Annotated in this window: 194 protein-coding genes, 3 tRNA genes, 1 other RNA gene and 1 riboswitch (2 of these 199 only partly in view); of the genes, 93 read left to right on the top strand and 105 right to left on the bottom strand. The window is 69.3% G+C overall.

The window, feature by feature from the left end; all coding sequences use genetic code 11:
- A protein-coding gene (locus tag ACU6XJ_RS02395; protein WP_476306382.1) for a branched-chain amino acid aminotransferase crosses the window boundary here: on the bottom strand, positions 1–821 show its 5' portion. The gene continues 283 nt to the left of window position 1, outside the view; 821 of the gene's 1104 nt are visible here — the first part of the coding sequence; it begins with the start codon at positions 819–821; its stop codon lies beyond the left edge, outside the window.
- Between the two features lie 90 nt (positions 822–911).
- Here ACU6XJ_RS02395 and ACU6XJ_RS02400 point away from each other — a divergent pair, with 90 nt between their 5' ends.
- Positions 912–1214 (top strand): hypothetical protein, encoded by a 303-nt coding sequence (locus tag ACU6XJ_RS02400; RefSeq protein WP_476306385.1) that lies wholly within the window; start codon positions 912–914, stop codon positions 1212–1214.
- Here ACU6XJ_RS02400 and ACU6XJ_RS02405 read toward each other — a convergent pair.
- From ACU6XJ_RS02405 to ACU6XJ_RS02415, 3 genes are read right to left on the bottom strand one after another with little or no spacing between them, the layout of a single operon-like run.
- Positions 1211–1828, bottom strand: a complete 618-nt coding sequence (locus tag ACU6XJ_RS02405) for a DUF402 domain-containing protein (RefSeq protein ID WP_476306387.1) — start codon at positions 1826–1828, stop codon at positions 1211–1213. The two genes, ACU6XJ_RS02400 and ACU6XJ_RS02405, sit on opposite strands and share 4 nt — an antisense overlap.
- The gene (gene gcvT / locus ACU6XJ_RS02410) at positions 1828–2931 is read right to left on the bottom strand and encodes a glycine cleavage system aminomethyltransferase GcvT (protein ID WP_476306390.1); all 1104 of its coding nucleotides are present in this window, start codon (positions 2929–2931) and stop codon (positions 1828–1830) included. Before gcvT ends, ACU6XJ_RS02405 begins: the two co-directional genes overlap by 1 nt.
- A gap of 21 nt (positions 2932–2952) precedes the next feature.
- Entirely contained in the window at positions 2953–4173 is a 1221-nt protein-coding gene (locus ACU6XJ_RS02415) for an APC family permease (protein ID WP_476306393.1), read from the bottom strand.
- A gap of 299 nt (positions 4174–4472) precedes the next feature.
- On the opposite strand from ACU6XJ_RS02415, the gene ACU6XJ_RS02420 reads away from it, so the two are divergent.
- Entirely contained in the window at positions 4473–5963 is a 1491-nt protein-coding gene (locus ACU6XJ_RS02420) for a leucyl aminopeptidase (RefSeq protein WP_476313772.1), read from the top strand.
- Between the two features lie 95 nt (positions 5964–6058).
- Here ACU6XJ_RS02420 and ACU6XJ_RS02425 read toward each other — a convergent pair whose 3' ends face one another.
- Positions 6059–6391 carry an oxidoreductase gene (locus ACU6XJ_RS02425; protein ID WP_476306394.1) on the bottom strand — a complete coding sequence of 111 codons (333 nt, stop codon included), beginning with the start codon at positions 6389–6391 and terminating at the stop codon, positions 6059–6061.
- A 214-nt stretch (positions 6392–6605) separates the two neighbouring features.
- On the opposite strand from ACU6XJ_RS02425, the gene lpdA reads away from it, so the two are divergent.
- From lpdA to lipB, 4 genes are all read left to right on the top strand, one after another.
- Positions 6606–7976, top strand: coding sequence for a dihydrolipoyl dehydrogenase (gene lpdA / locus ACU6XJ_RS02430; RefSeq protein ID WP_476306396.1), 1371 nt, complete (start codon positions 6606–6608; stop codon positions 7974–7976).
- A 49-nt stretch (positions 7977–8025) separates the two neighbouring features.
- The gene (gene sucB, locus ACU6XJ_RS02435; RefSeq protein ID WP_476306399.1) at positions 8026–9819 is read left to right on the top strand and encodes a 2-oxoglutarate dehydrogenase, E2 component, dihydrolipoamide succinyltransferase; all 1794 of its coding nucleotides are present in this window, start codon (positions 8026–8028) and stop codon (positions 9817–9819) included.
- An 82-nt stretch (positions 9820–9901) separates the two neighbouring features.
- Complete coding sequence (locus ACU6XJ_RS02440; protein WP_476306402.1) at positions 9902–10786, top strand: TIGR01777 family oxidoreductase; 885 nt, start codon at positions 9902–9904, stop codon at positions 10784–10786.
- Positions 10787–10979: 193 nt separating this feature from the next.
- Positions 10980–11723, top strand: coding sequence for a lipoyl(octanoyl) transferase LipB (gene lipB / locus ACU6XJ_RS02445; RefSeq protein ID WP_476306404.1), 744 nt, complete (start codon positions 10980–10982; stop codon positions 11721–11723).
- A 304-nt stretch (positions 11724–12027) separates the two neighbouring features.
- On the opposite strand, the gene ACU6XJ_RS02450 is transcribed toward lipB, so the two are convergent.
- Positions 12028–12714 carry a TetR/AcrR family transcriptional regulator gene (locus tag ACU6XJ_RS02450; RefSeq protein ID WP_476306406.1) on the bottom strand — a complete coding sequence of 229 codons (687 nt, stop codon included), beginning with the start codon at positions 12712–12714 and terminating at the stop codon, positions 12028–12030.
- Positions 12715–12828: 114 nt separating this feature from the next.
- Here ACU6XJ_RS02450 and ACU6XJ_RS02455 point away from each other — a divergent pair, with 114 nt between their 5' ends.
- The 9 genes from ACU6XJ_RS02455 (at position 12829) to ACU6XJ_RS02495 (ending at position 21462) form a co-directional block, all read left to right on the top strand.
- A complete protein-coding gene (locus tag ACU6XJ_RS02455; RefSeq protein WP_476306408.1) occupies positions 12829–13305 on the top strand; it encodes a hypothetical protein in 477 nt (158 codons plus the stop codon).
- Between the two features lie 38 nt (positions 13306–13343).
- Positions 13344–14270 (top strand): oxidoreductase, encoded by a 927-nt coding sequence (locus tag ACU6XJ_RS02460; RefSeq protein ID WP_476306410.1) that lies wholly within the window; start codon positions 13344–13346, stop codon positions 14268–14270.
- A gap of 140 nt (positions 14271–14410) precedes the next feature.
- Complete coding sequence (gene lipA, locus ACU6XJ_RS02465) at positions 14411–15412, top strand: lipoyl synthase (RefSeq protein WP_476306412.1); 1002 nt, start codon at positions 14411–14413, stop codon at positions 15410–15412.
- Between the two features lie 82 nt (positions 15413–15494).
- Positions 15495–15965 carry a hotdog fold domain-containing protein gene (locus ACU6XJ_RS02470; protein WP_476306415.1) on the top strand — a complete coding sequence of 157 codons (471 nt, stop codon included), beginning with the start codon at positions 15495–15497 and terminating at the stop codon, positions 15963–15965.
- 57 nt (positions 15966–16022) lie between these two features.
- The gene (locus ACU6XJ_RS02475) at positions 16023–16751 is read left to right on the top strand and encodes a DUF4191 domain-containing protein (protein ID WP_476306418.1); all 729 of its coding nucleotides are present in this window, start codon (positions 16023–16025) and stop codon (positions 16749–16751) included.
- Positions 16752–16779: 28 nt separating this feature from the next.
- Complete coding sequence (locus ACU6XJ_RS02480; protein WP_476306420.1) at positions 16780–17568, top strand: GNAT family N-acetyltransferase; 789 nt, start codon at positions 16780–16782, stop codon at positions 17566–17568.
- 36 nt (positions 17569–17604) lie between these two features.
- Complete coding sequence (locus ACU6XJ_RS02485) at positions 17605–17991, top strand: DUF1761 domain-containing protein (protein ID WP_476306422.1); 387 nt, start codon at positions 17605–17607, stop codon at positions 17989–17991.
- A gap of 61 nt (positions 17992–18052) precedes the next feature.
- Positions 18053–18253 carry a hypothetical protein gene (locus tag ACU6XJ_RS02490; protein ID WP_476306425.1) on the top strand — a complete coding sequence of 67 codons (201 nt, stop codon included), beginning with the start codon at positions 18053–18055 and terminating at the stop codon, positions 18251–18253.
- Between the two features lie 74 nt (positions 18254–18327).
- The gene (locus tag ACU6XJ_RS02495) at positions 18328–21462 is read left to right on the top strand and encodes an ATP-binding protein (protein WP_476306427.1); all 3135 of its coding nucleotides are present in this window, start codon (positions 18328–18330) and stop codon (positions 21460–21462) included.
- Between the two features lie 206 nt (positions 21463–21668).
- On the opposite strand, the gene ACU6XJ_RS02500 is transcribed toward ACU6XJ_RS02495, so the two are convergent.
- From ACU6XJ_RS02500 to ACU6XJ_RS02510, 3 genes are all read right to left on the bottom strand, one after another.
- Positions 21669–22505: an ABC transporter permease gene (locus tag ACU6XJ_RS02500; protein WP_476306430.1), complete on the bottom strand. Its 837-nt coding sequence runs from the start codon at positions 22503–22505 to the stop codon at positions 21669–21671.
- A complete protein-coding gene (locus ACU6XJ_RS02505; protein ID WP_476306433.1) occupies positions 22502–23482 on the bottom strand; it encodes an ATP-binding cassette domain-containing protein in 981 nt (326 codons plus the stop codon). The genes ACU6XJ_RS02500 and ACU6XJ_RS02505 overlap by 4 nt, the downstream gene beginning before the upstream one ends.
- A gap of 99 nt (positions 23483–23581) precedes the next feature.
- A complete protein-coding gene (locus tag ACU6XJ_RS02510; protein ID WP_476306435.1) occupies positions 23582–24055 on the bottom strand; it encodes an RDD family protein in 474 nt (157 codons plus the stop codon).
- Positions 24056–24224: 169 nt separating this feature from the next.
- Between ACU6XJ_RS02510 and glnA the strand changes: the two genes are divergently transcribed.
- The 3 genes from glnA (at position 24225) to ACU6XJ_RS02525 (ending at position 27652) form a co-directional block, all read left to right on the top strand.
- A complete protein-coding gene (gene glnA / locus ACU6XJ_RS02515; RefSeq protein WP_476306437.1) occupies positions 24225–25649 on the top strand; it encodes a type I glutamate--ammonia ligase in 1425 nt (474 codons plus the stop codon).
- 206 nt (positions 25650–25855) lie between these two features.
- Positions 25856–27037, top strand: coding sequence for an acyl-CoA dehydrogenase family protein (locus ACU6XJ_RS02520; RefSeq protein ID WP_476306438.1), 1182 nt, complete (start codon positions 25856–25858; stop codon positions 27035–27037).
- A gap of 129 nt (positions 27038–27166) precedes the next feature.
- The gene (locus ACU6XJ_RS02525) at positions 27167–27652 is read left to right on the top strand and encodes an SRPBCC family protein (protein WP_476306440.1); all 486 of its coding nucleotides are present in this window, start codon (positions 27167–27169) and stop codon (positions 27650–27652) included.
- A 27-nt stretch (positions 27653–27679) separates the two neighbouring features.
- Here ACU6XJ_RS02525 and ACU6XJ_RS02530 read toward each other — a convergent pair whose 3' ends face one another.
- Both ACU6XJ_RS02530 and ACU6XJ_RS02535 read right to left on the bottom strand, forming a co-directional pair.
- Positions 27680–28705 carry a ketoacyl-ACP synthase III family protein gene (locus tag ACU6XJ_RS02530; RefSeq protein WP_476306442.1) on the bottom strand — a complete coding sequence of 342 codons (1026 nt, stop codon included), beginning with the start codon at positions 28703–28705 and terminating at the stop codon, positions 27680–27682.
- A gap of 14 nt (positions 28706–28719) precedes the next feature.
- Entirely contained in the window at positions 28720–33855 is a 5136-nt protein-coding gene (locus ACU6XJ_RS02535) for a type I polyketide synthase (RefSeq protein ID WP_476306445.1), read from the bottom strand.
- A gap of 410 nt (positions 33856–34265) precedes the next feature.
- Here ACU6XJ_RS02535 and ACU6XJ_RS02540 point away from each other — a divergent pair, with 410 nt between their 5' ends.
- Complete coding sequence (locus ACU6XJ_RS02540) at positions 34266–37022, top strand: AMP-binding protein (protein WP_476313774.1); 2757 nt, start codon at positions 34266–34268, stop codon at positions 37020–37022.
- 60 nt (positions 37023–37082) lie between these two features.
- Here ACU6XJ_RS02540 and ccrA read toward each other — a convergent pair whose 3' ends face one another.
- The 5 genes from ccrA to ACU6XJ_RS02565 all read right to left on the bottom strand — a co-directional run bounded on the left by ccrA (position 37083) and on the right by ACU6XJ_RS02565 (position 42628).
- Positions 37083–38435 carry a crotonyl-CoA carboxylase/reductase gene (ccrA, locus tag ACU6XJ_RS02545; protein WP_476306448.1) on the bottom strand — a complete coding sequence of 451 codons (1353 nt, stop codon included), beginning with the start codon at positions 38433–38435 and terminating at the stop codon, positions 37083–37085.
- Positions 38436–38639: 204 nt separating this feature from the next.
- Positions 38640–39746 carry an ABC transporter permease gene (locus ACU6XJ_RS02550; protein WP_476306451.1) on the bottom strand — a complete coding sequence of 369 codons (1107 nt, stop codon included), beginning with the start codon at positions 39744–39746 and terminating at the stop codon, positions 38640–38642.
- Positions 39747–39774: 28 nt separating this feature from the next.
- Positions 39775–40902, bottom strand: coding sequence for an ABC transporter permease (locus ACU6XJ_RS02555; RefSeq protein ID WP_476306454.1), 1128 nt, complete (start codon positions 40900–40902; stop codon positions 39775–39777).
- Positions 40903–40932: 30 nt separating this feature from the next.
- Positions 40933–41937 carry an ABC transporter ATP-binding protein gene (locus ACU6XJ_RS02560; protein ID WP_476306457.1) on the bottom strand — a complete coding sequence of 335 codons (1005 nt, stop codon included), beginning with the start codon at positions 41935–41937 and terminating at the stop codon, positions 40933–40935.
- 13 nt (positions 41938–41950) lie between these two features.
- Complete coding sequence (locus ACU6XJ_RS02565) at positions 41951–42628, bottom strand: TetR/AcrR family transcriptional regulator (protein WP_476306459.1); 678 nt, start codon at positions 42626–42628, stop codon at positions 41951–41953.
- Between the two features lie 166 nt (positions 42629–42794).
- Between ACU6XJ_RS02565 and ACU6XJ_RS02570 the strand changes: the two genes are divergently transcribed.
- Entirely contained in the window at positions 42795–43292 is a 498-nt protein-coding gene (locus ACU6XJ_RS02570; RefSeq protein WP_476306462.1) for a flavin reductase family protein, read from the top strand.
- A gap of 41 nt (positions 43293–43333) precedes the next feature.
- Here the strand turns inward: ACU6XJ_RS02570 and ACU6XJ_RS02575 are convergent, their stop codons facing one another.
- From ACU6XJ_RS02575 to ACU6XJ_RS02620, 10 genes are all read right to left on the bottom strand, one after another.
- Entirely contained in the window at positions 43334–44962 is a 1629-nt protein-coding gene (locus ACU6XJ_RS02575; RefSeq protein WP_476306465.1) for an FAD-dependent monooxygenase, read from the bottom strand.
- A 124-nt stretch (positions 44963–45086) separates the two neighbouring features.
- A complete protein-coding gene (locus ACU6XJ_RS02580) occupies positions 45087–45497 on the bottom strand; it encodes an SCP2 sterol-binding domain-containing protein (protein WP_476306468.1) in 411 nt (136 codons plus the stop codon).
- A 10-nt stretch (positions 45498–45507) separates the two neighbouring features.
- Entirely contained in the window at positions 45508–46761 is a 1254-nt protein-coding gene (locus tag ACU6XJ_RS02585; RefSeq protein WP_476306471.1) for a cytochrome P450, read from the bottom strand.
- Between the two features lie 33 nt (positions 46762–46794).
- Positions 46795–48480, bottom strand: a complete 1686-nt coding sequence (locus ACU6XJ_RS02590; RefSeq protein ID WP_476306474.1) for an NAD(P)/FAD-dependent oxidoreductase — start codon at positions 48478–48480, stop codon at positions 46795–46797.
- 39 nt (positions 48481–48519) lie between these two features.
- The gene (locus ACU6XJ_RS02595; protein ID WP_476306476.1) at positions 48520–50217 is read right to left on the bottom strand and encodes an NAD(P)/FAD-dependent oxidoreductase; all 1698 of its coding nucleotides are present in this window, start codon (positions 50215–50217) and stop codon (positions 48520–48522) included.
- Positions 50214–50897: a TetR/AcrR family transcriptional regulator gene (locus ACU6XJ_RS02600; RefSeq protein ID WP_476306477.1), complete on the bottom strand. Its 684-nt coding sequence runs from the start codon at positions 50895–50897 to the stop codon at positions 50214–50216. The genes ACU6XJ_RS02595 and ACU6XJ_RS02600 overlap by 4 nt, the downstream gene beginning before the upstream one ends.
- Positions 50878–53982, bottom strand: coding sequence for a type I polyketide synthase (locus ACU6XJ_RS02605; RefSeq protein WP_476306480.1), 3105 nt, complete (start codon positions 53980–53982; stop codon positions 50878–50880). Before ACU6XJ_RS02605 ends, ACU6XJ_RS02600 begins: the two co-directional genes overlap by 20 nt.
- On the bottom strand, positions 53982–62231 hold the full coding sequence (locus ACU6XJ_RS02610; protein ID WP_476306484.1) for a type I polyketide synthase: 8250 nt from the start codon (positions 62229–62231) through the stop codon (positions 53982–53984). Before ACU6XJ_RS02610 ends, ACU6XJ_RS02605 begins: the two co-directional genes overlap by 1 nt.
- Before the next feature lie 27 nt (positions 62232–62258).
- Positions 62259–63605 carry an NAD(P)/FAD-dependent oxidoreductase gene (locus tag ACU6XJ_RS02615; protein WP_476306487.1) on the bottom strand — a complete coding sequence of 449 codons (1347 nt, stop codon included), beginning with the start codon at positions 63603–63605 and terminating at the stop codon, positions 62259–62261.
- Between the two features lie 34 nt (positions 63606–63639).
- Positions 63640–63909, bottom strand: coding sequence for an acyl carrier protein (locus ACU6XJ_RS02620; protein WP_476306489.1), 270 nt, complete (start codon positions 63907–63909; stop codon positions 63640–63642).
- Between the two features lie 298 nt (positions 63910–64207).
- Here ACU6XJ_RS02620 and ACU6XJ_RS02625 point away from each other — a divergent pair, with 298 nt between their 5' ends.
- The 4 genes from ACU6XJ_RS02625 (at position 64208) to ACU6XJ_RS02640 (ending at position 69207) form a co-directional block, all read left to right on the top strand.
- Positions 64208–65641: a cation:proton antiporter domain-containing protein gene (locus ACU6XJ_RS02625; protein WP_476306492.1), complete on the top strand. Its 1434-nt coding sequence runs from the start codon at positions 64208–64210 to the stop codon at positions 65639–65641.
- Entirely contained in the window at positions 65638–66765 is a 1128-nt protein-coding gene (locus ACU6XJ_RS02630) for an acyl-CoA dehydrogenase family protein (protein ID WP_476306494.1), read from the top strand. The genes ACU6XJ_RS02625 and ACU6XJ_RS02630 overlap by 4 nt, the downstream gene beginning before the upstream one ends.
- Complete coding sequence (locus ACU6XJ_RS02635; RefSeq protein WP_476306496.1) at positions 66762–68291, top strand: amino acid adenylation domain-containing protein; 1530 nt, start codon at positions 66762–66764, stop codon at positions 68289–68291. Before ACU6XJ_RS02630 ends, ACU6XJ_RS02635 begins: the two co-directional genes overlap by 4 nt.
- Before the next feature lie 175 nt (positions 68292–68466).
- Positions 68467–69207: a LuxR C-terminal-related transcriptional regulator gene (locus tag ACU6XJ_RS02640; protein ID WP_476306497.1), complete on the top strand. Its 741-nt coding sequence runs from the start codon at positions 68467–68469 to the stop codon at positions 69205–69207.
- Here the strand turns inward: ACU6XJ_RS02640 and ACU6XJ_RS02645 are convergent.
- Complete coding sequence (locus tag ACU6XJ_RS02645; protein WP_476306499.1) at positions 69191–69937, bottom strand: thioesterase II family protein; 747 nt, start codon at positions 69935–69937, stop codon at positions 69191–69193. The two genes, ACU6XJ_RS02640 and ACU6XJ_RS02645, sit on opposite strands and share 17 nt — an antisense overlap.
- A 202-nt stretch (positions 69938–70139) precedes the next feature.
- Positions 70140–71513, bottom strand: coding sequence for a helix-turn-helix domain-containing protein (locus ACU6XJ_RS02650; protein ID WP_476306500.1), 1374 nt, complete (start codon positions 71511–71513; stop codon positions 70140–70142).
- A gap of 377 nt (positions 71514–71890) precedes the next feature.
- Between ACU6XJ_RS02650 and ACU6XJ_RS02655 the strand changes: the two genes are divergently transcribed.
- Complete coding sequence (locus ACU6XJ_RS02655) at positions 71891–72712, top strand: AfsR/SARP family transcriptional regulator (RefSeq protein ID WP_476306502.1); 822 nt, start codon at positions 71891–71893, stop codon at positions 72710–72712.
- Between the two features lie 439 nt (positions 72713–73151).
- On the opposite strand, the gene ACU6XJ_RS02660 is transcribed toward ACU6XJ_RS02655, so the two are convergent.
- Together ACU6XJ_RS02660 and ACU6XJ_RS02665 are read right to left on the bottom strand one after the other, a co-directional pair.
- Positions 73152–73646 carry a YbaK/EbsC family protein gene (locus ACU6XJ_RS02660; protein ID WP_476306504.1) on the bottom strand — a complete coding sequence of 165 codons (495 nt, stop codon included), beginning with the start codon at positions 73644–73646 and terminating at the stop codon, positions 73152–73154.
- 30 nt (positions 73647–73676) lie between these two features.
- Positions 73677–74114, bottom strand: a complete 438-nt coding sequence (locus ACU6XJ_RS02665) for a DUF5990 family protein (protein WP_476306507.1) — start codon at positions 74112–74114, stop codon at positions 73677–73679.
- Between the two features lie 93 nt (positions 74115–74207).
- Here ACU6XJ_RS02665 and ACU6XJ_RS02670 point away from each other — a divergent pair, with 93 nt between their 5' ends.
- Positions 74208–75014 (top strand): M55 family metallopeptidase, encoded by an 807-nt coding sequence (locus ACU6XJ_RS02670; RefSeq protein ID WP_476306511.1) that lies wholly within the window; start codon positions 74208–74210, stop codon positions 75012–75014.
- Between the two features lie 46 nt (positions 75015–75060).
- Here ACU6XJ_RS02670 and ACU6XJ_RS02675 read toward each other — a convergent pair whose 3' ends face one another.
- The 17 genes from ACU6XJ_RS02675 to ACU6XJ_RS02755 form a co-directional block, all read right to left on the bottom strand.
- On the bottom strand, positions 75061–76335 hold the full coding sequence (locus tag ACU6XJ_RS02675) for an ABC transporter substrate-binding protein (RefSeq protein ID WP_476306512.1): 1275 nt from the start codon (positions 76333–76335) through the stop codon (positions 75061–75063).
- A 25-nt stretch (positions 76336–76360) separates the two neighbouring features.
- Complete coding sequence (locus ACU6XJ_RS02680; protein WP_476306514.1) at positions 76361–77464, bottom strand: branched-chain amino acid ABC transporter permease; 1104 nt, start codon at positions 77462–77464, stop codon at positions 76361–76363.
- Positions 77465–77618: 154 nt separating this feature from the next.
- The gene (locus ACU6XJ_RS02685) at positions 77619–78506 is read right to left on the bottom strand and encodes a branched-chain amino acid ABC transporter permease (RefSeq protein WP_476306516.1); all 888 of its coding nucleotides are present in this window, start codon (positions 78504–78506) and stop codon (positions 77619–77621) included.
- Positions 78503–80341, bottom strand: a complete 1839-nt coding sequence (locus ACU6XJ_RS02690) for an AMP-dependent synthetase/ligase (protein WP_476306518.1) — start codon at positions 80339–80341, stop codon at positions 78503–78505. Before ACU6XJ_RS02690 ends, ACU6XJ_RS02685 begins: the two co-directional genes overlap by 4 nt.
- A complete protein-coding gene (locus ACU6XJ_RS02695) occupies positions 80338–81105 on the bottom strand; it encodes an ABC transporter ATP-binding protein (RefSeq protein WP_476306520.1) in 768 nt (255 codons plus the stop codon). Before ACU6XJ_RS02695 ends, ACU6XJ_RS02690 begins: the two co-directional genes overlap by 4 nt.
- Complete coding sequence (locus ACU6XJ_RS02700; protein WP_476306522.1) at positions 81102–81887, bottom strand: ABC transporter ATP-binding protein; 786 nt, start codon at positions 81885–81887, stop codon at positions 81102–81104. Before ACU6XJ_RS02700 ends, ACU6XJ_RS02695 begins: the two co-directional genes overlap by 4 nt.
- 97 nt (positions 81888–81984) lie before the next feature.
- Positions 81985–82728, bottom strand: coding sequence for a helical backbone metal receptor (locus tag ACU6XJ_RS02705; RefSeq protein ID WP_476306524.1), 744 nt, complete (start codon positions 82726–82728; stop codon positions 81985–81987).
- Positions 82725–83144 (bottom strand): DUF4326 domain-containing protein, encoded by a 420-nt coding sequence (locus ACU6XJ_RS02710; RefSeq protein ID WP_476306525.1) that lies wholly within the window; start codon positions 83142–83144, stop codon positions 82725–82727. The genes ACU6XJ_RS02705 and ACU6XJ_RS02710 overlap by 4 nt, the downstream gene beginning before the upstream one ends.
- Before the next feature lie 100 nt (positions 83145–83244).
- On the bottom strand, positions 83245–84663 hold the full coding sequence (locus ACU6XJ_RS02715; protein ID WP_476306526.1) for an RNB domain-containing ribonuclease: 1419 nt from the start codon (positions 84661–84663) through the stop codon (positions 83245–83247).
- A gap of 32 nt (positions 84664–84695) precedes the next feature.
- Positions 84696–84884, bottom strand: a complete 189-nt coding sequence (locus ACU6XJ_RS02720; RefSeq protein WP_476306528.1) for a hypothetical protein — start codon at positions 84882–84884, stop codon at positions 84696–84698.
- Between the two features lie 38 nt (positions 84885–84922).
- A complete protein-coding gene (locus ACU6XJ_RS02725) occupies positions 84923–85384 on the bottom strand; it encodes a hypothetical protein (RefSeq protein ID WP_476306530.1) in 462 nt (153 codons plus the stop codon).
- Between the two features lie 51 nt (positions 85385–85435).
- The gene (locus ACU6XJ_RS02730) at positions 85436–86635 is read right to left on the bottom strand and encodes a C40 family peptidase (RefSeq protein WP_476306532.1); all 1200 of its coding nucleotides are present in this window, start codon (positions 86633–86635) and stop codon (positions 85436–85438) included.
- A complete protein-coding gene (locus tag ACU6XJ_RS02735; RefSeq protein WP_476306534.1) occupies positions 86632–87237 on the bottom strand; it encodes a hypothetical protein in 606 nt (201 codons plus the stop codon). The genes ACU6XJ_RS02730 and ACU6XJ_RS02735 overlap by 4 nt, the downstream gene beginning before the upstream one ends.
- Positions 87237–89039 carry a hypothetical protein gene (locus ACU6XJ_RS02740; RefSeq protein ID WP_476306536.1) on the bottom strand — a complete coding sequence of 601 codons (1803 nt, stop codon included), beginning with the start codon at positions 89037–89039 and terminating at the stop codon, positions 87237–87239. The genes ACU6XJ_RS02735 and ACU6XJ_RS02740 overlap by 1 nt, the downstream gene beginning before the upstream one ends.
- Before the next feature lie 187 nt (positions 89040–89226).
- The gene (locus ACU6XJ_RS02745) at positions 89227–92106 is read right to left on the bottom strand and encodes an ATP-binding protein (protein WP_476313776.1); all 2880 of its coding nucleotides are present in this window, start codon (positions 92104–92106) and stop codon (positions 89227–89229) included.
- Between the two features lie 55 nt (positions 92107–92161).
- On the bottom strand, positions 92162–92602 hold the full coding sequence (locus ACU6XJ_RS02750; RefSeq protein WP_476306538.1) for a hypothetical protein: 441 nt from the start codon (positions 92600–92602) through the stop codon (positions 92162–92164).
- Between the two features lie 6 nt (positions 92603–92608).
- Complete coding sequence (locus ACU6XJ_RS02755; RefSeq protein ID WP_476306540.1) at positions 92609–92875, bottom strand: hypothetical protein; 267 nt, start codon at positions 92873–92875, stop codon at positions 92609–92611.
- Positions 92876–93335: 460 nt separating this feature from the next.
- Between ACU6XJ_RS02755 and ACU6XJ_RS02760 the strand changes: the two genes are divergently transcribed.
- Positions 93336–93692: a hypothetical protein gene (locus ACU6XJ_RS02760; RefSeq protein ID WP_476306542.1), complete on the top strand. Its 357-nt coding sequence runs from the start codon at positions 93336–93338 to the stop codon at positions 93690–93692.
- A 343-nt stretch (positions 93693–94035) separates the two neighbouring features.
- On the opposite strand, the gene ACU6XJ_RS02765 is transcribed toward ACU6XJ_RS02760, so the two are convergent.
- From ACU6XJ_RS02765 to rnpB, 4 genes are all read right to left on the bottom strand, one after another.
- On the bottom strand, positions 94036–94704 hold the full coding sequence (locus ACU6XJ_RS02765; RefSeq protein WP_476306545.1) for a lysophospholipid acyltransferase family protein: 669 nt from the start codon (positions 94702–94704) through the stop codon (positions 94036–94038).
- 204 nt (positions 94705–94908) lie between these two features.
- Positions 94909–95457: a hypothetical protein gene (locus tag ACU6XJ_RS02770; protein ID WP_476306547.1), complete on the bottom strand. Its 549-nt coding sequence runs from the start codon at positions 95455–95457 to the stop codon at positions 94909–94911.
- A gap of 174 nt (positions 95458–95631) precedes the next feature.
- A complete protein-coding gene (locus ACU6XJ_RS02775; protein ID WP_476306550.1) occupies positions 95632–96315 on the bottom strand; it encodes an alpha/beta fold hydrolase in 684 nt (227 codons plus the stop codon).
- A gap of 23 nt (positions 96316–96338) precedes the next feature.
- Positions 96339–96722, bottom strand: an RNA gene (rnpB, locus tag ACU6XJ_RS02780) — RNase P RNA component class A.
- 181 nt (positions 96723–96903) lie between these two features.
- Here rnpB and ACU6XJ_RS02785 point away from each other — a divergent pair.
- Complete coding sequence (locus ACU6XJ_RS02785) at positions 96904–97368, top strand: adenine nucleotide alpha hydrolase family protein (RefSeq protein ID WP_476306552.1); 465 nt, start codon at positions 96904–96906, stop codon at positions 97366–97368.
- A gap of 7 nt (positions 97369–97375) precedes the next feature.
- On the opposite strand, the gene ACU6XJ_RS02790 is transcribed toward ACU6XJ_RS02785, so the two are convergent.
- The 4 genes from ACU6XJ_RS02790 to cobC are packed head-to-tail and all read right to left on the bottom strand — an operon-like array spanning position 97376 to position 101533.
- Positions 97376–98620, bottom strand: coding sequence for a bifunctional RNase H/acid phosphatase (locus tag ACU6XJ_RS02790; RefSeq protein ID WP_476313777.1), 1245 nt, complete (start codon positions 98618–98620; stop codon positions 97376–97378).
- 2 nt (positions 98621–98622) lie between these two features.
- Entirely contained in the window at positions 98623–99360 is a 738-nt protein-coding gene (locus tag ACU6XJ_RS02795) for a zinc ribbon domain-containing protein (protein WP_476306555.1), read from the bottom strand.
- Entirely contained in the window at positions 99357–100499 is a 1143-nt protein-coding gene (locus tag ACU6XJ_RS02800) for a Nif3-like dinuclear metal center hexameric protein (RefSeq protein ID WP_476306557.1), read from the bottom strand. The genes ACU6XJ_RS02795 and ACU6XJ_RS02800 overlap by 4 nt, the downstream gene beginning before the upstream one ends.
- The gene (gene cobC / locus ACU6XJ_RS02805; protein ID WP_476306559.1) at positions 100496–101533 is read right to left on the bottom strand and encodes an Rv2231c family pyridoxal phosphate-dependent protein CobC; all 1038 of its coding nucleotides are present in this window, start codon (positions 101531–101533) and stop codon (positions 100496–100498) included. Before cobC ends, ACU6XJ_RS02800 begins: the two co-directional genes overlap by 4 nt.
- A gap of 24 nt (positions 101534–101557) precedes the next feature.
- Between cobC and ACU6XJ_RS02810 the strand changes: the two genes are divergently transcribed.
- Positions 101558–102013: a low molecular weight protein-tyrosine-phosphatase gene (locus ACU6XJ_RS02810; protein WP_476306561.1), complete on the top strand. Its 456-nt coding sequence runs from the start codon at positions 101558–101560 to the stop codon at positions 102011–102013.
- Position 102014: 1 nt separating this feature from the next.
- On the opposite strand, the gene ACU6XJ_RS02815 is transcribed toward ACU6XJ_RS02810, so the two are convergent.
- Complete coding sequence (locus ACU6XJ_RS02815; RefSeq protein WP_476306563.1) at positions 102015–102608, bottom strand: hypothetical protein; 594 nt, start codon at positions 102606–102608, stop codon at positions 102015–102017.
- Between the two features lie 106 nt (positions 102609–102714).
- Here ACU6XJ_RS02815 and ACU6XJ_RS02820 point away from each other — a divergent pair, with 106 nt between their 5' ends.
- A complete protein-coding gene (locus tag ACU6XJ_RS02820) occupies positions 102715–103542 on the top strand; it encodes an SURF1 family cytochrome oxidase biogenesis protein (protein WP_476306565.1) in 828 nt (275 codons plus the stop codon).
- On the opposite strand, the gene ACU6XJ_RS02825 is transcribed toward ACU6XJ_RS02820, so the two are convergent.
- Positions 103427–104392: a cobalamin biosynthesis protein gene (locus tag ACU6XJ_RS02825; RefSeq protein WP_476306567.1), complete on the bottom strand. Its 966-nt coding sequence runs from the start codon at positions 104390–104392 to the stop codon at positions 103427–103429. The two genes, ACU6XJ_RS02820 and ACU6XJ_RS02825, sit on opposite strands and share 116 nt — an antisense overlap.
- Positions 104393–104525: 133 nt before the next feature.
- Between ACU6XJ_RS02825 and ACU6XJ_RS02830 the strand changes: the two genes are divergently transcribed.
- From ACU6XJ_RS02830 to ACU6XJ_RS02845, 4 genes are read left to right on the top strand one after another with little or no spacing between them, the layout of a single operon-like run.
- The gene (locus ACU6XJ_RS02830; RefSeq protein ID WP_476306569.1) at positions 104526–106013 is read left to right on the top strand and encodes a DUF2397 domain-containing protein; all 1488 of its coding nucleotides are present in this window, start codon (positions 104526–104528) and stop codon (positions 106011–106013) included.
- On the top strand, positions 106010–107290 hold the full coding sequence (locus ACU6XJ_RS02835) for a TIGR02678 family protein (RefSeq protein WP_476306570.1): 1281 nt from the start codon (positions 106010–106012) through the stop codon (positions 107288–107290). The genes ACU6XJ_RS02830 and ACU6XJ_RS02835 overlap by 4 nt, the downstream gene beginning before the upstream one ends.
- Positions 107287–107994, top strand: a complete 708-nt coding sequence (locus tag ACU6XJ_RS02840; RefSeq protein WP_476306572.1) for a DUF3105 domain-containing protein — start codon at positions 107287–107289, stop codon at positions 107992–107994. Before ACU6XJ_RS02835 ends, ACU6XJ_RS02840 begins: the two co-directional genes overlap by 4 nt.
- Positions 107995–107996: 2 nt before the next feature.
- Positions 107997–112109: a TIGR02680 family protein gene (locus ACU6XJ_RS02845; protein WP_476306574.1), complete on the top strand. Its 4113-nt coding sequence runs from the start codon at positions 107997–107999 to the stop codon at positions 112107–112109.
- Between the two features lie 9 nt (positions 112110–112118).
- On the opposite strand, the gene ACU6XJ_RS02850 is transcribed toward ACU6XJ_RS02845, so the two are convergent.
- Positions 112119–112928: a hypothetical protein gene (locus ACU6XJ_RS02850; RefSeq protein ID WP_476306577.1), complete on the bottom strand. Its 810-nt coding sequence runs from the start codon at positions 112926–112928 to the stop codon at positions 112119–112121.
- Between the two features lie 109 nt (positions 112929–113037).
- Entirely contained in the window at positions 113038–113877 is an 840-nt protein-coding gene (locus tag ACU6XJ_RS02855; protein WP_476306579.1) for a hypothetical protein, read from the bottom strand.
- Positions 113878–114146: 269 nt separating this feature from the next.
- Here ACU6XJ_RS02855 and ACU6XJ_RS02860 point away from each other — a divergent pair, with 269 nt between their 5' ends.
- A complete protein-coding gene (locus ACU6XJ_RS02860) occupies positions 114147–114722 on the top strand; it encodes a hypothetical protein (RefSeq protein WP_476306581.1) in 576 nt (191 codons plus the stop codon).
- Positions 114723–114890: 168 nt separating this feature from the next.
- Here ACU6XJ_RS02860 and ACU6XJ_RS02865 read toward each other — a convergent pair whose 3' ends face one another.
- The 4 genes from ACU6XJ_RS02865 to ACU6XJ_RS02880 all read right to left on the bottom strand — a co-directional run bounded on the left by ACU6XJ_RS02865 (position 114891) and on the right by ACU6XJ_RS02880 (position 118141).
- Positions 114891–115187: a hypothetical protein gene (locus tag ACU6XJ_RS02865; protein ID WP_476306583.1), complete on the bottom strand. Its 297-nt coding sequence runs from the start codon at positions 115185–115187 to the stop codon at positions 114891–114893.
- On the bottom strand, positions 115184–116299 hold the full coding sequence (locus tag ACU6XJ_RS02870) for an MAB_1171c family putative transporter (protein ID WP_476306586.1): 1116 nt from the start codon (positions 116297–116299) through the stop codon (positions 115184–115186). The genes ACU6XJ_RS02865 and ACU6XJ_RS02870 overlap by 4 nt, the downstream gene beginning before the upstream one ends.
- Positions 116300–116312: 13 nt before the next feature.
- A complete protein-coding gene (locus ACU6XJ_RS02875; RefSeq protein ID WP_476306588.1) occupies positions 116313–116819 on the bottom strand; it encodes a hypothetical protein in 507 nt (168 codons plus the stop codon).
- A gap of 593 nt (positions 116820–117412) precedes the next feature.
- Positions 117413–118141 carry a S1 family peptidase gene (locus ACU6XJ_RS02880; RefSeq protein ID WP_476306590.1) on the bottom strand — a complete coding sequence of 243 codons (729 nt, stop codon included), beginning with the start codon at positions 118139–118141 and terminating at the stop codon, positions 117413–117415.
- Between the two features lie 564 nt (positions 118142–118705).
- Between ACU6XJ_RS02880 and ACU6XJ_RS02885 the strand changes: the two genes are divergently transcribed.
- Positions 118706–119899: an SGNH/GDSL hydrolase family protein gene (locus tag ACU6XJ_RS02885; RefSeq protein ID WP_476306592.1), complete on the top strand. Its 1194-nt coding sequence runs from the start codon at positions 118706–118708 to the stop codon at positions 119897–119899.
- A 332-nt stretch (positions 119900–120231) separates the two neighbouring features.
- Here the strand turns inward: ACU6XJ_RS02885 and ACU6XJ_RS02890 are convergent, their stop codons facing one another.
- Positions 120232–121182: a LysR family transcriptional regulator gene (locus tag ACU6XJ_RS02890; RefSeq protein WP_476306594.1), complete on the bottom strand. Its 951-nt coding sequence runs from the start codon at positions 121180–121182 to the stop codon at positions 120232–120234.
- 178 nt (positions 121183–121360) lie between these two features.
- Here ACU6XJ_RS02890 and ACU6XJ_RS02895 point away from each other — a divergent pair, with 178 nt between their 5' ends.
- From ACU6XJ_RS02895 to ACU6XJ_RS02905, 3 genes are all read left to right on the top strand, one after another.
- The gene (locus ACU6XJ_RS02895; RefSeq protein ID WP_476306597.1) at positions 121361–121771 is read left to right on the top strand and encodes a hypothetical protein; all 411 of its coding nucleotides are present in this window, start codon (positions 121361–121363) and stop codon (positions 121769–121771) included.
- 729 nt (positions 121772–122500) lie between these two features.
- A riboswitch (cobalamin riboswitch) is annotated at positions 122501–122692 on the top strand.
- A 32-nt stretch (positions 122693–122724) separates the two neighbouring features.
- Positions 122725–122916: a CbtB domain-containing protein gene (locus tag ACU6XJ_RS02900; RefSeq protein ID WP_476306599.1), complete on the top strand. Its 192-nt coding sequence runs from the start codon at positions 122725–122727 to the stop codon at positions 122914–122916.
- 11 nt (positions 122917–122927) lie between these two features.
- Positions 122928–123716 (top strand): CbtA family protein, encoded by a 789-nt coding sequence (locus tag ACU6XJ_RS02905; RefSeq protein ID WP_476306602.1) that lies wholly within the window; start codon positions 122928–122930, stop codon positions 123714–123716.
- 262 nt (positions 123717–123978) lie between these two features.
- On the opposite strand, the gene yczR is transcribed toward ACU6XJ_RS02905, so the two are convergent.
- Positions 123979–125394, bottom strand: coding sequence for a MocR-like transcription factor YczR (gene yczR, locus ACU6XJ_RS02910; protein WP_476306605.1), 1416 nt, complete (start codon positions 125392–125394; stop codon positions 123979–123981).
- Between the two features lie 129 nt (positions 125395–125523).
- Here yczR and yczE point away from each other — a divergent pair, with 129 nt between their 5' ends.
- Positions 125524–126402 (top strand): membrane protein YczE, encoded by an 879-nt coding sequence (gene yczE, locus ACU6XJ_RS02915; protein WP_476306607.1) that lies wholly within the window; start codon positions 125524–125526, stop codon positions 126400–126402.
- Between the two features lie 707 nt (positions 126403–127109).
- On the opposite strand, the gene ACU6XJ_RS02920 is transcribed toward yczE, so the two are convergent.
- Entirely contained in the window at positions 127110–128174 is a 1065-nt protein-coding gene (locus ACU6XJ_RS02920; RefSeq protein ID WP_476306609.1) for a saccharopine dehydrogenase family protein, read from the bottom strand.
- Between the two features lie 137 nt (positions 128175–128311).
- Here ACU6XJ_RS02920 and ACU6XJ_RS02925 point away from each other — a divergent pair, with 137 nt between their 5' ends.
- The gene (locus ACU6XJ_RS02925; RefSeq protein ID WP_476306611.1) at positions 128312–128671 is read left to right on the top strand and encodes a hypothetical protein; all 360 of its coding nucleotides are present in this window, start codon (positions 128312–128314) and stop codon (positions 128669–128671) included.
- Between the two features lie 148 nt (positions 128672–128819).
- Positions 128820–129458, top strand: a complete 639-nt coding sequence (locus ACU6XJ_RS02930; RefSeq protein WP_476306613.1) for a TetR/AcrR family transcriptional regulator — start codon at positions 128820–128822, stop codon at positions 129456–129458.
- Positions 129459–129542: 84 nt separating this feature from the next.
- On the opposite strand, the gene ACU6XJ_RS02935 is transcribed toward ACU6XJ_RS02930, so the two are convergent.
- Positions 129543–132494, bottom strand: a complete 2952-nt coding sequence (locus tag ACU6XJ_RS02935; RefSeq protein WP_476306616.1) for an ATP-binding protein — start codon at positions 132492–132494, stop codon at positions 129543–129545.
- Positions 132495–132772: 278 nt separating this feature from the next.
- Between ACU6XJ_RS02935 and ACU6XJ_RS02940 the strand changes: the two genes are divergently transcribed.
- On the top strand, positions 132773–133390 hold the full coding sequence (locus tag ACU6XJ_RS02940) for a dienelactone hydrolase family protein (protein ID WP_476306618.1): 618 nt from the start codon (positions 132773–132775) through the stop codon (positions 133388–133390).
- Positions 133391–133597: 207 nt separating this feature from the next.
- On the opposite strand, the gene ACU6XJ_RS02945 is transcribed toward ACU6XJ_RS02940, so the two are convergent.
- The 5 genes from ACU6XJ_RS02945 to ACU6XJ_RS02965 form a co-directional block, all read right to left on the bottom strand.
- The gene (locus ACU6XJ_RS02945) at positions 133598–134299 is read right to left on the bottom strand and encodes a TetR/AcrR family transcriptional regulator (RefSeq protein ID WP_476306620.1); all 702 of its coding nucleotides are present in this window, start codon (positions 134297–134299) and stop codon (positions 133598–133600) included.
- Between the two features lie 140 nt (positions 134300–134439).
- The gene (locus ACU6XJ_RS02950) at positions 134440–134628 is read right to left on the bottom strand and encodes a hypothetical protein (protein ID WP_476306623.1); all 189 of its coding nucleotides are present in this window, start codon (positions 134626–134628) and stop codon (positions 134440–134442) included.
- A 115-nt stretch (positions 134629–134743) separates the two neighbouring features.
- On the bottom strand, positions 134744–136075 hold the full coding sequence (locus ACU6XJ_RS02955; protein ID WP_476306625.1) for an MFS transporter: 1332 nt from the start codon (positions 136073–136075) through the stop codon (positions 134744–134746).
- Positions 136076–136234: 159 nt separating this feature from the next.
- Complete coding sequence (locus ACU6XJ_RS02960; RefSeq protein WP_476306628.1) at positions 136235–137194, bottom strand: hypothetical protein; 960 nt, start codon at positions 137192–137194, stop codon at positions 136235–136237.
- A gap of 3 nt (positions 137195–137197) precedes the next feature.
- Entirely contained in the window at positions 137198–137716 is a 519-nt protein-coding gene (locus ACU6XJ_RS02965) for a hypothetical protein (protein ID WP_476306630.1), read from the bottom strand.
- 139 nt (positions 137717–137855) lie between these two features.
- Between ACU6XJ_RS02965 and ACU6XJ_RS02970 the strand changes: the two genes are divergently transcribed.
- Complete coding sequence (locus ACU6XJ_RS02970) at positions 137856–138266, top strand: VOC family protein (protein WP_476306633.1); 411 nt, start codon at positions 137856–137858, stop codon at positions 138264–138266.
- A 54-nt stretch (positions 138267–138320) separates the two neighbouring features.
- On the opposite strand, the gene ACU6XJ_RS02975 is transcribed toward ACU6XJ_RS02970, so the two are convergent.
- Together ACU6XJ_RS02975 and ACU6XJ_RS02980 are read right to left on the bottom strand one after the other, a co-directional pair.
- Positions 138321–138515 carry a DUF397 domain-containing protein gene (locus ACU6XJ_RS02975; RefSeq protein WP_476306635.1) on the bottom strand — a complete coding sequence of 65 codons (195 nt, stop codon included), beginning with the start codon at positions 138513–138515 and terminating at the stop codon, positions 138321–138323.
- 8 nt (positions 138516–138523) lie between these two features.
- On the bottom strand, positions 138524–139378 hold the full coding sequence (locus ACU6XJ_RS02980) for a DUF5753 domain-containing protein (protein ID WP_476306637.1): 855 nt from the start codon (positions 139376–139378) through the stop codon (positions 138524–138526).
- A gap of 106 nt (positions 139379–139484) precedes the next feature.
- Here ACU6XJ_RS02980 and ACU6XJ_RS02985 point away from each other — a divergent pair, with 106 nt between their 5' ends.
- The 4 genes from ACU6XJ_RS02985 (at position 139485) to ACU6XJ_RS03000 (ending at position 145233) form a co-directional block, all read left to right on the top strand.
- The gene (locus tag ACU6XJ_RS02985) at positions 139485–139805 is read left to right on the top strand and encodes a hypothetical protein (protein WP_476306640.1); all 321 of its coding nucleotides are present in this window, start codon (positions 139485–139487) and stop codon (positions 139803–139805) included.
- Positions 139806–141257, top strand: coding sequence for an amidase (locus tag ACU6XJ_RS02990; RefSeq protein ID WP_476306643.1), 1452 nt, complete (start codon positions 139806–139808; stop codon positions 141255–141257). It begins immediately after the preceding gene.
- A 273-nt stretch (positions 141258–141530) separates the two neighbouring features.
- Positions 141531–144677, top strand: a complete 3147-nt coding sequence (locus ACU6XJ_RS02995; protein ID WP_476306645.1) for a BTAD domain-containing putative transcriptional regulator — start codon at positions 141531–141533, stop codon at positions 144675–144677.
- 13 nt (positions 144678–144690) lie between these two features.
- Positions 144691–145233 carry an N-acetyltransferase family protein gene (locus ACU6XJ_RS03000; protein ID WP_476306647.1) on the top strand — a complete coding sequence of 181 codons (543 nt, stop codon included), beginning with the start codon at positions 144691–144693 and terminating at the stop codon, positions 145231–145233.
- A 2-nt stretch (positions 145234–145235) separates the two neighbouring features.
- Here ACU6XJ_RS03000 and ACU6XJ_RS03005 read toward each other — a convergent pair whose 3' ends face one another.
- On the bottom strand, positions 145236–146045 hold the full coding sequence (locus ACU6XJ_RS03005) for an SAM-dependent methyltransferase (RefSeq protein ID WP_476306649.1): 810 nt from the start codon (positions 146043–146045) through the stop codon (positions 145236–145238).
- A gap of 11 nt (positions 146046–146056) precedes the next feature.
- The gene (locus ACU6XJ_RS03010) at positions 146057–146875 is read right to left on the bottom strand and encodes an SAM-dependent methyltransferase (RefSeq protein ID WP_476306651.1); all 819 of its coding nucleotides are present in this window, start codon (positions 146873–146875) and stop codon (positions 146057–146059) included.
- 164 nt (positions 146876–147039) lie between these two features.
- Between ACU6XJ_RS03010 and ACU6XJ_RS03015 the strand changes: the two genes are divergently transcribed.
- Positions 147040–148368 (top strand): cytochrome P450, encoded by a 1329-nt coding sequence (locus tag ACU6XJ_RS03015; protein ID WP_476306652.1) that lies wholly within the window; start codon positions 147040–147042, stop codon positions 148366–148368.
- Positions 148369–148414: 46 nt separating this feature from the next.
- On the top strand, positions 148415–149515 hold the full coding sequence (locus ACU6XJ_RS03020; RefSeq protein ID WP_476306654.1) for an alpha/beta fold hydrolase: 1101 nt from the start codon (positions 148415–148417) through the stop codon (positions 149513–149515).
- Positions 149516–149724: 209 nt separating this feature from the next.
- Here ACU6XJ_RS03020 and ACU6XJ_RS03025 read toward each other — a convergent pair whose 3' ends face one another.
- Positions 149725–150540 carry an SAM-dependent methyltransferase gene (locus tag ACU6XJ_RS03025; protein ID WP_476306655.1) on the bottom strand — a complete coding sequence of 272 codons (816 nt, stop codon included), beginning with the start codon at positions 150538–150540 and terminating at the stop codon, positions 149725–149727.
- A gap of 234 nt (positions 150541–150774) precedes the next feature.
- Here ACU6XJ_RS03025 and ACU6XJ_RS03030 point away from each other — a divergent pair, with 234 nt between their 5' ends.
- From ACU6XJ_RS03030 to ACU6XJ_RS03040, 3 genes are all read left to right on the top strand, one after another.
- On the top strand, positions 150775–151776 hold the full coding sequence (locus ACU6XJ_RS03030; protein ID WP_476306657.1) for an alpha/beta fold hydrolase: 1002 nt from the start codon (positions 150775–150777) through the stop codon (positions 151774–151776).
- A 215-nt stretch (positions 151777–151991) separates the two neighbouring features.
- Positions 151992–154067 carry an EAL domain-containing protein gene (locus ACU6XJ_RS03035; RefSeq protein WP_476306659.1) on the top strand — a complete coding sequence of 692 codons (2076 nt, stop codon included), beginning with the start codon at positions 151992–151994 and terminating at the stop codon, positions 154065–154067.
- 465 nt (positions 154068–154532) lie between these two features.
- Positions 154533–156146 carry a S8 family serine peptidase gene (locus ACU6XJ_RS03040; RefSeq protein ID WP_476306661.1) on the top strand — a complete coding sequence of 538 codons (1614 nt, stop codon included), beginning with the start codon at positions 154533–154535 and terminating at the stop codon, positions 156144–156146.
- A 273-nt stretch (positions 156147–156419) separates the two neighbouring features.
- On the opposite strand, the gene ACU6XJ_RS03045 is transcribed toward ACU6XJ_RS03040, so the two are convergent.
- Both ACU6XJ_RS03045 and ACU6XJ_RS03050 read right to left on the bottom strand, forming a co-directional pair.
- Positions 156420–157067: a DedA family protein gene (locus tag ACU6XJ_RS03045; RefSeq protein WP_476306663.1), complete on the bottom strand. Its 648-nt coding sequence runs from the start codon at positions 157065–157067 to the stop codon at positions 156420–156422.
- Positions 157068–157179: 112 nt separating this feature from the next.
- Positions 157180–158235 carry an NAD-dependent epimerase/dehydratase family protein gene (locus ACU6XJ_RS03050; RefSeq protein WP_476306666.1) on the bottom strand — a complete coding sequence of 352 codons (1056 nt, stop codon included), beginning with the start codon at positions 158233–158235 and terminating at the stop codon, positions 157180–157182.
- 41 nt (positions 158236–158276) lie between these two features.
- On the opposite strand from ACU6XJ_RS03050, the gene ACU6XJ_RS03055 reads away from it, so the two are divergent.
- Complete coding sequence (locus ACU6XJ_RS03055; RefSeq protein ID WP_476306669.1) at positions 158277–158807, top strand: hypothetical protein; 531 nt, start codon at positions 158277–158279, stop codon at positions 158805–158807.
- A gap of 210 nt (positions 158808–159017) precedes the next feature.
- Here the strand turns inward: ACU6XJ_RS03055 and ACU6XJ_RS03060 are convergent.
- The 3 genes from ACU6XJ_RS03060 to ACU6XJ_RS03070 all read right to left on the bottom strand — a co-directional run bounded on the left by ACU6XJ_RS03060 (position 159018) and on the right by ACU6XJ_RS03070 (position 160116).
- A tRNA-Val gene (locus ACU6XJ_RS03060) sits at positions 159018–159089 on the bottom strand.
- A 55-nt stretch (positions 159090–159144) separates the two neighbouring features.
- Positions 159145–159603 carry a peroxiredoxin gene (locus ACU6XJ_RS03065; protein ID WP_476306671.1) on the bottom strand — a complete coding sequence of 153 codons (459 nt, stop codon included), beginning with the start codon at positions 159601–159603 and terminating at the stop codon, positions 159145–159147.
- 87 nt (positions 159604–159690) lie between these two features.
- Entirely contained in the window at positions 159691–160116 is a 426-nt protein-coding gene (locus ACU6XJ_RS03070; protein ID WP_476306674.1) for a DUF3052 domain-containing protein, read from the bottom strand.
- Between the two features lie 434 nt (positions 160117–160550).
- Here ACU6XJ_RS03070 and aceE point away from each other — a divergent pair, with 434 nt between their 5' ends.
- The 4 genes from aceE to ACU6XJ_RS03090 are packed head-to-tail and all read left to right on the top strand — an operon-like array spanning position 160551 to position 165315.
- Positions 160551–163337 (top strand): pyruvate dehydrogenase (acetyl-transferring), homodimeric type, encoded by a 2787-nt coding sequence (gene aceE / locus ACU6XJ_RS03075; RefSeq protein ID WP_476306677.1) that lies wholly within the window; start codon positions 160551–160553, stop codon positions 163335–163337.
- A gap of 20 nt (positions 163338–163357) precedes the next feature.
- Entirely contained in the window at positions 163358–163720 is a 363-nt protein-coding gene (locus ACU6XJ_RS03080) for a type VII secretion target (protein WP_476306680.1), read from the top strand.
- Positions 163717–164913, top strand: coding sequence for a DUF6973 domain-containing protein (locus tag ACU6XJ_RS03085; protein WP_476306682.1), 1197 nt, complete (start codon positions 163717–163719; stop codon positions 164911–164913). Before ACU6XJ_RS03080 ends, ACU6XJ_RS03085 begins: the two co-directional genes overlap by 4 nt.
- Before the next feature lie 3 nt (positions 164914–164916).
- Positions 164917–165315, top strand: coding sequence for a hypothetical protein (locus tag ACU6XJ_RS03090; protein ID WP_476306684.1), 399 nt, complete (start codon positions 164917–164919; stop codon positions 165313–165315).
- 16 nt (positions 165316–165331) lie between these two features.
- On the opposite strand, the gene ACU6XJ_RS03095 is transcribed toward ACU6XJ_RS03090, so the two are convergent.
- Complete coding sequence (locus ACU6XJ_RS03095; RefSeq protein WP_476306686.1) at positions 165332–166573, bottom strand: M14 family metallopeptidase; 1242 nt, start codon at positions 166571–166573, stop codon at positions 165332–165334.
- 63 nt (positions 166574–166636) lie between these two features.
- Positions 166637–167275, bottom strand: coding sequence for a nicotinamide mononucleotide transporter family protein (locus ACU6XJ_RS03100; protein ID WP_476306688.1), 639 nt, complete (start codon positions 167273–167275; stop codon positions 166637–166639).
- Positions 167276–167435: 160 nt separating this feature from the next.
- Here ACU6XJ_RS03100 and ACU6XJ_RS03105 point away from each other — a divergent pair, with 160 nt between their 5' ends.
- Positions 167436–170144 (top strand): helix-turn-helix transcriptional regulator, encoded by a 2709-nt coding sequence (locus tag ACU6XJ_RS03105; protein WP_476306691.1) that lies wholly within the window; start codon positions 167436–167438, stop codon positions 170142–170144.
- A gap of 488 nt (positions 170145–170632) precedes the next feature.
- On the opposite strand, the gene ACU6XJ_RS03110 is transcribed toward ACU6XJ_RS03105, so the two are convergent.
- Positions 170633–171430 (bottom strand): membrane protein, encoded by a 798-nt coding sequence (locus ACU6XJ_RS03110; protein WP_476306694.1) that lies wholly within the window; start codon positions 171428–171430, stop codon positions 170633–170635.
- Positions 171431–171604: 174 nt separating this feature from the next.
- On the bottom strand, positions 171605–173146 hold the full coding sequence (locus ACU6XJ_RS03115) for an alpha/beta fold hydrolase (RefSeq protein ID WP_476306696.1): 1542 nt from the start codon (positions 173144–173146) through the stop codon (positions 171605–171607).
- Positions 173147–173360: 214 nt separating this feature from the next.
- Here ACU6XJ_RS03115 and ACU6XJ_RS03120 point away from each other — a divergent pair, with 214 nt between their 5' ends.
- The 6 genes from ACU6XJ_RS03120 to ACU6XJ_RS03145 all read left to right on the top strand — a co-directional run bounded on the left by ACU6XJ_RS03120 (position 173361) and on the right by ACU6XJ_RS03145 (position 179688).
- Positions 173361–174566 (top strand): PucR family transcriptional regulator, encoded by a 1206-nt coding sequence (locus ACU6XJ_RS03120; protein WP_476313779.1) that lies wholly within the window; start codon positions 173361–173363, stop codon positions 174564–174566.
- A 220-nt stretch (positions 174567–174786) separates the two neighbouring features.
- A complete protein-coding gene (locus ACU6XJ_RS03125) occupies positions 174787–175710 on the top strand; it encodes an ACP S-malonyltransferase (RefSeq protein ID WP_476306698.1) in 924 nt (307 codons plus the stop codon).
- Positions 175707–176684 (top strand): beta-ketoacyl-ACP synthase III, encoded by a 978-nt coding sequence (locus ACU6XJ_RS03130; RefSeq protein ID WP_476306700.1) that lies wholly within the window; start codon positions 175707–175709, stop codon positions 176682–176684. The genes ACU6XJ_RS03125 and ACU6XJ_RS03130 overlap by 4 nt, the downstream gene beginning before the upstream one ends.
- Before the next feature lie 61 nt (positions 176685–176745).
- Positions 176746–176985: an acyl carrier protein gene (locus ACU6XJ_RS03135; protein ID WP_476306702.1), complete on the top strand. Its 240-nt coding sequence runs from the start codon at positions 176746–176748 to the stop codon at positions 176983–176985.
- Positions 176982–178211: a beta-ketoacyl-[acyl-carrier-protein] synthase family protein gene (locus ACU6XJ_RS03140; RefSeq protein WP_476306704.1), complete on the top strand. Its 1230-nt coding sequence runs from the start codon at positions 176982–176984 to the stop codon at positions 178209–178211. The genes ACU6XJ_RS03135 and ACU6XJ_RS03140 overlap by 4 nt, the downstream gene beginning before the upstream one ends.
- A 25-nt stretch (positions 178212–178236) precedes the next feature.
- Positions 178237–179688 (top strand): acyl-CoA carboxylase subunit beta, encoded by a 1452-nt coding sequence (locus tag ACU6XJ_RS03145; RefSeq protein ID WP_476306705.1) that lies wholly within the window; start codon positions 178237–178239, stop codon positions 179686–179688.
- Positions 179689–180570: 882 nt separating this feature from the next.
- Here ACU6XJ_RS03145 and ACU6XJ_RS03150 read toward each other — a convergent pair.
- From ACU6XJ_RS03150 to ACU6XJ_RS03160, 3 genes are all read right to left on the bottom strand, one after another.
- Positions 180571–181134, bottom strand: coding sequence for a hypothetical protein (locus ACU6XJ_RS03150; RefSeq protein WP_476306708.1), 564 nt, complete (start codon positions 181132–181134; stop codon positions 180571–180573).
- Positions 181135–181164: 30 nt separating this feature from the next.
- Complete coding sequence (locus ACU6XJ_RS03155; protein ID WP_476306711.1) at positions 181165–181668, bottom strand: DUF3145 domain-containing protein; 504 nt, start codon at positions 181666–181668, stop codon at positions 181165–181167.
- A 243-nt stretch (positions 181669–181911) separates the two neighbouring features.
- On the bottom strand, positions 181912–183378 hold the full coding sequence (locus tag ACU6XJ_RS03160; RefSeq protein ID WP_476306714.1) for a S8 family serine peptidase: 1467 nt from the start codon (positions 183376–183378) through the stop codon (positions 181912–181914).
- A 205-nt stretch (positions 183379–183583) separates the two neighbouring features.
- Between ACU6XJ_RS03160 and ACU6XJ_RS03165 the strand changes: the two genes are divergently transcribed.
- A complete protein-coding gene (locus ACU6XJ_RS03165) occupies positions 183584–184846 on the top strand; it encodes a hypothetical protein (RefSeq protein WP_476306716.1) in 1263 nt (420 codons plus the stop codon).
- A gap of 14 nt (positions 184847–184860) precedes the next feature.
- Here ACU6XJ_RS03165 and ACU6XJ_RS03170 read toward each other — a convergent pair whose 3' ends face one another.
- A complete protein-coding gene (locus ACU6XJ_RS03170; RefSeq protein ID WP_476306717.1) occupies positions 184861–186294 on the bottom strand; it encodes a dihydrolipoyl dehydrogenase family protein in 1434 nt (477 codons plus the stop codon).
- 74 nt (positions 186295–186368) lie between these two features.
- Here ACU6XJ_RS03170 and ACU6XJ_RS03175 point away from each other — a divergent pair, with 74 nt between their 5' ends.
- Positions 186369–188378, top strand: a complete 2010-nt coding sequence (locus ACU6XJ_RS03175; protein ID WP_476313781.1) for a neutral/alkaline ceramidase — start codon at positions 186369–186371, stop codon at positions 188376–188378.
- 9 nt (positions 188379–188387) lie between these two features.
- On the opposite strand, the gene ACU6XJ_RS03180 is transcribed toward ACU6XJ_RS03175, so the two are convergent.
- Together ACU6XJ_RS03180 and ACU6XJ_RS03185 are read right to left on the bottom strand one after the other, a co-directional pair.
- Positions 188388–188657, bottom strand: coding sequence for a DUF6343 family protein (locus ACU6XJ_RS03180; protein ID WP_476306719.1), 270 nt, complete (start codon positions 188655–188657; stop codon positions 188388–188390).
- Between the two features lie 9 nt (positions 188658–188666).
- Positions 188667–189383: a hypothetical protein gene (locus tag ACU6XJ_RS03185; RefSeq protein WP_476306721.1), complete on the bottom strand. Its 717-nt coding sequence runs from the start codon at positions 189381–189383 to the stop codon at positions 188667–188669.
- Between the two features lie 656 nt (positions 189384–190039).
- Here ACU6XJ_RS03185 and ACU6XJ_RS03190 point away from each other — a divergent pair.
- On the top strand, positions 190040–191896 hold the full coding sequence (locus tag ACU6XJ_RS03190) for a zinc metalloprotease (RefSeq protein WP_476306723.1): 1857 nt from the start codon (positions 190040–190042) through the stop codon (positions 191894–191896).
- 48 nt (positions 191897–191944) lie between these two features.
- Here ACU6XJ_RS03190 and ggt read toward each other — a convergent pair whose 3' ends face one another.
- Positions 191945–193756 carry a gamma-glutamyltransferase gene (ggt, locus tag ACU6XJ_RS03195; RefSeq protein ID WP_476306725.1) on the bottom strand — a complete coding sequence of 604 codons (1812 nt, stop codon included), beginning with the start codon at positions 193754–193756 and terminating at the stop codon, positions 191945–191947.
- 357 nt (positions 193757–194113) lie between these two features.
- Here ggt and ACU6XJ_RS03200 point away from each other — a divergent pair, with 357 nt between their 5' ends.
- The 11 genes from ACU6XJ_RS03200 to ACU6XJ_RS03250 all read left to right on the top strand — a co-directional run bounded on the left by ACU6XJ_RS03200 (position 194114) and on the right by ACU6XJ_RS03250 (position 204293).
- Positions 194114–195043, top strand: coding sequence for a hypothetical protein (locus ACU6XJ_RS03200; RefSeq protein WP_476306728.1), 930 nt, complete (start codon positions 194114–194116; stop codon positions 195041–195043).
- Positions 195044–195096: 53 nt separating this feature from the next.
- On the top strand, positions 195097–195993 hold the full coding sequence (locus ACU6XJ_RS03205) for a hypothetical protein (protein WP_476306730.1): 897 nt from the start codon (positions 195097–195099) through the stop codon (positions 195991–195993).
- 12 nt (positions 195994–196005) lie between these two features.
- A complete protein-coding gene (locus tag ACU6XJ_RS03210; protein WP_476306732.1) occupies positions 196006–196452 on the top strand; it encodes a hypothetical protein in 447 nt (148 codons plus the stop codon).
- A gap of 455 nt (positions 196453–196907) precedes the next feature.
- The gene (locus tag ACU6XJ_RS03215) at positions 196908–197807 is read left to right on the top strand and encodes a hypothetical protein (RefSeq protein ID WP_476306735.1); all 900 of its coding nucleotides are present in this window, start codon (positions 196908–196910) and stop codon (positions 197805–197807) included.
- Between the two features lie 169 nt (positions 197808–197976).
- The gene (locus tag ACU6XJ_RS03220; protein WP_476306737.1) at positions 197977–199038 is read left to right on the top strand and encodes a hypothetical protein; all 1062 of its coding nucleotides are present in this window, start codon (positions 197977–197979) and stop codon (positions 199036–199038) included.
- Positions 199039–199259: 221 nt separating this feature from the next.
- The gene (locus tag ACU6XJ_RS03225; RefSeq protein ID WP_476306739.1) at positions 199260–199841 is read left to right on the top strand and encodes a hypothetical protein; all 582 of its coding nucleotides are present in this window, start codon (positions 199260–199262) and stop codon (positions 199839–199841) included.
- Positions 199842–200029: 188 nt separating this feature from the next.
- Complete coding sequence (locus ACU6XJ_RS03230; protein ID WP_476306741.1) at positions 200030–200833, top strand: SDR family oxidoreductase; 804 nt, start codon at positions 200030–200032, stop codon at positions 200831–200833.
- On the top strand, positions 200830–201579 hold the full coding sequence (locus tag ACU6XJ_RS03235) for an SDR family oxidoreductase (RefSeq protein ID WP_476306742.1): 750 nt from the start codon (positions 200830–200832) through the stop codon (positions 201577–201579). Before ACU6XJ_RS03230 ends, ACU6XJ_RS03235 begins: the two co-directional genes overlap by 4 nt.
- A complete protein-coding gene (locus ACU6XJ_RS03240) occupies positions 201576–202634 on the top strand; it encodes a phosphotransferase family protein (RefSeq protein ID WP_476306744.1) in 1059 nt (352 codons plus the stop codon). Before ACU6XJ_RS03235 ends, ACU6XJ_RS03240 begins: the two co-directional genes overlap by 4 nt.
- A complete protein-coding gene (locus ACU6XJ_RS03245) occupies positions 202634–203284 on the top strand; it encodes a histidine phosphatase family protein (protein ID WP_476306747.1) in 651 nt (216 codons plus the stop codon). Before ACU6XJ_RS03240 ends, ACU6XJ_RS03245 begins: the two co-directional genes overlap by 1 nt.
- A gap of 10 nt (positions 203285–203294) precedes the next feature.
- On the top strand, positions 203295–204293 hold the full coding sequence (locus tag ACU6XJ_RS03250; RefSeq protein ID WP_476306748.1) for an SMP-30/gluconolactonase/LRE family protein: 999 nt from the start codon (positions 203295–203297) through the stop codon (positions 204291–204293).
- 47 nt (positions 204294–204340) lie between these two features.
- On the opposite strand, the gene ACU6XJ_RS03255 is transcribed toward ACU6XJ_RS03250, so the two are convergent.
- Together ACU6XJ_RS03255 and ACU6XJ_RS03260 are read right to left on the bottom strand one after the other, a co-directional pair.
- On the bottom strand, positions 204341–204859 hold the full coding sequence (locus ACU6XJ_RS03255) for a snapalysin family zinc-dependent metalloprotease (protein ID WP_476306752.1): 519 nt from the start codon (positions 204857–204859) through the stop codon (positions 204341–204343).
- A gap of 182 nt (positions 204860–205041) precedes the next feature.
- Positions 205042–205794, bottom strand: coding sequence for a hypothetical protein (locus ACU6XJ_RS03260; protein WP_476306754.1), 753 nt, complete (start codon positions 205792–205794; stop codon positions 205042–205044).
- Between the two features lie 235 nt (positions 205795–206029).
- Here ACU6XJ_RS03260 and ACU6XJ_RS03265 point away from each other — a divergent pair, with 235 nt between their 5' ends.
- The 5 genes from ACU6XJ_RS03265 to ACU6XJ_RS03285 all read left to right on the top strand — a co-directional run bounded on the left by ACU6XJ_RS03265 (position 206030) and on the right by ACU6XJ_RS03285 (position 215097).
- Entirely contained in the window at positions 206030–207628 is a 1599-nt protein-coding gene (locus tag ACU6XJ_RS03265; RefSeq protein WP_476306756.1) for a GMC oxidoreductase, read from the top strand.
- A 797-nt stretch (positions 207629–208425) separates the two neighbouring features.
- On the top strand, positions 208426–210264 hold the full coding sequence (locus tag ACU6XJ_RS03270; RefSeq protein ID WP_476306758.1) for a hypothetical protein: 1839 nt from the start codon (positions 208426–208428) through the stop codon (positions 210262–210264).
- Positions 210264–212066 (top strand): hypothetical protein, encoded by a 1803-nt coding sequence (locus tag ACU6XJ_RS03275; RefSeq protein WP_476306761.1) that lies wholly within the window; start codon positions 210264–210266, stop codon positions 212064–212066. The genes ACU6XJ_RS03270 and ACU6XJ_RS03275 overlap by 1 nt, the downstream gene beginning before the upstream one ends.
- A gap of 10 nt (positions 212067–212076) precedes the next feature.
- Positions 212077–213306, top strand: coding sequence for a YeeE/YedE family protein (locus ACU6XJ_RS03280; protein WP_476306763.1), 1230 nt, complete (start codon positions 212077–212079; stop codon positions 213304–213306).
- Between the two features lie 168 nt (positions 213307–213474).
- Positions 213475–215097 carry a restriction endonuclease gene (locus tag ACU6XJ_RS03285; protein ID WP_476306765.1) on the top strand — a complete coding sequence of 541 codons (1623 nt, stop codon included), beginning with the start codon at positions 213475–213477 and terminating at the stop codon, positions 215095–215097.
- Here the strand turns inward: ACU6XJ_RS03285 and ACU6XJ_RS03290 are convergent.
- On the bottom strand, positions 215094–215549 hold the full coding sequence (locus ACU6XJ_RS03290) for a hypothetical protein (RefSeq protein ID WP_476306767.1): 456 nt from the start codon (positions 215547–215549) through the stop codon (positions 215094–215096). The genes ACU6XJ_RS03285 and ACU6XJ_RS03290 overlap by 4 nt on opposite strands.
- Positions 215550–215665: 116 nt before the next feature.
- Between ACU6XJ_RS03290 and ACU6XJ_RS03295 the strand changes: the two genes are divergently transcribed.
- Both ACU6XJ_RS03295 and ACU6XJ_RS03300 read left to right on the top strand, forming a co-directional pair.
- On the top strand, positions 215666–216802 hold the full coding sequence (locus tag ACU6XJ_RS03295) for a sensor histidine kinase (RefSeq protein WP_476306769.1): 1137 nt from the start codon (positions 215666–215668) through the stop codon (positions 216800–216802).
- Positions 216793–217437 carry a response regulator gene (locus tag ACU6XJ_RS03300; protein ID WP_476306771.1) on the top strand — a complete coding sequence of 215 codons (645 nt, stop codon included), beginning with the start codon at positions 216793–216795 and terminating at the stop codon, positions 217435–217437. Before ACU6XJ_RS03295 ends, ACU6XJ_RS03300 begins: the two co-directional genes overlap by 10 nt.
- Here ACU6XJ_RS03300 and ACU6XJ_RS03305 read toward each other — a convergent pair.
- The 4 genes from ACU6XJ_RS03305 to ACU6XJ_RS03320 form a co-directional block, all read right to left on the bottom strand.
- Entirely contained in the window at positions 217422–218060 is a 639-nt protein-coding gene (locus ACU6XJ_RS03305; RefSeq protein ID WP_476306774.1) for a DedA family protein, read from the bottom strand. The genes ACU6XJ_RS03300 and ACU6XJ_RS03305 overlap by 16 nt on opposite strands.
- A 74-nt stretch (positions 218061–218134) precedes the next feature.
- Complete coding sequence (locus ACU6XJ_RS03310; protein WP_476306777.1) at positions 218135–219313, bottom strand: M48 family metalloprotease; 1179 nt, start codon at positions 219311–219313, stop codon at positions 218135–218137.
- Positions 219313–219801: a hypothetical protein gene (locus ACU6XJ_RS03315; protein WP_476306778.1), complete on the bottom strand. Its 489-nt coding sequence runs from the start codon at positions 219799–219801 to the stop codon at positions 219313–219315. The genes ACU6XJ_RS03310 and ACU6XJ_RS03315 overlap by 1 nt, the downstream gene beginning before the upstream one ends.
- A gap of 137 nt (positions 219802–219938) precedes the next feature.
- On the bottom strand, positions 219939–220556 hold the full coding sequence (locus ACU6XJ_RS03320; RefSeq protein ID WP_476306780.1) for a TetR/AcrR family transcriptional regulator: 618 nt from the start codon (positions 220554–220556) through the stop codon (positions 219939–219941).
- Between the two features lie 115 nt (positions 220557–220671).
- On the opposite strand from ACU6XJ_RS03320, the gene ACU6XJ_RS03325 reads away from it, so the two are divergent.
- A complete protein-coding gene (locus ACU6XJ_RS03325) occupies positions 220672–221595 on the top strand; it encodes an oxygenase MpaB family protein (protein ID WP_476306783.1) in 924 nt (307 codons plus the stop codon).
- A 173-nt stretch (positions 221596–221768) separates the two neighbouring features.
- Positions 221769–223652 (top strand): ABC transporter ATP-binding protein, encoded by a 1884-nt coding sequence (locus tag ACU6XJ_RS03330; protein ID WP_476306785.1) that lies wholly within the window; start codon positions 221769–221771, stop codon positions 223650–223652.
- A 49-nt stretch (positions 223653–223701) separates the two neighbouring features.
- Here the strand turns inward: ACU6XJ_RS03330 and ACU6XJ_RS03335 are convergent, their stop codons facing one another.
- Entirely contained in the window at positions 223702–225153 is a 1452-nt protein-coding gene (locus ACU6XJ_RS03335) for a condensation domain-containing protein (protein WP_476306786.1), read from the bottom strand.
- A 386-nt stretch (positions 225154–225539) separates the two neighbouring features.
- On the opposite strand from ACU6XJ_RS03335, the gene ACU6XJ_RS03340 reads away from it, so the two are divergent.
- The 4 genes from ACU6XJ_RS03340 (at position 225540) to ACU6XJ_RS03355 (ending at position 228945) form a co-directional block, all read left to right on the top strand.
- Positions 225540–226694 carry a macrolide family glycosyltransferase gene (locus ACU6XJ_RS03340; protein ID WP_476313783.1) on the top strand — a complete coding sequence of 385 codons (1155 nt, stop codon included), beginning with the start codon at positions 225540–225542 and terminating at the stop codon, positions 226692–226694.
- 200 nt (positions 226695–226894) lie between these two features.
- Entirely contained in the window at positions 226895–227269 is a 375-nt protein-coding gene (locus tag ACU6XJ_RS03345; protein WP_476306788.1) for a CBM96 family carbohydrate-binding protein, read from the top strand.
- The gene (locus tag ACU6XJ_RS03350) at positions 227200–228003 is read left to right on the top strand and encodes an SDR family NAD(P)-dependent oxidoreductase (protein WP_476306789.1); all 804 of its coding nucleotides are present in this window, start codon (positions 227200–227202) and stop codon (positions 228001–228003) included. The genes ACU6XJ_RS03345 and ACU6XJ_RS03350 overlap by 70 nt, the downstream gene beginning before the upstream one ends.
- A 150-nt stretch (positions 228004–228153) precedes the next feature.
- A complete protein-coding gene (locus ACU6XJ_RS03355; RefSeq protein WP_476306791.1) occupies positions 228154–228945 on the top strand; it encodes an HNH endonuclease in 792 nt (263 codons plus the stop codon).
- A gap of 111 nt (positions 228946–229056) precedes the next feature.
- Here ACU6XJ_RS03355 and ACU6XJ_RS03360 read toward each other — a convergent pair.
- Both ACU6XJ_RS03360 and ACU6XJ_RS03365 read right to left on the bottom strand, forming a co-directional pair.
- Positions 229057–229130: transfer RNA gene (locus ACU6XJ_RS03360), tRNA-Ile, on the bottom strand.
- A 52-nt stretch (positions 229131–229182) separates the two neighbouring features.
- Positions 229183–229255: transfer RNA gene (locus tag ACU6XJ_RS03365), tRNA-Asn, on the bottom strand.
- 110 nt (positions 229256–229365) lie between these two features.
- Here ACU6XJ_RS03365 and ACU6XJ_RS03370 point away from each other — a divergent pair.
- Positions 229366–229770: a hypothetical protein gene (locus ACU6XJ_RS03370; protein WP_476314108.1), complete on the top strand. Its 405-nt coding sequence runs from the start codon at positions 229366–229368 to the stop codon at positions 229768–229770.
- Here ACU6XJ_RS03370 and ACU6XJ_RS03375 read toward each other — a convergent pair.
- Together ACU6XJ_RS03375 and ACU6XJ_RS03380 are read right to left on the bottom strand one after the other, a co-directional pair.
- Positions 229690–230448 carry a trans-aconitate 2-methyltransferase gene (locus tag ACU6XJ_RS03375; protein ID WP_476306793.1) on the bottom strand — a complete coding sequence of 253 codons (759 nt, stop codon included), beginning with the start codon at positions 230446–230448 and terminating at the stop codon, positions 229690–229692. The two genes, ACU6XJ_RS03370 and ACU6XJ_RS03375, sit on opposite strands and share 81 nt — an antisense overlap.
- Positions 230449–230537: 89 nt before the next feature.
- Positions 230538–230686, bottom strand: the 3' end of a protein-coding gene (locus tag ACU6XJ_RS03380; protein WP_476306795.1) for a hypothetical protein. The gene runs 376 nt beyond the window's last position; 149 of the gene's 525 nt are visible here — the last part of the coding sequence; the start codon falls outside the window, past its right edge; it ends in the stop codon at positions 230538–230540.

Below are 230686 nucleotides of genomic sequence, written 5' to 3' on the forward strand. Positions count from 1 at the left end.
GTGCGGCGGGTGATGCCGGGCAGCAGCGTCCCGGTCAGCTCGGGCGTGACGAGTCGGACGTCCTCGCCGGAACCGAAGACGAAGAACAGGTTCATCCCGCCCATCTCCTCGATCCACCGGCGCTCCACGGCGTCCAGCCAGACCACCTGGTCACAGCCCTGCTCCGCGGCCTGGGCCTGCGCCAGCAGCGAGGCCGCGTAGTTGCCCGCGAACTTCGCCGCGCCGGTGCCGCCGGGGGCGGCGCGCACGTACTCGGTGCTCAGCCACACGCTGACCGGCTTGATGCCGCCCGCGAAGTACGAGCCCGCCGGGGAGGCGATGAGCACGTACAGGTACTCCTTGGCGGGGCGGACACCCAGCCCGGCCTCGGTGGAGATCATGTACGGCCGGAAGTACAGCGACTCCTCGCCGCCCGCCGCGGGCACCCAGTCGCCGTCAACGGCGAGCAGCTCGCGCAGCGAGTCGAGGAACAGCTCCGCGGGCAACTCGGGCATGGCGAGCCTGCGCGCGGAGGCGTTCAGCCGGTCGGCGTTGGCCTCGGGGCGGAACGAGGCGATGGAGCCGTCGGGCTGCCGGTAGGCCTTGAGTCCCTCGAAGATCGCCTGGCCGTAGTGCAGCACCATTGCCGCCGGGTCCAGGCTGATCGGGCTGTAGGGGACGACGGCCGCGTCGTGCCAGCCCTGCTCAGGATTCCACCTGATGGTGACCATGTGGTCGGTGAAGTAGTTCCCGAAGCCGGGGTTGGCCAGAATCTCCGCCCGGCGCTCCGGGCTGGTGGGGCTGGGGTGCTCGGTCTTCGAGAACGGCAACGCTGACGTCATGTCCTTACGGTAACGCCTCCTCGGTAACCCGAAAATCGCTGTTCCGAGGTTTGGACGTCCTACTGTTACAACTCGGCCACAATGAACGGCATGAAGCGCATCGACTACGTGCTGCCCGCGGCCTGGCTGGTGGCACTCGTGCTCCAGCTGTCGCTGGCCTTCACCTGGCTGGACTACCCGGGCCTGCTCGGCGAGTGGACCACCGTGGTGCTGCACGTGATCATGCCGCTGATCCTGCTCGCGCTGCCCATCACCGGCCTGCGCCGCGGCCGCCGCGACACCGCGGGCACCCTCGCCTACGCCACCCTGCTGGTGATCAGCGGCATCGTGATCGCGATCCGCCCGACGATCATCTGGGCGGCCTCGCTGCTGGTGCTCGCGGCGTTGGACTAGACGCGCACCGCCTCGGGCAGCTCCGGGCGTTCCCAGGACGGATCGGGGCGGAAGTCGCAGTGGGTGCCGTCGAAGGGGAACGCGCCCGCCTCGGCGAGGGCGATCATGCGTTCGCCCTCGGCGCGCAGGCGGACCAGCTGGTCGGGGGTCAGCCTGCCGGTGGCGAGCGCGGGCTCGATCTCGTCGGCGTCCTTCCACTCCCAGGACAGGTCCGGGTGCACCACCACGTCCAGGATGCCGTCCATGCGGTCCACCCCGGACTCGGTGCGGCCCAGCGGGGTCTCCAGGTTGACGTACCAGTTGCGGAAGCTGCCGTCGGCGTTGAAGAACCAGTACACGCTCGACCAGGTGTCCTCGGGGATGAGCCGCAGGGTGGAGGTCTCCCGCCACTCCTCGACGAACATCCGCCGCGGCGTGGCGAAGCGCTCGGCGATGGGCAGGTATCGGGGGTCGCTGCCGTCGGGCAGCCGCGAGAACAGGCCGCGGGTGCCCGCGGGGGCCCAGCCGAGCAGCCGGGCCCCGTCGTCGGAGATCACCCGCATCGGCAGCGCGAAGCCCACCGATGAGTCCGGGCGGATGAAGCGCAGCAGCGCCCGCTCCCCAGTGGAGAACATCACTTGGTCTTGGCCTGCACGAACGGCGGCTTCACGACCTCGCAGCGCAGCCTGCGGCCCCGCACGTCGAGCACCACCTCGGTGCCCGGCTCGACCGCCGCGGCGCTGTCGATCATGCCCAGCGCGATGCCGGTCTTCAGGCTCGGCGAGAAGGTGCCGGAGGTGGTCTCGCCGATGGCGTTGCCCTCGGCGTCCAGCACGGTCATGCCCGCCCGCGGCACGCCCCGCTCCAGCGCCTTGAGCCCACGCAGGCGACGCGCCGGGCCATTGGCCTTCTCCGCGCGCAGCGCCTCGTGCCCCCAGAACGTCTCCTTCTTCCAGCCCACCGCCCAGGTCGCGCCCGCCTGCACGGGGCTGATCTCCGCGGACAGCTCGTGGCCGTGCAGCGGGTAGCCCATCTCGGTGCGCAGCGTGTCGCGGGCACCAAGGCCCGCCGCGCGTCCGCCCTGCTCCCCCGCGGCCGCGATCAACGCGTCCCACAGCGGGCGGGCGTCGGTGGCGCGCGGGATCAGCTCATAGCCGTGCTCGCCGGTGTAGCCGGTGCGGCACACCCGGACCGTGCCGCCCTGCCAGTCGGCGTCGGTGTAGGCCATGTACTCCATGTCGCCGGGCAGGCCCAGCTTGGCCAGCACCTCGGTGGAGCGCGGGCCCTGCACGGCCAGCACCGCGAACTCCTCGTGCTGGTCGGTGACCGTGATCCCCTCCGGCGCCGCCTCCGCGAGCAGCCGCGCCACCTCGGCGGTGTTGGCCGCGTTGGGTACCAGAAACACCTCGTCCTCGCCGACCAGGTAGGCGATCAGGTCGTCGACCACACCGCCGGTGGGCGTGCAGCACAGCGTGTACTGGGCCTTGCCCGGCGCGATGCGGCGCAGGTCGTTGGTGAGGCAGGCGTTGACGAACTCCGCGGCACCAGGGCCTGCGACGGTGGCCTTGCCGAGGTGGGAGACGTCGAAGACGCCGACGGCGTCGCGCACGGCGGTGTGCTCGGCGACCACGCCGCCGTCGGAGTACTGGATCGGCATTTCCCAGCCGCCGAACGCAGCGTTGGTGGCGCCCAGGGCGACGTGTGCGTCATGCAGCGGGCTGTGCTTGAGGTCGGTCACAAGATTGCACCGTACCTCGGCTCACCGGCCCGCCAATAATGTCACAAACATCGAACCCCCGAGCACGATCGCGATCGTGCTGCCGATGACCATCACGGGCAGGCTGACCAGCAGCAACACACTCAGGCCGAGTCCGAAGCAGGCGGTGCGGACCCACCAGGTGCGGTCGTCGTCGGGCAGCAGCCGCGCGGCGGCGTTGGTGAAGGCGCAGTAGACGAGCAGGCAGCCCGCGGACAGCATGATCGCCGAAGGCACATCCGCCAGCAGCACGATCGCCGCCGCGATCGCCGCGGCGATGCCGTCCGCCGTGGCGGGCACCGCGGTCAGCCGCACCGGCAGGTCGCGGAAGTCCGCCATCGCCAGCGCCGTCCGGCGGAAGCCGTGCAGCTGAAGCAGGATCGCCGAGCAGCACAGCAGCACCACGACACCGCCCAGCGCGGGCAGCAGCGGACTCCCGTCGGCGGCGGCCAGCATGTCCCGCACCGCGGCGGGCGACAGGCCCAGCCGGGTCGGACCCAACTGGCGGAGCAGGGCGGCGGCGAACACTCCGTAGGCCAGCAGCGCCACCACGATCAACGCGGGCACGGTGTACTTCAGCCTGCCGTAGACCCGGCGTTGTTCGCCGGTGTGCGGGGCGGTGAGCTGCTCGAACCCGGCGAAGACGAAGACGAGCGCCGCGGCGGCGCCGGTGATCCCCAGTGCGTTGTCGCCGGACCGCGGTTCGGCGAACGTCGCCTGGGCGGGTTCGATGACGAACCCGATCAGCGCCACCCCGCCGATCACCGCGGCGCCCGCGATGGTCACCACGATCGCACCCCAGCGTCCGACGCGGAAGTTCACCGAGGACAGCGCGGTGAGCCCCAGGATGAGGATCAACGCGGCCGCGGTCTTGGCCGTCGGCACCACGTAGGCGGCGAACACGCCCGCCGCGGCGGCGATCGCGGCGGCGCGGGAGAACAGTGCCGCCACCCCGGTCATCCGGCCGGGAAAGGAACCGAACTGCCCTCGGACGTAGCGGTACCCGCCGCCCGGTCCCGGCAAGGCGCGGGACTGGTCGGCTGTGGAGAAGGCGGTGCACAGCACCAGGAGGGCGGCGACGGCCAACGCGGGCAGCAGGAATCTGCCCGCCATGGCGGCGGCCGGGGCGAAGGCGCCGAGCAGGCCGACCCCGAACATCGAGCCCAAGCCCAGTGTCAGCGCGCCCGTCATCCCGTCCCGCCGCGTCCGCAGCGGAGAAGTCACGCCGGACATGGTCCCGCATCCCCTGGCCGCCATGTCAGGCGGCATTCGATCGGTTCTTTGCGCGACCATCGCGGACGCGCGATACCCGCGGTAGGGAAAACCTCGGGGCAGTGCCGATAAGCTGGCCGGGGCTATCCGAGTAGGTCATAGCGCGTAACTCTCTGAGCAGGGAGTTCTATTGTCGGACCTGCCTCATGGTTAGCATGCCGAACGTCTTGGAGTTCCGCGGCTACGACCTAAGAGCAAGGTGCTCGATGTCCAACACTGCCGCGCACCACTACTGGCAGGAGGAGCCGCACGTGAGTGCACCCAAGCTTTCCTTGGTCACCGCCGACGCCACGGAGGTGAACACCGACGCGTTGATCATCGGGGTGATCCAGGGATCCGACGGACCGGAACTGGGGCCCGGCGCCGAGTCCGTCGACGAGGCCTTCGACGGCCGACTGGCCGAGACCCTCGCCGTCCTCGGCGCGACCGGGAAGGCCGACGAGGTCACCAAGCTTCCTGCGCGCACCGCGGGCGCGCAGTTCGTGGTGGCCGTCGGTCTCGGCGCGGCCGATGAGGACGGCGGGGTCACCGCCGAGCAGGTGCGCCGCGCCTCCGGTGCCGCCGCCCGCTCGCTGGGCGGCGTGGCGAAGGCCGCGACCGTGCTGGCAGGCCTCGACCTGGCCGCCGCGGTGGAGGGCACCCTGCTGGGCCGCTACACCTTCACCGAGTACAAGTCCGACAAGGGCAAAGACGCCGTCGGCGAGATCGAACTGCTGGTGCCCGACGCCAAGGACAAGCACGCCAAGGCGGTGCTGAAGCACTCCACGCTGATCGCCGAGGCCGTGATCACCGCCCGCGACTTCGTCAACACCCCGCCCAACGACCTGTACCCGGCGAGCTTCGCCGAGCGCGCCCAGAAGCTCGCCGCGGACGCGGGCATGGACGTCGAGGTGCTCGACGACAAGGCGCTGCGCAAGGGCGGCTTCGGCGGCATCCTCGGCGTCGGCCAGGGATCGGCGCGCCCGCCGCGGCTGGTCGTGTTGCGGCACAAGGGCCCCAAGGCGGCCAAGAAGGTCGCCATCGTCGGCAAGGGCATCACCTTCGACACCGGCGGCATCTCCATCAAGCCCGCCGCCAACATGGAGGAGATGACCTCCGACATGTCCGGCGCCGCGGCCGTGGTGGCCACCGCCGTGCTGGCCGCGAAGCTGAAGCTGCCGCTGGAGCTCAACGCGTTCGTGCCGATGGCGGAGAACATGCCCTCCGGCGACGCCTACCGGCCAGGTGACGTGCTGACCATGTACGGCGGCAAGACCGTCGAGGTGCAGAACACCGACGCCGAGGGCCGCCTGATCCTGGCCGATGCCATCACCAAGGCCTGCGAGGACGAGCCCGACTACCTGATCGAGACGTCCACCCTGACCGGCGCGCAGCTCATCGCGCTCGGCAAGCGCACGCCCGGCGTGATGGGCACCGACGAGTTCCGCGACCGCATCGCCGCGCTGTCCCAGGCCGCGGGCGAGGGCGCGTGGCCGATGCCGCTGCCCGACGAGCTTCGCCCCGACCTGGACTCGAAGCTGGCGGACCTGGCCAACATCACCGGCCACCGCTTCGGCGGCATGCTCGCCGCGGGCATCTTCCTCCGCGAGTTCGTCGCCGAGAACGTCCAGTGGGCGCATATCGACATCGCGGGACCGGCGTACAACACCGCCGGGGTGTGGGGCTACACCGGCAAGGGCGGCACCGGCGTCCCGGTCCGCACGCTCATCGCGGTGCTGGAGGACATCTCGGCCAACGGCTGAGCGCGTCCGGCGGGGTCGTGGGTGCTTCAACCGGGCACCCACGGCCCTTTTTCATGCCCGCCTGTGTGCCCCGGGCTGCCCGCATTCGACCGGTCTCAGCCGTCCTGCCGCTTGCGCAGCAGCCGTTGCCGCTCGGTGTAGTCGCGCATCCGCTTCGGGTAGCCCACCCGCTGCACCTCGTACACCGGAATGCGCAGCTTGCGGCCGAGCCGGTACGCGGCGTCCACGTCGGAGATGCGTCGACGCGTCCACTCACCGTCGTGTGCGATCAACACTACTGTGGTGTCGGTCACCGTGGTCTTGGGCTCGACGTAGGCCTCCACACCCTGGTGCTCGGCCGTCCAGCTCTCCAGATGAGTGGCGTCCTCGCTACTGGCCGCACGCAGCGTGCCAGGACGTTTGCGTCGAAATCGGTCTAACAGGCCCATCCGGCACCTCCCTGTCCCTACTCCGATGTTGCCAGGCCTCACCGACATCCAGCCGTGATCCAGAGGAAGTGGATATCGCCTCGAAACACTTGCGTCGCCCGCCACACAGCCCGCGTCGCGCGCACGTGGCCAGAAGTGACAAGATGGCGGATGCCGATCGCAACCTGGGGGATCGGCGAGTAGACCTGATCAGCCAACGATGCCTGGAGACCTCGTGACCGACACCTCCGCCGACCTGATCATCCTTGGCGGCGGCTCGGGCGGGTATGCGTGCGCGCTACGCGCCGCTCAGCTCGGCCTGTCCGTCGTCCTGGTGGAGAAGGACAAGCTCGGCGGCACCTGCCTGCACCGCGGATGCATCCCGACCAAGGCGCTGCTGCACGCGGCCGAGGTCGCCGACTCCGCACGCGAGGGCGACCAGTTCGGGGTCAAGTCCTCGCTCGAGGGCATCGACATCGCGGGCGTCAACTCCTACAAGGACGGCGTCACCAGCAGGCTCTACAAGGGCCTGCAGGGCCTGGTGAAGTCGCGCGGCATTACCTACGTGGAGGGCACCGGCCACTTCGCCGGTGGCACCACCGTCGAGGTGAACGGTGACCGCTACACCGGCAAGAACGTGGTGCTGGCCACCGGCTCCTACGCCCGCAGCCTGCCCGGCCTGGAGATCACCGGCCGGGTCATCACCAGTGACCAGGCCCTGAACCTTGACTTCGTGCCGAACAAGGTCGTGGTGCTGGGTGGTGGCGTGATCGGCGTGGAGTTCGCCAGCGTGTGGCGCTCCTTCGGCGCCGAGGTGCACATCGTCGAGGCGCTGCCGCGGCTGGTGCCCGCCGAGGACGAGTTCTGCTCCAAGCAGTTGGAGCGGGCCTTCCGCAAGCGCGGGATCAAGTTCTCCACCGGCGTGAAGTTCACCGGTGCCACCCAGACCGCCGACAGCGTCACGGTGGACCTGGAGGACGGCAAGCAGCTTGAGGCGGACCTCCTGCTGGTGGCGGTCGGCCGCGGCCCGAACAGCGCGGGCCACGGCTACGACGAGGCCGGGGTCACGATGGAGCGCGGGTTCGTGCTGGTGGACGAGAACCTCCAGACCAACCTGCCGAACGTCTACGCCGTCGGCGACCTGGTGCCGGGCCTTCAGCTCGCCCACCGCGGTTTCCAGCAGGGCATCTTCCTCGCGGAGAAGCTCGCGGGCCAGAGCCCCCGGATGATCGAGGACGCGGGCATCCCGCGGGTCACCTACTGCGAGCCCGAGGTCGCCTCCGTCGGCCTCACCGAGGCCGCGGCCAAGGAGAAGTTCGGCTCGGCCGAGACGCTGGTCTACGACCTCGGCGGCAACGGCAAGAGCCAGATCCTCAAGACCCAGGGCGCCATCAAGCTGGTCAAGTCCCCAGACGGTCCCGTCGTCGGCGTGCACATGGTGGGCGCGCGGGTCGGCGAACTGATCGGCGAGGCCCAGTTGATCTACAACTGGGAAGCACACGCGGACGACGTGGCGCCGCTGGTGCACGCACACCCCACCCAGAACGAGGCTCTCGGCGAGGCCCATCTCGCCCTGGCAGGCAAGCCGCTGCACGCGCACGGCTGACCCGGCCCGATAAGCCAAGCGAGCACTAAGCACGAGGAGTCAGGGAGAGATGGCCTTCTCCGTCCAGATGCCGGCACTCGGCGAGAGCGTCACCGAGGGAACCGTGACCCGGTGGCTCAAGCAGGAGGGCGACCGGGTCGAGCAAGACGAACCCTTGTTGGAGGTGTCCACCGACAAGGTCGACACCGAGATCCCCTCGCCCGCCGCGGGCGTCCTCCAGCGGATCGTGGTGAGTGAGGACGAGACCGTCGAGGTCGGCGCCGAGCTCGCGGTGATCGGTGACGGGGACAGCGCGCCCGCTCAGCAGCCGCAGCAGGAACAGCCGCAGCAGCAGAGCGCGCCCGACCCGCAGCCGGAGCCGCAGGCCGAGCCGGAGCCCGCCCCGCAGGCGCAGGCCCAGCCCGAGCCGCAGCAGCAGGAGCGGCCTCAGCAGGGCGGGGGTGGTGATGGCACCCCGATCACCATGCCGGTGCTCGGCGAGAGCGTCACCGAGGGCACCGTGACCCGCTGGCTGAAGCAGGTCGGCGACTCGGTGGCGGTGGACGAGCCGCTGCTGGAGGTCTCCACCGACAAGGTGGACACCGAGATCCCGTCGCCGGTTGCGGGCACGCTGCTGGAGATCAGCGTCAACGAGGACCAGACCGTCGAGGTCGGCGCCCAGCTGGCCGTCGTCGGCTCCGGCGCCCCGGCGCAGAGTGCCCCGGCGGAGAGTGCCCCGGCGGAGAGTGCCCCGGCGGAGAGCGCTCCGGCGCCCGCCCCGGAGCCGCAGCCCGCGCAGCAGCAGGCACCGCCGCAGCAGGCCCCCGCGCCCGCACCGCAGGCTCCCGCTCAGCAGCCGCAGGCCCCCGAGCCCGCGCAGGATGAGCAGGCGGAGTCCACCAACGGTGAGGCGCCGTACGTGACGCCGCTGGTGCGCAAGCTGGCCTCGCAGCACGGCATCGACCTGAATTCGCTGCGCGGCAGCGGCGTCGGCGGTCGCATCCGCAAGCAGGACGTGCTGGCCGCGGTGGACGCCGCCAAGGCCGCGGAGGAGCAGCGCAAGGCCGCCGAGCCGGTCCCTGCGCCCGCTGCCAAGTCCGGCGGAGCACCGGCACCGGCCAGGTCCGCCGCCCCGGCGTCTGAGCTGCGCGGCCGCACCGAGAAGCTGCCGCGGCTGCGGCAGATCGTCGCGCAGCGGACCCGCGAGTCGCTCCAGGCCTCCGCGCAGCTCACCCAGCTGTTCGAGGTGGACGTCACCAAGATCGCGCGGCTGCGGCAGCAGGCGAAGAAGAGCTTCGAGGCCCGTGAGGGCGCGAAGCTGACCTTCCTGCCGTTCTTCGCCAAGGCCACCGTCGAGGCGCTCAAGCAGCACCCGAAGCTCAACGCGTCGATCAACGAGGAGGCCAAGGAGGTCACCTACCACGGTGCCGAGCACCTGGGCATCGCGATCGACACCGAGCGCGGCCTGCTCAACGCGGTGATCCACAACGCGGGCGACCTGAACCTGGCCGGTCTCGCGCACAAGATCGCCGACCTGGCGGCGCGGGTGCGGGCCAACAAGGTCACGCCCGACGAGTTGGCGGGCGGCACCTTCTCGCTGACCAACCTGGGCAGCGGCGGCGCCCTGTCCGACACCCCGATCATCCTGCAGCCGCAGGTGGGCATCCTGGGCGTCGGCGCGGTCGTGAAGCGTCCGGTGGTGATCAGCGGCGAGGACGGCGACACCATCGCGGTGCGGTCGATGGTCTACCTGTCGCTGACCTACGACCACCGCCTGGTCGACGGTGCGGACGCGGGCCGCTTCCTCACCACGATCAAGCAGCGCCTGGAAGAGGGCGCTTTCGAGGCCGACCTCGGCCTGTAGCCATTCCCCGTCGACGGCCGTCCACCTCGTGGTGGGCGGCCGTTCGGCTGCGTGGGCCGGTGTCGTGCGGCAGGATCAAGGCATGCGAGTCGTCATTGCCGGTTCCTCCGGCCTGATCGGATCGGCGCTGATCGAGGAGTTGCGGGGGCACGGGCACGAGGTGCTGCGCCTGGTCCGCCGCCGCCCCAGCGCCCCCGACCAGCGCGGCTGGGACCCGCCCGCGGGCACCCTGGACGACGGTGCCTTGGACGGCGTCGAGGCCGTGATCAACCTGTGCGGCACCGGCATCGCCGACAAGCGGTGGTCGGCGGCCCGCAAGCAGGAACTCTGGGACTCCCGCATCACCCCCACCGAGGTGCTCGCCGAAGCCGTGGCAGAACGCGGCATCCCCACCCTGGTCAACGCCTCGGCGATCGGCTACTACGGCGATACCGGCGAGCGCGTCGTCGACGAGACCGCCCCCGCGGGCGAGGGCTTCGCCGCCGACCTGGTCCGAGGCTGGGAAGAAGCGGCCGACCCGGCCCGCGCCGCGGGCGCCCGGGTGGTGCACACCCGCAGCGGCCTGGTCCTTTCCCGTCGCGGCGGCCTGCTCGGCCCGCTGCGCCCCCTGTTCCGCTTCGCCTTGGGCGGCAGGCTCGGCAGCGGCAGGCAGTACATGTCCTGGATCGCCGAGTCCGACGAGGTGGCCGCGATCCGCTTCGCCATGGAGACCCCGGCGATCAGCGGCCCGGTCAACCTCACCGCCCCCAATCCGGTCACCAACGCCGAGTTCACCGCGGCGCTCGGGCGAGCCGTCCACCGCCCCGCACCGTGGGTGGTCCCCGGCTTCGCGTTGAAGCTGGCGCTGGGTGAACTCGCCGAGGAAGGCGTCTTGGCGGGCCAGCGGGTGACCCCCGCGGCCCTGACATCGGCGGGCTTCACCTTCACCCACCCCACCATCGACACCGCACTGTCCGCCGCGACCTGACACCCCATTCCACGGCGAGTTATCCACAACCGCCCCGCTTATCCACAGCTCCCGCGAAATCGCAAGCGCCGACCGAAACTCGCCGATAGGGTTGACCAGGGGTCGCCCCCCGGGCGGGCGGGGGCTGTGCTTGGTGCGGCGTGACTGTGTCGCCGCAGGTAACGGCGTGGTGGGGCGCGGGTAAAGTCGTGGCGTGAGCCTTGAGACGTCGTGTCGTGAGTCAGCCGAGCCGGTCGTGATCCGCCACCTCGGGATGATCGACTACCTGGAAGCCTGGGAACTCCAGCGCAGGCAGGTCGCCGCCCGCGCCGAGGGCACCGCGCCGGACACGCTGTTCCTGCTGGAGCACCACTCCGTCTACACCGCGGGCAAGCGCACCTCGCCCGAGGACCGCCCGCAGGACGGCACGCCGGTCATCGACGTCGACCGCGGCGGCAAGATCACCTGGCACGGGCCCGGTCAGCTCACCGGCTACCCCATCGTCAAGCTGGACCCGATCGACGTTGTCGACTTCGTGCGCCGCCTCGAACAGGCCCTCATGCAGATCTGCGACGAACTCGGCGTGACCGGCACCGGCCGCGTCGAGGGCCGCAGCGGCGTCTGGCTGCCCGCCGACGACACCCGCCGGGAACGCAAGATCGCCGCCATCGGGCTCCGCGTCCAGCGCGGCATCACCATGCACGGCTTCGAGATCAACTGCAACGCCGACCCCGCGGTCTGGGACAAGATCATCCCCTGCGGCATCGCCGACGCGGGCGTCACCTCCCTCACCCAGGAACTGGGCCGCGACGTCACTGTCGCCGAGGTCATCCCGATCGCCGAACGCGCCATGCTCGCGGCCATCGACGGCACCCTCCCGGTAGCCACCCGCGACATCCCCCGGCCCACGCCCACCACGGCCCCCGGCATCACCTTCGACCTGGCGCCTGCTCGCTGAACAAGCCGGCTCGCCAGAACCGCGTCATGACGCCGCAGGGCGACATCACGTCCCCGCGCGGCGACACCATGACCTCCTGGGGCGTAACCCGGCGGATCACCGCACTCACGTGAGTGCGTGCCTGTGAGGTCGCGGCACGCACCGGACTGCGCAAGATCGCCCGTCCGCGGGCGTGTCGGGAGTCAGGCTTGTGACTTGTGCGGCATCGGCCGTGAGGACGACCCGCCCCATCCGTAGCCACCACGTACCAAACGTGACAACCACTTGTACCGGCGCTGGTCGGGGCCCCGGCGACGCTGATCGCTCAGCGTCGGCGGCGGGACCGGTGGCGGGATGGGCGGCGCGAGCGATCCTCGTCGTCGTCCGCCTCATCCGGAGCGTCCGCAGCGCCGCGGCACAGCCCGTCGAGCACCGTTTCGAGGATCAGACCGACCTCGGCGCTCATCTTCTTCGGATCGGAGGCCTCGGCGATCGCCGCCGCGCCTGCCGAGAGGGAGCCGAAGAAGATCCTGGTCAGCGGCTCGGCGGGGAGCTCCTCCATCAATCCGGAGGTCGCCAGGCTCTCGATCGTCTGGCGCACCAGACCGTAGGTGAAATGGTTCTCGGCCTCGCGCCAACGCTCCCAGCCCATCACCACCGGCGCCTCATGGACCACGATGCGCTGGTACGAGGGGTCCAGGCAGACCTTCAGGTAGGCCCGGAGGGCGTTACGCACCGTTTCGAGAGCGTTCTCACCCGCGGAAACAATCTTTGAGAGCTTCTCTACGACATCGGTTTCCACGGCGTCGAAAGCGGCCTCGAACAGAGCTTGCTTGCCACCGAAGTGGTGGTAGAGCGCGCCCTTGGTCACCCGAGCCTTATTGGCCACCTCGTCAAGGGAGGTACCGGCATAGCCCTTCTTCGTGAAGAGCTCGATAGCACTCGCCACCAGCGCTTTTCTGGTGCTTTCCGAGTACTCCAGCCGCCTTGGGCGTGTTGTCACCACGCTCACAAGACTAAGCCATACCCAAAGTACGTACTCGCGGTATGCTTCACTCGTAGGTACATACCGGCGGTATGGCCCACACCACGGGTATGACCGCCGACACAAGAAAGGAGGCGAGCGATGGGTTGGACCGACTTCTACCAGCGTCGTGAGATCACCCAGGCCGTACTGAGCCGCGCCGCCCGGAATCCCGCGGGGTCTCTCCCCTTCGATGAGATTCCCGGTGCCGCCGAGCACTTCAAGACTCCGGCCGGACTCCTGCTCGCTCTGCAGTACAAGTGGATGCAGCAGCTGACCGGCATGGTCGGCGTCGCACTGGAGGACGCCACCGACGACACCGTCGAGGCTGTCTCCGCGGCCTGGCGCGCGCTGGCCAGGGACCAGTGGGTGCTGCGCACCGTGCTGGACGCCAACACCGACACCGACGACGAGTCGCTGGCCGAGGCCATCACCCGCGAGGGCCGCTTCCTCGCGCTGGCCGCGGGCCTGGTCACGCCGTTCGAAAGCCCGGCGGAGATCGACCGCGTCGGCAAGGCATTCCTCGGCCTGCTGCGCATGCCGAGCAGGGTGGACGCGGACCGGATGGCCCGCGCCTGACCCTGGCGCGGCTGATGACCGACGGGTAGGCATAGCGCATGGCGAAGTGGACCGCGAACGACGCGCCCGACCAGTCGGGCCGCACGGTTCTGATCACGGGCGCGAACTCGGGTCTCGGGCTCGCCTGCGCTACCACCCTGGCCGAGAGGGGCGCGCGGGTGCTGCTGGCCTGCCGCTCCACAGAGCGGGGAACCCAGGCACTGGAGAAGGTGCTGGCCAGCGGCGGCGACGCGGAGTTGGTGCGGCTCGACCTCGCCGACGACTCCGCGGTGGACGAAGCCGCCGCGCAGGTCAGGGAGCGCACCGGAGACCGCCTGGATGTCCTGATCAACAACGCCGGCGTGATGGGCCCGCCGCTGCAGCGCACCGAGGGGGGCGCCGAGCTGCAGCTGGCCACGAACCACCTCGGCCACGCGGCGTTGACCTGGCGACTGATGCCCGCGCTGCGCAACTCGCCCGCCGGACGGGTGGTGACGATCTCCAGCATCGCGCACCGCAGTCCGGGCTTCGATATCACCGATCTGAACTTCGAGCACCGCGCGTACCGAGCGTGGACGGCATATGCCCAGTCCAAACTGGCCAACCTGCTGTTCGCCTTCGAGCTGGACCGCAAGCTGAAGCAGACCGGCACCAGCGTGACCAGCGTCGCGGCCCATCCCGGTTCGACCGAGACCGAACTCGGCACCACGATGGGCCGCGCGCATGGTCGCGTGCTGCTCGCCGCAGTCAAGGCGTTCAACGTCTTCGGCACCCAGTCGGTGGAGCAAGGCAGCCTGCCGCAGCTCTACGCGGCGACCATGCCCGACGTCCGGGGCGGCGACTTCTGGGGCCCGAGCGGCCCCGGCGAACTGTTCGGCGCCCCCAAACGGGTTCGTGCCCGCAGTGCCGCCTACAACCTCGACCTGGCCCGCCGCCTCTGGCTGCTCACCGCCGAACTCACCGGTACCAACCCCGACCCCGCCTGAGCCCGTGGGTTCGGCACCCAAACCGCGAAGTGACACCGGTTATTCCAGGGTTTGGGCCGCTGGACCGGAGAAGTAGCGGCGCGAGGCGTTACCGACGAGTGAATGCTCGGTTGTGGATGGTGAAGGCGTAAGGTGGAGCGGTGACCGTCGCACCTGAGGGACGCAAGCTGCTCCGGTTGGAGGCTCGCAACAGCGAGACCCCGATCGAGAAGAAGCCTTCGTGGATCAAGACCAGGGCCAAGATGGGGCCGGAGTTCACCGAGCTGAAAAGCCTGGTCCGGCGGGAAGGCCTGCACACGGTCTGCGAGGAAGCGGGCTGCCCCAACATCTATGAGTGCTGGGAAGACCGTGAGGCCACCTTCCTCATCGGCGGGGAGCAGTGCACCCGGCGCTGCGACTTCTGCCAGATCGACACCGGCAAGCCCGCCGCCCTCGACCGCGACGAACCGCGCCGGGTCGCCGAGTCGGTGCAGGCCATGGGCCTGCGCTACTCCACAGTCACCGGCGTCGCCAGGGACGACCTGCCCGACGGCGGGGCCTGGCTCTACGCCGAGACGGTCCGCCAGATCCACGCGCTCAACCCCGGCACCGGCGTCGAACTGCTGATCCCGGACTTCAACGCCGACCCCGCGCAGTTGGCCGAGGTGTTCGAGTCCCGGCCGGAGGTGTTGGCGCACAACCTGGAGACCGTGCCGCGGATCTTCCGCCGCATCCGGCCCGGCTTCCGATACGAGCGCTCGCTGGAGGTCATCACCCGTGCCCGCGAGTTCGGCCTGGTCACCAAGTCGAACCTGATCCTGGGCATGGGCGAGACGCCGGAGGAGGTCAGCGAGGCGCTGGCCGACCTGCACGGGGCGGGCTGCGAGATCATCACGATCACCCAGTACCTGCGGCCGAGCAAGCGGCACCACCCGGTGGAGCGGTGGGTCAAGCCGGAGGAGTTCATCGAGCACACCCGGACCGCCGAGGACCTGGGCTTCTCGGGTGTGATGGCCGGTCCGCTGGTGCGTTCCTCCTACCGCGCGGGCAAGCTCTACGCCCAGACCGTCCGCAAGCGCGGCGAGGAACTGCCCGCCAACCTGGCCCATCTCACCGAGTCGGGCCCCGCCGCGCAGGAAGCCTCGGCGCTGCTCGCCCGGTAGTGACTTCCCGTCGTCAAGGGAGTCCATTTTCGCGCACCCGGCTGCTAAGCTACCGCTAAGTAACATAGGCGGAGGTGCGCGGATGTCCCAGGTCGTCGAACTGTACGAACGGGCGTTGAAGGTCCCGGTGATCGGGCGCAGGCTGTTCTCGGTGGTCTTCTCGCTGAAGGCGCCCTACTTCCGCACCGTGCGGCCGTACTTCACCGAACTCCGGCCGCACTACTGCGAGCTGAAGCTGCCCAAGCGCTGGTCGGTGCACAACCACATCGGCACCGTGCACGCCATCGCGGTCTGCAACGGGTTGGAGGCCGCCATGGGCGGGCTGGCCGAGGCCACCACCCCGCAGGGCAAGCGCTGGATCCCCAAGTCCATGCAGGTCAACTACACCGCCAAGGCCAGCTCGGACCTCGTCTGCGTCGCCGAGACCGACCCGGCGGACTGGGCCGAGGGCGGCGAGGTGCCGGTCCGGGTCCGCGCCGAACGCACCGACGGCACCGTGGTCACCGAGGGCACCATCACCATCTGGGTCAGCGACAAGCCCAAGAAGCCCTGACCGAACGCTCGGGTAGCCGTCGCGTAGGCGCGAGGCGGGCGCCGTATCCTGACAGGTATGGCAGCGAAGCAGGACAAGGCGGCCGCCAAGGCCGCGTCACAGGCGAAGCGCGCGGAGTCGCGGGCGCGTCGCAAGCAGATCTTCGAGGCGTTCAAGATGCAGCGCCGCGAGGACAAGTGGCTTCTCCCGCTGATGCTGCTGGCCGTGATCGGCGCGGCCGCGGCCGCCTTCGGCATCGGCTTCATCTGGGGTGTGCACTGGCTGGTGCTTCCGCTGGGTGTCGCGATCGGACTGCTGCTGGCCGTGGTCATCTTCGGCCGCCGCGTGCAGCGCAATGTCTACGGCAAGGCCGAGGGCCAGCCGGGCGCCGCGGGCTGGGCGCTGGACAACATGCGCGGCAAGTGGCAGGTCACCCAGGCCGTGGCGGGCACCACCCAGCTTGACGTGGTGCACCGCGTGATCGGCCGCCCCGGGGTCGTGCTGGTCGCCGAGGGCGCTGCGCACCGGGTGAAGGGCCTGCTCGCGCAGGAGAAGAAGCGCATCGCCCGGCTGATCGGCGAGACGCCCATCTACGACGTGATCGTCGGCAACGACGAGAACCAGGTGCCGCTGCGCAGGTTGCAGCAGCACCTCGCCAAACTGCCGCGCAACATCAGCAGCGCCCAGGTGGTGACCATCGAGAAGCGGCTGGCCGCCCTCCAGGGCAAGGGCGCCGCGATGCCGAAGGGCCCGCTGCCGCAGGGCGCCAAGATGCGCAACGTGCAGCGAACAATTCGGAGGCGCTGACCGTCGCATCGGCGCTACCGTGCCGTCCGTGACGAGCACCGACGCGTTGTTGCGCAGGATCGAACGAGCCAGGCTGACCGGCCTGGGCCGGGTCCGCGAGGTCGTTCCCGCGGGCCCCTTCACGGCCTTGCTCAACCCCGGTGCCCCGGAGGCCTTCAACTACGCGGTGCTCGCGGACTTCGATGCCACCGAATCCCAGGTCGCCGACGCCATCGAACCGCTACGCGCGGCTTTCGCACCGAACCCGGTCCGGCTGGAACTGGTCGAGGACCTCAACCCCGCGGTGGTCGGCCCGCTGGAAGCGGCGGGCATCACCGTCGAGCGGCGGGTGCCGATCATGATCGGCGACCCGGCCGCGATGGCGCCGCCGCGACTGCCCGAGCAGGTCGAGATCACCGTGGTGGCCACCGACGAGGAGATGGCGACGGCGCACGCGGTGGCCAACACCGCGTTCGGCGTGGAGGGCCCCGGCACGAGCCCGGTGCCCGCATCGCACCGCGACGGCGGCGCGGTGCTCCTGCACTGGGACGGCATCCCGGTGGCCACCACGTGGTGGACCGCGGTAGAGGACGGGGTCACCGAGATCGCCGGGGTCGCCACGTTGTCGGAGTACCGGCGGCGCGGGCTCGGCGGCCTGGTGACGGCCGCGGCCGTGTTCCGCTCGGCCGAACTGGCCGGGGTGGGCCTGCCGTGGCTCACGCCGGGCCACGACGACGCCTGCCGGGTGTACGAGCGGGTCGGCTTCACCCGAGTCGCCACCGCGGTGCACCTGGTGGAGATCCGTCCGAACGAGACTCAAGACCAGCAAGAAGGGTGACGCCCGGCGGACCGCCCCGTCCTACGCTGAACGATCATGGACCTCAACCCGCTCGCGGTGCTCGTCGCGACCGTCGTCGGCTTCGGAATCGGCGCGCTCTGGTACGCCCCGCCGGTGTTCGGCAAGCTGTGGCAGCAGCTTTCCGGGGTGACCCCCACCGGCAAGTCCATCGCCCCGGCCATGATCGGCAGCTTCCTCGCCACGCTGGTCGGCGCGCTGCTGCTGGCGTACTCGCTCGGCACCGAGGTCGGCCCCGGCCACGGCGCGCTGGCCGGGCTGCTGATCGGCGTGGCCTGGATCAGCACCAGCTTCGTGATCACCTACCTGTACGAGGGCAAACCGCTCGCGCTGGCGGCGGTCAACGGCGGCTACCTCACCGTCGCCTACACCGCCATGGGCGCGGTGATCGGCTGGATCGGCTGAGCCGCCGCCGCGCGCTGGGCTAGTGTCGAAGGACGATGCCGGGCTGTCCTCGGGGGAACGCGTGCCAGCAGATCAACGTCGGATCCGCCCGGTCCGGCGGCCGAAGACCGACGCCGCGACCGAGCGCCCCGACGTGATCCCGCCCGCGCCGCTGACCAGTTTCCTCGGCCGCACCGACGACCCGCGTCGGCCGGCCGAGCTGACCGGCGCCCACCGGCTGGTCACGCTGACCGGGCCCGGCGGCACCGGCAAACCCGGCTGATCGACGAGTGGCCCGGGATGAGTGAGCGGCTTAATCGGTGCGGTCAGTGGGCGCGCTTTGGGCAGAATGCAGGCGTGGCCATCCGCATCAACCTGCTCGGCCCGCTGGAGATCCGTGATCCCGGCGGGGCGGAGGTGGTCGTCGCGGGCAAGCGGCTGCGAGCGCTGATCGCGTTGCTCGCGCTGGATGCGGGCGGGGTGGTGCCGTTTCCGCGGCTGGTCGACGGGCTGTGGCCGCAGGACCCGCCGCGGGAGGCCGCGAACGCGCTCCAGACGCTGGTCTCCCGGGCGCGGCGCGCGGTGCCGGGACTGTCGATCGTGGCCGAGCCGACCGGATACCGGCTGGACGTGCCGCCGGAGAACGTCGACCTGCACCGCTTCGAGCAACTGGTGGCGGGGCTGGGCAACGGCGCGCGGGACAAGGGCGGACTCGCCAGGTCGGCACTCGCGCTGTGGCGCGGGCCCGCGCTCGCGGACCTGGCCGAGACCGAGATCGCGGTGCCGGTGGTAGCGCGGCTGGAGGCTCTGCGGCTGGACGCCGTCGAGGAGCACTTCGCCGCCGAACTGGACGCGGGCAACGCCGCGCACGTGGTCGGTGAGCTCACCGAACTGGTGGCCGCGCAACCCCTGCGGGAGGGCCTGCACCGCACGCTGATCCGCGCGCACCGGGCGGCGGGCCGTCAGGCCGAAGCGCTGGCCGCCTACGACCGGATGCGCCGGGCGCTCGCCGAGGAGCTGGGCATCGACCCCTCCCCCGAGTCCCAGGCGCTGCACCTGGAACTGCTGCACGCGGTGCCGCCGCCGCGCAGGCGCGCAGGCCTGCCCGCCGCGCTGACCAGCTTCGTCGGCCGCACCGACGATCTGCGCACCGTCGACAAGCTGACCCAGGCGAGCAGGCTGGTCACGCTGACCGGACCCGGCGGCTCCGGCAAGACCCGGCTGGCCGTCGAGTTCGCCAGGACCGCGGGCCCGGCCTGTCTGGTCGAACTGGCGGGTCTGACCGATCCGGAGATGCTGCCGCTGGCCGTGCTGGACGCACTCGGCCTGCGCGAGGCGCGGCTGGTGCCGCGGCACCAGCCGCAGGAGGGCATCAGCCCGACCGAGCGGCTGTTGCAGGCGCTGCACGAGGCCGACCTGCTGCTGATCATGGACAACTGCGAGCACCTCATCGACGCGGCGGCGGTGCTGGTCGGCGAACTGCTGACCGGCTGCCCCCGGTTGACCGTGCTGGCCACCAGCCGAGAACCGCTGGGCATCACCGGCGAGACGCTGTGGCCGGTGCGGCCGTTGGCCGTGCCCGCACGCGGTGCCTCGGAATCGGAGGCGGTCACGGCGTCCGCCATCAGGCTGTTCGCCGACCGGGCCGACGCGGTGTCGCCGTCGTTCCGGCTGGATGAGTCGACGGTGGATCTGGTGGTGGAGATCTGCCGGGAACTGGACGGCATCCCGCTGGCCATCGAGTTGGCCGCGGCCCGGCTGCGTTCGCTGCCGCTGCCGCAGGTCGCGCACCGGCTGTCGGACCGGTTCGCGCTGCTCACCGCGGGCAGCCGGACCGCGCTGTCCCGGCACCAGACGCTGCGTGCGGTCATCGAGTGGAGCTGGGACCTGCTCACCGAACCGGAACGGGTGCTGGCCCGCAGGCTGGGGATCTTCCCCTCGGGGGCCTCGCTGGACGCGGTCCGGGCGGTCGGCGGGCCTGCCGCGGAGGACCTGCTGTCCTCGCTGGTGGAGAAATCGCTGCTGCTGGTGGAACAGCAGAACGGGCAGCCCCGGTACCGGATGCTGGCCACGATCCGCGCCTACGCCCTGGAGCGGTGCCGGGCGGCGGGCGAGGAGGACGGGCTGCGCAGGATGCACGCCGAGTTCTTCACCGACCTCGCGGTGAGCTGCGAGCCGATGTTCGAAGGCCGCGAGCAGATCGCGGCGCTGGATCTGTTTGGCACCGAACACGACAATCTGCACGCCGCGCTGGCCTGGGCCATCGACACCGGCGACGCCGACCTGACCTGGCGGTTGGCCCCGGCGCTCGGCTGGTACTGGATACTGCGGGCCCGAGGCGGCGATGCCAACGTGCTGGTCAACCGCGCGCTGGCCCGCTGGGAGGGCGCGAAGACCGTCGGCTACGCCGAGGTGATGTCGGTGGCGGCCATGCTGGCGCTGAGCCAGGACCACTTCGACGATGGTCTCGAGCGGTTCACCGTGCTGCGCGAACTGATCGGCGAACTGCCCGCCGAGGAGGTCCGACGCAGCACCTGGCTGGTGGTCGTCGAGCCGATGAGCGATATGTTCTCCGGCCGCGACGAGGAGGCGCTGGTGAAGCTGGAGCGCCTGCTGACGCATGAGGACCCCTCGATCAGGGCGTCCGCGCTGGGCTGGAGCGGGCATGTGATGGTCAACCTCGGCCGGCCCGCGGAGGCGGAGGCGCGGATGGCTGCGGCGCTGCGGGCATCGCAGGAGCTGGGCAACCTGTGGAGCGAGGTGCACGTCCGGATCGGCCTGGCCGAACTGGCCGCGCTGTCCGACCGGCCGCGGGAGGCGATTGAGCAGCTTGGCGTCGTGCTGCGACACGTTGCCGAGCTGCGTGCCGCCGAGGAGCAGCCGTTCGTGTTGCTGCGCAGAGGGATTCTGCACGCGGGCCTGGGTGATTTCGCCGCCGCCGAGCGGGACGTGGCCAGGAGCCTGGAGCTGGCGCACGACCTCGGGCTGCCCGAGTACCAGGCGGCGGGGGTGGCCGCGTGTATCGACCTGGCCCGCTGGCGGGGCAGGCTGTCGGAGGCCAAGGGCTTGGCCGCGGCCGACGGCTACCGGCCGGTCAGCGGCACCGGCTTCAACTTCGGCTGGATCTGGCTGCAGGCAGCCAAGGCGCGAGTGGCGCTCGCCGACGGCGATATGCCCGCCGCCCGCGGGCTGCTGACGGCGTGCGGGGAGGCGGTCCTGCCCACCAGGGACGGGCCGGTGATCGCCGAACAGCTTGGCACCTCGCTCGCCATGGCCGCCGGGGTGGAGGGCCGCTTCACCGAGGCCGCGGAACTGCTGGGCACGGCCCAGCTGGTGGGCGGGATGCACGGGCCGACGACCCCCGACAGCAGGCGGCTGCACGACGATCTCACCGACGCGCTGGGCGCGGAGGCACTGGCCGCGGCGCTGGCCAGGGGCCGCGGCCGCACCCGCGCCGACGCCCTCGCCGCGCTGAAGGACGCACTGCGCTGACCGCGCGGTGCCGTGCCCGGACGTCGGTCGCCAGTGCTGCGTTGGTCCAGGCCGTATCCGCGCCGATGCCGGCACCACGCTCCGAGGCGCGCCGCACCGACCCGTGGTGGCCTGCTCGGACCGAACCGCTGCGGCAGCCACGCCCGCCAACCCGCAGCATTCGAAAAGCCCGCCGACCCCCAGCCGGCGGGCTTTCGAAGTACTTGTCAGGCTCGGCGGCGCAGGGCTCGGACCGCGAGCGGGGCGAAGACGGCGGTCACCGCGAGCGCCCACACGCCGGACCAGAGCGCGTTCTCCAGCACCGGGCCGCCCCTGAGCAGCCCGCGGATCGCGTTCGCCAGCAGCGTGACCGGGTTGACGTCCACCCAGGCGCGCAGCCAGTCGGGCATCGTGTTGCCGGGCACGAACGCGTTCGAGGTGAACGTCAGCGGCATCATGATCACGAAGCCGAAGGTCATCACCTTCTCCGGTTCGGAGACCACCACGCCGATGTAGACGGCGAACCAGGAGAACAGCATGGTGAACGCGATCAGCAGCAGCAGCGCGAGCACCGTCTCACCGAAGCCCGTGGTGATACGGAAGCCGATCAGCGCGCCCACGCCGAGGATCACCAGGAACGACCAGAGCTGCCGCACCGTGTCGGCCAGGATGCGGCCCGCGAGCGGCGCGCTGCGGGCGATCGGCAGGCTCCGGAAGCGGTCGTAGACGCCCTTGGTGATGTCCGTGCTCAGCGCGAGGCTGGTGTTCATCAACGCGAACAACGCGTTCTGCACGACCATGCCGGGCAGCATGAACTGCAGGTAGTCCGAGGGCGTTCCGCCGATGGCACCGCCGAAGACGAACGTGAACAGCAGCACGAACATGATCGGCTGGATGCTCAGGTCGCCGAGTTCCATCGGGTTGTGCCGGATCTGGGCCAGGCAGCGCCAGGCCATGGTCGCCGTGTGCCGCAGAGTGGCACCGATGCCGACCGAGTCGGCGGGCGTCGGCGCGACCCCGGTGTCGGGCACCGCGGTGTCACGGGTTGGAGAGTAGGTGGTCATGCCACGCTCCTCTCGGTCTCGGTGGTCTTGCCTGCTTCCGTGCCGTTGCCCGCGCGGTGCCCGGTGAGCACGAGGAACACCTCGTCCAGGCTGGAGCCGCGCATGGACAGCTCGGCGATGCGGATTCCCGCGTCGTCCAACCTGCGCACCATGGCGGGCATCTGCTCGGGGTCGGCGATGGGGATGAGCATCGAGTCCCCGTCCCGCTTGCCCTCGGCGCCGAGGACAGCCGCGGCGACCGTGTTGATGGCGTCGTAGTCGTCGGCGAGCGCGGGCCGGATGGCCAGCGTCTGCCCGCCGACGCGGGTCTTGAGGTCCTCGGGCGTGCCGCCCGCGATGACCCGGCCGTGGTCGATGACCACGATCTCGTCGGCTAGTTGGTCGGCCTCCTCCAGGTACTGCGTGGTGAGCAGCACGGAGACACCGTCGTTGACCAGGCCGCGGACCATGTCCCAGAGGTCGTTGCGGCTGCGCGGGTCGAGCCCGGTGGTCGGCTCGTCCAGGAACAGCACGCGTGGCCTTGTGACCAGGCTCACGGCCAGGTCGAGGCGGCGGCGCATGCCCCCGGAGTAGGTCTTCACCGCTCGTCCCGCGGCGTCGGTCAGCCCGAACTGGTCGAGCAGTTCCCTGGCGCGGGCCCGCGAGTCACCGCGGGACAGTCCGATCAGCCTGCCGACGAGCAGCAGGTTCTCGGTTCCGGTCAGGGTCTCGTCCACCGAAGCCTGCTGGCCGGTGAGCGCGATGAGCTGACGCACCTGGTGGGCCTGTCGGACCACGTCGTACCCGTAGATCGTGGCGTGCCCCTCGTCGGGGGCGGTGAGGGTGGCGAGGACGCGCACCGCGGTGGTCTTGCCCGCCCCGTTGGGTCCGAGCACCCCCAGCACCGTGCCCTGTCGCACGGCGAGGTCCACGCCGGACAGGGCGGTGGTCTCGCCGAAGCGCTTCACCAGCCCTTCGGCGCGGATGACGTCGTTCATTACTGATATCTCCCCAAGTTGATACACATTCGTGGGGAGACCATGCCGGCAACCACTGACATTTCACGCACACGGCGCGGGCGGCGGCGAAAACGCGTGTCAGCGGCTGCGGACGACGATGGTGCCGGTCAGCTTGTCGTGCAGGCCGCGGTTGTCGGCGTCCCAGATCACGGCGGGGATGATGAAGAAGATGAGCAGTGTGCGCGGGATCGCACGGAGCAGGCCGACCATGGTCGAGCCGTCGACGCGGGCCACCCGCATCCCGAGCAGCACCATGCCGGGGGTGATGCCGAAGAAGGCGGTGGGCAGCACGGTGATGACCGCCCAGGACAGCAGGCTCCAGTTCTGGGGCAGCTCCGGTGCGGTGAACAGGCCCGCGACCAGGCCCGCCAGCACGACGTCGACGATCAGCGCCACCGCGCGGCGCAGCGTGGACGGCACCGAACCGGGCCCGTTCTCGGGCAGCCCGAGCCGCTCGCCGCGCCACTTCTGGCTGGGCCGGTCACCCGCGTCGGCGCCCGGTTCCAGGGCCGCGCTGGGCCCGGAAAGCCACGATCCTGTCCATCTAGCCACACAATCAGGGTAAGCCTCGGGTTCCACGCTGCGAGAGGCAGGCATTCCAGGGCAAACTCCCGCCCGTTAACGTCCGTGAAACATGCGGGTGATGACCGGGCAACACCACCCGCTTAGCGTCGGGCCGAGCTAAGCGACCGGCATTCGACCACAAAAGGAGCCAGCGAGGGTGTTCAAGAGTTCCGACGAGGTCCTGCAGTACATCAACGAGCAGGGCGTGAAGTTCGTCGATGTCCGGTTCTGCGATCTGCCCGGCATCATGCAGCACTTCACGGTGCCCGCGGCGTCCTTTGACGAGGACGCGTTCAATGAGGGTCTTGCGTTCGACGGTTCGTCGGTGCGCGGCTTCCAGCAGATCCACGAGTCGGACATGCTGCTGCTGCCCGACCCCTACACCGCGCGCATCGACCCGTTCCGGGTTGAGAAGACGCTGATCCTGAACTTCTTCGTGCACGACCCGCTGACTCGCGAGCCCTACAGCCGCGACCCGCGCAACATCGCGCGCAAGGCCGAGCAGTACATCACCGAGTCCGGCATCGCCGACACCGTGTTCTTCGGCCCCGAGGCCGAGTTCTACCTGTTCGACTCGATCCGCTTCGACACCACCGAGAACGCCTCGTTCCACGAGATCGACTCGGAGTCGGGCTGGTGGAACACCGGCGCGGACGAAGAGGGCGGCAACAAGGGCTACAAGGTCAAGTACAAGGGCGGCTACTTCCCGGTGTCGCCCACCGACCACTACGCCGACCTCCGCGACAAGATCGTGCTGAACCTGCAGGACTCGGGCTTCACCGTGGAGCGGGCGCACCACGAGGTGGGCACCGCCGGTCAGGCCGAGATCAACTACAAGTTCAATACGCTGCTGCACGCGGCGGATGACCTGCAGCTGTTCAAGTACATCGTGAAGAACACGGCGTGGCAGGCGGGCCGCACGGCCACCTTCATGCCGAAGCCGCTGTTCGGCGACAACGGCTCTGGCATGCACTGCCACCAGTCGCTGTGGAAGGACGGCGAGCCGCTGTTCCACGACGAGAGCGGCTACGGCGGCCTGTCGGACGCGGCGCGGCACTACATCGGCGGCATCCTGCACCACGCCCCGAGCCTGCTGGCCTTCACCAACCCGACGGTGAACTCCTACCACCGCCTGGTGCCCGGCTTCGAAGCCCCGGTGAACCTGGTGTACTCGCAGCGCAACCGTTCTGCCTGCGTGCGCATCCCGATCACCGGCAACAACCCGAAGGCCAAGCGCGTCGAGTTCCGCTGCCCCGACTCCTCGGGCAACCCGTACCTGGCCTTCGCCGCGATGATGATGGCGGGCCTGGACGGCATCAAGAACAAGATCGAGCCCCCGGCCCCGATCGACAAGGACCTCTACGAGCTTCCCCCCGAGGAGGCCCGCAACGTCCCGCAGGTCCCCAGCTCGCTGGACAAGGCGCTGGACAACCTGGAGGCGGACCACGACTTCCTGCTGGAAGGCGGCGTCTTCACCCCGGACGTGATCGAGACCTGGATCGCCTTCAAGCGCGAGAACGAGATCGACCCGATCCGCCTCCGCCCGCACCCCTACGAGTTCGCGCTGTATTACGACGTGTGAGCCCGAGCCGGGTTTGACCTGGCAGACGCGTGTTTCGACGAACGGCCGGTTCCGCCTCCGCGCGGAACCGGCCGTTCGTCGTTGCGCGGCAACCGATCGGGTCTACTGCGGACTATGCCGATACCGTCCGAGAACCTCGGGGAACGGGGTGGCTTCGCGGTAGCGTGAGGAGGGCAGTGGCGCCGAGACCAAGGAGCGAGCTTCCCGTGACGGCCTCGGCCCGGTTGCATGTCAGCGACGAATTTCCCGCGGTGCTGAGGCGAATCGACGCGCTCGCCGGGGAGCTTGAGGCGAACGCGGACGCGGCGGAGAAACTCGGCAGGCTTACCGACGACACCGCGCGGGCGTTGCTGGACACCGGGGTCATCAGGGCCGGGCTGCCTGCGAACCTCGGCGGCTACGAGTTCTCGCCGCGGCAGGTGATCGAGACGATCGAGCGGCTCAGCTATCACGACGCCTCGGCCGGGTGGACGATGATGGCGTTGCAGATGGTCACCGGCACCACGGCGGCCTATCTCGGTGCTGACGCGGCGGCCGAGCTGTTTCCCGATGTGGCGGGCGGTCATTACGCGTTGCTGGCGGGGCATGGCACCCGCGCTGGGCGGGCGGTTCCCGTGGACGGGGGCTATCTGGTGAGCGGGAGTTGGCAGTTCGCCTCCGGGATGGCGCTGGCCACCCATGTGCACAGTGCGATCCAGGTCGAGGGCACCGGGGAGTTTCGAGTGCTGTCGATGCCGAAGTCGCGGGTGGAGCTTGTCGACAACTGGGATGTGCTCGGTCTGCGCGCCACGAGCAGCATCGACTACCACTGCGCCGATGAGTTCGTCCCGGCGACGCACACCTATCTCGCGGCCACCACGACGCCGGCCAATGGTGGCGCGATCTTCCGCGTGGGGGTGGTGAACATGGCCGCGATCGGGCACACCGGCTGGGCGTTCGGGGTCGGGCGGCGGCTGCTGGATGAGCTGAAGCTGGTTGCCGCGGCGAAATCCGGCACCCGCAATGCTGCCACCGACACCGCGCAGTTCCACGCCGAGTTCGCGACCGCCGAAGCCAAGCTTCGTTCGGCTCGGGCGTGGGGGATGCAGGTGTGGCAAGGCAACGAGGACATTCTGGCCGCGGGCGAGCCTTTGAGTACAGAGCAGGACACGCTGATCAGGCTGGCGCTCAACCACGCGACGTGGACCGTGCAGGACATCGGCCAGACGGTGCACCGATGGGCGGCGACGGCGGCGATCCGGCGCGGGCCGATCGACCGGTTCCTGCGTGATCTCGGCACCGGCACCCAGCACATCACCTCTGGCCCGGTGGTCCTGCAGAACTGCGGGAAATGGCTCAGCGGCGCGCATCCCGAAGGGCACTGGGAGTTTCTCGACTTCGTGTCGTGATCACATCGCCACCGGTGTGCGGCGGATCGCGGCACGACCGATGAGTTTCGCCTCGCCGCGGTGTCTACATGTCGGGCCTTGTACGCCTGTGGAAGGCCCGGCATGAGATGACAAGGAGCGTGCACACCCGTGGACCAGGAGAACTTGACCGCCGCCCTGACTGTCGCCGCGCCCGTCGACAGGGTGTTCGCGGTGCTGGCGGACCCGACGACCCATTCCGCGATCGACGGCACCGGCTGGGTTCGGAAAGCCGCCGACCAGGCGCCGCTGACCGAGGCGGGGCAGGTTTTCCGGATGAACATGTATCACGCCGACCATCCGGACGGTGACTACCGGGTGGCCAACAAGGTTCACGTGCTGGAGGCGCCGCGTGCCATCGGCTGGCTGACGGGGGAAGAGAAGGACGACGGCAGCCTGGAGTTCGGCGGCTGGAGCTGGCGTTACGACCTGGCGCCGGTCGGTCTGTCCGAAACCGAGGTCACGCTCACCTACGACTGGTCGGCGGTGCCGCAGTCCATCCGGGAGTACATCCAGTTCCCGCCTTTCGACCCTGCGCATCTCACCAACTCGCTGCAGCACTTGGCCGAGCTCGCCGCACCAACGCCACGAGCCTGACCGTGGCGATCGGTCCCGGCCCTGTCGTCACTGGCAGGTTTCCAGGACTTTGATCACGGCGCAGGTCGCCTGCATGCCGGGCACGATGCCGACGAGGAGCACGTGGTCACCCGCCCGGATCTGGCGGGAGGTCCACAGGTGTTCGAGGCCCGCGAGTTGGTCGATGGTTCCCGCGTGGCCGGTGGTGCGGTGGAATTCCCAGCTTGTCCTGGACTCGTCGATGCCGAGGGGTTCGAGGAAGACTTCGCGGAGGGCGGGCAGGTTGAAGCCGGGGTGGGTGACGCGGGTGATTTCGGACATCCGCACGCCCGCGTCGGCGAGTGCTCGGGCCGCGGTGTCGCGCAGGAGCTTGCCGACGTCGCCGATGGGCGGCAGGTTTCCCTTGGCCCACTCCTGTTTCCAGTAGAGGTGGCGGGCCTCGATGTCGAGGCGGGCGCCGATGGTGATGCCGGGCGGGAACAGGGCTTCGCCGCCGCGGTCGAGTGGTTCCAGGTCGGGGTCGGACATGGAGCTGACGGAGAGCAGCTGGGCGAAGCCGGGGTGGCGGGAGACCAGTACGGCGGCGGCGCCGTCGCCGAGGACGAAGTTCCTGCTGGTGGTCCAGCGGTCCACGATGGGGGTGGAGAAGTTGTCGCCGCCGACGACGAGGACGGCCTCGCGGTACGGGTCCGCGCCGAGGTGGTTGGAGGCCAGTTCGAGGCAGCTCAGCATTCCGTTGCAGCCCTGGCGGATCTCGACCGCCGGGATTCGGGTGCCGAGGGTGTTGCGGAGGATGTAGTGCTGGGGGGACCAGGAGTCCGGTCCTTGGTAGTGCACGGCGGTGTGGAAGAGGGCGGCGATGGCCGATGGCGGCAGGGGTGACTTCTTGAGCAGGTCGTTCACCGCCGTGACCGCCATGTCGGGGGCGGGCAGGGTATCGGCGACGGCGACCGACTTCAGGCCCGCGCGGTCGGCGGCGTCCTGGTCGTACCAACCGCTGTGCACGGCGTGGGCGGTGTCCACCAGGTCCGGCAGGTAGGTGCTGATACCGGCCAGGTAGGTGTCGGTGTGCATTGCTTCTCCTCGTGTCAGCCGGTCAGAAAAGCGTGACTTTCCGAAGGCGGGTCGGCCTGCGGGGTGGTGAGGCGGTCGGCGAGTTCGCGGGCGAGGGCGGCGACGGTGGTGGCGGTCCAGAGCAGTGCCGCGGGCAGGTCCAGGCGGAGCCTGCGTTCCAGTTTCCGACGGATCGCCAGCATCATCACCGAGTCCAGGCCCAGTTCGGGGAGGGGGCGGTTGAGGTCAAGGTCCTCGGCCGGGGTCTGCGTTTCGGCGCCGACGATGGCGACGACTTCGCTGGTCACGCGGCGCAGCAGTTCATCGGGGGCGAGGTCGGCGGTGAACTCGGCCACGCTCTCCTCGGTGGTTGCCTGCCTGAATTTCAGGGCGCTCAGGAGGGGCAGCGGGGTCCGTCCTGGTGGGAGGTCCACTGTGGGCATGACCACCGCGTACGGGATGTCGGTGCGGTGGGCCAGTTCCCAGGCGCGGAACGCTTCGGCCGCGGAGATCGTGCCGACGCCGGACTCGCGTAGTTCTTGCTCCACGGTGTCGTTGGCCGCCATGCCCATGCCGCGCCACGAGGTCCAGGCGAGGCTGATGGTGTCGCGGTGCCCGGTCGAGCGGCGGTGCCGGGCGAGCGCGTCGAGAAACGCGTTGCCGCAGGCGTAAGCGGCTTGGCCGGGCAGACCGAGCAGCAGGCCGTTGGAGGAGAACAGGGCGAGGAAGTCGAGGCTGCCCGGTGGGAACAGGGTGTGCAGGGTCAGCGCTCCGTCGACCTTGGGACGCATGACCCTGCGCAGCGATGCCTCGTCCAGGTCGCGCAACATGCGGTTGTCCAGTACGCCGGCGGCGTGCACGACGCCCCGGATCGGCGGCAGGCCCGGTTCGGCGCGGAGCAGGCGGGTGCTGGTTTCGAGGTCGGCGATGTCGAGGGCGAGGGTCCGCACGGTGACGCCCATTGCCTCCAGGCCGCGGATCGCGCCGGTTCGGGCGCCGTCGGGGTTCTCCGCCAGGGGGGTGCGGCCTGCCAGGATGAGGTGTCGTGCGCCGCGCCCGGCGAGCCAGCGTGCCACCTCGAGTCCGAGGGTGCCCAGGCCGCCGGTGATCAGGTAGGCGGCGTCCGGCAGGCATTCCAGCTCGGACCCGTCGGGATCGGCGGCCGGGGTGAGGCGCGCGGTCTCGACCTCGCCTGCCCGGATCGCGAGGACGTCTTCCTTCGGGCGGGCCGCGATCACGGCGGTGAGCGCTCGGAGGTCCGCCGGTCCGGGTGCGGTGGGCAGGTCCACGATGCCGCCCCACAGTTCCGGGTGCTCGCCTCTGATGACTCGGCCCAGTCCCCAGCTGGGGCCTTGGGCGACCTGGTCGAGGTCGCCGGGTTCGCGTTGGCCCGTCGTCACCGCCCAGAGCCTGCTACCGCGGATGTCGGCCGCGCCCATGACCTGTGCGGTTCTGGCCAGGCGCCATGCCCCGGCGGCCGCGGCCGGTCGGTCCGGGAGCACCAGGACGTCCACAGCGGAGGCCGCGGCGGCGAGTTCCTCGGGTGAGTCGAGCACGGTGTGTTCCACTCCCGCCGTCGCGAGCCAGTCGCCGAGCGACGCGGCCAGTCCGCCCCGGCCGCCGACCAGCAGCACCGGGCGGGACGCTGCCCGCGCTGGAGCGAGGGGAACCCAATTCAACTGGTGCACAAGCTCACCCGGGACGCGGTCGGCCAGGCCGCCGTCCAACCGTCCGAAGCGCAACTCGGTCATCCGCAACAGGACATGGCCCGCTTCGTCGGACACGACGACGTCCACTGTGTCCTGAGCGTCGGTGGCCGACACCTCGATGATCGCGGTGCCGGACGGGACACGGCCGCCGACGGCGAGCGCGCGCAGGTAGCGGGGCATCCGCAGCACGGGTTCGCCGGGAAACACCAGCGGCGCGACGGCCAGCACCGCGTCCAGCACCGGCGCCCACGTGGTGGGGTCGTGGTCGACGCGGACCACGGCGAGGACTCCCGTGTCCGAGGTGCGAAGCTCGGTCGGCTCCCACCGGAAGCCGGGGGCGGCGCCGACCTCCGACAGGTGCCGGTGCACGTCACCGGGTGCGCGGCGGTTCGGATGGCGGTGCGACTCCCCCACGTCCACCGTCTCGTCCAGCGCTTCGGCGTCGGTCACCGCCATGCCGGTGGCGTGGGTCAGCCACGAGTCGTGCCCGTCGCCCGCGCGCCGGGAGGCGAGCCGGATGCCTGAGTTGGTGGACACCACCTGGATGTCGTGCGGTTCGGTTACCGGCAGCGGCATGCTCAGCGTCACCTCGGCGAGCCGAGGTGACCGGGCCGCGGCCAGGAAGGTGTTGAGCACCACCGAGGCGGGCACGACCTCCACTCCGTGGATGGTGTGCTCACCGGAGTAGGGGCGGTTCTCGTGGTCCACCCTGGTGTGCCACAGCCGCATCGACGGGGTGCCCGCGACGGTCGTGGCCGCGCCCAGCAGGGTGTGCGAATCCGGGTCGTGGTGCTCGGTGCCCGTTCCCGGCGAGAGTGCCGGGCGGCGCCAGAACCGCTTGTGTTGCCAGGCGACCGGGGGCAGCGACACGAGGTTCGCGGGCTGGTCCACGGGCCACCGCACCACGGCACCGTGGGTGTGTAGTGCGGCGAGGGCACCCAGCAGGGTGGATTGCTCCGGCCTGCGGCGGCGCAGGGCACCCGTGGCGAACCCGTCGTCGGCGCCGCGGTGGGCGAGCGTCTCGGCGATCGAATGGGTCACCACCGGGTGCGGCGCGATCTCGAGGAAGAGCCGGTGACCGTCGTCCAGCGCGGCGGTGACGGCATCGGCCAGCCGCACCGGGTTGCGCAGGTTCGCCGTCCAGTAGGCGCCGTCGTGCCGGGGCCGGGCGCGCGGGTCCGCCAGCGCCGTCGAGTAGAAGGGCAGGTGGGGTTGGAAGACCTCGAGGTCCTCGGCTGCGCTTTCCAGATCCGCGAGCAGGCAGTCCATGTGCGGGCTGTGGAACGCGACGTCCGAGGTGACCTCGCGGACGGGGAGTCCGTCGGCCCGCCAGCGTTGCGTCACCGCCCGGACGGCGGCCGCGGCGCCGGAGATCACGGTGGAGGTGGGCGACGCGGAGATCGCCGGGACCACGTCCTGGCTGTCGCCGAGAAGCTCCCGGACCTGCTGGAAGGGCAAGCCGACCATGGCCATGGCGCCGTCGCCCGCGACCTTGCGCAGCAGGACCGACCGGCGGCACACCAGGCGGGCGCCGTCGAGCAGGGTCAGCGCCCCGGCCGCGACCGCGGCGGCGATCTCGCCCACCGAGTGGCCGATGACGGCGGCCGGGCGAAGGCCCTTGGCGCGCAACACCCCGGCCAACGCGACCTGCACCGCGAAGATCATCGGCTGGATGCGGGCGACTTCCTCGAGGGGGTCCTCGGCCAGGGCCTGCCGGGGGGCGAATCCGATCTCGGCGGTGAAGACCGGCCCCAGCGCGTCGATCACCTCGGCGAAGACGGGTTCCGCCGCCAGGAGTTCGCGGCCCATGCCGACCCACTGCGAGCCGTGTCCGGAGAACACCCACACCGGGTTCGCGGGCGTGGCCGGGCCGATCCCGTGAATCTCCTCGTCTGTCAGTGACCGCAACCGCTCGGCGAGGTCATGTCGGTCGTGGGCGACGACCGCGGCGCGGTGGGCCAGATGGCTGCGGCGCGCGAGCAGGGTGTGCGCCACGTCCGCGAGGCGAGCGTCCGCGCCGCTGCCGTCGAGCCAGTCGGCCAGCCTGCCCGCGTACTGGCGCACCGCCGTGGGGGTGGCCCCGGACAGGGGGAACAGCCACGGTCCCGCGTGGTCCGCGCTGCGCCGGGTCGCGGGGGTCGGGACCGGCGGGGCCTCTTCGAGGATCAGGTGGCCGATCGTCCCGCCGTAGCCGAAGGCGGAGACACCGACGCGGCGCGGCGACTCCCGCTCCGGCCAGGGCCGCAGCCCGCGGACCGGGGCCAGGCCCGCGGCCACCCAGTCGATGTGCGGGTTCGGTCGGTCCAGGTTCGCGATGGGCGGGATGCGCCCATGCACGAGTGCGAGCACGGCCTTCAGCACGCCCGCGACACCGGCGCCCGCCTCCAGGTGGCCGATGTTGGACTTCACCGAGCTGATCTGGCAGGGGTTCGCGGCGTCGGGTCTGCCGTAGACGCGGCCCAGGGCGGCGGCCTCGATGCGGTCGCCGATCCGGGTTCCGGTGCCGTGTGCCTCGACGTAGTCCACGGTGTGCGCGGCCACGTCGGCTTGGCGCAGGGCCTGCCGGATCACCTGTTCCTGGGCTTCGTCGCTGGGCGCCATGATCCCGTTGGTGCGCCCGTCCTGGCTGACGGCGCTGCCGCGGATCACGGCGAGCACGCGGTCGCCGTCGCGTTCGGCGTCGGCCAGCCGCTTGAGGACCAGGACCGCGCAACCCTCGCCGCGGCCGTAGCCGTCGGCGGCGGCGTCGAAGGACTTCGACCGTCCGTCGGGCGAGGTGGCGCCCGCGGCGTCCAGCACCATCGTCAGGCCCGGCCCGGCGATCACGTTGATGCCGCCGACGATGGCCATGCTGCTCTCCCCCAACCGCAGGCTGGCGCAGGCGAGGTGGGTCGCGACCAGCGAGGCCGAGCAGGCGGTGTCGACCGCGAGACTCGGGCCGCGCAGGTCGAGGACGTAGGAGACCCGGTTGGCCACGCCGCACAGAGCCGAGCCGATGCCGGTCCAGGCCTCGATGCCGGGCAGGTCCTCCAGAAGCTGCCTGCCGTAGTCGTCGGAGCCGACGCCGGTGAAGACACCGGTGGCGGTGCCCGCGAGGCTTTCCGGCGGCACCCCCGCGTGTTCCAGTGCCTGCCAGGCGACCTCGAGCATGATGCGCTGCTGCGGGTCCATGAGCTCGGCTTCCCGCGGGGTGATCCCGAAGAAGTCGGCGTCGAAACCCGCGGCATCGGCCAGGAACGCGCCCCGCCGGGTGGTGCCGCGCATCGCCCGCGCGTCCCGGGGGTTGGCGGTGTAGGCCTGCCACCGGTCCTCGGGCAGGGTGGCGGTCGCCTCTCTGCCCTCGCACACGAAGCGCCAGAACTCCTCCGCCGAGTCCAGACCGCCCGGCAGGCGGCAGCCAAGGCCGATGACGGCGATGGGTTCGCTTTCCGGCGCGCGGTCGCTCCCCGAGTGCCTCATCATGTGCGTTCCTTCCGCGGGCGAAGGTCGTGGTCGAGAAATCAACAGACAAGGGGCGGTGTCACGATTTATTCCGTGCGCACCGAATAAATGAAGCGATTGGCTCGAGGTCAAGTTACGAGTGCCGGGAAGCTTCGTCAACCGCTTGCGGGGTAAGCGCAAACCAGCCAGGTCACCGGGATGATGACAACAACGCAGACGGTTGCTCACAAATTACTAGTCATAAAGCACTAGCCATAATGGGCCGAGTAGAAAAACACTGCTTTGCGGACCCCATTAAGCATGGTTTACTCCACCGGAAAGGCGCCGCCACCCTGTTGGGCACGAGCACACCCATTATGTGCGATTCGAGCGCAATTTGAGGCAAAAGCGAGATATCCGTTCTCGACTTCCGGGAGGAGTCTTCAGTGTCGATGGTGAAAGACGATCAGGGCTTGGAGCTGGGAACCGTGGCGCACATTCTCCTGCGCGCCGCGGCCACCCGTTCCGCTTCCGGCCTGTGGTACGAGTCGGAGGCCGGTGGCGACGCCGCCTTCCAGTCCTACCCCGAACTCCTGGACGAGGCGGGTCGAATCCTGGCGGGCCTGCGGGCCCGCGGGCTGCGGCCGGGTGACACGGTGGCGCTGCTGCTGGAGCGCCCGCCGGACTTCATCCCGGCCTTCTGGGCCTGCGTGCTCGGCGGTCTTGTGCCCTGCCCGCTGGTCCCGGTGCACGGCGACCCCGCCCGGTGGAAGACCCAGCTCGCCCACGTGAACGAACTGCTCGGTGGCCCGCTGCTGATCACGACGGCTCGGCTGCGGGAGGAGCTGCCGACGGTGCCGGGCAGCACCGTGGTGTCCCTGCCCGAGGTGCGCCTCGATGAACCTGACCAGGTCGTTCACGAGGCGGCCGCCGAGGATCTCGCGGTGCTGGTGCTCACCTCCGGTTCGACCGGCAACTCCAAGGCGGTGATGCTCACCCACGCCAACCTGCTCGCGTCGATGGCGGCGAAGGCCGAGCGCCAGCCGCTCGAGGCAGAGGACACCGCCCTGAACTGGATCTCCTTCGACCACGTCGCGGCGCTGCTGGAATGCCACCTGTTCCCGATGTTCGCGGGCGTCACCCAGGTCCAGGTGGAGCCCGAGGTCATCCTGGAGCAGCCGATGCGGTTCCTGGAGCTGATCGACAAGCACCAGGTGGCCATGACCTTCACCCCCAACTTCCTGCTGGGGCACATCAACCGGCAGGCCACCGGCGGGGACGCGCTCGACCTTTCGCCGCTGAAGTACATCGTGTCCGGCGGGGAGGCCGTCGTCCGCGCCACAGCGGAGGCGTTCCTGGACCGCTTCGCCTCCTCCGGACTCCCCCGCGGCGCCCTGCTGCCCGCGTTCGGGATGACCGAGACCTGCGCCGGGAGCGTCTATTCGCACGACTTCCCCGACATCGACGCGGGCCAGGAGTTCGCCTCCCTCGGCCTGCCGCTGCGTGACCTGCGGCTTCGGGTGACCGACCCCGCCGACGCGCCGCTGCCTCCCGGTGAGGTCGGCGAACTCCAGCTTCGCGGCCCCATGGTCTCGCCGGGGTACTTCAACGACGACAACGCCACCGCGGCGGCGTTCACCGCCGACGGCTGGTTCCGCACCGGGGACCTCGGCAAGCTGGACGAGGCGGGCAGGCTCACGTTGGCGGGCCGCAGCAAGGACAGCATCATCGTCAACGGGGTCAACTACTTCAGCCACGACCTCGAAACGGTGCTGGGACTGCTCGACGGGATCGAGAAGTCGTCGGTGGCCGTCTTCCCCACCAGGGAACCGGGCAGCGACACCGAGCACCTCGTGGTCACCTTCGTCCCCGCCGTCTCATCGGACGACGAGCGCGAACTGCACCGGGTGATCACCACCGTCCAGGAATGCGTCGTGCGGCACTGGGGATTCCGGGCCTCGCTGGTACTGCCGCTCACCGGGGACGCGGTGCCCAAGACCAGCCTCGGCAAAATCCAGCGCTCGGTGCTGCGGAAGCGGTTGGAGGCGGGCGAGTTCGACAAGGTCCGGCAGCAGGTCAGGGAACTGGCCGAACGCGGGCGCGAGGACCACGCCGAGCCGGTGGGAGCCACCGAGATCGCGCTCGCCGAGATCTACGGCGAGATCTTCGACGTCGACCCCGCGTCGGTGAGCGCGACGGCGAGCTTCGTCGACCTGGGTGGCACCTCGCTGGATGTGTTGCGCCTCAAGCGGAAGGCGGAGCAGCGGCTGGACCTGGCCGACCTGCCGATCAGCTGGATTCTGCGGGCGCCCACGGTGCGGGCTCTCGCGGAGCGGCTGGCCGAGGGTGCCGGGCAGCAGCCGGGTGTGTACGACCCGCTGGTCACGTTGCAGTCCACCGGGGACAAGACGCCGCTGTTCTTCATCCACCCCGGCTCGGGCGAGGTGCTGGTCTTCGTGAACCTGGCGAAGTACTTCACCGACGAACGGCCCTTCTACGCGCTGCGGGCGCGTGGTTTCGGCAAGGGCGAGCCGTATTTCACCAGTTTCGGCGAAATGGTCGAATGCTACGTCGCGGCCATCAGGAAGAAGCAGCCCACGGGCCCATACGCCATCGCCGGGTATTCCTTCGGCGTCGCGGTCGCCTTCGAGATCGCGAAGCTGCTGGAATCCGAAGGCGAGCGCGTCGACTTCGTCGGCGCCGTCAACCTGCCGCCGCACTTCAAACAACGCATGGAGCAGCTGGATTTCATCGAGGGCGCGGTGAACCTGGCGTTCCTGCTCTCGCTGATCGAGGCGGAGAAAGTGGCCGAGCTGCCGAAGCAGCTCCGCGGCAGCCTTCCCGACAAGAGGCACCAAATCGACTACCTGATGAGCCTCGCCGAACCGGACCGGCTCGCCGAACTCGACCTGGACACCGCCAAGTTCGCCGCCTGGAGCGAACTGACGCAGTCCCTGCTGAGCATCGGACGGCATTACGAGCCGAGCGGGAATGTCCGCGGCATCAGCGTCTTCCACGCCATTCCCCCGCTGGGCGGGGACCGGGACACCTGGCTCGACCAGGTGCACAAGTGGGATGACTTCAGCCGGGAACCCGGCCGCTACTTCGAGGTCCCCGGCGAGCACTACACGGTGATGGGGCCGGAGCACGTCGCGGAGTTCCAGGCGATCTTCCGCGGGGAACTGCACCGGGCCTTGGGTGGCAGATAGGTCGACACACGGGACAGGCGGTGTGCGAGCACACCGCCTGTCACCGTCAGGAGAACGAGGTCACTGCTGCGGCGAGGTGCCGCGGAAGCGGTTGATCGCGGACTCGTGCCTGGCGCGGAACTCGGGGTCGTCCACCCCGCCTCCCTCGCCGCGGGCCAGGCACAGCACGCCGACCTTGCCGTGGTGGCGGTTGCGATAAACCTCGTCCACGGCCTGACCCACCTCGGCGAGCGGGAAGGACTGGGACAGCGTGGGGTGGATTTTGCCCTTCACGATCAACCGGTTCGCCTCCCACGCCTCCCGGTAGTTGGCGAAGTGCGAGCCGACGATGCGCTTGAGGTACATCCAGAGGTAGCGGTTGTCGAACTCGTGGCGGTAGCCGGTGGTGGAGGCGCAGGTCGTGATGACCCCGCCGCGGCGGGTGACGAACACCGAGGCGCCGAAGGTCTCGCGGCCGGGGTGCTCGAAGACGATGTCCACGTCCTCCCCGCCGGTCAGCTCGCGGATGCGCTTGCCGAAGCGCTTCCACTCCGCCGGGTCCTGGGTGTTCTCGTCCTTCCAGAACCGGTAGTTCTCCTCGCTGCGGTTGATGATCGACTCGGCGCCCATCTCCCGGCAGATCTCGGCCTTGTGGTCGTTGGACACCACGCAGATCGGGTTCGCCCCGCCGGCCAGCGCCAGCTGGGTGGCGTAGGAGCCAAGGCCGCCGCCCGCGCCCCAGATCAACACGTTGTCGCCCTGCTTCATGGCCGCGCCGTTGGAGGACACCAGCTGCCGGTAGGCGGTGGAATTCACCAGTCCTGGCGAGGCTGCCTCCTCCCAGTTGAGGTGCCCGGCCTTGGGCATCAGCTGGTTGGCCTTGACCAGCGCGAGTTCGCCGAGGCCGCCGTAGTTGGTCTCGTAGCCCCAGATGCGTTGCTCGGGGTCGAGCATGGTGTCGCCGTGCCCGTCGGCGTCCTCCAGCTCCACCGACAGGCAGTGCGCGACCACCCGGTCGCCCGGCTTCCAGCGGCGGACGCCGGGACCGGTGCGCAGCACCACGCCCGCGAGGTCGGAGCCGATCACGTGCCAGGGCTGGTCGTGCCGGGCGGCAAGGCCGCCGGTGCGGGCGTAGCGCTCCAGGAAGGCGAAGGTGGGCACCGGTGAGAACAACGCGCTCCACACCGTGTTGTAGTTGATCGAGCTGGCCATCACCGCGACGAGCGCCTCGCCGGGGCCGGGTTCGGGGGTCGGCACGTCGTGCAGGTGCAGCGCCTTGCTCGGCTCGCGGTCGCGGGTGGGAATCCCCTCGAACATGTGCTGCTGGTCCTTGAACAGCACCGCGGCCCGGTAGTGCTCCGGCACGGGCAGCGAGGCGATGTCCTCGCTTGTCGCTTCGGCGGATTCCAGCACCTCAACCAGTTCGGATGTCACGAAACAAACTCCCATCCAGGCGATTCCGGCACGGGCACCGCGCGGGGTGTGCGCAGCGTCGCGGGCCCCCAGCCTCACCAGTGGAGCAGCCCGACGGCTCCGCCTTTCTCGACAATCACTCGACGACCGCTCAAGTGCGGGCACGACAAGGGCGGGGCCCGCCAAGCCGCGGCTTGGCGGGCCCCATTGAGGGGGGAGGATGGTCTACATGCTGCGGGAATCCGAGCTGCGGCGTTCCAGCTGGTAGGCCCGTGCGATCAGCGCGATGCCGATCGCGGCGGCCGTCAGCACGGCGAACACCCGCCAGCCGGAGAAGCCGGTGAAGCCGTGCATGAACGGGTTGAGCCAGGTGAAGATCCGGGAGAACGGCCACCACTCGCTGAACACCCGTGCCTCGGGCGGCAGATAGGCGACCATGTTGAACCCGCCGCAGACGAAGAACGTCACCATGGAACCGAGGGTGATGATCGGCTGGGCGGCCCGGAAGTACTTCAGGTAGTGACCCGCGAAGATGCCGATCCCCGCGCAGGCCACCATGACCGGGATCATGATCGCGTAGACGCCGAGCACGTGCAGGAAGTCCACGTGGAACTCGGCTATCCAATACGACAGCCCCAGTGGCAACAGTGACAACAGGATTGTCACCACGATCGCCGAGAACACGTTGGCCAGCCCGGCGATGATCGGGTTGAGCGGGGTGAGCAGGATTTCCTTGCGGGTGGAGTTCTCCCGTTCCAGCAGGAACAGGTTGGAGGCGATGAGCATCGCGCCGAAGAACAGCGCCAGCAGCACCGACGATCCGCCGAGGAACGCCGACCGCCAAACGTCGTGCTGGCGGGCGCCCACCATCTCGTTGCTGATCCGAAGCTGCGCGCCCGCCACGTCCGTGCCGTTCAGCACCATCTGGAGCCTGCCCGCGGTGTTCTTCACCGCGTCGGAGTTGACGTTGTAGTTGCGCACATGGACCTGGTGCGTGGTGGCGTAGTCCGGCGGGATCGTCACCACCATCTGGAGCCTGCCCCAGTCGACAAGCTCCTGCGCCTTCTTCTCGTCGTCGGCGACGATGTCGAACCACGGCGTGATGTCCGAGCGCGCGTCGCGGATCTTGTGTTCGAGCGCCTGGGCTTCTTTGCTGGTGGACTGGTTGACCAGCCCGATGCCGTAGGCGTCGCCGAACCCGCCGTAGACCAGCGTGGCGAGGATCAGCATCGCCACCGGAACGATCGCGGCCTGGATGAGCAGGGCCTTCTGCCTGCGCAGCAGCATCAGGTTCCGCCTGTGCACCGCGAGGAACGCGTGCAGCGTAGTCATGTCGAAAGTCTCCTTCTGCCCGGTGCCGTCACTGGCCTTGGGTGAAGCGGAGCTTGCTCCGCAGCACCTTGATCGAGATGGCGACCAGGGCCACGATGAGCAGCGACAGCCAGAGCAGGTAGTACTGCTGCGTGTAGAACGGCGTCAGGCCCTCCACGGTGAAGCGGATCTGGTCGATGGCGGCGCTCACCGGGAAGAACCTCGCGCACCACCAGAGGAACTCCACGAGCCCGTCGTGTGCGTAGCCCCGCATGTAGGACTCGAAGCCGAACACCAGGAAGTGGATCAGCGTGAGCACCGCGGCGATCGGCACCAGCGGCAGCGAGCGCCGCAACGCGACCCCGAGCAGCACCCCGAGGGCGGACCCGTAGCCGAAGAACAACACCAGCGGTCCCCAGGTGCCCGGCCCCAGCTTGCCGATCGGATAGCCCAGCGCGAGCCAGAGCGCGAGTACCACCAGCACCATGGTGATCAGCGTCTGGATGAACGCGGTCACCCACTTTCCGATCACCAGCGGCCAGGTGCCCCGCGGCGAGAGCACCAGTGCCTTGGCGGTGCGGTCCTCCCACTCCCGCGCGATCAGGCTGCCGGTGTTCACCATCGACGCGTACAGCACCGCGAACATCAGCAGGCTGGCGCCCATGTACCGGGTGAAGCTCATATCGGTGAACCAGCGGTTCTCCTCCCGGATGTTCACCACGTGGGCGGGGTCCAGTTGGCGCTGCATGGTCGCGATGGCGTCCTGCATCCGCAGGCCGAGGTTCTTGGTGATGTCCGAGTTGATGTTCTGCACCACGACCTGGGTGCTCGCGCGGCCGTTGTCCACATCGGACTCAAAGGTGGCCGGGATGACGACGAGGCCAACGGTCTCGCCTTCGGCGTACATCCGGCGGGCCTCGGCGGGGTCGGTGGTCCTGATCTCCCAGGCGTCACCGTCCTCGCCGCGCATGTCCCGGATGATCGACATGAACCGGTCGGTGTTCGGGCCCTGTGACTCGATCGCGAACCCGAGGGGCGCGGTGGTGGCGGTCTGCACGATGAACGCGTACAGCAGCACGAACAACAGCGGCACCAGCACGCCGAGGACGAAGAAGACCGGATTGCGCCTGGACACCAGCAGGTCCTTGGACACCAGGGCGCGAACTGCGGTCAGCATGAGCAACTCCCCCTCTTTCCGCGCGGGCGTCTAGTCGCGCAGCGCACGGCCGGTGAACTGCAGGAAGACGTCCTGCAGGTTCGCTTCGGACAGCTCGAAGGCCTCCAGCCGGTCGCTCAGCGTCGCGCTCGCGCGCAGGTCGCTGATCACCGTCATCGCCTCCTTGGGGTTGCCGAGGAAGACCTCGACCGTGGTCGACGAGCCGCCCGCATGCGAGGCGTCCGGCAGCTTGGCGATCGCCTCCTCGGCGGCGGTCGGGTCGTCGAAGTGCAGCAGCAGCCGCTGCTGGGAGACCTTGGCCTTGAGCTCCGGCAGCGTGCCGTCCACGACCTTGCGGCCGTGGTCGATGATCGTGATGTAGTCGGCCAGTTCCTCGGCCTCCTCCATGTAGTTGGTCGTCAGCAGCACGCTGATGCCGCTGTCGGCCAACTCGCGCACCCGGTCCCAGAGGGCCCGCCGGGACTGCACGTCGACGCCGAGCGTCGGCTCGTCCAGCAGCAGGGCTTCCGGCTGGGTGAGCAGGGCCCTGGCCAGGGTGAGCCTGCGCTGCATGCCGCCGGAGTAGGTGCCGACCCGGTGCTTGGCCCGGTCGGTGAGCTGCACCAGTTCGATCACGTGGTCGACCAGCTTCGGCAGCTTGCGGGAGTCCACGCCGTAGTAGTGGCCGTGGAAGAGCAGGTTCTCCCTGGCGTTGAGACTGTCGTAGAGGCTGGTCTCCTGCGGCACCACGGCGATCTTGCTCAGCGTCTGGGTGCGGTGCTTGCTGGGCGTGTGCCCGAAGACGCGGATGTCGCCCTCGGTGGGCGAGAGCAGGCCGCTGATCAGGTTGATGGTGGTGGTCTTGCCGGAACCGTTGGGGCCCAGCAGGCAGAACACCTGCCCGCGGCCGATGCGCAGGCTCAGGTCGTGGATGGCGATGAACTGGTCGGGTTCCTTGCCGTAGCGGACCCAGACGTTGTCCAGGCTGATCGCCAGGCCGTCGCCGAGGCCGGTGCCCACTCCCGCTGGGGTGGCGCTGGTCGTGGTGGTTGTCATGATCCTCTCCTGTTCAGGCTTGTTCGCCGAGAACGCAGCAGGTGACGAAGAACTTCGCGTGGCCGCGCGCCAACTCCAGGCCGAGCCTGCGGTCGGCGGGGGTGGCGTCGGCGTGCAGGTAGACGAACCGCGCGTTGGCCAGCGGGGCCAGCAGTTCCCACACCAGCTGCGGCGAGTCGAAGTCCGTCCGCAGCCGACCCGCCTCCGCCCACGCGTGGAAGGGCTCATGCAGTTGCGCCTGCACGGCCGCGATGGACTCGGCCAGCGTCCGGCCGCCGGTGGCCGCGCCGAACAGGCCCTCGCGCATCATCACGCTGGCGAACATCCGCGCCCGCGGCTTGTCGAAGGCGGCCATGATCTTGTCGACCATCTCCGGCAGCACGATCGCCGGGTCCTGCCGCGCCAGCGTGTCGGGCTGGTAGCCCAGCAGGCACAGGTCCAGCAGGCCAGCCTCGACCATCAGCGAGTCGAACATCTCCTGCTTGCTGGCGAAGTGGGCGTAGATGGCGCTGTTCTGCACGCCGACCTCCGCCCCGATCTGACGCAGCGAGGTCTTCTCGAACCCCTGCTTGGCGAACAGCGTCAACGCCGCCTCCAGGAGACGTTCCCGGGTGTTCGTCAGCTCGTCCCGGCGGGGTCGGCCGGGGCGGCGCTTCGCCGCGGGCTCCGTCGGTGTCCGCTTCGCTCTCACGCGGATTAATTTAATGATTGCTCAGTTATTTTTCAAGTCCTGGGATCGTCCCAAGTGACGAGAAGGGTCGTCCCTGGGTGCCGCCGAGGTCACCAGTCAGAAGGACGTACCGCGAGGCGGAAGCTCATACGGTGGATGGCGATCGCCAAGGTCGACAGGGGGAGCCATGTCAGACACCCGAGAGCTGCGGGACGTGCTCGGTCAGTTCGTCACCGGTGTGGTCGTGGTGACCGCCGAGGGCCAGGCCGGGCCGGTGGGCATCACCGCGAACTCGTTCACCTCGGTCTCGCTCGACCCGCCGCTGGTGCTGTTCTGCGTGCACAACCGCTCCCGCGTCCGCGACAGCTTCGCGACCTCCGGCTGCTTCGGCGTGAACATCCTGTCCGAGCAGCAGGAGTGGGTGTCCCGCCAGTTCTCCAAGCCCAGCGACAGCCGCACCGACGGCCTGGCCTTCCGCCGCGGGCAGACCGGCGCCCCGCTGCTCGTGGACGCCCTCGCCTACCTGGACTGCGAGCTGGAGCAGCAGATCGACGCCGGTACCCACGTGATCGTGCTGGGCCGGGTGCGGGACCACAAGATCCAGCGCGCGGGCCACCGCCCCCTGACCTTCTTCTCCGGCCGCTACACCCGGCTGCACGGCGAGGAGCCGGTCCCGGCCACCTGATCCCGGTGGCCGGTCGCGGCAGCGGTGGAGTTCAGTGGATTTCAGAGGAACAGGCCGCGCAGGTGGGACCGGACGGCGGGCAGGTTGATCCGGTCCTCGCGGTAGGCGATGTAGTGGTCCGGGCGGATGACGTACACGGCGGGCTTGTCCTCCGCGCCGTAGCGCCGGTGCAGCGCTCCGGAGGGATCGAGCAGCACCTCGGCGGGCGCCTTGGCGAGCGGTCCGCGGACGATGACCCGCGCACTGCCGTACTCGCCGACCGCATCGGCCGCGCGGGCGCTCAGGTCGGTCAACTCGTCGGCGTCGTCGAGGTAGTGGGCGAACACCAGCGCCGTGTGCTCCCCCGCGGCGAGCAGCCCGCGCAGCCTGCGGACGTCCGGCCCGTCGTGCAGGTAGCCGTCCGGAGCGAGGTCGCCCGCCCGCGGGATCGGTTGGCCGAGCGCGGTTTCGTCGGCGGCGTCGTGCCACCGGTCGGCGACCAGCGGGCTGGTGCGGTAGTCGATGCCGAGTTCGGTCAGCCCCTTGGCGACCGCGGACTGCACGCCCGCGAGGTGGCTGGCCAAGGCGACCACGCGCTGGCGCAGCGCCGCGGGCACGATGCCGCGGAAGGTCACCATCTTGGTGGCGGTGCCGGTGAACTGAAGGACGCCGTCGGCGACCTTGGTGCGCTCCGCCGAATAGCTGTCCAGCAGCCCGTCCCCTGCCTTGCCGCGTAGCACCAGCGCGAGCTTCCAGCCCAGGTTGAACGCGTCCTGGAGGCCGGTGTTCATGCCCTGGCCGCCGATCGCGCTGTGCGAGTGGGCGGCGTCGCCCGCGATGAGCACCCGCCGCAGGCGGAACACCTCGGCGCGGCGCTGCCAGCTGGCGAACTTCGTGGTCCACACCGGGTCGAACAGGTGCGGGTCCAGCGGGGTGCGCTCGCGGACCAGGCGGGACAGCAGGGCGAGGTCGGGCTTGTCACCGGGATCGCCGTCGTAGTCGGCGAGCACCCGCCAACCGTCCTTGTGCGGCATGGGGATCAACGCGAACGCGCCGTGCGGGTTGACCCAACCGTGCAGCGAGTTGTGGTCGAGGTCCCAGTCGGCCGAGCAGTCGGCCAGCACGAAGGTGTGGTTGAGGTTCTCGCCGTGCCGCTTGATGCCCGCCTCGTGCCGCACCGTGGAATGCGCGCCATCACAGCCCGCAACCCACGCCGCGCGGGCCTGTTCGGTCCTGCCGTCGGTGTGCTCGAGTTCCACCTCGACGTGGTCGACCCGCTGGGTGAGCCCGGTCAGCCGCACTCCCCACTCGATCTCAACGCCCTGGCGCCGGACGTGGGACACCAGGACGTCCTCGGTCTCGAACTGCGGGATCGACAGCCCCATCGGGAACTGCGACTCCACGGTGTCGATGTTGATCCTGGCGGTGGTCTTCTGCTCGTAGTGCAGCGTGAGCGCGCGGATCGGCGTGCCCCGCGGGATCACCTCGTCGATCAGGCCGAGATCGTCGAAGACCTCCAGGGTGCGCGCGGCGACCGCGAGCGCCCTGCTCTCGTTGGGGACTCCATCGCGGGCGTCGATCAGCCTGGGGCTGATGCCGTACCGGCTCAACACCGCCGCCAGCATCAGCCCGGTCGGACCGGCGCCCACGATGAGCACCTCGGGTGTCACATCGGATTCCGTCGTGGCCATTGAATTGCTCCTGGACTCGAGCTCGCATGCCACAAGACACCCTAGCGCCAATAACGGCGCGGTAAATACCCCGCCCGGCACAAGGTGATCGTTCCTTTTTTCAGTACCCGATGATTACCGACGATCAGAATTCGACATCCTCACCCAGATCGTTCATCAATTGCTGGTACCGGGCCGTTTGCAGGGTCAGCATGAGCTCGAGGAGTTTGGCCTTGTCCCCCGTCACCCGCATGATGCCCTTCATGAACGCCGCCGCGGCGTGCTGCTCTCCGGTGTTCAACTGGACCAGGTCCCGGTAGTCGACGTCGATCCGCAGCTGCGGCGCCGGGGTGGTGCCCAGCCGGGCGTCGACGATCCGGCCTCGAGCGATCCTCAAGTAGTACAACAGGGTGACGCCGGGCGCCTCGGTGACGGCGTATTGGACGTCGACGTTGGCCCGCTCGATCTCGGGGAGCTCCTGGGCGCGCTCGCGGAGCACGGCGAAGTAGTCCTCGCTGAGGAAACGGACCTTTCGGGCGGTCTTGAGATCTGTCACGGCACGCTCCTCATGCTGTGGTCACGCTGATTTCCAACGACTCCACCCCGCGCAGCGTCAGCCGCGGCCGGTATGCCGGTTCGGCGGCCAACTCGATACGCGAGAACCGCTTCAGCAGGGTGGTGTAGAAAATCTCCGCCTGCAATTTCGCGAGCCGCCAGCCGAGGCAGGTGTGAATACCGGCACCAAAGGAAATGGACGGGGACTCGTTGCGGTCGATGCGGAATGCGTCGGGGTCGGTGAAATGCGCCGGGTCGTGGTTGGCGGCGCCGATCACCAGGATGAGCTGGGCGGGCGCCGGGATCTCCACCCCGCCGATGACGTGCGGCTCGCCGAGCATCCGGGGGGCGATCTGGACGGGGGCGTCGAACCGCAGCACCTCGTCGATGGCCCCGTCCAGCAGGTCGGGATTCGCCCGGAGCTTGGCCATTTCCCCCGGATTCGAGGCCAGCGCGCGCACGCCGTTGCCGAGCATATGCGTGGTGGTCTCGAATCCGGCGCCGATGATCATATTGCAGACACCGATGAGTTCGACGTGGCTGAGCGCGTCCCCGTCGGAGTCCGAAACCTCGATCAACGCGGACACCAGGTCGTCGCCGGGCTCCCGGCGCTTGCGCTCGAGCATCTCCGCGAAGTAGTCGTCGGAGAACTGCGCGCCGACGTCGGCGGCGTGCAGTTCCTGCGCGGTGAGACCGAGTTCGAAGGTGCGCTGGAAGTTCCGCATCGGGTCGCGCATCAGCGGCGCGTCCTCCAACGGCATGCCCAGCAGCGAGGCGACCACCGACAGCGGCAGCGGGTAGCAGACCTCGTTGACGATGTCCCCGCCGCCCTTCTCGGCGATCGGGGCGAGCAGGTCGTCGAGGATGCGGCCGATGCGTTCCCGCTGCTTGGCCACCATCGCCGCGGTGAAGCTCTGGTTGACCAGCCTGCGCAGCCTGGTGTGCATGGGCGGGTTCGCCCACAGCAGGGAGGTGCCCATCCGGCGCAGCGCGGCGTGCGACCACCAGTCGCCGCCGAAGCGGCCCTGCATGAACGCCTCGACGTTCTTGCCGATCGACTTGTTGCGCAGCGTGGACAGCACGTCGTCGTACCGGGTCAGCACCCACATGCCGAGGGTGCTGTGGTGAACGGGGCTGGCCTCGCGGAGCGTGTGGTAGAAGGGGTACGGGTTCTGGTTGCCCTCCGGGGAGAACAGGATGCTGGCGAACGCGGCGTCGGCGGCGTGCGCGTCACCAGCGATCGGGGCGAGTTCCTGCACCGTCATGTTTGATCACGCCTTCGTGTGTTGAGAGGCTGGTCAGAAGGGTTTGCGGCCCGCCGCGAGGGACCGGACGACCTCCTCGGCCTGGCCGAGGAACAGCCCGCGCATCTGCTTCGGTGCCTGGAGCGCGGCCCAGGAGAACATCCTGGCCAGGGTCTTGCTGGTGGGGCGCAGGAAGCGGTGGTCGATGTCGGCGAACCCGACCGGCGGAATCCAGTCCGCGGTCTTCAGCTCGGCGAACAGGGTGTCGGAGGCCTGCTGCGGGGTGACGGTGCCCGCCTCGACGGCCGCGGTCTGCTGCACCATCAGGTCGAACACCCGCTTGTACCCGTCGTGGTCGGGCCACCACAGGCCGACGTTCGGCGGGTTCTCCAGCGCCTTCAGCGGGGCGTCGCTGCCGGTCCGCTTGAACGCGGTCATGGCCCGCTGCAACCGGTTCGCGCCGACCACCGAGCCGTAGGCCCAGATGCGGAACACCGCGCTCCACAGCGGGTAGTGGTCGAAGGAGATGAACGCGCTGTTGACCACCGCGTCGTTGTAGTCCAGCAGGCCCTGCTCGAGCTTTTCGACGTACTCGAAGCGCTCCGGGGTGAACTCGTCGTCCCGCAGGGCCTCCAGCAGCCGCCAGCTCAGGACGTTGATGACCTCGGCGGTGTTGGAGATGCCGCGGGAGAAGAGCGGGTCGATGAACCCGGCGGCGTGCGACATCAGGCACCACCGCGCGCCGACCGACGCGGTCGAGGAGTACTGGAGGCGACCTGTGCCGACCCATTCCCGCACCGAGCGGGCGTCGGCGAACTGGCGGCGCAGGGCGGGGAACTTCTCCACCCAGGACCAGAACTCCTCCTCGGGCGTCATGTTCTCCGGCTTGGGGTACTTCCGCTCGTCCATCGTGACGCCGACGCTGCACAGCGGGTTGGCCGAGTGCGGGTTGTTGTCGAACGGGATCACCCAGAACCAGCCGCGGTCGAACAGGTGGTGCATGGTGCCGTCGTGCCAGCGCACCGGCGGGCGCTGCTCGGGCGAGTGCCAGAACACCTCGTCGCTGGGCTTGACGCCGATCATGTGGCTGAAGATCGACCGGGAGTGGTGGTTGAGCCGGGTCGGCTGCTCGCGCAGCTTGAGCTTCTCGGCCAGCGGCGAGCGGAAACCGCTGGCGTCCACCAGGAAGCGGGCGGTGTGCTCGGTGCCGTCCTGCCCGCGCACCATGACGCCGTCGTCGTCGATGTCGACCTCGGTGACGAGGTAGCCCAGCTTGGGCTCGGCCCCGTAGCGGACGGCGATGTTGAACAGGTGGTAGTCGGTGTCCTGGCGGAACAGGTGGCCGGTCTTGTTGAACACGCCGGGCGTGTTGAACTGGGTGGCCTCCCACCAGTTCGGCTCCTGGCCGGGCTCGTGCCGGATGAAGCCGAAGTTCTTCTTCCAGCCGAAGCTGTGGTTGATGTTCTTGGTGCACGCGTCGAAGGAGGACAACGTGGCGATCTCCGGGACGTCGTAGCGCATCGCCACCGAGCGCAGCGTCAGCAGCGTGTAGGGGATCATCGACTCCCCCACCGCGAACTTCGGGTGCGAGCCCGCGTCGACGAGCAGCGTCTTCGCCCCGTGCCGGGCGAGGATCGCGCCGAGCATGGAGCCCGCGATCCCGGCGCCGAGGATGATCACGTCGTATTCGGGTGCTGCCTTCGGGCCGGCGGGTGGCTGCTTCCTGCTCTTGGTTGCCATGAGTTCTCCTGTGTTCGGGACGTGATTCCGCCGGGCCTGCTAGTGCAATCCCCGTCCGAGCGGAGTCTTGGCCAGGACCTTCTTGACTCCGGCGGGAACGGGCAGCTTGTTGAGGGGGTGGGTGACCGCCAGCAGCGCGCCCCGCACCAGTGCGCCGACCTCGGGGTCGGCCTGGGTCCGCGTCCACTCGAGCACCGCGCGGATCTCCGCGGGGCCGGGGTTGTAGAAGCGGGCGCCGGGGTCGCCGAACCCGAAGGGCAGCGGCGCGAAGTCGCTGCTCCGGATCGCCCGGAAGATCTCCTCGGCGGCGGTGTTCGCCTCGGTCCGGCCCGCGGCGACATCGGCGCAGCGGGCTGCCGCCGTGGACAGCAGCGCGGCGTAGCCCGCGTGGCCGGGGAAGTAGCTGCCGAGGTGCTCCCCCGACTCCCGCCCGCGCAGCAGCTCACCGCGGCCGGTGCCCGCCAGTTCGCCGAGGGCGCGGCCGAGCTGGAAGGTGCCGAGCATGGTGCCCAGGGTGATCACCTTGAGCGCCGCGGTGAACAGCCGCGGCGAGCGCAGCGAGTCGAACACCATCCGGTTCATCGTGTCGGTGGCGTCCAGCAGCGCGGTGGCCACCCGGCGGTACGGCTCGAAGTGCTCGGTGCGGTAGTCCCGCCGGTTGGCGGCTGTGAGCAGCCGGTGCGCCAGCACGTTGATCATCTCGGCGTCGCAGGTGAGCGAGCGGGACAGCAGCCCGTCGGCGACGCCGGTGGCCTCGCCCAGCAGGCACCACCGCTCGCCGATCAGGGTGGGCGTGCCCGCCCCGGTGTTCTCCGTGACGCCGAAGTGCTGCACCGCCTTGGCGTCCGCCAACTGCTGCTTGAGCAGCGGCACCCGCTCCAGCAGGGCGGTGAACTCCGCGCGCGGGTCATCGCCCGCGGGGAAGCGCTCGGCGTCGACGCAGAAGCCGACGCTGGTCACCAGGCTCACCGCGCCGGGGTGGTTGCCGAACGGGACGGTCCAGAAGTAGCCGCCGTCGAACAGGTGGTAGGTGGTGCCGGAGTTCCAGCCGTGCGGGGACTGCCTGCCGGGACCGGACACCTCGTCGAAGGTCGCGGCCTTGACCATGTGCGTGTACACGCTGCGGGTGGCGCAGCGCCGCTCCCCCGCCTGCTCGCGCAGGCCAAGCTGACGCACCAGCACGGAGTCGGGGCCGGAGGCGTCGACCAGGTAGTCGGCCTCGAACACCTCGTTGCGGCCGGTGGTGATCCGCACTCCGTCCTCGCCGAACTCCACCTCGGTGATCTTGCGGCTCTGCTTGACGGTGGCGCCGTAGCCGATCGCCGCGTAGAAGATCCGCGCGTCGATGTCCTGCCGGAACAGGGTCGCCTCGGCGGGCAGCTGCTTCGGGGTGCTGATCTGTCCCAGGTCCGCGGGGCTCTGGCTGCCGTCGGGGCCGTAGGGGACGAAGCCGACGCTGCGCCCGAGCCCGGACTGCTTGCTGATCTTGGCCTGCACGGAGTCGAAACCGGCCAGGTTGGCCAGCTCCGTCACCCGGTAACGCTCGCCGAGGATCTTGAACAACAGCGAGGTGTGCGGGATCGGGGTCTCCCCGACGGCGAACCGCGGGTGGATCCGCTCATCGATCAGCAGGGTCGCGATTCCGTTCCTGGCCAGGATCGCCGCGAGGGCCGAGCCCGCGAACCCGCTCCCGAGGATCGCCACCTGCCAGCGCCGAAGCGCCAGGTCCGCCTTCATGCCTTCCTCCAAACAGCTTCGCCGAGACCACTCGCGCAAGCGTCGTCGTTGTCTGTGTTGTGCCTGCCCTGTTCCGGGCATGGCGTTGGGTGTTCCGAGAGGTGGTGGGAGACCACCGGAATCAGCCGGGTCACCAGTTCGGCTGCCGGGCACTGGACCAGCGGTTCGATCTTGAGGACGTAACGCAGCAGCGCGACGCCGAGCAGTTGGGCCGCGGCGAGGCTGTTGTCCACCGATGCCCCACTGCTGGGCTGCCTGCCGTGGACTCTCCACAGTGGACCGTCGATGAAGCCGCGCACCACATCGGCGGAGTCGTCGTGGGTGGCGGCGGAGCGCAGCAGGGCGAGCAGCTTCTCCCGCATGGCCTCGGTCTCCCACAGCCGCAGGAAGTGCTCGGTGATGCATTCGGCGCGGGCGTAGTCGTCGCGTTGGGCCTGCGGGGGCGGTGTGACCAGTCCGCTCGGGTCGTCGACGCCGACCGCGGCGCTGAACAGTTGGGATTTGGAGCCGAAGTGGTAGTGCACGGCGGCGGGGTCCACCGCCGCCTCGGTGGCGATCATGCGGATGCTCGTGCCGCCGTAGCCGTGGCGGGCGAAGAGGGCGCGGGCCACGCTCAGCACCCGGCGGGCGGTGTCCGGGTTGCCTTCCGGCCTGCCCCGCCTAGTCTGCCGCACCGGCATTTCCGTCCTCCTTGCCCTCGTGGTCGGCCTCGAACTGGGCGAGCAGCAGCTCATGCCAGAACTCGGCGGAGATCTCGAAGAAGTCGCGGGTGGACACGGTGGACAGCGCCAGCTCGGCGCGGAACCGGTCGATGAGGCTCATCGCCATCAGCGAGTCGAAGCCGAGTTCGATGAGGTCGGAGTCTGGCGAGGTGGTGCCGCGTTCCAGATGCAGCATCGTGTCGATGGAGCCGAACACGTACTCGAGCAGCAGGGCCAGCCGTGCGGTGCGGTCGGGTTCGGCGAGCAGCGCGGTCAGCACCGGGTGCGCTGGTCTGGCCTGCGGTTCGGCGGTGTGCTCGGTCGGGGCGTGGTCGGTGCGGTCGAAGAAGTAGGGGCGCCTGGTGAACGCCGTGAGCGGCAGCGGGATGCGGCGCTTCGGGGTGGTGTCGTGCACCCGCGCCCAGTCCAGGTAGGCGCCCAGCAGGTAGGTCTGGCCCGCGGAGCGCAGCAGCAGGTCGCGTTCGGGGATGCCTTTGCGCAGCGAGCTGATCCAGTAGCGGTCGCCGTCGGGCAGGCAGCGGCGGCCCATGGCGAGCATGGCGCGGCCGGGGCCGACCTCGATGAAGGTGCTCATGCCCTCCTCGGCCAGGGTGCGCATGCCGTCGGCGAAGCGCACCGGCTGGCGGGCGTGCTCGGCGAAGTAGTCGCCGCCGCGCATCCGGTCCGCGGTGAGCAGCTCGCCGGTCAGGTTGGACACCAGCGGGATCTGCGGCTCCCGCACCTCGATGTCCGCGGCCTCGGCGCGGAACCGGTCGAGGATGGGGTCGAGCATTCCGGAGTGGAAGGCGATGCCGACGGACAGCACGGTGTGCCGCACGCCGCGCCGGGTGAGTTCGGCGGCCAGGCGTTTGACGTCCTCGGCGGGGCCCGCGACCACGGTGTCGGTGGGGCTGTTCACGGCCGCGATGGACAGTCCGGGGAAGTTCGCGTCGAGTTCGGCGGTGACCTGGTCCTCGGGGAGCGACACCGCCACCATGCCGCCGCTGTCCACTGTGGACATGAGCCTGCCGCGGGCGGCGACGAGTCGGGCGGCGTCGGGCAGGCTGATGCTGCCCGCGACGCAGGCCGCGGTGTACTCGCCGATGCTGTGCCCCAGCACCGCGGCGGGCCGGATGCCCCAGGACTGCCACAGCATGGCCAGCGCGTATTCGACGGCGAACAGGGCGGGCTGGGTGTAGGCGGTGTGGTCGAGGTCGGTGCCTTCGGTGTCGAAGACGACCTCCAGCAGCGGCCGGTCCAGGTGGGGGTCGAACAGGCGGGCGCATTCCTCCAGCACGGCGCGGAACGCCGGTTCGCTGCCGTGCAGTTCGCGGGCCATGCCGGGGTATTGGGAGCCCTGGCCGCTGAACAGGAACGCCACCCGGTTGCGGTGGCGCGGCGCCATCGCGCCGGTCAGCAGCGTTGCGTGCTCGGCGCCTTCGAGGTAGGCGCACAGGCCGTCCAGCAGGGCGCTGGTGGACTCGCCCACCAGCGCGATGCGGTGTGGGCTGTGCACCCGGCCGGTCGCCGCGGTGCGGCACAGCACGGCCGGGTCGGTGGCGGGGTCGACCTGCTCCACGTAGCGCTTGACCTGTTCCCGCAGGCTCTCGGCCGTGCGGGCGGACAGCGGCAGCAGGTGTGGGCCGGGGCCGCTCTCTGCGGGGCGGTCGACGGCGGGCGGCGCCGACACGATCACGTGCACGTTGGTGCCGCTGGCGCCGAACGAGCTCACACCGGCGTGCCGGATGTCCTCGGCCAGCGGGAGGGCCGTGGTGGGCACCTCGACGGAGAGCCGGTCCCATTCGATGTTGGGGTTGGGCTCCTTCAGGTGCAGGTGCGCGGGCACGTAGCGGTGCCGCAGCATCAGCACCGTCTTCATCAGCCCTGCGACGCCCGCGGCTGCCTCGAGGTGGCCGATGTTGGTCTTCACCGACCCGACCAGCAGCGGTCGCGTGCGCCCGGTGCCCAGCACGGCGTCGAGGGCGTGCATTTCGATGGGGTCGCCCAGGGCGGTGCCGGTGCCGTGGGCCTCCACGTACCCGATCTCGGCGGGGCTCAGGCCCGCGTCGGCGAGTGCGGCGCGGATGACGTCCTGCTGGGCGGCGCCGTTGGGGACGGTGAGTCCGCTGGAGCGGCCGTCGTGGTTGACTGCGGTTCCGCTGATCACGCCGCGGATGTCGTCGCCGTCGGCGCGGGCGTCGGACAGCCGCTTGAGCACCAGCACCCCGCAGCCTTCGCCGCGGGCGTAGCCGTCGGCGGAGGCGTCGAAGGCCTTGCACCGGCCGTCCGGGGAGAGCGCCCGCGCCTTGGCGACCAGCACGAACTGGTACGGCGAGAGCAGGGCGTTGACGCCGCCCGCCAGCACCAGGTCGCTCTCGCCGGTGCGCAGGCTCTGGCAGGCCAGGTGCACCGCGGTCAGCGAGGAGGAGCAGGCCGTGTCCACCACCATCGCGGGCCCGCGGAGGCCGAAGGTGTAGGACACCCGGCCCGCGATCATCTGCGCCTCGCCGAACAGCTGGTAGGCGTCCACATCGGACATCCGGCCCTGCTGCTGGCGCATGCGCACGTAGTCGCTGGTGCTCGCGCCGAAGTAGACGCCGGTTCGGCTGCCTTGGAGGCGGTCGGGCGCGATGCCGGTGTCCTCCAGCGCCTCCCAGCAGGCCTCCAGCACGATCCGCTGCTGCGGGTCCATGGCCTGCGCCTCGGTGCCGGAGATCCGGAAGGGCACCGGGTCGAACTCGTCGATGCCGCGCACGAACGCGCCCCGGTCCACATAGGACTTCCCCGGCGCGGAGGGGTCGGGGTCGTGGTAGGGCGCGAAGTCGCCGCGTTCCGGCGGGAACTCCGAGGTGGCGTCCACGCCGTCCAGCAGCAGGTTCCAGAACCTGGACGGGGTGTCGGCGTCCGGTGGGAGCCTGCACGACATGCCGACGACGGCGATCGGCTCGGGCCGGGCGGACGGCCGCTCGTCCAGCTTGGCGCGCAGCAGGGAGACCATGTCCAGCGCCTTGCCCAGCTTCGCGCGCAGGTCCTCGGAATCGGCGGTTCGCGGCGCGGAGCTCATCAGTGGGTCTCCCTTCGCATCGCCACGTCGGCCGCGGCTATCTCCCGCTCGAACCGCTCGAGCAGGTCCTCGGTCTCGATCTGCGCCGGCACGCTCTCCTCGACGGAGGGCTCCTGCTGGTCGAAGCCGAGCAGGACCGCGACGTGCGCGGCGAGCGCGGCGGGTGTCGGGTGCTCGAAGGCGACCGTGCTGGGCAGGTCGATCCCGAAGCAGCGCTGCAACCGGACCCGGAGTTCCAGCGCGCCGACGGAGTTCATGCCGAGCGCGAAGAAGCCCTCTTCCGGCTCGATCTCCTCGGCTTGCTCCACCCCGAGGACCGCGGCGAGTTCGGTGCACACCATCGACAGCAGCCGTTCGGCCCTGGTGGCCGCGCCGAGGCCCGCGAGCCGTTCGACCAGGCCGTCGGGACCGGGCTCGTCCTGGAGTCCCTCGGCCAGTTCGGTGAACAGCGGCCACCGGCCCGCTTGGGAGTACATGCCGACCAGCAGCGGGCGGTCGGCGTCCACCACCGCCGCGGCCGTGGACTCGGTGGCCACTAGGTGGTCAAGCACCGCGACGGCGTCCGCCGCCGACAGCGGCCGCAGGCCGGTGCGGGCGAGGTTGCGTGCCGTGGTGGCGTCCAGGCCGTCCGGCTCCTCCCACGGCGACCACGCGATCCCGGTGACCGGCTGCCCGTTGGCGGCGCGCTGGTCGACCAGGGCGCGCAGCATGCCGTCCGCGGCGGCCTGGACGCCGATTCCCGAAGCGCCCCAACCGCTTGCCGCGGCGCTGAACACCACGAACAGGTCCAGTCCCGCGCACCGCTCGTGCAGGTTCCACGCGCCGCGGGCGCGGCGCATCGCCGCCGCCATCGCTGCCGGTTCGGCGGCCTGCTCGTACACCCGCCAGTCGACACCGGCCCAGACCGCGCCGCGCACCGGCCTGCCCTCGGTCCGGAACACGTGCGCCAGCGTCGACACCGCCGTCGGGTCGGCGAGGTCGTGCACCTCGACGCGGATGTCGACGCCGCAGGCGCGCAGCATGTCCAGCCGGGTCTCGTCCTGCGGCTGCCTGCGTGAACCGCAGATCACCAGGTGCCGCGCGCCGCGCTCGGCCAGCCAGCCCGCGACGGTCGCGGCGACCACCGGTTCGGCCTCGGCGATCAGGTAGGTGGCGTCCGAGGCCAGCCGGGTGGGGATCCACACGCCGGGCGCGGTCTGCTCGGAGACGACCCTGCGCACCAGGCGGGTGACGCCGCGCAGGCACACGTGGTCCTCGCCGTCGCCCGCGGTGATCTGCGCCAGGATCTCCTCGGCCGCGGTGCGCCGGTCCTGCTCGACGGGGTCGAGGTCGATCAGGCCACCCCAGAAGCCGGGGAACTCGATGGCGCACCGCCTGGCCGTGCTCCACACCGCCCGCGCCGCCGGGGAGGCCCCGGCGCGCCGCTCCGGGTAGGCGCCCCTGGTGACGAGGTGGTACCGCGGGCCGCTGCGCCCGCTGCCCGCCGCCAGTTTCGCGATGTCCGCGACATCGGACTCGGCGTTCTCGATGGAGGCGTCGATGGAGGCGAGGTGGATGACCGCGTGGTGCCCGTTCGCCCGCACGCCCTCGGGCTCTTCGACGAGCACCGCGTCGTCACCGCGTTCGGCCAGCAGTTTCCGCAGTGCCGTGCCCAGCCCGTCGGGGTCGCCAACGATCAGCCAGGGCCGGTCGGCTGCCTGCCATTCCGGGGCGGGCTCGGGCAGCGGGGCCTCCCGCCACTTGTCCCGGTAGAGGATCTCGCCGAGCCGCTGCCGCCGCGTGTCGTCCAGGCGCACCAGCCGGGACCGGGCGATCCGCACGTCCCTGGCGTGCACCAGCCAGTCGCCGTGCTCGTCGTGCAACGCGACATCCGCGGTGACGTGGGTGCCGAGTTGCGCGATCCGGTTCACCCGCAGCGTCCACCGGGCGGCCCTGGGGTCGTCGAAGCGGGCGGCGACGGTGAGGCTCGCGATACCGGCGATCTCCAGGTCTCCGGTGAGGTCGCCGTGCTCCCGCGCGGCCATCTCGACGGCGCGCAGGCAGGCGGCGATCGGGTGGTGCTGGCTGCGCAGCGCGGGCCGGGCACCCGCCTCGATGACCAGGTCGACCCCGTCCTCGCGGCGGTGGGCGGCGGTGACGCGCAGACCGGCGGGCAGGACGAACTGCTCGGGCAGCGCGAGCGTCATGCCGTCGGGCACCGGCTGGACCGGCGCGGGCCCCAACGGACCCGCGCCGGGGCTCAACAGGCCCGTCAGCCGCTGCCGGGTCGGGCCGTCCTCGGCGTTGCGCGAGCTCACGGCGACCACGGCGTTGCCCTGGGCGGGATGCAGGGTGACCTGGGCGGTGCGCACCTGCTCGGGGCCGATGACGAGCGGCTCGGGGAAGCGCACGTCGTGCAGGGTCAGCGCGGTGGCGGGGTGGCGGCGCTGTCCCAGCGCGGCGACCATGGCGACCAGCGCGCCGGGCGGACACACGCCGTCCGGGCCGAATCTGCGGGCGGCGGTGGCGCCGAGCAGCGAATCGTCCACTGTGGTCTGTCCATGCCAGACGCCGTCGAACTCCAGGCAGGAGTCCAGCAGCTGGCCGCTGGGGATGCGGCGGGCCGAAACCTCCGCGCTGTCCACCCGGTAGGACCGGTGTTCCCAGGAGTAGCGCGGGATCGGCACCCGCCGGGCGCCCGGCAGCAGCACGCCGAAGTCCACATCGTGGCCGCGCACGTGCAGGCGGGCGGCGTTCGCGGCCAGTTCGGCGTGCTGCGGGCGGGAACGGGTCAGCGAGCCGACCACCACCCCGTCGGTGCCGCCCAGCGCGAGTTCCTGCTCGATCGCGGTGCTCAGCAGGGGATGCGCGGACAGCTCGACAAATGCCGCGTGGCCGTCCGCGGCCAGCGCGCGGACCGCGGCGTCGAAGCGCACCCGGTCCCGCAGGTTGCGGCCCCAGTAGCGGGCGTCGAGGGAGTCCTCGACCTCGCCGGTGACCGCCGAGTAGAACGGGATCCGCGGTGTGGTGGGGCGCAGCCAGTCCAGTTCGGCGACCAGGTCGGCGGCGAGGTGCTCGACCAGCGGGCAGTGGCCCGCGCCGCCGGAGTTGACGCGGCGGGAGAACACGTTGCGTGCCTTGAGCCTGCCGAGCACGGTGTCGATGGCCGCGTTGTCGCCGGAGATCACCGTGGACTGGGAGCTGTTGGTGACCGACACCCACAGCCGGTCGGCGAAGTCGGCGATCTCGGCCTCGACGCGGTCGGCGTCCATCCCGATCAGGGCCATCCCGCCGTTGCCCATCAGCTTGCCGACTTGCCTGCAGCGCAGGAACATCAGCCGCGCCGCGCTGTCCAGGTCGAGCGCGCCCGACAGGTAGGCGGCGGCGGGTTCGCCCATGGAGTGGCCGACCACGGCGGAGGGCCGCACCCCGCGGGACATCCACAGTTCGGCGAGGCCGATCTGGATCGCGAACACCAGCGCCTGCTGGTCCTCCTCGGCCTCGATCGCGCTCCCGTCGGCGATCCGCCGCGCGATGGACCAGCCCAGATGCGGCCGCATCGCCTCGGAGCAGCGGTCGACGGCGGCGGCGAACACCGGCTCGGTCCGGTACAGGTCGGCGCCCGCGCCCGCCCAGAAGCCGCCGTGTCCGGAGCAGACGAACACCACCGGGTCGCCGGGCTCGGCGTCGACGGCCCCTGCGAACTGGGTTCCGCTGCCCTCTTCCGCGCCGGCCAGCACACCGAGGGCGCTGATCAACTCCTCGCGGTCGGCGCCGATCGCGACGCCGCGGTGCTCGAACCGGGTGCGGTGGCGGTCCGCGGTGAAGCACACGTCGGCGGCGTCCACCTCGGGATGCTCGACGAGGTAGTCGCACATCGCACTCGCCTGCGCCGCCATCCCGGTGCGGGTAGGCGAGGACACCGGCAGCGCCAGCACCGCGGGCCGCGGCCGCGCGGCGTCGGCGGCGGGCCGCGGGTCGGGCGCGCGGAGCACGACGTGGGCGTTCGTGCCGGTGAAGCCGAAGGAGCTGACACCCGCCACCGGCGGTCCGTCCACGGCCAGCGCGGTGTTCTCGGTCGCCACCCGCAGCGGCACTTCCGACCAGGGGATCTTGCTGCTAGGGGTGGTGAAGTGCAGGCTGCGGGGCGCCGTGCGGTGGCCGACAACGAGGATGGCCTTGATCAGGCCCGCGACCCCGGAGGCCGCCTCCAGGTGGCCGATGTTGCTCTTCAGCGAGCCCACCAGGCAGTCGGCTTCGCGGCCGGGGGCGTCGAGGACCGCGCCGAGCGCCTGCACCTCGATCGGGTCGCCGAGTGAGGTGCCGGTGCCGTGGGCCTCCACGTACCCGACCCGCGCCGGGTCGACCCCGGCGTCGGCGATCGCGCCGCGCAGCACGGCCTGCTGGGCGGGTCCACTGGGGACGGTCAGTCCGCTGGACGCGCCGTCGGAGTTGACCGCGGTGCCCAGCAGCACGGCGTGCACCCGATCGCCGTCGGCCAGCGCGCGAGCCAGCGGCTTCAGCACCACCACGCCGGCACCCTCACCGCGCACGTATCCGTCGGCGGACTCGTCGAAGGTCTTGCACCGGCCCGCGGGCGACAGCGCGCCGAGTGCCTCGCAGGAGCGGTGGATCGTGGAGCGCAGCATCAGGTTGACGCCACCGGCGATGGCCAGGTCGCTCTCCCCCGAGCGCAGGCTGCGCACCGCGAGGTGCACCGCGACGAGTGAGGATGAGCAGGCGGTGTCCACCGCGAGGTTGGGGCCGTGCGCGCCGAGGAAGTAGGACAGCCTGCCCGCGCTGGCGGAGAAGGAGTTGCCGGTGCCGTAGAAGCCGTCGAGCGCCTCGGGGTCGGCGCTGGCCAGCGCCGCGTAGTCGTGGGAGTTCATGCCGACGAACACCCCGGCGCTGCCGCCCGCCAGTGCGGGGGCGGTGATGCCCGCGTCCTCGAGCGCCTCCCAGGCCACCTCGAGGAACAGCCGCTGCTGCGGGTCCATCACCTTGGCTTCCTTAGGCGCCACCCGGAAGAAGCGGGCGTCGAAGCCGTACACGTCGTCGAGGTAGCCGCCCGGGTAGGGGCCGGGGTCGTCGAAGCGGCCCGGCGGGGCCTGGCCGACGGCGTCGGTGCCCTCGGTGAGCAGCCGCCACAGGTCCGCGGGCTCGAACACCCCGCCGGGCAGCCTGCATCCCATTCCGACCACGGCGATCGCGCCGTCCGTCGACTGTGGACTTTCCTGCCGGGGCTCCGCGGTGACGGCGGCGCGCCGCTCGGCTTGGTTGGCGATGTGCTCGGCCAGGTGCGCGGCGAGCCTGCGCACGGTGGGGTGGTCGAAGGCGGTGCTGGCGGGCAGCGAGATGCCCAGCTGTCCGCCGAGCAGCTTGGTGAGCTCGACCGCGGTGAGGGAGTCCATGCCCATCTCGGCGAAGCCCTGGCCACGGCGGACCAGCTTCACCGGCAGGTCAAGCACAGCCGCGACCGCGCCCGCCACCATGGTCTCCGCGTCCCGCTGACCGGACGCTGTGCTCGTCGGCGGTGCCTGCACCACCTGCGGAGCGGCTGCCTGCGGTACCGGCGCGGGAGCCGGTTGCAGCGCCGGTGCCGGTGTCGGTTGCGGTGCGGGAGCCGGTTGCGGGGATGGGGTGTGCTGGTCGAACCAGTAGTGCTCGCGCTGCCACGGGTAGGAGGGCAGCTTGGCCCTGGTCTGGATCTCGCCGCCGACCTCGGCCCAGTCCACGTCCAGTCCGGCGGCGTACAGGGCGCCGAGCGCGGCGAGCATCGTCTGCTGCGCGTCGGTGTCGGCGCGCAGCGACCCGGTGACGACCTTGTCGCCGTCGCCGACGCAGTTCGCGATCGGCCGTTGCAGCACCGGATGCGGGCCAAGCTCCACGAACACCCGGTAGCCCTGCTCCGCGAGTTCGGCGACGCCCGCGCTGAAGCTCACCGGCTCGACCACGTTGGCGGCCCAGTGCTCCGGGCCGAACGGGCTCACCGCTTCGGCGGGGCGGGTGGTGGTGATGACGGGGATCTCCGCGGGCCGCGGCTGGATGTGCGCGACCGCCTCGGCCAGCGGCGCGGCGTAGGGCCGCATGCCCCGGCTGTGGAAGGCGTACTCGCCGGGCATGCTCCGCGCCTTGACGCCCGCGGCCTCCAGCCGTGCCCGAACCGCGTCGACGGCTTCGGGCGGACCCGCCAACACGCACAGGCCGGGGGCGTTCACCGCGGCGAGGTCGACGTCCTCCCCCGCCTGCGCCAGCGCCTGCTCGGCCGGGAGTTCGACGGCCAGCATGCGGCCCTTGCCGTGCGCGTCGGCGAGCAGCCTGCCGCGCTGCACGATCACGTCGACCGCGTCGGACAGGCTCAGCACCCCGCCGAGGTGGGCGGCGGCGACCTCGCCCATCGAGTGCCCGATCACCGCGTCCGGGCGGATGCCCCACTCCCGCCACTGCGCGGCCAGCGCCACCTGGATGGCGAAGATCACCGGTTGGGCGAACTCGGTCTCGGTGGGAAACCGCGGCCGCTCCGAGTCCAACTCCTCCAGCACCGACCAGCCCGCCCGGTCCGCCACCAGTTTGTCCACTTCGGACAGCGCGGCGGTGAACGCCGGTTCGTCGCGCAGGGCGCGGGCCATGCCCGGCCACTGCCTGCCCTGACCGGAGCAGACGAAGACCACACCCCGCGGGCGGGGCGCCTCCTCCTCGGCGTCCTGGAGGTCGCGGGTCAACTCGGCAAGGCCCGCGCGCAGGTCGGCGGCGCTGGTTCCGGTCACCGCGGCGCGGTGCTCGACGTGGTGCTCGGCAAAGCGGCCCGCCGTCTGGGTGTAGTCGGCGAGCCGGTCGGGCGAGGTGAGGTCAGCGAGCGCGTCGTGGTGGCGGGAGGCCAGTTCCGCAAGCGCGGCCGGGCGCCGCGCCGACAACGGCAGGATGAGCCGCTCCGGCAAACGGTCACGGCGCACCGGCCGCGGTTGCGGGGGCTGCTCCAGCACCACATGGGTATTGGTGCCGGACAACCCGAATGCGCTGACACCCGCCAGGCTCGGCCGGTCGGGCCGGTTGCCCAAGGGCGTCAGCGTGGTGGGCACGGCGATCGGCCAGGTGTCCCACCGGATTCCTGGATGGGGCGTGTCCAGGTGGAGGTGCGGCGGCACCTGCCGCCGGTTGAGCACCAGCGCGGTCTTCAGCAGACCCGCCAGCCCGGCGACGGTGTCGGTGTGGCCGAGGTTGGTCTTCACGGAGCCGACCAGCAGCGGATGCGCCCGCCCGGCCGCCGCCAGGGCCGCGGCGGCGGCGCCCATCTCCACCGGGTCGCCGAGTGCGGTGCCGGTGCCGTGGGCTTCCAGGTAGTCGATGTCCTGCGGGTCCACCCCTGCCCCACGCACGGCCTCGGTGATCAGCATGCGCTGGGCGGCGCCGCTGGGCACTGTCAGGCCCGCGCTGCGGCCGTTGTGGTTGACGGCGCTGCCCCTGATCACGGCCATGATCCGGTCGCGGTCGGCCACCGCGTCGGACAGCCGCTTCAACACGACCGACGCGGCGCCCTCGCTGCGAACCGTGCCGTCGGCCGCGGCGTCGAACACCTTGCACCTGCCGTCGGGGGCAATCGCGCCCACCTTCGACATGAACATGCTCAGCTCCGGCGACAGGATCAGGCTGGCCGCGGCCACGATCGCCAGGTCGGTCTCGCCCGAGAGCAGCCCCTGGCAGGCCAGGTGCACGCCGACCAGGGAGGACGCGCAGGCCGCGTTGAGGGAGAAGGCCGGGCCGGTGGTGCCCAGGAGGTAGGCGATCCGGCCCGGCCCGAAGCTGAACTCCTTGCCGGTGGCGTACCAGGGGTCGATCCCCGCCAGGCCCGCCGACCTGCCGTGCATGACGAGGTAGTCGGTGGCCAGCGCGCCGGTGTGGATCGACGTCCTGGTGCCCTCCAGCGACGAGGGCCGGATGCCCGCGTCGGCCAGCGACTCCCAGCAGACCTCCATCAGCATCCGCTGCTGGGGGTCAAGCTGGCGGGCCTCCCGGGGCGCGATGCCGAAGAAGTCGGCGTCGAACCCGCTGATCTCGTCGAGGAATCCGCCGAAGGAGTTGTTCATCTTCCCCGGCTGGGTCGGGTCTTCGGAGTGCAGGGCCGCCCGGTCCCACCGCGTGGCAGGCACCTCGTCGATCGCCACGCGACCGGAGGCGAGGAAGTCCCAGTAGTCGCCGACCGAGTCGATGCCACCGGGGAAACGGCAGCCCGCGCCGACGATCGCGATTGGTTCCCGCTCGTACCTGCTCACGATGAACTCCCCCTTTTGCCGCCGGGATCAGAACAAGGGCGCGAGCGCCGGGGCCTTGAGCGTGCCCAGGTGCTTGTGCCACAGGTGATCGGGGTTTTCCTCGACTTCCTTGGTGATCTCGCGCATCTTCGTCAGCGCCGCGGGCTCCGCGTCGTCGTAGACATCGCCCTGCAGAAGCTGGAGAACGTCCAGCCGGTAGCGGGGATCGGCGACGAAAGCGGTGAAGAGAATGTTCAGCCGGTAGTAGATCGAGATGAACTCGTACCAGTTGGACACACCGCGACGCAGCTTCTTGGCGTAGTTCTCGAAGCGGCTCTTCTTGAAGTCGCCCGCCTCGGCGGCGGCGATGATGTCGGCGCAGGCGATACGCGCGGAATTCATCGCGACCGAGACGCCACTGGAGAAGATCGGGTCGACGAACCGCGCCGCGTCGCCGATCAGCACCCAGTTGTCGCCACAGATCTCGTTCATTCCGTAGCTGTAGTCGCCCTCGACCTTGAAGTGCCGGATCTGCTCGCTGGCACGCAGCGCGTCGTGCAGTCCCGGCCGGGAGGCGACGCACTCCCAGAAGAACTCCTCGCGCCGCTCACCGGAGGCCTGGAAGCGCTGTTTCTGGGTGACGACGCCGACGCTGGTGATGGTGTCGGTGATGGGGATCTGCCACACCCAGGAGTCGGTGATCGGCAGGAAGTGGATGAAGATGTAGTCCGCCTGATCCCCGGTGGCGGCCACCGCGTTGCGGTCCAGCCCCTCGAACCAGGTGTGGATGGCGTACTGGTTGAACACCGGGTCCGGCACCTTCAGCTTGAGCTGCTTGCCCAGCAGGGTGTGCCTGCCGGAGGCGTCGACCACCATCCGCACCTTGACCGGCAGGTCGCTGCCGTCGTTGCGGGTGTTGAGCACCGGGAACTCGCCGCTCTCGTCCACCGAGCGGACACGCACGCCCTCGAAGACCTTCGCGCCAAGCTCGGCGCTGTGTTGCAGCAGGATCTGGTCGAACTTCGCGCGGTCGACGTGGTAGGTGTAGTCCTGGTTGACACCTTCCTGGTCCCGCTCGCTGAAGTCGATGGTGGCCTGCTGGAACCCGTAGGTCAGCCCCTCGAAACCGTTGGTGGGCACGGTGTTCTCCACCGCCGATGTCCACGCCGCGCCGTACTTGCGCGGGAAGCCCGCCTGGTCGATCTTGGCCAGCGCACCGATCTCGTCCAGCACCGGCGTGGTGGCGGGCACCAGCGACTCGCCCACGTGCTGACGGGGGAAGTGCTCCGCCTCGAACACGGCGACGGACAGCCCGGCCTTGGCGAGGTAGGAAGCAGCGGTGGAACCGGCAGGCCCGCCACCGATAATGCCGATATCGAAATCAACGTCACTCATCGCCAGCTCCTGTTCAGGTCGGTTCGGGATCGGATCACACGCGAGCGTGCGGATCGGCGTTCAGTTCGAGTAGCAGATCCGCGATGCTGTTCAGATCTTTGAAATTCGAACCGACGATTTTTTCGGCGGGAACGAAAAGGCCGAAATGCTCCCGGATATGGCTGATCAGCTGCGCCGTCGTCAACGACGTGAGCACGCCCCATTCCAGCAGCGGTGTGTCCTCGGTCAATTCGGTCGAGCGGTCCTTCAGGACGTTGTTCTCCAGATAGTCCTTGAGATGCGCCGTCAGCGCGGACTTTTCCACGTCGTCTCCCCATGGTGATGCTGATCGCGGGCACCCAGCGGGAATGAACGCTACGCACGGCGTCAGGGCCGGGCTTCGGCCGACGTGCGGATCTGCCACACCGATTTACGGTGGCCCGCCTACTCAATCCGGCAGAGGAACGGCCCCCGTCATCCGCCGAAATGATGAGACGCGAATCGTTCTCGCTGCGGGCGCCGTCGAGTACTGCGGCGGAAGATTCCGCGAGGCCACGTCCATACGTTGATGCCTGTTGAGCTCGCACCGAACGATCGGTGGCCGACGTGTGAGGAAGGTATTCGTGGATCAGCTCCAGATGGCCGCTGAACGCGGCACCGATCGGCGCCAGAGCACGGGCCGTGCGCTGCTGGCGTACTGCGTCACCGTGGCCGTGCCCGCGATCGTCATGACCGCGCTGCTGTGGCGGTCGGACTCGCCGCCCAACAACGGACGCGTCGGCGGCGAGGAGTTCTCCTCGACCGCGAGCTTCCTGATGGCGCTGGCCGTCATCGTCGTCGCGGCCCGCCTGCTCGGCACCGTCTCGGCCCGGTTCGGCCAGCCCAGGGTGATCGGCGAGATCCTCGCGGGCATCGCGCTGGGACCGTCCCTGCTCGGCCTGATCCCCGGCGCGACCGAACTGCTGTTCCCGGAGCGGATCACGCCCTACCTGAACACGCTGTCCCAGTTGGGACTGGTGTTGTTCATGTTCCTCGTCGGCACCCACCTGGACCTGGGGCTGCTGCGCGGCAACGCCAAGGCGACGGTGGTGCTCGGCCACGCCAGCATCGTCATCCCCGGTGCGCTGGGCGCCCTGCTGGCGCTGGAGCTGCACTCGACGTACGCCCCGCCCGGCGTTGGCCTGCTGCCCTTCGCCTTGTTCTTCGCGCTGGCGTTCGGGATCACCGCGTTCCCCGTGCTGGCGCGCATCCTCTCTGACAAGGGCATGTACAACACCCCGACCGGCACGATGGCGCTGTCCGCCGCGGCGATCGCCGACGTGACCGCGTGGTGCCTGCTGGCGCTGGTGATCTCGCTGCTGGGCGGCGACACCGCGACCTCCGTGCGCACCATCGGGCTGTCGGTGCTGTTCTGCGCGGTCATGGTGCTCGCCGTGCGGCCCGCGATGCGCTACGTCATGCGCGCCAAGCTCCCCGACTCCGCCCTGTTGGTCCTGGTGGTCAGCGGTGCGCTGCTGGCCGCGCTGGCCACCGACCTGATCGGCGTGCACACCATCTTCGGCGCGTTCCTGTTCGGTGCGATCCTGCCCAAGCGCGGCGCCAACACCACCGGGCTGCAGGCGGCGAACGCCAAGCTGGAGACCTTCTGCCTGGCGTTCCTGCTGCCGGTGTTCTTCACCCAGCTTGGCCTGAACTTCCACATCCTCGACATCGGCGGCAGCGCCGAACTGTGGCTGGTCTGCCTGGCGATCGTCGGCCTGGCCACCGTGGGCAAGCTGGGCGGTTCGGCGGTCGCGCTGCGGATGTGCGGCAGGCCGTGGCGGGAGTCGGCGGTGATCGGGGCGCTGATGAACTGCCGTGGCCTGACCGAGTTGGTGGTGCTCAACATCGGCCTCCAGCTGGGCATCCTGGACCGCACCCTGTTCACGCTGCTGGTGATCATGGCGATCCTCACCACCGTGGGCACCGCTCCCCTGGTCGCCCTGCTGTACCGCGGTGAACCGGCCGCGCCGACGACCGACTTCCTTGATCCGGCAGCCATGAGGGGACACAGGTGAACTTCGACTTCGACAAGCAGCAGCGAAAACTCGTCGACGACCTGGCCGCGGTGGTCGCCGCCTGGCCCGCGCACCCCGGGGAGTTCTTCACCCGCTCGCGCTGGCGCGAGTGCGGGGAGGCCGGGCTGCTCGGCCTGTCCGCCCCGGCCGAACTGGGCGGCGGTGGGCACGACGCGGTCACCACGGCGGCGCTGGTGGAGGCCTTCGCCACCCACCACGACGACCTCGGCTTGGTCTTCGCGGCCTCGGCGCACCTGTTCGCCTGCATCATGCCGATCGTGGAGCACGGCAGCCCCGAACTGCGGGCCCGGATGGTGCCCAAGCTGGCCTCCGGCGAGTGGATCGGCGCGAACGCCATCAGCGAGGACGCCGCGGGCTCGGATGTGACCGCGCTGGAGACCACCGCGGTGCGCGACGGCGACCACTACATCCTCAACGGGCGCAAGAGCTTCGTGTCCAACGGGCCGGTCGCCGACCAGTTCGTCGTGTACGCGGTGACCGACCCGATGTTCAAGCACCTCGGCGTGAGCGGATTCGTGGTGTCCAGGGACACGCCCGGTCTGACCGTGGGCGAACCCTTCGACAAGATGGGGCTGGGCGGCTGCCCGGCGGGCACGGTGGAGTTCACCGACTGTCGGGTGCCCGCGGCGAACCTGCTCGGCGTCGAGGGCCGCGGCGCCTCGATCTTCCAGTCCTCCATGCGGTGGGAACGCAGCTGCCTGTTCGCCGCCTACCTCGGGCTGCTGCGGCGCCTGTTCGACCGGTGCCTGGAGCACGTGAAGCAGCGGCGCCAGTTCGGCAAACCGCTGGCGGCCAACCAGGCGGTCGCGCACCGCGTCGTCGACCTGCGCGTCAAGCTCGACGTGGCCCGCCTGCTGCTGTACCGGGCGTGCTGGGAGATGGACCAGGGCAGCCCCGCCACCCTGTCGGTCGCCATGGCCAAGCTCGTGGTCAGCGAGAACGCCGTGGCCGCCGCCACCGACGCGTTGCAGCTGTTCGGCGGCGCCGGGTACCGCGTCGAGGCGGGCATCGAACGCGCGCTGCGGGACGCCATGCCCAGCCGCATCTTCTCCGGCACCTCGGAGATCCAACGCGAACTCATCGCCAAGGAGCTCGGACTATGACCACGGTGGACACCCTGCTCACCGCGACGGCAAGCAAGCGGCCAGGGGCGACCGCGGTCGCCGACGAGCACACCAGCCTCACCTACCGGGAACTCGACGAGCACACCACCAGGGTCGCCCGCGGGCTGGCCGAGCGCGGCGTCGGCACCGGCGACCGGGTGGTGATCTGGGCGGAGAAGTCGGTCACCGTCGTGGTGGTCATGCAGGCCGTGCTGCGCCTCGGCGCCGCCTACGTGCCGGTGGACCCGAACGGTCCGGTCGGCCGCGCCGCGAAGATCGTCGACGACGCGCGGCCCGCCGCTGTGGTCACCACCAGTGGGCGGGCGGCCAAGCTCGCCGCGGAAGACCTCGCCTGGATGCCGCAGGTGGTCGTCATCGACCCCATCCGGGGCGACCTGGCCGCCACCGAGTTCCCTGTGCTGCCCGGGGCCGCCGAACCGCTGCCCGCTCCGGATGTCACGGCGGACTCCCTGGCGTGGGTGCTCTACACCTCCGGTTCGACCGGCACCCCGAAGGGCGTGTGCATCAGCCACCGCAACGCGATGGCGTTCATCGAGTGGGCCGCGGCCGAACTCGACGCGGGTCCTGCTGACCGGTTCGCCAACCACGCCGCGTTCCACTTCGACCTGTCCGTGCTGGACATCTACACCGCCTTCCTCTGCGGCGGCTCGGTGCACCTCATCCCGCAAGACCTGTCGTTCGCGCCCCGGCTGCTGGTGGACTTCCTGCACGACCGGCGGATCACCGTGTGGTACTCGGTGCCGTCGGTGCTGATCCTGATGATGCGCGACGGCGACCTGCTGGCGCGCCGCCCCGAACCGCTGCGGGTGATCCTGTTCGCCGGGGAGCCGTTCCCGATCAAGCACCTGCGCAGGCTGCGGGAGAGCTGGGACGGCATGCGGATGCTCAACCTGTACGGCCCGACCGAGACCAACGTCTGCACCGCCTACGAGGTCACCACGATCCCGCCCGATCGGGACCGGGCGGTGCCGATCGGGACCGCCACCTGCGGGGACCGGGTGTGGGCAGAGAATGACGACGGCGAGGTCGTCGGGGTCGGCGAGGAGGGCGAGTTGGTGGTGGACGGGCCGACCGTGATGCTCGGCTACCACGGCCGCGAGCCGCAGGGCGGCAAGCCCTACCGCACGGGCGACCGGGTGCTGCTGGAGCCGGACGGCAACTTCACCTACCTCGGCCGCAACGACGACATGGTCAAGGTCGGCGGGGTGCGGATGGAACTCGGCGAGGTTGAGGCCGCCATCGCGGGCCACCCCGAGGTCAGCGAGGTGGCCGTCGCCGTCCAGGGCAGCGGGTTCGAGGCCTGCCTGGTCGCGTTCGTGGTGCCCGCGGACGGCCGGGCGCCGTCGCTGCTGTCGGTCAAGCAGCACTGCGCGAAGCGGCTGCCGCCGAGCATGTCGATCGGCGCGGTGCGCGAGGTGGACGCCCTGCCCCGCAACGGCAACGGCAAGGTGGACCGCAGGCGTCTGCTGGCTGTCCTGAACAGCCCCGAGACCGTTTCGTCATAGCTTCGGAATCGGACATGCCTTGCGTCAGGCGGGGCTTTTTCACCGTTCGAGGAGGACTTGAGTCATCTCGCGCGACTGTTCACGTAATTTCGCCAGTGGGTGATTTCACCCGCATGAGAACCACCTGGGGGATGGGCCATGCACGGCGGAATCCCGTGAGCAGGAAGGGCCTTGGATGGCGAGTGGCAACCATTCGGTGCTGGTCGTGGACGATCGTCAACTATCCAGATCCGCGTTGTGCGGAATGCTCGCCGCGCAGGAGGGAATCGAGGTCGTCGGGGAGGCAGGCACTGTCGAGCAGACCATCAGGATGACCAGCACGCTGCGTCCCGATGTGATCCTGGTGGACTCGCAGTCCCGGTCGATCTGCCCGGCGACGGTGATCCGCACGACGCTGGAGCGTTGCGAGACCATCCGCCCCGCGATGCTGGTGCTGGCCAACGACATCGACAGCACGGTGTCCAAGGCGCTGGCAGCGGGCGCCCATGGGGTGCTGCTGAACAGCCTCACGGTGCAGGCGATGGTCGCGGGCATCCACATCGCGGCGGCGGGCTACCTGGTGGTGGCGCCGTCGGCGGAGCAGACGAAATTGCGGCGGGAACTGGGTGACGCGTCCGCAGGGGTGCGCGACACCACGGTCCTGGAGGTGCTCACGGCGCGGGAACTGGACGTGCTCAAGCTGATCGCGGAGGGGATGACCAACGCGGAGATCGCCTCAACGCTGTCGCTGAGCGAGAGCACGGCCAAGTCCCACGTCCAGCACATCCTGACCAAGCTGGGGCTGCGCAACCGGGTCGACGCGGTGATCTTCACCTACGAGGTGGGGCTGACCACGATCGGCAGGCGACGGCAGGAACGCGGCAGGGGGCAGTTCGCGGTGGCCGCCGCGGGCTACCGGCTCAAGCGCGCCGGATGACCTCGCCGACCACGCGCACCACCTCGGATTGCCGGTCCTGCACGAAGAAGTGACCGCCGGTGAACTCGTGCGGGCCGCCCAGCGCCCGCGCAGCGTGGGTCCACGCGGCGAGACCATCCGCCGACACCAGCCCGTCGGACTGTCCGGTGAACACATGCACCGGGCAGTCCAGCGGCGCTCCGGCCTCCGCCCGGTAGTTCTCCACGACAGCCAGGTCGGCCCGCAGCACGGGCAGGAACAACTCCCGCAGTTCGTCCCGCTGGGCGATCTCCGGTGGGATGCCGCCGAGGCCGACCATCGACCCCCAGAGGTCGGCGTCGCTCATCCGGTGGAACAGCGGCAGGAAGTCGGGTGCCCACGGCGCGTCCCGGCCCGCCACCAGCAGCGCACGAGGACAGGTCTCGTACTTCTCGACCAGATTCCGCGCCACCGCGTAGGCGACGGCGGCGCCCATGCTGTGCCCCCAGATGACCAACGGCAGGTCATCCAAGGTCGCGACCTCGGGCGTCACCGCGGCCACCACGGAGTCCATATCGGACAGTGGCGGCATGGCGAGCTTGCTGCCGTGTCCCGGCAACTCGGCGCCGTACACGGCGACCCCGGGCAGCCGGGCGGGCCAGGCCCGGAACTGGGCGATGCTGCCGCCCGCGTTGGGAAAACACACCAGCCGCGTGCGCACCTGGCCGGTCGTGGTGAAGGCGTGCAGCAGTGGTCTCGCTTCGGTGTTCACCCGCAGGCCCCTCTTCCCTGGGCGGAACTTCGCGGTCCCCGCCATCACACCGCCGGCGGGGGGACCGCGACAACCTCACAAAGCATGAGTTCACGACCCCCTTCGGGAGGGGGCGGGCCGCAGGCAGGCGGGCGGCCGTGACAGGGGCCGCGGTCTCGGTCGACAGCGACCCCGACACGCTCGCGCCGAGGAACGCGGCGGTTCAGCCGAGTTCTCCCCGTTCCGCAGGGGAAAGGCCCGCGGACAGCAGCGCCTGGTCGTAGGCGTCCATGGCCTCGGCGTGCCTGCCGTGCAGGCGCAGCAGGGTGCCGAGTTCCCGCCAGGACCACGTGGTCGATGCGCCGCCCGGCTGTCCGCGCAGAATCCGGGCGGCGGAGTCCAGCCACTGCGTCGCCTGGTCCGGAAATCCCGCCTCGTGGCAGCCCTTGGCGAGCAGCAGTTGCGTGCGGGCCAGGGCTGGGCTCGATCGGTGCGGCAGCCGGTCCAACGCGCGCTGCGCATAGCCGGTGCAGTCGGCGAACCGCTTGCCGAGGGCGGCGGCCTGGGCCAGCGCGGTCTCGCAACCCGCGATGTCCTCGGCGCCGCAGTGCCGCAACAGCACCGGGTAGGCACGGTCCAACGCGGCACCCGCCGCCTCGTGTTCGGCGGGGTAGGAGTCCAGCAGCACCGTCGCCGCCACGAGCACGAGGCGGGCGGCTTGGCGGGCGTCGACGATGTCCTCATAGGTGGAGATCGCGCGTTCGGCGAGGACGACGGCCTCGTTGATGCACCCCGCGACATGCGCGCGTTCCACGGCGGCGACGAAGTGCTCGGCCCGCCGGGACTCGGCCTGCACCATGGGCGTGGTCAGACATCGCCGGGCCCGCTCCAAGGTCACCACCCTGTCCCGTCGGCACGGCTCGGCGAGCAGGCACAGCAACAGGTCCGAGTGGCAGGCCAGTTCGGTCATGCCCAGCCGTTCGACGACCGGCAGCGTCTCCAGCGCGACCCGCTCGGCCTCGGCGTACTGCCCCGCGGCGTGGTGGCACCGGGCCAGTGCGACGTCGATGTTCAGATAGCTCGGCGGGTAGTCCCCCATGCCGGGGATGCCCTCGCGCATCGATTCCAGCGCGGCGATGGACTCCGCCAGTTCGCCCTCGGCCTCGTGCACGAGCGCCCGGCCCAACCGCGCGCGGATGCGTAGGTGGTGTCGCAGCGAGGTGTCCGCGACGGCGGCGTCGAAACGCTGCCTGGCGAGCACCAGGTCACCGGAGTGCAAGGCGATCTCGGCCTTGAACAGGGCGAGCACGGCGACGCTCCCGGACGTCCGCTCGACACCGTCGCGCAGGTACTCCACGCTGCACCCGAGCCGCTGTGACAGCAGCTCGAGGGTGCGCTGGGTCGGTTCCCGCCGGTCCGACTCCAACAGCGAGATCGCGCTCGCCGACAGCGTTTCTCCCGCCAGCGCCGCCTGGGACAGGCCCAGCTGCAGCCGCAGGCCGCGCAGCCGTTCACCCAGTGAGATCGGCTCGTCGGCACCCGACTCCGCCTGTTCCGCAGCCCCGCCGTCGCCTTCAGGCGGAGACAGCCGCACCATCACCCAGCACCTCGTTCACACAACAGATGTCATCACCGCTGTCAACCCGTCTCGACAGAGTTCCGTGACATCACGACATCGCCCGAGCATAACTGCTTGGCAGAGGCAACAACACGAGGCTCACCTCTTCGGCCGCGAGGAAATTTCTAGATCCTCTCGTGCCGATACAAGTGTCCTGCTCAGCAGGCATGAAACATTTTTTTAATACCGAATCGCGAGATATGACAGCTGTCATGTTGCGCTGACAGCTGATATATAGATAGGGTGTCAAGAGAAGTGGGTGATCGAATCGTTAACAGCTTGGAAACGATCCAAGTACCTGGATTAGGAACACTTCAACTGGGGAGTACGAAGTGCACGTCAGTATTCTCGGCCCGTTGGCGGCTTCTCACTGCGGGGCGGGCGTGGTGCCCTCCGCGCGCAAGCCAAGGCAGATCCTGTCGCTCCTGCTCCTCAACGACCGCCAGATGGTGCCGGTGTCGGCGCTGATCGCCGAGCTGTGGCATCCAGAACAGATCCCGAAGAGCGTGCGGACCACCCTGCAGACCTACATCCTCCAGCTGCGCAAAGGGCTGGCGAAGGCGTTGGGGTGGAAGGTCGACCGGGTGGCGCGGGAGCTGCTGGTGACCCATAACGGCGGGTATTCCTTCGAGATCGACCCGAGCGCGCTGGACCTGCACCACTATCACAAACACCAGTCGACGGGAGACGCCGCGCTGACCCTCGGCGACCACGCGACGGCGATCACCTGTTACGGACGGGCCTTGGGACAGTGGCGCGGACCCGCGCTGGTCGACGTGCACCACGGCGCGATCCTCCAAGCCCAGGTGGCCCGCCTCGAACAACAGCGGCTGACCACCATCGAATGCAAGATCGAGGCCGAGCTGGGTCTCGGCCGGTACCACGACGCGCTCGCCGAATTGGCCTCGCTGACGATCGAATACCCGTTCCACGAGCACCTGCACCGGCAGTTCATGATCGCCCTCTACCACTCCGGGAACCGGCAGCGCGCGCTGGAGGCCTACCACCGCCTGCGCGGCACGATGATCGCCGAACTCGGCCTGGAGCCCTCCCCCGAACTGCAAGCCCTGCACCAGGACATCCTGACGTCCGTGCCGCTGCTCAACGTGCCCGCCGTGCGCAGAGCCCACGAACGTCCTGTCGGCAGCCTGAGCAGGCTCCAGCACAGCGCCATGTAGGCAGCACCTCGGATTTTCCGGCACCGGATCGGCGCCCGTGCTTTCCTCGCGGCCACGGCCGCACCCCGCGACCCGCCTGAGAACGACTGTCACCAACTGGGGGTCGGTGTGCTGTGGGTCCGCTCTCGGGCGGACCCACAGCACGCTGCGGTCAGGACGCTAGGCGCCCATATCCATATCCAGCCATCACGGAACCTCCCCCTTGGTTGGATGGCGTTTCCCCCGGTCACTTACTGGAACGTCTCGATCACGGAATGCGTTGCATCCCGATCGGGTGACTGGGGACGCCCTGTTGTGGAGCAGGCCCGGCTGAGGGGATGCGCCGGGTCCTGCCAGCGACGCCAGCGGACCGGATTTCGGACCGCGAGCTGCGACAATGCCGTCGGGGTAGGAGGCACGGGTTGCTTACGCGCGAACGCGGCCGGTGTTGCAGAACCGGTTATACCTCTTCGTCGGCTTCGGTGACCTCAGCGACCTGGCCGCCGGTCACGCGCACCAACTCGTCGAAGGTCGTGGACAGCACGTGGTGCTTCTCCCCCGCCCCCGCCCACAGCAGTTCGTACTTGCTCAGCCAGGTGTCGATCACGGTGCGGATCGGTTCCGGGTGCCCGACCGGGGCCACACCGCCGACGGCCTGACCGGTGGCGACCAGGACGAATTCCGCGCCCGCCCGGCGGAGCCTGGTGTAGCCGAGGGTCCGGGCGAGCAGGGCGGTGTCCACCCGGTGCGCTCCGCTGGTGAGCACCAGCAGCGGCTCTCCGTCGGCGGAGAACAGCACGCTGTTGGCGATGGCGCCGACCTCGCAGCCCAGAAGCTGCGCGGCGGCGGCCGCGGTGGGGGCGGGTGCATCCAGGCGGCGGAGCTCCCCTGCCATGCCCAGCCTCCGCATGGCCTCGGCTACCCGCGCGACCGCGGCGTCCGAATGATCTTCCATGGCGGAAGAATGTATCGCCTTGCGTTGGGCCTATTCGCCCGGGAGTTGGATTTCCCAGACCACGGCCGGGGGACGGACCGCGGCGCAGAGCGGCCCGCCGTGACGGTCGGTGAGGTCGAGGGTGGCCTGGAGTCGCCCGTCGCGTTTGGCGGCGCGCAGCATCTCCTCGGAGTCCAGCCCGTCGAGCATCAGCTTGGCCGCGCGGAACATCTCGAAGTGGCCCTCGGTCATGGTTCCCCAGGTCAGGCAGAGGAACCGGTCACCGGGGGTGCCGCGCACATAGGTGCCCCGGTAGTCGGCGCCGCCCGCGCGTTCCACGACATCGACCTCGAGGTCGAAGATGACCGATTCGGCGTCGCCGGGGACCAGGTTCACGACCTCTCTGCCCCGCTGGACGCCGATGAAGATCGGATCGTAGTCACCCCAGCGCACGCCGGGTAGATGACGACCGATGATGCGCACGTCCACTTGGATACTCCTCCTCGCCCAACCCCATGATCCTCGTCCTGTTGGGAGGGCACAATGGCCGCTGGCCGTGGAAGGCGATTCGAGGGGGCTTTGGTGCGGGTTCTTGTCTCTGTCGACATGGAGGGCATCGCGGGCGTCGCAGACGGCCAGGACATCGTGCCGGGCAACCCGGAGTACGAGCGGGCCCGCGTCCTGATGACGGAGGAGGCCAACGCCGCGGTGCGGGGCGTGTTCGCCACCGACGCGGGGGCGCAGGTGATCGTCAGCGACGCGCACGCACAGTTCCGCAACCTGCTCCAGCAGCGCCTGGACCGGCGGGTCTCGCTGGTCCGCGGCAAGCCCAAGCCGTTCGGCATGATGAGCGGTATCGACGCCGCCACGGATGCCGTGGTGTTCGTCGGCTACCACGGCAAGGCGGGCACGGCCCGCTCCGTGCTGGCCCACACGGTCAGCGGCGCGGTCATCGCCGATGTCCGCTGCGACGGCCGCTCACTCGGCGAGATCGGCCTCAACGCCGCCCTGGCCGGGCATTTCGACGCGGTGGCCGCGCTGGCCACCGGGGACGACACGGTGGCCGTCGAGGCGGCGGACCTGGGCATCGCCGCGGTCACCGTGAAGCAGGCCTGCGGCGGCGGCTCGGCCATCTCGCTGCACCCCGAGGAGGCCTGCGCCCGCATCGAGGCCGCCGTGCCCCACGCACTGGCCGCGGCGCACACCCCCTTCACCATCGACGGCCCGGTCGAGTTGGAGATCGACGTCCTGCGCCCGTGGATGACGGAGTGGCCGGAGTTCATCCCCGGCGTCACCCGCATCGCACCCTGCACCGTGCGCTACCGGGCGGAGACATTCGTCGACGCCTACCACCTGGTGCAGGTCGTGGCCCACCTGAACAGGCCGTGAGCGGCAACCGACGTCGGCAGGTCACCGCTCACGGGCTGTCCACAGGTCAGAAGCAGGCCTTGTCGAAGCGGTGGGCCTTCGCGGTGGGGCCTTCGTAGAAGTCCTTGTGCAGGGCGACGCCCGAGGGCGCGGCGTCGTCAGGTTTGGACAGCAGGCTGCGGCGGAACACGGTGTCCTGCGGGGTTCCCGTGTAGTTGCCCGCCTCGGCGGGGAGGATGCCCTCGTAGTCGACCTTGTCCAGCGACTTCACCGCCTTGAGCAGGCCATCCCTGGTCAGGTCGCCGTCCTTGACGGCCTTCTCCAGCGCCGCCTTCAGCGGGTAGGACCACACCCAGCCCGCGATGTAACCGTCGTTGGGCGAGACGTTGCCGATCGCCGCGCGCATGGCCTGGTGCCCCGGGGTGTCGGCGCCGAAGGGAGCCCACGGCCCCGACTGGAGGTACAGCGCCTTGAACGCGGCCGCGGCGGGGCTCTTCAGCAGCGCCGGGTTCCAGGTGGGGCTGGTGCCGATGAACCGCCCCGTATAGCCCGCGGCGGCGGCCTGCCCCACGATCACGGCGGCGTCGGTGGGCCCGGTGGTGAGGATGACCAGGTCGGGCTTCTTACCGACCACCGCGCGCACCGCGCCCGCCTGGTTGTCCTGGCCGGACGGCGTTTCGACGTCCTCGAAGGTCATGCCGCGGGCCTCCGCCGCCACCTTCGCGCCCGCCGCGGCGTCGTCGCCGTAGTCACCGGCGTAGTGCACCGCCATCACCGACTTGGACTTGAGCTCGTCGGCGGCGTAGTCCACCGAGTTCATCGCCTCGAAGCAGTAGTTGGTGCCGGACTCCACGATGACGTCCTCGAACGCCCACGCCGAGGTCCACGAGGCGGGCGCGGACACGATCTTCTTGGACCGCAGGTCCCCGATGATCGCGGCGGTGGTCGGCGAGCCGAGCGTCTGCGCCAGGCCGAGCACCTTGCCCTCGATCTCGTTGAACACCTGCTTGTGGGTCTCCGGGTTGTACTTGTTGTCGCGGACATAGGTGGTGACGTCCACGTCATACCCGCCGATGCCGCCCGCGTCGTTGACGCGCTTCAAGAACGCCTTCTGCGCGTTGGTGATCGGCACCGACAGCGCCGCGAACGGGCCGGAGGTCAGGTCGGAGATGATGCCGAGGTAGATGCAGCCGTTGTTCTTGTTCGGCGTGTCCGGGCAAGCTTCCTTGGTGACTCCGGTGCCCGCGGCCTTGTCGCCACCGCCGCCGTTGTCGCGCAGCCCGCAACCGGAAACCACCAGCACGGCGGCGGACAGCACCGCCACCACGGTTCTCAGGGTCATGACGCCTTCCTCTCCCCGGCTCTGGTCAATAGGAGAAGGGCCAGGATTTCCAGTAGTTGCGGATCCGGATCCAGATACCGAACAGACCACGCGGCTCCAACAGCAGGAAGCCGATGATCAACAGGCCGTACAGGACGGTCTCGACCTGGAACACGTTCAGCGGCGCGGTGACATCGGTGGAGACGAACGGCATCAGCGTCGGCAGCTCCCTGGTCACCTTGGGCAGCATGGTGATGAACACCGCGCCCATGATCGAACCGGAGATGCTGCCCACGCCGCCGATCAGCACCATCGCGATGTACTGCACGGACAGCAGCAGGTTGAACGAACCGGGCTCGATGAACCCGGTGACGGTGTAGAGCAGCGCGCCCGCACAGCCCGCGTAGAAGGAGGACACCGCGAAGGCCAGCACCTTGTACCTGGTGAGGTCCACGCCGATCACCGAGGCGGCGATGTCCCGGTCCCGCACCGCGGCGAACGCCCGACCCACCTTGGACCGCACCAGGTTGCGGGCGAGCACCGCGAAGACGATCAGCAGCACCAGCGCCAGCAGGTACAGCTTCTGCTCACCGGTCAGGACATCGGTCTCGTTGAGGGGGTAGCCGAACAGCGTCGGCACCGCGGCGGGCCTGCCCACGCCGGGGCCGCCGGTGAGTTCCTTCCACTCCTTGAAGATGTGCTCGCCGAGGAACACCAGTCCGAGCGTGACGATCGCCAGGTACAGCCCGCGCAGCCGGGTCGCCAACGGCGCCACCAGCACCCCGAAGAACGCCGCGACCAGACCCGCGGCGGGCAGCCACACCAGCAGGTTCGTCACCCCGAAACCGATGGTGCGGCCGTCGGGGTCGCCGCTGAGCGCCGCGGCCGTGTAGGCGCCGATGGCCAGGAAGAACGCGTGCCCCAACGTGACCTGACCGGCGTACCCGGTGACCAGGTTCAGCCCGATCGCGCCGATCGCGGCGGCCAGCGCCAGCGCGAGCAGACGCAGCGTCTCGTCGTCGTAGACGAACGTCAGCGCGAACGCGACCAGGCCGAGCAGCAGCACCGCGAGCCGCTTCGGGCGGGTGTTGAACATCCGAAGCTGTTCGGCGTAGGAGGTGTAGAGCTCCGGTCGGCCGCGCAGGGTCATGACTGTGCCGCCTCCCCGGATTTCACGCTTGTGGTTGCGTTGGGTTGGCATGGTTCGGTTCGGTGTCTGCCGGTGGCTCGATTGCGTCTCGGTCCCCTTGGGTGCGGTTGGGAGCCCGTGCGGCTCATCCAGCCCTGGGTTGACACAAGTTGTGTCATACCCGTTCCACCTCCCTGGTGCCGAACAGCCCGTACGGTTTGATCAGCAGCACCAGCAGCATCACCGCGTACGGCGAGACCACCGAGAAGTTCTGGCCGAGCCACGGCGCGAGGTCCTGCTGGTAGGCGGACACCAGCGACTCCACCACGCCGATGGTCAACCCGCCGACCACCGCGCCGCCGAGGGAGTCAAGGCCGCCCAGGATGATCGCGGGCAGCGCCTTCAGCGTGATGATCCACAGCTGCTGGTCGACACCGGCCCCGGTGGCCAGGAAGGTGCCCGCGACGGCGGCGAGGGCGCCCGCGAACGCCCAGGACAACGCGAACACGGTGCCCACCGACACGCCCTGGGCCAGCGCGGTCTCCTGGTCGTAGGAGGTGGCGCGCATGGCGAGGCCGAGGCGGGAGTACTTGAAGAACCCGAACAGCACCGCGACCACCACCGCGGTCGTGATGATCATCGCGAGGTGCCGCTGCTGCATCCCGATGCCCAGCACCGTGAGCCCGTCCAGGCCCCAGGGGTCGCCGACCTGGCGGACGTCGTTGCCGATGAAGCCGTTGATGACCACCCGCAGCGCGATGTCGATGCCGAGGGTGATGATCGCGACCACGAACACCGGGCGGCCCACCATCGGCCGCACCACCGAGCGCTCGACGCCCAGCGCCAGCAGCGCGACCCCGGCCACACCCGCGGCGAGCGCGAGCCAGAAGCCCAGCGGGCCGACCAGGTAGCTGACCAGCACCGCGCCCGCCAGCATGAACGCGGGCTGGGCGAAGCTCACCACCCTGGTGGCCTTGTAGACGATCACGAAGCCCAGCGCCAGCAGGGCGTAGGCCGAGCCCGCGCCGAGCCCGCTCAGGACGTTCCGCAGCAGGTCGCTCATGACGCCCGCCCGTACATGGACTCGACCAGGTCGCCGAACTGCTCGGCCAGCGCCGCCCGCTTCACCTTCTGCGTCGCGGTGAGCTCGCCGTCCTCGTGGTCCAATTCCTTGGGCAGCATGCGGAACGTCTTGATCCGCTGCGCCTCGGCGTAGCGCGCGTTGACCTTGTCGACGATGCCCTGCACGAGCTTGCGCACCTCCGGGCGTTCGGCCAGGTCGCGGTAGGTCGTGTACGGGATGCGCCTGCGCTGTGCCCAGTCGCCGACGGTGTCGAGTTCGATGCCGACCAGCGCGGTGAGGAAGGCCCTGCGGTCGCCGATCACCACGGCCTCGCGGATGAACTCCGAGGCCTTCAACGCGTTCTCGATCTCCGATGGCGCGACGTTCTTGCCGCCCGCGGTGATGATGATGTCCTTCATCCGGTCCACGATCCGGACGTGCTCGCCCTCCCACACGCCGACGTCGCCGGTGTGCAGCCAGCCGTCGGCATCGATCGCGGCGGCGGTGGCATCGGGGTCGCGCCAGTAACCGGCGAAGACGCCTGCGTGGCGGGTGAGGATCTCGCCGGTGGCCTCGTCGATGCGCAGGTCGATGCCGGGGTGCGGCTCGCCGACGGTGCCGAGCCGGACCCGGCCGGGGCGGTTGGTGGTGGCGATCGCGGTGTTCTCGGTCATGCCGTACACCTCGTGCATGGGCACCCCGATGCCCATGAAGAACCGCAGCACGTCGGGTGCGATGGGCGCGGCGCCGGAGGCGGCGTAGCGGACCTTGCGCATGCCGATGCGGTCGCGCAGCGCGCGGAACAGGAACGGCTGGCCCGCCGCGTACAGCAGCCGGGTGGTGAGCGTGTGCCTGCCGCCGGTGCGGACCAGGGTGTCGGCGATGCGGTCCGCGACGCGCAGCCAGAACCGGGCGAACAGGCGCTTGAGCGGGGAGGCCGACGCCAGCTTGATGGTGATGCCCGCCAGGATCTTCTCCCAGATGCGCGGCACGCCGAACAGGATGGTGGGCTGGACCTCGCGCAGGTTGGCCTGCACGGTGGCGATGGACTCCGCGAAGTTGATCTGCACGCCCGCCGATGCGGTGAACCAGGTGGTGAAGATCCGCTCGGCGACGTGGCACAGCGGCAGGTAGGACAGCAGGATGTCGGAGTCGTTGGGCGGCGGGTCGGTGAAGCCGCCGCTCTCGATGAGCCGCTCGATCGCGAACTCCACATTGGACACCGTGAGCATGGCGCCCTTGGGCGGGCCGGTGGTGCCCGAGGTGTAGACCAGCGTCATCACGTCCTCGGGGCGGGCGGCGTCCATGCGCTCGGCGACCGCGCCGGGGTGCTCCTCGCGGTGGGCAAGGCCCAGCGCCAGGAAGTCCGGCCAGAACAGCAGCTTCGGGTTGTCGTAGCGGCGGCGGATGCCGCGCGGCTCCAGGTAGACGATGTGCTCCAGGTCGGGCAGCCGGTCCAGCACGGACAGCGCCTTGTCGACCTGCTCCTGGTCCTCGGCGATGAGAATCCTGGACCCGGAGTGCGACAGCAGGTAGGCGACCTCGGGCGGCGGGTTGGTGGGGTACAGCCCGACCGTGACGGCGCGGACCGCGACGGCGCCGAGGTCGCTGTAGAGCCACTCGCGGCGGTTCTCGGAGTGCACGGCGACCCGGTCCCCCGGCTGGATGCCCAGCGCCAGCAGCGCGTGGCCGACCAGTTCGACGGTGTCCCAGTACTCGCCCCAGGTGACCTCCTGCCAGATGCCGAGGTCCTTCTCCCGCATGGCGACCTTGCCGGGCACGCGGGCGGCGCGGTCCCGAATCCTGGTGGCGATGGTCTTGGTCGATCCCGTCATGCGACCGGCTCCTGTCCCAGGTAGGCGCGGATCACGTCGGGATGCCGCTGCACCTCGGCGGGGGTGCCGGTGGTGATCGGGCGGCCGAAGTCGATGACCATGATCCGGTCGGCGAGGTCCATCACCAGGCCCATATCGTGCTCGACCATGATCATCGGGATGTCCAGCTCATCGCGGATGTCGAGGATGAACCGGGCCATGTCCTCGGTCTCCTCCAGGTTCATCCCGGCCACCGGCTCGTCCAGCAGCAGCAGCCGCGGCTCGGCGGCCAGCGCCCGGCCCAACTCGACGCGCTTCTGCACGCCGTAGGGCAGCAGACCGACCGGGTGGAACCGCCACTGCTCGAGTTCGAGGAAGTCCACGATGTCCTCGACCGCGGCCCGGTTGGCGATCTCCTGCCGCCGCGCGGGGCCGAACCAGGCCAGTGCGGACAGTGCGCCGTAGCGGATGTGGTTGTGCCGCCCCAGCATCAGGTTGTCCAACACCGTGAGGTTGCGGAACAGCTCGATGTTCTGGAACGTCCGCGCCAGGCCCAGCGCGGCGATCCGGTGTGGACGAAGGCCGGTCAGGTCGACACCGTGGAAGGTGACGCCCCCACGCTGCGGGCGGTACACCCCGGACAGCACGTTGAAGATCGATGTCTTGCCCGCGCCGTTGGGCCCGATGACCGCGAAAAGCTCGCGGTCGCCGACCTCGAAGGACACCCCGTCGATGGCTTTCACGCCCGCGAAGGACAGGTGCACGTCGTCCAGGCGCAGGATCATGACAGCCACCGCTTGCGGCGCTTGTAGTGCTTGACGTCGCGGAACGACTTCACCGCGCCCTCGGCGCCCAAGCCGAGGTAGAACTCGCGGATGTCCTCGTCGTCGAGCAGTTCCCGCGCGGGCTTGTCCATCACGATCTTGCCGGTCTCCATGACGTAGCCGTGCTCGGCGATGGACAGCGCCATGGTCGCGTTCTGCTCCACCAGCAGCACCGTGGTGCCCTGCCGGTTGATCTCCACGATGAGGTCGCGGATCTGCTGCACCAGCAGCGGCGCCAGCCCCAGGCTCGGCTCGTCCAGCAGCAGGTAGCGCGGGTCGGACATCAGCGCGCGGCCCATCGCGAGCATCTGCTGCTCGCCGCCGGAGAGATACCCCGCGGTGGCCTTCTGGCGCTGCGCCAACACCGGGAACAGCCCGTACACCCGCTCGGTGTTGGCCGTGAGCTGTTTCGGGTTGGCGTGCGCGCCGACCCGCAGGTTCTCCTCCACCGTGAGCTCGGCGAAGATCCGCCTGCCCTCCAGTGCCTGCTTGACGCCGTGCCGCACGATCCGGGTCGGGTTGCTGCGGTGGATCGGCTCCCCGTCCACGGTGACGGTGCCCTTGGTGATCTTGCCGTAGTGGATGCCCAGCAGCCCGGAGATGGCCCGCAGCAGCGTCGTCTTGCCCGCCCCGTTCGCGCCGAGCAGCGCGACGATCCTGCCGTCCGGCACGTCCAGGCTCACGCCCCGCAGCACCAGGATGACGTCGTCGTACACGACCTCCAGATTGCGGACGGCCAGCATCCAACCTCCCCACGTGGCATGAGGTCGATCACACACTAAGTGAGCGGTTTTCAGCTTGCGCTATTCGGGGGAAATGAGCATTCGGGCGATGGTTCGATTACGAGACGATTTGGTCACGAAGTACCGATCGTGCCTCGATCAGCGACGGTCCGGCCCAGGTCAGGTGGCGCCCGGACACCAGAGCGCAGCGCAGGCCGGGGAAGGCTTCCGGCCCGTCCTCGGCGGTGAACTCGTAGGGTTCGTCGGGCAGCACGACCAGATCGGCATTACTGGCTGTGAGCTCGGTGAGGGGCGGTCGGGGATAACGCTCGGGATGGTGCGCGTAGGCGTTGGCGATGCCGAGCCTGCGCAGCACGTCGCCCGCGAAGGTGTCCCGGCCCAGCACGATCCACGGCCTGCGCCACACGGGTATGACCGCGGTCGCGGTGACGGGAGCGGTCTCGGCCCACATTCGCTGCGCCTCGGCGAGCCAGTGGGGATCGGTGCGGAAGACCTCGCCGAGCAGCCGCCCGATCGAGGTCAGCGCGGCGGGCACGGTGGCGGCGGCCTCGGTGACCCACACCGGGACGCCCGCCGCGCGCAGCGCCTCGACATCGTCTTTGCGGTTCTCCTCGGCGTTGGCGATCACCAGGTCCGGCGCCAGCGCCAGCACGCGGTCCAGGTCGGGGTACTTGGAGCCGCCCACCCTGGGCACCTCCAGCGTGGGCGGGTGGGTGCAGTAGTCGGTGGCACCGATGACCACGCCGGGCACGCTCACCGCCAGCACCTCGGTCAGGTTGGGCACCAGCGAGACCACTTTGGACGGCGCGGTGTGGAGCTCGGTGCCGAGGTCGTCCCTCACGCGAGTTCGGCCAGCACGTCGGCATGGCAGCTTTGCGGCGCGCACCAGCACCCCAACGCCTTGCCGGTCAACTCCCCGCCGCGCAGCCGCGCGAGCAGCTCCGGCTGAGTGGACAGCCACTGCCAGTACCGCCCGATCGCGCCCTCCCGGTCGCTTCTGGCCTGCCCCACAAAGGGGTTGGCGAAGTCGGATGCGGACCAGTCGTGTCGGGGTCCGCTGTGTCCGACGTAGACGAGCAGTTCCCGCTCCAACAGCCACGGCACCAGTCGCCGGTGCGGCCCGCCCTTGCGGACGTTCACCACGATGGTCTCGCCATCCAACACCCGCCGCGCGAGCGCCCGCTCCTCATGGCTGAAGTCGACGGGAAGGCCGTCGCGCGGCTCGGCGAGTTCCAGCGGCAGTTCGGACTCGGTCATCTCACCTCACAAGCGTTGGGAGGCAGCGCTTGTCGGTCGCGCCCGGTCAGGCTGTGTATCCGCGCCGGGCGACGCCGCTCGGATAGGCCCGCCCGTCCGGTCAGGCATGTTCGAACAGGACCGCGCGGCGCTGCCAGTCCGCCTCCACCAGCCGGACCCGGATGCGGGTGCCCTCGGGCAGGCCGTTGCCGCGGCATTTCGCCACCACCGGCGGGTCGAGCAGCAGCACCTCGCCGCCCTCCTCCCCCGCCTTCAGCACCACCGCGTCGAACTCCTGCCCGACCCGGTCCGCCAGCACCCAGGCCTCCACCAGGTCAAGACAAGCCCGCTCCACCTTGCCCGCCAAGCTGTCCGAGCCCTCCATGATCGCGGGCAGTTCCGGCAGCGCGACCCGAACCCACTCCGGCACCGGCTCCCCCGCGGTCACCGCGAGGCACACCTCCGACCCGAAACGGTCCACCAGCCGACGCAGCGGCGCCGTCACATGCGCGTACGGCGCCCCGATCCCGGCATGCCCGGTGATCGCGGGCCGCTCGCCGTCGAAGGCGGTGTACCCGGCGCCGCGCAGCAGCCGCGTCGCGTCGTTGAACATCGCCATCGCCGCGGGCTGCACCGGGTCCAGCCCGGCCAGGAACTCCGCGGGACTCTGCCCCTCCGGCCAGGTCAACCCGAGCGCCTGCGCCGCCTTGCGGACATGGGCGATCAGGTCCTCATCCGGCGGCGGCAGCGTCCGCAGCAGACCGACCCCGGCGTCCAGCATGATCCGCGCCGCCGACATCCCGGTGAGCAGGCTGATCTCGGCGTTCCACGCGTCCACCTCGGTGCGCGGCCGCACCACCAGCTTCCACGCCGAATCACCGTCGGGAACGATCTCCTGTTCCGGCAGCTCCAACTCCACCGCACCGCGCTCGATGGCGGCCTCGCGCCGCAGCCTGCCGATCTCCGGCAGCAGCGCCACCGAAGGGTGCGGGTTGCCCGCGTCGAAGGTGGCCTGCACGCCCGCATAGTCGAACTGGGCGGTGGAACGCACCATCGCGCGCCGCACGTGCACATCCACCGGCTCGCCGTCGGCGTCGGTGTCGATCGTCCACAGCACCGACGGCCGAGTGCGGTCCGGCAGCAGGCTGCCCGCACCCTCGGACAGCAGCGGCGGGTGCAGCGGCACATTCCTGTCGGGCAGGTAGTACGTCTGTCCGCGGCGCCGCACCTCGACGTCCATCGCCCCGTCCGGCACCACGAAGGCACCGAGGTCGGCGATGGCGTAGTGCACCCGGAACCCGCCGTCGGTGCGCCGCTGCACCAACAGCGCCTGGTCCAGGTCCTTGGCGCCGGGCGGGTCGATGGTCACCAACGGCAGGTCGGTGGCGTCCTCCCGGGTGCCCCCGGAGGGATGCGCGGAGGCGGCCCGCTCCGCCTCGGCCAACACCGCGGGCGGGAAGTCGGCAGGCAGGCCAAGCTCCGCGCGGACGGCGTCGAAGTCCAGCCCAGCCTCATCGGTCCTGATCTGGAAGGTCGGCACGCAACGACCCTAGTCCCCCGCCAGGAGCCGGGTCAGCCGTCCTTCCACTTCTGCTCGGTCTTGTCCCACTCCTCGGTTCGCTCCCGCGCTTTGACCAGCGCGTTCGCCGCCTCGGCCTCGGTGGCGTACGGCCCCATCCGGTCCGCACCCCGACACCCGTACCCAGGCTCCACCGTGTTGTGCTTCAGGCAGAAGTACCACGCGTTCGGATCAACAGCCATGGCTCAAGCCTGGCATGCGCGATCACGCATGTCATCCGCTACCAGGACTGCTGCGGCGTCGGGCGCGGCGGGACCTCCCGGACGTGGTGTCGGGGCAGCGGGTCGAGGCAGGACACCAGCACCGCCTTGGTCTCCGGGTTGTCGATCTTCTTGCCGCTGCGGTCCCGGTAGACGAGTTCGCCGTCGCCGTCGATCTCCACCAGGCAGCCGACCTCCGCCAGCTGCTCCTCGTCGAGGTCGGTGAGCAACTCGTGGCGGGAGGGCACCACCCGGTACACCGGCCACGGGAGGTGGGCGTGGCCCTGGTGAAACTCCGCGAGGAGGTTCACCAGCTGCTGCTGCCAGCCCAGCGGCATGGACTCCACCAGCGCCCTGGGCAACACGACGTAGCCCTTGTCGACCCCGTGGCGGGCGCCCGCCAGGTAGTCCTGAAGCGGGGTGGTCGATGCCGGCGGACCGGACGGACGCGGAATCGGGTCACTGGTGTACATACTGCCCATTCCTCCCTGAATACCTCTGCCCATCAGGAACTTCAGCGCAGGCCGAAGTCCCTATCCGCCTGGGGCGGGCGTTCGTGGTGCCGCGGCCGGGGTGCGGTTCGGCAGCGGCGGGATCTCCACCGGCACCGAGACCTCCCAGCTGGACGGCACGGTCGGCGTCGTGATCGAGGGGATCAACGGCGGCGGCGTGCTGCTGCTGGTCGACGGGGGTGCCGTGGTTGATGTTGGCCCAGACGACGGCGTCGCGCTCGCCGAGGGCTGCTCGGGCTGGTGCGGCGCGGGGCGGACCGCCAGCGGCATGAGCTCGCGCTCGGTCATGCTGAGCTTGCGCTGCGAGATCGGCTTGCCCTCATAGGGGGCCTCCACGATCTGGCCGTCGCCGACGTACATCGCCACGTGGTGGATGGTGCCGGGGTTGGCCCGGTTGTACGCCCAGAACACCAGGTCGCCCGCCTGCAACTGCTCGATCGGGACCTTGGGGAGCTGCGCGTACTGCTCGCGGGAGGTCCGCGGGATGCGCACACCGGCGTTGCGGTAGGCGATCATCAGCAGGCCGGAGCAGTCGAACTCGTGTGGGCCGGTGCCGCCCCACTCGTAGCCCTTGCCCTTCTGGCCGAGCGCGAAGCCCATCGCGGTGTTCACGACCTCGCTGGACGGCTTGGCGTCCTTGCAGCTCAGTGGGTCCACGACCTCCTCGACCACACCGTCGATGAGCAGCGAGGCCATCGCCTCCCAGCGGTGGTAGCGCTCGGGGAACGCCGAGCGCTCCACGGCCTGGGCCGCCTCACCGGGGCGCATGGCCTGCCAGTTGGGGATGCGGTAGAGCCGCTCGTAGAAGGTGGTGATCGCGTAGTCGATGTTGGTGACCTGCGATGGCGAGCCCCAGCCCATGGACGGGCGCATCTGGAAGATGCCGAGGGAGTCCCGGTCGCCGTAGTTGATGTTGCGCAGCCCGGACTCGGTCTTGCCCGCCTGGATCGCGACCTGCCACGCCTTGGGCTCGTGGCCGCGGTCCTTGCCGATCTCGATGATCCGCTGCGCGATCTGCTTGGACTCCTCGCTGAGCTTGGCCGCGTCCTGCGCCGCGGTGTCCTTGCCGCCCGCGATGTTGAACATGACCGAGACGTTGCACTCGCCCAGCGACATCAGCCGGTTGGCGGTCTCGATCTGGAGGAAGGTCATCATGGCCATGCCGATCAGGCCGACGATGCCCGCCAGCGCGATCCCGACGACGATCCAGGCGCGTCTCATTGCTGCTCCGCCTTGGTGTACTTCGCCACCCGCCAGCCCTGCGGGGTGGAGATCACCGACAACACGATGTCACCGCCGTTGGTCGGCAGCAGGATCTCGGCGGCACCGGCCGTCGAGCTCAACGTCTTCGGCTTGCCGGTGACCTGGTCCGGCACGTTCGCCGGATCGACCGAGGCCATCACCGGCAGGTACTCCTCGGTGGTGTAGGGGCGCAGCCGCTCAAGCCACTGCTGGGCGGTGGTGCCCTCCGGGTGGTTGGTCCACGCCTTGCCCCACGCCTCCGCGATGGCGAGCGCGTCCCCGGAGACCGGCGCGGGCGGGGGCGCGGCCTGCGGCACCGACTCCTGTGGCGGCGCGGGTTTGAACCCGGTCAGCGGAGCGCCCGCTCCGGTGCTCGGCGGCGGCTTGTCCACGGTGTAGCTGGTGGCGGTCCTGCCGCCGTTGGCGCCGGGGTCCTTGGCATCGGGCAGCAGGTTGCCGAACACGAAAGCCAGCACCGCCAGCCCGACCAGGGTGGCGGCCAGGTGCTTGGGCGAACGCAGCGGCCAACCCCAGAACCTGCGGTAGACCGCGGCCCTGCCGCGATGCGTGCGAATCGGCACTACTGCCCCCCTCCCGAGTCCCCGACCTCAAGGCCGCGCGACGGCCGGTAGACAACCCATACCGGCTTGCCGGACACCACCTCAAGCTCTGCGCGCCGAGGAGCGCGACGGGTACCGGATCGGCCGATCCGCGAGGGCACCACCACCGCGTCCTCACCCGTCCGGTCCCAGCTGCGGTCCGACACCGGAGCGGTGTCCACCATCCGGCTTGGCGTGTTCGCGGCGGGCAGCGCGGGCAGCGACGCCCGCCCCTCGATCGCGGTGGAGGACGAGCCCGACGGCAGCGCCGCCGCCTGGGTGCCCGAGGGCAGCGCGGCCCGGTTGCGGTCCAACCGCTGGGCCGCCGCCATCACCGGGTTCATCGCCTCGGGGCGGTCGCGGCGCGCGGCGCGGCGGGCGTCCGCCGCGTCGGGGTCCATGCCGCGGACCTGGTCCCAGAACTCGTCCTGCGCGGTCGGCTGACCCTTGCGGCCCAGCCTGCCCAGCAGCCCCGGCGGGCTGGACGGCAGTGCGGAGCTCACGCTGCCCACCGACAGCTCCACCATCTGCCACATGCGCTTGACCGGCTTGCCGATCAGGAAGAACACCAGCGTGATCAGGCCCGCCAGCAGAAGCTGGGTGAGCAGCGAGAAGCCGCGGGTGGGGTTGAAGATCCAGCTCAGCACCAGCGTGTGCAGACCGGCCAGTACGGCGAGGATCACCACGTTGAGCACCGAGGCGCCCGCCATCCGGCCGATGCCGCGCAGCAGGTCGTGGTAGATCATCGCGGCCAGGCCGATCAGCGGCCCGGCCAGGATCAACACCCGCAGCAGCACCTGCGCGAGCAGGATGGACGCCTTGGCCAGCAGCTGGAACGAGGCGTAGGCCACCCCTTGCAGGCCCGCGAGGAAACCCGCGCCGAGTCGGCTGCCCTCCTTGCCCTGGAAGTAGCCATAGGCGCTGCCGGTGCGGCCCGCGATGTCCTTGTACGCCTGCTTCTTGGCCTCCGGGGAGCCGCCGTCCTTACCCTCGGCGACCTCCTGCTTGGACCAGGCCTGCGCCCGCACCAGGTCGCGGCCCAGCTCCTGGGCCTGCGGCGAGTCGGGCGAGCCGAACTCGCCGCGCAGCCAGTTGCGGTACACCACGTTGTCGTGCAGCACGGTCGGCAGCGCGTTGCGCTCGTCGATGCCGACCTCCTTGAGGAAGCCCGCCTGCGCCTGCGAGGTGCCCGCGATCAACACGTCGTCCAGCACATGGGTGTACAGCAGGGGGGTCAGGTAGGTCGCCGAGGCCAGCCACAGGCCCGCCAGCGCCCACATGCCCTTCTTGCTGATCGTGGCCAGGTCGCCGCGCCAGATGTGGCGGAACAGGAACACCGCAAGGATCACCGCGACCACGCCGAACCAGGGCGCGAAGATGCTGTCGTACAACGCGGCGGTGCCGGTGACGATCAGGTCGTCCAGCGGTTTGAGCAGGTCCCCGCCCAGCAGCGCGTAGTGCAGCCCGTTGGTCGCGCCGACCAGGTTCTTGCCCAGGTTGAACAACTGGTTCCCGGCCCAGGTGTCGATGGTGGCGTTGGGGTTGGTGACCCCGCCGGGACCGCAGCCCAGGTCGTAGGTGTGCCACACCAGACCGGCGTAACCGACCTCGTCGTAGACGCTGCCGGGCTGGCCGGTGCCGATGGGCGCCGGGTCGATCGCGCCGACCATGCCCGAACCGGGGCGCTCCGGGTTGGGCGCCTCCTTGCAGTCGAACGGCTGCTGCGCGAACGCGGGCGCGCCGATCACCGTCTGCAGGCCAAGGATGCCGACCACCAGCAGCATCGACACACGGCTGCGCCGACGACCTGGGGCCGCCGGCGCAGAAGTGGTACAGCGAGAGGCATTCCCGGCAATTCGGGCGGCCCTACGTCTGTGGCGCAGCCCCGCCGCGATCACCCCCGCGGCCATGACCAACACCAACGCGAGTGTGATCATGGCACCTCCGCGCGAGAGTACGTCCGTCGGCCGCTCATGCCGCGCTGCCCCGGCCTGATCCCCGCTTGGCGACGCCCGCACCGGGTCCGCCGTCGGGGTGGTGTCCGTTGCCTGAGCCGTTGTTACCGCGGTTGGACCCGTTCGGGCTGACCTCCACGTCGAGGTCGTCGGGGTCCAAACCCACCTCCAGCAGTTCGGCCTGGAGTTCGGCGTCAAGTTCGTGGTCGGAGCCGCCCGACTCCACCGCCCGCCGCGGCGCGCCCTCCAGGCCTTCCGGCGAGGAAACCTCCGCGGGCTCGAGCGCGGCGGGCTCGCCGCGCAGCGCGTCCGGGGTGGTGTCCAGGGCGGCACGCAGGTGCGACAGGTGCGGACCGGAGAAGTCGATGCGGATGCGCTCCACACCGCCGGCGCCGTCACCGAAGACGAACTGGCGCGGCGCGCGGTCCCGCTCGGTTGACCCGCTGTTGGCCACGCTCGGCCTGCGGCCCAAGCTTGCCAGCACCTGCTCGTACCCGGCGCCGGTCGGCACCTTGAGCAGCTTCAACGCGTCCCGCTGCGACTCGTCGTCGTCGAGGCGGCCGACGAAGACGGAGTCCAGCAGGGTGGCGAAGCCCTGGATGCGCAGGAAGTCCGCGGGGATCTGGCTGGACAACAGCACACGCACGTTCCACTTTCGCGAGTCACGCGCGAAGCGGTTCATCAGCACGCGGCCGGTGGGCACCTCGGAGAGGAAGAACGCCTCGTCGATCCAGACGCCCTTGCGCAGGTCCTTGGGCCGCTCGTAAATCGAGCGCTGGGTGAGCCAGGCCGCCAGGTTCAGCATCTCGACGCCCAGCGCCTCGGCGTCGGTCCAGTGCTCGCGGCCGACCCCGTCCTTGGGCAGCGTCAGCCCGGCCATGGTCAGCACCGTCAGCCGGTCGTCCCGCGTCTCGGAGTAGGGGTCGGCGTCGACCTCGGGGATCAGCAGCGACATGCGCTCGCGCATCTCGTCCAGGAAGTCGGCGACCACGACGGCGTGCTCGTGGTGCTCGCTGGCATCGCGGCGCAGCGCCTCGAAGACCAGGCCGGGGTGCGCGTCGGGTCGGCCACCCACGGTGCGTACGGCGCGCAGCAGCACGATCCTGGTCTGCGGCAGCCTCGCCACCTCATACGGCAGCAGCCCGGACAACACGTCCAGCACCAGGCGGCGCCGGGTCGCGGCGGCCAGTGCCCGCTCGCGGCGCCAGGCGCGCTCGGGGTCTTCCTCGTCCAGGAAATGCTCAAGCTGCGGTTCGGCGACCACCCGGTACGGGTTGAGGATGCCCGCCTGCGCGTTGAGCAGGTTGATCGGCCGCGCGTATCTGCGCAGCTCTGGCAGGTCGCAGAGCTTGGCCAGCGGTCCGGAGGGGTCCAGCAGCGTCCAGTAGGCGCCCGCCCGCAGCGTCTTGTAGACCAGGCCGCCGCCGAGGAACGACTTACCGGCGCCCAGTCCGGCGACCATGGCGGTCAGACCGGATGAGTCCCGGATCTCCTGCGCCATCCACGGGTCCCAGGCGACGGGACGCCGGGTCGCGGTGCAGGTCTCGCCGAGCAGCACGCCGCGCCGGTCGCCGACCTCGGCGGTCGCGGTGGGCACGGCGGAGGCCGCCCACACCACCGATCCTCGGCGCAGGTAGGCGCCGGAGGACAGCGGCTCGCCGGGGATGAACTCCCTGGCCAGCGCGTACTGGGCCTCGGGGTGCTCGATGGCGATCTTCGGCTTATACAGCTCAAGAAGCTGCTGGGCCAGCCGCAGCGCCTCGCGTTCGGTGTTGCCCGAGACGGCCAGCCGCCACCACGAGCGCACCCTGGTGGCCAGCGCGGTGAATCCGGTGGTCATCTCGTCGTCGATCTCCAGCACCCGTGCGGCCTGGCGGGCCAGCGACTGGGGCGGTTCGATCTCGTGCTCTTCGGTGTAGTGCCGGACCTGCGAGCGCACCTTGTTCATCTGGCGGCCAAGCTCGTTGGCCACGTCCTCGGGCCTGCGCACATAGATGCGGGCCGACCACTCCACCGAGCCGGGCAGCCGATCCGCGCGCTGCACCCAGGGGTCGTCCACCTCGGGGATCTGGAGCCCGTGCATCACGCCCACGGTGAGCACCGCGACGTGGCGGGTGGCACCCGCGTTGGAGCCGGTGCGGCCGCGCACGGTGACCGTCGGCGCGTAGGGCTCCTGGTAGAGGTCGGCGGCGTCGGTGAAGCTGGCCAGGTCCTCGGGCTCCCAGGTGGCGCCGGGCACCGCGGGCAGGTTGCGCGGCGCGGGCAGGCCGAGCGAGCAGGACCGGTGCATCAGCCAGGACATCTCCTCGGCGGTGACCGGCCGTCCCTCCAGCCCGGAGGCGCCGATGACCTGGTCGAGGTGCTCGACCTCGCTGTCCAGCGCGATCAGCTCGGCGTCCACGGCCTCCGGGAAGACCTTGCGCAGCAGCGGAGCCGCGCGCTCGACGGCGCGGTCCACCACGTTGCGGGTCTGCACCTGGACGCCGAGGTAGACCTCTTTCTCCGCCATCGAGCGGCCCATCAGCTGCTGCTGCTCGCCGATCATGTAGTCGTCGAAGCTCAGCGCGCCGGTGGAGTCGGGCATCCGGCTCACGGCGTTGTGCACATGCGCCTCGGCCCACATCCGGATCGGGTAGGGGCGGGTGGTCACCCGCAGGTGCAGCCAGCGGCCCTGCAACTCGGCGTATTGACCAGCGATGGCGTGCACCAGGTCTTGGCGCTGCGAGTCGGAGCGGAACGACCAGCGCTGCGGGCCGAGCCGGTACCAGGCGTAGACGTCCTGGCCGGTGCGCAGCAGGTGGCCGTCGATGCTGCGGGCGGAGATCGACGGGGTGTAGTTGGGTGCGGCCTGTTCACCGGTGAGCCTGCGGTTGCGGCGCAACGCGCGGTTGTCGATGGTGACCTCGGTCCGCCGGTGCGCGCCCCGTCGAACGGAGCCGCGTGGCTGCGGCTCAGGGTCCTTGCGGCGTCCGAACACCGGCGACCTCCCTCGTGCGCATGTGTTGTGACTGCTTTCGCCTGCTTCTGCGGGACGGGCGGGTGGTGTTGACCCGAATCCGGGCCGCGCTCACCGCTCCGCCTTTGCCCGCGGAAGACTGACGTGGCGCGGTCAGTTCCCGGACCCACATCGCCGCGACCGCGGACAGCGGCCGCTCGTGGCTGATGCGGGCGCAGATGACCCGGGTCAGCACAATCGTGATCACCAATGCCCACGCGGTGGAGAAAAAGCTGAATCCGATTCCGATACGTCGTTCCACGGTCAGCACAAGCAAGAAGATGCTAATGCCGATGCCCCAGGCCACATACCTGGTTCGCCAGGGAAAGGTGGCCTTGGGTGGGCCGAGCCACACGGCGTCGACCCGGTAAACCTCGTCATCGGTGCGAATTCGCACTTGCTATCACCCGCTGAACAGGCCGGCGAGCCATTTGCCGACATCCACTCCTGCGCCGGTAACAGCGAAACCGATCAGTCCGAGTGCGACGAAGACACCGATAATGCGGCGCATCACGCCTGCGTTGTCACCTTTGCTGCCGCCCAGCCAGAGCAGCAGGAGCGCCACCGTGAGCAGCAGAAGCGGAAGGAGGTTGTTCAGGATCCAACCCCGCAGCCCTTCGGTGTTCAGTTCGCCTTCCTGGGCAAGCATGACAAGGTCGGTCGCGGTCATGACGAACTCCTGAGTGCTAGGAGTGCAGTGGAAATAGTGCGAGGGCAGGGTCGTGCCGTCCGCCGGTCCGAACCCGCGCTACGAGTAGACCATGCGCGGCTTGGCGCGTGTAGGGGCGAGAGCGCCGCTTGCGAACCCACTGGCGTTCTCCCTGCGTGAACACAACCTTGAAATACGTCCCACTGACCCACACATGATGGGCGCGAGGGGCAGCACAGTGAACTACCGACGCGGGTTTCTCCCGGTTGCGGCCCTAGTTCACCCGTCTGCCGACCCTCTCATCACAGAACGTATTCCTACCGTGAGCTTAGGCACACCTTGCCTGGTGTCAACACCCACCGTCAGAACCGCCGTGAGCCAGATGTCAGTGAGCGGTCAGACGGCCCTGACACCTTTTTGTGTGCAGTGGGGTTTTGGGTCCCCGCCGCACACGGTGACTGTGCTTCCAGGAGGTGCGCCTATGGCCGCATTGGCCAAGTCCGGGCCCGATATCGACATGAATGGCGGTACCGGATCGGACGATGATCAGCCTAGCGGCTCGGACACGCCGCAACGAGCCAGGGTCCAGCGAACGATCAACTTCGACCGGGACCTGCTGGAGCGGGCCCGAGCAGCAGCGACATACCTGTCGGCGTACGAGCCGCACTCCGGTGTGCGCAGCCTCGCCGACATCGTCAACCCGGCGGTGGCGAAGTGCGTTTCGGAGTTGGAGAACCGCTACAACGGGGGCGAGCCGTTCCGCCCTGTGAGCCGGATGCCCGCGGGAAGGCCGTCCAGCGGCGCCCGCCGTCACCCGCAGCAGGACTGCCCCTGCTGATCCCGATCAGGTGATCCCCCAGTTCACCTGATCGCTGCCAGGCCTCGCGAAGCCGACCCCTCCCCGGCATTCGCGAGGCGCTTCGGCATTCGGCACTCGCAATGTGTGTGAGTGCCTGGGGAGCGGCGCAACTCCCCAGGCAGCGTTGATCAGTCGATCAGGAATCAGCCCGCCCGTCGCCGGACACCGTGACCATGAGAATTCCCCCTTCACCTGGCCGGAACTTGCAGTTCAAGCCTATCCAGGGGGTCTGACATTTTCGGGCTCGCCCACCACGTTCCGAAACAACGTTTCTGCGATTCTGGAACAGCGGAAATGCGTAAGAAAATATCGCCGCGAAGAATCAGGCGGCGACCGGCGTCTTTTCGTAGGAGTCGATGTAGTCCTGCTCCGACAGCTCCAGGATGGAGTACATGATCTCGTCGGTGATCGACCGCAGGATGGGCTGGGAGTGCTCCATGCCCGCATACCGGGAGAAGTCCAGCGGCTTGCCGAAGCTGATGGTGAAGTGACGGACCTTGGGCAGCGTGGCGCCGACGGGAAGCAGCGCGTCGGTTCCGGTCAGCGCGATCGGCACGACGGGTGCGTTGCACTCCAGGGCCAGCCGGGCCACCCCGACCTTGCCGCGGTGCAGCTTTCCGTCACGGGAGCGGGTGCCCTCCGGGTGGATGCCGAAGGCACCGCCGGAGTTGAGTACCTGAGCCGCGGCGTCGAGAGCCTCGCGGGCCGCGCGGCCCCGGCCGCGCTCCACCGGGATCGCGCCAAGCGAGGCGAACCACCACTTGGTGAGCTTGCCCTTGACGCCCTTGCCCTCGAAGTACTCGGCCTTGGCCAGGAACGCCACGTGCCGAGGCACGATCAGCGGCACCAGGAAGCTGTCCACGACGGAGAGGTGATTGGCGGCGAGGATGACGGCGCCGGTGGCGGGCACGTTCTCCGCGCCCTCCACGGTGGGCTTGTACACCACCCGGACGATCAGACCGAGCAGTTGCTTGATCGCCCAGTACAACACCGTTGCCTCCTGTTCACCTGCTGACCATATTCGAACCTACCCCGCTATACCGTTTTCGGAACATCGGTCAGGCCGGTGGACCGTGGTGCGTTCCGTCACCCCTGCCAGGGTGACATGCCGGTATGGCATCCAGGTGACACTCGGATGGCAGAGCCTGAACAACAACGATCCCCCGCGGGATGGCCCGCGGGGGATCGTCTGGTCTCACACCCGGATCAGGGTGAGCACCACGTTCAGCACCGAGGCGGCCTGCGGGTACTGCTTGCCGTCCAGCAGGTGCGCGACCGCGCACAGCAGGTTGCCGAGCAGGTTCCCGCTGCCGGGCACTGCCTTGATGTTCAGGTGCACCTTGTCCAGGTGCACCTTCAGGCCGAGCAGGTCGAGGTCGATGGGCCGGATGACGAGGTCGAGGATCTGGCAGTCCTTGCTCGCGGCCCCACTGGCGAGCGGGAGCGTGACGGGGTTGTCGACCGCGCCGATCTCCTTGCCCGTCGAGTCGGTCAGGGTGCCGGTCAGGACACCGTGGGCCAGCACGCCGTCGGGGGTGGCGCGGAACTCGGTCGGGGCGAACTTCCCGGTGAACTTGCCGGTCCCGCCGGTGGCGTCGGTGAAGGTGCCGCCCACCTCGGAGGTGAGCTCACCGATGGGGTCGGCGGCCGAAGCCGAGACCCCGAACATCGCCATGGCGCCCATCGCCAACAGGGTCGCGGTGAACCAGGCGCCGAAACGGCGGAGGAACGGTCTCGTTCGCATAATTGTCCTTTCCAAATTCGGGGAGCGAACGAGCGGCGGGTTTCCGCCTATTCCGAGACGAAAACGGCCCAATCCACGATTTTTGCCACCCGGCCGGCATTGCCACCATGCGGTCCCGACGGTTGCTGTCACTCAGCGCAGATCAATGCGCCGTGCGGCAGAAATCGGGGAACGTCATAAGGAGAGAAAGCTATTGAGCGCGCGAGCGAATTCGTCCGGCTCGTTGGCGTGGACCTCGTGACCCGCGTCGATCGTCACGAGTGTCGCGTTCGGGATTCGATCCGCCAGTTCCGCGATGCGCTCCTGCGGCAGGTGACTCCGCGCCCCGCCCGCGATGACCAGGGTGGGCGCGGTGATCTCGGTCAGCTTCTCCCACCATTCGGCGGGCGGATTGTTGCGTTGCGGGGTGAGTGCCGAGACGACGTTCCAGTCGAACGTCAACTCCCCCTCGGGTCGAGCGGGCATCGGCCGGGGCGGTTCGGTGGGCAATGGCGGGAGCGGGTCTTCCAGCACCAGCCTCGCGATGGTCTCCGGCCTGGCTTGGGCGACCAGATAGGCCAGCACCGCGCCCATGGAGTGGCCGACCACGGTGACCTCGGTGTCGAGCTTGTCGATCAACGCGAGCACGTCGTCCCGCATCGCCTCGAACCCGTACTCGCCGGGCCGACTGCTGCGCCCGTGGCCTCGCAGATCGAGGGCGTACACCCGGTACCGCCGCGCCAGCGCGGGAATGAACGGCGCCCAGGTCGCACCGGTGTCGCCGAGCGCGTGCAGGAGCAGCAGCGGCGGGGCCTCGGGGGCGCCCGCCAGGTCGCCCACGAGCCCGATGCCATTGAGCGTCAGGTGGAACTCGGGCATGGCACCGACGCTACAAGCCTGCGCGGATGAGTCGGCCTGTAAGCCGGATCCTGTTCCCGGACGAGTGTCCGGGTGGCGGCCATCCATCTCGGCCTGCCGTTGCCGACAGGCTCCAGCGGCCTACCCGCAGGCATCGGACGGGCCGTCCTCAAACGCCTGCGCGAACACCCTGGGGTGTTCTTCTTGGCCTTGCTCCGGGTGGGGTTTACCCAGCCACCCCGGTCACCCGGGGTGCTGGTGGTCTCTTACACCACCGTTTCACCCTTACCTGCGCGAACGCAGGCGGTCTGCTTTCTGTTGCACTTTCCCGCGGGTCGCCCCGGGTTGTCGTTAGCAACCACCCTGCCCTGCGGAGTCCGGACTTTCCTCGGCGGGCTCTCGCCCGACGCGGCCGCCCGGCCGACTCATCCGCTGACCACCATTCTACGAGGTCACCACGGGCCCGTCCGCGCAGGCCCGGAGTGATGATGGTTGCGGTGCGAACGATTTCCGGGCCGGGGTGGTAGACACTGCGTAACATCGACGTCGTCCATCAGGGTGGGCCCAAGATCACTTACGGGTCCGCCGCTCGCTGTTGAGGGGGCAGCCGTGACTCGAACGGTCGTCTGGCTGACCGCGGAGAGCTGGCAGGCTTGCGTGGACGCCGCCGCGGTGGTGGCGGGGCCGGACACGGAGATCGTGCTGCTGCATGTCGCCGAGGAGGCGCTCAGCACCGCCCTGCACAGCGCCGTGGCAGGCCTGGACTGGCCGACGCCCAACGCCCATCTCAACGGGCACCGCCCGCTGTCGACCACCACAGCCGCCGCCAACCTGATCGACCAGGCGGAGGAGCGGCTGGGCCGCACCGCTCAGGCCGACCTGCGCTTCGGCCAGTTCGAGACCGAGGTGCTCGACGCCTGCGTCGGCGCCGACGTCCTGATCTGCGGGCGCGACGGCGACCAGTCCGAACTCGGCCCGGACAGCCTCTCCGGGCGCACCCGCTTCGTCATCGACCACGCCCCCTGCTCGGTCCTGCTGATCTGGCCCAACGGCGTCCCCGCCGACGACGACTGACCCCGCCTCAGGCCAGGTGGGAGGTGTCGTTGAAGAGGCGGACGGAGGCGTTGTCGTCGGGGTAGAACTCGGTGAGGGAGACCGACGCCAGGTCCAGGTGCATGCGGTAGAGCAGCGACGGGCCCGCGGCCAAGGCGTGGCGGAGGATGCTTTTGATCGGCGTCACGTGGCTGACGACGACGATGGTGCCGCCCGCGTACTTGGTGATCAGTTCCTCGCAGGTGGTCACCACCCTGGCGTGCACCGTCTCGAAGCTTTCGCCGCCGGGGGCGGGGAACGCCGAGTCGGACAGCCAGGCGCGGTGTTCCTTCGGGTAGCGCTGGGCGGCTTCGGTGAAGGTCAGGCCCTCCCAGTCGCCGAAGTCGGTTTCGATCAGGCCGTCGTGGGCGACCAGCCGCGCGTCCACCGCGTCGGCGATGGCCTTGGCGGTCTGGCCCGCGCGCATCAGCGGGGAGGTGATGACCGCGGCGATGCCTTCGATAGGCGCGAGCCTGCGGGCCACGGCGGCGGCTTGGCGTTCGCCGACGGGGGTGAGCGGGGGGTTGCCGCGGCCGGAGTAGCGGCGCTGCACCGACAGTTCGGTCTGACCGTGGCGGACCAGGATCAGCTTCGTCGGCTCGCCGCTGACACCCGCCCACGCGGCGGCGCCGCCGGTGTGGGCGGCTTCGGCCGCCTCGACGGGGGCGGTGTGTTCGGCGGTGTCGACGGGCGCCGCGGGCGGCTCGTCGGCTGTTCCGGTTCCCTCCGCGTGGTCGCGGAAGTCGCCCGGGTCCGTGGGTCCGCCTGCCAGGCGGTCGGCGGTTGTTTCCCGCCGCGAGTCGGTTCCCCCTCCCTGCGCGAAGTCGCGGGACACACCCTCGCCCGCGTCCATGGCCTCATTGGCCAGACGGTCGGCGGCGGTGTTGCGGGCGCGGGGAATCCACTCGAAGTGCACCTCGTCGAAACGGGCGATGAGTTCCCGGGCGGCCTGCGCGAGGGGTTGCAAACCAGGGTGTTTGACCTGCCAGCGGCCGCACAGCTGCTCCACCACCAGCTTGGAGTCCAGCCGGGCCTCCGCTTCGGTGGCGCCCAGTTCCAGCGCCGCCCGCAGACCCGCGAGCAGGCCTTCGTATTCGGCGACGTTGTTGGTGGTGCGGCCGAGGAAACCGGAGCGTTCGGCCAACACCTCGCCGGTGACGGGATGGCGGACCACGGCGCCGTACCCGGCGGGACCGGGGTTGCCGCGGGCACCGCCATCGGCCTCGATGATCACCTTCACAGACCGGACTCCGCGGTGCGGACGAGGATCACACCGCATTCGTCGCAGCGCACGACCTCGTCGCCGGGCGCCACCCGGATCTGGTTGACGAAGGTGCGGTCCAGTTCGAGGCGGCAGGCGCCGCAGCGGCGGGCCCGGATCAACGCGGCGCCGACACCGCGCTGCGCCCTGATCCGCTCGTAGCCCGCGGCAAGCTCGGCGGGGACGCTTTCCAGCACCTTCTTGCGGTCCGCGGCGTGCCGAAGCTCGGACTCCTCCAGCTCGGTCAGCGCGCTGTGGTAGCGGGCCTTGGCGTCGGTCAGCTTCTCCTCGGCGGCGGCGAGTTCCTGCCGGGAGTGCGCGAGGTTGGTCTCCTGCGCCTCCCGCTGCTCCATGACCTCCAGCAGTTCGTCCTCCAGCACGCCCTGCCGCCGCTCCAGGGTGGCGAGTTCGTGCTGGAGCTCCGAGAGCTGCTTGGCGTTGACGGTGCCGCCGTCCATCAGCTTGCGGTCGCGGTCCTCCCTGGCCCGGACCTGGTCGATCTCGGTCTCCAGCCGCGCGGCGTCCCGGTTGGTGTCGCCGAGCGTCATCTCGGCGTTGACCACCGCATCCCGCTTGGCCTGCATGCCCCGCTCCGCCTCGGTGATCTCGGCCAGCTCGGGCAGGGTCTTGCGCCGGTGCGTGATGCGGCTCAGGCTGGCGTCGACCTCGGCGAGGTCGAGCAGCCTGCGCTGGTCTGCCGGTGAAGCTTTCACGTAAGACGTGTCCTTCCGGAGTGGGCGTGCACGGTCCAGGAATCGGTGCGGCGCGTGGAGACGAGGACTTCGACCGTACCGCGAACGGCGCCCCGAACGACCTCCGCCGCCTGCTCGCACCAGGGCCACTCACTGGCCCAGTGCGCCACATCCACCAGCGCCGGCCCGCCCGCGGCGAGGTGCTCGCTCACCGGGTGGTGCCGGAGGTCCGCGGTCACGTAGGCGTCCACGCCCGCCGCCACCGCCCGCCCCAGCTTGCCGTCACCCGCGCCGCCGCACACCGCGACTGTCCTGATCGGACGGTCCGGGTCACCCGCGCCGCGCACTCCCCATTCGGTCGCGGGCAGTGCGTCGGCGACCCGCCGCACGAACGCCGAGAACGGCTCGGCGCTCGCCAGCTCACCGATCCGTCCCAGGCCTTTCGCCGACGGCAGCTCGGCCTGTTCGTGCAGGTCGAAAGCGGGTACCTGGTACGGGTGCGCGGCGCGCATCGCGGCGACCACCGCCGCCCGGCACCTGCGGGGGAACACGACCTCGATCCGCTGCTCGGCCACCCGCACCAGCTCACCGACCTCACCGACGGCGGGCTCGGCCTCACCGACGGGCCGGAACTGCCCGGTCTGCGGCGAGATCAACGCGGCGTCCCGATACCCGTCGAACTCCCCCGCCCCGACGGCGTGCATGGCGTCGAGCACCTTGTCCGCGTGCTCGGTGGGCACGCTCACGGCCAGCACGTCCACCGGTTCGGCAGGCGCCGGGTCCAGCGGCCCGGTCACCCGCAGCCCCAGCGCGCGGGCCAGGGCATCGGACACCCCGGGGTCGGCGGAGTCGGCGTTGGTGTGCGCGCAGAACAAGGCAACGCCGCCGCGGATCAGCCGGTGCACCGATCGGCCCTTGGGCGTCGTGGCGGGCACGCCGTGCACCCCGCGCAGCAACAGCGGGTGGTGCGCGACAAGCAGCTGGACATCGCGCTCCAGCGCCTCGTCGACCACCTCGGGCAGCGGGTCGACGCAGACCAGGACGCGGCGCAGCGGCTCGTCGGGGTCGCCGCAGACCAGGCCGACCGCGTCCCACGACTCGGCCAGCGCGGGCGGGTAGGCGGCTTCGAGGGCGCGGATGGCATCGCCGACGGTGTTCACCGCAGCACCTCCCGCAGCGCGGTCACCAGTTCGATCGCCTCCTCGGGTGCGCGGACAGCCACCCGCACATGATCTCGCGTCAGCCCGGGAAAGGTGTCGGCGCGTCGCACCGCGATCTTGCGCTGCCGCAGCCCCGCCAACGCGGCAGGCCCGTCCGGCAGTCGCAGCAGCAGGAACGGCGCCTCGGCGGGCAGGCTGACCGCAACACCGTCGACCGCGGTCAGGGCGTCGATCATCGCTCGGCGGTGCTCGTCGAGTTCGGCAGCGGCCCGTTCCGCCTCGGCCAGGGCGGCGGGCTCGCAGCAGGCGGCGACCGCCTCCAGCACCAGCGTGCCGACCGGCCACTGTGGACGCCCGTGCTGAAGCCGCCGAAGCAGTTCCGGCTCGGCCAGCGCATAGCCCGCCCGCAGCCCGGCCAGTGCCCAGGTCTTGGTGAGGCTGCGCAGCACCAGCAGCCCGGGAACCGACCGCGACGCGACGGATTCCCGCTCGGCGCGGGTGGCGTCCATGAACGCCTCGTCCACCACCAGCACCCGCCCCTGCCCGCCCAGCGCCAGCACCCGCTCGGCTGCGTGCAGCACCGAGGTCGGGTTGGTGGGATTGCCCACCACGACGAGGTCGGCGTCCGAGGGCACCAGTTCGGGGCGCAGCACGAAGTCGTCCAGGATCACCCGGCTGACCCGCACCCCCGCGTCCCGCAACGCCACCTCGGGCTCGGTGAACGAGGGGTGGATCACCACGGCATGCCGCGGTCGCAGGTTGGGCAGCAGCGCGAAACCCTCGGCCGCCCCGTTCAGGATCAACACCTCGGCGGGATCGCGGCCATGCCGCACCGCGACCTGCGCCCGCGCCGCGGCGTCATCGGCGACCGAGGGGTAGCTCCCGACCCGCAGCAGCGCCTCGGCCAACCGCAGCCGCAGCCACTCCGGCGGGCGCCGCAGCCGCACGTTCACCGCGAAGTCCGCCAGCCCCGGCTCGGCGTCGACATCCCCGTGGTGCCGCAACCGCTCCCGGTCGTTCCGCCAGTCGTCCACCGGGACGACACTATCCTGCCTGACGTGCATGTCTGCTTCGTCTGTACCGGCAACATCTGCCGCTCCCCGATGGCCGCGATCGTGTTCACCGAGCGCCTGCGGGACGCGGGTCTCGCCGACGAGGTCACGGTGTCCAGCGCGGGCACCGGCTCCTGGCACGTCGGCGACCCCGCGGACTCCCGCGTGGTCCGGCTGCTGACCGAACACGGCTACGACGCCGAGCACACCGCCGCGCAGGTCGGCGAGCAGCACTTGGACGCCGACCTCCTGATCGCGCTGGACGCCGGGCACCTGCGGGCTCTCACGCGGCTGGCGGGTCCAAACCGCGTGCGGCTGCTGCGTTCCTTCGACCCCGACGCGTCGGGCGATCTGGACGTGCCGGACCCCTACTACGGCGGACCGGAGGGTTTCCGGGAGGTGCTGAACATGGTGGAGGCGGCCATGCCAGGCCTGCTCGCCTGGGTAAAGGAGCGGCTGTAGATCAGTCCGCGGCGCGGGTGACCTCGATGTGGTGGATGCGGACCGAATCGGTGCCACCGCCCGCCGGGTCGTAGGAGATCACCAGCGGCGGCCGGTGGTAGGTGTCGAAGGCCGAGACGTTCTGGGCGCCCGAATACGAGGAGGCGGGTTCGCCGAGCTTGGAGCGGACGACGGCTTTGCGGTCCTCCCAGGTCAGGCCACCGGGCAGCGGCCCGGAGAAGCCGCCTGCCACGCCGGGGAAGCCGGGGGCGAACAGCACCGCGCTGGACACCAGCCGCCCGGCGTCGACGTTGAGCTGGATGCCGGGGCAGAGCCAGATCGCGCCCTGCCGCACCACCGCCTGCTGGCAGCGATGGGCGGTGAGGAACGCCGAGACCTCGGGGTCGTCGAGGCTGCGGCCCAGCAGGGGCTCGTACGCGCCGGGCGCCGATGACGTGGGCTGGAGGCTGCTGAGCTGTTCATGCCAGGCCGAGGAGCCCGCCACCGCGGGGGCGGAAGCCGTGGGTGTGAGGGACACGACAGGGCCGCTGGCGCCACCGGGACCGCAGGCGGCCAGGGCCAGCAGGGCTGCGAACAGCAGGCGAGGAAACGCCATCTGAAAACGATAGATCCGCGGGGTCACCAAAAGCGAAACGCTCGAGACTCTCTTCGACAACGGACCCTGGCTGCGCGGGGCGTGCCGCGCCGCTTACGGTGGTGAGGTGCGAAGGCTGTTCACCCCCGGTTGGATCGCGTTGACGGTCGGCGTCATCGTGTTCGCCGCGGTCAGCTTCACGCTGCTGGCGCCGTGGCAGTTCCGCAGGCACGACGAGCGCCAGGCCCAGAACGCCGCCATCGAGGCCAGCTTCAACAGCCGGCCCGTGCCGGTGGAGCAGCTGTTGCGACCCGATCAGCGCCCCGAACAGGGCACCGAGTGGCAGCAGGTTTCGCTCACCGGCCGGTTCCGGGCGCAGGACGAGGTCGTGGTGCGGCTGCGCACCGTCCAGGGGCAGCCCGCGTTCGAGGTGCTGACCCCGTTCGACCTGGCGAACGGCGGCACGCTGGTGGTCAACCGGGGGTTCCTGCGGCCGCAGACCGCGACGAAGGTGCCCGCCTACGATCCGCCGCCCACCGGCCAGGTGACCGCCACCGCGCGGGTCCGGCAGGACGAGACCGATCCGCGGCACCGTGAGGCCTTCACCGACGACGGGCACCGGCAGATCTACGTGGCCGACTCCCGGCTGGTCGCGAAGGCCGCGGGCATCCAGGCCCGGCCGGGCTACTACCAGCTCAACGCCGACCAACCGGGGGTGTTGGGTCCGCTGCCGTTGCCGCAGCTGTCCAGCGGGCCGTACCTGGCCTACGCGTTGCAGTGGATCGCGTTCGGCGTGATGGCCATCGCCGGGTTGATCTACCTCTGCTGGAAAGAGGTGGTCACGCCGAATCCGCGGCGCGACGCGGGCCGCGCTGCCGTGCGAGCAGTGCGATCACAGCCGACAGACCCGCCGCGGCAAACCCGATCACCCGGGACAGCTCCACGCTCCGTGTGAGGTGACCCGCGTCCGGCGCCCGACCGTCGCCCAGCACGGGCCGCTCTTCGGCGCCGTGGGCGTACACGGTGCGACCGCCCAGTCGGATCTCCAGCGCCCCGGCGAACGCGGCCTCGGCCTGGCCCGCGTTGGGGCTGGGGTGCAGGTGCGCGTCGAGTCGCCAGGTGCGCCACGCGTGCGGCGCCGACCCGCCCACCACGGGCGCGCAGGCGGCGGTCAGCAGGGCGGTGGCCCTGGAGGGCAGCAGGTTCAGCAGGTCGTCCAGCCGCGCCGAGGCCCACCCGAACCGGCGGTAGCGCTGCGAGCGGTGCCCGACCATGGCGTCCAAGGTGTTGACCACGCGGTAGCCCACCAGCCCCGGCACGCCCGCGACCGCGCCCCACAGCAGCGGCGCGACCACGGCGTCGGAGGTGTTCTCCGCGATCGACTCCACGCTGGCCCGCGCCAAACCGGCGGTGTCCAGCGCCGATGGGTCGCGGCCGCAGAGCGACGGCAGCCGCTCCCGTGCGTCGTCCAGCCTGCCGTCGGCCAGCGAGCGGGCCATCGCGGTGCCCTCGGTGGCCAGCGACGATCCACCCAGCACCGCCCAGGTCGCCGCTGCGGTGGTGCCGATCTGGAGCAGCGGATGCCTGCGCCCCAGCCGCTCCAACGCGACCCCCGCCAACACCGCGCCGCCCGCGAGCAGCCCCGTGTACGCCACTCCGGTGGCCTTGTCGTCGCGGTAGACGCGGCGCTCCACGTCGCCCGCCAGCTTGCCGAACGCCGCGACCGGGTGGCCGCGCCGCGGGTCGCCGAGCACCCCGTCGGCCATCACACCCAGCAGAAGTCCGATTGCCCGTGCCGCGCTCACACCGGCACCTCCCCACGTCGGTTCGGCAAGGACAGTAGCGAAACCGGATCACCCTTCCGAGCACAGGTCGCACGTGTCGATCAGACCCCGATTAAGGTGGCCCATCGTGGAGCAGCCAGTAGACCCTCGCGCCGTGGCAGAGACGCGTCTGCAGCTCTACGCCTATCTCCAGCCGCGCGAGCACCACCGCACCTATCTGGCGATCATGCGGCTGTTCACCTCGTCCCTGCTGGCGGACCTGTCGGCGGGCGAGGTCGCGACCGCGTTGGCCGCGGCCGAGCGGGACGGACTGGTCGAGATCGGCGAGTCCAGAGTGGACACTGTGATCGCGCGGCTCAAGCAGCTGGTCGAGTGGGGCAACCTGGTCCACGGCCGCCGCGAGACGATCGCCACCAGCATCGCCGAGTTCCAGCACGGCAGCGTCCGCTACCAGGTCAGCAAGCTGGCCGTGCGCATCCAGCGCGACGTCGACGAGCTGCTGCGGGTGCCCGAAGGCGCGCGTGAGGTGTCCCGCGAGCTGCTGCCCGCCATCGAGCGCGGCCTGCGCCAGCTCGGCCGGACGCTGGCCAAGGCGGTGCTGGACGACAGCGCCGCCAAGGAACTGCTCGCCGAGCAGGTCACCACGCTGTTCCTGCAACACGCCGAGCTCGCGGTGACGGTCCGCGACTTCTACGCCTACCTCGGCCAGATGGTCACCCGCCACCACCTGGACCGCGAGGAGATCTCCGGGTTCCGCAACCTGCTGGTGGAGTACATCCAGATGGTGGTGGAGGACGTGCTCCGCTACACCCCCGCCATCGCCGACGCGCTCGCCAACCTGGCCAGGGCCCGCTCGGAGCTGCTGCGCATCCTCGGCCCCACCGAGCGCCTCGGCGACGCGGTGGAACGGGCCCGCGGCCGGTCCGAGGCCGACTGGCAGGAGCTCACCGACTGGTTCGCCGACCGGCCCGGCCTGCCCAGCCAGGTCACCGCGCTGCGCGAGGCCACCGCCCGCGCCATCGGCTCGCTGCTGGCCAGCGTCAAGCGCGCCACCTCCGGCGGCGGGCTGCTGCCCGGTCGCCGCGCCGAACTGTTGAAGCTGGCGCGGTGGTTCGACGACGCCGATCACGATGCGGCGCACACCCTCTACGCCGCGGCGTTCGGCCTGTACTCCTGCCGCAACCTGCTGCCCGCCCCCGCGCACGACGGCGACGACGAGCACACGCCGTGGCGGGACGGGCCGATCATCGACGTGGTGGTCAGCGTGCGCAGCCGAGGCGACCGCGGCGCCCGCGGCCGTCCCTCCCGCATCCTGGACGACCCGATGACCGAGCACGTGCTGCGCAGCGAGGCCCGCGCCGCCGACGAGCGCAAGGCCGCCGCCGTCGCCGAACTGGCCGACGCGGCACCCAAACTCGGCGAGGCCAGGCTGTCCTCGGAGGCGCTCGGCGTGCTGTGTGAGCTGCTCACGCTGGCCATGGCGCAGCGCGAACGCGACACCGACGCGGGCTCGGCCACCGACCCGGTGCGCGGCCTGAAGCTCACGGTCACCCCGCTGAACGGGCACATCACGCGGATCAGCAGCGCCAACGGCACCCTCACCCTGCACGACGCGGAGATCTCGCTGGAGGCCGCCAGATGACCGCGGCGCTGGACAAGCTCTCCGATATCGACGCGGCGAACGTGGTGCGCTGTGCGCGGGTGCTGCTGCGCCGTCCGCTGCTACGCGCCGAGTCCACCGACGGCGACCTGCTGCCGCTGATCTACCGGCACCGGATCACCCTCGCCGACCTGTTCGCCGAGACGCTGGGCTACCGCCTGGTGGTGGAGCGCCGCTTCGCCCGCCTGTACAAGTCGGGGCCGGGCCGCGACGCCAGCCGCGGTGAGCCCGGTCTGACCCCGCGGGGCTACGCCTACCTGTCGCTGTCCATGGCCTGCCTGACCGGCATCGGCCCGCAGGTGCTGCTGTCCCGACTCGTGGAGGACGTCCGCGCCGCGGCGGTGGAGGCCGGGCTGAAGGTCGCCGACACCCTGCCGGACCGGCGGGCGCTGGCCGCGGCGCTGCGTCAGCTGATCGCGATGGGCGTGATCACCGAGACCGAGGGCACCGTGAACACCCTCACCGGCGACGGCGGCGGCGAGGCGCTGATCACCATCGACACCGACCTGCTCGGCCAACTGTTGTCCGGTCCGCTGGCCGAGGCGGAATCGGCCGAGGAGCTCATCGCGCTGGCCGCCCGGCCCGGCCCCCGCGGCATCGACCACACGGTGCGGCGCAAACTGGTGGAGAACCCGGTGGTGCTGCACGCCGACCTGCCCGCGGAGCAGGCGGACTGGCTGCGCACCCGGCAGCGTCGGGAGGCGCTGCTGCTGGAGCGGTGCTTCGGCCTGGCCACCGAGATCCGGCTCGAGGGCGTGGCGATCACCGACCCCGAGGAGTACCTGACCGACCTGGCCTTCCCCGGCGCCGGCACGGTGCCGCGGATCGCGTTGCTGGCGTTGCCGATCCTGCTCGGTGACACCGACCCCGACGCCCACGGCAGGCACACGGTAACGTTCGGCGCACTGCGCGAGGTCTGCGCCGGGCTCGTCGAGGATTACCCCGCGGCGTGGTCCCGGCAGGCAACCGACAACCTCGACGAGCTCACCGTCGAGGTCGTCGACCTGCTCGCCAGGCTCGGCCTCGCCACGGCACCCACCGCGTCCAGGCGGCATTTCGCCGCGGACGCCGAACTGCTGATCAACCCGCCCGCGCACCGCTGGCTGCCCGAACCGGACGCCACGCCGGGACCGGGCGCGGCGCCGCCGAGCGAGCCCGAACCGGACGAGAACACGCTGTCGCTGTTCGAAACCGAGCTGCCCGACCCGCCGGAGAGCGGGGAGTACGAGCCGCCGGGAGAGGAAGAAGAGCTGTCGTGACCCAGGCGAAAACCAGCCGGAACCGCAACGTCGTGATCATTGCGGTGGTCGCGAGCCTCCTCGCACTCGCGGTGCTCGGCATCTTCGCCCTGGCGACCATGCGCGGCGAACTCACCGGCGGCGCGCCGAAGACCCAGGACCTGTCGAAGTGGCAGCCCAGCGACACCAACAAGGACCCGTCGCAGTCCATCCCAGGTGTCGTCGTGCAGCGCTACACCAAAATCGAGCATGTCAAGGATGGTCAGCGGGTCGCTTACGACGTCATCCCACCCATGGGTGGCACTCACGACCAGATCTGGGCAGCGTGCACCGGAATCGTGTACGACAGGCCGGTGCGCGATGAAAACATGGTCCACTCGCTGGAGCACGGCACCGTGTGGATCGCCTACCACCCGGACCGGGTCTCCGGTAGTGACTTGGATCTGCTGAAGGAGAAGGTCGAGGGCAAGGAGTACCTGATGCTCTCGCCGTACCCCGGTCTGGACAAGGCGGTGTCGGTACAGGCCTGGGAGCACCAGCTTCGGGTGGACAGCGCCGACGACGAGCGGATCGACCAGTTCATCACCGCGCTGCGCGCCAACAAGTACACGGCACGGGAGCCCGACGCGCGCTGTGACGCGATCACCGGCTACTTCGACGTGGGCAACCCGCCCGCCTTCGACCCCAGCCCCCGGGGAACCGACGCGGCACCGGTCGGGAAGTGAGCATGGAGCAGACAGCGCACAAGGCCGACCGCTGGCGGCTGCACCGCGGCGGCATCGTCAACATCTGGCACTACGCCGAGCAGTCCTTCGACTTCTCCGGTGGCCGCGCGATCTTCCAGGGCACCAACGGCTCCGGCAAGTCCCGCACCCTGGAACTGCTGCTGCCGCTGTGCCTGGACGGCGAGCTGCGTCAGCTGGGGTCCAAGGGCTTCGACACGGTCAGCATCCGGCGATTGATGCTGGACGACTACGACGGCGGCCCCAACCGCATCGGCTACGCCTGGGTCGAGCTGGTCCGCGGCACCGCCGACGCCCCCGAGTACCTGACCTCGGGCATCGGGGTGAAGGCGTCCAAGACCTCGCAGCAGATCACCGACTCCTGGCGGGTGATCACCACCCGCAGGGTCGGCATCGACTTCGAACTTGCCGGACCGGACCGGGTGCCGGTCGGCCCCGCCCAACTGCGCGAGACCATCGGCGCGGACTGCGTGCTGGACGAGGGTCCGTTCCGGGCGCGCATCGCCGAACTCGTCTACGGCATGCCCGCGGCCCGCTACGGCGACCTGCTGCACCTGCAACGCACCCTGCGCAACCCCGACGTGGGCCTGAAGGTGTTGGAGGGGCAGCTGGAGCAGATTCTCTCCGACGCGCTGCCCCCGCTGGACTCGAGCCTGATCGAGCAGCTGGCCGGGTCCTTCGACGACCTGGAGTCGATCCGGGAGAACATCATCCGGCTGTCCACGGCCGATTCGGCGATGCGGGCGTTCCTGTCCAGCTACTCCGGCTACGCGCTGGGTTCGCTGCGCTCGGCCGCCGACCGCGCCGCCGCGGCCCGCTCCGGGGTGGAGTCGCTGGTCACCGAGGTGTCGGCTCTGGACTCCCGGCTGGCATCCACGCTGACCAAACGGGCCTCCGCCGAGGAGGAGGTCGCCCGGCTGGAGGCAGCCGAGGGCGAGCTGGAGAACCGCATCGACGCGTTGAAGTCGCTGCCCGCCTACTCGGGGCTGCGGGACCTCGCCGACCGCGAGCAGCTGGTGGCCGGTGCCCGCGGCGCCGCGCAGTCGGCGTTGGAGGGCGCTGCCCGGCAGCGGGCGCAGGAGGACCGCGCCGTCGACTCGACGCTGGCGGTGCTGCGCAGGCTGGAGCAGGACGTGGCCTCGGCCGGAGCGCTGCTCGGCCAGACCCGGCACCTGCTCGGCAGTGCCGGGCTCGAGGCCGCCTGCCCGCAGCTGCCCTCGGTGCCACCGGCACAGGCCGAGGTGGTTGGCGAACGGGTGCGCGCCAAGCCCGACCCTGAGGCCGAGCCGCTGCTGGTGGACCGCCGCCGCCCGCCGGAGTGCGACGCCGACACGTTGACCGCGGTGTTCACCGAGGCGGGCAAGCAGATCAGCGAGGCCGCCAAGCTGACCAGGCAGCGCTCGGCGCTGACCATGGCGCTGCACCAGCAGGCCAAGGAGCTGGGCAAGCAGCAGCACGGCGTTGACGAGTCGCAGCGCAACGCCCGGCAGGCGCAGATCGCCGCGACCGAGGCCGCGGGCCGCCGCAACGAGGCGGGCCAGCAGCTTCAACTGGTGGCGGAGCTGTGGACCGAACGCGCCGCCCGCTGGGCGGGCGAGGGCCCGCTGTCGCACTACGACGCCACGCTGCCGAGCGCGGCGGACCTGGTGTCCTCCCGGGACGCCGCCCGCGGCGCGCAGGCCGAGCTCCGCCAGTGGGCCGCACCGCAACTGTCGGAGCTGCGGCAGCAAGTGCCCGCCGCCGAATCCGACCTGGCGGAGCTGCGTCGCGCCCGCCAGGAGCTGGCCACCGAGCGGGACGGCCTTCAGGGCGGCGTCGCCCAGCACCCGGCCCGACCCCACCACCAGTCCGCCCAACGCGATTCGGCCTCGGGCGCCCCGTTCTACCGCCTGGTGGACTTCCAGCCTCAACTGTCCGATGTGGACCGCGCCGGTCTGGAGGCCGCGTTGCAGGCCAGCGGGCTGCTGGACGCGTGGGTCACCGCTTCGGGCGAGATCAGCGACCCCGACTTGGCCGATGTGCTGGCCACCCCACGCGCACCGGTCTCGGGTCGCACGCTGACCGACGCGCTGGTGCCCGCCGCCGAACCGGACTGCCCGGTGTCCGCCGAGGTGGTGTCGCGACTGCTGGCCTCGGTGGCGTTGCTGGACTCGGCCGACGGCGCCGAGGGCCTGGCCGTCGGGGTGCGTGGCCGCTGGCGGGCAGGCGTGCTGACGGGCGCGCTGCGCAAGCCCGCCGCCGAGTTCGTCGGCACCGGCGCCCGCGAGGCCGCCCGGCAGCGCAGGCTGTCCACCATCGCCGACGAACTCGCGGCGCTGAACGAGCGGATCGGCGCGGCCGAACGCGCCGTGGCCGCCGCCAACGGCGAGATCCGCGCCTGGGAGGAGCACCTGGACTCCTTCCCCGACGACGGTGAGCTGATCGCCGCGCACGCCAAGCTGGTCGGCGCGCAAGAAACCGCCGCGGAGGCGGAGCGCCGCGCCCGCCAGCTTCGCGAGGACCACCGCCGCGCCGACGAGCGCTTCCAGGCGGCCCGCGCCGAACTGGTCCAGCAGGCGAGGGCGGCGGGCCTGCCCACCGAGTTGGACGAGTTGGACCGGGCGCACCGTGCCGTGGCCGAGGCGCGCAGCAGCGCGGAGGCGCTGCGCGAGGCGCTGGCCGACCGCTGCGCGGGCACGGCGGCGCACCTTGCCGACGCCATGCACCACTATCAGGCCGCCGTCGCCGACCGCATCGAGGCGGAGCAGGCCGCGGAATCCCGCTGCACCGAGTACGCCGAGAAGGCCGCCGCGTTGAGCGAGCTGAACTCGGCGATCGGCGCGGAGGCCCAGCAGATCACCGAGCAGCTGTCCACACTGGAGGAACAGCGCCGCGCGGCCCGCCGTGAGCTGCCGCAGGCCAGGGAACGCGTGGTGTCCCTGCGCGAGCAGGCGACCAAGACGGAGACGCAGCTGGAGACCAAACGCGGCCAGCTCACTGGCCGCGAGCAGGACGCGGACCGCAGCGAGGCGGCGTTCGCCGCGACGCTGTCCGCGCCCGGCATCTGGTCGGCCGCGATCCCCGACTCCCCCGAGGCGCCCGCCGAGATGTCGGAGGCGCTGGCGGTGCTGGCGGGCGTGGAACGTCGAGCGAGCTCGGAGTCCACGGTGATCACCAAGTTGCAGGCGTTGCAGACCTCGCTGGCGGGCAGCCACGACATCGCCGCCGAGCAGCACGAGGGCATCCTCACCGTCACCGTGACCGGCGACGAGGGCCCCCGCCCGGTCGCCGACGCCGCCCGCCGCGTCTCGGAACGCCTCGCGGAGCAGCGCGGCTACCTCGGCGAGCGGTACCAGAGCATCTTCGCCACCTACCTGATCCGCGACCTCGCCGAACGCCTGCGCAACCAGATGGGCATCGCCGAGGACCTGTGCCGCCGCATGAACGAGGTCCTCGACCAGGCACGCTCCAGCCAGGGCGTCCACGTGCAACTCGAATGGCGCCCCTCGGCCGCGCTGGACGACGACACGCGCGCCGCGCTGGACCTGGTGCGCACCCCGTTCGCGGACCGCTCGAAGTCCCAGGACGAAACCCTGCGCCGGGTCTTCACCGACCGCATCGAAGCCGAACGCGACGCCCACTCCAGCGGCTACGCCGAAATCCTGGCCCGCGCCCTGGACTACCGGAACTGGCACTCCTTCACCGTCCGCGTCCGCGACTCCGGCCCCGACGGCAAACCGCGCGTCCGCAGGCTCCGCCAACTGTCCTCCGGCGAAACCCGCCTGGTGTCCTACGTGACCCTGTTCGCCGCCGCCGCGTCCTTCTACGACGCGGTCAGCACCCCCACGGAGTCCGACGGCAAGGTCGGCGGCCCGCTGCGCCTTGCCCTGCTGGACGAGGCCTTCGAGCGCCTGGACGACCCCACCATCGCCCGCATGCTGGGACTGCTGGTGGAGCTCGACATGGACTGGATCATCACCTGGCCCAGCGGCTGGGGCGTCTCCCCCAAGATCCCCCGCATGCACATCTACGACGTCCTCCGCCCCAAAAACGGCCGCGGCGTCGCCTGCACCCACACCACCTGGGACGGCTCCGACCTCTCCCGCGACGACCCGTAAACCGATGCACTAACGCAATCTCTTGAGAATGCGCTTCTGGGCTCGCTCGCTGAGTTGGGTCGACAGGAATGTATCCAGCCGTTCGGGATCCGGATCGGTCCGCCGGGCAGGTTCTCTCTCCTCCCACGATTGGAAATCGCCCGGATCTCCAATCGTGACGACACCGATTCCGTGCGCTCTCGCGACCTCGGCCACATCCTCGACGCGTTGGTCTAGTTCCGTGGCCCGCTGCTGGGGCACATGCAGTAGCACATATGATCGAGTCGCAGCCCGCCGGTGGGCAAGCGCTTCATAAACACCTTGCACATTGATGGCATCAGCCGTTTTGACCTCGAACGTGGTGACTTCCAGATGCTGCCCCGGCACAAATGAGAAGGTGCGAACCTCGACCATGACAACATCGGGCCGTGACCACATCCCACCCGTAGCCCGACGCCCCTGAAGTGCAGTGACTTCGACAGCAAGTGGCTCTGCGCCGCGATCCTTCGACCAGTCTCCCGCCACTACCTCTCGTATTGGCTCATAGAGCACGAGTTCTCCTTGAACGACGGCTTCGATCTGCTCGGGCTCGAGATCGGTGGGCACGGCGATCGTCTTTTCCGACGCGAAGCTCCCGGTGTATCGGCGCGTTGTGCCCCCTCGTCCACGCCCTTTGACTGCGGCTCCGCGTTCGATCAAGTTGTTCCGTGTGCGGAAATAGCGGTCCGTGTCCCAACCCAGTTGCCGCATCAGCGTGTTGTTTCCCAGTGGCGAGCCGTCATCCGGCAACTGCGCCAGCAAACACTGCTCGTCTTGATTAAGGTCTTCCACCACCGTCATGACACCCACCCCGCTCCCGAGAGGACAAGCAGCCCATTCTTCACATGGGAGATAAATTTCAGGTCAAGGTCGGGAGGAGTTCCGGGGAGGTTCTGCCGCCGTTGGCAGGCTAGATGCCGCGGCTGGTGAGGAGGGGGGACTTGGCTTTGGCGTTGAGTTCCCACCGGGGTCTTCGGTGCAGGACGAAGTGGGCGAGTACGAGGGCGGCGCCCGCGGTGGCGGTGATGACGACGAGCACGACGCTGCCCAGCAGGGCGGACAGCACGACGAGGCTGAAGGTCAGCAGGTGCAGCAGGAACATGGCGTTCGTGTCGGACCGCCACACCCAGCGTCTGCCGTCCCTGACCTCGGCCAGCAGGGCTGACGCCTCGGCTTCCAGGCGGGTGTCGCCGGTCCGCAGCTCCAGCAGTTGGCTGGCGCGTTGTTCACACTCGCGGAGCTGCGCGGCGCTGGCGATGACCAGTTCGCCATCCCGGGCGTGTGCGCGGACCGCGATGCTGCGCAGGTGCAGCGCGACCGCGAGGTAGTAGTCGATGGCGGGGTTCTGTCGGTAGCGCGAGCGGATCTCGGCGACGATCGCCAGACCTTGTTCGGTGGATTCCTGTGCCAGCAGCGCGATGCACAGTCCCAGGTAGGGGATCGGGTGCTCCGGGATGAGTTCGATCGCCGTCTGGTAGCAGCGCCGGGCGACCTCCCAGTCACCGCAGGCGGCGAAGACATCACCCCGGATGACGTGGTGCAGGGGACCGCCCAGCGGCTCGGCGAGTTCGGCGGCGTCGCCCCAACGGGCACTCGACAACGCGGCGAGCGCGGCGTAGCGGGCTGCCTGCGGTTCCGCGCTCTCCTTGCCGCCGTTGGGCAGGGCGGCACCGGGGACCGGCGCTCCCGACTCGACCTGGCGCCGGGCGAGACCCCGGATCGCGGGCACCTCGTCGAGCTCCCACTTCATCCACAAATTGCGCCATTGCCGGTCCGCGACCCAGCCGTCCAACCTGCTATTCCCCATCAGTCCCCGCAGATTCGTTTGACTCGGAAATCAAGCATTGAGCCGCTGGTGATCGCGCGGATGGACAGATTAACGTATGTGCAATGCAGCTTTGGGAGGAATCTGGGGACTCCCCACGGACACCCGGCGATCCGGGACCTGACCGGAAAGCGCATCCCGACGCGGGGTGGAGTTCCTGGCGGTTGGGGGCGGTTTTCGCGGGGGCGTATCTGGTGTTGGCGGCCGCGGTTTCCACGCTGATCATGTGGTCCCCCACCAGTCAGGCCACCCCTCCTGACACGGGTCTTGGCCAGTCCGCGCACCCATCGCCTGCGGACACCACGACGCCCACCACATCCTTGTCGCAGACGGCGACTCCGGATGGGTACCAGTACGTCGACAGCTTTCAGGGCTTCGAGACCGTGGTTCCCTCCGGTTGGCAGATCCGTCCGCTGAACGACCCGGGGATGTTCGAGGCGACCCACCCGCAGAACCCTGAACTCCTGGTGCGCTACGGCGTGCTGCCGGAAACCGTCAACGACATCCGCCTCCATGTGGAAAACGCGCAGCGCGACCGCCAGACCGCCCTGCCGAACTTCACCCCCATTCGTCTCGACTCCCTGACGTTCCACGAACTCCCCGCGGCCCAGTGGGAATTCGAGTTCAACCGAAACGGACAGCGTCGCGTCACCGCGCTCTACTGGTCCAACAACGGAACCGCCTATTTCATCTATGCGAGCGCGCCCGCGGATCGGCAGGACGAGATCCTCGGCGTGTTCGAGACCATGCGGCAGCACGCGCGGCCGTGAATCGCAGCCAGGCGATCGAAGCGGGCGATCCCGGTGTGGCGTCTCCGTCGACGCCGCCGGAAAACCTTGACGACTCCTTGCCCTTCCCGACGCTGAGGAACGGCCTCGACAAGCACTTCCCAGGCTCAGAAGGGTCCGTCGTCACGCGCTGCTTGAACAAGGCACTGATCAGAGTTCTTCTTCACGAACAATGTCGAGGTCCACGAACCGCGGGGGCTCCGTGCACAACTGGACGAACCGCTCGTGAATGTCGTTGGTGGCGGGTAGCTGGGAGTTGTGCATGGCCTTCTCGCGGGAAGGGAACTCCAAAATCTCCACAAAGTGCTGTGCATCATGGGAGTCGCGCCCGACCCGAGTGCGTGTCGCGGTGCGCTGCCCTTCGCTCGTTGTCATCCATCGGGTCAGTAGTTCATCAACGGCCTCAGGCTGCGCGGTCCGGTACTCGATGAGCTGAACGAAAGTCACAAGGCACTCCTATCCTGGTTTCGCAGTCCGCGTTCTCTATCGTAGAAGTTGGCAAGATTGAGCAGGAAGTCGATTTCCTCCTCGAAATCATCGCCACCCACTTCGGCTATCTTTTCCGTCTGCGTGACCGGCTCACTTCCGCGCCGCTGATTGTCGAGTGCGGTGGCCAGCCAACTGGCCGTGACACGGGCTTTGGCGACATCTGCTGGTACGCCCTGACGGGCGACGTGCGCCTCAGCCGCCTGGATCTCGTCGGCGTCGACATAGTCCCGAAGGATCATGATCGCGTCCCGAACCTCGACAACCCGGCGGTACAGTCGCAGCCGCAGCGAGACGACGGTTACCCCAGTTCCCGGCTCGAGCAGCCGCACCTGCGGGACCGCATCCGTGAGCGACCGCCACAACGGACCCAGGCGTCGATAGGCGATGCCGTGACGAATCCACTGCTTGACCGCGAATATCAGCGGCAGAGCGGCACCCGCGGCGATACCGAAAGCCCCGATACCGTCGATCTGGGAGAAAAACGCGATCCACGCTTCATCATGGGTGATCAACCACACCAGGTTGAGCATCCAAGGCAGAGCATTGGCAGTCCAACCAACAGCCAAAGCGAGTAGCGACCAACGGATTGCCCAGTGATTCGCCTGCCGCGCACCGTAAACGCACACCACCGTACAGCAGACGAGCGCAATAACATTGAATCCGCTGAGAAGTATGAAATACCCCAGCGGCAGCTCCGGCGCGTAACCAGGAGTCGGCGCCCGCGGACTCATGGCGGTATAAACCCAAACGACCACGCACGCGACGACCGCAGCAATCGCGTACGGCAACCGTGCGTGGCGACGATAACCGTTGGCGAGCAAAACGAAGTGGAGTATCGCCGCCGAGCTGATAATGGTCATCAGGTGCGTGCCCAGATACGTTGCATATCGACCTGCGAGAGCCGCAAGTGCCTGCTGGGCCGCGCCAAGGTAGAGGGTGGTCACCACGGTGATGAGCACGACAGCCAGCCACAGTTGGCGCTGCTTCTGATCGCGGATCACCTGTGGCAGCCGAAGGATGACCACCAGCCACATGCAGGTGATTCCCACCGTCTCCAGCGACAAGTTCATATTATCGAATCCGCTAGGTCGGCCGGCGAAAACCGAGGGCGGTCTCCAGATTCCCCTGGAGATCGGTATCCGGCAAGGGAGCTCGCAAACGATCGATTTGCTCGAGCAGGAGCGTCGCAATCATTTCGGCTTCTTGCTCCTGTCGTGAGTTGTATCGGATACGGGGCAAGACCTGAGGAATCCAGTCAGGATCATCCCCTGTCAATTGCCGATATAGGTACTGGTCTTCCTCCACACCAACCCCGTCATGTCCGCACACTATATGGCCGATCTCATGCAGAATGATGTGGAGACAATGAAGACCAGATGTCTGCGCATCGTAGAAAATGTAATCACTACGCTTGGACGCCAGCCACATTCCGCTGGGCGTGCCCGGAGGCGTCGGCTGCGGTAGCGGATTGAGGCTCAGGGGCCTCCCCCGCTGGGCGGAGATCAGGTCGCAAAGGGCGGGCATGCTAAACGGCTGCGGCAGTTCGAGCGCGCGAATGATCTTCCTACATCGTCGCCGTAGGCCGGTCACGATCGCGCTCCCCCATTACGTGCGGGAATGACGCGCGCAGGTCGCTCCGCGTCAATCCGTCTCACCGTGCGCTCACGTCCCCAGTCTCGGTCAGAGTCTCCACCTCGTGGGAAACGCTCACATCGCCCTAATGGGTGATCATCACCCTGCTCAGCTTGCTCATATAGGCGAACACACGGCCCATCTGACGTTCTGGGCAGCACCCCGGCTATGCCATCAGCCGTCGCGGTTTCAAATCTTTCCGTCCGCCGACACCAACGTGATCGTGCACTGCGGCCGTCGGCTGTCCCGCGTGATCGGTGGCCTGCTCGACCACTCCGGCTCCACCTTCCGACCGGCCCAGCCCGCTCTGAGCACAACGTTGAGGCCAATTCCGCCACCCCCATACCCCGTCTGGCGCCTCTGCCCCGCCTACAGCGGCTGGATCTCCGGCGGCGGTTCGCCATTTCGCCAGCTTCTCCCCTGTGTGACCAGACGTTCCCCATATTCGGGCCGCGGTAAGCCGTTGTTCACACGTTGCGGGGCAGAGGGATTCGGCCGCCGGGGCAGGGATTCCCGGCGGCCGATTGGTAGTGAGGTGGCTTGCTCGCAGGTCAGCCCTGCTGGTCGATCCACGCCTTGAAGGCGGGCACCTTCTCGGAAATGGACGGAGCCTTGGCACAGTCCGCCTGGGTGACGCCGCCACGGACGACGGCGCCTGCGAGTTCCCAGCGGCCGTTGACCTTGACCACTACTGGGCCACCGGAGTCGCCGTAGCAAGCGCCGTGGCCGTTCGGTCCGCCGACGCACAGTTCGAGCTCGGGTACGAAATTGGCGACGCAGCCGGTGACCAGGGTGGTGTCCAGTTCTTGCACTATCTGCGGCGCGGTGTCACAGCCTGGGGTCGGGCAGGTCTGGCCGTGGCCGATCATGCGGACCGCGGTGTCCTGGGCGAGCGGGTCGCTGGTGATCGGGATCGGCGTGGACGTCGCGTCACGCTCCAGCTTAAGAATGGCGAAGTCGGGCTTGGTTCGCGCGGAGCCGACGACCTGGATCTCCTCGCCACTGTCCAGCGTGCGGCCGCCGACGCGGACCGAGGTCACGCCTCTCACGCAGTGCGCGGCGGTCACGACGCGGTTGGCCTTGACCAGCGAACCGCCGCATTGGAACCGGCCGTCTTTGGAGAACAGCTTGACGTGGAAGGGGTAGTCCTCGGTGGCATCGCGGCCACCGACGATATAGGGGTTGTACTCGGAGCTGTTATCGGCGACAGCGGATGGAGCGACGAATAGCGCACCGGCGAACACTGCCGCCACGAACACTCCGACTTTACGAAGCAACATCGAGACTTCCTCTCTACAGACGCAAGGGCACCGGGACGGACAGGAATTCGCCCCGGCGTTCTATAGACGTCGATCACATTTCGATAAATACGCAATCAGCCTGAGTTCGAACGATAGGACTTGCCGTCCGGTTTCAGCCATAGCGACTCGGCATAATTCTCACGTCGATACCGCCGGGACTCAACCCAACACTGCATTCCACCAGGCAAAACCCGATCAGATCGCCCGCCGAAAAGAGCACGCTCGGGGGTCACAACAATAGGGAGTGTAATCATTGGCAGACCGACAACGGTCCCGTCGATCGCAGATCACGGGTCCTTTACAAAGGCGGTAGTGGTGCCGCCGGGCGGGATGGGGCAAACGATCTTCGCGATCGAAGAGCCCTTGAGAGCGACCACTGTTTCGGGAGTCGTCTACCACTGTGGGATTCATCAAGCGGATTTCGCGATGGCCCTATTGGTGACCGATCACATGGTTCGGGTGGCCACTTTGAGTCATTTCCCAATGCGCTGCTCGGCGCGCGCCGCGCATCATCTGCCTACTGGCGGCTAGCTGGAGGCAACGATGCCACGACAGCGCGGGATCGGGACGGCAATCGCAGTGGTGGCGATGCTGGCGGCATTCGCGGTGCCCGCCGTGGCCGGGAAGACGCTCGACTACGTCGCGCTTGGCGACTCGTCGGTGTCCGGCAGCGGGGTCCCGATCCAGGACGACCTGGTGTGCACGCGATCGCGCCGCAACTGGCCTGCGGTGGTCGCGAACCGGCTCGGCGCCCGGCTCACAGACGTGAGCTGTGGCGTCGCGACAGTGGCCGACTTCTCCGGGCGGCAGTTCGGGTTCGTCGCGCCGCAGTACGACGCGCTGCGGCCGGACACCGATCTGGTCACGCTCACCATCGGCATCAACGACATCGGCCTCGTCCCCACCGCGCTCGGCTGTCTCAACGTCCTGCCGGAACCCGCGGGCACCTCGTGCGCCGACAGGCTGACCTCGGGCGGCGTCGACTCGGTGTCGAAGAAGATTCAGGCGTGGGCACCGCGACTGGGCACGGCGCTCGAGGAAATCCACCGGCGGTCACCGAACGCCGAGGTGATCGTGGCCGGCTACGGGACCTACATCCGCAAGGACGGCTGCCACCCGAGGCAACCGATCTGGGCGAGGGACGCGAATTACATGCAGGCCAAGGTCGATGAGCTGAGCGCGGCCATGCGCACGCAGGCCCGCGCCCACGGGGCGACGTTCGTCGACTTCGCCCCGGTGACCGTCGGACACGACACCTGCGCGCCGATCGGCACCCGGTATCTGGAGGGTCTGGTCCCGTCGGTCCAGCCGACCGCCCCACTGCACCCGACGGCAGAAGGTTTGGCGGCCTTCGGCGCAGCGGTCGTCCGGGTCTTCGGGTCCACCACCAGCAGCTCGTCCGACGTCGCGCGCCAAGCCTCGGTGAAGTCGTGTACCACCCGGTCCCGGGTCGCCCGCTGCGCCTGCGCGCGGGCGTGCGGCACCCGTTCCGCCTTCGTCGCCGGGCCGGGCCGGGCTACCCGCACCGAGATCAGGTACTCACACGGCAGGCGGAACGGCAGCGTCGGCGAATCGTGCTCCCTCTCCCGCGCCAACAGGGACTCGTCCGGCTCCTTGATCTCCACGTCGTCCGGTGCCCGCCACGCCAGGTACTGCGCCACCAGCCGGGGATGGTGCGTGCCGCTCGTGACCCGCCGCCCGTGCATCCGCAGCACACCCGGATCGACACCCGGTTGATCCACCAACCGCCACCGACGTCGTCGCGGCCCCACCGGTGAGCGGCGGTCACGAGATCGAAGCGGCCCACGCATGGAACAGATCACTCTGGAGATCGGGCGAACTCGTCTGCGCCCCAGGCGAGATCGCCACTTACCTGCCTTGGGCCTGCTGGCGGTTGTCGGCGCCGCAGTGTGCGCAGTCCTGATCATCGCCCTTGCCGGCTGGTTGCACGGTGCCATTGGCAATGGCCGCCTCTGCGGCTGCCCTTCTGACGCCGGACGAAGCCGGGTTGCTGGGCTTGTTTTAGCTGCCTCGACGGATCGAGTGCCCGTGGCCTCAAGTCCGGCGTCTCATGGGCGCACGGTGTCTTTGTGGCGGCGTAGCCAGTCGAGGTAAACGGGGCTTCGGCGCACGGCCGCCTGGTACACGTTCTCCGCCGATCGGATCAGGCGTGCCGCATGGGCATCGAGTGGGTTGTCCTGCCGCCATACCAGCGCGTGACGCAACCACAATGGAGCGTGCTCCAGCGGCACGACGGTGATGCCCGGGGTGTGGCGGAAGGTCGCCTGGCCCACTCCGATCGCGTGTGCGTGCCTGACCAGATCGGTCATTCCGCCCAACTCTGCTTCGAGCCGTAGCCGGGGGACGAAGCCTGCCGCGGCGCAGATTTGCGCGAAGTACTCGCGGAAGCGGTTGTCATCGGGTGGACGCAGCACCCAGTCCGCACCGGCAAGATCGGCGAGGGCCACCTGGGTGGCTCTGGCGGCAGGGTGATCGTCGGCGACAAGCACGAACATCGGTTCCGTCACCACGGTGTGCCTGGTGAGGCCGGCCCGCAGCGGGAGTTCGAAGCCAGGAAACTCGGTCAGGGCGGCAAGGTCCAACCGACCCGCCCCAACCAGGTTGATCAGCGTGCTGTTCGATTTCTCGGTGCGCATGTTGACTTCGACGCCGGGTACGAGCTCGCGCAGATGAGGCAGCAGGCCGGCAGCGAACGGGCTCTCCGCCGCGCCATAGCGAACCAGGCGCGAGCTCACGCCTCGCTGGCACGATGCCGTGTTGATCTCATCCAGCACAGGTAGCACGACATTCGCCCTGGCGAGTAGGTAGCGGCCGAGCTCGGTGGGCCGGGCTCCCTTGCGATCGCGGATGAACAATTCCCCGCCGAGGGCCTGCTCCAGCCGGTGGAGTTGACGGGAAAGCGCGGGTTGCGGCAAACCGAGAGCGGCCGCTGCTTTCGTGAGGCTGCCCTCGTCGGCAATGGCGCGAACCACCCGCAGGTGTCGTCCCTCGACTTCCATACCGTGAGGGTATGGGAAATAGGCAGTTGTTGTACTTCAATCGGTCCTAAATCCTACTCACAGGGCATGAGTCGGTGCCGGTATCCCTGTAAGTAAAGGAATCGTTAACGTGAAAAGCAATGCATCGTTGGTATCCAGACTGGTTGCGCTGGTGGCCACTGTGGCCGCGGCAGTCGGGGTGACCATCGCGGCCGCGGCGTCGTCCGCCGCGGCCGAGCCGCAGGCGGGGTTCCGCCATGTGGCCACCGGCCTGTGTGCCAGCACCTACAACACGTTTGGCTCATTGTTGCTGGACACCTGCGACGAGCACTCACCGAACCAGGCCCTCGGCTACAACGAGAGCACCAAGCGCATCACCCTCGGATCCACGATGTGCCTCGATACGCTTCTCTCACCCGATCAGAGTGACAACGTCATCTTCCAACACTGCTCCGGCCTTCAGGGCGACCGCGGAGTGTGGCACCGTGGCGACGGCACCTTCGCCGTGGAGCACGACGGTCGGCGGTACTACCTCTGCGGAACGCAGCACGGAAAGCATCTGAGCGTGGAAACAAGCATGACCGCGAACTGCAAGTGGAACACGAACTGAGCACACTGCCAACGGCGGAGACAACGCATTGCTAGCAGCCGCATAGCAATTCAGCTTGTTCGGCAACCTCAATTCCCATTTGAGGTTGCCGAACAATATATTCCTATCGCGCACACCCCGATCACCGTCAACCAGGAAATCTCAACGTTCGGCGATCAGCCGTCGAGGAGTCGATGTCGTCGATGGCGAGGTCGGGTCTTAGGCGATGCACGCGGGGCCGCAAGCGGTCGGCGAAAGACTCCCCGGAGACCTCCGCCCGCGCCTCCGCCACCAGCATCGGGTGCACGGGCTGATACTCGGTGCGGGGCCGCCCGAAATACCCGACTGGACACCTGGCCCCGCAGAGCACCGGTCAACCGGACCTGCTGTCCGGCCTGGTTTCGCACAGAGGCGAGAGCGGCAGTGATAGCCCGATTCGCCGCAGTTCGCCAGTACCGTCGGGTCGGGCCAACACCAGCTCCTCGGGTCGTTCCAACACGCCGGCGACTCCGATGACCACCGCGTCGACCGCCATGGTGTGCCGAGCCTTCACCGCATCACAAATTTCCAGAGCTGGTCATCTGCCCTGAAGTTGGGGTTCGACCAAGCTCAGATGAGACCTAGTGAGATGTACTTCCCATCATCTACATGTGGGGCACCGTCATGCGCTCCTGTGCGCGCGGTGTGGTGACTTGCTCGGCCGCGATGCGAGCACCGGTGACCCATCCGGCATCGTACGGTGACCTTGGCGGGCTAGTGGATTGCTACGGTCGGAGGGCCGCGGTGATCGGGAAGCCGGTGTGAGTCCGGCGCGGTCCTCGCCACTGTAATCGGGGAGCACCCCTCGTCTGCGCCACTGCCCAGTATTTCCAGTGCCGGGTGGGAAGGCCGAGGGAGCGTTGATCCGGGAGTCAGGAGACCGGCCGCGGCGACATGCAACCGTTCCACGAGAGATGGAAGAAGGTTTGATCGCCATGACGTCGCCTGCTCTCAGTCGACAGCCCGCGATTTCCGTTCCGATCTGGGCCTACCTCCTCGCCGTTGTCGGGCTGGTGGTGGCCTACCTGGCGCTGCAGGAAAACGGGCTGCTGCTCGCGGCCAACGCCCAGGTGCTGCACGAGTTCTTCCACGACGGCAGGCACGCGCTCGCCGTTCCGTGTCACTGACGGGACGCCACATGACAGACAAGACGCTGTCCTTTGGCGCCCTTTTCCGCAGCACGCTGCTCGGTGGTCTGGCCGCCGGGTTGGTGGCCGCGCTGGTCTCGCTGCTGGTCGTCGAGGTGCCGATCCGCAAGGCGCTGGCCATCGAGGAGGCCCGTGCCGGGGCGGGTCACTCCCATGCGGAGGCCGGGGCGGGCCATTCGCATGCGGAGGAGTTGGTGTCCCGGCCGATGCAGATCGTCGGCGGGATGCTCGCGGTGCTGATCGTGGCGCTGGTGCTCGGCGCGGTCTTCGCCGTCGCCTTCGCGCTGCTCAGGACCGGGCTGCCGGGCCGGACCGACTTCGGTCACAGCGTGGCCCTCGCGACCGCGGGCTTCGTGGCGGTGGCGCTCCTCCCCATGATCAAGTACCCCGCCAATCCGCCCGCCGTCGGTGATCCGGAGACAGTCGACCAGCGAACGCTGTTCTATTTGGCGTTCATGGCCGCGAGCGTCGCCGTGGCACTGTTGGCGCTCGCACTGCATCGCAGGCTGCCCACCACCTGGCAGGAGTCCCTGCGCGCGACCGTGACCGCGGTCGTCACCGTGGCCGCGTACGCACTGCTGATCATCGTGTTCCCGGCGAGCCCGGACACGATTCCATCGGACGTGCCCGCGGCGGTGATCTGGGAATTCCGCCTCGCCTCACTGGCGGAACTGGCCGCACTCTGGGCCACCCTCGGACTGGTCTCCGGCCTACTTCTGGAACGAGCGACCGGCACCCGCTCGGATTCGGCCAGTGCGAGGTCCGTGGCCGCGCTCTGATCCGACAGCGGACCGAAGTCGTGCGGCCGTCGACCATCGACGCCGCACGGCTTCGGTCTTTCGGGGTCGCGGCGGCAGGCCGCGCGCCTCCCTCGCTCGGCGCACAAGCGCTGGACGAAGGACTTGACCTCGGTGTTGCCCTGCGTGGTCTTGGTCTGGCCCAAGTCCCTGTGCACCAACATTCCGCGGAACTGGGCATGATGCCGCAGGTTGAACCACTCCACTTCGGTCGCGAAAACCAGCGGCTCGGCGACCCGCGTTCTTAGGCCACGATCGCGGGATAGAAGGGTTCTGCTGGGGCGCCTTGGGCTACGTCTTCGCGGGCCAGGGTGATGCGGCGGACGGCTTCGGTGAGTTGGTCCGGCGCCGCGGTGTAGGGCAGGCGGAGGAAGCGTTCCAGGGTGCCGCCGAGGCCGAAGCGGGGGCCGGGGACAAGGCGGACGCCGTGGGCGCTCGCGGCCCGGACCAGCGCGGTGCTGATCGGGGCATCCAGTTCCACCCAGAGGGAAGCGCCGCCGGGTGGTACCGCGAAGCGCCAGTCGGGGAGGGCCGCGCGCAGGGCCGTGGTCAGTGCGTCGCGGCGTTCACACAGTGCCTTCCTGCGCAGCCCCAGCAGATCATCGGAGTCCCGCAGGAGTTCAAGGGCGACAAGCTGATCGAGCACGGGACCGCACATGTCGGCGGCCAGCCGGATGGGCGCGATCCGTTGCAGCACAGCCGGGTCGGCGCGGATCCAGCCAATGCGCAGCCCACCCCATAGGGGTTTGCTCAAGCCGCCCAGGGTGATCACGCGGCCGCGGCGGTCGAAGGCGGCGACCGGGGCGGGCATGGGCACGTCGTCGAGGCAGAAGTCGACGAAGCTCTCGTCGATGACCACGTCGGTGCCCGCGGCGTGGGCGGCCTCGACCACCGCCCGCCTGCCGGGCTCGTCCATGAGGTGGCCGGTGGGATTGTGGAAGTCGGGCAGCAGGAACGCGAGTCGCGCCCTGGCCCTGGTGATCGCGTCGGTCAGCGCCTCGATGTCCCAGCCGTCGTGCGGCAGGCCGTAGCCGACCATCCGGGCGCGGGCCACCTGTAGGGCCTCCAGCGCGTTGGGGTACGTCGGCATCTCGGTGAGCACCGCGTCGCCGGGGGCGACCAGCAGCCGGAGCACCAGGTCCAACGCCTGCTGCGCGCCGTTGGTGATCATGATGTGGGCTTCGGTGGTGGGCAGGCCGCGTCGTTCATAACGCGCGGCGATCGCGGCGCGCAGTTCGGGCAGGCCGAGCGGGAAGTAGCCGTGGGAGCCCGCGTAGACATGGATGTGCTCGGCGGCCTCCCGGATCGCGTCGGCCAGCCGCGGCGGCGCGGGATGGGTCGCGCAGCTGAGGTCGATCACCTCGCCCTCACCGGTGGCGACCCACTGTCCGCTGGGGTGCACCTCGCGACCGGGCGGCAACGCCGTCCAACTGCCCGCGCCCTTGCGGCTGAGCAGGAACCCGGCGTCGCGCAGCCCGCTGTAGGCGGCGGTGATCGTGTTGCGGCTCACGCCGAGCACGTCGGCGAGTTCGCGTTCGGCAGGCATGCGGACGCCGGTCGCCAGCCGGCCGTCGATGATCAGGCCGCGCAAGGCGATGGCCAGGGTGAGGTATGTGCTACGGGCGGCACCGGTGTGCCAGTTCGCGAGCAACCGGGCCAATTGGGAACCGCTTGCTCGAGTATTGGCACCCATATCAGGCCACTTTCTTGAGATTGGCTCTCCAAATCGTGGAGATTGGCCCCCAGAGTGGCTCCTATGGGCCTCAAAGACAAGGTGTCCGGTCGGAAAATGCCCCGGCGACTGATCCAACTGTTCCTCGGTCTGGTGCTCTACGGCTTCAGCATGGCGATGATGGTCGAATCGAGCCTGGGCCTCGACCCGTGGGACGTGTTCCATCAGGGCCTCGCCGAGCACACCGGGCTGCGTTTCGGTTGGGTGGTCAACATCGTCGGAGCAGTCGTGCTGCTGCTGTGGATTCCGCTGCGGCAGCGCCCGGGCATCGGCACCGTCAGCAACATCGTGGTGATCGGCTTCGCCGCGGATGCGGGCCTCTATCTGCTGCCCGTACCTGAGGATCTGTGGCTGCGGGCGGTGTTCCTGGTCGGCGGCATCGTCCTCAACGGAATCGCCACCGGCGCCTACATCGGCGCCAACCTCGGCCCTGGGCCGCGAGACGGCCTGATGACCGCTTTGGCCGCTCGTGGGCACTCCATCCGCGTGGTGCGGACCGCCATCGAGGTAACCGTCCTGGGAGTCGGCTACCTCCTCGGCGGCACCGTCGGCCTCGGCACCGTCCTGTACGCGGTCGGCATCGGGCCACTCGCGCACATTTTCATCCCGCTGCTCAGCATCAAGAACGCGCCGCGCGCAGCCGCACCTGCCGAGTCGTCCGATCCCGGCCTTGGACAACAGCCGCGTGGCAGGCTCGACTCACCGAAGGCGGCACCATCGACGTCGAGGAGCACGACGGGCAGTCGCACCGGCCTGACCACGCATTCGCCGAGCACCAGACGCGATCTTCCCGTCTCCCAGGAACACGATGGGCCCTTGGCTACCAGCCGCCAGTCCCTCGGTATGGCGGGCGAGCGGGTGCTGCCGATGGCGATGGGCGAGGAGTTCGGCCCCTCCGACGGAGAACCAACGGCGGCGCCGAAGCCCGCCGACTGATCGGCCCATTGCACCGCGGGGCGGCAGGCCCGAACCCAGCAGGGCAGGTGCGGTGATCCCCGGGACGTTCCGGATCTCCATCATCCATCGGAGAAGGACTCACCGACCGGCGTGGCCTCCGCCGTCGCGGCGGGCTGCATGACTCGGGAGTACCTGCCGTACGCGCTCACGCCCTCGATCCTGTGGGCGCCCCATGCCGTCGACGACGGACTACTTGCCGCCTGGAGACGAGCGACGCGCCCTTCGCCGCGGTCACGCGGCGACGCCGGGTCGCCGACCACCCGCCCGCCGCGTTGGCGCGAGGCAGGCTGGGCACGGAATTGGCTCCACGCGGTGTTTCGGCGAGCCCACCCTGTCATCCCGGCCTGGCCCGACCAACAACCAGCCGCCGACCCAGGCGACCAACATGCCCAGACCGCCCATCGCCCCGGAACGCGGCGGCCATTTCGCGGGTGCTGTGCAGCGACGGCTCGCCGATCAGCGGACTTTCCCGCCGCCGACCCAGACGACCAGCGTGCCCCCGACCTCCCATCGCCCCGGAACGCGGCGGCCGTTTGGCGGGTGTTGTGCAGCGACGGCTCGCCGATCAGCGAACTTTCCAGCCGCTGGCCCAGGCGACCAACGTGCCCGACCGCCCATCGTTCGCGGAACGCGGCGGTCGTTTGGCGGGTGTTGTGCGGCGACGGCTCGCCGATCAGGGGAACTTTCTAGCCTCCGGTTGGTGCGTGGCGGAGGAGCGGGCCGAGTTTCACGCCGTCCAGTTCGGTGACGTAGGTGGCACCGAAAGCCGTGGCGGGGGTGTGCGCGCCGGGCTTGACGGTGGCGATGCGGGTGGCGATGCGGACGGTGGAATCCGCGGTGAGGGCGTAGCCGTTGGGGGCGGTCAAGGTGGCGGAGACCTCGGCACCGGCGGCGTTGCGGACCTGCGCCCACACTTCGCTTCGGCTACCGGTGCGGCTGCGTTCGTTGGGGCCTGAGACCGTCCAGTCGATCAGCTTCTTGCCGATCTTCTGCCCCAGCGAGGTGCGGAGGAACGGCTTACCCAGGTTTTGCAGACGGCGGGCCGAGCCTGCGGAGCCCGGTACCCGGGTGTAGGTGGTGATGGTGGGGATTCCGGTGCTGCGGTAGGCGCTGGCCAGATCTCCCCACGGGATGGAGATCACCGAGCGCTCGCCCGAGGGGAAGCCGACGGTGCGGGACTTCCAGGCGGGCGGGACGGTGCGCAGCACACCGTCGACGCGGGCCCGGCCGCCCTGCGAGCCGCCCTCCAGCATGCTCTTCATGGTGCCGGGACTGATCCCACCGCCCGCCACGAAGGCCAGTTCCAGCGAGGTCGCGTCGGGGAGTTCCGCGGCGACGGTGGCGGCCAGGCAGTCGGTGGGCACCACGTCGAAACCGGCGCCGGGCAACAGCACCACGCCCGCCGCGACCGCGGCCTCGTGCTGGGCGAAGACCTGTTCGAAGACGTCCACCTCGCCGGTGATGTCCAGGTAGTGGGTGCGGGATGCGATGCAGGCAGCGACCATCGGGGCCGAGGTCGCCGAGAACGGGCCCGCGCAGTGGGCCACCGCATCGATGTCCGAGAGGGCCGCGAGCAGCGCGGTGTGATCGGCCAGGTCGGCGATGCGGTAGTCGAGGCCGAGTTCCGCGGCCAGCGCGGCAACAGGGCGTTCGGAGCGGCCGGCGAGAATCGGGCGTTCGCCCCGTTCGACCGCCAACCGGGCCACAAGTTCACCGGTGTAACCGTTGGCTCCATAAATCATCCACGCCATATCGGCGGAGTTTAGGTGACACGGTGTCAAGTTACCAGTGGGTAACTCATGGGAACGTTGGGCCACGCGCGTGATCGGGTGCGTCGATGACCTCGGACTTGTCGCAGAATCGCCAGGTGGCAGGCTAGTTTTGGACCGTGGCCAGACATCGGCGACCCGCCAGCCAGACCGCCTCTCGTGCGGTCACCGCCGCCGCGTTGATCACGCTCGCGCTGGGGGCGATCGGGGCGGTGGTGGCCATGCTGTCACTGCTGCCGCTCGGCATGGCAGGCGGCGGCTGCGCGGCGTCCACCACCCGGCCGATCTGCTCCGACACCGTGCAGCTCATCACGGTATGGCTGCCGTTCCTCGGCTTGGGCGTCGGGCTGATCGTCAGCGTGTTCGGCGGCGCCACGGCCCGCGACCGCAACGCCTCCCCGGTGCAGTGGGCGATCAACGGCTGGCTGATCTTCGCCCTCAGCCTGGCCGCCGCCTTCGTGCTGGCCACCTGGCCCTGAGCGCCCTCGGCCGCAGGGCCACCTCCTTCGAGACGCCTTCGCATTGTGCAGTGCCAGAACGGGATCAGCGGCGTCTGCGACAGTCAAGGTCTGGCTCGGGTCCCGCCGACTTGGCCTGTGTCCGCTTTATCCGCGAGCATGGACGGCGATGACCCCCACTGACTCGGTTCCCCAGCGCGCCTATGGCGGCAGGTCGGCGGCTGATCGCCGCGCCGAACGCCGCGAGCGCCTGATGGACGCAGGCATCCAACTGTTCGGAACGGACGGCTATGTCGCGACGTCCATCGAGAAGCTGTGCTCCACGGCAGGAGTGTCGACCAGGAACTTCTACGAGGAGTTCCCCGGTCGCGAGGCGCTGCTGATCGCGCTGCACGACCGCATCCAGGCGTCGGCGATGGTCGCGATAGCCGACGCGCTGGCGGACGCGGAGAACGAAAGCTTCGCCCGGCGGGTGGAACTCGCGGTCACCGCCCACATCACCACCGTCGGATCGGACCCGCGGTGGGCGCGGCTGTCCTTTGTGGAGGTGGTGGGCGTCAGCCCGGCCGTCGAGGCGCACCGGCTGTCCCGCCGGGACCAATGGATCGCGTTCCTGGCGGCGGAAGGCGAGCGGGCCGTGACCAAGGGTGAAGCCACGCCGCGTGACTTCACCCTCGGTGCCATCGCCATCATCGGCGCGGTCAACGAACTGGTGTATCGCTGGTCGCTTGACGGCAACCGGTTCGGCTTGCCCGAGGTGATCGGCGAGGTGGTCCGACTGGCCACCGCCGTGGTTCTGGCGCCCTGACCCAAGTGACACCCACCGTGTTGATCCGACAACAAAGAGCGACCGGCAGCTCCGCGCCGCCCTCGGACAAGGGGCCTCAGGCACTCAGAGCTGGGTGTCCTCGGTGGGGAGGACCAGGCGCAGGTCTTGGCGGGTGGTGACGCCGAGCTTGTGGAGGACGCGGCTGACGTGCTGCTCGACCGTCCTCGGGGACAGGTTGAGGGTCTCGGCGATTTCGCGGTTGGTGACGCCCGCGGCGGCCAGGCGGGCCACCTCGGCTTCGCGGGGGGACAGGCGTTCGCCGTAGCCGGGGCGGCCGCGGCGGCGGGGTGGCAGGGCCGCGTGCCTGCGCAGCAGGTCTCGGCACTGGTCGGCCATGGCCGAAGCGGTGAGGGCGTCGAACATCTCCGCGGCGAGGGACAGTTCGCCGATGCCGATGTCGTCGCCGGTGGCGAGCAGGCAGCGCCCGCGTAGCTGGTGTAGCTGGGCCACCGATTGGGGGCGGCCCGCGGCGGCGTAGCGCTGGCGGGAGTCCTCGTACCGCGCCATGGCGGTGTGGTGGTCACGCTCGCGTTCGGCGATCAGGCCTTGGCAGAGCAGCACGGCGGCCACCGAGGACGGGCAGTCCAGGCCCTTGATGCCCTCCGCGTACTGGCTCGTGAGCAGCTTGGCCTCGTCCAGGCGCTCGGTGCCCGCGAACAGCTCCACCGCGATCGGCACCGCCTCCGGACCCCACACCCACATGCCGGTGTGCCGCAGCAGTTCCACGGCCTGCTCGGCGCCGCGGATCGCGGCGGGCATGGCGCCGCGGCGCGCGTCCAGCACGGCGATCAGGGCGCTGGCGGTCGCCGCGGCGGGGCGCGGCGCCAGCAGTCCACTGGCTACGTCCATTTTGGACAGGTGGGCGCGGGCGGCACGGCCGTCGCCCGCTGCCATCGCGAGGGCGCCCGCCACCAGGTGGTACTCCGAGGCGACGCGGGGCAGGTCGGTGTGCATCTCGGCCAGCGTCTCGGCGCGTTGGCGCAGGCCGGGCCAGCGGCCGGAGGCCCAGTCCAGCAAAGTGCTGGTCACGTCGAGCAGCCGCGGGATGTACTGGGACTGCGTCGGCCGTACGAGTGACTTGCCGTGGCGCAGGTAGTGATCCGCCTGCGCGTAGTGGCCAAGCCATACGGCGCTGTCGCCGACGTTGAGGCAGCCGCGCACCCACTGCCCGGCCACCTCGTCGTCCTCGGGCTCCTCCAGCAGCCGGGTGGCCAGCGCCCACCCCTCCGGGCGGCCGGTGTGGATCATCGCGGTGAGGCGGTTGACCTCGACGCGGGCCAGCACGGCGCGGCCGGTCACCTTCGGCATCAGCCGCTCCACCTCGTCGAGCCACCGCATATGGCTGTCCACGTGCTGGTGGCCGGTGTAGGCGACGGCCAGCACCGACATGGTCAGCGCGGCCAGGTCCGGTCGGGTGTCCACCAGGTCGGCGGCGCTGAGTTCCAGTTCGCGGAAGCCTGCCTGCGGCTCCCCCGCCTGTTGGAGCAGCAGCAGCCCAAGGTGGTAGCGAAGCTCGCCGCGGACCGCCTGCGGGATGCGGGGCTCGGCCAGTTGCTCCTGAAGCACCTCGATGGCGCCGGTGTCGGCCAGGCCGTTGGTGGCGACCTTGCCCAGCTTGAGTGTCAGCCGCACCTGTTCCTGCTCGGCCAGGGTGGTGTCGTCCAGCAGTTGGCGGAACAGCCGGACCGCCATGCCGACCTCGCCTACCTGCACGGCGTGGTCGGCGGCCAGTTCGCTGTGCCGCCGCCAGCCCGCACGGTCGCCCGCCTGCATGCAGTGGTGCGCGATCTGGAGGTGCGCCGGCGGATCGGTGCGCAACAGCGCCAGCGCCGCTAACTCGTGGCGGCGGTGCCGCTGCGGGCCCGCCAGGCTCTGGTGCACCGCCTCCTGGGCGAGCGCGTGCCGCAGCGCGTAGCGGTCGGGGCCCGTTTCCCGCAGCATCCCGCTGTGCAGCGCCGAGGTCAGCGCGCCACGCGCCGCGTCGGGTTCCAACTCGGCGACGGACGCCAACTCGTGCTGCGTAGCGCTGCGCGCCAACACCGCGGCCGCCTCGACCATCTGGCGGGCCTGCGGCGGCAGTCCGGCCAGCCGCTCCAACACGGCCTCCCGCAGGCCCGCGGGCACTCCGAGTTCGGCGAGCAGGCGCCTGCTGTCGGCCACCGAGGTACCGCCGCGGGCCTGCAACGCGCGCATGACCTCGTCCACCGCGAACGGCACGCCCGCGCTGCGTCGGTGCACGGCGCTGGCCAGCTCGGGGGACGCCAGGTCCGCGCCGAGCACCGCCTCGGCGAAGGCGGAGACATCCGCCTTGCTCAGCGGCGCCAACCCGAGGGTGGTGACCGCGATGGGCAACGCCGAGGCGGGCCGGGTGAGCGCCGCGCGGACGGCGTCGGTGCGTTCCTCGTCGTCCCGGTAACCCGCGATCAGCGTGAGCTGCTCGGGCATGCGGTCCACCAGGAAGCGCAGGAACTCCAGGCTCGCCTCGTCCGCCCAGTGCAGGTCGTCGAACACCAACACGACCGGCGCGGCCTGCACGATGGCCTCGCGAACGGCGCGGAAGGTGCGGTAACGCTCGGCCCTCGGGTCGCCCAGCGGGGCGGGCGCGGGCGGAAGCTGGTCGGAGAACTCGGGCAACAGCACCCGCAGCGCGCCGAGCAGGGGATTGCCCTCCGCGCTCCACAGCGGCTTGTCGATCGAGCACAGCGCGTCGATCACGGGGCCGAGCGGGAACGGCTCACGCAGCCGGTGGCAGGTGCCGAACAGCACCGTGCGGTCGGTCAGTGCGGGATGGGACATCAATTCGGCCAGCAGACGGGTCTTGCCGATGCCCGCCTCGCCCTCCAAGCGGACCACGGCGGGCGGCGCGTTCACCGCAGCGAGCAGGTCCGAAAGTGGTCTGGCGCGACCGATCAGCGGCGCCCAGCGCCCGGACTCCGGACGGGAATCCCGCGTTTCGCTCCGACGCCGAGCTGCCACACCTGGAAGGTAATGGATCTCACCCGGTGTGGCGAGCACGGCGGCGGGAAATGAGGTCCGTCAGTAACCGTAGGCGGACGGAAGTGGGCAGCTTGCGACGAAGCCATAGCCGTACCCCCGTCGTCCGGTGGCAGTACGGTTGTTCATCGCTCCTCCAGGGTGGTGTGGTCGCAGGTGGCGGTTGCGGCTTTTTCCAACTGACTTGAATATGGATGGCGGGCCGCGCGGGTGACAATCCGCACCACGCACCTATTCAATTCGGGGCCATACCTACGAAAATCGGGTTTGATGCCGTACCCCCGGGCAACCCACTACTCGTGGACGTCAACATCGCCCTGCCGGAGGTGGAGCTGTCCGGCGACTTGGTGGTCCCGGCGGACGCCGTCGGGATCGTGCTGTTCGCGCACGGTTCAGGCAGTTCGCGGCACAGCCCGCGGAACACGGCGGTCGCGGAACACCTCCAGGGGGCGGGGTTCGCGACGCTGCTGCTGGACCTGCTGACGCAATCCGAGGACTCGCAGGACGAACTGCGCTTCGACATCCCGCTGCTGGCCCGGCGACTCATCGGGGCCGTGGACAAGGTGGGCGCCGGGGAGCGGACGGCGACGCTGCCGGTGGGCCTGTTCGGCGCCAGCACCGGAGCGGCCGCCGCCCTGCTGTGCGCGGCCGCGCGACCCACGGTGCGGGCGGTCGTGTCGCGCGGCGGGCGACCCGACCTCGCCGCCGAGGTGCTGCACCGGGTGAAGGCGCCGACTCTGCTGATCGTCGGCGGAGCGGACGACCAGGTGCTCAGACTGAACCGGTGGGCCGCCAAAAGGCTGGCCGCGCCCGCGGAGTTGACAATCGTGCCGGGCGCCACCCACCTGTTCGCCGAACCGGGCGCACTGGAAGCGGTATCGGTACTCGCGGCGGATTGGTTCCGAAACCACCCATAACCGCCAGTGCACATTGCACAGTCAATCGCTGACGTCCGTGCGGCAATTCGGTGGCAATTTCACAGTAAACACCCCGAATGGTGCAGCAAATGTGCATGACTGTGCTATCCGCACATTGAAACAACGGGCGGCGGCCTGCTCAGTTCCCACAACGCAGGGGCCGATGAGCAGGCGGGCCGGGCGGACCCCGAGGGGGCTGGCTGGTCCTCAGGTCTGGCGGGCGGTACGTAGTGCGGCGAGGCGGGCCTCGGCGCCGTCCAGGCAGCGGTCCACTGTGTACAGGTAGTAGTTCTCCTCGTAGGACCGCAGCGAGGTCTCGTCAAGATCGCGGCCGCGGAGGGTTGCCGCGGCGCGGGCAAGGCCCGGGTGGTCCTCGCGATTCTCATAGGGCGCAAGCACTTCGGCCATCGCGCGGCGGGGGTCGTTCTCGTCGACCAGGGCCACCTGCGTGAAGGCGCTGTTGAGCAGGTAGGCGTAGACCAGGAAAGCCTCGTCGCCGAAGCCCGCACGGGCGAGCACCTCGACGCCGCGGTCGATGATGTGCAGCGCGGAGGCCACGCGCGGACCGCGCAGCACCAGGCGGCGGGCCACGCCAGGGTAAGCGCTGAGCACACGGCGGCCGTCGACCAGCAGCGAGCGGAACCATTCCCGCCACGGCAGGTCGTTGTCGGGCACGTGCATCTTGCCGACGACCTGTTCGGTGACCGCCTCGTGCACGGTTTCCCGGTCGCCGACGTGGTGGTAGACCACCGCGGGCCAGACGTCCAATTCGGCGGCAAGCTGACGCAGCGTCCACCCCTCCAGACCGCGCTCCGCGGTGAGCCCGCAGGCCGCTTCGACGATCTGGGCCGCCGTGATCGGCGGCAGGCCGGCAGCCCAGCGGGAACGCGCACGTGCAGGTGTCGCCATGTGAAAAACCTTAGCTTCCTGCCGAATTTCCTTGCGGAACGCAGAGGTCGTCCTAAGTTCTTGCACTTTGCTCAACCAAGCCTTCTGACCTGCGGATTCCTCGGGTTGGACTGGGAGGAAGGCAACTCGACGCAGGCCACTCACGCCGTTGCGGAGGCGGAAAGCCGCCCGCGGAACGCGTTGCTGCCGGCGTACCTCGCGGTGTTCGGCGGGTTCGCGGGCCGGCAGATCCTCACGCCGATCCTGCCGCCGCCTGCCAGGGAGTTGCGGCCGAGCGAGATCCAGATCGGGCTGGTGATGACGGTCGCCGCTGCGGTCGCGGTGTTCACCAGCACTTCTGGGGCCACGTCACGGAAACACGCGGGCGCAGACCGGACATGGCGTTGTCGCCTTGTTCGTGTTCGTGCTGGCGCACCCCGGGGTGTGTCACGTGCCTGCCGAAGGTTAAGCCCGCGCCCCGCGGCGAGTCAGTTCTGCTTGCAGCGCAAGGCAGTCGCGGGCGTAGGGGCGGTAGAACAGCAGCGTGTACACCCCGTCGATGAGTGCGAAGATCACCACGAACCAGAGGAACGTGGTCTTCATGCCGATGGCCTCGCCGAAGTAGCCGACGATGAGGCTGAGCAGCGCCCCCGCCGCGGCCTGGATGGAGTACACGAGGGCGAAGGCGGTGCCGCGGAGTTCCGGCAGGACGACCGCGGCGACGATGGGGCCGATGACGGCGAGGGTGGCGCCGCCGAGGATGGCCAGCACGGTGTTGAACGCCGCGAAGATGGCGATGTGGCCCCAGTCGATCTGGGTGGCGAAGAACGCGAACCCCGCGAACACCACCGCGATGAGCTGCTTGAGCAGGATGCGGCCGCTGCCGGGGCGGGCGCGGTGCACGCGGTCGACCACGATTCCGCCGACCACGGCGCCGAGCAGAAAACCCAGCGCGGCGGGGAAGCCGACCAGCGAGGCGGTCGCGGTGTCGAAGTGGTAGACGTCGACCAGGTACACGATGCCGAAGCTGAACAGCAGACCCGGCCCGGCGCCGATGAGCTGCTGTCCGAGCAGCAGCCCGTAGGTGGGGGTGGCGAGCAGCTCACGCATCCTGGCCACGGTGATGCGGGCATCGGCCTCGCGTTCCCGGCGGCTCAGCGCCGCGAGTTCCGGCTCCGCCGCGCCGAGACCGGGGTCGCGGAAGTACAGCAGGACGAGCACGCCGAACAGGATGTTGAGGGCGCCGGTGGCGAAGAAGCCGATCCGCCAGCCGTCGGGCACCCTGGACAGCTGGCCGACCAGCGGCCCGAGCACCGCGGTGGCCACCGCGCCGACCGCGGTGAGGTAGCCGACGGCCCGGCCGCGTTCGTGGTCGTCGTAGAGGTCGGACAGGATCTCCGAGACGATCGGGACGGCACCGGCGAAGCCCGCGGCCGCGATCGTGTAGAGCACCAGAAGCTGGGTGAAGTCCTGCGCGAAGCCTGCCGCGATGCCCCACACGCCCCAGGCCCCGCTGCACACGACCAACACGACTTTGCGGTTGGTGCGGCGGGCCAGCAGCGCCCACAGCGGGCCGAAGATCACGCCCGCCACCTTCGACACCGCGACGAAGGTGCCCAGGGCGGACAGCGGCAGACCCAGCGCGGTGCGGATCACCGGGAACAGGGTGGTGATCACGCCGGTTTCGACGTTGTCGGTGACGATCGTGCCGCTGAGCAGGCCGAGGTCCCGCAGCCGGCGTCTCTTCGGCGGACCGCCCGCGGGCGGTGGCCGGAGTTCCGGAGCGGTAGTCGACATCGGCGGCTCCCCCGAGTGAGACACGGAGCAGCCACTCTGCCTCGAATGCAGTAATGCCGCAACGTTCTACAGGTAACGCGGTGGCAACCAGTATGCGGATGCTGATTTTCGCGTTCCGAATCGGAGCAATGTTGTTGTCCGGTGTTCAACGAGCGCCCGTTAGAGGGTGACCAGGCCGAGGGCCACGATCGCCAGCGCCCACCATGCCGACAGGGGCAGCGCGAGGCGTTTCCTCGGTGCCCGCGGCATCGGCGTTTCAACTGGTCCGCGTTCGGCGGTGATGGGGACGCCGAGGTAGAAGAACTGGCCGAGGCGATTCCAGTAGTCGCGCTCGTCGCGGGCGGGGTCGTCGGGGTCGTGGCCGAGGACGGTCATGAGGTCGCGGCGGTGCAGGTCGAAAGCCACCCGGATCAGATCGCCGTAGCGCAGGGCGCCCGCCACCGCCGCCCGGTAGGCCAACCACGCCAGCAGGGTGAAGCCCCACAGGCAGGCCAGGCCCGGAGCGCCGGGCAGGTAGAGCACGGCGGCCAGTGCGAAAAGCTGCGACAGCAGCGCGAGCGTGAGGAAGCGGTCCAAGTCACTGCGGGCCTCGGCCACGGACTGCACCAACCGCTCGGGCAGCAGTTGGAACAGCCTGGGCCACAACACGGTCGGGTCGATGCCGTACCGGCTCCGCGGGTACACCTCGGCGGCCCGCAGCACGTTGCCCAGGGTGGTCGGCATGACGGCGTCCGGCCTCGTCGGGTACCGCGCGTACGACTTCCGCATCGCAGCGGGGTCGGTGCGCCCGGCCAGGGACGCCAGCCGCGTCCGGTGCCAGGGCCGACCGAGCCAGGCCATCGGTGGGAAGTAGCCCTCGAACAGCCGCAGCAACGCGATGGTCAGCCCGCCGAGGAACATCGCGGTCAGGGCGGCGACGGCGAAGAATCCCGCCACCGCCACGAGCTTGAGGTCGGCGTCCAGCGCGGAGAATCGGCGCACCGCGCCCGGCAGGCCCCAGCGGTCCTGGGCGACCAGGATGATCGCGAGCAGGCCGAACCCGAGCACGGGCAGCAGCAGGTCGAGAAAGAAGCGACGCCCGGCGATGCCTGCGGATTCCTTCAGCAGCGCTCCCAGCACGCCCTACCCCCTGCGTGGTTCGACGGCGTGCGCGGGCGGGGCGGGGTTGGCGCAGGCCTGCGGGACGTCCGGGTCGTAGAAGGCGAGGGTATTGAGGTGCCCGCAAGACGCGCAGATCACTCGAGCCGCGAGCGTCAGTGGATCACCGCCCAACTGGCCGTCGGCAACAGCACCGTGCCTGCGCTCCGGCGGCTGGTAAGCACCGGAATCGAGTAGCTCTTCGAGGACTTCGGTGGCCACCACGCCCACTATCTCCTGGTCGGACACCACCACAAGTCCGCGCGGGCGCAGGTCCAGCAGCCAGACGGCCTGGGTCTCCAGGAAGTCCCGCGCGTCCAGGTCGGCGCTCGCGACGATGACCGGCGGCAGTCCGGCGCCGGGGATGTCGTCGGCGGTGATCAGCGAGAGCACCTGACCCTCGGCCAGGACGACGCCGAAACGCTCGCCCGCCAGGTCCGGCTCGGCGGTGACGGGCAGCAGCACGAACGAGAAGTCCGCGAAATCCGCAAGAGGTGCGCGCACCGCCCACAGCGTAACGACCTCCGATGACGAACTGGACCAACCACCTGTTATGGGGTCGTTACCCAAGAGGCGATGAGTTCCGGTCGGCCCGATGGTCCAACCTGCGAAGCGTCAATACAGAACCGAAAGAGGAAGCACCATGGCCACCAAGATCTTCGTCAACCTGCCGGTAGCGGACCTGCCCAAGTCGACCGCGTTCTACACCGCGCTGGGCTACGAGCAGAACAAGGAGTTCAGCGACGACAAGGCCTCCTGCATCGTGATCAGCGAGGACATTCACGTGATGCTGCTGGCGGAGCCGTTCTTCAAGAGCTTCCACGGCAAGGACGTGGTTGACGCCAAAACCTCCTCCGAGGTCATCGTGGCCCTGTCGGCGGACTCCAAGGAGCAGGTAGACACGGTGGCGAACAAGGCGCTGGAGGCGGGCGGCTCGGCGGGCGGCTACCAGGCCGACGACGGCTTCATGTACGGCCGCAGCTTCCAGGACCCCGACGGCCACATCTGGGAGATCCTCTACATGGACCCCAGCGCCATGACTCAGGAGTCGTGAACCCCCAGGTCAACCCTCGTGAGTGGCAATCACGGTTCTAACCTCGGTTGCCACTCACGAGCCCTGACCAGGCATTTTGCCCAGAAACGCGCGCCAGCTTGCGGCGCCGAAGGCAAGCACGGGGCCGCTGCGGTCCTTGGAATCTCTGACCAACACACCTGTTGCGACCGAGCCGACCTCAACGCACTCATCGTGTGCGCTGTGGCTACTCACTCGCCAGAGGATGTCATCCTGCTCCCGCTCGGTCATCGCCAACCTCAATCCGGAGAGAGTTCCTTCGCCCGCGCCGCAATCGCCTCTCTTGATTCTGCTTCACTGAGGGCTGCTTCCGCCAGCAAATCTAGGATGGCCTGAAACTCGGCCACTTCCTCCTTCCCCTCCACAAACAGGTTGGACCGGTACTTCTCCATGAACACAACTGGCTTGTACTTGGCGGATTCCAGCAACCGGAACGAACCATTCAGCGCAGGATGGGCGCCCCACGATTCGGGAACAACTCGAATTGTGATGTAGTCGCGCACAGACATGCGAAGTAGGTGGTGGAGCTGACCAGACGTGATCTCGTCGCTGCCCACCCGGACTCGGAGGCACCAGTCCTGAATGAAGTATCGACAGCTGGGCGGATGCTTCCGATTGAAGATTTCCTGCCGAGCTAGCCGAGTTGCTACTCGGTTCTCGAGATGGGCAGCCGGAATGCTCACCAGACGGCTGATCCATGCCCGAGCATAGTCGGCTGTCTGAAGCAACCCCGGCATTGCCGCCATCTCGAATTGCGAAATTGCCTTGGCCTTCTGCTCGAGATCGATCAGCGTCCGGAGCTTCTCAGGGGTCCAGGGTGCGGCTTGCTGCCACCAGTTTTTCTCATCGACGGTGCCGCACAGGCGCACCAATCGATCGTACTCAGGGCCACCGGCAATCCCACAGACCGCTAGGAAGGCCTTCACCTCGTCAGCGTTTCCGCCCCGCTTGCCGGTAAGGAGCTTGTTCGCTCGGCCGCGACCCCACTTGAGGTGGCGCTCAATCTGAGCACCAGTGAGCTCCGCCGCCTCCATGATCTTGCGTAGTCCATCGCCCAGCTCTCGGCTGCGAATCGTTGGATCACGATCCTTCATGGATTCGAACATAGATGCCCCAGGGACAACGCAAGACCTCTTTCCAGCAGATCTCCCGGATCGGGGGTCTGCACTGTCCCGGGGACAGTCGGTCTACTTGATACTCATGGACTACGACCCCGAGACCGAGGCTTACCAGAACCTCTATCTGGAGCTGAAGAGCCACCTCAACCGGACACGCGACTTGGCCACCAAATTCACCGACCACGACAACGCGGAAATCAAAACCGCGGGCCGCGTCATCAGCAACCTCACCAACACCCTCAATCTCCTGGTGTCCGAGCATCGGCGCTATCTCGTGCCCTACTGCCGCAAGTGCGCCTGTGCATGGCCATGCCCCGTCACCAAGACCATGCTCGACACCGCCAAGACCCAGCGGCGGCACTTCGCCAGCCTCATTCCCGCCGAACCGGCTACCTTGGGGTAGGTGGATCTCGCCGAAGCGAAACAGTTCACCGCCGCCGCAATCCAGGCGATCGCAGGCGCCGAAGGCATCGACGACGACGCTCTCCCGCCGTTCGAGCCACGCCCCATCCCGCTGCTCCCCCGCACCCCGAGCGTCCCGGCCCCCGCAACGCAACCCTGCGACCTCGGCGTCATCGACGCGGCCCTGGCGATCCGGCGCGGTGAACTGACCCCCACCGAACTCCTCGAATCCTGCCTGTCCGCGATCGGCTCCTCCGAGCCGGTGATCAGCGCCTTCCCCCATCTGATCACCGACGCCGCCCGCGCACAGGCGGACCTCGCGAACGCGGGACCGCCGACCGGGGTGCTGCACGGCATCCCGTTCGCCGCCAAAGATCTCCTGGACACGGCGAACGCCCCGACCGAATACGGCAGTCCCGCGTTCGCGGGCCGTCAGCCCCGCTGGGACGCCACCGTCATCACCCGCGTCCGCGCGGCAGGCGGCATCCTCGTCGGCAAAACCCACACCCACGAGATCGCCTACGGCGTCTCCACCCCGCAGTCCCGCAACCCGTGGAACCCGGAAAAGATGACCTCCGGCTCGTCCGGAGGCTCCGCCGCCGCGCTCGCCGCCCGCAACGTCCCGATGGCGCTGGGCTCCGACACCGGAGGCTCCCTCCGCCTGCCCTCCGCCTTCTGCGGAACCACCGCCCTCCGCCCCACCTTCGGCCTCGTCCCCCGCAGCGGCGCGATGCTCCTGGCCCCCTCCTTCGACACCGTCGGCCCCATGGCCCGTTCCGCCCGCGACTGCCTGCTCCTGCTCCAGGTCCTCACCAACGACGCCCCGCCGACACCCCGATTCCCCACCGTCGACCTCCGCGAACTCCGCATCGGCGTGCTCAACCCCGTGCCGGAAGTCCCCGAGGTGCTGCGCGACCTCGGAGCCGAGGTCATCGAGGTGACCCTGCCCGCGCTGGAGATCACGCAAGCAGCAGCCAGCGTGATGGTGTTCGCCGAGGCGTCAGCGCGGTTCCGGGAGCACCTCAACCGGGGCGCACGGTTCGCGGACGACATCCAGGCGTTCCTGGAGGCGGGCCTGACCGTGCCCGTGGCGGACTACCTGCACGCGCGGCGGGTCCGGGCGGCGATCACGCGGGACTACCTCGAACTGTTCAGCCGCATCGACGTGCTGCTGCTTCCCACCAGCCCGATCAGCGATCTGCCGCACGGCATCTCCGAGGTCGACGGGGTTCCGCTGATCCCGGTGCTGACGCCGTTCACGTTCCCGGCGAGTCTCGTGGGGCTGCCCGCGGTGGCGTTCCCGTGCGGCTTCACCGACTCGGGGATGCCAGTCGGCGCCCAACTGATGGGTCCCCCGGGCACCGACGCCCTGCTCACCGCCGTTGCCGACGCGTATCAGCAGTGCACCGACTGGCACGCCCGCTCCCCGTCGCGGCCGTCCGGCTTGTGCTAGCCCCCAGGCAACACAAACCGGGCACGGGGCCGCGTCCGCGCTGTCCCCCCAGACATCGCGAACGCGGCCTCCACAGGACTGTCCGGTGATCGCTTTCGCACAGACTCCCCAGAATGCGCGAACCCGACCGCCGAGGCAGTCCGCATATAACCCGCGTTGTGATATGACGAGAGCCTCCGATGGAGGCTTCCGAATCTCACGCCTCCATCGTGGACAAGCGGCCTTGACGGCCCCTGACTGCAACCTGAACGACCAGCTTGGGAGCGGGGTGAAGTGGAGTTTCGCGTTCTGGGCTCGTTCCAGGTGTTCGACGCGAACGGTCCCCGCAATCTCGGCACCCCGCAGACCAAGGCACTGCTCGCGGTCCTGCTGATCCACTCCGGCCAGGTGCTCAGCGTCGATCGGCTGGCCACCGAACTGTGGCCGGAGGAGCAGAGCGGCGGCGACCCGCGCCCCACCATCCACACCTACGTCTCCCGCCTGCGCCGCATCCTCGACGAGGGCCGCCTGGTCACCCAGCGCCCCGGCTACGTGCTGCGCGTCGAACCGGGCGAACTGGACCTGCATCGCTTCGACCACCTGATCGCCCAAGCTCGCGCCGCCCGCAACGCAGGGGACGCGGCCGAGGCCGCCAAGCTGTTTCGCGCGGCGCACGCCCTCTGGCGCGGCGAGCCGCTGGCCGACCTGCCGCCTGCCCCCAGCCTCCTCGCCGAGGCCACTCGCCTTACCGAATACCGCCTGGCCACCCTGGACGAACTGGTTGAAACCGAACTGTCCCTGGGCAAATCGGGCGAGCTGATCGCGGAACTGACCGCCCTGGTCGACCAGTACCCGCTGCGGGAACGCTTCCGCGCCTCGCTGATGCTCGCCCTCTACCGGGCGGGCCGCCAAGCCGAGGCGCTACAGGCCTACCAGCAGGCCCGCACGATGCTCCTCGAGGAACTCGGCGTCGACCCCGGCCCGGAGTTGCGGGAACTCCACGAACGCATCCTCCGCGCCGACCCCTCACTGGGCGGCGCTCCCCTACCCGTCGACGCTCCGCCACCGCCTGCCGAGCGGGCCCGCACCCAACTGGACCACGCCGCGCAGGCCCTGGCCATCGCCGTGACCCGCCAGTGGACCGTCGAGGCGCAGTCCCGTTCCCTGCACCGCCCCGAACCGGTGCATGTGCGCTGGTCCAGCACGGGTCGCCCGGTGGCCGCCATGGCCGCCGCCGTCCTCGGCGAAGGCACGCAGGAACAACTGGCCCTCTCCGGTGACCTCCGCGATGTGGTCGGCAAGTTCCGCGGGCTGCCCGCCCGCCAGCTGGTGGTCCTGGGCGAACCCGGCGCGGGCAAGACCGTCCTGGCGATCCTGCTGACCCTGGGCCTGTTGGAAGACCTCCACCCCGACGAGCCGGTCCCGGTGCTGCTGCAACTGTCGTCCTGGGACCCCCGCCGCGAGCACCTGCACACCTGGCTGGCCAACAAGCTCGCCGAGGAGTACCCCGGCCTGGCGAACCGCGCCAATTACGGTCCCAACGCCCCCACCCGCCTGGTCGTGGAAGGCCGCGTCCTGCCGGTACTGGACGGGCTGGACGAAATGCCGCCGGGCCTGCACGCCGCCGCGGTGGACGCCCTCGACCACGCCACGGCCTCCCCCTTCGCGCCGAGGTCCGAGCCTCCCGATGAGGACACCCAGCAGCCACCCGCCACACGCCCCGCATCCGTGGGCACCACGTCCATGAGCGAGACGTTCCGGCCCGGCCGCCCCACGCCTCTGGGCCAGGCGTCCTGGCCCGACCCAGGCCCCACGTCTGCAAGCCAGACGTCCCGGCCCGACCCGCACTCCACGTCCGCGAGCCAAACGTCCCAGCCCACCCCACGCCCCACGTCCGCGAGCCAGACGTCCCAGCCCACCCCACGCCCCACGTCCGCGAGCCAGACGTCCCGGCCCAGCCCAGGCTTCGCGTCCATGAGCCAGGCGTCCCAGCCCACTTCCCGCCACGGCGACGGCACCGCCACAACACCGGAGCGCGAGGTCCGGGCGCTCACCCCGCTGATCGTCACCTGCCGCAGCACCGAATACGAGAAAGCCGTCAACCACCGCGGCGCGTTCCTGTCCCGCGCGGCCGTGGTGGAACTGGAAGCCATCGGCGTCGACGACGCGATCAAGTTCCTCATCGCCCGCCAGCGGCTCGGCGACACCCGCTGGGAACCCGTGATCGGGCACCTGCGCCGCCACCCCGACGGCCCGCTGGCGACAGCGCTCTCGACACCGCTGATGGTGGACCTGGCCCGCACCGCCTACGCCGCCCCCACCACCAACCCGTCCGAACTGTTGGAGTTCACCGAGGCAGAGGCGATCGAGGAGCACCTGCTCGACGCGTTCCTGCCCGCCGTCTACACCCACCGCCCGCCACCACCCTCGCCCGACAACCGCCCACCCCCACCCGCCTACGACCCGCAACCGGCGGAACGCTGGCTGACCTTCCTCGCCAAACGCCTGCGCGCCGCGCACACCGGCGACCTCGCCTGGTGGCAACTGGTCAGAGCCCTCCCCCCTGTGACCAGGGGCCTGCTGTTCGGCCTCCCGCCCGCCCTGATCTTCGCCATCACCGGCCTGCTCGCCGCAGGTCCCAGGGTCGGCTTGATCTACGGGCTGGCCTTCGCCTTCGCGGGCTGCGTCACCCACGCCGTCGGCACCCGGCCCGGCCCGCTGCGCGTCGAGTTCCGACTCCGCGGCAGCGGCCGACGCTTCCTGATCCGCTGCGGGATAGGCCTGGTCATCGGCATCGCCCTCGGCTTGGACTGGACGCTCGGCTTCGATTTGGTTCTGCTGCTGGCACTGGTGATCAGCCTCGCGCTGGGCGTGCACGTCTGGCTGGACGCCCCCGCCGACGCCACCCGCGTCGCGGGCCCGCTGACCGTGCTGAAACAGGACCGCTTGGCCGCGGTGGCCTACACTCTGTCGTTCGCGCTGTCGCTGGGCCTGTTCTTCGGCATGGCCTACACCTTCACCGACCAGCAGGGCATCGTTCCCGTCTTCAACGGCACCTTCGACCTGGCCATCGCCGCGGCGGGCGCCGTCGCGGGCGGACTGCTGGGCCGCTTCCTGTTCGGTCGCCTCGGCAGCATCGTCTACGCCATCGCGGGCGCGGCCGTCATCGGCGGCCAGTCCTTCCCGCCGTCACCCCCGCTGACCACGGCGCTGCTGGTCGGCGCCACCTTCGGCCTCGGCGTGGCGCTGACCGTCGGACTGTCCCGCTCCTGGGGCGCCTTCGCCCTCACCCGCCTGTGGCTGGCGGTCCGCGGCAAAACCCCGCTGCGCCTCATGCGTTTCCTCGCCGACGCCCACACCAAGGGCGTCCTCAGGCAGGCGGGCGCGGTCTACCAGTTCCGCCACGCCCGCCTCCAGGAACGCCTCGCCACCCGCACCTGACATCCTCAGCACCGTGCACGTCGAAGCGCTCCCCACCACCGACGACCCCTACGTCGAAGACGACCTGGTCGAGATCCTGCTCCGCTGCGTGGCCGACGGCGCCAACATCGGGTTCCTGGACACCCTCACCGAGCAGGAAGCCCGCCGGTGGTGGCAAGCCACCCTCAACGAGCCCAACGCCCTGACCTGGATCGCCGTGGAACCGGCCGACCCGATGCCCGATCCGCTCCTGGACGAGCGCGAAGGCCGGGTGCTCGGAGTGATCCGGCTGATCCTCGCCACCCTGCCCAACAGCCTGCACCGGGCGACCGTCGCGAAACTCATGGTGCACCCGGACTTCCGGGGACAAGGCATCGCGAGCCAACTTATGGCCGCCGCGGAGGCGGGCGCCCGAACCTTCGGCCGCTCGCTGCTCGTGCTCGACACCGCCACCGGGAGCCCCGCCGAGTCCCTCTACCTGCGCCGCGGCTGGCAGTCCGTCGGCACTGTCCCCGACTGGGCCGCCACACCCGAAGGCACCCTGGCGCCCACCACCATCATGTACAAGAAGCTCTGAGCTCAGGGCTTTCGGGCGACGCCCACGATGGCGTGGTTGTTCATCTCCGGGTTGTGGGAGAAATCGCCGGGGCCCGCTCGCCACGCGCCCGCGCCCACCATGCCGGGCTCCACCATCTCGAAGCCTTCGAAGAAGCGGGCGATCTCGTCGCGTTCACGGCAGGACAGGCGGTCGACGGTGCGGAGGCGCATCTGCTCGGCCAACTCGGCGCTGAGCGTGCGCCGGTACTCGAAACTCAGGTGTGAGATCGCCATCCAGCTTCCCGACGGCAACGCGTCGCGGTAGGTGCGAACCAAAGCCCACGGATCGTCCTCATCGGACACCCAGTGCAGCAGGGCGATGAACAGCAGACCGATGGGCCGGTCGAAATCCAGTAGTCGGGCCTCCGCACTGCCCAGGATCGACTCCGGATCACGCATATCGGCGCGCAGCGCTTCCGCGCGGTCGTTGTCCGCCAGCATGAGCTCGCTGTGCACGACGGCGATGGGGTCCTTGTCCACGTACAGCACCCGACTCGACGGGTCCACCGCCTGCACAAGCTCGTGCACATTCCCCATACCGGGAATGCCCGATCCGATGTCCAGGAACTGTCGGACACCGTGATCGGTCATGAGCCGCACCGCGCGCCGCATGAAAGCGCGGTTGATCTTGCCGAGCCGTCCGATGCCGGGCATCATCGCCTCGAACTTGCGCAACATCTCGCGGTCGGCGGCGAAGTTGTGCGCGCCGCCGAGGCTGAAGTCGTAGATGCGCGCGACATTGGGCACCGTCGGATCGATACCCGCGGGTATCCAGTCCATCGCGCCAGTCACCGGGTTCCCCGTCAGGGCTTGCGGCCGACGCCGACGATCGCGTGGTTGTTGATCTGCGGGTCGTGGGAGAAGTCGCCGGGGCCCGCACGCCAGGTTCCGACACCGGCCAGCCCGGGTTCCACCAACTCGAAGCCCTCGAAAAACGCGCCGACCTCAGCCGTGGAGCGGCAGGACAGCTGCTCACTGCTGCGGCGCTGCGTCATCAGGTCGGCCAACTGGCCGGTCAGCACGTCGCGGCCGTAGTCGCTGGACATGTGCGAGACGACGAGAAAGCTGCCCGGCGCCAGCGCGTCCCGGTAGCGGCGCACCAGCCCGTGCGGATCCTCCTGGTCGGGAATCCAGTGCAGCAGGAACAGGAACAACAGGCCGATCGGCTGGTCGAAGTCCAGCACCTCCCGCGCGACGGCGCTGTCCAGGATGCTGCCGGGGTCACGGGCATCGGCCCGGAGCACCACCGCGTCCGGGTTGTCCACGAGCAACATCTCACTGTGCGCCACCGCGATCGGGTCCTTGTCGACGTAGACCACCTTGCACCGGCTGCCGGTGCTCGCGGCGATCTCGTGCAGGTTGCCGACACCGGGGATACCCGCGCCGATATCCATGAACTGGCGGACACCGGCCTCGACCATGAAGCGCACGGCGCGGCCCATGAAGGCGCGGTTGAGCCTGGCGAAGGTGACCAGCCCCGGCATTACCTGCTTGGCGGCCTCGACCAACGCGCGGTCGGCGGCGAAGTTGTGTGCTCCGCCGAGCGCGTAGTCGTAGGCACGAGCAGGATTGGGCACCGTCGTGTCGATGCCTTCCGGCACCCACTCCAAAGGATCTGTCACCGCGTCGGCCTCCTTGTGAACGGAGCAAGGTTACCGATCCCGGAGAACACAGTTCGCCACCCATAGCATCACTATTAGTACCCGAATGAGTACTCATTGCTAGGGCACACTGTACGACTGGGTTAGGCCATTTTGTTGCGCCACAAGCGCCAAAAGGAGGAGTCATGGCCGAGGTCCGCGTGGCACCAGGGCGGTTACCGCTGCTGGGACACACGCACTCGCTGATACGCAAACGCTTCGGGTTCACCTCGTCGCTGCGCAGACACGGGGACCTGGTGAAGATCTACCTCGGTCCGCTGCCCTCCATCGTGGTGACGGAACCGGAACTCGTGCACAAGGTGATGGTCACCGAGGCGGCCAAGTTCCACCGCGGCATCATGTTCGACCGCTTCCGCCCGTTCCTCGGCGAGGGTCTCGCGCTCACCAGCGGCGCTTTCCACCTGCGGCAACGCCGTTTGATGATGCCCGCCTTCCACCGCCAGCGCATCGAGCACTACGCCACCACGATGGCCGTGGTGGCCACCGAGGTCGCGGGCTCCTGGCGGGACGGCGAGGAACTCGCCTTCGACCACGAGATGCAGGCGCTCGCCATGAGCATCGTCGGCCGCACCCTGTTTTCCACCCGTCTGGGTGAAGAAGCCATCAAGGAGGCCCGGCGCTCGATTCCGATCGTGCTGAAGGAAGGCATGATCCGGGTGCTGTCACCCGGTGTGGTGGCGAAACTGCCGCTGCCCATCAACCGGCGCTTCGACACCGCGGTGGAACGCCTGCGCGACATCGTCATGCCGGTCATCAGGGAAAGCCGCGATCAGGGCGTGGACCGCGGCGACATGCTGTCCATGCTGCTGCTGGCCCGCGACGAGGACACCGGCGAGCAGATGAGCGATCAGCAGGTGCACGACGAGGTGCTGACCGTGCTCACCGCGGGCACCGAGACCGCCGCGCTGGCGCTGGCCTGGATGTTCCACGAGGTGGCGAAGCGGCCCGAGGTGGAGCAGCGGCTGCACGCCGAGGTGGACGAGGTGCTCGGCGGGCGGCCCGCGACCTTCGCCGACATCCCGCGGCTCAAGTACACCAATCAGGTGATTAACGAGACGCTGCGGAAGTACCCGATCTGGATTCTGATGCGGCGCACGATCACCGAGGTGCGGCTGGGCGAGGCGACCCTGTCGCCGGGCACCGAGGTGACCATCAGCCCCCACGCGCTGCACCACGATCCGCGCTTCTACCCGGACCCGGAGCGGTTCGACCCGGACCGCTGGCTGCCGGAACGAGCCCGGGTGATTCCCAAGGGCGCCTACATCCCGTTCGGCACCGGCGCCCACCAGTGCATCGGCCACGCCTTCGCCCGCACCGAACTCACCCTGGCCGCGGCGACCATCGCCGCGCACTGGCGGCTGGTGCCGGTACCAGGCAAAACGGTGCGGGCCAAGGTCACCAGCGCGGCCTATCCCAGCCAGTTGCCGATGATCGCCGTCAGTCGCACCACGTAACGCACCAGACGCCCCGGGTGACCACCGTCCCGATGGCGGTGGCACCATGTCGGACCCCGACTCCACTCCCGGAGGAATCGCCGTGCGCATCACCGAACTGATCCGCAACGCAGGTACACCCCGGAAGCCGTTGCGCCGCAGGAGCTTGGTCTTACTCTCGGCCGTCGGCCTCGTCGCCGCGCTCGTCCCGGCCCCGGCCGCCGCCGCGACTTCGATCAGCTGCCAGGACCTGAAGTTCCCGGTCTCGGTGCTGGCCCAGAACCACAAGATGTACGGCAAGCTGTGCGTGCCGACGGGCGCCAAGACCGTCCAGGTACTGGTGCCCGGCGCCACCTACAACCACACCTACTGGGACACCGCCTACACGCCCGCGACCCGCAACTTCCGGCTCGCCATGAACAAGGCGGGCTACGCGACGCTGACCGTGGACCGGCTGGGCAGCGGCAGGAGCTCCCGGCCCCTCGCGGGCGCGGTGACCGCGCTGATCCAGGCGCAGGCGGTAAACCAGGTGGTCAACGCGCTGCGCAAGGGCAGCCAGAGCCCGAAGTTCGAGAAGGTGATGATCGGCGGGCACTCGCTGGGCTCCACCATCTCCATCCTGTCGGCGGCGACCTTCGGCGATGTCGACGCGGTGCTGCTCACCGGGGCGACTCACCGGCCGAACCCGCTTCCCACGGTGGGCATCTTCGGCGCGTTCATGCCCGCGATGCTGGACGCGAAGTTCGCGGGCGACTACATCGAACCCACGTACCTGACCACCAAGCCGGGAGCGCGCTACCAGGCGTTCCACGCGCCGGGTGCCGAGGACGCGGGGGCCGTCGCGTACGACGAGCGGACCAAGGACGTGTTCTCGGCCGCCGAGGCAGCCGACGGGCTGCTGATCGGCATCCTCAGCCCGTACTCGCGGCTGATCAAGGTGCCGGTGATGTCCGTGGTCGGTGACGACCCGGCACTGTGCGGCCCGCTGGCCTCGGACTGCACCACTGCCGAGACCCTGCGGGCGAGCGAGGCACCGTACTTCTCCCCCGAGGCCCGCCTGCACACCTACGTGCTGCACGGCTTCGGCCACTCCATCAACTACGCCCCGAACGCCCCGCTGTACCACGACGCCGTCATCGACTGGGCGGACGACGTGCTGGGCACCTGACCGGTTGCAAGCACCAAAACCCGCCCGGACGCGTCTGTCCGGGCGGGTTTTGGCTGCTGAACCGGTGATCAGGAAACCGGGGTCGCGATGTCCCATCCAGCGCCGTCCCAGGCCTGGTGCGCATCAGGAGTCGTGAGTCCTGGGATCACCAACCGACGCCGCGATCGCCGCACCCCAGTGCGTCTCTTCAGGGCTCTGCGCCCCGGTGATCAGGGCTTGCGGCCGACCGCGACGATGCCGTGGTTGTTGATGGCCGGGTCGTCGGAGAAGTCGCCGGGGCCTGCGCGCCAGGTGCCGACGCCGACCAGGCCGGGGTCGACCAGTTCGAAGTCGCCGAACAGGGCGCCGATCCGCTCGCGGGTGCGGAAGGACAGGTGGTCGAGGGTGCCCTGCTTCCGGATCTCCTCGCTGACCTTGCCCAGCACGTCCTGACCGTAGTCCGCGGTGAGGTGCGAGATCACCAGGTGGCTGCCCGATGGGAGCGCGTCGCGGTACCGGGAGAGCAGCCCGACCGGGTCGTCCGAGTCCGGCACCCAGTGCAGCATGAACAGGAAGAACACCGCGATCGGCTGGTCGAAGTCCAACAGCCGCCGGGCCTGCGGGCTGTCGAGAATGCCCTCGGGGTCGCGCATGTCGGCGCGGAGCACGTCGGCGTCGGGGTTGCCCGCGAGCATCAACTCGCTGTGCGCCACCGCGATCGGGTCCTTGTCGACGTAGAGCACCTTGCTAGGCGTGCCCGCGCGGGCCGCGATCTCGTGCAGGTTGCCGACGCCGGGGATGCCCGCGCCGATGTCGATGAACTGGTGGACGCCCTCGTCGACCAGGTAACTGGTGGCGCGTCGCATGAACGCGCGGTTCATCCTGGCGAGCTTGCCCGCCCCCGGCATGGTCTTCTCCACGCCCGCGAACAACTCGCGGTCGGCGGCGAAGTTGTGGCCGCCGCCCAGCGCGTAGTCGTAGGCGCGGGCCACGTTCGGCACGGTCGTGTCCAGGCCTGCCGGAACCCATTCCAGCGGATCTACCACCGCGACCTCCCGATCTGGCTACAGACCTCAACCCTAACGGCGCGATAGTGGTCGAACACGAGCCGTCCCATTACCTTTCGTACCCGATCGGGTACAGCGTGCTAGCCCCGGGTGACCGGCACCGGGGCGACGGTGGCAGCATGTCGAACCCCCGACATTCCACTCCCGGAGGAAACCGCGGTGCGAACCTCTCAGTCGCTCCACAGTGGACACAGGCCCTCGCGGCACCTGGCGATGGCATTACTCACCGTTCTCGGCCTGCTGGCCGCGCTCACCCCCGCGCAGGCCCAGACCAGGTCCGCCACCGGCTGCCGCGATGTGATGGTGCCGGTCACGGTGCTCGCCCAGAAGCACAAGATGTACGGCGAACTGTGCGTTCCCTCCGGTGCCAAGGCCATCCAGGTGCTGGTGCCGGGTTCGACCTACAACCACAGCTACTGGAACGTCGCCTACACCCCGCAGACGCGTTCCTTCCGGCTCGCCATGAACAAGGCGGGCTACGCGACCCTCACCGTGGACCGGCTGGGCAGCGGCCGGAGCACCCGGCCGCCCGTCGGCCTGGTGACCTCGCTGATCCAGGCGCAGGCGGTGCACCAGGTGATCAAGGCGGTGCGAGCGGGCGGTGTCGGGCCGAGGTTCGACAAGGTCCTCATCGGCGGCCACTCCCTCGGCTCCGCGATCGCCATCCTGGAGGCGGTGACCTACGGCGATGTGGACGGCGTGCTGGTCACCGGGCTGACCCACAAACTGAACCCGGTGCCCGCGGCGGCGCTGTTCGCCTCGCTGATCCCCGCGCCGCTGGACCCCAAGTTCGGGGACTACCTGCTGGCGCCCACCTACCTCACCACGCAGGCGAACACGCGTTACCGGACTTTCCACGCGCCCGGCCCCAAGGACCCGGGAGCGGTGGCCGCGGACGAGCGGACCAAGGACGTGTTCACACTGACCGAGGCCGTCGACGGTTTCGGCGTCGCGCTGACCCCCATCACGTCGTTTCTGAAGAAGCCGGTGATGCTGGTGATGAGCGACTCGGACCCGCTGCTGTGCGGGCCGATCGCCACCGACTGCAGCAGCGCCGAGGCGCTGAAGCGGGTCGAGGGCCCGCACTACGCGCCGGAGGCGAAGCTGCGCACGTTCGTGCTGCCGAACTTCGGCCACTCCTTCAACTACGCCCCGAACGCCCCGCTGTACCACCGCGCGGTCATCGACTGGGCGGATGATCTGACCGGCAACTGAGCCGTTCGAGTGGCCCCGGCCCGGTGGCCGGGGCCACCGACCACCGATCTATCACGGTGACATCATCCAATGGGCCATAAACCGGCCGGTAACCAACGTTCTTGCCGCACAGCAACCGATCATTCCGTATAGTTCTTAGGCGGTGTCCTCGGCGCCCCGAATTCCCGCCGTAGGTGAACCAATACTGGGGTCCAGTCACATGGCGAGGTGAAAAGGTGACGCTTCCGCTCCCCGAACCGGAAGATCGTCTCGGCCAGGATGCCGTGCGGGAACGCGCGAAGCTGGCCAAGAAGTGGGCGTATTTCGCCACCGACGCCGCCTGCGTGCCGTACTCCTACACCGAGCTTGAGCAGCTACTCTCCGCCCTGGTCGACCGCGTTTTCGCGGTGGTGCACGGCGAGCCGTTCGACGCCTCCGACGCGAACCGGGTGGGTGCCGAACTGGTCGAACTGCGTTTCACCGAGGCCAGCAGCCTGGAACGATCCCTGGAGATTCTGACCAAGGGACTGCTCACCGACAGACCGCGCGATGATCGTTATGCCGAAAAGGTAGCGCTCACTTTGAGTGCAATAGCCGTCGGATTCACGGCGGCAATGCGTGAATTCCTTTTCGATCAGCAGCGGAATCTGAACGCGGCGCTGGCCAAGGCCACTCGCGACGCGCACCGCACGCTGCGGGCCACCGAGGCCAGGCTGGAAGAGGTCATCGCCTGCTGCACCAGCGGCGTGGCGATCACAGGCTTGGACGGCCGCTTCGAGCAGGTGAACAAGATCCTGGAGGACTTCGTCGGCTACACAGGCGCCGAACTCGCCCACCTGCGGCTGTTCGACCTGGTGCACCCCGATGACGTCTCGCAGGTCCGCAACGCCTACCGCTGGCTGCTGGAAGGCCGGGGCGACCGGATGCCGCCCCGCATCAAGCTGATCCGCAACGACGGCGAGGTCGTGCAGGCCGGGCTGAACGTCGCCGTGCTGCGCAACCCCGAAGGCCTGGTCGGCAGTTTCCTGACCATGGTCGACGATCAGCAGGAGCTGATCTCGCTACAGGGCGAGTTACAGCGTCAACTCACCCACGACCGCGTGACGGGCCTGGCCAACCGGCAGCTGTTCCTGTCCCGGCTCAGCGATGCGCTCCACATCCACGATGTCACCGTCTACCACCTGAGCGTGGACGCGTTGACGCTGGTCACCGGTGGTATCGGCGCGCAAGCCGGTGAGCGACTGCTCTACACCGTCGCGGAACGCCTCAAGGCGGCCTTCGCCGAGGAGCGCGCCCTGGTGGCGAGGCTGTCCTTCGGCGAGTTCGGCGTGCTGGTCGAGAACGGCCCGAACACGCCGGACGTGGCCACCATGATCGGCCGGATCGACGATGAGCTGGCCGACCCGATCTACGTCGGCGACAGCGGCATCGCCACCTCGGCCACCATCGCCGTCGTGCACCGCCCGCCGTTCGGGATGGAGGCGGAGGAGCTCATGCGGGCCTCCGAGGTGACGATGCGCCGGGCGGCACGCAGCGGCCACCGGCAATGGGAGCTGTACGACCCGGCGCTGGACGAACAGGACAGCCGCGAACTCACGCTGGCCGCGTCGATGCCCGGCGCCTGGCAGTTCGGCGATCTGGACCTCGAGTTCCGCCCGGTGATCGCCTTCCCCACCGAGCAGGTGGTCGGCTTCGAGCCGCGGCTGCGCTGGGACCACGCCACGGAGGGCCTGCTGTCCCACGAGCGCTGTGTGGCGCTGGCCGAGCACACCGGCATGATCCTGCGGCTGGGCGAGTCGATGCTCAAAGCGGGCTGCGAGAACTTCCGCCGCCTGCCGCAGGACACCGAGCAGTTCATCGTGATCGCCCTGTCCGGCTGCCAGATCGCCGACCCGGACCTGCACGGCAACGTGCACCGCGCGCTGGACGCCATGGGCGTGAGCCCGCACCGGCTGCTGCTCGGCGTGCCCGCCGAGCCGATCCTCACCGAACGCGGCGCCACCATTCACAACCTCACGCTCCTTTCCGACGACGGTGTGCGGCTCGAGTTGCACGACTACACCGGCGGCGTGGCAGAACTGGCCTGCCTGGAACGCTTCCGCTTCGACGGCGTGCGGGTCTCCCGCACCCTGCTGGCGGGTGCGGGCAAGGACTCCCACGCCGAGCGGGCACTGGTCGACCTGGTGCCCGGCGCCCACCTGGCGGGCCTGACCGTCACGGTCGACGGCATCGAGACCCGCGACCACGCGGACTGGTGGCGCCGCATCAACTGCGACCGGGCCGCGGGCCCGTACTTCCGGAACCCCGCCTAGGCAACCCTGCCCGCACCGCCGTGGAATCAGGCCGGTGCGATCGTTTCCCGACGCATGAGTGACGGCTTAATCGTTGATAGGCCGTTTGGCGGGCTGTTTCCGCGCGAATTGATGGTTAGCCTGAGCGCGTATGCCTATATCGATTTAACGGTATCGGCATAACCCTGCAATCCGGACATTCAACCCTGCTAATGCCGGAGGTAATTCATGCTGTCCGCACGACGCGGCCTGCTGGCTGGCTCTCTGGGCTTACTGCTGCTCGCCGCCCCTGTGGTGCACGCGAACAGTTCCGAGGAAACCGACCGCACCGGCGCGTTTCTGGTCCGGTTCGACGGCAGTCTCACCGATACGGAACGCGGCCAATTGCGCGCACTCGGTGCGCGAGTAGGCGCCTACACCGCCAATTTCACGCACGTCCTCCGAATGAGCGAGAACACTCGCAATTCTGTGGAAAAACTGTCATTCGTGAGCGCGGTCGACGAGTATCGCGCCGCCGACAAGGTCGACAGCGAATCGACCGCGTCCCGCGCGGCCACCGGCCGATACCTGGTGATGCTGGTCGAGCAGAACCGCGAGGACCAGCGCGCCGTCGCGAACCGGGTTCGCGCGCTGGGCGGCACCCCGGAGGTCGTGTCGGACAGCGCCCAGTACGTCACCGCCCTGCTCGGCCAGTCCCAGCTGACGGCGCTCAGCGCCATGCCGGAGGTGCTGGCGATCAGCGCCGTGTCCGAACCCGGCCACGATATGGACAACGCCCGCAACGCCAGCGGGGCCAACCACATCGAGTCCGCGGGCGGCTACCGGGGTCAGGGTGTGCGCGGTGAGGTGATGGACGGCGGGCTGCGGACCACGCACCAGGAGTTCAAGGCCAAGGCCCCGATCCTGCACGGGTCGAACTCCACCAGCACCAGCCACGGCACCTCCACCTACGGCCAGATCTTCGCCTCCGGGGTGAGCGCGCAGCGGCGCGGCCTGCTGCCCGAGGGCCAGGGCATCTTCGCCACCAACAAGAACGGCGCCGACCGCTACGCCCACACCAAGCGGCTGGTGGACCCGGCGGGCAACTACCGCGCGGTGTTCCAGAGCAACAGCTGGGGCGGCGGCCTGACCACCTCCTACACCACGGTGTCTGCGGAGATGGACAAGATCGTGTTCGACCACGACATCCTGATCTGCCAGTCGCAGAGCAACGACGGCACCCGCCGCTCCCGCCCGCAGGCGTGGGCGAAGAACGTGCTGTCGGTCGGCGGCCACTTCCACTACAACACCGTGGACCGCGGCGACGACAAGTGGGGCGGCGGCGCCAGCATCGGCCCGGCGGCGGACGGAAGGATCAAGCCGGACCTGTCCAACTACTACGACAGGATCGACACCACCTCCAGCACCAACGACACCAGCTACACCACCAGCTTCGGCGGCACCAGCGGCGCAACCCCCATCACCTGCGGAAACGCAGGCCTGCTGTACCAGATGTGGGCCGACGGCGTGTTCGACGGCGGACCGGGCAAGAACCGCGACGTCTTCACCGCCCGCCCGCACGCGGCCACCGCCAAAGCACTGCTGGTCAACACCGCCAACCAGTTCCCGTTCAGCGGCGCCACCCATGACCAGACCCGCACCCACCAGGGGTGGGGCACCGCCAGCGTGCGCAACCTGTACGAGACGGCGAAGGCCAACGGCTGGAAGCTGCCGGTGCTGGTCAACGAGACGGACCTGCTGACCACCGGGCAGACCAAGAAGTACACGGTCACCAGCAACGGCAGCAGCCCGCTGCGCGCCACGCTGGCCTACACCGACCCGGCGGGCGCCCCGTCCGCCTCGGTCGCGCGAGTGAACGACCTGACGCTGAAGGTCACCGCCCCCGACGGCACGGTGTACTACGGCAACAACGGCCTGAACACCGGCGTCTGGTCCACCGCGGGCGGCTCCCCCAACAAGCTCGACACGGTGGAGAACGTGTTCGTGGAGAAGCCCACCGCGGGCACCTGGACGGTCGAGGTCCTGGCCGCCGAGGTCAACACCGACGCCCACATCGAAACCGACGCGACCGACGCGGACTACGCACTGGTCGTGCAGTGATCCTCGGGGCGGGGGCCGCCCACCCGGCCCCCGCCCCCCGGAGCAAAGCCCTGACCTGCCCCAAGACATCCGCCGCCCGCCCGGGGGCACGGCCCTGTGCCAGCCTATCGGCTCCGCGAAGCCCGGCCAGAGCGTTGCGGAAATCTGTGGATAGCCCGCGCTCCTGTGGACAACACGCCGAGAGTCAAGCCTCGACGATGCCTCTCGCGCAGGCGTTGTGGTAGAAGCGGCGGCCTTCTCGGGCAGCAGGAACAGCCTGGTGGGCCGAGGACTTCAGACGCCGGAATGGACCCGCTCCGGCTCCTCGGGCGCGGCGGAGCGCTTGCGGGCGCGCAGGATCAGCACCACGACGACCGCGGCCGCGACGCCGACGAGCACCATCCCGCCGGTGCTGAGCATCTTCTCGATGCGCTGCGCCGCCTGTCCCAGCGCGGCGCCGATCGCGATGTGCAGCGCGGACCACCCGGCCGCACCGAGCACCGAGGCCACCACGAACTGCCGATACGGCAGCGCCGAGGTGCCCGCCGCCGCGGGGGTCAGCGTCCGCACCACCGGGAAGAACCGAGCCACGAACACCGCCCACGCGCCGCGCCGCCGCAACATCCCCACGGCCTTGTCCCAGCCGTCGGTGCCGTAACGCCGGATCAGCTTCGTCTCCCGCAGCCGCACCCCATAGCGCCGCCCGACGAAATACCCGATCGAGTCCCCCACGCTCGCGCAGACCGTGACCACCACCCACAGCACTGCAAACCGCGACCCGCTGGTCGCCGTGGTGGACGCGATGAGCAGCCCGGCCTCCCCCGGCGCGACGAACCCCAACCCGATCGTGCACTCGGCCAGCACCAGCAGCCCGGTGGCCGCCACCAACGCGGGCTGCGGCAGCCCCTGTAACCACGCCAAAAAGTCGGCGACGAAACCCATGTCCCCCGGTCCTCCCCGTGTTGCCGATCAGCACCACGAGGCTAGGAGCGGAGCCGCGGGCCACACATCGCCTCTGCGGCTGGCCCGCCGTCATCCTCCGGTCCCACCGCCGCTACGCCTGCGGGCCGACGCAACCCTGACTCTGGTGACTCGGCCGCCCCAGCCGCACCCGGTTCGGCGGTGGCGACAGCGGTTCGCTGTCCCCGCCCTTACCGCTGGTCAGAGCCTGAACCAGCTCTGTGAGCGCCTCGGTCGCGCCGTGCCGCGGCGCCCACCCCAACTGCCGCCGCGCCCTCCGGGTATCCACCAGCGCCGCCTGATCGGCCAGCCGAAGCCACGCGGGATGCAGCGGCGACAGCCCGAGCCGCCACCCCACCCACGCCACCGCGCCCAGCACCCGCCAGGGCACCGGCACCCGCCGCCCACCCAACGCGGCCGCCACATCATCGGCATGCAGCACCGGCTCGGCGGCCAGGTTGAACGCCCCGCCCGCCCGTCCGGCCACGATCCGCCGAATCGCCTCCGCCACATCCTCGGCGTGCACCACCTGCAACCGCAGATTCGTCCACAGTGGAACCGCCACCCGCCCCAACAACGCCCGAGGCACCAGCGGACTCCGCACCCACCCATCAAGCTGCGCCCCCGAAGCGGCCTGCACCACCGCACACGGCCGCACCCGCGCCACCGTCACCTCGGGGTTCTCCAGCTCGAACCGGTCAAGCTGCTTCTCCAACTCCGCCTTGTCCGCGCTGTAGGCACTCCCCGGCACCCCGCCACACGGATGGTCCTCCTCAACCCGATGCCACCGCCCCGCAGGCGTGTACGCGGCCACCGAGGAAGCACAGACCACCTGCCGCACCGCCGCGGCCGCCGCCAGCAGATTCGCCGCCCCCACCACATTCGTCCGATACCGATCGGCCTCATCGGACCGCGGATGCACGGCCCACGCCAAATGCACCACCACCTCGGCCCCCGCAAACACCTCGGTCAGCACATTCGCCGCAGACGGCGCCCCGATATCACAGGGCACCCACTCAACCCAGTCGTACGGCTCCACCGCCGCAGGTCGCCGCCGAGCCACCCCCACCACGTCCCAGCCCTGCCCCCGAACAGCCCGCAACAACGCGGTCCCCACGTTCCCACTGGCCCCGGTGATCACGACCTTCATGCCCGACGGATACCCCGCCCCCACCCGGGTACCTCCCCCGAATGGACAAGTTTCTCGCCATCTACCTCAACGACCAGCTGGCCCTCGGCACCGCCTGGCGAGAACTCGCCCGCCGAGCCCACCGCCACAACCGCAACACCGAACTAGGCACCGCCCTCACCACCGTCGCTCAAGCCATCACCGAAGACGTCAACACCTTCAAATCGATCATGCAAAAACTGAACTTCCGCCCCAACCCCGCCAAAACCCTCGCCGCCCAAGCCGCCGAACGCCTAGCCCGCCTAAAACCCAACGGCAACCTGATCACCTACTCCCCCCTCAGCCGCTTCGTAGAGCTCGAATTCCTGATCATGGGAATCGAAGGCAAAAAGCAGCTCTGGACCACCCTCCGCGACCTGGCAGCCCTGAAAACCCGCCTCCCAGAAATCGACTTCGACCACCTCATAGCCCGCGCCGAAGCCCAACGAGCCACCCTGGAGCCCTACCGAACCACCACGGGCACCCTCGCCCTAGCCCCAGACTCCATCGGCACGTCCGCCGACACCGCCAACGCGCCCGACGAGCACAGCTGACCAAGAACATCCGTCACCGGCAACAACGACCAGTAGAAGACCAGCGCAAGTGCGACATCGAGAGAACGGATGCTGATCCAGACGCAACGCAATCACGCTGGGTCGAGAGGAGCTCGCACCGTGGGGGGTTTGGGGGGCTCGGCCCCCCAACATTCGACGGACGACCCGGCGAAGGTGGCGAAGCCACCGAACAGGGTCGTCCCGAGGACGTGGGCGCAGCAGGATTCGAACCTGCGACCGCTCGGGTGTAAACCGAGTGCTCTCCCGCTGAGCTATGCGCCCTCGGCGGTGCCGCGACAGCTTAGACGCGTCGCGGCACCGGCCGGGAATCCGGGGCTCAGAGCTCCTCGGCGGCCTCGCGCCAGGCGTTCTGGTCGCGGGCCTCGCCGGGCTGGTTCTCCTCGGCGAAGCGGATCTTGCCCTCGATGTCGATCAGGAAGGTGCCGCGGTTGGCGATACCGGCCTTCTCGTTGAACACTCCGTAGGCCTTGGCGACCTCGCCGGTCGGCCAGCGGTCGGACAGCAGCGGGAAGGTGTAGCCCTGCTGCTCGGCCCACGCCTTGAGGGTGAAGTTGGAGTCGATCGAGATGCCAAGCACCTGGAGCTTCTCGTTCTGGTACTGCTCGATCTCGTCCCGAACCTGGCAGAGCTCGCCCTGGCAGATCCCGCTGAACGCGAGCGGGTAGAACACCAGAAGCACGTTCTTCTTGCCGCGGAAGTCCGACAACGAGACGGTCTCGTTGTTGTAGTCCTTCAGCGTGAAGTCCGGGGCGTCTGCACCGACCTCGATCGGCATAGGAGATCTCCTGTGGGTCTAGGGCGTACGCGGGTAGCGGGCCCTGTGCACATCAGGCCCGCCGCTTGGACACTAACCGCTTCGACCCTACTTTTTCTTCCCGCCCCGCCCAACGAGACGGGTCGCACCCCACTCGCCGGAAAGCGAGAGCACAGATGTCTGGGAAAGGCCTGCGATGTCCGCGGCCTCAGCGATGTCGCTCGGCTCCACGTACCCGTCCCGGCCGGTTTTGGGTGTCAGGACCCAGATCACACCGTCATCAGCCAGCGGCCCGATGGCATCGACAAGTGCGTCGGTGAGGTCACCGTCGTCCTCTCGCCACCACAACAGGACCACGTCGATGACCTCGTCGGCGTCCTCGTCGAGAAGCTCGCTCCCGCAACGCTCCTCGACCGCGGCACGCAGGGCGTCGTCGACGTCCTCGTCCCAGCCGAGTTCCTGGACCACCATGTCGGGCTCGATACCGAGCTTCTCGGCGACGCCGACCTTACCGACGTCTCCCGCGGCGACCACGGCTTGCACTCCTCCATCTGAGCAGGTGTGACGGCCAACCAGCCGACCCACTGTTGAACACAGAGCACGATGGCTCCTCTTCGACCCATTGTGTCGAACGCCATCGTGCTGAGGTGCTCTATTACCAACATCCGGTCAGTGCAAAGCGAACACCCCCGGGCCGCGCGGCGCAACCGCCGCACCCATGACACGCCGTCCGGGCATCCAGAAAGGCTCAAATGATGCGCTTTCCACCCGTCCTGGACGCGATATCGATTACCTACTGACCAGTAAACGTGACGTCCTGCGCCCCGCGTAGAAGGATGGGGGACGATGGGTGCACGAAAGTGAGCACAACCGCCCCCACCAGTGGCAACGCAGCCTGACGCCGCGGATTCGACCGGTCACGTTGCGCTGTGCCGAGACACGTCGACAAACGCAGGCCAGGAGAACTTTTGTCCCCGCAGAACACCGGCAGTGCTCCTGCCGACAAGGCCAAGAAGACCCCGGAGCGCGTACACGTCATCCGGGACGGGCTCGCCACCTACCTCCCGGATATCGATCCCGAGGAGACGGCGGAGTGGCTGGCCTCGTTCGACGCGGTCGTGTCCAACCTGGGCCAGCAGCGGGCTCGCTATCTGATGCTGAGGCTGCTGGAGCGGGCGCGGGAGAACCGGATCGGCATCCCCGCGCTGACCAGCACGGACTACGTCAACAGCATCCCCACCGAGCAGGAGCCGTGGTTCCCCGGTGACGAGGAAACCGAGCGCCGCTACCGCGCCTGGATCCGCTGGAACGCGGCCATCATGGTGCACCGCGCGCAGCGCCCCGGTATCGGCGTCGGTGGGCACATTTCGACTTATGCCTCTTCCGCCTCGTTGTACGAAGTCGGCTTCAACCACTTCTTCCGCGGCAAGGACCACCCCGGCGGCGGCGACCAGATCTTCATCCAGGGCCACGCCTCCCCCGGCATCTACGCGCGTGCCTTCCTGGAGGGCCGCCTGTCCACCGACCAGTTGGACGGCTTCCGCCAGGAGTACTCGCACGGCGGGCCGGGGGCGGGTCTGCCGTCCTACCCGCACCCGCGGCTGATGCCGGACTTCTGGGAGTTCCCCACGGTGTCCATGGGCCTTGGCCCGATGAACGCCATCTACCAGGCCCGGTTCAACCGGTACCTGCGCGACCGGGGCATCAAGGACACCTCCGACCAGCAGGTGTGGGCCTACCTGGGCGACGGCGAGATGGACGAGCCGGAGTCGCGCGGCCTGATCCACGTCGCGGCCAACGAGGGCCTGGACAACCTCAACTTCGTGATCAACTGCAACCTCCAGCGGCTGGACGGGCCGGTCCGCGGCAACGGCAAGATCATCCAGGAGCTTGAGGCGTTCTTCCGCGGCGCGGGCTGGAACGTCATCAAGGTCATCTGGGGCCGTGAGTGGGATGCCCTGCTGCACGCCGACCGCGACGGCGCGCTGGTGAACCTGATGAACACCACGCCCGACGGCGACTACCAGACCTACAAGGCCAACGACGGCGCCTACGTCCGCGAGCACTTCTTCGGCCGCGACCCGCGGACCAAGGAACTGGTGACCGCGCTCAATGACACCGACATCTGGAACCTCAAGCGCGGTGGCCACGACTACCGCAAGGTCTACGCCGCCTACCAGGCCGCGGTGGACCACGTGGGGCAGCCGACGGTGATCCTGGCCAAGACCATCAAGGGCTACGGCCTCGGCCCGCACTTCGAGGCGCGCAACGCCACGCACCAGATGAAGAAGTTCAAGCCGGAGGATCTGAAGCTGCTGCGTGACTCGCTGCGGATTCCGATCACCGACTCGGCGCTGGAGAACGACCCGACGCTGCCGCCGTACTACCACCCCGGCCAGGACTCGCCGGAGATCCAGTACCTGGTGGAGCGGCGCCGTCAGCTTGGCGGCTTCCTGCCGGAGCGGCGAGGCAAGTCCAAGGCGCTGGTGCTGCCGGGCGACAAGGTCTACGAGGGCATCCGCAAGGGCTCGGGCAAGCAGGAGGTGGCCACCACGATGGCCTTCGTCCGCCTGCTCAAGGACCTGGCCAAGGACCCGGAGATCGGGCCCCGGTTCGTGCCGATCATCCCGGACGAGGCGCGGACCTTCGGCATGGACTCGATGTTCCCCTCGCAGAAGATCTACAACCCGCAGGGTCAGCTGTACACCTCGGTGGACGCGAAGCTGATGCTGGCCTACAAGGAGAGCGAGCAGGGCCAGATCCTGCACGAGGGCATCAACGAGGCCGGTTCCACCGCGTCGTTCACGGCCGCGGGCAGCGCGTACGCCACCCAGGGCGAGCCGATGATCCCGGTCTACATCTTCTACTCGATGTTCGGTTTCCAGCGCACCGGCGACGGGCTGTGGGCGGCGGCGGACCAGATGTGCCGCGGCTTCATCCTCGGCGCTACCGCGGGCCGCACCACGCTGACCGGTGAGGGCCTGCAACACAACGACGGCCACTCGCTGCTGCTGGCGTCCACGAACCCGGCGGTGGTGGCCTACGACCCGGCGTGGGCGTTCGAGATCGCGCACATCGTCAAGGACGGTCTGCGCCGGATGTACGGCGAGCAGGCCGAGGACATCTACTACTACCTCACCATCTACAACGAGCCCTACCAGCAGCCCGCCGAGCCCGCCGACCTGGACGTGGAGGGCCTGCTGCGCGGGTTGTACCGCTACGACCGGTCGCAGGCGGAGGGGGTGCCCGCCCAGCTCATGGCTTCCGGTGTAGCGATGCCCGCGGCGTTGAAGGCGCAGCAGATGCTGGCCGAGGAGTGGGGCGTGGCGGCCGATGTGTGGTCGGCGACCTCGTGGACCGAGCTTCGCCGCGAGGCGCTGGAGATCGAGCGGCACAACCTGCTGCACCCGGAGAGCGAGCCCCGCGTGCCGTATGTGACGCAGGCTCTGTCCGGTGTGGACGGTCCGGTGGTCGCGGTCTCGGACTGGATGCGCGCGGTGCCGGACCAGATCCGCCAGTGGGTGCCGGGCGAGATGGTCACCCTGGGCACCGACGGCTTCGGCTTCTCCGACACCCGGCCCGCCGCCCGCCGCCACTTCCTGGTGGACGCCGAATCGGTGGTGGTCGCCACGCTGGCCGCGCTGGCCCGCGAGGGCCGGATCGACCGCTCTGCGGCCGTGGAGGCCGCGCGCAAGTACCGCATCGACGACGTGCAGGCCGCGGGACCGCAGACCTCGGACCCGGGCGTCGCATAATCTCGGCTCGACACCTGTGAGTGGCCACCGAGGCCTGGGAGGCCTCGGTGGCCACTCGCGGCTTATCCACAGGGGGAATGGTGGACGGCTTCGAGGTCTCGACCGATGCGTTGCGTCAGGTCGCGAGCCTGCTTCAGGGATCGGCGGCGGATCTGCGGTCGGTGCGCAACGAGTGGGATGACGCGGTGCTGGACGGGGCGCGGGTGTTCGCGGTGTCCGAATGCGGGGACCGGTTCACGGCGTTCCAGCAGGAGCTGTTCGACAACCTGCGGCAGCGCATCGAGTTGTTGGAGGAGTTGGCGGGCCGCGCGAACGACAGCGCCGTGCGGTACGCGGCAGCCGATGACGCGGGGGCGCAGCGGTTCGACGGGGACATCCTGTGAGCGTCGGAGCTGGCGAGCTTCAGGCCAGGGCAACGCGGCTGGCCACGCTGGCCGCGGAGGTGACGCCGGAGAACGTGACGGCGGTCCTTCCCGAGGCGCTGCGGCAGCTTGGCCATCTCGACGGCGACCCGGCGGGGCTGGAGAACCTGGCGGCGGCGTTCACCGAAGCCGCCGAAGGGCTGCGTACGGTGGGCGAGGACACCGCAGGTGACTCGGCCTCGCGGCTCAACGAGGCCTGGTCGGGCGCCGCCGCGGACGCGGCGAGCGCCAGGATCGCGGGCGACGGCCGGAACGTGGCCACCGACGCCGAGGTTTTTACCGGGGCCGCGGCCACCCTCAGCGCACTGGCCGGGCAACTCCAGGCGGCGCAACGCGAGCACGCCGACCTGGCGCAGTACCTGGTCGACCTCGGCCACGACGCCGCCACCCTCGGCACCGCCGCCGCACCGGATGTGGTCGCGGCGCTGGGCAATTCGCTCCGGGCGGGTGCCGTGCTGCTCCAGCGGGTGGTCGCCGAGCACGAAGTCGCCGCGGCGCGGTTCACCACCTTCGCGGTGCAGGCCGACCGGTTCGTCTCGCAGACGGTGTCTTTCGCCACCGCACGTAAACCGCTGGAGGACATCCTCCGCGAGTACCAGGTCGACGACGACCCGGACGGCGTCACCGAGTACCCGAGTTCGGGCTTCCGCGGCTGGCTGGCCCGCCAACTGGGCATCCCGGCGACCACGGTCTCGGCGAGCGAAGCGCGGCTGCTGGACGGGCTGGACCTGTTCCAGTTCAAGACGTTCTACGACGGCTACAAGAACGCGCTGCATGTCGGCAACATCTGGTACAACGGCGCGGGCGTGACCGACGGGCCATCGGACGCGCTGCGGCACGCGTACTGGAACGCCACCATGACCCGCCAGTTCGGCGAGGACTGGGCGGCCAAGTACGCCACAGCGCACGAACGCAAGCCGGGTGCGAACACACCGATCGCCGAGGCGATGGACCTGCACAACAACGAGGTCGGGCGCCGGATCGCGCGGGACAACCCGAACGCCTCGCCGGAGCGGCTGTTGTGGCTGGTGGACCAGGCGGTGCGCAACGGTGAGATGGTGGTCATCAAGGACGGGAAGCTCGCCTACAGCAACGAGGTGGAGATCCCGCAGACCGGCATCGGCAAGGAATACGACGAGAAGTACGGCGGGTAGGCCATGGGCCGATTGGTTGTCGCGCTGCTCGGCGCGCTGGTTCTGCTCACCGCCTGTGGCGACAAGGGGACTCCGTTGGACCGCGATGACGCACTCGACCGGCGGCTGGTCAGCCTGACCCGGGAGGGCGGCAGCGTGCCGCTGCGCGAGTTGGTGCCCGGCCGGTGGGATGCCGTGTACGTCTTCTCCACCGAGTCCGCCACCCGTGAGTCGGTCGAGCGGCAGGTGGGCGGCGAGGTCGAGATGGGCGAGGTGTACCTCGGCAAGGGCAGCATCCTGGTGTTCAAGGCGGGCGAGGACATCGAGCGGGCGCTGGTCACCTTCGATGCCTATTTCTCGCCCGCCACTCTCGGTGGAGAGCCGCTGGTGGTCAACGAGGACGGGCGCCTCTACCTGCGTTGAACCCGGGCGAGGCGCCTCAGCAGGTTGGGCGCGGCTGCGCCGCGACCAGGTGGTAGGACGCCCTGGCGTCGAGCAGCAGCGGGATCAGGGGTCGGGTCGGCTGCGCCATCCGCACCAGGCGCCCGTTCCCCTGCGGTTCGCTGTGCACGCCGTGCAGGTCCAGCACCGGCCCCACCGAGGCGAACTGGGCGGCGGTCAGCAGGTAGCCGCACGGCGGGTTCTTCTCGACCTTGTCCGCGGGCGGCGGCTCATTGTCCGCCCCGCCGAAGTAGATCGGGTCCACATTGGACGCCGCCCGCCCGCGGCTCAGCGCGGTGGCCATCTCGATCCTCGGCTGCCGCTCGGCGACCAGGCGCAGCGTGCCCTGCAACGCGATGATCTGCGTGCCGACCCTGCGCTTGCGGTTGCTCACTGCGTCCTCGCCGGGCGCCTTGTCGACCTTGGTCTCCACCAGCATGCCCAGCGCGTGCTTCAGGCCCGCGGTGTTGCGCAGGATGCGCTCCTGCCCGTCGCCCGCCACCTGCTTGATCGGCTTGCCCGTGTCCGGGTCCGTCCAGATGCCGTAGATCCCGGTGGTGTACCCGGCCTTGCGCACGTCGGCCAGCGCGTAGTCCTCGACCAGCCGCACCGACTCGTCGTGCACCCGCTTGCCCACGTTGAGGTTCCGCGGCCACAGCGCCAGCACATCGCGGTCGTACACCTTGGCCGTGGCGCCGTACTCGTGCAGATCGTGCAGGACATCCGGCCGGTGGTCTCGGATCACCGCCGCGAAGGCCCTCGCCTCGGGCGAGGCCAGCGCGATGTGGTCACGGTTGATGTCGACGCCCTCGGCGTTGGTCCTGGTGTTGGCCTCGCGGCCGTCCGGGTTGACGGTCGGCACGAACAGCACCTTCGCCTTGCGCAGCAGCGGGTCCTCGCCGTAGGCCAGATCACGCAGCGCGGACAGGCAGCCCTCGCGACCGGAGGGCTCGTCGCCATGCTGGGTGCAGCCGAACAACACCACCGTGTCGCCGGTCTGCTGCCCCACGGTGACCAGCCGCAACGGCCTGCCGCGAACGCTGGTCCCGATCTGCTCCACGCGCGCCTTGCCGCTGCGCGCGATCTCGGCCAGGAACGCCTCCTCTTCGGCGAAGGTCGTCCAGCGGGTGCCGCCGGATTTCTCGAAACCGGTGGTCGGTGCGGTGCCCGCGCCCGCGGGCCCGGGCAGCAAGGTCAGCAACAGCGCGCCGGTCAGCGCGGCAAGCGGTAGTCGGAACATCGGTGTCCCCAATCGGGAGAGCAGGGTCTCTCCCTGGAACACACCAGCCCGGCTCGACGCGGGTCAAGGCTTGTCTGTTGACAAAGCATGACTTGTCACCTGCTTGCGCGCGGTGCGCTGCCAGTCCAGCCAGCCGCGGATCACCAGCACCGCGAACACGATGTAGACCAGCGCGCTGAACCACAGGCCGGAGGCAAGCTGTAGCGGCACCCCGACGGCGTCCACGGCCAGCCACACCAGCCAGAACTCCACCAGGCCCAGTCCCTGGGCGGCGAAGGCGACCAGGGTGCCGACGAAGATCCAGGCATCCGGCCACGGCGCCCACGACGCGTCCAACGCGTCCAGCACCAGAGCCATCGCGGCGGTGCCCCCCAACTGGACGCCGACCAGCGCCCACCGCTCCCTGGTCGATGCGGTGCGGACCACCAGGCCGTAGACGGCGTCGCGACGGCGGGTCCAGGCCCACCAGCCGTAGACGGAGATCAGCAGGATCGCGATCTGCCGGGAGGCGAGGCCGCCGAGGTGTGCGGCGGCGTACACGCTGAACAGCAGCACGGTGGCGGTGACCTGCACGGGCCAGGTCCACAGGGTGCGGCGCTGGGCCAGGAAGACCACGACCAACGCGCACACCTGGCCGACAAGCTCGGCCCACGACACGTGCTGGCCGAGGATCGTCAGCCCATGATGCAGAAACCAGTCCACGTCCACTCCCCCAAGTCCGGCCCGTCGACGGGTGCAACCGGCTATCGATCGTGCTTCTTCCCACCCCCGCGAAGCAATCCGGATCGGGGCAGCCTCGACAGTTTTCGAGGGCAGGCACGACCGTTTAGACTCCGCGATCAGACTCATGAATCGAACACAAGTGACCTATTCGCGAGACAACAGGGCGGAGCTGCTGCACGACGCGGTGCGGCGGTCGCCGAGTCTGACGTGCCTGCATGGCGAGGCGGGCATCGGGAAATCGCACCTCATCGACGCCTTCCGCCGCGGCCGCGGTGCGGGTGCGCCGCCGGTGCTGCTGGCGCACTGCCTGCCGGGGCTGCCGCCGCTGGAACCGGTGCTGGAACTCATCCGCCAATCGGCATTGCCCAGCCCGCTGCACCCGGTCGCGGGCGCGCTGCGCGGACACCTGCCCGAACTGGCCGACCGCCTGCCGCCGCGGGTGCCACCGGGCGCGGATCGCAGGCACCAGACCCTGCGCGCCGCGCAGGCCGTGCTGGCCTCGCTGCCCGCCGCGGTGATCGTCGTCGAGGACCTGCACTGGGCCGACGATGACACCCTTGACCTGCTGCGGATGCTGCTCACCACGCCGCCGCGCGGGCTGGCGGTGGTCCTCACCTACCGAACGGCGGAACTGCCGCTGGGCGGAGCGTGGACACCGGGTCCGCGGCTGCACCGGACCACGATCACCGTGCCGCCCTTGGACGCCGAGGAGGTGCGGTCCCTGCTCGGCGTCGAGCACGCCGCCGCCGAGGACTTGGTGCGCCGAACGCGCGGCATCCCGCGCCTGGTCAAAGACCCCGCAGCCGCGCACGAGACCGCCGCGGCGCTGCTCGCCGAACTGGCCGCGGACGCCGTCGACGTGGTGCGGGCCGCGGCCGTCCTCGCGGAACCGGCCACCGAGGCCACCCTCGCCGCTGTCGCGGGACTGCCCGCCGACCGCAACCATCCCGCGCTGCTCGCCGCACTCGGCGGCGGGGCGCTCGCCGAGGCACCCAGCGGGCACTACGGCATCCGCGTCCCGGTGATCGGCGAAGCCGTCGCCGCCTGCGTCCCCGGCCCGATCCGCCAAGCCATGCACGACCGGGCAGCCACCCATCTCGCCGCCCTGCCGACACCGCCGAGGGCCCGCCTCGCCCGGCACTCGCGGGAGGCAGGGCGGCGCCAGGACTGGCTGCGGTTCTGTGAGGCGGCCTGCGATGAAGCGCTGGTCCGCCGCGACACCCAGGGCGCCATCGCGCTGCTCCAAGAGGCGCTCGCGGACCGGCGGATGTGCCGGTCCACCCGCATCCGCCTGATCACGAAGCTGGCGGGCGCCGCGACCGTGGCGCTGCGGTCGACGGCCACCCTGGACCTGATGCGCGAGGTGCTGGCCGAGGACGGCCTGCCGCCTGAGGTGCGTGGCGAGATCCGGCTCAACATCGGCCTCGTGCTGTCCAACCAGGTCGGTCTGACCTGGGAGGGCTGGGCGGAGTTGGAGACCGCCATCGAGGAGTTGGCGGACCGGCCCGCGCTCGCCGCCCGCGCCATGGGCGTGCTGGGCATGGCCTACATGGCGCCCGGCACGCTGGCGGAGAACCGCGCCTGGATGGAGCGCGCGGTGCGCACGGCCGAGCGGAGCGGCGACCCGGCGATCCGCACCGCGGTGCTGGGCAACCACGCCACGCTGGTCGTCCAGACCGGAACACCGGCCGCCCGGCGGGAGGCCGTCGAGCGGTTCCCGGTGGACCCGGTCTCGCCCGAGCAGCACCGGCAGCTGGGCCGGGGCTATGCCAACCTGGCCGACGCCTCGGTGCGGATCGGCTGCTATCGCGACGCGCGGCGCTACCTGACCGAAGCCCGGCGGATCAGCCTGCGCTGGGGCGCGCCCTATTCGGCGCACCTCTCCGACGCCACCGGACTGCTGTTGGACTACGCCACCGGCAGTTGGTCCGGTTTGGCGCAGCGGTGCACGGACCTGATCGCGCTGCCCGGCAGCACACCGTTCCCGTGCGGGGACGCTCACCTCATCCGCGGTCTGCTCGCGCTCGCCGCGGGTGATCGGGCGGGCATGCGGCGGGATCTGGGCGTGGCCGGGTTGGACGACCCCGACAACGCACCCGTTCCGCTGCTGGCCATGGCCGACGGCGCCGTGATCCGGCTGCTGCTGGCGGCCGGTGAGGTCGAGCGGGCCGCCCCCGACGCCGCGGTGGCGATGGCGCGGCTGCGTCGCAAGGGCGTGTGGGTGTGGGCCGCCGAGCTTGCGCCCGCCGCCGTGGAGGCGGTGTCCCGCCAACAGGGCGTCGGCGCCGCCTGCGAGCTTGTCGGCGAGTTCGCCGAGGCGGTCGCCGAGATCGAGGCGCCGCTGGCCGAGGCGGCGCTGCACCGCTGTCGGGCGGTCACCGCCGAACGCGCAGGCCGCTTCCCTGCCGCGGCGCACCACTACGACCGGGCCGAACGGGCCTACGCCGGGCTGCCCCGGCCGTATGAGGCCGCCCTGTGCGCGGAGGGCGCGGCCCGCTGCCTGTTGGTCTGCGCTCGGTCCCAGGACGCCTTCGACCGGCTCGGTGCCGCCATCGCGGGATTCACCGAACTGGGCGCGAACTGGGATGTGGCGCGCTGCAACGGGATGCTGCGCGCCAACGGAGCCGCGCCCGCCACCCCTCGGGGCAGGCGCGGCTACGGCAACCGCCTCTCCCCGCGCGAACGCGAGGTGGCCGCATTGGCCGCGGCGGGTCAGAGCAGCCGGGAGATCGCCGCCGTGCTGGTGCTCTCCCAGCGCACCGTGGAGCACCACGTGGCGGGCGCCATGCGCAAGCTCGGCATCCGCTCCCGCAACGAACTGGCCGACGCCCTCCGCAGCGCTCCCTGACACCGCCTGCCGCTGTCATGGGCCTCGACGCGGACCCGCCCGAGCGCGGCGGCCCACGCCCTCGAGCGGAGTCCGCGAAGCCATCGGCACCTGCGCGCGGCCTTTCCCACCGCCTCGGGGCGGGGCCCGCGGCGCCCCTGTTCGCCGCGGACCCCCGGCGCCCGGCCGTCCACAGTGGCCCCTTGTGGCGGGCCGGGCATGCGCCCCCGCGATCACTGTGCGCCACGGGCCTGCCGGGAACAATTGCGCTGCTTACCGGTACCTCTACCTATCTATTGCGGGGTCCACCATCACGACGCGAAGCTCCCCCGGCACGTCGACTCTCTGTCGCGGAAGGACGCGAAACAATCGCGGGAACAGTGCGTACCGGTACTTAATCAATGCGCTGACCAGCAGGGGAAACGCTCTCAGGCCACTGTGGACCTGGGCATGCAAGCGTGAGGGGTACCGGGCGGCGCCCGGTACCCCTCAACGGTTCTGGTTATCGCTCAGCGATCGGAGCGCGGCGGGTTGCCCGTGTGGGCGCCATGCCGGGACTCGTGGTCGGCCACCCGCTGACCGGGAGCACCCATATCGGCCTGCTGCTGCCGAGCGGTCGCCTGCGCCGCGTTGGCGTTGGCGGCGCGCAACTCGCTGTTGGCCCGGTCCAGCCAGCCCTCCCAGCGCTGCTGCATGGGCCTGATCAGGCCGCCACCGAGGCCGACGACGAGGATGCCGCCGATGGTGGCCAGCACGGTGATCAGCACCGGCAGCGTCACCGAGATCGCGATGCCCATCTGGTTCAGTGCCGCGATGACACCGAGGGCGATGATGAACACCTGGGCCGCGGTCGCCAGGAACGCGCCGAAGGAACGGCCGCCGAGCGCGGAGCGGATGACGTCCCGCACCGCACGCCCGATGGCGCCCGCGATCAGCACCAGCACGATCGCCACGATGATCTTCGGCAAGAACGCGACCACATCGTTCAGCAGCTGACTGACCGCGTTGTTCGCGCCGAAGGCGCCGAACGCGAACTGCAACGCGATCAGCAGAATGAAGTAGTACACCAGCTTCACAATGAGACCGGTCACGTCCAACTTGGACCGGTCGAGCATCCCGCCTAGGCCAGACTTTTCCACCAGGCGGGGGAATCCGGTCCGGGTCAGCAACAGCTGAACCGCCTTGGACACGCCCTTGGCGATCAGCCAGCCGATAAGCAGGATGAGTAGGAAGCCGAGAAGCTTGGGTACGAACGTGGCCACTGCGGTCCACGCCGCTCCAAGTCCATCACGGAGTTGTTCGCCCACGATTCCTCCTCACCACAGCAATGCAAATCCTTGTGTTTGTGATCGTTTCGCAGGTGGAACGGCCTAGCAAGCCGAGGGGTACCCCCTTCGGGTGACCGTCAATCAATTTCCCTCTCACCAGTTTCGCCTCACTCCACAGGGGAATCCTCGATCTTCCGCATTCAAGATCCGGTGTCACTGGACCGCCGGAATACGAAGTGCCTTCGACTCCAGGAATTCGCCGATATCCGTCGGCTTCTGCTCTCCCGCACCGCCCGGCCTTGGCTCACCGGGGCACGTCACCCGGCTCGGCGGCAGCACTCCCTCCAGCAGGTATCGGTTGACATGCTGGTTCACGCAGGCGTTGCGGGTGTAGAGCCCGTGCGTGCCGTCGTCGGCGACGGTGATCAGGTGGTTGTTCAGCCGCACCGCCATCGCGGGACCGCCCGGGTACTGGGTCTGGGTGTCCCCGTCGGCCTGCACCACCAGTCCCGCCGGGTAGCCGTCCCGTTTGATGGCGGGCACCTGCTCGGACGGTGTGTAGGAGCGGTAGGTGCACGGCCACGGCGCGGCCCGCACCACGCCGTAGCCGTAGGGGTAGCGGTCCCGGTAGATGCGCATGTCCTCGAAGTAGGTCTGCTCGTCACGCGGCCAGTCGACCTCGCAGGTCACCGTGCTGAACACACCGGGGCGAAGCTCCTCGAGCGCCGAGTCGGCCATCAGCGACCCCGCGGTCTTCGGGTCGATGCCGTCCCGCAGCTTGGTCACGACCTCCGCGAGGTCGTCCCACAGCGGCCGGTACCGCGCGCCGACCCCGACCGTGCCGTCGAACGCGGTCCGCGTGTACTTCCCGATCGGAGCGGCGCTCAGCTTCTGCGCGACCACCTCCACCTGCGCCAGCACGGCTTCCGTCGAGTTGCCAAGCTGCATGACGCCGTGCCGCTCGGCGGCCCAGGCCGCCCACTTGTCCACGTTCTGCCGGTAGGCCATGGCCTGCGCCATGAACTGGTGCCGCCAGATCCACTCCGGGTGGACCGAGGAGTCCAGCACGCTGCGGTCCAGCCGGTTGGGGAAGATGCTGCCGAACACCGCGCCCAGGTAGGTGCCGTAGGAATAGCCGACGTAGTTGATCTTCTCGGCGCCCAGCGCGCCGCGGATGACGTCCATATCGCGGGCCGTGGTCGGCGTGTTCACGAACTTGCGCAGGGCCCCGCCGCCCTCCGAGCAGCCCACCTCGGCGGCGTTGGCCGACGCCGCCCATCGGGCGAAACTGTCATCGGTGGGACGGGAGTCCAACGCGGCGAAGTCCGGCTTGGTCTCACAGAACAGGCCGGTGGACCTGCCGACACCGCGCGGGTCGAACCCGATGAGGTCGTAGGCGGTGTTCAGCGGGGTGTCCTTGAAGAACTTCGGCATGCCCAGTCCGCTGCCGCCGGGACCGCCCGGATTGGACAGCAGAATTCCGCGCCGTTCGCCGGTGGCTTTCATTCTGCTGATCGCCAGCGAGATGCGTTCCTGCTGTGGCTTGGCATAGTCCAGCGGTACCACGATCGTCGCGCATTCGATGGTTTCCCCTGCCCGGCAAGGACTCCACTCGAGCTGCTGCGAGTAGAACTCGTCGAGATTGCGCGACGCGTCCTCGGGGAAAGCTCTCGCCCCGTCGATCGAAATGGTCACCATGACAACGGCCGCGGCCGCCAGTATTCGGCGTGTCCAACCCGGCTGAATTGCGCGCACGTAAACCTCCCTGCCAATGGTTTGTGCGTGAGCGGCATGCTGACCTAATCGCGCCGGTGGCCGCTCCGCATCGCGGATGCCCACATTCACCCCGACCGGGTGGCCGCGCTCCTCGATAGGCGGACCGCCCGTCGGCCCGCTCGCCGCGCTCGGTGCATGCGATTCTGGACAGGTGAGCAGCAAGTCCCCGGTAGAGCCGGACCCCGTCGACACAATCGACCAGGCCCGGCTGCCGGCACACAACGGTGCAGTTCTGTCCGCGGCCACCCTCCGCGACCTCGACCACGCCTCGGGGGAGATCTCCACCGCGAGCCTGGCCGCGATGGAGGCCAAGTTCACCTGGTTCCGCAGGCTCCCCGCGGACCAGCGGGCCAACGTCCTGCTGGTCACCCAGACCGGCGTGACCAGCTTCGTGTCCTGGCTGCGCGACCCCAGCCACACCATCCGCCTGACCGCCGAGGCGTTCCGGGTCGCGCCCCGCGACCTGGCCCGCTGGGTCAGCCTGCGCCGCACGGTCGAACTGGTGCGGGTGGCGATCGACGTCTTCGAGCAGCGCATCCCGGTGCTGGCCGCCGACGACTCCGAACGTGCCTCGCTGACCGAGGCGGTGCTGCGGTACGGCCGCGAGATCGCCTTCGCCGCCGCCACCTCCTACGCCGCGGCCGCCGAGGCCCGCGGCGCCTGGGACGCCCGGCTGGAGGCGCTGATGGTGGACGGCATCGTGCGTGGCGACGCCGAGGAGTCACTGCTCTCCCGCGCCGCCGCGCTCGGCTGGGACCCCGCCGCCGAGGCCACCGTGCTGGTCGGCAACCCGCCGTCGGACGACCCGCCGACGGTGGTCTACGAGGTGCGCAGCCGCGCCTCCCGCGCGGGCCGCGCCGCGCTGCTCAGCGTGCAGGGCTCCCGGCTGATCGTGGTGCTCGGCGGCCCGGTGCGCAGCCCGTCGGACAACGACGTGCTCGCCAAGATCGCCGAGGCGTTCGGCGCGGGACCGGTGGTGGCGGGCCCGACCACCCCGAACCTGGCCGAGGCCTACCGCAGCGCCGCCGACGCGCTCTCCGGGCTGCGGGCGGTGGCGGCCTGGCCCGCCGCGCCGCGTCCGGTCCGCTCCACCGACCTGCTGCCCGAACGGGCGTTGGCGGGCGACCCGCAGGCCGAACGGCTGCTGGTCGAGCGGGTGGTGCTGCCGCTGACGGGTTCCGGCGGGGCGCTGCTGGAGACGGTGGACGCCTACCTGGAGACCGGCGGCGTGTTGGAGGCGTGTGCCAAGCAGCTGTTCGTGCACCCCAACACCGTCCGGTACCGCCTGCGCCGGGTCACCGAGCTGACGGGCTACTCGGCGTCCAATGCCCGCGACGCGCTCGTGCTGCGCCTCGCGCTGGCGGTCGGCAGGCTCGCGAAATCCCGCGGATTGCTGTAATCGCAGTTCAGCAGGGTTAACTGGGCCATCTGAGTGAACGCGCGGCAACGTCAAGTGACACCGGGATCACACCGCGGCCCTCGTTGACCTCCACAAGTATTTCCCCCGGTCGGGACACGTTCCGGGCTCACAGTTGTAGACACTCGACAACGATCCGGGTCCGGTATTCGTACCCGGCGGCATGCCAGCGGTGCGGGGTGACCGTGTTCAGTGGGCAATTGTGATCGCGCTCCTCGCGCCCGGACAGGGCTCCCAGTCGCCAGGCATGCTCAAGCCCTGGCTGGAAACGGACGGCGCCGAAGCCCGCCTGGCCGGGTGGTCGGAGGCCATCGGGCTGGACCTGGTGCGGCTGGGCACCGAGGCCGACGCCGACGAGATCAAGGACACCGCGGTCACCCAGCCGCTGGTCGTCGCCACCGCGCTGCTCGCCTTCGAGCAGCTTCGGACGGCGGTGCGGCTGCCGGAGACGATGATCGTGGCCGGTCACTCCGTCGGCGAGTTGGCCGCGGCCGCCATCGCGGGGGTGCTCTCCCCTGACGACGCGGTGGCGCTGGCCGCCGTCCGCGGCGCCGAGATGGCCGCCGCCTGCGCGCTGGAGCCCACCGGGATGTCCGCGGTCATGTCCAAGAACGAGCAGTCCATCCTGGACAAATTGTCCGAGTACGGCCTCGACCCGGCCAACCGCAACGGCGCGGGCCAGATCGTGGCCGCCGGCCAGCTTCCCGCTTTGCAGAAGCTGGCCGACAACAAGCCCGAGGGCGCCAGGGTGATCGCGCTCAAGGTGGCGGGCGCCTTCCACACCCGCTTCATGAAGCCCGCCCAGGACGCGCTGCGCGTCAAGGCCGCCGACGTGCGCACCGCCGACCCGAGCCACACGCTGCTGTCCAATGCCGACGGCGCGGCGGTGGCCGACGGCGCCGAGGTGCTGCGCAGGCTGGTCGACCAGGTCACCCTGCCGGTCCGCTGGGACGAGTGCATGCGCACCTTCGCGGCCCGCGGCGTCACCGCGACCATCGAACTCCCCCCTGCGGGCACGCTGTCCGGCCTGGTCAAGCGCGAGCTGACCGGCACCGCGACGCTGCCCGTGAAAACCCCAGCCGACCTGGCCAAGGTCGCGGAACTGATCGACGGAGCCGCCCAGTGACCAGCCTGACCGTGCGCCAACCGACCGGAAACAGCCGCATCCTCGGCTTCGGCAGCGCGCAGCCAGACCGCGTGGTCACCAACGACGACCTGGCCAGGACCGTCGACACCAACGACGAGTGGATCCGCGACCGGGTCGGCGTCATCGAGCGCAGGCTCTGCACCCCCGACCAGTCCCTGGTCGACCTGGCCTCGGAGGCGGGCGCCAAGGCCATCGCCAACTCCGGCCTCACCCCGTCCGATGTGGACACCGTGCTGATCGCGACCTGCACGATGGAGACCACCATCCCCAACGCCGCGGCGCAGACCGCGCACCGGATCGGCATCAAGGCCGCGGGCGCCTTCGACCTCAACGCCGCCTGCGCCGGGTTCTGCTACGCGCTGGGCACCGCATCCGACCTGGTGCGGATGGGCACCGCGGGCAATGTGCTGGTGATCGGCGCCGAGCGGTTCACCGACTGGATCGACTGGACCGACCGGGCCACCTGCATCATCTTCGGCGACGCCGCCGGTGCCGCCGTGGTCGGCCCGTCGGAGACCCCGTCCATCGGCCCGGTGACCTGGGGCAGCGCGGGCGAGTTGGCCGAGATGATCTACGTCAAGGACCGGCGCTCGTTCATCCACCAGGAAGGACAGTCGGTCTTCCGTTGGGCCACCACCCAGATCTGGCCGACCGCGTTGAAGGCGGTGGAGGCGGCCGGGCTCACGCCCGCCGACATCGACGTGCTGGTCCCCCACCAGGCCAACCTGCGCATCATCGACGCCATCGCCAAGAAGCTGCGGGCGGCGGGCGCCAGGGAGGACATGGTCGTGGCCCGCGACATCCAGTACTCGGGGAACACCTCGTCGGCGTCGATCCCGCTGGCGATCGACCACATGCGCGGGGCGGGCGAGATCGAAAGCGGTGATGTCGCGCTGCTGGTCGGTTTCGGAGCGGGCCTGTCGTATGCGGCCCAAGTGGTGATCTGTCCCTGAGTTTCACCAGAAGATCTTCCGGCGGCGCAGCCGCGGATGAGAACCAGAGAGAGGAACGTACGTGGCGAACGAGGACATCCTGAAGGAACTCGCGGCGATCGTGGAGGAAGTCGCGGGCGTCGACAAGGACGACGTGACGGAGGAGAAGTCCTTCGTGGACGACCTCGACGTCGACTCGCTGTCCATGGTCGAGATCGCGGTGCAGGCGGAAGACAAGTTCGGCGTCAAGATCCCCGACGACGAGCTGGCCAACCTCAAGACCGTCGGCGATGCGGTGAACTACATCGCTTCGAACGCATGACTGACGTCGTCGTCACCGGGCTCGGCGCGACGACACCGCTCGGCGGTGACGTCGCGTCGACCTGGGAAAACCTTCTGGCCGGCCGCAGCGGAGTCCGCAAGATCGAAGCGGACTGGGTCCAGGAGTACGAGCTGCCGGTGCACTTCGCCGCGCAGCTTGTCGTCGACCCCACCGAGGTGCTGCCGCGGGTCGAGGCCCGTCGGCTGGACCGCTGCGAGCAGGTCGCCATGGTGGCCGCCCGCCAGGCGTGGGCCGACGCCGGACTCGACGGAGACCCCAAGGTCGAGTCCGAGCGGCTGGGCGTGGTGATCGGCACCGGGATCGGTGGCGCGCTGACCCTGCTGCACCAGGACCATCTGCTCAAGTCGGCGGGCCTGCGCAAGGTCTCGCCGCTGACGGTGCCGATGCTGATGCCGAACGGGCCCGCCGCCCACGTCGGCATCGACCTGCAGGCCAAGGCGGGTGTGCACGCGCCGGTCTCGGCCTGTGCATCCGGTGCCGAGGCGCTGGCCTGGGCGTTCCGGATGCTGCGCAGCGGCGAGGCCGACGTGGTGCTCGCTGGTGGCGCCGAGGCCTGCATCACCGCGATCCCGCTGGCCGGGTTCGCGCAGGCCAGGACGCTGAGCACCCGCAATGAGGACCCGGAGCGGGCATCGCGTCCGTTCGACGTCAACCGGGACGGCTTCGTCCTCGGTGAAGGCGCCGGAATCCTGGTCCTGGAGCGTGCCGAGTTCGCCCGCGCCCGCGGCGCGAAGATCTACGGCAAGCTCGCGGGCATCGGCCTGAGCTCGGACGGCCACCACATCACGGCCGCCGACCCGGAGGGCATCGGGCAGTCGCGGGCCATCACCGCCGCGCTGCGCAACGCCGAGCTGGACCCGGCCGACGTCGGGCACGTCAACTGCCACGCGACGTCCACCCCGGTGGGCGACGCGATCGAGCCGCTGGGCATCAAGCGAGCCATCGGCGACCACCCGGTGCTGACCGCGCCGAAGGGCGCCCACGGCCACCTGCTCGGGGCCTCGGGTGCGGTGGAGGCCATCAGCACCGTGCTGTCGGTGCACGACGGGGTCATCCCGCCGACGCTGAACCTGGACAACCTGGACCCGAGGGTGCAGTTCGACGTGGTGACCGGTGAGCCACGCAAGGTCGAACTGGCCGCGGCCGTGAACAACTCGTTCGGTTTCGGCGGCCACAACGTGGCGCTCGCCTTCACCCCAGCCTGATTCGCACGCTTCGCGAGGGAGCACCATGACCGCACTGGCCACCCGACCGGATAGCCAGTTGACCGACCACGAGCCGGATCCCCGTGATCCGGAAGTCCGGCTCGGACAGCTTCTCGACCCCGACACGCTCGCGCCGCTGCGTCCCCGCGACTCCAGCGGTGTCTACGCGGTGCGCGGCCGCATCGACGGCGCCAAGGTGATCGCCTACTGCACCGACGCCACCAAGATGGGTGGCGCCATGGGTGCCGAAGGCTGCCGCCACATCGTCGAGGCCATCGATGTCGCGGTGCGGGAACGCTGCCCGGTCATCGCGGTCTGGCACTCCGGCGGGGCGAGGCTGGCCGAGGGCGTGGAAGCCCTCGACGGCGTCGGCCAGGTCTTCGCGGCCATGATCAGGGCGTCCGGCCGGGTACCGCAGATCTCGCTGGTACTCGGCCCCTGCGCGGGCGGCGCCGCCTACGGCCCGGCCCTGACCGACGTGGTGATCATGGCGCCCGAGGGCCGGGTGTTCGTCACCGGCCCCGACGTGGTGCGCAGCGTCACCGGCGAGCAGATCGACATGGAGGCCCTGGGCGGCCCGTCCGCGCACGGCAAGAAGTCCGGCGTGGTGCACATGGTCGCCAAGAGCGAGGCCGACGGTTACCTGCGGGCCCGCAGCGTCACCGGCCTGTTCGCCCGTCCCGGCCTGTTCAACCTGGCGACCGTGCAGTCCGAGGACGACCTGCGGGCGCTGCTGCCCGAACAGCCGCAGCGCGCCTACGACGTGCGCCCGCTGATCCACCGCATCCTCGACGACACCGACCCGACCGACAGCCAGGCCGCCGTCTTCGAGGAACTCCAGCCCAAGTGGGCGCCGAACATCATCGTGGGCCTTGGCCGTCTCGGCGGTCGCACCGTCGGCGTCATCGCCAACAACCCCCTCCGCATGGGCGGCTGCCTCGACTCGGCGTCGGCGGAGAAGGCGGCCCGCTTCGTCCGCATGTGCGACTCCTTCGGCGTCCCCCTGCTGGTCTTGGTGGACGTCCCCGGCTACCTCCCCGGCGTAGGCCAGGAATGGGAAGGCGTGGTCCGCCGCGGCGCCAAACTCCTGCACGCCTTCGCCGAGGCGGTCGTCCCCCGCGTCACCCTGGTGACCCGCAAGTCCTTCGGCGGCGCCTACATCGCCATGAACTCCCGCTCCCTGGGCGCCACCGCCGTCTTTGCCTGGCCCGAGGCCCAGGTAGCCGTCATGGGCGCGAAAGCAGCAGTAGGCATCCTGCACCGCCGCAAACTGGCCGCCGCCTCGGACGAGGACCGCGACGCCCTGCACGACGCATTGGCCGCCGAACACGAAAAGATCGCAGGCGGCGTCAACCGCGCCCTCGCCATCGGCGTGGTGGACGAGGTGATCCACCCCGCCCACACCCGCCGCCGCCTAGCCGAAGCCCTGGCCGCCGCCCCCGCAGGCCGCGGCGCCCACGGCAACATCCCGCTGTAGCAAGGACGCGAGGTGCCGGGCGCCCCAAATCGCCCGGCACCTGCCAGTTTCCGGCCCAACTCCACCCCGCTCCACCGCACAGTGCGGCCGGCGGGACCGAGGTCATCGCCATCAGCGGAGCCCGGCAGCACCCCATGCCACGCTGCAACAGACGAGCGCGCGCTCTCATACCCGCTCGCCCTGCTCGACGGGCGGAGGCCATCGCCATCAGCGGGGTTCAACTGAAAGCCCGCGGAGAGTGCGGCAGGCGATGGACGCGGCCCTACACCACTTGATGAGATCGGCGAGGGCGGAAGCCATCGCCATCGGCGACGTACGGTTAAAACCTCAGGCCATGGTGCGGCAAACCCACAGCGCTCTTCCACGCCGCCCTCAGCACCTCAGCACCTCAGCACCTCAGCACCTCAGCACCTCAGCACCTCAGCACCTCAGCACCTCAGCACCTCAGCACCTCAGCACCTCAGCACCTCAGCACCTCAGCACCTCAGCACCTCAGCACCTCAGCACCTCAGCACCTCAGCACGGAAACGGCCTACCATCTCCGCCAAATCGAGCGCCCGCGAATCCGAATACAACGCGCGGGCGACCCTCTTCGGACAAGCCACCGCGCAATTCCGTCGATCCCAACGATCCTCCGATGCCCGAATCCACGGCTGATGCCCGAATCCACACAGCGCGTATGTCCACCGAATCCGCCGCTACCGGCCCTAGACTGTGAATTCGGGGGCGCCTGAGCACAAACCCATGATGTCGCCCCGCGTCGACATCATGACGCCGCAGGGGAACACCATGCTCTCCCAGGGCGACATCATGACCGCCGGGAGAAGTGCCCGGGTCGCTCCCCCGGATCGGTGGCTCCGGAAGTCGCTCTCAGCGTGAAATTCACTCGCAGCGGCGGTAGATGGCACTGTGCGGCTGGCCTGCGTCGAGTTTGAGGGTGCCGTTCTCGCGGACCGCCGAGTAGGCGACGTGCCAGTTGAGGCAGTCGAACTGGGCGTCGGGTGGGCCGTCCTCGGGATTCTGCGTGCTGGTGAGCGTCATCATCAACGTCAACGCGCCCTGCGGGCCCGCTTCGATGCGGTGGATCACCAGGCTGCCGTCCTGAGTGGACCGGAACTCCTCCCGCCACTTCGACTCCGGGTTGTCCCGCACCCGGCGGGAGATCACCGTCGTCTTCCACACCTCGTAGTTCCGGCGGTTGATCGCCTCGAAGTGCAACAGGATCAGCGAACGGACCTCACCGGCGTTGGGGTGGTCCGAGGCGTCCGGCGAAAGCTGCGGGTTGAGCGGACCCGGTGGCGGGCCTGCGGGGGTGGTGATCACGGTGGCCGAGGGCGCGGGCGAACCCGCCTGGTACACCGAGCGGGCCAGCAACCCGGTCAGCACGGCGACGACGGCCACGACCCCCACGAACAGGGGCAGCCATCGGAGCACCGCACCACGCATACCCGCAGCCTGCCATAGCGCCCGAGCCGATCAGCCCACCCGATGCAACCACGTGACCGGCGCGCCGTCACCGGCATGGCGGAACGGCTCCAGCGCGTCGTCCCACGCCGCGCCGAGCAGTTCCTGGACGTGGTGAGCGAAGGCCTCCGGTCCCCTGCTGCTCGTCACCAGGGCACGCAGCTGGTCCTCGCCGACGACGATGTCGCCGTTGGCGCTGGCCTTGGCATGCCACAGGCCGAGGCCTGGCACGTAGCAGAAGCGCTCGCCGTCGTTGCCGGGGCTGGGTTCCTCGGTGACCTCGAACCGGGTCATCGGCCAGGCGCGCAGAGCCGACGCCAGACGTGCGCCGGTACCGGCGTCGGCCGACCAACCGCACTGCGCGCGCAATTGACCCGGCGCTGCCGGCTGAGCGGACCACCGGAGATCCGCCCGGATACCCAGGGTGCCCGAAATAGCCCACTCGACGTGCGGACAGACCGCAGACGGCGACGAGTGGACGTAGATCACCCCACTGGTGCTGCCACTGGTGCTCACCTGCTGACCTCCGCTGTTCGACGAGGGCGCGTCTTCCCCTACGGCCTCTTCGGACAAGCGGGACGATCATTCAGCGATCAACCAGCTACGTCATTCTGCCCCGGAACCCATCGGGTTCGCCAGAACAACCCCACTATGCAGGGTGAATGTGGATCATGGTCACTCCATCAGGTGAACTGTAACCAAATCTGTCCCGGCGGGTGCGGCGAATTGCACAAAAAGCCGCACCCACCGCTAACAGATCTACGGTTTGGCACCCAGTGATGACGCAGCGCCGACAACATCGACCAGCCCGGTGCCCTTGTCATGACTGGTCAAGTACCCACCGTGGGACACATACACCACACCATCGGAGTAACGGTGCGCGGTGGATTTCAGCGCATGCTCGATCTGCGCGGGAGTCGCCTGTGGACTGGCCTGGAAAAGCTGGGCGACGATGCCCGCGATATGCGGTGCGGCCATCGATGTTCCGCTGATCACGTTGTACGTGCCCAGATCCAACGCACCCGGTCCATTGGCGGGCTGCAAACCCAGCGAACACACCGCCAGCAGGGGCCTGCACGCCGACAGAATCCTGTTGCCGGGCGCCGAAATGTCCGGCCAGGTGACGGGGTCGGCGGCCGCGCCCCGCGAGGAGAACGAGGCGATCCTGCCGTCCCGGCTGCCGGTGCCGAGATCGTCATAGGCGGCGACGGAGACCACGCCGGGCGTGGGATCGGTGCCTGGCGGGTTGGACAGGCTCTGGCTGCCATCCCCGCCGTCGTTGCCGTTGGCCCACACCACCACGACGCCCTCCTGCACCAGCCTGCGCTGGAGCTTGACGGTCGTGGAGTTCGGGTCGAAGGCGCCGCCGCCCGCGGGCCCCCAGGAGTTGTTGATCACCTTGATCGGCGGGCACTCGCTGAGCGGCTTCGCGTCGCCGCAGGGCTTGGCGTGGTTCTCCAGCACCCAGTTCAACGCCGAGTCCGCGCCGAGGATCAGGATGGCCGCGCCGGTCGAGATGGACACCACCTTCGCGCCAGGCGCCGCTCCACTGACGTCCCGACCGTCGGTCAGCCGCACCGGCCCACCGGCCGCGATGCCGGTGACGTGGGTGCCGTGGCCGCCGATGGACAGCGTGTCGGTGTCGGTCGAGCCCGGCACGTCGAAGACGCAGCCGGTCCCGCCGGTCTCGTCCAGGCACACCGCCTTCAGGTTGCGCACGATCCGGCTCGCCCCGCCCGCGCCGCGGAACGCCGGATGATTCGGGTCCACCCCGGAGTCGATCACCGCGACGGAGACCCCGGTGCCGTCCAGCGCCAGCCCGTTGGCGCCCTTGAGCGTGTTGATCGCCTCCAGCCCGCGGGTGGCCTTGTGCGAGGAGTCGTTGAAAAAGCGGATCGGCTGATCGCCCTCCAGGTAGGTGACACCCTTCGCGGTGCGCGCCGCGGTGATCTGCGCCGCGGTGGCGCGTGCCGCCACCACGCCGATCTTGTCGAAGCTGCTCATCTTGGTCATCCCGGTGTCCCGGACGGCACGCTCGGCGGCCGCGAGATCGGCACCGTGCACCATCACGGTGAGCGACCCGGTGAGGTGGTCCAACTGCTGGGCGAGCACCGCGGACAGCGGCGCTCCTCCGGTCTGAGCAGCGGCGGGTGCTGTCATCGCGGTGACCGCGAGCAAACCCGCGACCAGCACCCCGGTTCTACAACGAGACCTTCGTGCGCTCACTTGCCCTCCTAGGAGCACGGTCCGGCGACAGGGATCGCGGCGGAGGGCGCAGGGGGTGAACCCTCCATCGTGTCTCGATCAATCAGGCGAAAAGCTCACTAAATGTGACATTGGTTCGCAATCGATGTCCAGTGCTGTAGACCGTCCGGCCGGGCGATACCGTTGCTCCGACAGGCGTGGTGATCGCCCTAGGAGGTGGCAGGCAGTGCGGCTGGTCCGGCTGTCGACGGAGTCGCAGGGGGCGGGATCTGCCGCCGACCTGCGGGCCGCGCTGGCCACCATGGGCAGTGCCGACGAGGTGCTCGGCGGCGTAGCCCTGCTGGGTGGTCCGATCACCGGCTGTGCCCAGCCGGTGGACGCCGTGCTGGTCCTGCCGCGCGGCGTGCTCGTGGTAGTCGGAGTCGACCTCCCCAACCCCGCGGTCCGCCTGGACGCACCACTCACCGAGGGCTGGAAGTCCGACGGTTGGCCGCTGGTGCGCCCCGACGGCGCCGTCAACCCGATCGCCGAGTCGCTGACCGCGGTCGCCCAGATCACCCGCAGGCTCCAGGTGGCGGGCACCGAGCCGCTGCCGGTCAGCACCGTGATCGCGGTCGGGCCCTACGTGCAGCAGGTGCTCCAGCCGACCAGCGACCTCAACCGCGGCATCCGCGTGCTGCACCCCACGCCCGCCTCACTGCTGGGTGCGGCGCGTGAGCTGGCCACCTGCGAACGCCCGTGCTCGGTGGACGGCGCCCGCCAGATCATCGCCTCACTCACCCCGGACGCGCGTCTGAGCACCGCCGAACTGATGGCCGAGGGCTTCCCCGACGCGGTCACCGCCGACCTGGCCACCGCCACCACGACCCTCATCCCCCGCGTCACCGACGGCACCCCGCCCACGCGCCCGCGCCGTCCCCTCTGGCACTACCTGCTGCCGGCGGCCGCCGCCGCCCTGGTGGTGCTGGTCCTGGTCGTGGGCATCCTGGTGGGCAGCAGGCCGGACCCGGCGGCGGCCCCGCCGTCCACAGTGGCCGCCGAACCCTCCGATGTGGAGGGAACCCAGTTCACTCCGCGCGGTTCGTCCCGCGACATCGACTGCGCGGGCAACGCCTACGGCGACGCCCAGGTGTGGCTGTCCCAGCATCCCTGCGGCGGTCTGATCCGCGGCCTGTTCGAGGCCAAGGTCGGCGAGCGGCCCGCCGCGGTCTCGGTAGCGATCGTCCGCCTGACCGACGCCACGGCGGCCGAGGAGTTCCAGAAGCTGGTGGACACCCCCGGCTTCGGCTCCGTCAACGACCTGGTCCGCGCGGGAAAAAGCTGGCAGGGCGGCCCCGCCTCGTTCGACGCCGCCGCCTACACCAGCTCGCGCGACGGCGCCCGAGTCCGCATTGTCCAAGCGGTGTGGCTGAACGAATCGACCAATCCCGAGGACATCGGCCTGAAAACGCTCCTCGAACGCGCCCTCCGCGTCCCCGTCACCGGCTGATCAGCCCGCGAAAGTCACAGGCCGTAGGACTCCAGCAACCTGAGCCAGACCTCGCTGATGGTCGGGAACGCGGGCACCGCATGCCACAGCCGGTCCAAGGGAACCTCCCCCGCAACGGCGATGGTCGCGGCGTGCAGCATCTCCGCGACGTCCTGGCCGACGAAGGTGAGGCCGACGATCACCCGGCGGTCCTCGTCCACGACCATGCGCGCCATGCCCTTGTAGTCCTTGGCGTGCAAGGCCGAGCCCGCGACGGCGATGTCGCTGTCCACGACGCGGACCCGCAGGCCGTCTTTCTCCGCCTGGGCCGCGGTGCGGCCGACGAAGGCGACCTCCGGGTCGGTGAACACGACCTGCGCCACCGCGGTGTGGTTGGCGGTGGAGGTGTAGCGGCTCCACGGCTCGTCCAGCCCGGATTCCCCGTTGGCGCGCGCCACGATGGCGGACCCGACCGCCCGCGCGGCGTACTTGCCGTGGTGGGTGAGGGGCGCCCACTGGGTGACATCCCCCGCCGCGTACAGCCACTGACCGTCCACAGCGGACACCAGACCGGTGTCGTCGGTCTTGAGCGCCTCACCCGGCTTGAGGCCGACCGCCTCCACCCCGATGTCCTTGGTGTTGGGCCTGCGGCCGGTGGCGACGAGCAGTTCCTCCGCGGTGACCGTGGTGTCGCCCAGGTCGAGGCTGACGCCTTGGTCGGAGCGGCTGACCCGCCCGACCTTCGCGCCGAGGTGCAACACGACGCCATCGGCACGCAGGCCATCGGCGACGAGGTCGCCGACGAAGTCCTCCATGCGCTCCAAGGGGCGGTCCTCGACGGCCACGACGGTGACTTTCGAGCCCAGCCGCGCCCAAGCTTGTGCCAGTTCGACGCCGACAACGCCCGCGCCGAGGACGGCGAGGCTCGCAGGTACCTGCTTGGCGGAGGTGGCCTCGCGGGAGCCCCAGGCCCGCACCTCGGCCAGCCCGTCGATCGGCGGCGCCCACGGCACGCTGCCGGTGCACACCACGACGGCGTGGCGGGCACGCACCTCACGGTCGTCGACGCTGACAGTGCGTTCCCCGGCGAGACGGGCGTGGCCGCGGATCACGGTGATATCGGCGCCTTCCGCCCATTCAACCTGGCTCGCGTCGTCCCAGTGGGAGGTGAACTCGTCCCGACTGGCCAGCACTTGGCCCGCGTCGAGACCGGTCGCGCTCACCCCGGGAACACGGCGGGCCGCGGCCAAGGCGTGGCCGGGGCGCAGCAGGGCCTTGCTCGGCATACAGGCCCAATAGGAACATTCACCGCCGAGGAGTTCGCTCTCCACCAGCGCCACCCGCAGGCCGCCCTGCGCGGCGCGGGCCGCGGCGTTCTCGCCGACCGGGCCGCCGCCGATCACCACAACATCGAATTCCACACCCTCAGCCCACCGCACGAACCGGTGCGAGGCAACACGAATCAACATGTGAGAGGTATTCGCATTCTCAGCCGGATGGGCTAGCGTCAGAATTGTCGACTTCCGCGGGAGGACCGGTGGCGATGAGGGCAAGGCTGCGCGAGGTGACAACCCTGCTGCTCGCGGCGGTCGCGGGCGCGGCGGTGTTGATCAGCGGCCCGGCGACGGCGGCGCCGGAGCCGTACCTGGTGGGCCGGGGCATCGCCGACATCACCGGCGAACCCGCCGAAAACGGCATGATGGGATACGCCCGCCCGGAGCAGCGAACAGCGGGCATCCACCTGCGTCAGCGCTCCCGCGCGTTCATCGCCGTGGACCAAGCGGGCGGCAAGCGGGTCGCACTGGTGACCGCGGACCTAGGCCAGGTCTTCGGCAGCGTCAAGCAGGCCGTGCTGTCCCGGCTGGCAGCACGCCACGGCAACCTGTACACGGATGAGAACCTGCTGCTCACCGCCACCCACACCCACGCGGGCCCCGGCGGGTATTCGCACTACACCCTCTACAACATCACCACGCTGGGCTTTCACGGCAAGACCTTCGACGCCATCGTGGCGGGCATCGTCGAGTCGGTGAACCGGGCCCACGACGATCTCGCCCCCGGCACCCTGTCCACGGCCACCGGCACCCTGACCGACGCGAGCGTCAACCGGTCGCGCCGGGCGTTCAACCGCAATCCCGACAAGGACGCGTTCCCGCAGGGCATCGACCCCACCACCACGCTGCTGCGGTTCGATCGGGGCGGTAGCCCGGTCGGTGCGCTGAACTGGTTCGCCACCCACAACACCAGCCTGACCGGCGAGAACACGCTGATCAGCGGGGACAACAAGGGATATGCGGCCTACCACTGGGAACGCGAGGTCGCGGGGGTGGACTACCGCGCGGGCGAACCGGGCTTCGTCGCGGCGTTCGCGCAGACCAACGCGGGCGACATGTCGCCGAACCTGGTGCTGAAGCCTGGCACCGGGCCGACCGAGGACCAGTTCGCCAACACCCGCATCATCGGCAGCCGCCAGTTCGAGGCCGCCAGGAACCTGATCAACGGTCCGCAGCGAGCGCTCACCGGCGCCATCGACTCCCGGCTGTCCTATGTGGACATGGAGAACGTCGCGGTGCGACCGGAGTTCAGCGGGGCGGGCGAACAACACACCTGTCAGGCGGCGCTGGGCGCGAGCTTCGCGGCGGGCAGCACCGAGGACGGCCCCGGTCCGGGGATCTTCAAGGAAGGCGCCGGGAACAACCCGCTGATCGGCCTGGTCAGCAAGGCGCTCTACGTCGCGTCGCCACAACTGCGGGAGTGCCAGGCGCCCAAGGACATCCTGCTCGCGCCGGGGGCGCTCGGCTGGACGGCCCGTGCTCTGCCGCTGCAACTGGTGCGGATCGGCGACCTGTACCTGGTGGGGCTGCCGCAGGAGGCGACGATCATGTCGGGGCTGCGGCTACGCCGCACGGTCGCCGCGCAGGTGGGCGTCCCCGTGGAGCAGGTGGTGCTTGCGGGTTATGCCAACGACTACGCGGGCTATCTGACCACGCCGGAGGAGTACGACCAGCAGGACTACGAGGGCGGCCACAGCATGTACGGCCGGTGGGCGCTGCCCGCCTACCAGCAGGAGTTCGCCCGAATCGCGGGCGATCTGCGCGACGGTCGGGCCTCCGCGGTCGGACCCCGCCCGGACGCGGGCGCGCATCCGGCGTCGTTGCAGCCGGGGGTGGTGCTGGACTCCGATGCCTTCGGGCCCGGGTTCGGCGCCGTGATCACCGCGCCGAACGCTTCCTATCGGGTCGGGGAGCAGGTGCGGGTGCAGTTCTCTGGCGCCCATCCCAACAACGACCTGCACCGCGGCGGCACATACCTGGAGGTCCAGCGCCTCGATGACGGCTGGCGCACCGTGGCCGACGACGGCGACTGGTCAACGAAGTTCGCCTGGTCCCGCCGCGGCATCGCGGCCTCCACCGTCACCATCACCTGGGACATCCCCTCAGGCACACCGCCCGGCACCTATCGCGTCGTCTACCGCGGTGACGCCAAGTCACTCACCGGCAGGATCACGCCCATCACCGGCACCAGTCCCGCGTTCACCGTCCGGGCCGGGTGAAGGACGGGTTCAGCCGGGTTCGCCGCGGTACTTGCGGTAGGCCACCCAGCACAGGTCGATGGCGGCGATCACGGCCAGCACGATCAGGGTGATGGTCAGCCAGTCCAGGTCGGTCCGGGCGGCGAAGATCGCGGCGCCAATACAGAAGACGAGTCCGAAGCCTGCGAGCCACAGGCGCAGCGTCAGGGCGCTGCGGGCGGGGGCGGCGCCGCCGAAGCCCGCGGTCGGGTCGTGGTAATCGGGCAGGCCCTTGCTGTAGTCCGGACGTGGGCGTTCCATGACCGAGGGCTACCCCGAGGCGTCGCTGTCGGAACCGATCCGCTGCCGCGGCCTGACCGACGGGCCGGGTGCCCCGCGGGGCGGCGGGATCAGGTGCACCGGGATAGCGGGCCGCACCCGCGTGGGCGGGCGGGTCAGATACGGCCCCACCAGGCGGGATACCACCATGGCCGGTGCGAGCAGCGGCACGGTGGCGGTGAGCGCCGCCGCGGTGACGGCGGCGGTGGCCACATCCCTCGACACCAGCGTGATTCGACGATCGACGAATGGTCGACGGTTGAGCGAGGCGAGTGCCCATAGCGCGAGCATGAATACGGCCATCGCGCCGAGTGCCCGATATAGCGCCGCCTGATAGCCAATTCCTTGCGCCGCGAGCATCACCGCGAGCCAGCCGAATTGTCCGGACAACTGCGTGCGCGCACCGGTCGCCGCCCAACACAATCCGCCGATGTAGGCAACACCAATCATCGCTGTTCGTCGTATCGGGTCGGCCAGCCATTCCGCCGGACGATTCAACGCCGCGGTCACGTCGATGCCCAGCCAGCCGAGCAGGCTCCGCGCGATGTCCAGCGGTGACGTCGAAGTCTGTCGGTACGCGGCAACGAAGGTGCCGGTCAGCCAGCACAACACGAGCAGCGAGATGGCGAAAGCCAGCACACGCCGCGGGCCTCGGCGGGCCATCGCGACATCCCAGAGCGCCACCAGTTCCTGTCGCTTGGACAGCATCCACCGCTCCCCGGGTCAAAGAATCCTGCACAGACGATCGTGGGGGAAGTCGGCGGGCATATCTAGGCCCCGAAGGGTCAACTCACGGTGATACGCGACTACTAAATGCAACGATCAAATCGTGCATTACGCCTCGCGACGCATCTCGAAACGGGTAAGAGGGTGCATAGTGTGCGAGTTATGCCAGGGAGGGATTAGATCGGAAGTGAAGTCTGAGTAATGCTTCAGGTACGAAAACGTTGCTGCACAGCACGGACATACTGCCGAGCCGCTCCCCCGTTGTCGGCAGACGCCGCCGTCCCGGCCGTCCTGTGATGCTGGCGCAGTTTAGTGAGCCGGTCGGTGCGTTTCCACAGGCCGCACCGACCGGCTCCCCCGGGGTTCACGATACCCACTCCCACCTGCGCTGATCGCTTGTCGGCATACCCACTCCGTTCGGGGGTGGAGCGGCAACCAACTTTTCCTCGGTCGAGAATTTCCCTACCTTCGGCCTTCTTCGGCAATTTCCACCGCATTCCGGATAGCGCCGTCAACTATCACGAAACCATGCCGGCCCGATGCCATTACGGTGAGCAGACCGTTACGGCCGATTGACGGAACGTGATTAAACGAGGAGCGTCGAATCCCCGAATCAGCGACATGGGGAGGTGCTCGCGATGACCGGGGTGAAGACGGCTGACGGTCGGTACGAGGGCAAGAACGATCAACTATTCGTGGATCTACGACTGGACGAGCACGGCGCCGGAGTGGTCAGCGCCGATGTCTACCGCAACGACAACCACTACGTCGCCTCCGTGCGCACCGCACCTGGCACGAAGATCACGTTGGACGACGACCGGTGGTCGGCGGTCTGGCAGGACAGCAACGGCGAGGTCTGCACCGGCTCGGTCGCACTCGCCGAGACCGCGGAGAACGGTGTGCTGGCCGCGACGTTCCGGCTGGACAAGCGGCTGCAGGGACTCCCGCCGGGCGCCGACATCGAGGTCGACGTGCGCCGGGCGGGCGACACGCTGCGCAAGCTGGGCGTGGAGATGGAGGTCGAACAGCAGGTCACACTGCCCGGCGCGGTGGCGGTGAACGGATCGACCCACACCTTCGAGGAATGCGTGTCCCGAGCGGGCTTCGAGGTGCACGAGGTCGGCACGCGCACCGACATCCCGGCGCAGCCCCAGGGCTGGAACGGCTCCACCATCTTCACACTGCTGCACGACCTGATGGCCGACACGGCGCAGACCGCGCTGACCTCGCCGCTGTGGGAACTGCACCTGCTGATGCTGTCCAAGACCACCCGCGGCGGGCTGCTCGGGATCATGTTCGACTCCGCCGACGAACTGCCCAGGCAGGGCGCGGCGGTGTTCGTCAGCGAGATCCGCAAGCTGATCCCGACCGACACCGACCGCAAGATCATCCAGACCACTGTGCACGAGTTGGGTCACGCCCTGAACCTCGCGCACCGCTTCGAGCGCGCCGTGGGGCGCGCCGACTCCACGTCGTTCATGAACTACGACTGGCGCTACCTCGGCGGCAACAAGGCAGAGGAGTTCTGGAAGAAGTTCAACTTCACCTTCGACTCCGACGAACTGGAGTTCCTGCGGCACGCGCCGAGGTCGGCGCTGATCCCGGGCGGCGCGGCGTTCCACTCGATCAACTACTGGGCGGAGGGCACCGGCGGCTATTCGCCGTATGTACCCGAGGTGCCGCTGCCCGGCTTCCGCCTGGCCCTCACCCCGCCCGCGGCGGGCCCGATCTTCGCCTTCGGCCAGCCGGTGTTCCTGGAGATCAGCCTGCAGAACCTCGGCGAGGAGGCCATCGAGTTGCCGCCCGAGGTGCTGGACCCGAAGGCGGGCTTCCTGGAGATCCTGGTCCGCAGGCGTCGCGGCGGCGTCGCCTCCGGCCTGGTGGACGCCGTGCCGTTCGTGCCGATCATGCAGCGCTGCTTCGACCTCAGCGCGGCGGAGATCTCGACGCTGGGGCCTCAGGAGACGCTGCGCAACAACCTCAACCTCACCTTCGGCTCCGCAGGCTTCGCCTTCGCCGAGCCCGGCGAGTACGAGATCATCCCGCTGCTCGGCTTCAACAGCCGCAACGCGGCCGGGGAGGTCGTCGAGTTGGTGATCCGCGGCGAGGCCCTCCGGCTGCGGGTGGCCCACCCGCTCGGCATGGACGAGGAACGCGACGCGATGACCCTGTTCCGCTCCGACGTCGGCGCCTGGTTCGCCCTCGGCGGCAGCGACTGCCTTGAGAAGGCACACGACTCGCTGCTGGAACTCTGCGAGCGCCGCACCGCCCGGTCCGGCACCGCCGACCCGGTGGCCGCCGCCATCGTGCGCGCCGAAGGCATCCACGCCGGACGTCCTTCGCTGCGTTACACCGACGGCCGCTTCACCTCCGCCGACGGCGACCCCGACCGCGCGGTCGAACTGTTGACCAGCCTCGACACCCGAGCGCTCGCCAACTTCGACCCGCACACCGCCGAACACACCCGCGACCTGGCCCAGACCTACACGACCTGACTCGCAAGGGGGCTGTCGCCACCGGCGTGGCGAAAGCCCCCTTCATGATCACGGGTACTGGACGAGCGCGCTGCCGCCTCCTCGGCGGGTGGGTTCGGCGACCGCCTGAACCCGGCCGTCGGGGAGGAACTCGATGGCGGCGACCGCGCCGATCTCCGGGTCAGGGTGGAAGGTGGTGGCGGCGAGTTCGAACTGGTGGCCCTTGGCCTTGAGCGCGTCGTGCTCGGCGGACTTCAGGAACGGCGACTCCACCTCGGTCTTGGCGCGGTTGCGCTGGGTGAGGCGAGCCGCCGCGACCGCGTCGGGCAGGGACATGCCCAGGTCGATGCGGTACATCAAGATCTGCAGCACGGTGGTGATGATCGTGGCGCCGCCGGGCGAGCCGATCGCGCCGACCGCCTTGCCGTCACGCAGCACGATCGTCGGCGACATGCTGCTGCGCGGGGTCTTGCCGCCCGCGGGCAGGTTCGGGTCCGGCACGCCGGGCTGCAGCGGCTCCAGGTCGAAGTCTGTCAGCTCGTTGTTCAGCAGGAACCCGCGCCCCGGCACGGTCAGCGCGCTGCCGCCGGTGGCTTCGATGGTCAGCGTGTACGCCACCACGTTGCCCCAGCGGTCCGCCGTGGTCAGGTGGGTGGTCGACGGGCCCTCGTAGGCGCTGTTCACCGCCGCGGGCCGGGCGTCGCCGCAGGACGGCACGTTGTTGACATCCACCCAGGCCGCGGGGTGCGCGACCGCGGTGTCGTCCTTCATCAGGCACGCGCGCTGGTCCGCCACCTCCGGCGAGAGCAGGCGGTCGGGGGTGGTCGTCATCCACCGCGGGTCGCCGACCCAGCGGTTGCGGTCGGCGAAGGCCAGCCTGCTGGCATCCAAGTACCGGTGCAGGGCCATCGTCTTGCCCTCGGCGGCGAGGTCGAAGCGGGACAGGATGTTCAACGCCTCACCCACGGTGGTACCGCCGGAGGACGGCGGCGCCATCCCGTACACCTGCAACCCCCGGTAGTCGACCTTGGTCGGCGCCCGGTCGGTGGTGCGGTAGGCCGCCAGGTCCGACGTCCGCATCAGCCCGGGGCGGAAGTACATGCCCGAACCCGGCACCGTCGGCGGATGCTGCACGGTCCGCACGATGTCCTCGGCCATCGCCCCGTGGTAGAAGGCGTGGGTGCCGCGGGTGAGCAGCTCATAGGTGTCGGCGAGAGCCGGATTGCGGAAGCGGGTGCCGGGCTGAGGCGGGGCGCCGCCCGGGAGGAACAGCTCGGCGGTGGGCGCGACCGCGGCGAACCGCTTGGCGTTGGCCGCAGTCTGGTCGGTGAAGGTCTGGTCCACGACGAAGCCCCTGCGCGCCAGGTCGATCGAGGGCTGCAACAGCGTCCGCATGCTCTTGGTACCCCAGCGCCGCTGGGCGGCGGCCCAGGTCGCGGGCGTGCCGGGCACGCCGACCGAGAGCCCGGAGTTGACCGCGTCCTGAGTGGGCAGCGCCTTGCCGGTGGCCGGGTCGATGAACGAGTCCTCACGCATGGTCGCGGGCGCCTTCTCGCGTCCGTCGATGGTGTACACGCGACCGGTGGAGGCCTGGTAGTACATGAAGAAGCCACCGCCGCCGACGCCCGCCGAGTACGGCTCGGTCACCCCGACGGCGGCCGCGGTGGCGATCGCCGCGTCGACGGCGTTGCCGCCGCGTCGCAGCACGTCCATCCCGATCCTCGAGGCGTCGTAGTCGACGCTGGACACGGCCCCGCCGTGGCCGACCGCGGTCGGCTGCTTGCCCTTGGCGGCGGCCTGCGGTGTGGCCACCAGGCCCGCCGCCACCACCACGGCGAACAGCGCCGCGGTGAAACGGTATCGTGACGATCGGTTGATCATGACCCCTCCCCCAAAAACCCTGCTGTCAGGCGCGCGTGACCCTCGCACCGTCCCGCAGTCGGAGCCGCCGTGCAAGCGGCCGACCGGCTCTCCAACGTGTGATCGGCTGTTTCATGAGGTTGGAGTATCGATCGTGGTTCACGTTTCACGGGCCGTGAACATGATCTCTCAGATTCACACTCAACGAGTGATCCCATTGCCATTTCGCGTGATCCCCGGAGTGGGGACTAGGGCGATTGCTATTGCTGCGGTGAACTACCTATTGGTGATCAATTTCTCGGCACGATGCACAGCCCACGATACTGATTTTGACCGGATCGGATTCCTTGTCGCGGAAGGAGCAGCACAGTGATACCGATGCACCCCGGATTCGACACATCCTTCCGCGGTTTCCATCGTCGGCAGGTCCTGGATCACGTTGAGTCGCTTGAAGAGCAGGTCAAGCTCCTCGGGGAGGAGCGCAGCGACGCCCTGAAGCAGGCGGAGAACCTGCGCAGGCTGCTGGACATGACCCGGCAGGACCTCGAGGACGCCCGGCAGCGGCTGGACCGCCTGGAGTCCTCGCCGAGCACGGTCGCGGGCCTCACCGAGGGCCTGCGGCGGATGATGATGCTCGCCGAGGACGAGAGCGTGACCCTGCGCCACAAGGCCGAGGAGGAGGCGGTCCACCTCCGTGAACAGGCCGAGCAGGAGGCCGCCGCCTCCCGCGAGGAGGCCGCGCGCCGCTCCGCTGAGCTGGACGAACGCGAGGCGCGGCTGGAGCGGGAGCACGCGCAGCGGAGCACCGAGCTTGCCGACGAGTACCAGCAGCTGAAGGACGCGCTGCTCGCCGAGCACCGCGCCGCGATGGAGCAGGTCGAGTCCGACGCCCAGCGGCTCATGCGGGAGACCGCCGAGCAGTGCGACCGGTACGAGGCGGAGTCCGAGTCGCGGATCGAACGCGCCGAGCAGGAGTTCCAGGGCTCGGTGGCCTATCGCGCCCAGGTGGTGGAGGAGAAGCTCGCCGAACGCGAGGCGATGAGCACCGCGCGGGCCAACTTCCTCATCGCGGTGGCCGCGCAGGAAGCCAGGCGGCGTATTGCCGACATCAATGAACGGTTGATCGAGCTCACCGAACTGAAGCGCCTTGTCACCTCTCAGGTTTCCACCGCATACATCGCGCTGACCGAGGCGGAAGCGGTGGACCAGCCGATTCCGCGGCAGGAGACGGGTGAGCAGATTCAGCTCACGAACAGCAACTCGACAGGTACCTACATTCCGGAGCAGCAGAATCCGGTCGTGGCGTGAGAAGGAATTGAGAACCCGTGTTATCCGACTTATGCAGATGGCGGTGATCGGCCATGTCCCCTCCACGCGACTCCACGCGACGCACGGTCAGGTGGATCCCGCTGGCGGTGGCCGTCGTCGCCGTTCCCGCGTTGGTGACCCTGGCCGCGCAGTTCGTGCCGTCGGGTCCGACGGTCCGGCAGGCCGCCGAGACCGGGTCGAGCGCGACGACCCGTCCGCTGAGCATGAGCATCGACGGCAACACGGTGTCGGTTCGGGCGCAGACCGCGGCCAAGAGCAGCGAGGAGCAGTTGCGCGGCGTCATCACGCAGCAGGCCCGGGGCCGGGAGCTGATCATCAACGTGACCAGCGGGCCGGAACACCGGCTGCCCGCCGACCCGGCCACCGCCAGTGGCCTGGTCACCGCGGTGCTGGCAGAGGACCTCAAGCAGTTCACTGTGGACTGGCAGGCAGACCGGTTGCGGATAGCGGGCACGGTGTTCGACCAGGCGCAGTCGGCCCGGCTCGAAGCGGCGGGCCGAGCGGCGGCGCCCACGGCAGCGCTGGACAGCCAGTTGCGGCTTTCGCCGTACCTGCGGGACGGCACGCTCGACGCGACCGCGCTGCAGATCGCGGTGAAGAAGCTGTTCAGCGAGGCGGGCGCCAAGGGCATCACGTTCACGCCAGGTGGCCACGCGTTCGCGGGCAACGGCGCCCTGGTCCAGGACGGGTTGGCGAACCTCCTGCTGGGCGCGCCCAAGGCGCGGCTGAAGCTCGTCAGCTACGCCTGGTCCGGGGAAACCGCCTCGCACCGCTGCGACGTATTGGCCAGGGAGCGGGCAGGTCAGGTCCGCGCGTTCCTCGCCTCCCGCGGGGTGTCGGTGGAGGGCATGAGCACCCGGGTCATCGTGGAGCCCACCTGGGGCGGCCGGGACGAGGCCGGGCCCGAGATCGACGTTCTCGTCGGCTGAGGGGCGCCTGATATGACGGATGCAGCCGCCTTATTCGCGGCCTGCCTGGTCTCATTCCTGACCGGAGTCGGCCTGACAATGCTTTTCGTGGCGGTGCCGCTGCTGCGAAGACGGCAGATGCCGGTGGAATCCGTTGCGATTCCGGCCTCCGCCGAACCGGTCGCCACACCGGGGCCGGGCGAAGAATGTGAAGCAGTTGCGGAATCCACCCGGGCGGTGGAACCCGCACCAATCGCGGAACCGATGCCTGCCCGGGCGGAAACGGAGGAGGAGCCGACTTCCCCGCCCGTTGTGCTCGTGGTCGAAACGGCCGCGTCGGAACAACCGGATCAGGACGAGTTCCGGCGGCGATACCTGGACAGCTTCGCGGCGGCCAGGGCCAGAAACCGAGAGCAGCGCGGCGGCTGTACCACCGATTCGATCAAGCAGATCGGGTCCGAAGGGTCTAGTCCCAGGTAACGGCGCAGATGACAAGTCGGTAACCCACAAAGATCAACAATCGGTAAGCGTCTACCGACCTGCCCGGGAAACCGGATACAGAGGGCAGCCGGCACTCCCTCCACAGAGTGATTCGATTTGTTGACGGATCGGAGCATCCCGTGACTGAGGGGAATTACCGCCGGTGATGCTGATCTTACTGCGGGTTGGTACCGACGGGCAAGGGGTACTCATTTTGCGTGACAGAAATAGACGACTATTGACTTTTCCAGAAGGGCAAAAATGGCCAAGCGGCCACCAAGATCCGAACTAACGGTTAGATATACACCACAACAAGCCACACAAATCATGATTCAATTGCTGTCATGAGTGGGAGGGAGAATGAAGTGGTACCTCTGTACCCCGGATTCGAAGTGACCCTCCGAGGCTTCCACAGGCGGCAGGTTCTCGATTACGTCGAATCCGTCGAAGATCAATTGAAGGTCCTCGCCACGGAACGGACCGATGCGCTGAAGCAGGCCGAGAACCTGCGGAAGCTGCTGGAGATCACGCGGCAGGACCTGGAGGACGCCCGGGCGAGACTCGACCGTTTGGAGATGTCTCCGAACACGGTGGCGGGCATGGGCGAGCGCCTGCGCCGGATGATGTTGCTGGCGGAGGACGAGAGCTCATCGCTGCGACGCAAAGCCGAACACGAGGTCTCCGTGCTGCGCAAGCAGGCCGAGCAGGAGGCGGTCGAAACTCGCGAACTGTGCGCCAGGATGACGACTGAGCTGGAAGAACGCCGAGTTCAGCAGGAGTCGGAGCACCAGCACCGGACCGAGCGGCTTGAGGCGGACTACCAGCGGCTGCACGATGAGCTGAAGGCGGAGCACGAGGCCGCGATGGAGCAGGCGCAACGGGACGCCGAGCACCTGATGATCCAGACGGCCAAGCAGTGCGATCAGCTGGAGGCGGACGCCGAGGCAAGGATCACCGCCGCGCAGCACCAGTTCGAGCAGAAGATCGAGCGCCACCAGAACGCCGTGCACGCGCAGCTGTCCGAGCGCGAGGCCATCAGCGCCAAGCGAGCCGAATTCCTGATTCGCATGGCCGCCCAAGAAGCCAAGCGGCGCATCGCGGAAATCATGGAGAAAAGGGAGCAATTGGAAAAGCTCCACCAATTGGTCTCCGTTCAGCTCGGAGCGGCCCACGCCGCAATCTCCGATGCCTGCGGTCAGGTCGGCCCGCCACCCCAGCAGGGAAATGGCCGGGTGAATGCCGAACAGCAGCCCGCGGCGACGAACGGGCATAAGGCCGCCGAGCCGAAGAAGCCGATTCCCGCCCAGCAGCCGGGGCGGAACAGGAAGACCAAGCCGAGGAGCGCGGTGGCCTGACCACCGCTCTCGGGTGGGGCGAGCGCACGACGGGGGTGCTCGCCCTGGCGACAGGGACATCGCGTAACCCCACCGCCGAAAAGACACCCCAATCGTGTTCCGAATCTTTACGGCTCAGTTCTCGTGCGGGTGATCCGTGTGTCGAGGTCTGCGAACAAGGAGGCCCACCATGGGCTGGTCTCTCGGATTGATTGTGCTGCTGTGCCTGGCCTCGTTCCTCTGTGGATGCGTGCTGACGGGCGTGACGTTCTTCTACCCCATGCTGCGATTGCGCGGCGGCCTCGGCATGGCCTTCGACCTGCCCACCGAATGGGAAAACGCACCACCTCCTTCGCCGCCCACCGCGATGGAACACACCGGTCCGATGGATCTCACCGAACTCACCGCCGACCGCCGAACCGACCCGACTCCGGAGCTGCCCGGCGCGGGCACCCGCACCGACGGCAGGCGCCCGCAGGCCGAGGAACCGCTGGTCGGCCCCCAATTCCCCGAGCAGGATGTCAAGCGCCCGGCAGCGGCGAGCCTGCCGTCTGCCGCGGAATCTCCGGCCGGGTCCGGTCAAGGCGAGTCGATCGATCAGCAAGATGCGGCACCCGCCGAGAGCACGGCTACCGAGCCCCGGCAGTCCACGCCGGATGCCCAACGCCCGACACCGCGCGATGTCGAGCGGGCGGCGAAAGCTCGCCGCGCGCGGCGCAACGGCAGGAAGCCGTCGGCCAAGACCGCCCCGACCGCCGCGAATGGGTCGGCCTCTGCCGAGTCCGAGCACTCCCCGCCCGCCGAACCCGCGCGGGCAGTTTCCACGCAGCCAGACAAGCCCGCCGTCGACGCTGTGCCAGAGCCCGCGGGGTCGCCCCCTGTGTCTGTCAGCAAGTCCGGAGGGCCAACTCCCGAGGCAGCCATGTCCGAGGAGCCCGGGTCCGAGCCCGGTAAAACCGGCGCTTCTGCGCAGAAGCCCGTCCAACCGGTTGTCGCGGATGACGAATCCGCACCCGCCGAAGCCGAGCGCTCTGAGCAGGACGCCGAAGTCGAACCCAACGAAACGTTTGCCGCCGTAGCGGCCTCCCCTGACCAGGCACCAGACGAGGCGTCGGCGAAACAGGTGATCGAGCCGCCAGGGCCCGCGGCTCCGCTGGTCGACAACTGCTTCCGGGAGCGCTACCTGCAGCAGTTCGCCGACGCTCGCCGACGCTCCCGCGAACAACGCCAGCACCACGCCGAGATCAACTGATCTCCTCATCGATTTCAGGCGTCATCGCAGAGGAGCAAAAGTCGGGTGCGGCGGATCTCGTGCGATGACAGGATTCCCGGGTGCGAGGTGGTCAGGCCGCGGTAGGAGCGGCGGTCGAAGAGCTGTACTCCGCGTTTGCGTGCCCTCGGCCGCGCACAATCGACTACTGCTCTCACTGCTGGACGGAGGAGGAGGCGCGGACACTGCTGGCGCACGACACGTTGCGGGAGATCCCCGCCAACGAACTTTGGTCCTATGCGGGCGACGTTCTGTTAACAGTCGGCAGTGTGGAGGACTTTCGGTACTTCCTTCCCCGGCTGTTCCACATCGCCGTCACCGAGGACTGCGGCCTGACCGATCTCGAATCGCTCAGCGGCAGGCTCCCGATCGCGCAGTGGCGAGGCTGGGCCGAGTCAGAGCAGCGAGCCATCACCGATCTGTGGCGTGCCTTGTGGGCGGACGCCCTCGCTCGGTTTCCCATCGACCAGGGTGCACTTAACGTGCACTCGGTCCTGTGTGCCATCGGCGCGTCCGGTGAGGACCTCACCCCGTACCTCTCGACATGGGAGAACGCGCTCACACGTCGTGGGGGTGCCGGGCATCTGCAGGAGTGCCTTCAGGAGCAGGCGATCAGGTCAGGGTCTGGCTGGGAGATCCGCCCTGGATATCGGCACGACCACGCGGATGTGGTCGAAGCCTGGCTGAACAGCCCGGGACCGTGCATCGCGGTGGCGGACGCATCCGACAACGCCGAAGATGAAGACACCCTGCAATCGCTCAAGGACATCCTCACGATGCTCTGACAGCAGCTTCCCGGAGCCCTGCCTGCTGCAACTCGGGTCCGGGGTCGGGTGCCGAGTTGTTGAGTGGGGTGGACACGCAAGTTACTCTCCGGTAATCAGGTGATTGCGTGGTTGGTGGCGGGGTCGGGTACGGGAGTGGCCGTGGTGGGTCATGATCGTGGTCGGCCGCTCGGACCTGCGGGAGAAGCGTGAGCAAGCGGATTCTGATCACCGGCGGGGCTTCGGGGCTCGGGAAGGCGATCGCGCGCCGGTATGCCGCCGCGGGGTGGCGAGTGCTGATCACCGACGTCAACGAGGTGGCGGGGGCTGCGGCTGCCGATGAGCTCGGCGTGGAGTTCCGGGCACTCGACGTGCGGGACCGCGAGGCGTGGCAGGCCGCAAGGAGCTGGTGCGAGGACCGGTGGGGCGGGCTGGACGTGCTGGTCAACAACGCGGGCGTGGCGACCGGCGGGGCGTTCGCGGACACCGACCTCGCCGACTGGGACTGGATCCTGAGCATCAACCTGATGGGCGTCATCAACGGGTGCCACACGTTCGCGCCGCTGTTCGGCAGGCACGGCAGCGGGCACTTCGTCAACATCGCCTCGCTGGCCGCGCTGATGAACGCGCCCACGATGAGTTCCTACAACGTCAGCAAGACCGGGGTACTGGCACTGACCGAGACGCTTCGGCACGAATACAGCGGGACGGGTGTCACCGCGACCGTGGTGTGCCCTGGCTTCGTGCCGACCAACCTCGGCGACACCATGCGCTCGCCCGACCCGGACGCGAAGAAGCGGCTGGATCGGATCATGGCCGCCTCGAAGGTCACCGCGGACGACGTCGCCGAGGCGGTGTTCGAGGCGGTGCGGAAGAAGCGGTTCCTGGTGCAGACCCACCGGGACGGCAAGGTCATGTACGCGGTCAAGCGAGTGTCCCCGGCGCTGTTCAGACTCATCATGGGCAAGGCGGCCCAGCGGCTCGGCACCCAGCGCAAGGAGAGCACCCGATGACCCGGCAGAACATCCTGATCACCGGCGCCAGTTCGGGGCTCGGTGAGGGCATGGCCCGGCTGTTCGCCGCCAAGGGGCGCAACCTCGCGCTCTGCGCCCGCCGCACCGAACGGCTCGAGGCGCTGAAGGGCGAACTGCTGGCCAAGCACCCCGGCATCACGGTGAGCCTGCGGGCCCTGGACGTGAACGATCACGACCAGGTGTTCGAGGTGTTCACCGGTTTCCGCGAGGAATTCGGCACGCTTGACCGCGTGATCGTCAACGCGGGCCTCGGCAAGGGCCAGCCGATCGGGACCGGGTACTTCTACGCCAACGTGCAGACCGCGCAGACCAACTTCGTGGCCGCGCTGGCCCAGTGCGAGGCGGCCGTGCAGATCTTCCGCGAGCAGGGGCACGGGCACCTGGTCGCGATCTCCTCGGTCAGCGCGATGCGGGGCATGCGCGGCAACATCACCGCCTACGCCGCCACCAAGGCGGGGCTGGCCACGCTCGCCGAGGGCATCCGCGCGGACCTGCTCAAGACGAAGATCAAGGTCAGCACGATCTTCCCGGGCTACATCCGCTCCGAGATGAACGAGAAGGCGCCGAAGACGCCGCTCGTGGTGGACACCGACACCGGCTGCCGCGCGCTGGTGAAGGCCATCGAACGCGAACCCGTCCGCGCCTACGTGCCCGCCTGGCCGTGGCAGCCGCTCAGCTTCGCGCTGCGGCACCTGCCGCTGAACGTGGTGGCGAGGCTGACGTGAGCGAGGCCATCCGGGCCGTCCGCGCCGAAGACTCCTTCAACGTCGGCGCGGTCAACCGGTGGCTGCGCGCACAGATACCGGACCTGGCGGGTGAACCGCAGGTCAAGCAGTTCTCCGGCGGCGCGTCCAACCTCACCTACCTGCTGTCCTACCCCGACCGCGACCTCATCCTGCGCCGCCCGCCCAAGGGCACCAAGGCAAGCTCCGCGCACGACATGGGCCGCGAGTACCGGGTGCAGAAGCAGCTCAAACCGGTGTATCCCTATGTGCCGGAGATGCTCGCGTTCTGCCACGACGCCGAGGTCATCGGCAGCGACTTCTACGTGATGGAACGGGTGCCGGGCATCATCCTGCGGGCCAACCCGCCCGCCGACTGGGACCTGTCCGCGGACCGGACGAAAAAGCTGGCGTTCGAGATGATCGACCGGTTGATCGAACTGCACCGGGTCGACCCGGCGAGTGCGGGCCTCGGCGACCTCGGCAAAGGCGCGGGCTATGTGCGGCGCCAGGTCGAGGGCTGGACCCGCCGCTACCGCAAGGCCCGCACCCCACGCTCCCCCAACGGCGAGAAGGTCATGGACTGGCTCGCCGCCAACGAGCCCGCCGACGTCGCCACCTGCGTGATCCACAACGACTACCGCTTCGACAACGTCGTACTCGACGCCGAGAACCCGCTGCGCGTCAACGGCATCCTGGACTGGGAAATGTCCACCCTGGGCGATCCGCTGATGGACCTCGGCGGATCGATGGCGTACTGGATCCAGGCCGATGACGACGCCATCGCGCGCAGGCTGCGGCGGCAGCCCACCCATCTGCCGGGCATGCCGAGCAGGCGCGAGGTCGTCGAGTACTACTGCGACCGGATGGGGTTCTCCACCGAGAACTGGCTGTTCTACCAGGTGTTCGGCCAGTTTCGGCTGGCGGTGATCGCCCAGCAGATCTACTACCGCTACTACCACGGCCAGACCCACAACCCCGCGTTTCGCCACTTCGGGCTGTGGGCCCGCTACCTGGACATGCGCTGCCGCAGGTTGATCAAGAAGCGGCGCTGGTGATGGCGGCCGTCTACCTGGTACGCCACGGGCAGGCGAGCTTCGGCGCCGACGACTACGACGTGCTGTCCACAGTGGGCGCCGAGCAGGCCAAGGTGCTCGCCGAGGCGTTGACCGACCGCGGCGTCGTACCGGACATCGTCCGTACCGGCACGCTGAACCGCCAGCGGGACACCGCGACCGGTTACCTGTCGGCGTCCTGTGTGGATGTTCCGCTGGGCGAGGATGAGCGGTGGAACGAGTACGACCACCTCGACCTGCTCACGCACTACGGACTCGCCGACGGTGTTGGCGGCAGGCCGCAGGACGTGCTGGACGCCGCGCTGGTCCGCTGGATCGAGGCGGGCGCCGACTCACCCTGTGCGCGCAGCCACTCCGACTTCACCGACACCGCGAGCGCGGCGCTGGCCGACCTGCTCGCCGAACTCGGCTCCGGCGGCACCGCGGTGGTGTTCACCTCCGGCGGGGTGATCGCGGCGCTGAGCGCGACGTTGCTCGGCGGTCCCCCGCCAGTTTTTCTTGCGTTGAACCGCGTTTCAGTCAACTGTGGCATAACGAAGGTCGTACACGGACGCGGCGGCGCCAGCCTCCTGTCCTTCAACGACCACGCCCACTTCGACGGCCGCCACCGAGAGCTGCGCACGTATCGCTAGAGGAGCCGCAATGGAGCGTCCACAGTTGAACCCGGTGGTGTGGGATCCTCCCGTCGCTCCAGCCAGATCCAGGATCAAGGCGTCCGCGGTCCCCATGCCGCCGGTGCGCACCGTGCGGCTGCCCGGCGCGGGCCCCGAGGACGTGGCGGTGGACGAGAACGGCCAAGTCCTCACCGGGCTCGCCGACGGACGCGTCCTGCGGGTCAACCCTGGCACCGGCACTGTGGAGGAGCTGGCGAACACCGGCGGCAGGCCGCTGGGCATCGAGGTCTATCCCGACGGGCGGCTGCTGATCTGCGACGCGCACCGCGGCCTGCTGCGGCTGGACCCTGCGACCGGCGCGCTGGAAACGCTGGCCGACACCGTCGCGGGCACGCCGATGAAGTTCTGCAACAACGCCGCCATCGCCGCCGACGGCACGGTGTACTTCACCGACTCCTCGCAGCGCTTCGGCATCCACCACTGGCGGGCGGACCTGCTGGAGCACTCCGGCACCGGCAGGCTGCTGCGCCGCGACCCGGACGGCGCCATCGAGGTCCTGGTGGAGGGTCTCCAGTTCGCCAACGGAGTGGCGCTGGCCCAGGACGAGTCGTGGGTTGCCGTCGCGGAAACCGGCTCCTACCAGCTGCGACGCCGCTGGCTCTCGGGTGAGCGGGCGGGCACCGTCGACGTTCTGGTGGACAACCTGCCCGGATTCCCCGACAACATCGCCCTCGGCACCGACGGACTGGTGTGGATCGCGCTGGCCATGCCCCGGCACGCGCTGCTGGACATGCTGCACCGCACCAAACCGGCGATCCGGCGGGCGATTTGGTCGCTTCCGGAGGCGCTGCAACCCAAGATCAAGAAGACCACCTGGGTGCTCGCCGTCGACGCGGACGGCACGATCGTGCACGACCTACAGGACCCGGGCGAGGAATTCTTCCTGGCCACCGGGGTCCGCGAGCACCACGGCACGGTCTACCTCGGCAGCCTCGAGGCCTCCTGCATCGCCCTGTTCGACCTGTAAGGAGGGGATGGGTGCGCGAGGGCCGCACCCATCCCCCGGGTGAAACGTCAGGCCGCTGCCCGGAGGCCACCGGCGAAGGCGCGCTCGACCGCGGCTTTCTCGGCGGCGTTGGGGACGGAGTTCTTGCAGGAAATACCAGGGCCGTGGCCCGACATCAGCTCGCTGCACGGACCCTCGTAGTGATCGCGCAAGGTAAGGATGTGGCCGATCTCATGGGCCATGATCCGCAGCGGGAAGTGGCCGTCGCGAACCGCCTGGCGGCCCATGTCGACCCGGCCGCGGCCCGGACTGGAGACCTGGGCGCTCGGCCAGCCGTCGGTCGCCACGATGCGCAGGTCGGCCGCGCCGCCGGAAGCGGGCTGCAACTGCACGTTCTTGACGTTCTCGTTCCAGATCTTGGCGACCTCGTCGGCCTCCTTCGTGAACTCCGCCGCCTGGCTCGCGTCATATCGCACGATGCGGGCGGCGCTCTGCCCCGCCTCGGCGGCCTGGGCGGGCACGGCGGTCAGCGGCAGGAGCAGGGCCAGCGCGCCGAGCACCAGTCGCGAGGTCTTCGCTGCGAACACGGTGTCTCCTCGTCTTGCAGGGTTTCAGGCCGACGAACGGCCTCAGGGAGACGCCGCTTGCCGGAGCGAGGATTGCTACCAACGATGGTTGGCAACACTAGGTGGCCTGCCAGAACCATGTAAGCGCCTGCCGCATAGCACTTCGTGATAGTCCCGTTATCCGGACAGGGTGAAAACAGTTGTCAGTAATAGCGGCCTCTATACGCGAGCCGGGCCGCCGCGGTGGCGGCGTCGACATTGCCCGCCGCGAATGCCGCGCGCAGCGCCTGTCCGGTTTCGGCGTCGATATAGGCGGGCCGAGGCAACAGCAATCTACGCAAATCCACCCGATGCCGGAGTATTCGGGACAACAGCAGACCGCCCAATACCTCGAGATCCCAGCCGTCGGAGACGACAAAATTCACCTCGCGGTGCGGATAATGGCCCACCCGGTCCAGCACCGGGTCGATCAGTGCCTTGGTGGTGTCCACCAGCAGCTTCGGCCTGCCGATGAGTTCGTCCCGCACCGGCTCCAGGGTGCGGTACCAGCACTTGCCTGCCGCGTAGTCCCGTTTGCCCAGTTCAAGCCGGTGACTGTCCAAGTAGGAGCGCAGTCGTGGATAACGCCGCAACGGCACCAGACGGCCCGCCGCGTCCCACGGGTTGATCAGGTAGGTGCCGCCCCAGCTGAATCGGCCCGCATACGCATCGCCTGCCAGGGATAGCGGGACCAGTCGGTCGGATTCGACGATTCCCGTTTCGCGGGTCAGGAAGACCGCGTCCGCGCCGGTGTCGATTCCGCGGCTGATCCTGGTGCCGGAGAACGGATGTTCCAGAGAAATCAGAAAGTGGTCGATGGCGTGTTCGCCCATCGGCGTCCCGGTGGCGGTACTCCCAGTCGGCTCGGCATCGGTGGCAATCTCAGCCTTCGGGACCGCATGGTCAAGCTGGATCATCCGGCGACAATAACGAGCGGATAAACGCACCCGCTGACGCTTGACGCACCAACCATCATTACGGGTGAGCACTCAGGCGTAGCGCGCTAACCAGTTGGGATGACGCTCCGCCCAGGGGGTGCGCGAGGTCCACTGTGGTCAGAGCTCGGCACGACACGAAGTTGGAACCGATGTGATCGGGATTTAACCCGCCGAGGGGTGCCCACAGGTTCAGTTAACGGTGTAAACATTCCCCATGAATGGACTGTCTCGACGCCGTCTTCTCGGACTGACCGCCCTGAGCGCGGCGGGTGGCCTCGCTTCGATCGGCGGGCAGGCCGCCGCGGAGCGGGACTTCCACCAAGCCGTGGTGATCGGAACCGGCTACGGCTCCGCGGTGACCGCACTGCGCCTGGGCGAGGCGGGTGTCCAGACGCTGATGCTGGAGATGGGCAGGCTGTGGAACGAACCTGCCGCGGACGGGAAGGTCTTCTGCGCGATGACCAAACCCGACCGGCGGTCGTTCTGGTTCAAGGACCGCACCGAGGCGCCGCTGGCCAGTTTCCTGTGGCTGGACGTGGTGAACCGGCGCATCGAGCGGTACGCGGGCGTGCTGGACAAAGTCCACTTCGGAGATATGTCCGTCTACGTCGGACGCGGGGTGGGCGGCGGTTCGCTGGTGAACGGCTCGATGGCCGTCACACCGCGGCGGTCCTACTTCGAGCAGGTGCTGCCGAGGGTGGACGCGGAGCGGATGTACCGGCGCTGGTTCCCGCTGGCCAACGCCACGCTCGGGGTGAACTCGATCCCGCCGCACCAGTTCGAGAGCTCCCGCGCCTACCAGCACGCCCGCACCGGGCGGACGACCGCCGCCAAGGCGGGCTACGACACGGTGTTCGTGCCCAGCGTCTACGACTTCGACTACCTGCGCAGGGAAGAGGCGGGCACGGTCGAGCGGTCGGCGCTGGCACCGGAATGCATCTACGGCAACAACCACGGCAAACGCAGCCTGGACAAGTCCTACCTGCCGCTGGCCCTGGGCACTGGGAAGGTCTCCATCGCCCCGCTGCACACGGTCGACGCCATCCGCCAGGAGCGGGACGGCACCTTCGTGCTCACCGTGACCCGGTCCGACGAGTTCGGCACCGTGTTGGCCCGCCGGGAGATCGGCTGCCGCAGGCTGTTCCTCGGCGCGGGCAGCCTCGGCACCACCGAACTGCTGCTGCGGGCCAGGGAGACCGGCGCGCTGCCCGACCTGAGCCCGGCGATCGGCCGGGGTTGGGGCACCAACGGCAACATCATGACCGCCAGGGCCAACCACGCCTGGCAGCCGACCGGCGGGCTGGCCTCGCCGATGCCGACACTGGCCATCGACGCCTGGGACGACTCGACCGACTCGGTGTTCGCCGAGGTGCCCGGCCTGCCGGTGGGCGTGGAGACCTGGATCAGCATGTACCTGGCGATCACCAACAACCCCGAGCGCGGCACGCTGCGCTACGACGCGGGCCGGGACGCGCTGGGCTTGGCGTGGACCCGGGACCAGAACGAGCCGTCGGTGCGGGCGATGAAGGCCGTCTTCGACCGGATCAACCGGGCGAACCGGACGGAGTACCGCCACGACCTGTTCGCCGACGGCAAGTCCTATGCGGACACCTTCACCTACCACCCGCTGGGCGGTTGCGTGCTGGGTGCGGCCACCGACGATTTCGGGCGGGTCCGCGGCTACCGCAACCTCTACGTCAACGACGGCTCGCTGATCCCCGGCTCCATCGGCGTGAACCCCTTCGTGACGATCACCGCGCTCGCCGAGCGCAACATCGATCGGGTTCTCAGCCAGGACATAGGGCACGAATAGGTCGTTGCCCGCTACGCCGTACGGGTGATCGTTGCGGAGCCGGTTGCCGACTCCGCAACGCCGCCCGGACCCGCCCCGGCACCTCGGCACGGGTGAATCCGCGCGGAAACCGCACACGGGGTGGAAAGCAGTTACAGGTCAAGACAACCATGCGGTGGGAATTCACCACCGAAACGAGCGCGGCCCGGTTCGGAAGCGTTCGCCCGCCCGTCGCCGCACGTCAACGGTCCGGACGGCGCCGCGGCCACGGTTGACCTCTTGGTTCGCCGAGTGTTCAGGACGAGCGCGGGATGTGACGCGAAAAATCCATTTCAAGGGAATACAGCGTGCGCGAACAATTGCGGACAACGTCGTTGTCAACGCCGTCCTAATAAGATCGTGATCCGAGCTTGATGATCACATGGCACGAGAAGGCCATATTGACAGCGCTCGCCCGACCTCACGATGATTTGACCCGTGAAGCCGCGCCTGCTGCTAGTGGCTCGTCGCTATCGCGATCTTGAGCGCCACGCCAGTTGTCTCTAGTTCGCATGCCGGAGTTCGGGTGTCTCCGACTCGCGGTATGCGAACTTCTTCGCGGCGCCCAGCCAGTCCCTGACCAGCTCAAGCATGGTCCAGTGACCACGGCAGGGTAATCCACTTCCCTCGATTCAGCGTGGACGGCACTGCCTCCCACGCCGACCTGTGACGTTTCCCCGGGCCATGGGACGCGTCATTGCGAGCGGAATTGGTGCCGCGCGTCGGAACACCCTTCTCCCTTCACATCAGGTAAGTGATCCCCCCTCATGGGAGAAGTGATGTCATTGCAATCCCGAGGCCGCAAACGCCTTGCGGCCGTGGTCACCACACTGTTGGTGCCTTTGGGCGCGGTGATTTTCCCCAGTGCTCTGCCCGCCGCGAACGCGGGCATCCTGGAGAAGGTCTCGCAGCTCACCGGCACCGACGGCAAGAACTACTCGGTGACAAACCACCTCGACAACAAGTTGCTGTCCCAGGGCCGCACCGCTGACGGCAAGCGCAAGGAATGGCTGCTGGTGTGGGCGGGCGATGAGAACATCGCCGACACCGCGGTGAAAACGGTCAAGAGCCTGCCCGGTTCGCTGAACGTGGACGTGCCCGGCCTGGTCGAGGACGTCAACAACGCCCTGCCCGGCCCGGACTTCCTCGCGGTCATCGACGCCACCAAGGGCTCGCCGACCTACGGCAAGGTTGTCAACACGGCCACCGTGGGGCCGCTGGTCGAGAACGAGCCGCACCACATGCAGTACGTCTGGCACAAGGGCGACAAGATCTTCGCCGGTGGCCTCTTCTCGGCGGCGACCTACGTCTTCGACGTGAAGAAGCTGCCCGAGCTGAGCCTCTCCGGTCTCAGCCTGCCGACCGACACCCTCGGCGGTTCGGTGCCGGACGCGTACTGGGTGCTCAAGGACGGCACCGCCTACGGCACCTACATGGGCGGTCCGGTCGCACCGGGCCCGTACACCTACTCCGACGGCAAGACCGCCGTCGGCAACGGGTTCGCAGGCGCACCGGGCTCGGTGGTGCGGTTCGACGAGAAGGGCAAGGTGCTCACCCAGATCTCCGCGGCAACCCCCGGCAAGGGCGACGACCCGGCGCAGTGCCACAACCTGCCTGCCCTGGGCTCGCCGACCTGCGCCAACCCGCACGGCATCCAGGTCCGCGAGGACCTCAACCGGATGATCACCAGCGACTACGCCGAGCCGCGCACGATCATCCTCGACCCGGTCAAGGCTCCCTCGGCGTTCCTGCGGCGGCCCACGGTCCGCCTCTGGGACATCAGCGACCGCAACAAGCCCAAGATCGTCTCGGTGGACTATCTGCCTAAGGGCCCGCGGTCTAACCCGGAGGACCCGCTGCGCAACGAGAACCGCGCGGTGATGGAGGCGACGGTCACCAACAAGCCCGGTCACAAGGGCGCGTTCGTGTCCACCATGTCCGGTGGTGCCGTGTTCTACACCCCGGACATCACCGCGTCCAAGCCGCAATGGCGTGAGGTCTTCGACGACACCACGGCGGCGTCCACCAAGTTCAACGCCGGTCAGTTCCCGGCGGGCAACGACGGTGCGGGCTGGATCCAGACCAGCCCGGACGACCGGTTCCTCTACCGCGCGATCATCGGCCGCCCGGCCGGGACCTACGGGCCGGACGACAAGGGCTCCCCCGGCTACATCCTCACCCTCAACATCGAGAAGCTGTTGGCCTCCGGGAACGACCCGAAGTGCAACATCGACTCGCCCGATGAGATCGCCGAGGGCGGGGCGGAGGCCGACTGCCCGGCCATCTCCGGCATCCAGCAGATCGACGGCGGCCCGCACTGGGGCGCCTACGACAACTTCACGCTGGGTTCGGACGGCTACTACCACGAGACCGAGCAGCCGGAGCGGATCGCGACCTCGAACTACTTCGTGGCGCGCACCGGCATCGACGGCAACCACAAGGTGTGCGTGGTGAACCTGGGCCGCAACGGCGAGCTCTCCCTGGACAAGACGTTCCGGGACGAGAACGAGGGCACCCCGTGCGTGAACTTCAACCGCCAGAAGTGGCCGCACGGCAACTTCGGCAACGCGAAGCCGCACTCGGAGCTGTTCGTGGTGGCTGACGAGGACGTCAAGTAATGACGGCCGCGGATATCCGGTGGCGTCACCCTTCGGGGTGGCGCCACCGCCTCGCGCTCACAGCGGCGCTTCTGCTGCTGACGCCGACGCCGGCGCTGGCCCACGGCGGGCATCCCGGTGCGGCGGTGGTGGACCCGGTAGTCGACGCGGTGGTGCGGATCGCGCTGCTCACTTCGTCCACCGTGGTCGCCGGGCTGGCGCTGCTGCGCCCGGTGGCGGGCGAACCGGGCCCGGCGACCCGCACGCTGGGCTGGTCGGCGGCGGGCATCGCCGCGGCGAGTTGCCTGCTCAGCGTCGGTGGCGGCGTGCCGTTCCCGGTCGCGCTGGGCCAGGCCCTGCTGACGTTGTTCGCAGTGCTGCGGCTGGGTTCACGCGGCTGGTCGGTGCTGTTCGGGACGGTGTTGACCGTGCTGGTCGCGGTCGAGGCCGCGCTCGGGCTGTCCGGCGCCGCGCGCTGGTTGGCGATCGGCCACAGCCTCGCGCTCACGGTACTGACGGGTGTCGCCGCGGCGGTGGCACTCCGCGAACGGGGCGTCCCCGCCGAACGCACGAAACCCGCGCGTCGGTTGGCGATCCCGGGTGCGGTCGCGGCCGCCGTGGCCGCGGGTACCGCGGTGGCGGGCGCCGGGATCGAACTCGACGGCGCGCTGGGGGTGGTCATCGCCGTGGAGCTGACGATGATCGCGGGCGCCGCCCTGCTGATCGGCCTGCCGGTGCCCGAGTGGGTGGCGAAGGCCTCTGTGGCCGGGGCCGCGCTCGCGGTCGCCGCCGCCGCGGTGGTGCCCGCGCTGCCCTCCTCCGCCGACGATCCGGTGCCGGGCAGCCCGCAGCTGCACCGGGTGGACCTCGCGGGCGGACAGGTCCCGGTGCTGGTCACCCCTGGCAGGCCGGGGCCGAACCTGGTGCATGTAGCGGACACCCAGGTATCGGTGGGCACGCACCGGGATCGGCTGGAACGGGCCGAGTCGCGGGACGGCGCCTCCGGTGGCTGGGCCGTGCTCGACCTGCCCGCGGGCCGCAGTGACCTGTGGGTTTCCCGGTCCGGCGAGACCACTTCGGTGTCCATCGCCACCGCCGACACCCCGGGGCGCCCCGCCCCCGGTGTCGTCGGTCCCGATGGCCCGGAGTGCGCCAGCGTCGCGCTCGCGGCGGTGCTCACCAACCCCAGCTCCACTGTGGACAGTTGTCCAGCGGACCGGCTGTCCGGCGAGGACGCCGCCTCGCTGCGGGGCATGGTGAACTTCCTCGCGGAGCGTGGCGTCACCGCGCTGGCCATCGCGAGCGACACCACACCGCGGTCGCGGGTCGCCGACGGAGTGGTGCGGCAAGCGGCGGCGGCGCGAGGCATCGCGGTGGTTCCGGGCGCCGAGGGTGCGCTGGTGGTGCTGTCCGGCTGGGAGGCCTCGGCACGGACCCTGCGCCAGGTGGCCGTCGACCAGGCGGGCGCGGTCCGCTACCCGGCGGGCACGTTCCTGGCACCGTGGCTGCTCTCGCCAGCGGCCTCGGAGCTGTCGGGGTCGCTGGTGCCGCTGCGGTTCAGCCCGCACGAACAGCTGCCCGCCGCCTACGCCAACCTGGTGCAGCGCTCCTTCCCCGGCGAGGCCCCGACCGCATCCGGGTTCGCGCGCTGGCTGGCCGCCCAGCCCGAGGGCGCCCGGCAGCTCGCCCCGCCGCAGCTGTACGCGTCGTCGTTGGTGGCGTTCCTGCCACAGGAGTTCGGCAAGCACCACAACGGCAGCGCCACCGGCTGGTTTCCCGGCGGCACGGTGGTCGCTGTCAGCCCCGCCCTTTCCACGACCTAGGAGGCAAGCCATGTCCCTTGTGGACGAACGGGTGCGGCCGTTGCCCGCGGCGGCTCCCCCACCCCGCTACGGTGTGATCGGCATCGGCGCCGTGATCGCGTTCGTACTCGGCTGGGCTGTGCTGGGCACGGCGGGCGCGAAGTTCCTCGCGCTGTTCGCCGTCGGCCTCGCGCTGGGCCTGGTGCTGTTCCACTCCCGCTTCGGTTTCACGTCGGCTTGGCGCCAACTGGTCGCGGTTGGCCAAGGCGCGGCGATCCGGGCGCACTCCCTGATGCTCGCGGTGGCGTGCGTGTTGTTCGCGGTCATCCTGGGCACCGGCACCAGCCTGTCCGGCACCCCACAGCCGCTGGTCCAGCCGGTGGGACTCGCGGTGCTGATCGGCGCGTTCCTGTTCGGCGTCGGCATGCAGATCGGCGGCTCCTGCGCCTCCGGCACGCTGTTCGCGGTGGGCAGCGGGCAGACCGCGATCCTGTTCACCCTCGGCGGGTTCATCGCGGGCTCGGTGCTGGCCATCCACCACTTCCCGTTCTGGACCGACAGCGTCCCGACCGGCAAGCCGATCCTGCTGTCGCAAACCTTCGGATACCCAGGTGCGCTGGCCGTCTCGCTGGCGGCGCTGGCCGCGATCGCCGGGCTGTCCTGGTGGGTGCAGCGCCGCCGACGGCCCCCAGCGATCGAACCCGCCCCGGTTGCCGCAGGCTGGTGGCGGATCATCCGCGGCGCCTGGCCGCTGTGGGCGGGCGCGGTCGGTCTGGCCGTGCTCAACGCCCTGACGCTGTTCATCTCCGGCGGCGCCTGGGGCATCACCTTCGCCTTCGGCCTGTGGGGCTCAAAGCTGCTGGCGTTCGCAGGCGTCGACGTGGCGAGCTGGCCCTATTGGCAGGTGCCCCGCAACGCCGCGGCCCTGCACGGCTCGGTGCTGGCGGAAAAGATCTCGGTGATGGACTTCGGCATCATGGTCGGCGCCCTGATCGCCTCCGCGGCGGCGGGCGCGTTCGTCCTACACCGCCGAATCCCCTGGAAACTCGCCGTGGGCGCGGTACTCGGCGGCATCCTGATGGGCTACGGCGCCCGCCTCGCGGGCGGCTGCAACATCGGCGCCTACTTCTCCGGCATCGCCTCGTTCAGCCTGCACGGCTGGCTGTGGGGCGCCCTCGCCCTGATCGGCACCTGGTTCGGCCTGTTCCTGCGCCCAATATTCGGTTTGACCAACCCCAAACCAACCGACGCGGTGTGCTGAAAGCCCAACGAGTGGTAAGGCGAGTTCCAACTCGCCTTACCAACCATCATCTCTGACCTGCGACTTTATAGAACATTTCCGCAAAGGTGACCTGCACGCTCGACCCTTTTCGGTACCGTTGCTGTTCGCGGTTGGTCGATGACTTACAGTGCTCATCAAGGGGTTGTGGTGGCGGCGAGACGGCGTGGCTTATTCGCGGAACTCCAAAGGCAGCAAGCCCAGCAGCAGCGCAGAGCTGCTCAGGCGCAGCGCGAGCAGCAGCGGCTGGTCAACCAGCAACTTCGCGAGGCCCAACGGGCCGAACGAGAGCATGCGCGGCTGAGCGCCCAGGCAGAGCGTGAACGCAAGATCCAGTACGCTCAGCAGCGGGTAGCCGAAGCCGCGTCATTGACCAAAGCGGTCCAATCGCGTGCGTCGGAATTGGAATCGGTGCTCATCAGCGGACTGGACCGGCCCGTTCAGATCCCGTTCGAGCAGCTCCGTAGACCGATTCCGAACTCTCCGTTTGAACCCGGCAAGCTCGCGAACCCGATTCCGGCGCCGCAGTGGGAGCAGTTCGCTCCGCCCCCGCCTTCCATGATGACCAGACTATTCTCTGGTGACAGCCACAAACGAGCTGTGGCCGAGGCTGAGCAGCGATTCCATAACGCCATCGCTTCGCACCAGGCGAAAGAGCACCACCGGCAGCAAACACTTGCCTCCGCCCATGCCCGGCACATGGAGGAGCTGCGAGCGGAGCGCGAGCGCGTTCTGCAGATCAATGCAGAGGTCGACCAACTGAAGAACGGCTTCACCAGCGGAGATCCAAGGGCTGTCGAGGACTATCTGGAGCTGGTCATCGAGGCTTCTGATCTGCCTGAAGACGTACCCATCGACGTGGAGGTGGCTTACCAGAGTGAGTCTCGAAGGCTCCTGGTCGTCCGCGAGCTTCCGAACGTCGATGTCGTTCCTGAAGCCCGTGAGTACGTCTATGTAAGGACCCGCGATGAGATAGACGTGCGACCGCGGCCTGCAAAGGACGTCAAGCAGATCTACGGCAGCCTGGTCGCGCAGCTTGTCCTGCGGACGATGCGTGAGGCGTTCGAGGTACGACCGCGTAACCTCATCGACCAGGTTGCCGTCAATGGCCACGTCTCCACACGGAACAAGGCCACTGGCAGACCTGAACGGCCGTGCCTAGTCAGCGTGTCTGCAACCAGGGAACAGTTTGACCAGCTTGTTCTCCGCGACCTTGATCCTGCCCAATGCCTCCGTCATCTCAACGCACTCGTGTCGCCGCACCCCTACGAGCTTGAACCGGTTCGCCCGGTCTTCGATCCCGACCTGTCCAAGTACCGACTAGTGGACGAGGTTGATGCGGCGGCGAGCCTGGACGCGCGCCCAGTACTACTCGAGTTGAGTCCGACCGAGTTCGAACACTTGATTCGGCAATTGTTCGAGGCGATGGGCATGAAGTCATGGACTACTCAAGCGTCCCGTGACGATGGCGTGGACGCTGTCGCGGTGAACGAAGATCCGATCATGGGTGGACTCTGCGTTATCCAGGCCAAGCGCTACAGCGGTGTGGTGTCCGCCGAGGCGGTCCGAGCACTCGCAGGAGTGATGGACGACAAACGCGCAAGCCGAGGCGTCCTTGTCGCCACATCCTGGTTCGGCAAGACCACCCATGATTTCGCTGCCCGCCACGGGCGGATACAGCTCATTGAGGGCACCCACCTCGTTCACCAGCTCAAGGAACACCTCAATCTCGACGTAGTGATCGGCCAGCTCAAGCGCCGCAGCAGGAGTTAACTGTCCACAGTCACAGGATCGGATTCGGTCGCCTGCGTCGGAATGACCGTCCCAAGGTCCACTGGAGGCGTGGTGGGCTGCCAGAAGGCGGGGTCGCTTTCGACGACGAGGCCGGTGTCGAGGCGGACGCGGAGCATTTCCTTGTCGAAGCGGGCGAGTTCGGATTCGCGGTCAACGAGAGCCTTTTCCGCCTCGTCCAGCTTTTCCTTGGCCAGTTTGTAGGCGCCCGCTCCGGCGCGGGCCTTGCGCAGCAGCTCGATTCTGGTTATCGCCCGTTCCACATTGAGGAAGGCGAGTTCGAGTTTGGTGTCGGCTTCCTCGCGGGCCTGCTGCCGGGCCGCGCTCTCCGACAGGACCGTGCCGACCAGGCCGGACGGCAATGTGACGGTGAAATGTTCTCCGGTGGCCATCAGGATGTCCTTGGCCAGCTCACATCGGTCCCCAACGTCCATTGCGGTGCTCCCAATCACGAGTCGTACCCCATCCCAGAAATCCAGAACAGAACGGGCAGCGCAACCCCAATGGCGTTCTTTCACCCCGTGGGAATAGCTGGGCTAGCCTGCGGGGTATGGGGGACGGCGGCGCGGTGCGGCGGGTGTGGCGGCTGCTCGCCGGGATGAGCGTTGGCGCGGTGACCGCGCTCGTGGAGCTGGGTTGTCTGCCCGTGCTGCCGTTCGCGCGCCGGTTCGCGCCGGTGGGCGCGGGTGTGCGGCGGCTGAGCGAATGGGACCGCCGCCGAGTGGCATGGGCGTTCGGTGGGCAGAGCTCCGCCGACTACGGCACCGGTCAGGCCGTGAAGTACCTGGCGCTGCGGCTCTGGGTGGGTCTGCTCGGCGGCGGTGTGCTGTTGCTGCTGGTCTACGGGGTGTTCGCGGTCGCCGCGATGCTGCTGGCGTGGCTGCGGGACTCCGGGGTCACGCTGTTGGACGAGCCCGCCGGACGGGTCACCGCGGGCACCGTGCTCGCCGTGGGGCCGCTGGGTGTGGTGCTGCTGTTCCTCAACATCATGGGCTTCATCGGCGTCGCCGAACTGGAACGGCGGCTGGCCGGGCGCTACCTCGGACCGAGCGAGACCGAACTGCTGCAGCGGCGGGTCAGCGAGTTGGCCACCAGCCGGGCGGGCATCGTGGCGGCGGTGGACGCGGAGCGGCGCCGCATCGAACGCGATATCCACGACGGCGTGCAGCAGCGGCTGGTGGCGTTGGGCATGCTGCTCGGCCGGGCCCGCCGCCTGGACGGCACGCGGCGGGACGCGCTGCTCACGCAGGCGCACGAGGAATCACAGGCGGTGCTGCACGATCTCCGCGAGGTCGCCTGGCGGGTGTATCCCACGGCGCTGGACCAGTTGGGGCTCGCGGACGCGCTCGCCGCGGTGGCGGAACGATCGCCGGTGCCGGTGCGCATCCGCCATGAGCTGCCCGAACGGCCGCCCGCGTCGGTGGAGACCGCGGTGTACTTCGTGGTGTGCGAAGCGGTGACGAACGCGGCCAAGCACGCCGACGCCACCACCGTCGAGGTGACGCTGAGCAGGCGCGGGACGCTGATCGTGGTGCGGATCGCCGACGACGGGCTGGGCGGTGCCGATCCGGCGGGAGCCGGGTTGGCGGGGCTGGCCCGGCGGGTGGCGGCGCTGGATGGAACGTTCACCGTGGACAGCCCGACCGGCGGGCCGACCACCCTGACCGCGGAGTTGCCGTGCGCGTGATCCTGGCCGAGGACTCCACCCTGCTTCGCGAGGGGCTGGTCCGGCTGCTCGCCGAGGAGGGCCACGAGGTGCCCGCGGCGGTGGGCGATGCGGCCGCGCTGCTGGCCGCCGTGGCCGCGCACCGCCCGGACGTGGTGGTGACCGATGTCCGGATGCCGCCGACGCACACCGATGAGGGTCTGCGGGCGGCATTGGAGATCCGCCGCCGTTGGCCGGACACCGCGGTGCTGGTGCTGTCGCAGTACGTGGAGAAGCGGTACGCCGCGCAGCTGCTGGCCGACGGCTCCGGCGGGGTGGGCTACCTGCTCAAGGACCGGGTCGCGCAGGTGGAGGAGTTCCTCGACGCGCTGGAGCGGGTGGGGGCGGGCGGTGCGGCCTTCGACCCGGAGGTGGTGCGACAACTGCTGGCCCGCACCACCCACCGCGACCCGTTGGAACGCCTCACGCCCCGGGAGCGCGACGTCCTCGACAGCATGGCGCAGGGCCACACCAACGCCACGGTCGCCGCGCGCCTGCACATCTCGCAGAGCGCGGTGGAGAAGCATGTGAACGCGATCTTCGACAAGCTGGGCCTGTCACCCGGCGAGGGCTACAGCCGCCGGGTGTTGGCGGTGCTGCGTTACCTGGAGTCCTGAACTCGGGAGCGGCGCAGCCCGGCGATGACGAAGCCGATGATGGCGAGCAGCACCCCGACCACGACGGCCTTGCTCAGCACGTCGGTGTAGCGCTGCACGAGACCCCAGTTCTCGCCAAGGCCGTAGCCTGCCAGCACGAACACCGTGTTCCAGATCAGACTGCCCAGCGCGGTGTAGCCGAGGAAGGCGCCCATCGGCATCCGCGACACCCCCGCGGGCAGCGAGATGAGGCTGCGGAACAGCGGGATCATGCGGCCGAAGAACACCGCCTTCGCGCCGTGCCGGGCGAACCACGCCTCGGTTTTGTCCACGTCGGACAACCGCACCAGCGGGAGCCGGGCGGCGACCGCGCGGACGCGGTCCCGGCCCACCAGCGCGCCGAGGTAGTACAGGACCACGGCGCCGACCACCGAGCCCAGCGTGGTCCAGAAGATCGCGCCCGCCAGGCTCATCGCGCCGCGGCTGGCGGCGAAACCGGCCAGCGGGAGGATCACCTCGCTGGGGATCGGCGGGAACAGGTTCTCCAGCGCCACCACGATGCCCGCCCCCGGCGCGCCGAGCGCCGCCATGATGTCCGTGACCCACCCGGCCGCGCCGTCGGTGGTCACCTGCGTTTCGTTCATGCCCGAAACGCTAGGAACGCCAGGGCTTTCCAACCATGAGGTGCGGCGCAGAGATCACCTGCGGAAAACCACACCTACTCCCGGACCCACACCGCCAGCGGCCGCAGTCCCTCGCCGCGGGCGGCGAGCAGGTGCGGGCGGGTCTCCCGCCACAGCAGCTCCATGACCTTGGTGAGCTGCGCGGCGAGCCGGATCGCGTCCTCGGCCTGCTCACCCGCCAGGTCCACCAGCCGTCGGCGCAGGTACTCCTGCCGAAGGTCGGCGGGCGGATGCGTGGTGATCCGCTGGTGGTCCTCCTCACCGGTGTCCAGCAGCGACACTCCACGCTGCACGATCGACATGACGGTGAAGTACAGGTCCGCACCCGCGTAGGACAGGCTGAGGTCGTAGCCCTCGTCGAGCTGCGCCCACAGCATCAGCGGCAGGCCGACCGCGTCGGCAGCCAACTCGTCGCGCCAGCTGTAGAGCAATTGCTCGGGGATCTCGTCACCCTCGACAACCCCGTCGAATTGCGCCACCGGCTTACGCTCGCCGAGGTGCTCGAGAATGATGTGCCCGTATTCGTGGCCGAGCGCGAACAGCTCCATCGAGTCACGCAGCGACTCCGACAGCCTGGTCAACTCCTTGCTCTGCATGTACTGCGGAGCGTTGCCGGGTTGCCCGGTCACGATGTAGGCCAGCACCACTTCCCGGAACCGCCGGGTGATCTCCGGTTCGGCCCGCAGCCGCGCCCGCAGCTGTTCGTCGTCAACGCCGAAGGTGTAGGCGCCGTCCTCGGCGCGGCTCATCGGCAACGTTTCGGCCAGCGCCTTGGCGGAGAGGTGCGCGAACAGCAGCAGTTCCCGCTCGAAGGCCACGATGTATTCCTCGCTGCCCGGCACAACCAGCGTCATGGCGTTGACCTGCCCGGAAGGCATGGTGGCCAGCAGTGGCCGGGGTGGCAGCTCGAAGCCGCGGTCCGCGGCTGCTTTCTCGAGTCGGGCTGCCAGCGTATGAAGCCAATGGATGCTCGTCGCCGATTCGTATCGGCTCACCAGAGGCTGAGCGGCCACCGCGGCGAAATAGCTGTCCACACCCTCCTGCAATCGAGCGATCTCCTCATCGGAGAGGCCCTTGGTGTGTTCGGCATAGAATTGCTTCACCACCGACGGGTGGATGCCCCGGCGAGCCGGATCGGGCAGTTTTTCGCCGACGCTGTCGTAGACGGCTTTCTGCAGGCTTTCCAGGAACCGGCCTGCTTCCGGCGAGGCCATCAGGACAAGTCTGGTTTGGTGGGCAGCGATTCGACGTGGGTGACCGCCCGGTCGCCCACGGCTTCCTTGGCCGCCTGCGCGATCGCGTCCACACTCGCCTCGCCCAGTCCGCTCACCACCTCGCGGACGACGTCGATGACCTGCCCGAACAGCCCTCGCGGCTCCTTGACCTCGACGGTGACCTTGCCGTCCTCGGCGTAGATCACGATCAGGCCGTAGATCACGTCGGGCGAGCGGTACACGGCGCGCGGTGCGCCGGGCCGCAGGTCGATGACCTGACCGCCCTTGTTCTTGTCCAGCAGGTAGACCACGGTCGCCACCGACATCGCCCCGCCGAGCAGGATCAGGGTGGCGGTGAGCACCGGCTCGATGCCGTGCCGCGGCAGTTCGGTGACCGTGACGCCGTGCTCGGCGGAGACGGTCTTGGCGAAGGCGACGTCGACGCGGTCCACGACCACGATTTTCTGCAATTGATCCCGTTCCGACATGAATCAGCTACACTTCCCCAAGCCGTTGCCCATACGTGGCAAACCCAGATTCCCCCGGATGCCGTAAAACGCTAACCACCAGCGTAGCGGCCGGCTATAGGCCTTTCCGGGGAATGCCGGTCACAATTGCGCATAAGCTAAGGCGCGAGGTTCATCGCATAGGCGCCGAGAAGCAGTTTCACGCAGAATTCGGCGAGTTCTCCGCGATCGGCCCGCAGCGTACCGTCCAACCAGCGGCTGAACAGGTTGGTCAGCGCGCCGATCACGGCCATCGAGGTCATCTCGCGTTCCAGTTCGCCGACGCCCGCGGGCAGCTGCTCCAGGATGAGCTGCGAGAACGACGGCAGGGTCTCGACGCCGCGCCTGCTCAAGGTGGGGTCCGCCAAGGGTTCCAGCAGCAGGATGCGCCCCTTGCGCGGGTCGGAGGCGAGCAGTTCGATGAACGCCGCCACCGCCGCCCGGATGATCGCCATGGTGTCGCGGCCCGCGGCGGCCACCGCGGCCGAGAGCACACTCCTGGCCTCGTCGGCGACCTCGTTGTAGACGGCGACGACGAACTCGTCGCGGTCGGCGAAGCTCTCGTAGAAGTAGCGGTCGGTGAGCTTGGCGTGCCTGCACACCGAGCGGACGGTCACGGCCGCGCTGCCCTCGGTGCCGAGCAGCGCGATCCCGGTGTTCAGCAACTGTTCCCGACGGGCCGCGCGCCTGGCCTCCAGCGTGGTGCCGCCCCAGGTGGGGCGCTCCTGAGCAGACAACCTTCCCCCCCTATTGACGACAGCTGTCCTCAATTTTACCCTGAGGACACCTGTCCTCAGTTGGCGAGAAACACGATCGGGGGCCTGACCAGTGACCCAGGACGCGGCTGTGAATGTGTCCGCCGAACCGATCCCGCTCGGCCCCGACTCCCTGACGTGGAAGTACTTCGGCGACTGGCGTGGCCTGCTCACCGGCCTGTGGGCGGGCGCGATGCAGAACATGCACCCCGAACTCGGCGCGGGCGTCGAGCAGTACTCCAAGTTCTTCACCGAACGCTGGCAGCGGCTGCTCCGTTCGCTGTACCCGATCGGCGGCGTGGTCTACGACGGCCCGCGCGCCCCCGAGACCGCGCTGCAGGTGCGGGGCTACCACAACCTGATCAAGGGGGTGGACGCCAAGGGCCGCCGCTACCACGCGTTGAACCCGGACACCTTCTACTGGGCGCACACCACGTTCTTCATGGGCATCGTCAAGTACTGCGAGTACTTCGGCGACCGGCTCTCCGAGGCGGACAAGCGCACGCTCTACGCCGAGCACATCCAGTGGTACTCGCTGTACCGGATGAGCCTGCGCCCGGTGCCGCCGACCTGGGAGGCCTTCCAGGAGTACTGGCAGCACATGTGCACCGAGGTGCTGGAGGTCAACAAGGCCACCCGCGACGTGCTGCGGCTCGACACCCTGGCCAAGCCGCCCGCCCTGCGCCTGCTGCCGGATTTCGCCTGGACCCCGCTGCAACGCCACATCGCCCGCAACTTCCGCTGGCTGACCATCGGCATCTTCGACCCGCCGATCCGGGAGAAGCTCGGCTATACCTGGTCCGAGCGGGACGAACGCAGGCTGCGGCGCCTCGGCAGGGCCGTCGCCCTCGGCTGGCGGCTGGTGCCGCGCCGGATGCGCTACCACCCACGCGCCAAGGCGGGCATGGACCGGGTGGCGGGCCGGATTCCGGCCGACGCTCCCCTGGTGGAGACGCCCGCACGCAACCTCCCGCCGGTGTCCGAACGCGACAAGCCATGGCACTACACCGGCAACCATTGATCGCCGCCCGCTTCCAGCATGTTTGACCTCAAGATAACTTGAGGTCTTAGCGTTGGCGCCAGATGGCCGGGGTCGGACAAATCAGTCGTAAAATGTCGGACCTCCGCCATACCGTGTCACCAACGCTGCGAGCAGCCGTGCCTGCCTCGCTGTACGGCTGGAGGGGAAGCGTCATGAGCATGGAAATGGCCGCGTGGACCTCGCTTTACCACGCGATGCACCAAACCGACGACAAACGACCGTTCTCGAAGGCGACGCTGCGGCGGATCGCGAAGTTCGCCGTCCCGCACCGCAGGCCGTTGACCGGCTTCCTCGTGCTGTCCGTGATGACCGCCGTGCTTGCCGTGGCCACCCCGGTGCTGGCGGGCCGGGTGGTGGACGCGATCGTGCACAGCAAGCCGCTGAGCATCGTGCTCGGCATCGCGGCGGTGATCGCGGTGATCGCGGTGGCCGAGGCGGGGCTGGGGCTGCTGGTCCGCTGGCTGTCGGCCCGCATCGGGGAGGGCCTGATCCTTGACATGCGCACCGCGGTCTTCGACCACGTGCAGCGGATGCCGATCGCGTTCTTCACCCGTACCAGGACCGGTGCGCTGGTCAGCCGCCTGAACAACGACGTGATCGGCGCGCAGCGGGCGTTCTCCGACACTCTGTCCGGGGTGGTCAGCAACTTCGTGGCGTTGATCCTGACCTTGGTCGTGATGCTCAGCTTCTCCTGGCAGATCACCCTGCTGGCGCTGCTGCTGCTCCCGGTGTTCGTGATTCCGGCACGCCGGATGGGCAGCAAGCTGGCCCGGCTGGAGCGGGAGGCGGCCAACCACGACGCCGCCATGAGCACCCAGATGACCGAGCGCTTCTCCGCGCCCGGCGCCACCCTGGTCAAGCTGTTCGGCCGCCCGTCCCGGGAGTCCGCCGAGTTCGCCCTCCGGGCGGCGCGGGTGCGCGACATCGGCATCCGCACCGCGATGCTGCAGTGGGTGTTCATCACCGCGCTCACCCTGGTCTCGGCGCTCGCGCTGGCGGTGGTCTACGCCCTGGGCGGCTTCTACGCACTGGCGGGAGAGTTGGAGGCTGGCACGGTGGTGGCGCTGGCGCTGCTGATCACCCGGCTGTACTCCCCGCTGACAGCGCTGGCCAGCGCCCGCCTCGAGGTGATGACCGCGCTGGTGAGCTTCGAGCGGGTCTTCGAGGTGCTGGACCTCAAGCCGCTCATCAGCGACCGCCCCGGCGCCCGTCCGGTGCCCGCGGGCCCGGTGTCGTTGGAGTTCGACTCGGTGCGCTTCGCCTACCCGTCGGCCGACAAGGTCTCGCTGGCCTCGCTGGAGGAGGTCGCCGCGCTGGACACCCGCGGCGGCGTCGAGGTGCTGCACGATGTGTCGTTCCGCGTCGAACCCGGACAGCTGGTGGCCCTCGTCGGCTCGTCGGGCGCGGGCAAGTCCACCATCGCGCAGCTGGTGCCGCGTCTGTACGACGTGGACTCCGGTGCGGTGCGGCTGGCCGATGTCGACGTCCGGGAGCTCACGGCGGAGTCCATCCGCGACACCGTCGGCATGGTGACCCAGGACGGGCACCTGTTCCACGAGACGATCCGCGCGAACCTGCTGCTGGCCCGCCCGGAGGCGACCGAGGAGGACCTGTGGGAGGTGCTGCGCCGGGCGCGGCTGGCGGACCTGGTCGAGGGGTTGCAGGACGGGCTGGACACGGTGGTCGGCGAGCGCGGGTACCGGCTCTCCGGCGGTGAGCGGCAGCGGCTGACCATCGCCCGGTTGCTGCTGGCCAGGCCCCGGCTGGTGATCCTGGACGAGGCGACCGCGCACCTGGACTCCACCTCGGAGGCCGCGGTGCAGGAGGCGCTGGCCGAGGCACTCGACGGCCGCACCGCGCTGGTCATCGCGCACCGGCTGTCCACGGTGCGTGCGGCCGACCTGATCCTGGTGGTCGAGGCGGGCCGGGTCGTGGAACGCGGCACGCACACCGAGCTGCTCGCCCTCGGCGGGCGGTACGAGGAGCTCTACCGCACCCAGTTCGACACCGCGGCAGGCGAGCCCGCCGCAGTCTGACGCACGGCACGTGGCGGCCGCCCTCGCAGCGAGGGCGGCCGCCGCCGCGTCAGGCCACCTCGCCTTCCAGGGCGCGTGCATGGCCCGCGTACTGCTGGGCGAGCACGGTGTCCAGCACACGGTGCAGCGCGCGCTGGTAGTCCTTCAGTGCGCGCCTGCCGAGCAGGGTGTCCATGAAGTTGGTGAACGCGAACAGGCCCTCGTGGTGCCGGAAGAACCAGGTGCGGGCGTCGCTGGTGTTGCTGACCCGCAGCATGGTCGTGGTGTTCCACCGGTGGTCGTGCTCGCCGTGCGGAAGCTTGCGGTAGTCCAGATAGGACACATGCGTCTGCGCGCCCAGCGGCCGGAAGGTGTGCATGCCGCGGGGGTTCTGCGAGCCGAAGCGGTCGAACAGCGCCGACAGCGGCACCCCGGCGGTGCACAGCGCGGACCGGAAGTTCTCCTGCGCCTGGCCGATCAGCAGCGGGAACTGCTCGGCGGTGCCCGCCTCGATCTCGATCGGCAGCAGGTTCACGAACCAGCCGATCGCGTTGCGCCACTGCTCAGCAGGCCGGTCCGCCACCGGGACCACGACCCGCAACCGGTCGGCCCCGGCGATCTCCCGCAACGCGATGGCGGTGACCGTGAGCAGGCCGCTGAACATGCCGCCGCCCAGCGAGCGGCAGTAGGTCTCGAACAGTTCGGTCTGCGGTGCGTCGAGCAGCTTGATGGTGTCCAGCCGCGCCGGGTACCACTTGCCTGGCACGCCGCGCAGGTCCACCGGGTAGTCGGTGAAGATGTGCCCGTTGCGGGCCACGAAGCCGTCCCACAGTTCGGTGCGCGGCTCGTGTGCGGCCAGCGGGCGCTGGTCGAACTCGGCGCGCTGCTCCGCGCCGAAGTCCAGGTAGCTGCCCACCTCGGGCAGGACGGGCTCGACTCCCGCCGCGAGCGCTTCGTAGGTGGTGCCCAGTTCGTAGGCGGTGATCGCGGTGGACATGCCGTCGGTGATCGCATGGTCCTTGGCGATGTAGGCGACGGACTTGTGCTCCCCGATGACCACGCCCATCACGTACAGGGGGCCCGCGATCAGGTCGATGCCGTTGTCGATGCGGTCGACCAGCACGCGGCGGATGTCCTCCGGGTCGTCGAAGTGGCCGAGGTCCACCTCGTCGAAGGCAACGGCCTCCGGGGACAGCACCCTCGCCCGCAGCCCCTCCAGCCCCATGGTGAACTCCGCCCGCAGGCACTCGTGCCGTACCGCGAGCCTGCGGAAGGACTCGGCGACCAGCGCCGGGTCCAGCAGCCCGGGCAGTTCGATGGTCGCGCCGAGCCATACGGACAGCGGCCCGTCGATATCCCGCGCGATCGTGGCGGCCTGTTCGAAATAGAGCTGCTGAGTGGTCGACGGGGTTTTGTCCGCTTCAATGGGATTCGCGCAGTCCAGCCGGGAAGACGGCCGGATCGTCCATTCCACGATGCGACCGGCGGGGAAATCGACGTCGACAAAGGGGAGCATTTTCATGTTCGTCACCGCATCTCGGGGCAAGCAGGGGAACCCGAGCTCTCACCAAACGCGCACACCGCTTTTGCGCACGAGAGTGCTAGGGATGCTTTCGGATGTACCCGGGTACTACGCCGTCCGGGTGCAGGGATGCTACGACAAGCGGACAGACCCCGGCAATGTGCAAGATCACACAGATTTACACCGACCCGGCGGGGCGTTCCGTTTAACCGTCGGGAAAGCACACCGATTCGCACTTTTAACAGTCTGGCAATTCCATACGAAGACATACCCGAACAATCCAGTGCAAAGCGGACACAAAATCGACGCCTGGATTGCGCCGGGTAAACGTTGGCGTGCAGGCGCCATCACGGCTGTGCGCTAGTCTTCCGCGAATGCATGTCGCGATGGCGGTTCCCACGGCATTCGGGCACGTCAACCCCACTCTTCAGCTGGTGCGGGAGCTCGTCGCACGAGGTCACCGAGTGACCTACGGCACTGGCGAGGCAATGGCGGCGGTGGTGGCCGAAAGCGGTGCGGAGCCGCTGACCTTGCCGACCATCCTCCCGGAAATCGAGCCGGGCAGGCAGTCGTTCCCGGTGGAGGTTCTGGTCGCCGCGTTCAGATCATTTCTGGCGGAGGCGAAAGAGTCCGTTCCGCTCATGGTGGATCATTACCGCGCGGATCCGCCGGACGCGGTGTGTCACGACGTGGGCAGCTTTGCAGGCCGAATCCTCGGCGAGGCTCTCGGCGTTCCCACCATTGCGATGTTCCCCACATTCGCATCCAACGAGCAGTTCTCGATGGAGACGGCGACGATCTCCGAGGAAATACTCGTCGACCCACTGATGCACACGTTCCGAACGGAGCTGGACGAGTTCGCGGGCGAGTACGGCTTCAGCTTCGGAATGGAACGCCTCACCGGCCCGGTGAGTAGGCGGAACCTGGTATTCCTGCCACGCGAGTTCCAGATCGCGGGCGATACCTTCGACGATCGGTTCTCCTTCGTCGGGCCGCTGATCCGTGCGGACGATAGCAGTTGGTCACCACCCGCCGATTCGGTGGTGTTGATCTCGCTGGGCACCCTGTTCAACAACCAGACGGCGTTCTACCGGACCTGCCTGGACGCGTTCCGCGACGGGCGGCACCACGTGGTGATGGCCATCGGCCACGCGGTCGACCCGGCGGATCTCGGCCCGATCCCGCCGAATGTGACGGTGGCGGCCCACCTTCCACAGACCCAGGTGCTGCGGCACACGTCGGTGTTCGTCTCGCACGCGGGCATGAACTCCACCATGGAGTCGCTGGCCGCCGGGGTGCCATTGGTCTGCGTTCCGCAGATGCCCGAGCAGGACATCAACACCTTCCGGGTGGTCGAGTTGGGCCTCGGCGTGACAGTGGACTCGGCCGCGGTGACGGCCGCACGGCTTCGCTCGGCGGTCGACCTGGTCGCCGGTGACCGGCTGATCAGGCAGAACGTGCAACAGCTTCAGAAAGTGATCGCCAACTGCGGCGGCGCGGGCGAAGCCGCCGACGCCGTGGAGGAATGGGTCTGTCGTTAACCCGACCGCCGCGCTGCTGGGGTTTCCCCCGACCCGGCTGAGTCCGCCGGTCCATAACGTCCGTCGAGCACCCTCCCTATAGCCCCACGACGAGTGAAGGGGCTCGGCATGTTCGAACGAAGGGCCGCCGTCGTGGCGACCGTCGTCGGCGTCCTCACCGCATCGGCCATCACCGTCTCACGCTGTCCGGCTCCGACCCGGTGGCGTCGGCGGCGACAACCACCGTGGCCGCGAGCGCGGACACCTACGTCGACAGCGGTGCGGCGGGTACCAACTTCGGTACCTCCGGCCGGCTCGATGTGGACAACTCCCCCATCAAGCGCATGTTCCTCAAGTTCAACGTCAGCGGTGTCGGCGGCACGGTCAGCAGCGTCAAGCTGCGCGTGCACACCGACAACGTGGCAGGCGCCGCCTCCCTCAGCGGCGGCACGTTCAAGCGCATGACCAACACGACCTGGTCCGAATACCGCCGGAAGGTGGCGGTGCGAGATGTGAGCCTTGCGGCATGGATCTACAGCTTGCCGACAAGATCGCGGTCGTCACCGGCGGGTCGAAGGGCATCGGCCTTGCCGTGACCCGCACCCTCGTCGAGGAAGGCGCCAAGGTCGTCGCCGTCTCCCGCAAGATCAGCCCCGCCTTGGCTGAGCTTGTGGGCCCGAACCTCCACCACCTCGCGGCGGATCTGATGGACCCGGCCGCACCCGCCGCCGCGATCAGCCACGCGGTGGCCGACTTCGGCGGACTCGACATCCTCGTGAACAACGCGGGCGGTCCGCCGCCCGGCACGGCGCTGCCCCGCTTCTCCTTCCTAGCCCTGACCGACGAGGACTGGCACGACATGCTCGAGTTCAACCTGCTCTCGGCGGTCAGGGCGATCCGCGCCGCGCTCCCGCACCTCCAGCGCCGCGGCGGCGCGATCGTCAACATCTCCTCCGCGGTGGCCCGGCAGCCCTCGGCGGTCAACGTCGACTACAGCGCGGCGAAAGCAGCCCTGACCAACCTCACCAAGGCACTGTCCGCCGAGTTCGCGCCGCAGGGAGTCCGCGTCAACACCGTCTCCCCCGGCCCGGTGCACACACCGTGGTGGACCGACGAAGGCGGCGCCGCCGACATCTTCGCCGCCCACGCGGGTTCCACCCGCGACACCGTGCTCACCGAGTTGGCGCCGCAACTGATGAACCTGAGCACCGGCAGGTTGGCCACCGCACAGGAGATCGCCGACGTCGTGGTCCTGCTGGCGTCGCCGCGCTCGGCGAGCACGACAGGTGCCGACTTTTCGGTGGACTCGGGGATGCTCAAGGAAGTCTGACTTGAAACGCAGCTTCCGATCCTGGCGATTCACCGAAGGACAGTTCGGCAAGGCGAGCGGAGCGGGAACGACGGCTATGACGACGACCCGCAGTTCCACTACAGCTGGGACGACACCGTCCCGAACCATGCTGCGCCCAAGCCAGGAGACGTGATCGCCTTGTGGGATAAGGAGATTCTCCTCGGCGCGTCGGTGATTGAAGCCATCGATCACGGACGACAACGCAACGACCTGCATCGATGCTCGAAGCGCGGCAAGGCGAATATCAAGGCGCGGGCCACCATGCGCCCGGTCTACAAGTGCTACGCATGCGGGGGTGTCTTCGCCGCACCCGTCACCTACAGCCAGGAGGTCAAGACGTACCGAACGCGTCACAACTCAGGATGGGTGGACCTCGCAGGCCAACTCACGGGAAATCAGCTACGCCAGTTGTGCCTACATCCGAAGTCACAACTCAGCATGCGTCAGCTGGATTACGTCCGTTTCCGCGAGGCCGTGCGCTCGTTGCCTTTTCCGCCTCCGCTGTCGCCGATCGAGGCCGCCCTCGAAAGCCTGATCAGCGGACACCGCAATCGATTGGTCCGGGTGCGGGTCGGACAAGGCTCCTTCCGCCATCGACTACTCAAGCAACAGGGTCACATCTGCGCGTTCACTGGTGCGGCACCCGCAGGAGCACTTGAAGCAGCCCACCTCTACAGCTACGCGGCAAACGGAGTCCACCACGATGAAGGTGGTCTGCTGCTGCGTCGGGACATCCACAGCCTGTTCGACCTCGACCATCTCGCCATCCGTCCGGCAGACCAACTGATCGACGCCAGCGAGGAAGCACGACAGTACGCCGAGTACCGCCGTCTGCACGGCGAGCCGCTGTTCACGTCGCTTTCCGAGCGCCATTTGGGTTGGGTGCGCGCCCACTGGTCGATGCACCGGGCGGCATCATGATCGGTCGCCCACGGCAGGGCGGGTGAACGACGATAGCTGCGCGCACAGGTCGGCGACGGAGTAACTACGAGTGCGATCGTGACTTGCCGGGTATCGGCGGGTGGGAGGCGGTGGGGCGGGTGGGACTCGAACCCACGGCCAAGGGATTATGAGTCCCCTGCTCTAACCGGCTGAGCTACCGCCCCAGAGAACAACTCAGGGCCAGTCCGTTGCGGACTGGCCCTTTATGCTGTTCTGCTCCTCCAGCTGGACTCGAACCAGCAACCCTTCGATTAACAGTCGAATGCTCTGCCAATTGAGCTATGGAGGAATGTTCACTTGGCCTGTCAGAGCTGCTCACCCCGACGACGTGTAACTCTAGCGCATGCTGGGAACCCGGTTACAGCACCCCCCGCCGCGTCGACAGGGACGGCGGGCGGGGTGACCGAACAGCTCCGAAGATCGCTGGAGGACAACGTGATGAAGGCGTTCCTACTGGGTATGGCCGCCGGATACGTTCTCGGCACGCGCGCAGGGCGGGAGCGCTACGAGGACCTCGTACGGACTTACAAGTCGCTGGCCGACCACCCCACCGTGCAGGGTGCGGCGGGGGTTGCCAGGGCCAAGTTCACCGAGATCACCGGGATGGGCAAGGAATCGGGGGCTGAGCACCGCGCGGTGCCCAGCCCGCCGCCCGCCGCGACGTCGAGCACCACCACGACGCCCGCTCCGCGCAAGGCCACCACCGCCGCCACGAAGAGTGGCTCAGCGGTGACCGACGGCAAAGATGCGTCGGAACGGAAGCCAGGTGCCGCCGTCAACCCCACGCGGGTAGGCGGCAGCTAACCTCGGCGCCAGTTCGGCTCTGAACTGCGCCCAGTCCGCGTCGCCCAGTGCCTCGCGGACTGGGCGCAGTGCTGTGCCGGATACCCAGTCCAGGACGGGGTTCTCGCCCTCCAGCCGCTGGAGGTAGGTCGTTTCCCACACGTTCGCGTGCCAGCCCGCGCTGGTGAACAGGTCGCCGTATTCGGCGGGCTCCGACTGGGCGCTGGGGACCAGGTGGTCTAGCGGCACCAACGGGCTCCACCGAGGCTGCCGGACGAGTTCGTGGATGATCGTGTGGGTGGAGTCGCGGTGATTGCCCGGCACCTGCAGGGCGAACCAGGCGCCGCCGGGCATAGCGGTGAGCCACCGACGCAGCAACTCCAGGCGTTCGGGCACCCAGTGCAGCACGGCGTTGGTGATGACGACATCGGTGTCGTCTGCGGGCATCCAATCCCGGATGTCGGCGATCTCCGCCGCGACGCCCTGGCTTCGTGCGGCGGCGACCATGTCGGGTGAGGAGTCCAAAGCCGTCAGCCTGCCACGCGGCCAGCGCTTGGCCAGCAGGGTGGTGAGGTTGCCGGGGCCGCAGCCCAGGTCGACCACGCCACGCGGGTTGTCCGCCTTGACCTGGGCGAGCAGGTCGTGGAATGGCCTGCCGCGCTCCTCCGCGAACTTCAGGTACTCATTCGGATCCCACATGGCCCCTCCAGTTAACCAAACCGTACGTACGTATTGTGAACAGGAAAGTGCCGTGGAGGCAATCCGCGCGAGGTAAGGGCATTAGCCGTTCACGGGTTGTGAATCGCGGGGATGCGTTCGGCGGCTCGTGCTGCCACGTCGGCGAGCACGGCTTCATCGGTGCCGGGGTCGGGACGGACTTGAAGTTGCACCCCGTCGCGGCCGACGATCCGGCGCTGGACGAACCAGGCGCCGCCGC

Source organism: Actinorectispora metalli (assembly GCF_056323685.1).

Bases quoted from the DNA above. Each gene is read 5' to 3' on its own strand.
- ACU6XJ_RS02635 (WP_476306496.1), top strand. From the start codon at position 66,762: ATGACCACGGTGGACACCCTGCTCACCGCGACGGCAAGCAAGCGGCCA.
- ACU6XJ_RS02905 (WP_476306602.1), top strand. From the start codon at position 122,928: ATGACAGACAAGACGCTGTCCTTTGGCGCCCTTTTCCGCAGCACGCTG.
- ACU6XJ_RS02970 (WP_476306633.1), top strand. From the start codon at position 137,856: ATGGCCACCAAGATCTTCGTCAACCTGCCGGTAGCGGACCTGCCCAAG.
- ACU6XJ_RS03275 (WP_476306761.1), top strand. From the start codon at position 210,264: ATGACGGCCGCGGATATCCGGTGGCGTCACCCTTCGGGGTGGCGCCAC.
- ACU6XJ_RS03290 (WP_476306767.1), bottom strand. From the start codon at position 215,549: ATGGACGTTGGGGACCGATGTGAGCTGGCCAAGGACATCCTGATGGCC.
- ACU6XJ_RS03145 (WP_476306705.1), top strand. From the start codon at position 178,237: ATGACCGCACTGGCCACCCGACCGGATAGCCAGTTGACCGACCACGAG.
- ACU6XJ_RS02740 (WP_476306536.1), bottom strand. From the start codon at position 89,039: ATGCTGCTGGTGGTCGGCATCCTTGGCCTGCAGACGGTGATCGGCGCG.
- ACU6XJ_RS02710 (WP_476306525.1), bottom strand. From the start codon at position 83,144: ATGACCGAGTCCGAACTGCCGCTGGAACTCGCCGAGCCGCGCGACGGC.
- ACU6XJ_RS02685 (WP_476306516.1), bottom strand. From the start codon at position 78,506: ATGAGCGACCTGCTGCGGAACGTCCTGAGCGGGCTCGGCGCGGGCTCG.
- ACU6XJ_RS02975 (WP_476306635.1), bottom strand. From the start codon at position 138,515: ATGACCGAGCGGGAGCAGGATGACATCCTCTGGCGAGTGAGTAGCCAC.
- ACU6XJ_RS03265 (WP_476306756.1), top strand. From the start codon at position 206,030: ATGAATGGACTGTCTCGACGCCGTCTTCTCGGACTGACCGCCCTGAGC.
- ACU6XJ_RS02675 (WP_476306512.1), bottom strand. From the start codon at position 76,335: ATGACCCTGAGAACCGTGGTGGCGGTGCTGTCCGCCGCCGTGCTGGTG.
- ACU6XJ_RS03095 (WP_476306686.1), bottom strand. From the start codon at position 166,573: ATGTTCCGACTACCGCTTGCCGCGCTGACCGGCGCGCTGTTGCTGACC.
- ACU6XJ_RS02585 (WP_476306471.1), bottom strand. From the start codon at position 46,761: ATGACGGTGCAGGAACTCGCCCCGATCGCTGGTGACGCGCACGCCGCC.
- ACU6XJ_RS02945 (WP_476306620.1), bottom strand. From the start codon at position 134,299: ATGGCGACACCTGCACGTGCGCGTTCCCGCTGGGCTGCCGGCCTGCCG.
- ACU6XJ_RS03090 (WP_476306684.1), top strand. From the start codon at position 164,917: ATGGGCCGATTGGTTGTCGCGCTGCTCGGCGCGCTGGTTCTGCTCACC.
- ACU6XJ_RS03330 (WP_476306785.1), top strand. From the start codon at position 221,769: ATGAGCATGGAAATGGCCGCGTGGACCTCGCTTTACCACGCGATGCAC.
- ACU6XJ_RS03305 (WP_476306774.1), bottom strand. From the start codon at position 218,060: ATGAACGAAACGCAGGTGACCACCGACGGCGCGGCCGGGTGGGTCACG.
- ACU6XJ_RS03295 (WP_476306769.1), top strand. From the start codon at position 215,666: ATGGGGGACGGCGGCGCGGTGCGGCGGGTGTGGCGGCTGCTCGCCGGG.
- ACU6XJ_RS02455 (WP_476306408.1), top strand. From the start codon at position 12,829: ATGGGTTGGACCGACTTCTACCAGCGTCGTGAGATCACCCAGGCCGTA.
- ACU6XJ_RS02955 (WP_476306625.1), bottom strand. From the start codon at position 136,075: ATGTCGACTACCGCTCCGGAACTCCGGCCACCGCCCGCGGGCGGTCCG.
- ACU6XJ_RS02815 (WP_476306563.1), bottom strand. From the start codon at position 102,608: ATGGCGTTTCCTCGCCTGCTGTTCGCAGCCCTGCTGGCCCTGGCCGCC.
- ACU6XJ_RS03205 (WP_476306730.1), top strand. From the start codon at position 195,097: ATGTCCCCTCCACGCGACTCCACGCGACGCACGGTCAGGTGGATCCCG.
- ACU6XJ_RS02615 (WP_476306487.1), bottom strand. From the start codon at position 63,605: ATGAGTGACGTTGATTTCGATATCGGCATTATCGGTGGCGGGCCTGCC.
- ACU6XJ_RS02505 (WP_476306433.1), bottom strand. From the start codon at position 23,482: ATGAACGACGTCATCCGCGCCGAAGGGCTGGTGAAGCGCTTCGGCGAG.
- ACU6XJ_RS02700 (WP_476306522.1), bottom strand. From the start codon at position 81,887: ATGCTGGCCGTCCGCAATCTGGAGGTCGTGTACGACGACGTCATCCTG.
- ACU6XJ_RS02980 (WP_476306637.1), bottom strand. From the start codon at position 139,378: ATGAAGGATCGTGATCCAACGATTCGCAGCCGAGAGCTGGGCGATGGA.
- ACU6XJ_RS03270 (WP_476306758.1), top strand. From the start codon at position 208,426: ATGTCATTGCAATCCCGAGGCCGCAAACGCCTTGCGGCCGTGGTCACC.
- ACU6XJ_RS02930 (WP_476306613.1), top strand. From the start codon at position 128,820: ATGACCCCCACTGACTCGGTTCCCCAGCGCGCCTATGGCGGCAGGTCG.
- ACU6XJ_RS02760 (WP_476306542.1), top strand. From the start codon at position 93,336: ATGGCCGCATTGGCCAAGTCCGGGCCCGATATCGACATGAATGGCGGT.
- ACU6XJ_RS02755 (WP_476306540.1), bottom strand. From the start codon at position 92,875: ATGACCGCGACCGACCTTGTCATGCTTGCCCAGGAAGGCGAACTGAAC.
- ACU6XJ_RS02690 (WP_476306518.1), bottom strand. From the start codon at position 80,341: ATGACGGGATCGACCAAGACCATCGCCACCAGGATTCGGGACCGCGCC.
- ACU6XJ_RS02900 (WP_476306599.1), top strand. From the start codon at position 122,725: ATGACGTCGCCTGCTCTCAGTCGACAGCCCGCGATTTCCGTTCCGATC.
- ACU6XJ_RS03280 (WP_476306763.1), top strand. From the start codon at position 212,077: ATGTCCCTTGTGGACGAACGGGTGCGGCCGTTGCCCGCGGCGGCTCCC.
- ACU6XJ_RS03335 (WP_476306786.1), bottom strand. From the start codon at position 225,153: ATGAAAATGCTCCCCTTTGTCGACGTCGATTTCCCCGCCGGTCGCATC.
- ACU6XJ_RS02660 (WP_476306504.1), bottom strand. From the start codon at position 73,646: ATGGAAGATCATTCGGACGCCGCGGTCGCGCGGGTAGCCGAGGCCATG.
- ACU6XJ_RS03180 (WP_476306719.1), bottom strand. From the start codon at position 188,657: ATGGAACGCCCACGTCCGGACTACAGCAAGGGCCTGCCCGATTACCAC.
- ACU6XJ_RS03175 (WP_476313781.1), top strand. From the start codon at position 186,369: ATGAGGGCAAGGCTGCGCGAGGTGACAACCCTGCTGCTCGCGGCGGTC.
- ggt (WP_476306725.1), bottom strand. From the start codon at position 193,756: ATGATCAACCGATCGTCACGATACCGTTTCACCGCGGCGCTGTTCGCC.
- ACU6XJ_RS03310 (WP_476306777.1), bottom strand. From the start codon at position 219,313: ATGGCCTCGCCGGAAGCAGGCCGGTTCCTGGAAAGCCTGCAGAAAGCC.
- ACU6XJ_RS02880 (WP_476306590.1), bottom strand. From the start codon at position 118,141: ATGTTGCTTCGTAAAGTCGGAGTGTTCGTGGCGGCAGTGTTCGCCGGT.
- ACU6XJ_RS02650 (WP_476306500.1), bottom strand. From the start codon at position 71,513: ATGGTGCGGCTGTCTCCGCCTGAAGGCGACGGCGGGGCTGCGGAACAG.
- ACU6XJ_RS02770 (WP_476306547.1), bottom strand. From the start codon at position 95,457: ATGCGAACGAGACCGTTCCTCCGCCGTTTCGGCGCCTGGTTCACCGCG.
- ACU6XJ_RS03315 (WP_476306778.1), bottom strand. From the start codon at position 219,801: ATGTCGGAACGGGATCAATTGCAGAAAATCGTGGTCGTGGACCGCGTC.
- yczE (WP_476306607.1), top strand. From the start codon at position 125,524: ATGCCCCGGCGACTGATCCAACTGTTCCTCGGTCTGGTGCTCTACGGC.
- sucB (WP_476306399.1), top strand. From the start codon at position 8,026: ATGGCCTTCTCCGTCCAGATGCCGGCACTCGGCGAGAGCGTCACCGAG.
- ACU6XJ_RS02470 (WP_476306415.1), top strand. From the start codon at position 15,495: ATGTCCCAGGTCGTCGAACTGTACGAACGGGCGTTGAAGGTCCCGGTG.
- ACU6XJ_RS02530 (WP_476306442.1), bottom strand. From the start codon at position 28,705: ATGCACACCGACACCTACCTGGCCGGTATCAGCACCTACCTGCCGGAC.
- ACU6XJ_RS02555 (WP_476306454.1), bottom strand. From the start codon at position 40,902: ATGCTGACCGCAGTTCGCGCCCTGGTGTCCAAGGACCTGCTGGTGTCC.
- ACU6XJ_RS03015 (WP_476306652.1), top strand. From the start codon at position 147,040: ATGGCCGAGGTCCGCGTGGCACCAGGGCGGTTACCGCTGCTGGGACAC.
- ACU6XJ_RS02440 (WP_476306402.1), top strand. From the start codon at position 9,902: ATGCGAGTCGTCATTGCCGGTTCCTCCGGCCTGATCGGATCGGCGCTG.
- ACU6XJ_RS03020 (WP_476306654.1), top strand. From the start codon at position 148,415: ATGTCGGACCCCGACTCCACTCCCGGAGGAATCGCCGTGCGCATCACC.
- ACU6XJ_RS02605 (WP_476306480.1), bottom strand. From the start codon at position 53,982: ATGAGCTCCGCGCCGCGAACCGCCGATTCCGAGGACCTGCGCGCGAAG.
- ACU6XJ_RS03200 (WP_476306728.1), top strand. From the start codon at position 194,114: ATGCACCCCGGATTCGACACATCCTTCCGCGGTTTCCATCGTCGGCAG.
- ACU6XJ_RS02725 (WP_476306530.1), bottom strand. From the start codon at position 85,384: ATGGGCAGTATGTACACCAGTGACCCGATTCCGCGTCCGTCCGGTCCG.
- ACU6XJ_RS02730 (WP_476306532.1), bottom strand. From the start codon at position 86,635: ATGAGACGCGCCTGGATCGTCGTCGGGATCGCGCTGGCGGGCATCGTC.
- ACU6XJ_RS02500 (WP_476306430.1), bottom strand. From the start codon at position 22,505: ATGACCACCTACTCTCCAACCCGTGACACCGCGGTGCCCGACACCGGG.
- ACU6XJ_RS03350 (WP_476306789.1), top strand. From the start codon at position 227,200: ATGGATCTACAGCTTGCCGACAAGATCGCGGTCGTCACCGGCGGGTCG.
- ACU6XJ_RS02405 (WP_476306387.1), bottom strand. From the start codon at position 1,828: ATGTTCTCCACTGGGGAGCGGGCGCTGCTGCGCTTCATCCGCCCGGAC.
- ACU6XJ_RS03185 (WP_476306721.1), bottom strand. From the start codon at position 189,383: ATGCTGTCCAAGCGACAGGAACTGGTGGCGCTCTGGGATGTCGCGATG.
- ACU6XJ_RS03210 (WP_476306732.1), top strand. From the start codon at position 196,006: ATGACGGATGCAGCCGCCTTATTCGCGGCCTGCCTGGTCTCATTCCTG.
- ACU6XJ_RS03340 (WP_476313783.1), top strand. From the start codon at position 225,540: ATGGCGGTTCCCACGGCATTCGGGCACGTCAACCCCACTCTTCAGCTG.
- ACU6XJ_RS02570 (WP_476306462.1), top strand. From the start codon at position 42,795: ATGTCAGACACCCGAGAGCTGCGGGACGTGCTCGGTCAGTTCGTCACC.
- ACU6XJ_RS02885 (WP_476306592.1), top strand. From the start codon at position 118,706: ATGCCACGACAGCGCGGGATCGGGACGGCAATCGCAGTGGTGGCGATG.
- ACU6XJ_RS03140 (WP_476306704.1), top strand. From the start codon at position 176,982: ATGACTGACGTCGTCGTCACCGGGCTCGGCGCGACGACACCGCTCGGC.
- ACU6XJ_RS02835 (WP_476306570.1), top strand. From the start codon at position 106,010: ATGACCGCGGCGCTGGACAAGCTCTCCGATATCGACGCGGCGAACGTG.
- ACU6XJ_RS03260 (WP_476306754.1), bottom strand. From the start codon at position 205,794: ATGATCCAGCTTGACCATGCGGTCCCGAAGGCTGAGATTGCCACCGAT.
- ACU6XJ_RS02890 (WP_476306594.1), bottom strand. From the start codon at position 121,182: ATGGAAGTCGAGGGACGACACCTGCGGGTGGTTCGCGCCATTGCCGAC.
- ACU6XJ_RS02845 (WP_476306574.1), top strand. From the start codon at position 107,997: ATGGAGCAGACAGCGCACAAGGCCGACCGCTGGCGGCTGCACCGCGGC.
- ACU6XJ_RS03065 (WP_476306671.1), bottom strand. From the start codon at position 159,603: ATGCCGATCGAGGTCGGTGCAGACGCCCCGGACTTCACGCTGAAGGAC.
- ACU6XJ_RS02600 (WP_476306477.1), bottom strand. From the start codon at position 50,897: ATGCCGGTGCGGCAGACTAGGCGGGGCAGGCCGGAAGGCAACCCGGAC.
- ACU6XJ_RS03245 (WP_476306747.1), top strand. From the start codon at position 202,634: ATGGCGGCCGTCTACCTGGTACGCCACGGGCAGGCGAGCTTCGGCGCC.
- ACU6XJ_RS02540 (WP_476313774.1), top strand. From the start codon at position 34,266: ATGGTGAAAGACGATCAGGGCTTGGAGCTGGGAACCGTGGCGCACATT.
- ACU6XJ_RS02985 (WP_476306640.1), top strand. From the start codon at position 139,485: ATGGACTACGACCCCGAGACCGAGGCTTACCAGAACCTCTATCTGGAG.
- ACU6XJ_RS03055 (WP_476306669.1), top strand. From the start codon at position 158,277: ATGGACAAGTTTCTCGCCATCTACCTCAACGACCAGCTGGCCCTCGGC.
- ACU6XJ_RS02775 (WP_476306550.1), bottom strand. From the start codon at position 96,315: ATGCCCGAGTTCCACCTGACGCTCAATGGCATCGGGCTCGTGGGCGAC.
- ACU6XJ_RS02680 (WP_476306514.1), bottom strand. From the start codon at position 77,464: ATGACCCTGCGCGGCCGACCGGAGCTCTACACCTCCTACGCCGAACAG.
- ACU6XJ_RS03220 (WP_476306737.1), top strand. From the start codon at position 197,977: ATGGGCTGGTCTCTCGGATTGATTGTGCTGCTGTGCCTGGCCTCGTTC.
- ACU6XJ_RS02695 (WP_476306520.1), bottom strand. From the start codon at position 81,105: ATGATCCTGCGCCTGGACGACGTGCACCTGTCCTTCGCGGGCGTGAAA.
- ACU6XJ_RS02535 (WP_476306445.1), bottom strand. From the start codon at position 33,855: ATGATGAGGCACTCGGGGAGCGACCGCGCGCCGGAAAGCGAACCCATC.
- ACU6XJ_RS02920 (WP_476306609.1), bottom strand. From the start codon at position 128,174: ATGGCGTGGATGATTTATGGAGCCAACGGTTACACCGGTGAACTTGTG.
- ACU6XJ_RS02400 (WP_476306385.1), top strand. From the start codon at position 912: ATGAAGCGCATCGACTACGTGCTGCCCGCGGCCTGGCTGGTGGCACTC.
- ACU6XJ_RS03045 (WP_476306663.1), bottom strand. From the start codon at position 157,067: ATGGGTTTCGTCGCCGACTTTTTGGCGTGGTTACAGGGGCTGCCGCAG.
- ACU6XJ_RS02485 (WP_476306422.1), top strand. From the start codon at position 17,605: ATGGACCTCAACCCGCTCGCGGTGCTCGTCGCGACCGTCGTCGGCTTC.
- ACU6XJ_RS02720 (WP_476306528.1), bottom strand. From the start codon at position 84,884: ATGGCTGTTGATCCGAACGCGTGGTACTTCTGCCTGAAGCACAACACG.
- ACU6XJ_RS02640 (WP_476306497.1), top strand. From the start codon at position 68,467: ATGGCGAGTGGCAACCATTCGGTGCTGGTCGTGGACGATCGTCAACTA.
- ACU6XJ_RS03235 (WP_476306742.1), top strand. From the start codon at position 200,830: ATGACCCGGCAGAACATCCTGATCACCGGCGCCAGTTCGGGGCTCGGT.
- ACU6XJ_RS02560 (WP_476306457.1), bottom strand. From the start codon at position 41,937: ATGACAACCACCACGACCAGCGCCACCCCAGCGGGAGTGGGCACCGGC.
- ACU6XJ_RS02595 (WP_476306476.1), bottom strand. From the start codon at position 50,217: ATGAAGGCGGACCTGGCGCTTCGGCGCTGGCAGGTGGCGATCCTCGGG.
- ACU6XJ_RS02475 (WP_476306418.1), top strand. From the start codon at position 16,023: ATGGCAGCGAAGCAGGACAAGGCGGCCGCCAAGGCCGCGTCACAGGCG.
- ACU6XJ_RS02550 (WP_476306451.1), bottom strand. From the start codon at position 39,746: ATGACTACGCTGCACGCGTTCCTCGCGGTGCACAGGCGGAACCTGATG.
- ACU6XJ_RS02855 (WP_476306579.1), bottom strand. From the start codon at position 113,877: ATGAAGTGGGAGCTCGACGAGGTGCCCGCGATCCGGGGTCTCGCCCGG.
- ACU6XJ_RS03250 (WP_476306748.1), top strand. From the start codon at position 203,295: ATGGAGCGTCCACAGTTGAACCCGGTGGTGTGGGATCCTCCCGTCGCT.
- ACU6XJ_RS02590 (WP_476306474.1), bottom strand. From the start codon at position 48,480: ATGGCAACCAAGAGCAGGAAGCAGCCACCCGCCGGCCCGAAGGCAGCA.
- ACU6XJ_RS03150 (WP_476306708.1), bottom strand. From the start codon at position 181,134: ATGCGTGGTGCGGTGCTCCGATGGCTGCCCCTGTTCGTGGGGGTCGTG.
- ACU6XJ_RS02425 (WP_476306394.1), bottom strand. From the start codon at position 6,391: ATGGGCCTGTTAGACCGATTTCGACGCAAACGTCCTGGCACGCTGCGT.
- ACU6XJ_RS03030 (WP_476306657.1), top strand. From the start codon at position 150,775: ATGGCATTACTCACCGTTCTCGGCCTGCTGGCCGCGCTCACCCCCGCG.
- ACU6XJ_RS03190 (WP_476306723.1), top strand. From the start codon at position 190,040: ATGACCGGGGTGAAGACGGCTGACGGTCGGTACGAGGGCAAGAACGAT.
- ACU6XJ_RS02870 (WP_476306586.1), bottom strand. From the start codon at position 116,299: ATGAACTTGTCGCTGGAGACGGTGGGAATCACCTGCATGTGGCTGGTG.
- ACU6XJ_RS02850 (WP_476306577.1), bottom strand. From the start codon at position 112,928: ATGACGGTGGTGGAAGACCTTAATCAAGACGAGCAGTGTTTGCTGGCG.
- ACU6XJ_RS03170 (WP_476306717.1), bottom strand. From the start codon at position 186,294: ATGTTGATTCGTGTTGCCTCGCACCGGTTCGTGCGGTGGGCTGAGGGT.
- ACU6XJ_RS03375 (WP_476306793.1), bottom strand. From the start codon at position 230,448: ATGTGGGATCCGAATGAGTACCTGAAGTTCGCGGAGGAGCGCGGCAGG.
- ACU6XJ_RS02460 (WP_476306410.1), top strand. From the start codon at position 13,344: ATGGCGAAGTGGACCGCGAACGACGCGCCCGACCAGTCGGGCCGCACG.
- ACU6XJ_RS03050 (WP_476306666.1), bottom strand. From the start codon at position 158,235: ATGAAGGTCGTGATCACCGGGGCCAGTGGGAACGTGGGGACCGCGTTG.
- ACU6XJ_RS02575 (WP_476306465.1), bottom strand. From the start codon at position 44,962: ATGGCCACGACGGAATCCGATGTGACACCCGAGGTGCTCATCGTGGGC.